Origin of the sequence: Mesorhizobium sp. M1A.F.Ca.IN.022.06.1.1 (assembly GCF_003952605.1) — a bacterium.
GTDB lineage: Bacteria > Pseudomonadota > Alphaproteobacteria > Rhizobiales > Rhizobiaceae > Mesorhizobium.
The window spans coordinates 4339412-4564614 of the sequence record NZ_CP034455.1; the positions used below are offsets into that span (position 1 = coordinate 4339412).

At 63.3% G+C, this 225203-nt stretch carries 208 protein-coding genes, 1 tRNA gene and 6 pseudogenes (2 of these 215 running past the window's edge); 97 read left to right on the forward strand and 118 right to left on the reverse strand.

Annotation, left to right across the window (positions count from 1 at the left end):
- Nucleotides 1-336, forward strand: the 3' portion of a protein-coding gene (locus EJ078_RS20585; protein WP_127217259.1) for an amidohydrolase. Its footprint begins 501 nt before the window's first position; only the last 336 of its 837 coding nucleotides appear in the window; the start codon falls outside the window, past its left edge; it ends in the stop codon at nt 334-336.
- 25 nt (nt 337-361) lie between these two features.
- Here EJ078_RS20585 and EJ078_RS20590 read toward each other — a convergent pair whose 3' ends face one another.
- From EJ078_RS20590 to EJ078_RS20600, 3 genes are read right to left on the reverse strand one after another with little or no spacing between them, the layout of a single operon-like run.
- Nucleotides 362-1483, reverse strand: coding sequence for an extracellular solute-binding protein (locus EJ078_RS20590; protein ID WP_127847417.1), 1122 nt, complete (start codon nt 1481-1483; stop codon nt 362-364).
- Between the two features lie 14 nt (nt 1484-1497).
- The gene (locus EJ078_RS20595; RefSeq protein ID WP_127215204.1) at nt 1498-2655 is read right to left on the reverse strand and encodes a CaiB/BaiF CoA-transferase family protein; all 1158 of its coding nucleotides are present in this window, start codon (nt 2653-2655) and stop codon (nt 1498-1500) included.
- On the reverse strand, nt 2652-3206 hold the full coding sequence (locus EJ078_RS20600) for a MaoC family dehydratase (RefSeq protein WP_127215205.1): 555 nt from the start codon (nt 3204-3206) through the stop codon (nt 2652-2654). The genes EJ078_RS20595 and EJ078_RS20600 overlap by 4 nt, the downstream gene beginning before the upstream one ends.
- A gap of 511 nt (nt 3207-3717) precedes the next feature.
- On the opposite strand from EJ078_RS20600, the gene EJ078_RS20605 reads away from it, so the two are divergent.
- On the forward strand, nt 3718-4602 hold the full coding sequence (locus tag EJ078_RS20605; protein ID WP_245322265.1) for a hypothetical protein: 885 nt from the start codon (nt 3718-3720) through the stop codon (nt 4600-4602).
- Nucleotides 4603-4643: 41 nt separating this feature from the next.
- On the opposite strand, the gene EJ078_RS20610 is transcribed toward EJ078_RS20605, so the two are convergent.
- From EJ078_RS20610 to EJ078_RS20620, 3 genes are all read right to left on the reverse strand, one after another.
- A complete protein-coding gene (locus EJ078_RS20610; protein WP_127215206.1) occupies nt 4644-6161 on the reverse strand; it encodes a hypothetical protein in 1518 nt (505 codons plus the stop codon).
- Between the two features lie 66 nt (nt 6162-6227).
- A complete protein-coding gene (locus EJ078_RS20615) occupies nt 6228-7334 on the reverse strand; it encodes a cellulase family glycosylhydrolase (protein ID WP_095823347.1) in 1107 nt (368 codons plus the stop codon).
- Nucleotides 7335-7354: 20 nt separating this feature from the next.
- Nucleotides 7355-9505 (reverse strand): GumC family protein, encoded by a 2151-nt coding sequence (locus tag EJ078_RS20620; protein ID WP_127215207.1) that lies wholly within the window; start codon nt 9503-9505, stop codon nt 7355-7357.
- 238 nt (nt 9506-9743) lie between these two features.
- Here EJ078_RS20620 and EJ078_RS20625 point away from each other — a divergent pair, with 238 nt between their 5' ends.
- Together EJ078_RS20625 and EJ078_RS20630 are read left to right on the forward strand one after the other, a co-directional pair.
- Complete coding sequence (locus EJ078_RS20625; protein ID WP_127215208.1) at nt 9744-11156, forward strand: lipopolysaccharide biosynthesis protein; 1413 nt, start codon at nt 9744-9746, stop codon at nt 11154-11156.
- The gene (locus EJ078_RS20630) at nt 11153-12247 is read left to right on the forward strand and encodes a glycosyltransferase family 4 protein (protein WP_208720797.1); all 1095 of its coding nucleotides are present in this window, start codon (nt 11153-11155) and stop codon (nt 12245-12247) included. The genes EJ078_RS20625 and EJ078_RS20630 overlap by 4 nt, the downstream gene beginning before the upstream one ends.
- On the opposite strand, the gene EJ078_RS20635 is transcribed toward EJ078_RS20630, so the two are convergent.
- Nucleotides 12233-12826 carry a hypothetical protein gene (locus tag EJ078_RS20635; protein ID WP_208720798.1) on the reverse strand — a complete coding sequence of 198 codons (594 nt, stop codon included), beginning with the start codon at nt 12824-12826 and terminating at the stop codon, nt 12233-12235. The two genes, EJ078_RS20630 and EJ078_RS20635, sit on opposite strands and share 15 nt — an antisense overlap.
- Here EJ078_RS20635 and EJ078_RS20640 point away from each other — a divergent pair.
- The 3 genes from EJ078_RS20640 (at nt 12809) to EJ078_RS20650 (ending at nt 15145) form a co-directional block, all read left to right on the forward strand.
- A complete protein-coding gene (locus EJ078_RS20640) occupies nt 12809-13225 on the forward strand; it encodes a hypothetical protein (protein ID WP_208720799.1) in 417 nt (138 codons plus the stop codon). The two genes, EJ078_RS20635 and EJ078_RS20640, sit on opposite strands and share 18 nt — an antisense overlap.
- A gap of 77 nt (nt 13226-13302) precedes the next feature.
- Nucleotides 13303-13935, forward strand: a complete 633-nt coding sequence (locus EJ078_RS20645) for a hypothetical protein (RefSeq protein WP_208720800.1) — start codon at nt 13303-13305, stop codon at nt 13933-13935.
- A 52-nt stretch (nt 13936-13987) separates the two neighbouring features.
- The gene (locus EJ078_RS20650; protein WP_127215211.1) at nt 13988-15145 is read left to right on the forward strand and encodes a GNAT family N-acetyltransferase; all 1158 of its coding nucleotides are present in this window, start codon (nt 13988-13990) and stop codon (nt 15143-15145) included.
- A gap of 99 nt (nt 15146-15244) precedes the next feature.
- On the opposite strand, the gene EJ078_RS20655 is transcribed toward EJ078_RS20650, so the two are convergent.
- From EJ078_RS20655 to EJ078_RS20670, 4 genes are all read right to left on the reverse strand, one after another.
- Nucleotides 15245-16471 carry an NAD(P)/FAD-dependent oxidoreductase gene (locus EJ078_RS20655; protein WP_127215212.1) on the reverse strand — a complete coding sequence of 409 codons (1227 nt, stop codon included), beginning with the start codon at nt 16469-16471 and terminating at the stop codon, nt 15245-15247.
- Nucleotides 16468-17421: a WecB/TagA/CpsF family glycosyltransferase gene (locus EJ078_RS20660; RefSeq protein ID WP_348627283.1), complete on the reverse strand. Its 954-nt coding sequence runs from the start codon at nt 17419-17421 to the stop codon at nt 16468-16470. Before EJ078_RS20660 ends, EJ078_RS20655 begins: the two co-directional genes overlap by 4 nt.
- A gap of 388 nt (nt 17422-17809) precedes the next feature.
- Entirely contained in the window at nt 17810-18595 is a 786-nt protein-coding gene (locus tag EJ078_RS20665) for an SDR family oxidoreductase (RefSeq protein WP_127215213.1), read from the reverse strand.
- A 17-nt stretch (nt 18596-18612) separates the two neighbouring features.
- A complete protein-coding gene (locus tag EJ078_RS20670) occupies nt 18613-19344 on the reverse strand; it encodes an FCD domain-containing protein (protein ID WP_127215214.1) in 732 nt (243 codons plus the stop codon).
- A gap of 190 nt (nt 19345-19534) precedes the next feature.
- Between EJ078_RS20670 and uxuA the strand changes: the two genes are divergently transcribed.
- The 4 genes from uxuA (at nt 19535) to EJ078_RS20690 (ending at nt 24732) form a co-directional block, all read left to right on the forward strand.
- Nucleotides 19535-20719 carry a mannonate dehydratase gene (uxuA, locus tag EJ078_RS20675; RefSeq protein WP_127215215.1) on the forward strand — a complete coding sequence of 395 codons (1185 nt, stop codon included), beginning with the start codon at nt 19535-19537 and terminating at the stop codon, nt 20717-20719.
- A gap of 71 nt (nt 20720-20790) precedes the next feature.
- Nucleotides 20791-21048, forward strand: a complete 258-nt coding sequence (locus tag EJ078_RS20680; protein WP_245457002.1) for a hypothetical protein — start codon at nt 20791-20793, stop codon at nt 21046-21048.
- Nucleotides 21049-21067: 19 nt separating this feature from the next.
- Nucleotides 21068-22312, forward strand: a complete 1245-nt coding sequence (locus tag EJ078_RS20685) for an MFS transporter (RefSeq protein WP_127403513.1) — start codon at nt 21068-21070, stop codon at nt 22310-22312.
- 215 nt (nt 22313-22527) lie between these two features.
- Nucleotides 22528-24732: an adenylate/guanylate cyclase domain-containing protein gene (locus EJ078_RS20690; RefSeq protein ID WP_127217394.1), complete on the forward strand. Its 2205-nt coding sequence runs from the start codon at nt 22528-22530 to the stop codon at nt 24730-24732.
- Nucleotides 24733-24907: 175 nt separating this feature from the next.
- Here EJ078_RS20690 and EJ078_RS20695 read toward each other — a convergent pair whose 3' ends face one another.
- Nucleotides 24908-25771 carry a FecR domain-containing protein gene (locus tag EJ078_RS20695; protein WP_127216456.1) on the reverse strand — a complete coding sequence of 288 codons (864 nt, stop codon included), beginning with the start codon at nt 25769-25771 and terminating at the stop codon, nt 24908-24910.
- 672 nt (nt 25772-26443) lie between these two features.
- Here EJ078_RS20695 and EJ078_RS20700 point away from each other — a divergent pair.
- From EJ078_RS20700 to EJ078_RS20710, 3 genes are read left to right on the forward strand one after another with little or no spacing between them, the layout of a single operon-like run.
- Nucleotides 26444-27658 (forward strand): glycosyltransferase family protein, encoded by a 1215-nt coding sequence (locus EJ078_RS20700; protein ID WP_127216455.1) that lies wholly within the window; start codon nt 26444-26446, stop codon nt 27656-27658.
- Entirely contained in the window at nt 27659-28903 is a 1245-nt protein-coding gene (locus EJ078_RS20705; RefSeq protein WP_127403514.1) for a glycosyltransferase family 4 protein, read from the forward strand. It abuts the gene before it with no gap.
- Nucleotides 28900-30057, forward strand: a complete 1158-nt coding sequence (locus EJ078_RS20710) for a glycosyltransferase family protein (RefSeq protein WP_127403515.1) — start codon at nt 28900-28902, stop codon at nt 30055-30057. Before EJ078_RS20705 ends, EJ078_RS20710 begins: the two co-directional genes overlap by 4 nt.
- Nucleotides 30058-30130: 73 nt before the next feature.
- Here EJ078_RS20710 and EJ078_RS20715 read toward each other — a convergent pair whose 3' ends face one another.
- Entirely contained in the window at nt 30131-30802 is a 672-nt protein-coding gene (locus EJ078_RS20715) for a class I SAM-dependent methyltransferase (RefSeq protein WP_127216457.1), read from the reverse strand.
- Between the two features lie 83 nt (nt 30803-30885).
- Here EJ078_RS20715 and EJ078_RS20720 point away from each other — a divergent pair, with 83 nt between their 5' ends.
- The 4 genes and pseudogenes from EJ078_RS20720 (at nt 30886) to EJ078_RS20735 (ending at nt 35398) form a co-directional block, all read left to right on the forward strand.
- The gene (locus EJ078_RS20720) at nt 30886-31239 is read left to right on the forward strand and encodes a hypothetical protein (protein WP_127216452.1); all 354 of its coding nucleotides are present in this window, start codon (nt 30886-30888) and stop codon (nt 31237-31239) included.
- A 15-nt stretch (nt 31240-31254) separates the two neighbouring features.
- Nucleotides 31255-33967: pseudogene (locus EJ078_RS20725) on the forward strand (ABC transporter ATP-binding protein).
- Nucleotides 33968-34069: 102 nt separating this feature from the next.
- On the forward strand, nt 34070-34516 hold the full coding sequence (locus tag EJ078_RS20730; protein ID WP_067326300.1) for a cyclic nucleotide-binding domain-containing protein: 447 nt from the start codon (nt 34070-34072) through the stop codon (nt 34514-34516).
- Between the two features lie 36 nt (nt 34517-34552).
- Nucleotides 34553-35398, forward strand: a complete 846-nt coding sequence (locus tag EJ078_RS20735; RefSeq protein ID WP_095777239.1) for an MBL fold metallo-hydrolase — start codon at nt 34553-34555, stop codon at nt 35396-35398.
- A gap of 50 nt (nt 35399-35448) precedes the next feature.
- Here EJ078_RS20735 and EJ078_RS20740 read toward each other — a convergent pair whose 3' ends face one another.
- Both EJ078_RS20740 and EJ078_RS20745 read right to left on the reverse strand, forming a co-directional pair.
- Nucleotides 35449-36225: a polysaccharide deacetylase family protein gene (locus tag EJ078_RS20740; RefSeq protein ID WP_127215848.1), complete on the reverse strand. Its 777-nt coding sequence runs from the start codon at nt 36223-36225 to the stop codon at nt 35449-35451.
- Complete coding sequence (locus tag EJ078_RS20745; RefSeq protein ID WP_127215849.1) at nt 36222-37310, reverse strand: glycosyltransferase family 4 protein; 1089 nt, start codon at nt 37308-37310, stop codon at nt 36222-36224. Before EJ078_RS20745 ends, EJ078_RS20740 begins: the two co-directional genes overlap by 4 nt.
- Before the next feature lie 75 nt (nt 37311-37385).
- Between EJ078_RS20745 and EJ078_RS20750 the strand changes: the two genes are divergently transcribed.
- From EJ078_RS20750 to EJ078_RS20785, 8 genes are all read left to right on the forward strand, one after another.
- Nucleotides 37386-38564, forward strand: coding sequence for a DUF3095 domain-containing protein (locus tag EJ078_RS20750; protein ID WP_127215850.1), 1179 nt, complete (start codon nt 37386-37388; stop codon nt 38562-38564).
- Between the two features lie 108 nt (nt 38565-38672).
- Nucleotides 38673-40016: a nucleotide sugar dehydrogenase gene (locus EJ078_RS20755; protein WP_067326315.1), complete on the forward strand. Its 1344-nt coding sequence runs from the start codon at nt 38673-38675 to the stop codon at nt 40014-40016.
- Nucleotides 40017-40283: 267 nt separating this feature from the next.
- A complete protein-coding gene (locus EJ078_RS20760; RefSeq protein WP_066994087.1) occupies nt 40284-41624 on the forward strand; it encodes an adenylate/guanylate cyclase domain-containing protein in 1341 nt (446 codons plus the stop codon).
- 143 nt (nt 41625-41767) lie between these two features.
- On the forward strand, nt 41768-43663 hold the full coding sequence (locus EJ078_RS20765) for an ABC transporter ATP-binding protein (RefSeq protein WP_067326322.1): 1896 nt from the start codon (nt 41768-41770) through the stop codon (nt 43661-43663).
- Nucleotides 43660-45558: an ABC transporter substrate-binding protein gene (locus tag EJ078_RS20770; protein ID WP_095823329.1), complete on the forward strand. Its 1899-nt coding sequence runs from the start codon at nt 43660-43662 to the stop codon at nt 45556-45558. Before EJ078_RS20765 ends, EJ078_RS20770 begins: the two co-directional genes overlap by 4 nt.
- A gap of 2 nt (nt 45559-45560) precedes the next feature.
- Nucleotides 45561-46559, forward strand: coding sequence for an ABC transporter permease (locus EJ078_RS20775; protein ID WP_066994096.1), 999 nt, complete (start codon nt 45561-45563; stop codon nt 46557-46559).
- Nucleotides 46556-47737, forward strand: a complete 1182-nt coding sequence (locus EJ078_RS20780) for an ABC transporter permease (protein ID WP_066994099.1) — start codon at nt 46556-46558, stop codon at nt 47735-47737. Before EJ078_RS20775 ends, EJ078_RS20780 begins: the two co-directional genes overlap by 4 nt.
- 189 nt (nt 47738-47926) lie before the next feature.
- Nucleotides 47927-48406: a class I SAM-dependent methyltransferase gene (locus tag EJ078_RS20785; RefSeq protein ID WP_067326330.1), complete on the forward strand. Its 480-nt coding sequence runs from the start codon at nt 47927-47929 to the stop codon at nt 48404-48406.
- Between the two features lie 20 nt (nt 48407-48426).
- On the opposite strand, the gene EJ078_RS20790 is transcribed toward EJ078_RS20785, so the two are convergent.
- Complete coding sequence (locus EJ078_RS20790; protein ID WP_127403516.1) at nt 48427-49842, reverse strand: adenylate/guanylate cyclase domain-containing protein; 1416 nt, start codon at nt 49840-49842, stop codon at nt 48427-48429.
- A 202-nt stretch (nt 49843-50044) separates the two neighbouring features.
- Here EJ078_RS20790 and EJ078_RS20795 point away from each other — a divergent pair, with 202 nt between their 5' ends.
- The 3 genes from EJ078_RS20795 to EJ078_RS20805 all read left to right on the forward strand — a co-directional run bounded on the left by EJ078_RS20795 (nt 50045) and on the right by EJ078_RS20805 (nt 53052).
- Nucleotides 50045-50875, forward strand: a complete 831-nt coding sequence (locus tag EJ078_RS20795) for a hypothetical protein (protein WP_245458879.1) — start codon at nt 50045-50047, stop codon at nt 50873-50875.
- Nucleotides 50876-50942: 67 nt separating this feature from the next.
- On the forward strand, nt 50943-51467 hold the full coding sequence (locus tag EJ078_RS20800) for a GNAT family N-acetyltransferase (RefSeq protein WP_127215042.1): 525 nt from the start codon (nt 50943-50945) through the stop codon (nt 51465-51467).
- A 199-nt stretch (nt 51468-51666) separates the two neighbouring features.
- Nucleotides 51667-53052 carry a hypothetical protein gene (locus EJ078_RS20805; protein ID WP_127215043.1) on the forward strand — a complete coding sequence of 462 codons (1386 nt, stop codon included), beginning with the start codon at nt 51667-51669 and terminating at the stop codon, nt 53050-53052.
- Nucleotides 53053-53133: 81 nt separating this feature from the next.
- Here the strand turns inward: EJ078_RS20805 and EJ078_RS20810 are convergent, their stop codons facing one another.
- Entirely contained in the window at nt 53134-54906 is a 1773-nt protein-coding gene (locus tag EJ078_RS20810; RefSeq protein ID WP_208720801.1) for an adenylate/guanylate cyclase domain-containing protein, read from the reverse strand.
- A gap of 244 nt (nt 54907-55150) precedes the next feature.
- Here EJ078_RS20810 and EJ078_RS20815 point away from each other — a divergent pair, with 244 nt between their 5' ends.
- Both EJ078_RS20815 and EJ078_RS20820 read left to right on the forward strand, forming a co-directional pair.
- Nucleotides 55151-58453 carry an adenylate/guanylate cyclase domain-containing protein gene (locus tag EJ078_RS20815; RefSeq protein WP_127215044.1) on the forward strand — a complete coding sequence of 1101 codons (3303 nt, stop codon included), beginning with the start codon at nt 55151-55153 and terminating at the stop codon, nt 58451-58453.
- A 19-nt stretch (nt 58454-58472) separates the two neighbouring features.
- Nucleotides 58473-59153, forward strand: coding sequence for a redoxin domain-containing protein (locus tag EJ078_RS20820; RefSeq protein WP_066994127.1), 681 nt, complete (start codon nt 58473-58475; stop codon nt 59151-59153).
- Nucleotides 59154-59216: 63 nt separating this feature from the next.
- Here EJ078_RS20820 and EJ078_RS20825 read toward each other — a convergent pair whose 3' ends face one another.
- Nucleotides 59217-62114: a trifunctional glycosyltransferase/class I SAM-dependent methyltransferase/polysaccharide deacetylase gene (locus tag EJ078_RS20825; protein ID WP_127403888.1), complete on the reverse strand. Its 2898-nt coding sequence runs from the start codon at nt 62112-62114 to the stop codon at nt 59217-59219.
- 245 nt (nt 62115-62359) lie between these two features.
- Here EJ078_RS20825 and EJ078_RS20830 point away from each other — a divergent pair, with 245 nt between their 5' ends.
- Both EJ078_RS20830 and EJ078_RS20835 read left to right on the forward strand, forming a co-directional pair.
- Nucleotides 62360-63454 carry a branched-chain amino acid ABC transporter substrate-binding protein gene (locus EJ078_RS20830; protein WP_127246015.1) on the forward strand — a complete coding sequence of 365 codons (1095 nt, stop codon included), beginning with the start codon at nt 62360-62362 and terminating at the stop codon, nt 63452-63454.
- 80 nt (nt 63455-63534) lie between these two features.
- Nucleotides 63535-65995, forward strand: a pseudogene (locus EJ078_RS20835) (adenylate/guanylate cyclase domain-containing protein).
- Nucleotides 65996-66081: 86 nt separating this feature from the next.
- Here the strand turns inward: EJ078_RS20835 and EJ078_RS20840 are convergent.
- Nucleotides 66082-66158 (reverse strand) — tRNA-Met (locus EJ078_RS20840).
- A gap of 230 nt (nt 66159-66388) precedes the next feature.
- On the opposite strand from EJ078_RS20840, the gene EJ078_RS20845 reads away from it, so the two are divergent.
- Nucleotides 66389-67354 (forward strand): Gfo/Idh/MocA family oxidoreductase, encoded by a 966-nt coding sequence (locus EJ078_RS20845; RefSeq protein WP_095823321.1) that lies wholly within the window; start codon nt 66389-66391, stop codon nt 67352-67354.
- A gap of 53 nt (nt 67355-67407) precedes the next feature.
- Here EJ078_RS20845 and mnmA read toward each other — a convergent pair whose 3' ends face one another.
- Nucleotides 67408-68598 carry a tRNA 2-thiouridine(34) synthase MnmA gene (gene mnmA, locus EJ078_RS20850; RefSeq protein WP_095781230.1) on the reverse strand — a complete coding sequence of 397 codons (1191 nt, stop codon included), beginning with the start codon at nt 68596-68598 and terminating at the stop codon, nt 67408-67410.
- A gap of 257 nt (nt 68599-68855) precedes the next feature.
- Here mnmA and EJ078_RS20855 point away from each other — a divergent pair, with 257 nt between their 5' ends.
- Nucleotides 68856-69131 carry a DUF1153 domain-containing protein gene (locus tag EJ078_RS20855; RefSeq protein ID WP_006203587.1) on the forward strand — a complete coding sequence of 92 codons (276 nt, stop codon included), beginning with the start codon at nt 68856-68858 and terminating at the stop codon, nt 69129-69131.
- 66 nt (nt 69132-69197) lie between these two features.
- Here the strand turns inward: EJ078_RS20855 and EJ078_RS20860 are convergent, their stop codons facing one another.
- Entirely contained in the window at nt 69198-70124 is a 927-nt protein-coding gene (locus EJ078_RS20860; RefSeq protein ID WP_127215048.1) for an NADP-dependent oxidoreductase, read from the reverse strand.
- 165 nt (nt 70125-70289) lie between these two features.
- On the opposite strand from EJ078_RS20860, the gene EJ078_RS20865 reads away from it, so the two are divergent.
- Nucleotides 70290-70622 (forward strand): helix-turn-helix domain-containing protein, encoded by a 333-nt coding sequence (locus tag EJ078_RS20865; protein ID WP_245456971.1) that lies wholly within the window; start codon nt 70290-70292, stop codon nt 70620-70622.
- Between the two features lie 79 nt (nt 70623-70701).
- On the opposite strand, the gene EJ078_RS20870 is transcribed toward EJ078_RS20865, so the two are convergent.
- Nucleotides 70702-71079 (reverse strand): flagellar export protein FliJ, encoded by a 378-nt coding sequence (locus tag EJ078_RS20870; RefSeq protein WP_095777257.1) that lies wholly within the window; start codon nt 71077-71079, stop codon nt 70702-70704.
- Nucleotides 71080-71526: 447 nt separating this feature from the next.
- Between EJ078_RS20870 and ctrA the strand changes: the two genes are divergently transcribed.
- Nucleotides 71527-72222 carry a cell cycle two-component system response regulator CtrA gene (gene ctrA / locus EJ078_RS20875; RefSeq protein ID WP_006203583.1) on the forward strand — a complete coding sequence of 232 codons (696 nt, stop codon included), beginning with the start codon at nt 71527-71529 and terminating at the stop codon, nt 72220-72222.
- 157 nt (nt 72223-72379) lie between these two features.
- Here the strand turns inward: ctrA and EJ078_RS20880 are convergent, their stop codons facing one another.
- The 3 genes from EJ078_RS20880 to EJ078_RS20890 all read right to left on the reverse strand — a co-directional run bounded on the left by EJ078_RS20880 (nt 72380) and on the right by EJ078_RS20890 (nt 75077).
- Complete coding sequence (locus EJ078_RS20880) at nt 72380-73750, reverse strand: IS1182 family transposase (RefSeq protein WP_208720802.1); 1371 nt, start codon at nt 73748-73750, stop codon at nt 72380-72382.
- A gap of 95 nt (nt 73751-73845) precedes the next feature.
- Entirely contained in the window at nt 73846-74214 is a 369-nt protein-coding gene (locus EJ078_RS20885; protein ID WP_127217419.1) for a response regulator, read from the reverse strand.
- 233 nt (nt 74215-74447) lie between these two features.
- Nucleotides 74448-75077, reverse strand: a complete 630-nt coding sequence (locus EJ078_RS20890) for a histidine phosphotransferase family protein (protein ID WP_127217420.1) — start codon at nt 75075-75077, stop codon at nt 74448-74450.
- Nucleotides 75078-75463: 386 nt separating this feature from the next.
- On the opposite strand from EJ078_RS20890, the gene EJ078_RS20895 reads away from it, so the two are divergent.
- Together EJ078_RS20895 and EJ078_RS20900 are read left to right on the forward strand one after the other, a co-directional pair.
- Complete coding sequence (locus EJ078_RS20895; RefSeq protein ID WP_245299591.1) at nt 75464-76000, forward strand: EipA family protein; 537 nt, start codon at nt 75464-75466, stop codon at nt 75998-76000.
- Between the two features lie 137 nt (nt 76001-76137).
- Nucleotides 76138-77283 (forward strand): hypothetical protein, encoded by a 1146-nt coding sequence (locus tag EJ078_RS20900; RefSeq protein ID WP_095823317.1) that lies wholly within the window; start codon nt 76138-76140, stop codon nt 77281-77283.
- 41 nt (nt 77284-77324) lie between these two features.
- Here EJ078_RS20900 and EJ078_RS20905 read toward each other — a convergent pair whose 3' ends face one another.
- From EJ078_RS20905 to EJ078_RS20930, 6 genes are all read right to left on the reverse strand, one after another.
- Nucleotides 77325-78122: an RNA methyltransferase gene (locus EJ078_RS20905; RefSeq protein WP_127217244.1), complete on the reverse strand. Its 798-nt coding sequence runs from the start codon at nt 78120-78122 to the stop codon at nt 77325-77327.
- A gap of 56 nt (nt 78123-78178) precedes the next feature.
- Nucleotides 78179-78517 (reverse strand): metalloregulator ArsR/SmtB family transcription factor, encoded by a 339-nt coding sequence (locus EJ078_RS20910; protein ID WP_066994170.1) that lies wholly within the window; start codon nt 78515-78517, stop codon nt 78179-78181.
- A gap of 165 nt (nt 78518-78682) precedes the next feature.
- Nucleotides 78683-79453, reverse strand: coding sequence for a HugZ family protein (locus EJ078_RS20915; protein WP_127217243.1), 771 nt, complete (start codon nt 79451-79453; stop codon nt 78683-78685).
- Between the two features lie 36 nt (nt 79454-79489).
- The gene (locus tag EJ078_RS20920) at nt 79490-80665 is read right to left on the reverse strand and encodes a CaiB/BaiF CoA-transferase family protein (protein WP_127403981.1); all 1176 of its coding nucleotides are present in this window, start codon (nt 80663-80665) and stop codon (nt 79490-79492) included.
- Between the two features lie 6 nt (nt 80666-80671).
- A complete protein-coding gene (locus EJ078_RS20925; RefSeq protein WP_067326396.1) occupies nt 80672-81433 on the reverse strand; it encodes a 3-hydroxyacyl-CoA dehydrogenase in 762 nt (253 codons plus the stop codon).
- A gap of 30 nt (nt 81434-81463) precedes the next feature.
- On the reverse strand, nt 81464-82069 hold the full coding sequence (locus EJ078_RS20930; protein ID WP_127216166.1) for an N-acetyltransferase: 606 nt from the start codon (nt 82067-82069) through the stop codon (nt 81464-81466).
- A 273-nt stretch (nt 82070-82342) separates the two neighbouring features.
- Here EJ078_RS20930 and EJ078_RS20935 point away from each other — a divergent pair, with 273 nt between their 5' ends.
- A complete protein-coding gene (locus EJ078_RS20935; RefSeq protein WP_127216165.1) occupies nt 82343-83329 on the forward strand; it encodes a glutathione S-transferase family protein in 987 nt (328 codons plus the stop codon).
- A 1-nt stretch (nt 83330) separates the two neighbouring features.
- Here EJ078_RS20935 and EJ078_RS20940 read toward each other — a convergent pair whose 3' ends face one another.
- Complete coding sequence (locus EJ078_RS20940) at nt 83331-83831, reverse strand: NUDIX domain-containing protein (protein WP_127216164.1); 501 nt, start codon at nt 83829-83831, stop codon at nt 83331-83333.
- Between the two features lie 68 nt (nt 83832-83899).
- On the opposite strand from EJ078_RS20940, the gene EJ078_RS20945 reads away from it, so the two are divergent.
- A complete protein-coding gene (locus EJ078_RS20945) occupies nt 83900-84838 on the forward strand; it encodes a metallophosphoesterase (RefSeq protein WP_127216163.1) in 939 nt (312 codons plus the stop codon).
- Here the strand turns inward: EJ078_RS20945 and EJ078_RS20950 are convergent.
- The 4 genes from EJ078_RS20950 to leuA all read right to left on the reverse strand — a co-directional run bounded on the left by EJ078_RS20950 (nt 84828) and on the right by leuA (nt 90206).
- Nucleotides 84828-85445: a hypothetical protein gene (locus tag EJ078_RS20950; protein ID WP_127216162.1), complete on the reverse strand. Its 618-nt coding sequence runs from the start codon at nt 85443-85445 to the stop codon at nt 84828-84830. The genes EJ078_RS20945 and EJ078_RS20950 overlap by 11 nt on opposite strands.
- 68 nt (nt 85446-85513) lie before the next feature.
- A complete protein-coding gene (locus EJ078_RS20955; protein ID WP_127216161.1) occupies nt 85514-86314 on the reverse strand; it encodes an alpha/beta fold hydrolase in 801 nt (266 codons plus the stop codon).
- A gap of 233 nt (nt 86315-86547) precedes the next feature.
- The gene (locus tag EJ078_RS20960) at nt 86548-88332 is read right to left on the reverse strand and encodes a tetratricopeptide repeat protein (RefSeq protein WP_127216160.1); all 1785 of its coding nucleotides are present in this window, start codon (nt 88330-88332) and stop codon (nt 86548-86550) included.
- A gap of 197 nt (nt 88333-88529) precedes the next feature.
- A complete protein-coding gene (gene leuA, locus EJ078_RS20965; RefSeq protein WP_067327095.1) occupies nt 88530-90206 on the reverse strand; it encodes a 2-isopropylmalate synthase in 1677 nt (558 codons plus the stop codon).
- 528 nt (nt 90207-90734) lie between these two features.
- Here leuA and EJ078_RS20970 point away from each other — a divergent pair.
- The 3 genes from EJ078_RS20970 to EJ078_RS20980 are packed head-to-tail and all read left to right on the forward strand — an operon-like array spanning nt 90735 to nt 92939.
- The gene (locus EJ078_RS20970; protein ID WP_127216159.1) at nt 90735-91901 is read left to right on the forward strand and encodes an ATP-grasp domain-containing protein; all 1167 of its coding nucleotides are present in this window, start codon (nt 90735-90737) and stop codon (nt 91899-91901) included.
- A 4-nt stretch (nt 91902-91905) separates the two neighbouring features.
- Nucleotides 91906-92682: an alpha/beta hydrolase-fold protein gene (locus tag EJ078_RS20975; protein WP_127216158.1), complete on the forward strand. Its 777-nt coding sequence runs from the start codon at nt 91906-91908 to the stop codon at nt 92680-92682.
- Complete coding sequence (locus EJ078_RS20980; RefSeq protein WP_067326429.1) at nt 92682-92939, forward strand: hypothetical protein; 258 nt, start codon at nt 92682-92684, stop codon at nt 92937-92939. The genes EJ078_RS20975 and EJ078_RS20980 overlap by 1 nt, the downstream gene beginning before the upstream one ends.
- On the opposite strand, the gene EJ078_RS20985 is transcribed toward EJ078_RS20980, so the two are convergent.
- The 5 genes from EJ078_RS20985 to EJ078_RS21005 form a co-directional block, all read right to left on the reverse strand.
- Nucleotides 92933-93685, reverse strand: coding sequence for an SDR family NAD(P)-dependent oxidoreductase (locus EJ078_RS20985; protein WP_067327099.1), 753 nt, complete (start codon nt 93683-93685; stop codon nt 92933-92935). The genes EJ078_RS20980 and EJ078_RS20985 overlap by 7 nt on opposite strands.
- Nucleotides 93686-93737: 52 nt before the next feature.
- Nucleotides 93738-94841, reverse strand: a complete 1104-nt coding sequence (locus tag EJ078_RS20990; protein ID WP_127216589.1) for an AbrB family transcriptional regulator — start codon at nt 94839-94841, stop codon at nt 93738-93740.
- A gap of 76 nt (nt 94842-94917) precedes the next feature.
- Nucleotides 94918-95229: a putative quinol monooxygenase gene (locus tag EJ078_RS20995; RefSeq protein WP_095823304.1), complete on the reverse strand. Its 312-nt coding sequence runs from the start codon at nt 95227-95229 to the stop codon at nt 94918-94920.
- A gap of 52 nt (nt 95230-95281) precedes the next feature.
- Nucleotides 95282-96067 carry an SDR family oxidoreductase gene (locus tag EJ078_RS21000; protein ID WP_095823303.1) on the reverse strand — a complete coding sequence of 262 codons (786 nt, stop codon included), beginning with the start codon at nt 96065-96067 and terminating at the stop codon, nt 95282-95284.
- Between the two features lie 83 nt (nt 96068-96150).
- The gene (locus EJ078_RS21005) at nt 96151-96585 is read right to left on the reverse strand and encodes a DsrE family protein (RefSeq protein ID WP_127323549.1); all 435 of its coding nucleotides are present in this window, start codon (nt 96583-96585) and stop codon (nt 96151-96153) included.
- 107 nt (nt 96586-96692) lie between these two features.
- Between EJ078_RS21005 and EJ078_RS21010 the strand changes: the two genes are divergently transcribed.
- On the forward strand, nt 96693-97775 hold the full coding sequence (locus EJ078_RS21010) for a hypothetical protein (protein ID WP_127216587.1): 1083 nt from the start codon (nt 96693-96695) through the stop codon (nt 97773-97775).
- A gap of 263 nt (nt 97776-98038) precedes the next feature.
- Here the strand turns inward: EJ078_RS21010 and EJ078_RS21015 are convergent, their stop codons facing one another.
- The 5 genes from EJ078_RS21015 to EJ078_RS21035 all read right to left on the reverse strand — a co-directional run bounded on the left by EJ078_RS21015 (nt 98039) and on the right by EJ078_RS21035 (nt 104460).
- The gene (locus EJ078_RS21015; RefSeq protein WP_127216586.1) at nt 98039-98986 is read right to left on the reverse strand and encodes a cation diffusion facilitator family transporter; all 948 of its coding nucleotides are present in this window, start codon (nt 98984-98986) and stop codon (nt 98039-98041) included.
- 5 nt (nt 98987-98991) lie between these two features.
- Complete coding sequence (locus tag EJ078_RS21020) at nt 98992-101181, reverse strand: anthranilate synthase (RefSeq protein ID WP_127216585.1); 2190 nt, start codon at nt 101179-101181, stop codon at nt 98992-98994.
- A 235-nt stretch (nt 101182-101416) separates the two neighbouring features.
- A complete protein-coding gene (locus tag EJ078_RS21025) occupies nt 101417-102472 on the reverse strand; it encodes a succinylglutamate desuccinylase/aspartoacylase family protein (RefSeq protein ID WP_127404092.1) in 1056 nt (351 codons plus the stop codon).
- Between the two features lie 153 nt (nt 102473-102625).
- Nucleotides 102626-104002 (reverse strand): FAD-containing oxidoreductase, encoded by a 1377-nt coding sequence (locus tag EJ078_RS21030; RefSeq protein WP_127217209.1) that lies wholly within the window; start codon nt 104000-104002, stop codon nt 102626-102628.
- A complete protein-coding gene (locus tag EJ078_RS21035) occupies nt 103999-104460 on the reverse strand; it encodes a DUF4126 domain-containing protein (RefSeq protein WP_127217208.1) in 462 nt (153 codons plus the stop codon). Before EJ078_RS21035 ends, EJ078_RS21030 begins: the two co-directional genes overlap by 4 nt.
- Before the next feature lie 133 nt (nt 104461-104593).
- On the opposite strand from EJ078_RS21035, the gene EJ078_RS21040 reads away from it, so the two are divergent.
- Nucleotides 104594-105151 (forward strand): sugar O-acetyltransferase, encoded by a 558-nt coding sequence (locus EJ078_RS21040; protein ID WP_127217207.1) that lies wholly within the window; start codon nt 104594-104596, stop codon nt 105149-105151.
- Here EJ078_RS21040 and EJ078_RS21045 read toward each other — a convergent pair.
- On the reverse strand, nt 105138-106121 hold the full coding sequence (locus EJ078_RS21045; RefSeq protein WP_095823297.1) for a helix-turn-helix domain-containing protein: 984 nt from the start codon (nt 106119-106121) through the stop codon (nt 105138-105140). The two genes, EJ078_RS21040 and EJ078_RS21045, sit on opposite strands and share 14 nt — an antisense overlap.
- Before the next feature lie 127 nt (nt 106122-106248).
- Between EJ078_RS21045 and EJ078_RS21050 the strand changes: the two genes are divergently transcribed.
- Nucleotides 106249-106890 (forward strand): cysteine hydrolase family protein, encoded by a 642-nt coding sequence (locus tag EJ078_RS21050; protein ID WP_067326464.1) that lies wholly within the window; start codon nt 106249-106251, stop codon nt 106888-106890.
- A gap of 173 nt (nt 106891-107063) precedes the next feature.
- Here EJ078_RS21050 and EJ078_RS21055 read toward each other — a convergent pair whose 3' ends face one another.
- From EJ078_RS21055 to EJ078_RS21090, 9 genes and pseudogenes are all read right to left on the reverse strand, one after another.
- Entirely contained in the window at nt 107064-108743 is a 1680-nt protein-coding gene (locus EJ078_RS21055; RefSeq protein ID WP_067326468.1) for a formate--tetrahydrofolate ligase, read from the reverse strand.
- 376 nt (nt 108744-109119) lie between these two features.
- A complete protein-coding gene (locus EJ078_RS21060; RefSeq protein ID WP_245458886.1) occupies nt 109120-110145 on the reverse strand; it encodes a DUF2333 family protein in 1026 nt (341 codons plus the stop codon).
- Nucleotides 110146-110250: 105 nt separating this feature from the next.
- Nucleotides 110251-110465, reverse strand: a pseudogene (locus EJ078_RS30470) (DUF2333 domain-containing protein); the annotation flags it as partial.
- A 15-nt stretch (nt 110466-110480) separates the two neighbouring features.
- Nucleotides 110481-111788, reverse strand: a complete 1308-nt coding sequence (locus tag EJ078_RS21065; protein ID WP_127215402.1) for a DUF6638 family protein — start codon at nt 111786-111788, stop codon at nt 110481-110483.
- Nucleotides 111789-111897: 109 nt separating this feature from the next.
- Nucleotides 111898-112314: a DUF559 domain-containing protein gene (locus EJ078_RS21070; RefSeq protein WP_127215410.1), complete on the reverse strand. Its 417-nt coding sequence runs from the start codon at nt 112312-112314 to the stop codon at nt 111898-111900.
- A gap of 102 nt (nt 112315-112416) precedes the next feature.
- A complete protein-coding gene (locus EJ078_RS21075; RefSeq protein ID WP_208720803.1) occupies nt 112417-114327 on the reverse strand; it encodes an ATP-binding protein in 1911 nt (636 codons plus the stop codon).
- A gap of 24 nt (nt 114328-114351) precedes the next feature.
- Nucleotides 114352-115497 (reverse strand): hypothetical protein, encoded by a 1146-nt coding sequence (locus EJ078_RS21080; protein WP_127215404.1) that lies wholly within the window; start codon nt 115495-115497, stop codon nt 114352-114354.
- Nucleotides 115498-115531: 34 nt separating this feature from the next.
- Nucleotides 115532-116620: a hypothetical protein gene (locus tag EJ078_RS21085; protein ID WP_095801837.1), complete on the reverse strand. Its 1089-nt coding sequence runs from the start codon at nt 116618-116620 to the stop codon at nt 115532-115534.
- 334 nt (nt 116621-116954) lie between these two features.
- Nucleotides 116955-117566, reverse strand: a complete 612-nt coding sequence (locus EJ078_RS21090) for a thymidine kinase (RefSeq protein WP_127215405.1) — start codon at nt 117564-117566, stop codon at nt 116955-116957.
- An 87-nt stretch (nt 117567-117653) separates the two neighbouring features.
- Between EJ078_RS21090 and EJ078_RS30730 the strand changes: the two genes are divergently transcribed.
- The 5 genes from EJ078_RS30730 to EJ078_RS21110 all read left to right on the forward strand — a co-directional run bounded on the left by EJ078_RS30730 (nt 117654) and on the right by EJ078_RS21110 (nt 122034).
- Nucleotides 117654-117776, forward strand: coding sequence for a hypothetical protein (locus EJ078_RS30730; RefSeq protein WP_259979959.1), 123 nt, complete (start codon nt 117654-117656; stop codon nt 117774-117776).
- Nucleotides 117777-117799: 23 nt separating this feature from the next.
- Complete coding sequence (locus EJ078_RS21095; RefSeq protein ID WP_127215406.1) at nt 117800-118735, forward strand: choline ABC transporter substrate-binding protein; 936 nt, start codon at nt 117800-117802, stop codon at nt 118733-118735.
- A 121-nt stretch (nt 118736-118856) separates the two neighbouring features.
- Nucleotides 118857-119711 (forward strand): choline ABC transporter permease subunit, encoded by an 855-nt coding sequence (choW, locus tag EJ078_RS21100; RefSeq protein ID WP_066994259.1) that lies wholly within the window; start codon nt 118857-118859, stop codon nt 119709-119711.
- Nucleotides 119708-120889 carry a choline ABC transporter ATP-binding protein gene (gene choV / locus EJ078_RS21105; protein ID WP_095823289.1) on the forward strand — a complete coding sequence of 394 codons (1182 nt, stop codon included), beginning with the start codon at nt 119708-119710 and terminating at the stop codon, nt 120887-120889. Before choW ends, choV begins: the two co-directional genes overlap by 4 nt.
- 107 nt (nt 120890-120996) lie before the next feature.
- Entirely contained in the window at nt 120997-122034 is a 1038-nt protein-coding gene (locus tag EJ078_RS21110; protein WP_127215407.1) for an MBL fold metallo-hydrolase, read from the forward strand.
- A gap of 145 nt (nt 122035-122179) precedes the next feature.
- Here the strand turns inward: EJ078_RS21110 and EJ078_RS21115 are convergent, their stop codons facing one another.
- Entirely contained in the window at nt 122180-124246 is a 2067-nt protein-coding gene (locus EJ078_RS21115) for a BTAD domain-containing putative transcriptional regulator (protein ID WP_082953953.1), read from the reverse strand.
- 171 nt (nt 124247-124417) lie between these two features.
- Between EJ078_RS21115 and EJ078_RS21120 the strand changes: the two genes are divergently transcribed.
- Both EJ078_RS21120 and EJ078_RS21125 read left to right on the forward strand, forming a co-directional pair.
- Complete coding sequence (locus tag EJ078_RS21120; protein WP_066994265.1) at nt 124418-125503, forward strand: pyridoxal-phosphate dependent enzyme; 1086 nt, start codon at nt 124418-124420, stop codon at nt 125501-125503.
- 78 nt (nt 125504-125581) lie between these two features.
- The gene (locus EJ078_RS21125; RefSeq protein ID WP_127216871.1) at nt 125582-127063 is read left to right on the forward strand and encodes an aspartate aminotransferase family protein; all 1482 of its coding nucleotides are present in this window, start codon (nt 125582-125584) and stop codon (nt 127061-127063) included.
- A gap of 20 nt (nt 127064-127083) precedes the next feature.
- Here the strand turns inward: EJ078_RS21125 and EJ078_RS21130 are convergent, their stop codons facing one another.
- Nucleotides 127084-129096, reverse strand: a complete 2013-nt coding sequence (locus EJ078_RS21130) for a BTAD domain-containing putative transcriptional regulator (protein ID WP_127216870.1) — start codon at nt 129094-129096, stop codon at nt 127084-127086.
- A gap of 160 nt (nt 129097-129256) precedes the next feature.
- Here EJ078_RS21130 and EJ078_RS21135 point away from each other — a divergent pair, with 160 nt between their 5' ends.
- Complete coding sequence (locus EJ078_RS21135) at nt 129257-129493, forward strand: hypothetical protein (protein ID WP_040996927.1); 237 nt, start codon at nt 129257-129259, stop codon at nt 129491-129493.
- A gap of 21 nt (nt 129494-129514) precedes the next feature.
- On the opposite strand, the gene EJ078_RS21140 is transcribed toward EJ078_RS21135, so the two are convergent.
- The 3 genes from EJ078_RS21140 to EJ078_RS21150 all read right to left on the reverse strand — a co-directional run bounded on the left by EJ078_RS21140 (nt 129515) and on the right by EJ078_RS21150 (nt 132212).
- Nucleotides 129515-129883 carry a YciI family protein gene (locus tag EJ078_RS21140; protein ID WP_066994274.1) on the reverse strand — a complete coding sequence of 123 codons (369 nt, stop codon included), beginning with the start codon at nt 129881-129883 and terminating at the stop codon, nt 129515-129517.
- A gap of 206 nt (nt 129884-130089) precedes the next feature.
- Complete coding sequence (locus tag EJ078_RS21145; RefSeq protein WP_127324706.1) at nt 130090-131499, reverse strand: ATP-binding protein; 1410 nt, start codon at nt 131497-131499, stop codon at nt 130090-130092.
- Complete coding sequence (locus EJ078_RS21150) at nt 131496-132212, reverse strand: response regulator transcription factor (RefSeq protein ID WP_066994281.1); 717 nt, start codon at nt 132210-132212, stop codon at nt 131496-131498. Before EJ078_RS21150 ends, EJ078_RS21145 begins: the two co-directional genes overlap by 4 nt.
- Nucleotides 132213-132449: 237 nt before the next feature.
- Here EJ078_RS21150 and EJ078_RS21155 point away from each other — a divergent pair, with 237 nt between their 5' ends.
- The 4 genes from EJ078_RS21155 (at nt 132450) to clpS (ending at nt 133937) form a co-directional block, all read left to right on the forward strand.
- Nucleotides 132450-132752 (forward strand): hypothetical protein, encoded by a 303-nt coding sequence (locus EJ078_RS21155; protein WP_066994286.1) that lies wholly within the window; start codon nt 132450-132452, stop codon nt 132750-132752.
- Nucleotides 132753-132792: 40 nt separating this feature from the next.
- Nucleotides 132793-133041 carry a hypothetical protein gene (locus tag EJ078_RS21160; protein WP_066994288.1) on the forward strand — a complete coding sequence of 83 codons (249 nt, stop codon included), beginning with the start codon at nt 132793-132795 and terminating at the stop codon, nt 133039-133041.
- Between the two features lie 144 nt (nt 133042-133185).
- Entirely contained in the window at nt 133186-133527 is a 342-nt protein-coding gene (locus EJ078_RS21165; protein ID WP_245434828.1) for a hypothetical protein, read from the forward strand.
- 104 nt (nt 133528-133631) lie between these two features.
- Nucleotides 133632-133937: an ATP-dependent Clp protease adapter ClpS gene (gene clpS, locus EJ078_RS21170; protein WP_040989718.1), complete on the forward strand. Its 306-nt coding sequence runs from the start codon at nt 133632-133634 to the stop codon at nt 133935-133937.
- 155 nt (nt 133938-134092) lie between these two features.
- Here the strand turns inward: clpS and EJ078_RS21175 are convergent, their stop codons facing one another.
- From EJ078_RS21175 to EJ078_RS21190, 4 genes are read right to left on the reverse strand one after another with little or no spacing between them, the layout of a single operon-like run.
- The gene (locus tag EJ078_RS21175; RefSeq protein ID WP_127403519.1) at nt 134093-136180 is read right to left on the reverse strand and encodes a hypothetical protein; all 2088 of its coding nucleotides are present in this window, start codon (nt 136178-136180) and stop codon (nt 134093-134095) included.
- A gap of 3 nt (nt 136181-136183) precedes the next feature.
- Nucleotides 136184-139000: a DUF4159 domain-containing protein gene (locus tag EJ078_RS21180; RefSeq protein ID WP_208720804.1), complete on the reverse strand. Its 2817-nt coding sequence runs from the start codon at nt 138998-139000 to the stop codon at nt 136184-136186.
- Nucleotides 138997-139983 carry a DUF58 domain-containing protein gene (locus tag EJ078_RS21185; RefSeq protein ID WP_127217485.1) on the reverse strand — a complete coding sequence of 329 codons (987 nt, stop codon included), beginning with the start codon at nt 139981-139983 and terminating at the stop codon, nt 138997-138999. The genes EJ078_RS21180 and EJ078_RS21185 overlap by 4 nt, the downstream gene beginning before the upstream one ends.
- The gene (locus EJ078_RS21190) at nt 139983-140987 is read right to left on the reverse strand and encodes a MoxR family ATPase (RefSeq protein WP_095823281.1); all 1005 of its coding nucleotides are present in this window, start codon (nt 140985-140987) and stop codon (nt 139983-139985) included. The genes EJ078_RS21185 and EJ078_RS21190 overlap by 1 nt, the downstream gene beginning before the upstream one ends.
- Before the next feature lie 153 nt (nt 140988-141140).
- On the opposite strand from EJ078_RS21190, the gene EJ078_RS21195 reads away from it, so the two are divergent.
- From EJ078_RS21195 to EJ078_RS21205, 3 genes are read left to right on the forward strand one after another with little or no spacing between them, the layout of a single operon-like run.
- A complete protein-coding gene (locus EJ078_RS21195; protein WP_127217044.1) occupies nt 141141-141770 on the forward strand; it encodes a DUF1285 domain-containing protein in 630 nt (209 codons plus the stop codon).
- A complete protein-coding gene (locus EJ078_RS21200) occupies nt 141770-142402 on the forward strand; it encodes a CoA pyrophosphatase (protein ID WP_066994302.1) in 633 nt (210 codons plus the stop codon). Before EJ078_RS21195 ends, EJ078_RS21200 begins: the two co-directional genes overlap by 1 nt.
- A complete protein-coding gene (locus tag EJ078_RS21205) occupies nt 142399-143667 on the forward strand; it encodes a CCA tRNA nucleotidyltransferase (RefSeq protein WP_127217041.1) in 1269 nt (422 codons plus the stop codon). Before EJ078_RS21200 ends, EJ078_RS21205 begins: the two co-directional genes overlap by 4 nt.
- 24 nt (nt 143668-143691) lie before the next feature.
- On the opposite strand, the gene EJ078_RS21210 is transcribed toward EJ078_RS21205, so the two are convergent.
- The 6 genes from EJ078_RS21210 to hemF all read right to left on the reverse strand — a co-directional run bounded on the left by EJ078_RS21210 (nt 143692) and on the right by hemF (nt 149088).
- The gene (locus EJ078_RS21210) at nt 143692-144672 is read right to left on the reverse strand and encodes a S8/S53 family peptidase (RefSeq protein ID WP_127217042.1); all 981 of its coding nucleotides are present in this window, start codon (nt 144670-144672) and stop codon (nt 143692-143694) included.
- Nucleotides 144673-144760: 88 nt separating this feature from the next.
- On the reverse strand, nt 144761-145339 hold the full coding sequence (locus tag EJ078_RS21215; protein ID WP_127217043.1) for a hypothetical protein: 579 nt from the start codon (nt 145337-145339) through the stop codon (nt 144761-144763).
- A gap of 267 nt (nt 145340-145606) precedes the next feature.
- Entirely contained in the window at nt 145607-145792 is a 186-nt protein-coding gene (locus EJ078_RS21220; RefSeq protein WP_066994310.1) for a DUF1059 domain-containing protein, read from the reverse strand.
- Between the two features lie 322 nt (nt 145793-146114).
- The gene (locus EJ078_RS21225; protein WP_127217539.1) at nt 146115-147485 is read right to left on the reverse strand and encodes an IS1182 family transposase; all 1371 of its coding nucleotides are present in this window, start codon (nt 147483-147485) and stop codon (nt 146115-146117) included.
- Between the two features lie 185 nt (nt 147486-147670).
- Nucleotides 147671-148123, reverse strand: coding sequence for a DUF1344 domain-containing protein (locus EJ078_RS30475; protein WP_245457327.1), 453 nt, complete (start codon nt 148121-148123; stop codon nt 147671-147673).
- 50 nt (nt 148124-148173) lie between these two features.
- Entirely contained in the window at nt 148174-149088 is a 915-nt protein-coding gene (gene hemF, locus EJ078_RS21235; protein ID WP_127217396.1) for an oxygen-dependent coproporphyrinogen oxidase, read from the reverse strand.
- A gap of 118 nt (nt 149089-149206) precedes the next feature.
- Here hemF and EJ078_RS21240 point away from each other — a divergent pair, with 118 nt between their 5' ends.
- On the forward strand, nt 149207-149464 hold the full coding sequence (locus EJ078_RS21240; protein WP_066994316.1) for a hypothetical protein: 258 nt from the start codon (nt 149207-149209) through the stop codon (nt 149462-149464).
- A 7-nt stretch (nt 149465-149471) separates the two neighbouring features.
- Here EJ078_RS21240 and soxR read toward each other — a convergent pair whose 3' ends face one another.
- Both soxR and EJ078_RS21250 read right to left on the reverse strand, forming a co-directional pair.
- A complete protein-coding gene (soxR, locus tag EJ078_RS21245; RefSeq protein ID WP_095801677.1) occupies nt 149472-149915 on the reverse strand; it encodes a redox-sensitive transcriptional activator SoxR in 444 nt (147 codons plus the stop codon).
- Between the two features lie 148 nt (nt 149916-150063).
- Nucleotides 150064-150522, reverse strand: coding sequence for a tRNA (cytidine(34)-2'-O)-methyltransferase (locus EJ078_RS21250; protein WP_127404040.1), 459 nt, complete (start codon nt 150520-150522; stop codon nt 150064-150066).
- A gap of 481 nt (nt 150523-151003) precedes the next feature.
- Here EJ078_RS21250 and EJ078_RS21255 point away from each other — a divergent pair, with 481 nt between their 5' ends.
- From EJ078_RS21255 to EJ078_RS21275, 5 genes and pseudogenes are all read left to right on the forward strand, one after another.
- Entirely contained in the window at nt 151004-151399 is a 396-nt protein-coding gene (locus tag EJ078_RS21255) for a hypothetical protein (RefSeq protein WP_127404041.1), read from the forward strand.
- A 25-nt stretch (nt 151400-151424) separates the two neighbouring features.
- A pseudogene (locus EJ078_RS21260) lies at nt 151425-153304 on the forward strand (ABC transporter ATP-binding protein).
- Nucleotides 153305-153421: 117 nt separating this feature from the next.
- Entirely contained in the window at nt 153422-155314 is a 1893-nt protein-coding gene (locus tag EJ078_RS21265) for an ABC transporter ATP-binding protein (protein ID WP_127216743.1), read from the forward strand.
- Nucleotides 155311-157194: an ABC transporter ATP-binding protein gene (locus tag EJ078_RS21270; RefSeq protein WP_127216744.1), complete on the forward strand. Its 1884-nt coding sequence runs from the start codon at nt 155311-155313 to the stop codon at nt 157192-157194. The genes EJ078_RS21265 and EJ078_RS21270 overlap by 4 nt, the downstream gene beginning before the upstream one ends.
- 10 nt (nt 157195-157204) lie before the next feature.
- The gene (locus tag EJ078_RS21275; RefSeq protein ID WP_127216745.1) at nt 157205-157516 is read left to right on the forward strand and encodes a DUF6665 family protein; all 312 of its coding nucleotides are present in this window, start codon (nt 157205-157207) and stop codon (nt 157514-157516) included.
- Here EJ078_RS21275 and EJ078_RS21280 read toward each other — a convergent pair.
- Together EJ078_RS21280 and EJ078_RS21285 are read right to left on the reverse strand one after the other, a co-directional pair.
- Nucleotides 157513-158367: an alpha/beta hydrolase gene (locus EJ078_RS21280; protein WP_127245974.1), complete on the reverse strand. Its 855-nt coding sequence runs from the start codon at nt 158365-158367 to the stop codon at nt 157513-157515. The genes EJ078_RS21275 and EJ078_RS21280 overlap by 4 nt on opposite strands.
- 91 nt (nt 158368-158458) lie before the next feature.
- Entirely contained in the window at nt 158459-158803 is a 345-nt protein-coding gene (locus EJ078_RS21285; RefSeq protein ID WP_127216747.1) for a cupin domain-containing protein, read from the reverse strand.
- Nucleotides 158804-159116: 313 nt separating this feature from the next.
- Here EJ078_RS21285 and petA point away from each other — a divergent pair, with 313 nt between their 5' ends.
- Genes petA through EJ078_RS21300 form a run of 3 tightly spaced genes read left to right on the forward strand, consistent with a single transcriptional unit; the run spans nt 159117 to nt 161876 of the window.
- The gene (petA, locus tag EJ078_RS21290) at nt 159117-159677 is read left to right on the forward strand and encodes a ubiquinol-cytochrome c reductase iron-sulfur subunit (protein ID WP_066994342.1); all 561 of its coding nucleotides are present in this window, start codon (nt 159117-159119) and stop codon (nt 159675-159677) included.
- A gap of 17 nt (nt 159678-159694) precedes the next feature.
- Nucleotides 159695-160999 (forward strand): cytochrome b N-terminal domain-containing protein, encoded by a 1305-nt coding sequence (locus EJ078_RS21295; protein WP_066994345.1) that lies wholly within the window; start codon nt 159695-159697, stop codon nt 160997-160999.
- A 19-nt stretch (nt 161000-161018) separates the two neighbouring features.
- Complete coding sequence (locus EJ078_RS21300) at nt 161019-161876, forward strand: cytochrome c1 (protein ID WP_067326549.1); 858 nt, start codon at nt 161019-161021, stop codon at nt 161874-161876.
- A 161-nt stretch (nt 161877-162037) separates the two neighbouring features.
- Here EJ078_RS21300 and EJ078_RS21305 read toward each other — a convergent pair whose 3' ends face one another.
- Nucleotides 162038-163408 (reverse strand): IS1182 family transposase, encoded by a 1371-nt coding sequence (locus EJ078_RS21305; RefSeq protein ID WP_127217539.1) that lies wholly within the window; start codon nt 163406-163408, stop codon nt 162038-162040.
- 167 nt (nt 163409-163575) lie between these two features.
- On the opposite strand from EJ078_RS21305, the pseudogene EJ078_RS21310 reads away from it, so the two are divergent.
- Together EJ078_RS21310 and EJ078_RS21315 are read left to right on the forward strand one after the other, a co-directional pair.
- Nucleotides 163576-164270 (forward strand): annotated as a pseudogene (locus EJ078_RS21310) (phosphatase PAP2 family protein).
- A 205-nt stretch (nt 164271-164475) separates the two neighbouring features.
- The gene (locus EJ078_RS21315) at nt 164476-165021 is read left to right on the forward strand and encodes an adenine phosphoribosyltransferase (protein WP_066994354.1); all 546 of its coding nucleotides are present in this window, start codon (nt 164476-164478) and stop codon (nt 165019-165021) included.
- 74 nt (nt 165022-165095) lie between these two features.
- Here EJ078_RS21315 and EJ078_RS21320 read toward each other — a convergent pair whose 3' ends face one another.
- The 5 genes from EJ078_RS21320 to EJ078_RS21340 form a co-directional block, all read right to left on the reverse strand.
- Entirely contained in the window at nt 165096-165566 is a 471-nt protein-coding gene (locus tag EJ078_RS21320; RefSeq protein WP_067326553.1) for a MaoC family dehydratase, read from the reverse strand.
- Nucleotides 165563-166024: a MaoC family dehydratase gene (locus EJ078_RS21325; protein WP_066994904.1), complete on the reverse strand. Its 462-nt coding sequence runs from the start codon at nt 166022-166024 to the stop codon at nt 165563-165565. The genes EJ078_RS21320 and EJ078_RS21325 overlap by 4 nt, the downstream gene beginning before the upstream one ends.
- A gap of 103 nt (nt 166025-166127) precedes the next feature.
- A complete protein-coding gene (ychF, locus tag EJ078_RS21330) occupies nt 166128-167231 on the reverse strand; it encodes a redox-regulated ATPase YchF (RefSeq protein ID WP_127217175.1) in 1104 nt (367 codons plus the stop codon).
- Nucleotides 167232-167325: 94 nt separating this feature from the next.
- On the reverse strand, nt 167326-168048 hold the full coding sequence (gene pth, locus EJ078_RS21335; protein WP_095801668.1) for an aminoacyl-tRNA hydrolase: 723 nt from the start codon (nt 168046-168048) through the stop codon (nt 167326-167328).
- Nucleotides 168049-168072: 24 nt separating this feature from the next.
- The gene (locus EJ078_RS21340) at nt 168073-168717 is read right to left on the reverse strand and encodes a 50S ribosomal protein L25/general stress protein Ctc (protein ID WP_066994365.1); all 645 of its coding nucleotides are present in this window, start codon (nt 168715-168717) and stop codon (nt 168073-168075) included.
- Nucleotides 168718-169174: 457 nt separating this feature from the next.
- Between EJ078_RS21340 and EJ078_RS21345 the strand changes: the two genes are divergently transcribed.
- Nucleotides 169175-169846: a glutathione S-transferase family protein gene (locus tag EJ078_RS21345; RefSeq protein ID WP_127216756.1), complete on the forward strand. Its 672-nt coding sequence runs from the start codon at nt 169175-169177 to the stop codon at nt 169844-169846.
- 109 nt (nt 169847-169955) lie between these two features.
- On the opposite strand, the gene EJ078_RS21350 is transcribed toward EJ078_RS21345, so the two are convergent.
- Nucleotides 169956-170399: a MarR family transcriptional regulator gene (locus tag EJ078_RS21350; protein WP_066994371.1), complete on the reverse strand. Its 444-nt coding sequence runs from the start codon at nt 170397-170399 to the stop codon at nt 169956-169958.
- Between the two features lie 150 nt (nt 170400-170549).
- On the opposite strand from EJ078_RS21350, the gene EJ078_RS21355 reads away from it, so the two are divergent.
- Nucleotides 170550-171413, forward strand: a complete 864-nt coding sequence (locus EJ078_RS21355) for an alpha/beta hydrolase (RefSeq protein ID WP_067326566.1) — start codon at nt 170550-170552, stop codon at nt 171411-171413.
- A 72-nt stretch (nt 171414-171485) separates the two neighbouring features.
- Here EJ078_RS21355 and EJ078_RS21360 read toward each other — a convergent pair whose 3' ends face one another.
- Nucleotides 171486-172715: an MFS transporter gene (locus EJ078_RS21360; RefSeq protein WP_067327132.1), complete on the reverse strand. Its 1230-nt coding sequence runs from the start codon at nt 172713-172715 to the stop codon at nt 171486-171488.
- Between the two features lie 131 nt (nt 172716-172846).
- On the opposite strand from EJ078_RS21360, the gene EJ078_RS21365 reads away from it, so the two are divergent.
- Entirely contained in the window at nt 172847-173731 is an 885-nt protein-coding gene (locus tag EJ078_RS21365) for a helix-turn-helix transcriptional regulator (RefSeq protein WP_067326569.1), read from the forward strand.
- On the opposite strand, the gene EJ078_RS21370 is transcribed toward EJ078_RS21365, so the two are convergent.
- The 6 genes from EJ078_RS21370 to lgt all read right to left on the reverse strand — a co-directional run bounded on the left by EJ078_RS21370 (nt 173728) and on the right by lgt (nt 179463).
- Nucleotides 173728-174663, reverse strand: coding sequence for a ribose-phosphate pyrophosphokinase (locus EJ078_RS21370; protein WP_066994382.1), 936 nt, complete (start codon nt 174661-174663; stop codon nt 173728-173730). The genes EJ078_RS21365 and EJ078_RS21370 overlap by 4 nt on opposite strands.
- Before the next feature lie 163 nt (nt 174664-174826).
- Nucleotides 174827-175441 carry a hypothetical protein gene (locus EJ078_RS21375; protein WP_067326572.1) on the reverse strand — a complete coding sequence of 205 codons (615 nt, stop codon included), beginning with the start codon at nt 175439-175441 and terminating at the stop codon, nt 174827-174829.
- A 55-nt stretch (nt 175442-175496) separates the two neighbouring features.
- Entirely contained in the window at nt 175497-176648 is a 1152-nt protein-coding gene (locus tag EJ078_RS21380) for a Xaa-Pro peptidase family protein (protein WP_067326575.1), read from the reverse strand.
- Nucleotides 176648-177436 (reverse strand): peptidoglycan editing factor PgeF, encoded by a 789-nt coding sequence (gene pgeF / locus EJ078_RS21385; RefSeq protein ID WP_067326578.1) that lies wholly within the window; start codon nt 177434-177436, stop codon nt 176648-176650. Before pgeF ends, EJ078_RS21380 begins: the two co-directional genes overlap by 1 nt.
- Before the next feature lie 108 nt (nt 177437-177544).
- Complete coding sequence (locus tag EJ078_RS21390; RefSeq protein WP_067326581.1) at nt 177545-178612, reverse strand: class I SAM-dependent methyltransferase; 1068 nt, start codon at nt 178610-178612, stop codon at nt 177545-177547.
- Nucleotides 178609-179463, reverse strand: coding sequence for a prolipoprotein diacylglyceryl transferase (gene lgt / locus EJ078_RS21395; protein WP_082953956.1), 855 nt, complete (start codon nt 179461-179463; stop codon nt 178609-178611). Before lgt ends, EJ078_RS21390 begins: the two co-directional genes overlap by 4 nt.
- A gap of 132 nt (nt 179464-179595) precedes the next feature.
- Here lgt and EJ078_RS21400 point away from each other — a divergent pair, with 132 nt between their 5' ends.
- The 3 genes from EJ078_RS21400 (at nt 179596) to EJ078_RS21410 (ending at nt 181098) form a co-directional block, all read left to right on the forward strand.
- On the forward strand, nt 179596-179898 hold the full coding sequence (locus EJ078_RS21400) for an accessory factor UbiK family protein (protein WP_066994397.1): 303 nt from the start codon (nt 179596-179598) through the stop codon (nt 179896-179898).
- 321 nt (nt 179899-180219) lie between these two features.
- Nucleotides 180220-180720: a YbjN domain-containing protein gene (locus tag EJ078_RS21405; protein WP_066994911.1), complete on the forward strand. Its 501-nt coding sequence runs from the start codon at nt 180220-180222 to the stop codon at nt 180718-180720.
- Nucleotides 180721-180738: 18 nt separating this feature from the next.
- Nucleotides 180739-181098: a tRNA-binding protein gene (locus EJ078_RS21410; RefSeq protein ID WP_067326584.1), complete on the forward strand. Its 360-nt coding sequence runs from the start codon at nt 180739-180741 to the stop codon at nt 181096-181098.
- Here the strand turns inward: EJ078_RS21410 and EJ078_RS21415 are convergent.
- From EJ078_RS21415 to EJ078_RS21430, 4 genes are all read right to left on the reverse strand, one after another.
- Nucleotides 181090-182154 (reverse strand): glycosyltransferase family 1 protein, encoded by a 1065-nt coding sequence (locus tag EJ078_RS21415; protein ID WP_127403793.1) that lies wholly within the window; start codon nt 182152-182154, stop codon nt 181090-181092. The genes EJ078_RS21410 and EJ078_RS21415 overlap by 9 nt on opposite strands.
- 203 nt (nt 182155-182357) lie before the next feature.
- Nucleotides 182358-183773, reverse strand: a complete 1416-nt coding sequence (locus tag EJ078_RS21420; protein ID WP_082953957.1) for an ATP-binding protein — start codon at nt 183771-183773, stop codon at nt 182358-182360.
- A gap of 51 nt (nt 183774-183824) precedes the next feature.
- Complete coding sequence (locus tag EJ078_RS21425) at nt 183825-184544, reverse strand: response regulator transcription factor (RefSeq protein WP_059188911.1); 720 nt, start codon at nt 184542-184544, stop codon at nt 183825-183827.
- Nucleotides 184531-185064 carry a MarR family transcriptional regulator gene (locus tag EJ078_RS21430; RefSeq protein ID WP_127216859.1) on the reverse strand — a complete coding sequence of 178 codons (534 nt, stop codon included), beginning with the start codon at nt 185062-185064 and terminating at the stop codon, nt 184531-184533. Before EJ078_RS21430 ends, EJ078_RS21425 begins: the two co-directional genes overlap by 14 nt.
- A gap of 262 nt (nt 185065-185326) precedes the next feature.
- Between EJ078_RS21430 and EJ078_RS21435 the strand changes: the two genes are divergently transcribed.
- Both EJ078_RS21435 and EJ078_RS21440 read left to right on the forward strand, forming a co-directional pair.
- A complete protein-coding gene (locus EJ078_RS21435) occupies nt 185327-186220 on the forward strand; it encodes a branched-chain amino acid aminotransferase (RefSeq protein ID WP_095830625.1) in 894 nt (297 codons plus the stop codon).
- Between the two features lie 344 nt (nt 186221-186564).
- Nucleotides 186565-187206, forward strand: coding sequence for an MBL fold metallo-hydrolase (locus EJ078_RS21440; protein WP_127216858.1), 642 nt, complete (start codon nt 186565-186567; stop codon nt 187204-187206).
- A gap of 66 nt (nt 187207-187272) precedes the next feature.
- Here the strand turns inward: EJ078_RS21440 and EJ078_RS21445 are convergent, their stop codons facing one another.
- From EJ078_RS21445 to EJ078_RS21455, 3 genes are all read right to left on the reverse strand, one after another.
- Nucleotides 187273-187683: a BA14K family protein gene (locus EJ078_RS21445; protein ID WP_066994411.1), complete on the reverse strand. Its 411-nt coding sequence runs from the start codon at nt 187681-187683 to the stop codon at nt 187273-187275.
- A gap of 188 nt (nt 187684-187871) precedes the next feature.
- Nucleotides 187872-188084: a cold-shock protein gene (locus tag EJ078_RS21450; RefSeq protein ID WP_006202521.1), complete on the reverse strand. Its 213-nt coding sequence runs from the start codon at nt 188082-188084 to the stop codon at nt 187872-187874.
- 238 nt (nt 188085-188322) lie between these two features.
- Nucleotides 188323-188535, reverse strand: a complete 213-nt coding sequence (locus tag EJ078_RS21455) for a cold-shock protein (RefSeq protein ID WP_006202520.1) — start codon at nt 188533-188535, stop codon at nt 188323-188325.
- 457 nt (nt 188536-188992) lie between these two features.
- On the opposite strand from EJ078_RS21455, the gene EJ078_RS21460 reads away from it, so the two are divergent.
- Nucleotides 188993-189388 (forward strand): Kazal-type serine protease inhibitor domain-containing protein, encoded by a 396-nt coding sequence (locus EJ078_RS21460; protein WP_066994414.1) that lies wholly within the window; start codon nt 188993-188995, stop codon nt 189386-189388.
- 170 nt (nt 189389-189558) lie between these two features.
- Nucleotides 189559-191199 carry a tetratricopeptide repeat-containing sulfotransferase family protein gene (locus EJ078_RS21465; protein ID WP_127216938.1) on the forward strand — a complete coding sequence of 547 codons (1641 nt, stop codon included), beginning with the start codon at nt 189559-189561 and terminating at the stop codon, nt 191197-191199.
- A 141-nt stretch (nt 191200-191340) separates the two neighbouring features.
- Here EJ078_RS21465 and EJ078_RS21470 read toward each other — a convergent pair whose 3' ends face one another.
- The 6 genes and pseudogenes from EJ078_RS21470 to EJ078_RS21495 form a co-directional block, all read right to left on the reverse strand.
- The gene (locus tag EJ078_RS21470) at nt 191341-191694 is read right to left on the reverse strand and encodes a DUF1428 family protein (protein ID WP_067326604.1); all 354 of its coding nucleotides are present in this window, start codon (nt 191692-191694) and stop codon (nt 191341-191343) included.
- Nucleotides 191695-191803: 109 nt separating this feature from the next.
- The gene (locus EJ078_RS21475) at nt 191804-192220 is read right to left on the reverse strand and encodes a glyoxalase/bleomycin resistance/extradiol dioxygenase family protein (protein WP_127216939.1); all 417 of its coding nucleotides are present in this window, start codon (nt 192218-192220) and stop codon (nt 191804-191806) included.
- 163 nt (nt 192221-192383) lie between these two features.
- Nucleotides 192384-192566, reverse strand: coding sequence for a hypothetical protein (locus EJ078_RS21480; protein ID WP_095801654.1), 183 nt, complete (start codon nt 192564-192566; stop codon nt 192384-192386).
- A 158-nt stretch (nt 192567-192724) separates the two neighbouring features.
- Nucleotides 192725-194251 carry an ABC-F family ATP-binding cassette domain-containing protein gene (locus EJ078_RS21485; protein ID WP_208720805.1) on the reverse strand — a complete coding sequence of 509 codons (1527 nt, stop codon included), beginning with the start codon at nt 194249-194251 and terminating at the stop codon, nt 192725-192727.
- A gap of 397 nt (nt 194252-194648) precedes the next feature.
- Nucleotides 194649-197725 (reverse strand): annotated as a pseudogene (gene uvrB / locus EJ078_RS21490) (excinuclease ABC subunit UvrB).
- Between the two features lie 113 nt (nt 197726-197838).
- On the reverse strand, nt 197839-199089 hold the full coding sequence (locus EJ078_RS21495; RefSeq protein WP_127215780.1) for a hypothetical protein: 1251 nt from the start codon (nt 199087-199089) through the stop codon (nt 197839-197841).
- Between the two features lie 118 nt (nt 199090-199207).
- On the opposite strand from EJ078_RS21495, the gene EJ078_RS21500 reads away from it, so the two are divergent.
- Complete coding sequence (locus EJ078_RS21500) at nt 199208-200251, forward strand: CapA family protein (RefSeq protein WP_127215779.1); 1044 nt, start codon at nt 199208-199210, stop codon at nt 200249-200251.
- 74 nt (nt 200252-200325) lie between these two features.
- Here EJ078_RS21500 and EJ078_RS21505 read toward each other — a convergent pair whose 3' ends face one another.
- Nucleotides 200326-200850 (reverse strand): DUF2314 domain-containing protein, encoded by a 525-nt coding sequence (locus tag EJ078_RS21505; RefSeq protein WP_306462704.1) that lies wholly within the window; start codon nt 200848-200850, stop codon nt 200326-200328.
- 253 nt (nt 200851-201103) lie between these two features.
- On the opposite strand from EJ078_RS21505, the gene EJ078_RS21510 reads away from it, so the two are divergent.
- Nucleotides 201104-201592 carry a hypothetical protein gene (locus EJ078_RS21510; RefSeq protein ID WP_245457075.1) on the forward strand — a complete coding sequence of 163 codons (489 nt, stop codon included), beginning with the start codon at nt 201104-201106 and terminating at the stop codon, nt 201590-201592.
- Between the two features lie 56 nt (nt 201593-201648).
- Here the strand turns inward: EJ078_RS21510 and EJ078_RS21515 are convergent, their stop codons facing one another.
- Nucleotides 201649-202170 carry a hypothetical protein gene (locus EJ078_RS21515; protein ID WP_095826559.1) on the reverse strand — a complete coding sequence of 174 codons (522 nt, stop codon included), beginning with the start codon at nt 202168-202170 and terminating at the stop codon, nt 201649-201651.
- A gap of 830 nt (nt 202171-203000) precedes the next feature.
- Between EJ078_RS21515 and EJ078_RS21520 the strand changes: the two genes are divergently transcribed.
- Complete coding sequence (locus tag EJ078_RS21520) at nt 203001-203939, forward strand: diacylglycerol kinase family protein (protein ID WP_066994447.1); 939 nt, start codon at nt 203001-203003, stop codon at nt 203937-203939.
- A gap of 72 nt (nt 203940-204011) precedes the next feature.
- Here EJ078_RS21520 and EJ078_RS21525 read toward each other — a convergent pair whose 3' ends face one another.
- The 3 genes from EJ078_RS21525 to EJ078_RS21535 are packed head-to-tail and all read right to left on the reverse strand — an operon-like array spanning nt 204012 to nt 207756.
- Nucleotides 204012-204935 carry an NAD(P)-dependent oxidoreductase gene (locus EJ078_RS21525; protein ID WP_208720806.1) on the reverse strand — a complete coding sequence of 308 codons (924 nt, stop codon included), beginning with the start codon at nt 204933-204935 and terminating at the stop codon, nt 204012-204014.
- The gene (locus tag EJ078_RS21530) at nt 204932-206143 is read right to left on the reverse strand and encodes a mandelate racemase/muconate lactonizing enzyme family protein (protein WP_127215776.1); all 1212 of its coding nucleotides are present in this window, start codon (nt 206141-206143) and stop codon (nt 204932-204934) included. Before EJ078_RS21530 ends, EJ078_RS21525 begins: the two co-directional genes overlap by 4 nt.
- The gene (locus EJ078_RS21535; protein WP_127403974.1) at nt 206140-207756 is read right to left on the reverse strand and encodes a GMC family oxidoreductase N-terminal domain-containing protein; all 1617 of its coding nucleotides are present in this window, start codon (nt 207754-207756) and stop codon (nt 206140-206142) included. The genes EJ078_RS21530 and EJ078_RS21535 overlap by 4 nt, the downstream gene beginning before the upstream one ends.
- 186 nt (nt 207757-207942) lie before the next feature.
- Here EJ078_RS21535 and EJ078_RS21540 point away from each other — a divergent pair, with 186 nt between their 5' ends.
- Nucleotides 207943-208338, forward strand: a complete 396-nt coding sequence (locus EJ078_RS21540; protein ID WP_067326635.1) for an acyl-CoA thioesterase — start codon at nt 207943-207945, stop codon at nt 208336-208338.
- A 478-nt stretch (nt 208339-208816) separates the two neighbouring features.
- On the opposite strand, the gene EJ078_RS21545 is transcribed toward EJ078_RS21540, so the two are convergent.
- On the reverse strand, nt 208817-209185 hold the full coding sequence (locus EJ078_RS21545) for a helix-turn-helix domain-containing protein (RefSeq protein WP_066994462.1): 369 nt from the start codon (nt 209183-209185) through the stop codon (nt 208817-208819).
- Nucleotides 209186-209277: 92 nt separating this feature from the next.
- Between EJ078_RS21545 and EJ078_RS21550 the strand changes: the two genes are divergently transcribed.
- On the forward strand, nt 209278-209883 hold the full coding sequence (locus tag EJ078_RS21550; RefSeq protein ID WP_067326641.1) for an NADPH-dependent FMN reductase: 606 nt from the start codon (nt 209278-209280) through the stop codon (nt 209881-209883).
- 175 nt (nt 209884-210058) lie between these two features.
- On the opposite strand, the gene EJ078_RS21555 is transcribed toward EJ078_RS21550, so the two are convergent.
- Complete coding sequence (locus tag EJ078_RS21555; protein ID WP_095801644.1) at nt 210059-210502, reverse strand: gamma-glutamylcyclotransferase family protein; 444 nt, start codon at nt 210500-210502, stop codon at nt 210059-210061.
- A 36-nt stretch (nt 210503-210538) separates the two neighbouring features.
- On the opposite strand from EJ078_RS21555, the gene EJ078_RS30735 reads away from it, so the two are divergent.
- A complete protein-coding gene (locus EJ078_RS30735) occupies nt 210539-210961 on the forward strand; it encodes a GNAT family N-acetyltransferase (RefSeq protein WP_095801643.1) in 423 nt (140 codons plus the stop codon).
- A 35-nt stretch (nt 210962-210996) separates the two neighbouring features.
- On the opposite strand, the gene EJ078_RS21565 is transcribed toward EJ078_RS30735, so the two are convergent.
- The 5 genes from EJ078_RS21565 to EJ078_RS21585 form a co-directional block, all read right to left on the reverse strand.
- Nucleotides 210997-212310, reverse strand: a complete 1314-nt coding sequence (locus EJ078_RS21565; protein ID WP_127217375.1) for a hemolysin family protein — start codon at nt 212308-212310, stop codon at nt 210997-210999.
- Between the two features lie 94 nt (nt 212311-212404).
- Nucleotides 212405-213112 carry an LssY C-terminal domain-containing protein gene (locus tag EJ078_RS21570; protein ID WP_127403975.1) on the reverse strand — a complete coding sequence of 236 codons (708 nt, stop codon included), beginning with the start codon at nt 213110-213112 and terminating at the stop codon, nt 212405-212407.
- Between the two features lie 72 nt (nt 213113-213184).
- A complete protein-coding gene (locus EJ078_RS21575) occupies nt 213185-214012 on the reverse strand; it encodes an extensin family protein (protein WP_127403976.1) in 828 nt (275 codons plus the stop codon).
- Nucleotides 214013-214125: 113 nt separating this feature from the next.
- Nucleotides 214126-215160 (reverse strand): extensin family protein, encoded by a 1035-nt coding sequence (locus EJ078_RS21580; RefSeq protein WP_127847469.1) that lies wholly within the window; start codon nt 215158-215160, stop codon nt 214126-214128.
- 193 nt (nt 215161-215353) lie between these two features.
- A complete protein-coding gene (locus tag EJ078_RS21585) occupies nt 215354-215779 on the reverse strand; it encodes a DUF3775 domain-containing protein (RefSeq protein WP_067326696.1) in 426 nt (141 codons plus the stop codon).
- A gap of 179 nt (nt 215780-215958) precedes the next feature.
- Here EJ078_RS21585 and EJ078_RS21590 point away from each other — a divergent pair, with 179 nt between their 5' ends.
- Nucleotides 215959-216498, forward strand: a complete 540-nt coding sequence (locus tag EJ078_RS21590) for a tetratricopeptide repeat protein (protein ID WP_095781311.1) — start codon at nt 215959-215961, stop codon at nt 216496-216498.
- A gap of 276 nt (nt 216499-216774) precedes the next feature.
- Nucleotides 216775-217248 (forward strand): transcription elongation factor GreA, encoded by a 474-nt coding sequence (gene greA, locus EJ078_RS21595; protein WP_027168132.1) that lies wholly within the window; start codon nt 216775-216777, stop codon nt 217246-217248.
- 3 nt (nt 217249-217251) lie between these two features.
- On the opposite strand, the gene waaC is transcribed toward greA, so the two are convergent.
- Genes waaC through rfaD form a run of 3 tightly spaced genes read right to left on the reverse strand, consistent with a single transcriptional unit; the run spans nt 217252 to nt 220153 of the window.
- Nucleotides 217252-218226: a lipopolysaccharide heptosyltransferase I gene (gene waaC / locus EJ078_RS21600; RefSeq protein ID WP_208720807.1), complete on the reverse strand. Its 975-nt coding sequence runs from the start codon at nt 218224-218226 to the stop codon at nt 217252-217254.
- Nucleotides 218223-219230 carry a lipopolysaccharide heptosyltransferase II gene (gene waaF / locus EJ078_RS21605; protein WP_127215129.1) on the reverse strand — a complete coding sequence of 336 codons (1008 nt, stop codon included), beginning with the start codon at nt 219228-219230 and terminating at the stop codon, nt 218223-218225. The genes waaC and waaF overlap by 4 nt, the downstream gene beginning before the upstream one ends.
- On the reverse strand, nt 219203-220153 hold the full coding sequence (gene rfaD, locus EJ078_RS21610; protein ID WP_127215128.1) for an ADP-glyceromanno-heptose 6-epimerase: 951 nt from the start codon (nt 220151-220153) through the stop codon (nt 219203-219205). The genes waaF and rfaD overlap by 28 nt, the downstream gene beginning before the upstream one ends.
- A 316-nt stretch (nt 220154-220469) precedes the next feature.
- Here rfaD and EJ078_RS21615 point away from each other — a divergent pair, with 316 nt between their 5' ends.
- The 5 genes from EJ078_RS21615 (at nt 220470) to EJ078_RS21635 (ending at nt 224352) form a co-directional block, all read left to right on the forward strand.
- The gene (locus EJ078_RS21615; RefSeq protein ID WP_206518456.1) at nt 220470-220829 is read left to right on the forward strand and encodes a thioesterase family protein; all 360 of its coding nucleotides are present in this window, start codon (nt 220470-220472) and stop codon (nt 220827-220829) included.
- Nucleotides 220830-220876: 47 nt separating this feature from the next.
- Complete coding sequence (locus EJ078_RS21620) at nt 220877-221509, forward strand: LysE family translocator (protein ID WP_095823238.1); 633 nt, start codon at nt 220877-220879, stop codon at nt 221507-221509.
- Nucleotides 221510-221656: 147 nt separating this feature from the next.
- The gene (gene rfaE1, locus EJ078_RS21625) at nt 221657-223147 is read left to right on the forward strand and encodes a D-glycero-beta-D-manno-heptose-7-phosphate kinase (RefSeq protein ID WP_082953958.1); all 1491 of its coding nucleotides are present in this window, start codon (nt 221657-221659) and stop codon (nt 223145-223147) included.
- A gap of 7 nt (nt 223148-223154) precedes the next feature.
- Nucleotides 223155-223727 (forward strand): SIS domain-containing protein, encoded by a 573-nt coding sequence (locus EJ078_RS21630; protein ID WP_127215126.1) that lies wholly within the window; start codon nt 223155-223157, stop codon nt 223725-223727.
- Nucleotides 223720-224352: an HAD family hydrolase gene (locus tag EJ078_RS21635; RefSeq protein ID WP_127215125.1), complete on the forward strand. Its 633-nt coding sequence runs from the start codon at nt 223720-223722 to the stop codon at nt 224350-224352. Before EJ078_RS21630 ends, EJ078_RS21635 begins: the two co-directional genes overlap by 8 nt.
- Nucleotides 224353-224420: 68 nt before the next feature.
- On the opposite strand, the gene EJ078_RS21640 is transcribed toward EJ078_RS21635, so the two are convergent.
- The gene (locus tag EJ078_RS21640) at nt 224421-224897 is read right to left on the reverse strand and encodes an Lrp/AsnC family transcriptional regulator (RefSeq protein ID WP_066994506.1); all 477 of its coding nucleotides are present in this window, start codon (nt 224895-224897) and stop codon (nt 224421-224423) included.
- A 219-nt stretch (nt 224898-225116) separates the two neighbouring features.
- On the opposite strand from EJ078_RS21640, the gene trxB reads away from it, so the two are divergent.
- Nucleotides 225117-225203 carry the beginning of a thioredoxin-disulfide reductase gene (gene trxB, locus EJ078_RS21645; protein WP_067326669.1) on the forward strand. Its footprint extends 888 nt past the window's final position, so 87 of the gene's 975 nt are visible here — the first part of the coding sequence; it begins with the start codon at nt 225117-225119; its stop codon lies beyond the right edge, outside the window.

A 225203-nucleotide genomic window follows, 5' to 3' on the forward strand; every position in this document is an offset into this window, starting at 1 on the left:
GGCGTGCCCGACATCCAGGGCAAGGCCGAGCATCCCTGGCGCGAGCAGATCGCCGAGATCGCCCGGCGCCCCAATGTCGTCGGCAAGATCTCCGGCGTCGTCGCCTATGCCGATCCGGCGAGCTGGACCGTCGAGACCCTGCGGCCTTATGTCGAGCACACGATCGGCAGCTTCGGCTGGGATCGCGTCGTGTGGGGCAGCGACTGGCCGGTCTGCACGCTCGGTGGCGGGCTGCTCGGCTGGGTAGCGGCGACGCACGCGCTCCTTGCCGGGGCGAGCGAAACCGAGCGCGCGAAACTGCTCTCCGGCAACGCGAAGAAGCTCTGGCGGCTGTGAGCCGCAAGGCCGATGCCCGACTGTATTAGCGGGGCGCCGCGAAGCTCTGCCGGAACAGGCGATTGATGTCGGCGACGACGCGGGGGGCGTCCTGCCGGCCGGCAAGACCCTCATTGAGGCGATCGGACGCCGCCTGCTGAAACGCCATGTAGCCGTCGTGGCGCGGGCGCACCCAGGCGCCTTCCAGCGTCGCCCGCGTGCCGCGGTAGAAGTCGCCCGTCGCGACATTCACGGCTTCGTCCTCCCAGGCGGCGGCATGGCCGGGCTGGCCGCCGGCGGCGGCATAGAGGCCGCGCTGCACGTCGCCGCTGGCGATCCAGTAGGCGAAGTCGATCGCTTCCTCGCCGGCAGCGGAAAAGGCGGAGACGGCGATGCCGGTGCCGCCGAGCGCGGAGCCGACCGGGCCGTTGCCGCCCACAGTCGGCATGTCGCAAAAGAAGAGCCGGTTCGGCCGGAAGCCTGCAGTGGCATAGGGCACGTAGCCATAGATCAGCGGCGCGCAGGCGATGCGCGAGCCGGCCTCGGCCATCTTTTCGAACACCGCAATCGGATCCATCGTCAGGCACTCGGGATCGAGGAGTGCCGCGATCTCACGCAGCATTTCGAAGACGGTCTCGCCGGTATCGGGATCGATCAGATCGCTCGGGCTTTCGACTGCACATGGCCGGCCGAGATCGGCGGCAAGCGTGAAGAAGCACATCAGCGAGTGCGGCGGCCTGAGCGGCAAGAGCACGCGGCTACGCTGGGCAAGCTCCAGCACTTCGGTCCAGATCTTCGGCGCGGCGTCTATCAAATCGGGTCGCCAGGCCTGCACCTGCGTCGCGGCGTCGATCGGAAAGGCCCATTGCCGGTCCTGCCAAGTGTAGCTCGGATAGGACCGGCCGACGCTTGCCTTCGCCAGCGCTTCGCGCTCCGCCTCGCGGCCGGGCACGTCGAGCGGGGCCAGGCACTTCTCGGCGGTGATCTGGCCGACATGCGGATGATCGATGACGATCAGGTCGTAGGCGCGGGCGAGTTCTTCGACAGAGAAGGACTCGAAGTCCTGCAGCGAGCGCTTCTCCCACTCGATAGAGACTCCGGTCTTTTCCCGCCAAAGCCGGGAGCAGGCGACCATCGGATCATAGCCGCGCGGATGGTTCCAGGTCATGCCCTTGAGTGTCGTCACAGGCCGAACTCCTTGCGGATTTTTGCGCTGTGCTCGCCGACGCGCGGCGCCGCATGCTCGACTTTGGCACGCATGCCGTCGATCCTGAGCGGTGACCGGGTGGTGTCGATCGAAACACCGTCCTCGCGCGTCACGGTCTGCAGCAGGTCGAGCGCCTTGAAGCCGTCGCTTTCCAGCACCTCTTTCCAGTTCAGCACCTTCGCGCACCAGATGTCGGCGGGCTCGAGGATCGCCAGCCATTCGTCGACCGACTTCTGCGCGATGCGCTGCGCGATGATCGCCTTGATCTCGTCGCGCGCCGTGAACCAGGTCGCCGGCTGGTCGCGATAGGGCGCCAGCGCCTCGATCTCGAGCAGGTCGGCGAGCTTCGGGATCGGCGTCATGGCGATCGCCAGGAAGCCGTCCTTGGCCGGATAGACTCCGTAGGGCGCCGCCAGATAGGCGTGGGCGCTATGGAACGACGAACGGCGCGGCAGCCGCCGGCCGTCATTGAGATGCGTCGTCAGCACCTCGAACTGGAGGTCGATCAGCGCTTCGAAGAGGCTGGTCTCGATATGGCCGCCCGCGCCGGTGGTGCCGCGCCGGACCAGTGCTGCAAGGATGCCTTGCGCACAGGCGGCGCCGGCCAGCATGTCGGCGATTGCCAGGCCGAACGGCACCGGACCCTGATCTTCGTCGCCGTTCAGCCACATGACGCCGGAGCGCGCCTGGGCAAGCAGGTCCTGACCCGGACGCTTTACCCACGGGCCTTCCTCGCCATAGCCGCTGATCGAGGCGTAGACCAGGCGCGGATTGAGCGTCCGCACATGCTCGTAATCGAGGCCGAGCCGCTCGATGACGCCGGGCCGGAAGTTCTGGATCAGCACGTCGGCCTTGGCGAGCAGCCCGCGCAGCGCTTTAAGGTCGTCCTCGTTCTTCAGATCGACCGCAAAGCTTTCCTTGGCACGGTTGATGGCGTGGAAGATGGTGGAATCACCACCGATCTCGGTGTCGCTGAGATAGAGCCGGCGCGACAGGTCGCCACCATCGGGCCGCTCGATCTTGATGACGCGGGCACCGAGGTCGAGGAGCCTCAGCGAGCAGTAAGGTCCCGACAGGAACTGGCTCATGTCGACGACGACAAGGCCGGACAGCGGCAGGTCGGCGGCCATCATTGCTTCTCCGTCTTGCCGGCGAAGTCGGCCGGGTCCTTGTATTTCACCGTCTGCAGATGCTCGCAGTAGAGCACCAGCTCGCCTTCGCCCTTGAACACTTCATAGCTGGCGCGGATCAGCCCCATTTCCTTGTAGCGGGGCTTCTTTTCCATGTTGGTGCGGATCGAATAGATGGTGTCGCCGATGAAGACCGGCTTTATGAAGCGGAGCTTGTCATAGCCGTAGGAAAAGGCATTGACGCAGTTGGTGGCGACTAGACCGAGCCCGGCCGAGAAAACGAACGCGCCCGCCACGAGGCGCTTGCCGAAGATACCTTCGCGCTCGGCGAACATCTGGTCCTGCACATAAGGGTGGATGTCGAGCACCAGGGTGTTGAAGAGATGGCTGTCGCCTTCGGCCATAGTGCGCCGGAGCGAGCGGATTTTCTGGCCGATTGGCCAATCTTCATAGAACCAGTTTTCGGCATTCCATACCGGCAGCAAGGCGTGATCGGGCGGCATGTCGGCAGGGCAGGTCGAAGCGACGCCGACGGTGGGCGGGAAGCTGGTCATTGCGCTGTTCGTCCGCTCCGGGAGAATGGCCGCACCGCTCCGGCAAGCCGGAGTCGGACGCGATCGATCCTCCAAATCTTCTTTTGTGAATACTATATTCACATATGAGATTTGCGCACAAGCCGGTCAGGTGAAATTTTGCCTGCACGATCGAACTCGGAGTTGCCTTGGATGCAGCAGGCACAGCGCCAGGCGCGGCTACTTCCGGCAGTTGCCAGCGGACTTCCGGGTCACGGCGAACGCCGCTGTGCCGGCCGGGATGGCGAGCGCTTCTGCCAGGAAGGACCGCCACCGGCCCGAATCATACAAAACCAATGATTGTTTTGGTCAATTCTACAATTGTAACCCGCCTAAGGGTAATGCGACGATCAGTTGTAGGCGGAGGAGCACTGCACGATCCCGTCAAATCCGGCCAATAAAATTAGCTTCGATAGCGGTGTAATTCGTTAGTAATCGATCGTCAGGATAACCCGGACCTCGACATATTTGGTGCCTTTTTCTTGAGTCGATTATGGCGGTTCTCGGCGCATTCCCTCCCGGTATCGGTTGCCGGCCCTTCGACGAGAGGGATTGGGGAGGCGTGGCGGATTGCCTGCACCGGGGGTTTCCGGAGCGCAGCAGGAGCTATTGGATAGAAGCGCTGACCCGCCTGGCGCAGCGGCCAGCGGTCGTCGATTTTCCGCGATATGGGTTCGTCCTGGAGAAGTCGGGCCGGATCGTCGGCGCGGTGCTTACGCTCTATGCCAAGCACAGAAGCCTGGAAGGCGATGAAATCCGCTGCAATCTCTCGAGCTGGTCCGTGGACGCGGAATTCCGGCCCTATGCCAGCCGGATGATCGCGACGGTTATCCTGCGCAAGGATGTGGTCTACACCAATATTTCTCCATCGCCCGGGACAGTGAGGCTCAACAAAGCCTTCGGTTTTCGCCTGTTTTCCGGCGGACAGATCGCCTTCTTGCCCATTCTGAATGGTATGCCGCGTCCGGACCGGGTGTTGGAAGCCCATGCGGACCTCGCCGAAATGGCTGAACTCACCGACAACGAAAGATACATATTGCTCGAGCACGCCGCGTTGGGCTGTCTTTCGCTGATCTGCGTCTGCGACGGTCTGGCGTTGCCGCTTGTGCTGAAGCCGCGCCGGATATTGCATGGGCTCGTGTCGTGCTGCCAGGTCGTCTACTGCCGATCCCACGCGGATCTGGTCAGGTGCGCCGGGGTCGTGGGCCGCTTTCTCCTGCGGCGCGGACAGCTGCTTTGCCTCGTCGATGCGATGGGCCCGGTTCCCGGTCTGTCCGGCAGGTATTTTCCGAACAAGGGGATCAAGTATTTCAAGGGTCCGAAATCGCCTTCTCCGGGAGACCTGACGTTCACCGAAATGGTGCTGTTCGGTTCCTGAACGAAATCGTGAAGCCGGTCTGGAGCCCAGCCGATCCGAAGTCAGTCCGCCGCTTCGGCTCTTGCCGCCATGCGCCAGCGTGTTCCCAGCGAGACGCCCACGAGCAGCAGACAGAAGGCGAGGGCAAGAGGGGAGTAGAAAGCCTCCTCCTGTAATACGGCATTGGCCGAAATGGTGACGATGCCGACAAAGCCGAACAGGAAATCCGGGTCGCCGGTCTGGATAAGCTGCCGTCGCAATGCCACGGCCAGCGCCGCCAGGAAGCCGAAGAAGACGAGGCTCCCCACGCCCATCTGGTAAAGCATGACACCGACCGCGCTCTCGACCGGCACGGAGGCGGCGCCTTCGGCCTGGGCGGTTTGCCAGTTGAGATTGATGCTGGTGCTCGACAGGTTGCCGCCGAGACCCAAGCCCTGGCCGAGCGGATCGGCCAGGAAATCGCGCATGCCGGCAATCAGACCGAGGACGTGATAGTCGCCATGGGTGGCGCCATATCCGATCGCCGCCGTCGTCCAGACCACGGCCAGGGCCATCGCGCCCATGAGCGCCAGACCGGCGCGGGAGGGACTGTAGATCAGCCGCACGGCAATTGCGACGAAAAGCATGAAGGTCGCGCCCTTGGAGCCGATGACGAGCAGCAGCGGCAGAGCCGCGAGAGGCAGCACCCATCGTCCTTTGAAGAGCAGCCAGGCCGAAATGATGCTTAAGGCGTAAGCATAGCTGATCGGATGGAAGTTCGGGCCGCCGATGCGGAAGACGCTTGGCAGGATGTCGTTGAACAGGGGCGTGTTGAAGAAGGTCGTGGTCATCACGTCTTCGATCCCACGGTAAACGAAACCGGTTTCCTGAAGCGTTTTTTCCCACACGCCGGTCTCGACCTGCCGCGAGATGCTGCGCTCGACATATTGGTCGCCGTGGAACAGTCCGAGGAAATCCATGGTGAAGGTCAGTTCCGCATAGCCATAGACGATCGCGCCGGCGCCGAGCCACAGCATGCTCTTGCGCAGATCGACGGGATAAAGGCTGGCGGCGAGGACCACGACGTGGAAGCAGGCGAGCGGCGTGATCGTGTTGCGGAAATAGACGACCGCGTCCTTGGGGTCGCCATGCACGACGCCGAGAGCGAAATAGAAACAAATCGTTCCGCACAGGACCATGCTCAGCAGCAGCCACGGGCGCAACTCGGTCAGCGCGCGGACGCGGTACTGAAATGAGGCGGCCAGGAAAATGCCGAACGCTGTCATCAGGATGATGAAGTTGGTGCCGCGCAGCGCGTCGAACGTGTCGTTGTCGGGAATGTAGGGGGTGAACCAGGCGACCACGAGGTTCTGAAAGAGAAAGGCGCAGATGATCAGCACCGGAACGCCCGCCGGCATCGCGTTCGAAACGATCAGCGTCAGCACGAATGTTGCGGCAATCCCGAACGGCGTCCACACGGCAAATGCGGAGACGGCGAGCGCAACGACAAGCAAGGCCGTGCCGACATGCAGCAAGGTTTCGGGCGTATCCCTGCCCGGCAAACCCAGTCTGACGGGCGAAGAGACCTGCGTCGTGCTCATCGCTGATCCGCTCCGCTCGTCACTTGTCCCAGCAAGCGTAGATGGCGCCTGTCGTCCATTTCCGGCCTAACCTCCAAGGAGCGCGGCAATCATCGAGCCGTCGAAGCCCTCGACGCTCTGCCTGCTCCTGATGAAGCCGAAGCCCTGATCGAGCTCCCAATAGGTCCATGCCACATGGTTCGCTTCAGCCGCCTTGCGCACGGCGCGCACCCAGGAGGCGCGGCTTTCGGCATCCACGCAGAAGTTGAGCACACCGAATTCGTTCAGCATGACCGGGCAGCCGTTGGTGGTGGACCAGCGCGCCAGATCGGCAAAATCGGAGCCGATCCGCGCGGCCGTCCAAGGCGCCGACAATTCCTCTTCAACGAGGTTGGCGGCTTCTTCGTCGCCGGCCGACCGCAGTTTGGAGATAAGCCGGCTCACCTGGGCCATTCCCTTGCTTGCGGGAAAGGGCAGGTCCGCGATGCGGGCGAGCGGCGAGGCATCCCAGGTCTCGCACTGGTGGGTGAAGGCCAAGGGGGCGTAATAGTGAACGGCGGCAATCTGGTTGTCGTCGGCGAGCGGCGGCGTGTCGGCGATTTCCCAGATGCCCTGAAACCGTGCCGGTCCCCAGACCAGCGTGTGGCGCGGACATTTCGCCCGCAGCGCCGCGGCGATCCGTTCCCGCAGCGCCAGCCAGGCGCTCCGTTCCATCGGTGGCTCGTTCAGCAGCTCGGGATAGACCCACTCCGCAGGCAGATCGGCAACGACGGCACGCAACGCCGTCCAGGCCTGAAGCACTCTTCCTGCAGCCGCCTCGGGATCGTTTCGAAAAGCCGCTACGAGCTCGCCAGAAGGATGCATGTCGAGGAGGACCGAAAAGCCCAGCCCGACAAGATCCCTGATCCCGTTCTGGATGCGGCGAAGCGTTGCCGGGTCGCCGCTGGAGACGAGATCGCTGTTGACCGGCAGCCGGATCGTTTCGAAGCCTGATTGCCGCAGCTTCTCAAGCGTGGCCGTGGCGGGAGCAAGCCCATCGTTTCGGTCGAGCCATCCGGGAAGGTTGAAGCCGCGCGACGGAACTTGGCCGGCCGTCGCGAGCGCAGCGGATTGCGGCGGAGGGGAGACGGCGACAACGGCTCCGGCGGCAAAGGCCAGCGCCTGTCGCCTCGACACCTTGGGCGGCGATGTCATCGATGCACCGCCTCCACGGTCTAGCCCCGGGCGGCGGCGCTGCGGCGCTGCTCGCCGGCCGCTCGCGGACTGTCGATCGCCGCGGCTGGCCGCGCGTCAGCCGGCGCGACGACAAGGGTGGCACTGCGACCGATCTGGCCGGCACCGAATTTTTGCGCGAGGAGCCTGGCGGCTTCCGAAGGCTGCTCGGAGGGGCTGAGCGCCAGAAGCGCAAGATCGGCTTTGGCGAAGAGCTCCGGATTCCAGCCGTTCTCATTGAGCGAGGGCGCGATCACGAGCACGAAATCGAACGCGCTCCCGGCTTCGGCCAGAATGCCACGGAACGAGTTGCGATCGGCAACGCCAGGACTTTTTTCCGCCACTGAGCTGCACACGATCGTCTGCAGACCGGTCGCGCCATCGATGAACAATCCGGCGCCGTCTGTCGTCGCGCTGGACAGACGATCGCCAATTTCCACCATCAGCACGTTCTGATCGGCCCGTTGCATGCCTATGCCCAGCATCGCGCCCGCAATCCTTGCCTCGAAACTGCTGTGGATCGAAGACACGAGGATGACGAACGGTTTGCCGTGGTCGTTCAGGTGCAAGACCATCTGTCGCATGATCTTCAGGACGGCGAGCGACAGCGTTTCGTTTCCGGTCTGGAAGAGCTGTTTCCTGATCGCCTTGATGTTTGAATAGGCGGTCCCACCGGCGACGCCGGGCAGACGGTACTCGCCGAAATTGGCTGGCATCGGCAATGGCCGGGGGCTGACCGGCGCGCTGTCCTTACGGTCCACGAACGGCTCCGGCACGGCCGCCGTCGGCGACTGCGGGTCCTCTTGCGGCTGCGAGACCGGACCAAGCGCCAGAGCGAGGCCGCATCCGGCGAGGAGTCCCAGAACGGCGCTCACCAAGAGAAGCAGGACCGGCTTCGGCCATGTCGGCTGGACAGGCGGCGAAGCCACGCCGATCTTGCGCGCTTCGGAAGTCTGCACGCCCTGCATCTGCGACGTTTCCTGCGCCCGCTTGAGATAGTCGTCGAGCACGGCGCGCGCCGCCTGGGCTTTCGATTCCAGCTGCCGCAGCTGTACCTGCGCGATGTTCGAGTTCGTCGACTGTTGGCGCAGGGCTTCGAGCTTGTCTTGCAGCTTGCCGACATTCTGCACAGCGAGATCATAGCTGGCCTTCAACTGCTGTCTTATGCGATCCGCCTCGGCGGACATCAGCCGCTTCAACCGCTCCAGCTCGGACTGCAGCCGCCCGATGGTCGGGTGGCGCGGCCCGTACATCGTTTGCAGGCTGGCAAGCTCGGTGGCGCGCTGGTTGTAGTCATCGCGCAATTTGATCGCCGAGGTGGAGGTAAGAATATCCGCAAGCTTGGCGAGTCCGGCCGGCGAACTGCCCGCAGCCAGCGCCTGATTGTAGCGGTCCTTGGCCTGGTCAGCGTCGCCCTGGGCGGCGATCAGCTGCGTCGTCAGCTGATCGAGCTGCGACTGCAGCGTGCCGCCGTCCGTCGAATTGACGATATTGTGTTTCGTCTTGAAGTCTTCGACCGTCCGCTCGGCGTCGCTGACGTCCTTTTGCAGGCCGGAGATCCTGTCCGTGAGCAGCGTATTCACGTCGCTGTTGGCGCTCTCGCGTTCTCCCACCAGGCCTGCCCGGTACTGATCGACGATGGCATTGGCGATGCGCGCGGCCTTTTCCGGCGACGGCGACGTGAAGCTGACATTGATGACGTAGGTCAGCCCTTCGCGCTCGACAGAAACCTTGCTCTGGAAGCGCTTGAAGGCGGCGTCCTGCGGCGCGCTTGCGCCGGCTCCGAACAGACGTGAAGCAAGGCCGCCGCCGGCGAATTCCGGATCGCTGTCGAGCTTCTGGCTTTTGAAGACGGCGCCGAGCAGGTCTGGCGACTGGATGACGAAGACTTGGCTGGCGATAGCGGCGCTGTCGGAGCCGATCCCCGGAAGCACGTTGTTGAAATTGGTCGCGCGCGTGTCGCGGGGGTCGATCAGTATCGAGGCCGTTGCGGTATAGCTTGGTTTGGTCACCGCAAGATAGGAGAGCGCCAGCAGCACTGCCGCGCCGGCGATGGCAAGCACTATCACGCGTCGCGCCCAAAGGATGGCCCACACTGCACCTATGTCGAACAACGGCGTAAGAGTGCGCTCGTCGATACTGGCTGGCTTCATCGATTTTCCTCGTCGAGAGCCGCGACTTCACGACCTCACTCGTCTCCACAGTATTAAGGATTATCGTTAGCCATCCGTTAAGCTTGGCGGCGTGACGATGCGCTCGGCGCTGGCGATGCCGGTAACCATGCGAAGCGTTCGCGCTGGCGCGGTTGCGGCATTTTGCTTATGCAGGATCGGGTTTTGAGCGTCGTCGTAGGTGCGGGTAGCCCATCGCCGATCGTCTCAGGAGGCGAGGTTGAAGGACAATAAAGGGAACCGCGAGGCCGCCCCCGGGGCAGGGGCCAGCCCGGCGACCGACATGCGCATGTCGGTCACGGCGCTTGCCAAGAGCGGCGCCGTGGCCGGCATCATCAAACTTGCCAGCGCGGGCCTGTCCTTCCTGATGTTCGTGGCCGTGGCGATGGTGACGAACGAACGCGAGTTCGGCCTTTACAGCGCTACCTATGCCGGCGCGAGCCTGGTTTCCTTCTTCGCTTCGGTGGGCCAGCAGAGCACCGTGCTCAGGTTCTGGCCTCAATATGCCGGGCTGGGCGATCTCGGCTCGGCTCACGGGCTGATGGCGCGCGCCATTCTCGTGGCGCTGGCCGGGCTTGTCGGCACCAGCCTGCTCATCATCGTGGTGGGATTCCTGCCCTTCGTCGGCAGGGGAACGCCGGAATGGCTGCCGCTATGCGTGGCGGCGGCGGTGCTGTCGTTCTCGCTCGGCTGGTCGGAGTTTACCTCGGGCGCCTTCCGGGCCAAGAACGCGCTGATATCGGGCCTGCTGCCGCGGGACATCATTTGGCGCGCGGCGACAATCGCCGCCGTTGCGGCGCTGCACTTCATGCAAGTGAAGATCGATGCGATCGCGGCGACATATCTGACGGCGCTGCTGCTCATCCTGTCGGTCGTCCCGCAAACAATTGTGCTGTTGCGCGACACGGCGCGGGCAGATCGCGGTGGTCTCACGGAAGGGCAAAAGCAGGAATTCAAGACGGTGACGCTTGGCCTGTGGGGCGTCACCTCGCTGCCGCCCGCGCTCGGCCAGGTCAGCACCCTGCTCGTGGCGATGATCCTGGGGCCAGAGGCGGCAGGCGCGATCTTCGTGGCGGACCGGACCACGCGCTTCGTGACCCTTGCCCTCAACGGCATCAACCAGGCGCTGGCGCCGCAGATATCGGCGGCATTCTACAGCGGCGACAGGGCTCACGTGCAGCGCATCACCAGCCTCGCCGCGCTTGGCGGCTCGGCCATTGCGCTGTGCGTGCTGGCGTCCTTCTGGATATTCGGCGACTTCATCCTGTCCATCTTCAATCCGGCCTATGCGACGCCGACCATGAGGGCGACGCTCGTCATCTTCGGCATCGGGGCGACGTTCGGCACCGCTTGCGGCCCGATCGAAGTCCTGTTGCAGTTGACGGGTCTGCAGCATGCGCTCTTCAAGGTGCTGGTCATCGTCAACGTTGTCGGACTTTGCGTGACGGCCGTGGCAACTTACTACCTCGGGTCCATAGGAGCGGCCCTCAGCATTGCCGGAACCGTCATCGCATGGACGGCTTTCGGGGTATTGATCGCCCGGCGCAGAATCGGCATCAACCCATCGATCCTCGGCTTGTCCCTGGACAGGATCGGGCTGGTGCCTCATGCCCTCCTGAAGGGGCGCACGTGAAGATCGTCCAAGTGCAGACCCAGGCGGAAGCAGCGGGGGCGCAGCGCATCTCCGACATGGTGGGCGAGGGCTTGCGGGCGCGCGGGCACGAGGTGCGCACCGTCTTCATGTACCGCAAGACCGAAGCCTATGACCGCGATCCCAATGTGGATTTCGTCCTGACGGACAGACCGCGCGGAATGCCCGGGCAGATCCGGGCGACCGTCGGCCTGGCTCGATATCTGCGCGCGGCAGGCCCCGACGCAGTCATCACTTACCAACACTATGGCAATATCTTCGGCACGATCGGCGCCCGGCTGGCCGGCGTCAGGCACATCGTCGCAAACCAAAGCGGCGCCCCGCAAAGCATGGGCGTCATGGGGCTGCTCTCCCAAATCGACAAGCTGATGGGCACGGTCGGCCTTTACCAGGCGAATGTCGTCAATTCCGGCTGGACTCAAGCGCAGTTCGATCGCTATCCGCGCTCCTATCGGCGGCGCATGCGTCGCATCGATCACGGCGTACCCGCGCCGGGCGAGGAATTCGACAAGGCAGCGGCGCGCGCCGCCTTCGGCCTGCCGCAGGACGTTTGGCTGGCCGTATCATCGGGCCGACTGACGCGGATGAAGAACCAGATCGCGCTTGTCGGCGCGCTCGATCGACTGCCCGACGTCCATGTCGCGCTGGCAGGCGCGGGGCCGGAGCGCGAAGCGCTCGTCGCCTTTGCCGAAAGCCGTGGCGTTGCCGACCGCCTGCATCTCGTGGGCGAGGTTCCGCCGACGCGCATCTTCGAATTCCTCGCGGCCGGGGATGCCTATGCGTTTGCCTCGATGACGGAGACCTTCGGCCTCGCCTGCGTCGAAGCAGCCATTTCCGGGCTGCCGGTTGTGGCCAGCAACCTCGACGTCTTGCGCGAGGTGCTGACCGCGGAGGACGGCTCTCCCGCCGCACTCTTCGTCGAGGCCGACGCTGCCGGCATGGCCAGGGGCCTTGGCGATCTGTTTGCGCGGCCGGAAGCCAAGACCAGGCTTTCGGAGGCGGGACGGCGGCTGCGGGATAAGTATTCGCCGGCCAGGATGTGCGCGGGCTACGAGGCGCTACTGCTTGCCTGACCGCTTGCGCACGGCGGCGATCCCGTCGATCACTTCCAGGCGCCCGGCTCGATTGAGTGTGTGGATTTTCGGATAAGGAAAGTCGCCAGCCGCATCGATCGGCCGCGGCGGCGACAGCCGCACCGTCTGCTGGTTGAGCTCCAGCAACTCCGACAGGCCCAGCCCGCCGCCATAGCCCAGCGTTCCGTCCTGGACCGGAAGAAGCACGCGGCCGTCGCGGTTGCGCACGAAGGCTCCGCCCGGGCGGGCCATGCGGTGGTCGATCAGGACCGGGTTCGCCGGATGCGGCCGCCACGGACCGGCAAGCGCGGGGGCGGAGAAAATCACCAGCGTGTCGGAAGTGCTTCCATGGCCGTCACGGTCCGTGGCGAACAGCCAGAGCATGCCTTCATGCTCGAACAAGGTGGCATCGGAAATCTCGCCTTCGACCAGCACGGTCTCGACAAGCCAGCTGTCCGGGAAGCCCGCGGCGCGGTAGAGCGTGAGCTTGCCGCCGGCGCTCGCCTCCGGCAGCATCCAGATTGCGCCGTCGCGCTCGAATACCTGCGGGTAGGAGAGGTGGTGAGCCTCCTCCAGCACGACCCGAGGCTCGCCAGGAACGCCATCCGCATCAAACGGAACAACGGAAATGACCGCCTTTCCGGTCGCGTGCGGATAGTCCTCGACGAACACGAAGGGCTGACCCTGCCACCAGAAGGGGAACGGGTCGGCATAGAAATGATCGCCCGGATCCGGCAGCACCGACCAGCCGGTGCCGAGCTTGCCGGTATCGGCGACACCCGGCGCATCGGTAAAGCGATAGCCGACACGCCAATGCGCGTGGCGGAAGCGCGCGCGCCGAAGCGCTTCCCGGCCGAGCCGCGGCAGCGCCGAGCCGAAATAGGCGGATGTGAACCCGCCTCGCTCGCCACGACCATGGATTTCAGCAACTGCCCTCGTGGCAGCCGGTCGGCCGCGAACGCGCGGGTGACCGACTGAACCAGAGTGATGGCGCGGGCGAACACGTCCTCGGTGCCGAGTGCGCTGGATTCCCGCTTGTCGACCATGGGCCGCGCTTGGCCGACCACCGTCTTCCCGTCGAGCACGGCCTCGATCACCGGGAGCCTGCCGGCCGCGACGGCAATTGCAGCCGAGAGATCGGCGCTGGATCCGTCGAAACGAAGGCCGATGGTGGGAACATTCGCCAAGGCCGCATCGCCGGCAAGATCGAGCCTCAGCGCGGGGGGGCGATTGCCGGGCCGTGCCGGGATTGCTTGCAGCGCGGAGCCGAGAAGGGGTCCGCGCCGGCGGAAAAGACGTTGCTCGAACTGGAAGGCGGCTTTTGCCGCTGCCGGCCAGGTCGCCGGCCCGGGCTGATGCGCCACCGCGACATCGTGGCCGTCCGCCTCCAGCCGCTCTATGGCGAGCCGCTGCCAATGGCGGGGCGCCGATTGCGGAACGATGACCTCGATCGCCAGCATGTCTTGGGCGGCTATGTCCTGCTCGGATTTCCAACAATGAGGAACGAGAGACTGGCCGAAAATACTTACATCGGCGTTACACGCAAAACCGGATTTCTACTTTTTCGGCATGATTTTCGACTTGCGATCCCGAAGCGGTTGTGGTCGTCCGCCCGGACTGCCATGCAACGCAAGATTAGCGGTTTCGGCATATACCAAGATTCCAACAATCGCGGCGACCGGTCTTGACCTGGAACGTAAGAAGTCGTGGATAGCCGCTGTCCCTGCCGGTTCGGATCACATGTTTGAAGTCACTGCCGAGGATGCGTTCGATTTCCGTTCGACGGAGTACGCCGAGCTCTTCGCCAGCTCGGCGGCAACCGCTTTTCAGCATCCGATTTGGCTCGCGCAACTTTATGAGAGGCTCGTGCGGCAAGGCGCCGCCACGCCACTGATCATCGTCGTCCGCGTGCGTGCGAGCGGAAGGCTCGCGATGGTCCTGCCGCTGGTGAGGCGCCGCTACACGCTGCTGAAGGTCGTGGAATTCGCGGATATGCGGGTTTCGGACTATGTCTCGCCCGTCGCCGACGAGGAGACCTTCTCCCGCATTCTTGCCGACGCCCGCACCGTCGCCGCCATCCGCAAGCATCTGCGGCCATACGATCTCCTGCGCATAGGCAAGCTGGCGGACCGCTCCCTGGCGATGGAGCACCTGCTTGGCGTCGACAAGCGCGACAGCATGGGCATGAGCGCCTATTCCAGCAAGCTGGAGCCGACATTCGCCGGCTGGCGCGAGCAGCGGCTGGACCAGTCCTATCGCAAGGAGCTGGATAAGAAATCCCGGCAGCTCAACCGCATCGGGGAGGCGCGCTTCGAATGCGTTGACGGCCCGGCCGCGGTCCGCACGACATTCGATGCCCTCAAGCTCTATCGCGGCAAACGCTTCGACGGCAGCAACGGTCCGGCCGACCTTTTGCAGCTGCCTTCCTATTTCGATTTCTACCTGGCCGTGGCCAATGAAGGGTGCGGCGGCTTCGCCCGCACCTATGCATTCTGGATGAACGGCCAGCCGATCGCCGGCGCGCTCGGGCTCAAGCACCGCGGCTCGCTCCTGGTCATCCTCGGCGGTTTCGACGAGGCCGGCTACCGGAAGCAGTCGATCGGCAGCCTGATGTTCGAGCAGATCGCCCGCGATTGCATAGAGCGCGGCGATCAACACCTCGATTTCACCATCGGCGACGAGCCCTACAAGCGCGTCTTCGGCGGCCGGCCTTCACCGATGTGGCAAATCTACCGCGCAGGCAGTCCGCTCGGCTATGCGGCGCATCTGACGGTGCAGAAATTGCCGGCGGCCAAGGCGCTGGCGCGGCATATCCTTGAGGCCGCGCATGTCAAGAAGGCCAAGCCTTCGGCTGTCATCGTGCCGCCGGCTGCCGATGAAGCCGCCGAGTCGTCCTAGTTGAAGCGGGTCGGATCGGACGCCTTACGCTAGCTTCAGGCGGTCGCGCACGGTTATGCCGAAGCGTCCTTTGAACGAAATGCGCCGGCTGACCCGCAATCAGGTCACGGCTTCCACTTGCGGCCGCTTGAGACCGCGCAGCCGCGCGGCAAAGCTCGGGCTGAACTTGTCGATCTCGTGCAGGATGCGGCGACGGCTGAAATGAACCTGCCGGCGCGCGCGCCAGCGCAGGTCCGTGTCGATGGTCAAGCTGCGGCGGAAATTCGCCAACTCGAGCCCCCGTTCATCCATCGCCTGCTTCGTGGGATCATCATAGAAGGTGGCGATCTTCGCCGCCGCCATGCCGGGCGAGGCCATCCACTGCGGCACGTGCACCATGCACAGGCGCTCCACATCGGTGAGGAGGCGGCTGACGCCTGTTCCGGCGGCCGGACAGGATGTCTGATAGGCGTCTCCGATCAGGACGACGCCGTCGCGCTTGCAATTTTCGGCGACGGTGATGTCGGTGAGCCAGCTCGAAACGCGGTCGATGACCTCGAAATCGCCAAAGGTCTTGAGGAGTCCCGGAAGCGTTTCAATGAGCGTTTCGCGCGGGCGGTCGCGCAGCGCCTTGACCCACGGGTCGGTATGCTCCCGGAAAACAAAGAGGTTGGCGCGGGTAACGCCGCCGGCCGGGAAGAAGTTCAGGTAATCGATGCCGTCCGAAACGCGTTCGCCGTAATAGGTCAGCGCCGGATGCTTGAACGCGCTTGCTCCCGCCGGCCGGACATTGAAACCGAAAGTCAGCGATTGGCGCTGGTGGACGAACCGGCGCTCGATGCCGACGTCGCGCCGCAGGATGTCGCCCATGCCGGTGGCAAGCACAAGCAGGCGAGCCGTCACATCCGGCTGCCCGATGATCGACACACGCTGCCGCTCTGGGCCGGCCTCCACAGCGCTCACCCTGCCGGCGACGAAGCGTACGGCCTTGGGCAGTTCGGCCCGCATCGCCGCGACGAGGTCGTCGTAGAAGATGCCGTAATGGCGGGCTCGCGTGCGGTCGAGCACTCGCCCCTTGCGCACGTTGACGATCTCGTCGAATGCCGCGGCCGCCGTGGAAAGACTGTCGAGGAGGCCGATCCGGCGCAGCTTGTCGATCTGGTCGCCGGCGATTTTCTCGACACGGAACTCGCGCGGAAAAACGTGATGGCGGTCGATCAGCGTGACACGGTAGCCCGACCGGCCGAGGAGAGTCGCGGCAAGTGTCCCGGAGAGCCCGCCGCCGACGACAGCGATCTCCGTGTCGGTTCCCTCCGGCAGCGGACGAAGCGAATGTTCGGCTGTCATTGGGAATACCTCAACAGGGCATAAAGGGCACGGGGATTGGTGGTGAAGTAGCGCCAGAACAGCCGGCGCGGCTCCATCAACATGCGCCACAGCCATTCGAAACCCGCCTTCTGGACCCAGAGCGGGGCGCGCCGGACCTTGCCGGCAATATGGTCGAACAGCCCTCCGGAAGTTTTGATCACACCGACATTCGAGAGCCGCGAGCCAAAATCGCGGACAAAGATCTGCTCGCGCGGCACGCCGAGGCCGAGCCACAAAATGTCCGGTGCAAGCGCGTCGATCTCTTCGAGCTTTTTCTCGAGTGCTTCGCCGGTCAGGTAGCCGTGGCTGTGGCCGACGATGCGCAGGCGCGGATAGCTGGCTTTGATGGCGGCCATGGCCTTGGCGTTCCCGGCCTCAGTCGATCCAAGCAGGTAGAAGGTCGCGGCCTCGTTCTCGGCGAGCTTAGCGACATCGTGGAACAGATCGGTGGTGGCCACCCGTTCCGGCAACCGCGTGCGGCACAATAGGCGCGAGGCGAGCACAAGTGGCTGGCCGTCGGCGAAGATCTGATCGGCTTCGCGGAAGAGGGCGGCGATCTCCGATTTCGCGCGAGCCTGGGCGATGACCTCGCCGTTGACGGAGGTGAAGTAGTAGGGACGGCTGCCATGGCGGTGCTGCCGCGCCGCCGCGAGCATCAAGCGGGCGGCGCCCTGCCGGTCGATCACGGTGACAGGCAGCCCGCCAAGCTGCACCGTCGGCAATGCAGGCAGGTCCTGCCGGGAAGGGGCTGCTTCTAGCGCTGCCACGGCGGTCACGCTTGGACGTCCGGTCGAAGTCTGGTGCTGCAGCCGCGGAAAACGAGAGGTCTCATGGTTCAGATGTTGGCTGGAGTGGAGCGGATCCGATCCGCCGGTCGTAACGCTGTGTTGTTCAAAATCTCTTTTTGAAGTTTCTAAAACTTTTCGCATAGGAGAAGTCGCCCCATTCTCCGGTAGTTCGAACTACCTCCTTCATGGCACCATACGTAAAAAAATCAAAAAGTTAAGCGACATGTTAATAGTTAGTTAATATGGACAATTTGAATCGAAATATAAATCAGTTTAAACCTTTTGACCTCGACTTCACTTGCTTTTGGGTGATTTTGAACCTGCGTTTTCAACACGAATGCGATTTGATCGCCACTGGTGCGACCACATTGCAATGCCAACGAGCTCCTGATCTATCCTGGGTGATCGTCGGGGCCACGAAAATCAGTTGTGAGGCGGGGAGCGACATTCATGGCGCCGCCTGACGGGCAAAGCGGAAATCGTCCGGCGTCAGCTACTCCGGCAAAGGCCAAGACCGATCTTCATGCCTCTATTTCACACCGATGCCGGCGGTCAGGCCGCCGTCTATCTTGTAATCCGCGCCGGTGCAGAAGCTCGCTCTGGAGGAGCACAGAAAGGCGATGAGTTCGGCCACTTCTTCTGGTTCGCCGATGCGGCCAAGCGGATGCGCCGCACCGAAGCGCCTGTACGCTTCCTCGACATCGGCATCGCTGCCGGTTTCGCCACGCGCGGCCTTCTCCAGGATCGGTGTGCGGATCGAGCCTGGGCTGACCGAATTGACCCGGATGCCAGCCGCCGCGTAATCCAGCGCCAGCGAACGCGTCAGCGTATGGATTGCGCCCTTAGTCGTGGCATAGGCGGCGACGTTCTGCTGACAGGCGAAACCCTGCACCGAGGCGACATTGACGATGGCGCCGCCACCACGGCGGATCATTTCGGGGATGCCGTAATGCGCCGTCAGGTAGATCGAGCCGACATTGACCGTCATGGCCTTGTTCCATGTTTCCCAGTCGGTCGTGGTCGCGGTTCCGTAGGGATGGACGGCCGCCGAATTGACGATCACGTCGAGGCCGCAGAACCGTGCGACCCCGGCAGCGACGGCATCGCGGACCTCGTCCGCCACGGAGACGTCGGTGTCGACGACCAGCGCGCCGGCTTCGGAACTTTCCAGCTCCGCTCTCATTGCCGCATTGGCCGAGCGGTCGATGCCGCAGGCGATGATCGCAGCACCCCCTGCGGCGAGGCGCCTGGCGGTTGCCAGACCGATTCCCGTCGTCCCCGTCACCAGGGCGACCTTGCCAACAAAATCCTTCATTGCGGGAACTCCTTCAGTCACGTGTCGGAACCCGGCTCTTCCGGCAGGAATCGCAGGGCGAAATCCAGATGGCGGCTCATCAGGTAGGCGTAGGCCACTCTGTCGCGCGCGCGCAGGGCGGCGACGATCTCGCCATGCGCGGCGCGGGTGTCGGCCAGGACCGGGCGCATCTCCTTGCCGATGGTCATGATCCGCAGGATCACCGGGGAAAGGAAGGAATACATGTCCGACAGCATGCGGTTGTCCGCCAGCCCGATCAACGCCATGTGGAAGTCGAAATCATTCTCGGCGGCCTCCTGGATCGAGCGGCTCTCGACGATCCGCGCGTTGACCGCGTCGAGCGCTTCGATCTGCTCGTTGGTGGCGTTGAGCACGATGTGGTCGCCGATGCCGACTTCGATGATGCGCCTGAAGCCCTGAATGTCGGCGAAGGAGGAGCGCGAGACATCCATATGCGCGGCAAAGAAATTCTGGATGGCGATGCTATGCCCGTCCGCGAGCACAGCCCCGACGCGGGGTTTCGGTTCGATCAGCCCGTAGGTCCGGATAGCGCGCAAAGCCTCGCGCACGGTGTTGCGACTGGCGCCGGTGATCTCGCTGAGCTCGCGCTCTGTCGGCAGCACGTCGCCGACATTCAGCTGCCGCGAGCGGATGAGATCGAGGATCCGCCCGGCCGCGGCATCGACCGCCGAGCTGCGGCCGGCGTGGCGGCGGGCGCCGCTCTCGCGCGCGGCATGAGAATTTTCCAATGACGAATCTCCCAAATTGTTGGACCAGGATATCCCAAGATTCCGGGAAAACAATCGAGTTGGACGCCGTCTCGATCAGTTTACCGCGCTACCTGTCGGCCGTCAGGCGTTCGAGAAAGCCGAAATTGTCGATTGACTCTCATCCTGGTCCAACAATAAGTTTCCGCTCTCTCTCAAAGGAAGGCAGCAAATGGAGCAGTGCTGGCGTTGGTATGGCCCGGACGATCCGGTGACGCTGGATCACGTCAAGCAGGCCGGGGCGACGGGCGTCGTCTCGGCGCTGCACGACATCTATGACGGGCGCGCCTGGCCGCTAGAAAACATCCTGGAGCGCAAGCGGATCATCGAGGCGGCGGGGCTGACCTGGTCGGTCGTCGAGAGCATCCCCGTCCACAACTCGATCAAGATCGGCTCGCCGGAACGGCTGCGCTATGTCGGCCTTTACAAGGATACGATCCGAGCGCTCGCGAAGGCCGGCATCGCGACGATCTGCTACAATTTCATGCCTGTGGTCGACTGGACCCGCACCGATCTGGCGTATCGCCTTCCGACGACGGGTTATGCATTGCGTTTCGACGCGATCGATTTCGCGGCCTACGACCTGTTCGTGCTGAAGCGACGGAATGCCGAGGCCGGCTACAGCGCCGCGCGCATCGCCGAAGCGGAAGCGCGATTGAAAGAGCTCAGCGACGAGAAAATCGACCGGATCGAGCGTAACCTTATCGCCGGACTGCCCGCCACCGAGCGCAGCTACAACCGGGACAGTTTTCGCGAGGCCTTGGCCGAGTACGATTCGATTGGGCCAAGGGAATTGCGCGACAATCTCGCCTGGTTCCTGCGCGAGATTATTCCGGTCGCCGAACAGGAAGGGGTGCGCATGTGCATCCATCCCGACGATCCGCCCTTCTCGCTCTACGGCCTGCCGCGCATCGTTTCGACAGCTGAAGATGCGCGGTTCATTCTCAATGCCGTGGAGAGCCCGGAAAACGGGCTGACATTCTGCACAGGCTCCTACGGCACGCGCGCCGACAACGACATCGTTGCCATGGTCAAGGAGTTCGCCGGCCGCATCCATTTCGTCCATCTGCGCAACGTCACCATCGAGGATGACGGCTCCTTCTATGAGGCCGAACATCTCGAGGGCGGCACCGACATGGCGCATGTCATCCTCGCCCTGACGCAGGAGGAAGCGCGCCGTCGGAAGGAAGGCCGCGCCGACTGGCGCATTCCGATGCGACCCGATCACGGACATCTACTCGCCGACGACATCGGCAAGACCAGGATCAATCCCGGTTATTCGCTGATCGGCAGGCTGAAGGGCCTCGCCGAACTGCGCGGCATCATGCGGGCCGTCGAACGGTTCGGGCTTGCATAGAATCGAAACTTTCCACCGACATTACCGGCGAGCGCAATTCGCTGCATAATGACCGCGCTGGCCGAGAATCGGTGTTCGGCAAGCCGATCCTCCACGGCGGCGTCAGTTCTGGTATTCTCAATGCCCTGGTCGCGGAGGATTTGCCCTGGCCCGGGACGGTCTTTCTCGAAATCGCATGGAAGTCCGTCAAGGCGGTCGGCGTTGAGGAGGCGATCATCGGACGCGTGGAGGTCAAGAAGTTGCGCCCCGACAAGCCGATCTGCAAGATCGAGACCAGCGTACGCAACGGCCAGGGGTGCTTTGTCCCACCGGCGCGGCGACCGTGTTGACCGTGCCGCTGCAAGGCGCATGAGCGCGGTGAGCGGCAGCCCGCTTGGCATGGCCGCCGACAGCGGCCGCTGGCGCGTGCTGTTGCTGCTTTGCCTGGCGGTCGTTCTGTCGCTGACCACCTGGTTTTCGGCGACCGCCATCCTGCCCGAACTGAGGCAGGAGCTTGCGCTCGGCGCCGGCGGGGAGGCCTGGCTGACCAACGGCGTTCAGGTCGGCTTCGTGATCGGTGCGCTGGGGGCGAGCCTGGTCAACCTTCCCGATTTGGTGCGGCTCAGCCGGCTGATGGCGGCCGCCGCTTTTGTCGCCGCGCTCGCCAATGCGAGCCTGCTGTTTCATCTCGGGCCGGGCGGCGTGATCGCCGCGCGTATTGTCACCGGCGCAGCACTTGCCGGCGTCTATCCGCCGGCGCTGAAGCTCGTCGCCACCTGGTTCACGCGCGACCGGGGGCTGGCGCTCGGCGCAGTCATAGGCGCGCTCACCATCGGCTCGGCGCTGCCGCATCTTTTTCGCGCTGTCCTGACCGCGCTCGACTGGCGGCCGGTGGTCGCGGCCGCCAGTCTAGCAATGACGGTCGGCGCGCTCCTGTTTCTCTTGTTCGCAAGGGAGGGGCCCTATCCTTTCGGCAAGGCGGTGTTCGAGCCATCGCGCATCGGGCAGGTGTTTCGCGAGCGGCCGCTGCTCCTGGCCAATCTCGGCTATCTCGGCCATATGTGGGAACTCTACGCCATGTGGGCGTGGCTGCTTGCCTATACGCGCTCGGCATTCGAGGCGCAGGCGATCGGATCGGCCGCTGCCGCCTCGCTTTCGACCTTCTTCGTCGTCGCCTCCGGCATCATTGGCTGCCTGTTGGGCGGCTATCTGTCGGACCGCATCGGCAGAACCGCGACCACCGCCGGCATGATGATCGTCTCGGGAAGCTGTGCGCTGCTGATGGGCTTCCTGTTTGCCGGGCCGCTTTGGCTCTTCATGCTGGTCGCCGTCGTCTGGGGTATTTCGGTGATCGGCGATTCGGCGCAATTCTCAGCCGCAGTGACCGAGCTCGGCGATCGCCGCTTCGTCGGCACGGCGCTGTCGGTGCAGCTTGGCGCCGGCTTTGCGCTGACGGTGCTCGCCATCTGGCTGACGCCGCGCTTCGCCGACTTCATCGGTGGCTGGCGCTGGGCCTTCCTGCTGCTGGTGCCGGGTCCGCTTCTTGGGGCGGCCGCTATGCTGTGGTTGCGAAACTTGCCGGAGAGCGAGAAAATGGCCGGCGGCCTCCGCTAGCGCTCTTGCTCCTCGACTGTCTAGCGCTGGAGCCGATTGAGAACTTCGTCGCTACGCAAATCGCCAGCGCTGGGCCCGCGCTGCTCCGTTGGGCGTAAGGTTGGCGATTGCACATTTGCCGGGAACAATGCAGCCTAGCTTCGAGGCTCGAAAGCTGCCTCCCGGAGCGGGGCCATGCAGGCAGGATACGCGGCACAGTTACTGGTGCAGATGTCATGACACGCGCCCAGTTGGCCGGCGTCATCCTGGGTTTGTCGCTGGTCGCAGCGCTTACCATTGTCCGGGCGAGCGACCCGCAGCCGTTGAGACTCGCCCGCGAAGCGACGTTCGACCAGTATCAGAGGCTGGCACCTCGCCGCTTCGAGTCGATGCCCGTCCGCGTGGTGGACATCGACGAGGCCTCATTGCAGCAGTTCGGGCAGTGGCCGTGGCCCAGGGATCGCATGGCGGCCATGATCGAAAAGCTGACGGAGCTTGGTGCGGCAGCCATCGCATTCGACATCCTTTTCGCCGAGCCCGACCGTCTGTCGCCTCGCACTGTCCTCCGCGACGTGCCTGGCATCGATCCGGCCCTGCTCGACCGCCTGCCCGACAATGACGAGATCTTCGCCGGGTCGATCGCCGGCAAGCCAGTTATCCTGGGCTACGGCATCTCCAACGAAGGGAACTATCGGCCGCAAATCAAGGCTGGCATTGCCTTTATGGGCGAGAGCCCGATCGCTGCTCCTCCGCCTATCAAGGCAGCCACGCCGCTGCGGCCGCAGCTTGAGGCCAATTCAGCCGGCATCGGACACATCAGCCTCAATCCCGGCAGATCGACCGCTGTGGTGAGGACAGCCCCACTCTTTCTGACTGATGGCGAGCAGCTTTATCCGGATCTTGCCCTCGAAGCCATAAGAGTAGCGCAGGGGGCCTCCACCTACCTCATTGCCGGCGCGCCGGATCGGCAGGGCATAATGACCTCCGTCAAGATCGGCGACTTCGTTATCCCGGTGACCTCGGCCGGCGAACTCTGGCTCTATGTCAGTCCCGACAGGGCCGAGCGTTATGTTTCGGCGAAGGACGTGCTTGCACCCGGCGGCGTCTCGTCCGAAACGAGGGCCGCGATCGAAGGCAGCATCGTGTTTGTCGGCACTTCGGCCGCCGGGCTGCAGGACATTCGTGTCACCGCGCTCGGTGAGAACGTGCCGGGCGTCTCGATCCACGCGCAGATCGTTGAACAGGTGCTGTCCGGCCACTATCTGTCTCGGCCTGATTGGGCAAACGGGCTGGAAATCGCGTCGATCGCGATGCTCGGCAGCCTCCTGGTGATTCTGACGATTTTCGTAAGCCCCGCGATTGCGCTCGCCTGCGGCCTTGCGATCACGGGACTGGCGCTCGTCGCATCGTGGTTTGCCTTTTCGCTTGCGGGACTGCTGTTCGACCCGTTTGCGCCGATCCTCATGGGCACGATCACGCATTTCGCGACAACCTCTTTCCGCTTCCTGGTGACTGATCGAGAGCGGCGCGCGATCCGGCGGGCCTTCGGTCAGTATTTGTCGCCATCGCTTCTCTACCGGATCGAGCACACGCGCGACGCGCTTCGTCTTGGCGGCGACGACCGAGAGCTGACCGTGATGTTTGTCGATGTGCGAAACTTCACGGAGATCAGCGAAAGACTGCCGCCCACCGCCGTCGTGCGGTTTTTGAACACGCTTCTCGACGCGCTCAGCCGTCATGTCACCGCCAATGAAGGCACGCTCGACAAGTTCATCGGTGATTCGATCATGGCCTTTTGGAATGCCCCGGTCGACGTCACCGATCATCCCCGCAAAGCCGCTCGCGCGGCATTGGCGATGCGCGAGACGATTGCCCGCCTCAACGAAAGCGATGCATTCGGATTCGGGGCCGGGCAGACGGTTCGCATCGGTATCGGAATCCATACCGGCGTCGCCTGTGTCGGAAATATGGGCGCGGAGTCGCGTTTCAACTATTCGGCCGTTGGCGACGCGGTGAACATCGCAGCGCGTATCGAGACAACGTGCAAGACGGTGAGTTTCGATATCCTCGCGTCCGACGACACAGTAAGATCGCTGCAAGGCTGGGCCTTGCTCGACGCGGGATCGCTGGAACTCAAGGGAAAGAGCACGAGGACCAGAATCAATGCCGTCGTAGGCGATGAAAACGTTGGGTCGTCGCCGGATTTTGCCGAATTGCGGCTTCTCCACGGCAAGCTCGTGGAGGCGTTGCAATCGCGCTTGCCAGGCACCCGAAAGATGATCGCGGCGGCCAAAGTCAAGGCTGCGGGCCTGCCGACAGGGTTGCAGGAATTCTATGGCCGGATCTCGCGCAGAGCGGATGATTTTGTTGGCAAGCGGGCGGGAGCGGCGATGGAAGCGAATGCCGGCTATGCGGAGCAACAATTCGGCTCCGGTTCCTGACCTTCATTGATGTAGGGCGGCCGACCGCTCGACTCGGTGGTGTTCAAGGGCAACAATTTCGTCCACCCCGACGTAGGGGCGAGTTGGCCCAGACCGGTTGGCGAAGTCGGATACGGACGCGCCGAGAAAAAGAGCGGCTATCCGCTGCTCTTGCCGCTGCCGGCCACCCCTGCCGCTATTTTTTGCCAGGACCCTTGGATTTTCCGGGATTGCTGGGATCGTGCTTGCCCGGATCATTTCCATGGCCGTTGTTGCCGTCATCTTTGTCGCCCCGCGGCGGGCTCGGCGGATCGGGCGTGCCCGGACCGGGTGGCGCCGGTGAGTTGCGCCGCTGCGGCCGCGCCGTATGCTCCTGCTGAATGGCAGCCGTAAGCCCGCAATTTCCGCCGATTGCGTCAAAGCCTCCCGAGAGCTGCTGATTGCCGGTCAGAAACGGCAATGCCCGCGAGGTGCCGAGTGTGGTGAGCACAGATCGATTGACCTTGACAACGTCGGTCATTGAGCCTGACGGCGTCGCGACCACACAATCGCAGCGCCGCTTCAGTTCCCTGCATCCGCCGCCGCTGCAGAATCGGGCCGACCCCTTCAGCAGCACGACGGCGGTTTTGCCGTTGGGCGCGATGTGGACATCGAATGCTGTCCCCCGCACGCCTATTGTGCCTGCGGGCGTCACAATCTGGTAGGCGGACGAAGGCGAGCTCCCGCTTATCCAGCGAAACGTTCCCTTGGCAGCGCGGATGGTGAGCTTCTTCACCGAATTATCATCGTTGAAGACGTATTTGTCGAGGACGACGGAAGAACCCCACCCCACCGCCAGCTTGGTGCCATCCCGGAACACGAATTGGCCAAGCCCGGTATTGGATGTCCTGATTCGTTCGTCCCGATGAACGGGTGCGCTGACCACCAGTGGTCCGGTTGCGCCGGTAACGGCAGTCTTGATCACGACTGCCCGGCCCACTGCTTCGGCGGCTATGGTCGGTGTCGCATTGATGAGATTCGCGGCAAGCGCGACAACTGCAGCCCACCTCAAGGACGGCATGGCATCCTCCCCGAAACGACTTTATTAGCACATGCTTGAAAGTCTGTCCCCGCGGAGTCATACCTCAATTTGAGTAGGATATGTCTCTTTCGCTTGGGCGACGCTCGAAGGCACAATCGTCGACGTTAGGTCCTGCGCTTGGGTGGGCCGCGCGGGTTGCCCCCTCGCTCATCGGGTCGGAGGTGGGATAACGCCAATGCTGTTACTGAATTCGTCTGGCTGAGGGACAAGGCGATGTTCTGCGTGGGCGGCGCGAGAGCGCCCGCATCTGGGGCATCGATCATGGTTTGTGTCGGCGCGCTGTCTTTGAAGATCTTCGGCCCATTCTTGGGCAGTTTAGCCGCGTCGGCCACGAGGGAGGAGCGCCATCGCCCTGGCCGCTTTTCTGAAAGCAAGCAATCGGCCAGCCCGCGACCCGTCTCGATACAAGTGCATGTATCCGCCGTGATCTATCTGCAGCGCACGAGGCCGACAAGGCAAATAGGCTGGGCATCGCATCCAATGTGCATAGCAGCTGAGCAGACGCTGCTCAGCATATGAACCCTCTTGGGTAATATAATTTGAAAAAATTGCGCCCTCATGTTCAAAACAGGTCGATAGACCTGCGAGACATGGGTTCGAATCCTGCGGGGGCCCGCGGTCCTCAGGCGAGAATTCTAAAGAGGTTCGACAATGACCCAGCACGTACAAGATGCTCGAATTCTCATGTACAGCCACGACACGTTCGGGCTCGGCCACTTGCAGCGCTGCCGCACGATCGCGCATTCCCTGGTCGAGGATTTCCACGGACTTCAGGTGCTTATCATTTCGGGCGCGCCTATCGCCGGCGCCTTCGACTACCGCGCCCGCGTCGACTTCGTGAAGATCCCGAGCGTCATCAAGTTGCGCAACGGCGAATACACCTCGCTGGAAAAGGATATTGATCTGCATGAGACGCTAAGAATGCGCCAGTCGATCATTCGCCACACAGCCGAGACGTTTCGGCCGGATATCTTCATCGTCGACAAGGAACCGCTCGGGCTGCGCGGTGAGATCGAGGACACGCTGTCCTACCTCAAGACGCGAGGCACTACGCTGGTGCTTGGCCTGCGCGAGGTGATGGATGCGCCGCATCTGCTGGAAGCAGAGTGGGAACGCAGGGATGTGATGCGCAAGATAGGCCTGTTCTACGACAAGGTCTGGGCCTACGGTCCGCCGGATTTTTACGATCCGTTGACCGGCCTGGATGTGCCGCCGGCTATCAGGGCAAAGATGAAGTTCGTCGGTTTCCTGCAACGGAGCCTGCAGAAGAACGAGTTGCCCGGCCACCGCCCCGAGGGCGACTATATCCTCGTTACGACCGGTGGCGGCGGCGACGGCGCCGATCTGATCCACAACGTTATCGATGCCTATCAGCAGGATCCGCAATTGCAGCATAGGGCGTTGATCGTGCTTGGGCCCTACATGCCGGCGCGCAAGCGCAACAAGTTTCTTAAGAAGGGGTCCAAAATCCCGTATATCAAGATCATCGAATTCGACAACCGCATGGAAGAGCTGATTGCCGGCGCCAAGGCGGTAGTGGCGATGGGCGGTTACAACACCTATTGCGAGATACTGTCCTTCGACAAGCCGGCGCTGATCGTGCCGCGCATCAAGCCGCGGGAGGAGCAACTGATCCGCGCACGGCGAGCAGCCGAACTCGGTCTCATCAAGATGCTTTCGCCGGAAGAAGCCGAGGATTCCCAGCGGTTTGCCGATACACTGAAGGTGCTGCCGGATCGGCCCCGCCCATCGCAGAGCAATCCGCATCTGAGGCTGGAAGGGCTGCCTCATATTTCCGCGATCGTCGCGGAACTGCTCGACAGGCAGGCCGGCCATCATCTTTCGGTCATTGAAGGCATCAACTGAGTGCAACATCGCAAGATCGTCGTGGTTCTGAAGGGTTATCCGCGGCTGTCGGAAACCTTCATCGCGCAGGAACTGCTCGGGTTGGAGCGAGCGGGGTTCGACCTGATACTCGTTGCGCTGAGGCGGCCAACCGACGCAAAACGCCATCCGGTGCATAACGAGATCAAAGCGCCCGTCCATTATCTGCCGGAATACCTGCATGAAGAACCGCTGCGCGTGGTTCGCTCGCTGTTTGCTTGTCTGCTGCGGCCAGGCTTCTGGCGCGCGTTCGGATCGCTGGCTGCCGACATCCCTCGCGACTTTACGCGCAATCGCGTACGCCGCTTCGGGCAAGCGCTCGTGTTGGCGGCCGAATGGCCGGAAGATGTGGGCTGGCTCCATGCGCATTTCGCGCACACACCGGCATCGGTGACACGCTATGCCAGCCAGCTTCGCGGTCTGCCCTGGAGCTGCTCGGCCCATGCCAAGGACATCTGGACTTCGCCTGACTGGGATCTCGCCGGCAAGCTTTCCTCGGCCCGCTGGACGGTCACTTGCACGAAAACCGGCTTCGACCGTCTGAAAAAACTCGCTAACGGCAACTCGTCTTTGCATCTGAGCTATCATGGGCTCGACCTTGATCGCTTCGACAGCTTCCGCGAGGCGCGGAAACAGCATGACGGCTCGGCACCGGACGAACCGGTTATCGTTCTGAGTGTCGGGCGCGCCGTTGAAAAGAAAGGTTACGATACCTTGCTGGAGGCTCTTGCCCTCCTGCCTGGTGATTTGGCGTGGCGTTTCGAGCATATCGGCGGCGGCGAGGAACTGGAACGGCTCAAGGCGCTGGCGCAAAAGCTCGGCCTGGATGGTCGCGTCTCTTGGAGAGGCGCGCTTGCTCAGGAGGAGGTGCTTGAGCACTACCGCCGCGCCGACATCTTCGCCCTGGCCTGCAGGATCACCGCAAACGGCGACCGGGACGGTCTGCCGAATGTTCTGGTTGAGGCGGCCAGCCAGCGGCTTGCCTGCGTGTCGACCGATATTTCCGGCGTGCCGGAGCTTTTATCTGCGGATGAAACCGGGCTGCTGGTCCCGACAGAAAACCCAATTGCCCTGGCACAGGCGCTGGAGCGCCTTATCCGTGATCCCGTGCTGCGCGCCCGCCTCGGTGACGCTGCAGAGTGGCGCGTGCGCGCCAATTTCGATCATCTGACAAGCATTGGGCAGCTCAAGGAACTGTTCGAGCGGGAGTGGCGGGCCGCCGAATGAAGCGACTGCGCGCCTTCTTCTATGTCCAGCACCTCCTGGGTATCGGCCATCTTGCGCGCGCCAGCCGCATTGCGGCGGCTCTGGTCGATGACGGGTTTGACGTAACCGTGGTGACGGGCGGCGCGCCGATCGCGGGGTTTCCAGGATCGGGCGTCAAATCTGTATCTCTGCCTCCCGTCACCTCCGGCGATGAAGGATTTTCCGGACTTGTCGACCTGCAGGGCAAACCCATCGACGATGCTTTCAGGAGATGGCGTTCGGAGATGCTGTTGCAGGCCTATCGGGATTGCGGGCCCGACATCGTCATTGTCGAGGCGTTTCCATTTGGACGCCGGCAGATGCGTTTCGAACTCCTGCCGCTGATCGAGGCCATCGACGCGACATCACCCAGACCGCTGCTGGCGACGTCCGTCCGTGATATCCTTCAGGAGCGCGTCAAGCCGGGCCGAAACGAGGAAACGGTCGATCTCATCAACAGGCATTTCGACCTTGTCATGGTCCACGGCGATCCGGCTTTCGCGACCATCGACAAGACCTTTCCACTGGCTGGGGCGATCAGGGCCAAGGTTGCCTACACTGGGCTCGTTGCCGCGCCGCCACCGCCCGCGGTCTCCGAGCGCTTCGACGTTCTGGTGTCGGTTGGCGGCGGGGCTGCCGGAAAGAGCCTCGTCAGTGCCACTGTCGCAGCGGCGCGGAATGCCAACAGCGCTTGGAAATGGTGTCTGATCACCGGTCCAAACCTGCCGAAAGGCGAGGTCGACGCGATCGCACGCGATGCCACGCCGGGCCTGTCGATCTTCCGGTTCCGCGAGGATTTCGCCAGCCTGCTGACCGGCGCCCGTCTGTCAGTCTCGCAGGCGGGTTACAACACGGTCTGCGACGTGCTTCGCGCGGGTTGTCGCTCCCTACTCGTTCCATTTGCGGCGGGTGCGGAAACCGAACAGACGGTTCGCGCCCTGATGCTCGAAGAAATGGGTCTTGCAACGGTGCTGACGGAAAAGGACCTAACGCCTGAAGGTTTGGCGCGAGCGATCGAACAGGCGCTTGCTGGACCGAGGCCGCCCGCGCATCGTCTCGATCTGGAAGGCGCGCGTCGCTCGGCGCAAATCCTGCGCGAGCGACATCGAACATGGTCCCTGAAAACGAAACTCTAGCTGCCGCACGTCGCCCCGGTGAGATTCGCGCGACGTCGTTATCCGAGAGCCGCCACGCTTTGAGCGAAATGCGTTAAACAGTTCCAATCAGCATGAAGCGCGTATAATTTTTTGTCGGCAGTTCGCCGGAGAACCGTATTTCCCGTAGCGCCGCCAGTGCTTCGAAGGCTGCCAGTGAAGCCACGCAGTTGATGTGCGTCGGCTCGCTGAAATAATCGTTGGATTGCAGCAATACATTCGTGCCCCGCGGAAGCAGGGCAAGCCAGGCGCGCAGATCGACTATGTGTTCGCAGCTCGTATTGACCACCAGGTCGGGCTGCGCGGTCGCATAGTCAACGGCGTACATATCTGCCGTCAGCGCGCGGAACCGATCAACGGCATCCCGGTTGAGGGTCCGGGCCACCGGCGCGACTTCAGGATCGATGTCGATGCTATCAATCGCTCCGATGTCGAAGCGAGCATCGTTGAAAAACATTGCCGGCAATACGCCGTACCATCCACCCAGAACCCATATGCGCCCGAACCGGCCGCCGCAGCTGTCGAACAGCTTGTCGAGTGCCCACATCTTGCAGGCGACCTGCTTGTGGTTGAAGGCGTTGGCGATATCGGCCTGCGGATGCCTGGCGATGACGCGCGCCAGCCCTGCCACGAGAGGGTGGTTGACATAGGCGGCAATTCCCCGCGTGAGGTCCAAGGCCTGTTCGTGCCCGTCCATGCCCGCATTGCGTGGTTGCGTGACATCCATCATACTCGTCTTGTAGGTTGGGATTTCGGGCGACACAACGCAATCTTGCCCCGGCAAGGCTGGTTGGTTCGCGGACGTTGATCATGCTGCACGCCGCTTCGCCATTGCCCCGTGCCGGAGAGGGGCTGTCGCATCAGTCCGGACCATCGGCGTTCATGCGCCAGCATCAGCAGCGCAGCTGTGGCGGCCGTTCGCCAAAACGCCACGGCAGCCGTCAATCGTTTGGCCAGCTGCTTTCTTCGCTAATCAACAATGCCAGTGTTGCGGTCATCGACCATGCGCCTGAACTGGATCGCGCCGCCTCGCAGCGTCCTTTCATCGTTGAGCGCAGGACAATCACGGTGCACTGTGGCTCGAAGCATGTCGTTGGCGACGAAGAAATTGCCGATGCGCCATTAGCCAGCAGGTGCTTCTATGTCCTGCAGCCTTGCAATTGAACGGTCCACGGTCGGATGGAACCCAGTTTAGCCCGCTATATCTGGACGCACACCAAGAAGCAGCAGGTCTGGATATTGATGATCGTCGTGCTTTCGATGATCCCGTATTTCATATCCTTCGATCTGCCGAAGCTGATCGTCAACGGCCCCATCCAAGGTAAGGGTTTCGGAGAACCCGGTGCGACCCAGCCGTTCATGAGGCTGCACTATGACCTGCCATTCATTGGTGAGGTGCAGTTCTTCTCCGGCTTTCAGCTCGACCGCACGGAGACGCTGTTTGCGCTGAGTATTGTTTTCCTTTTGCTAGTCATCATCAACGGCCTGTTCAAACTCTACATCAACACATACAAAGGCCGACTTGGCGAGCGCATGCTGCGGCGTATCCGTTTCGATCTGATCGATCGCGTGCTGCGGTTTCCGCCGATTTACTTCAAACGCGTGAAATCCGCCGAAGTGGCGACCATGGTGAAGGACGAGGTGGAGCCGCTGGGGGCTTCATCGGCGATGCCTTCCTGCAGCCGGTGCTGCTCGGCGGTCAGGCGCTGACGGCCATGCTGTTCATCATGGTGCAAAACTTCTGGCTCGGAACGATTGCGGTCGTGATCGTGGTGATCCAGATCGTCCTCATCCCGCGCATGCGGCGGCGGCTGATCGTGCTCGGGCGCGAACGGCAGTTGACGGCGCGCGCGCTCTCGGGCCGGGTCGGCGAAATCGTCGACGGCATCGGCGCGGTTCACGTCCACGACACATCAAACTACGAGCGCGCCGACATAGCTGCCCGGCTCGGCCTCATTTTCAAGATCCGCTTCGATCTTTACCAATGGAAATTCATGGTGAAGTTCCTCAACAATTTCCTGGCGCAGCTCACGCCCTTTCTGTTCTACATGATCGGTGGCTACCTGGTCATCCGGGGGCGGCTGGACGTCGGCCAGCTGGTGGCCGTGATCAGCGCCTACAAGGACCTGCCCGGACCGATGAAGGAACTGATCGACTGGGATCAGGCTCGCCAGGATGTCCAGGTCAAATACCAGCAGGTCGTTGAGCAATTCACCGTCGAGGGTCTCATTGCGCCAAGAATTGGGGCGTTGACGATCGATGCTCCCGGTCCGATGACCAACCCGCTGTCGGCGATCAATCTGTCCATAGCGGACGATGGCGGTGGAATGCTCCTCGACCGGATCTCGCTCCAGGTCAAGCCGGGTGAGACGGTGGCGCTGGTCAGCACCGCAACAGGTGGAGCGGAGGCGCTTGCGGAAGCCTTCGCGCGGCTGAACTGGCCGGACAGCGGAAAGATCGCTTCGGGCGCCGACGACCTGCTTGAACTTCCCGAAGCGGTGACCGGCCGGCGCATGTCCTACGCCTCGTCGGATGTTTTCCTGTTCCATGCAAGCCTCCGCGATAACCTGCTCTACGGGTTGAAGCATGCGCCGCTGACATCAGTGCCTTATGAGGGTGCTGCGGCAGACCAGCAGCGCTGGAACATTCACGAGGCGCGGCGGTCGGGCAATTCGGACCTCGATATCCGGAGCGACTGGATCGACTATGCTTCCGCCGGCGCCACCGGCCCGCACGACCTTTTTGAGGCGGTGCGCCGGGTGCTCGACGCGGTTCTTCTGTCGCGCGACATTCTGGATCTTGGCTTGCGCTCCTCGGCTGACCTGACGCGTCACACGGAACTCGCTAGGCGCATCGTCGAACTGCGTGCGGCGCTTCGAACCCGGCTGGAACAGGAAGGGCTGAGCGGACTGGTGGTTCCTTTCGAACCAGGCGCCTACAACAAGGAAGCATCGATCGGCCAAAACCTGCTCTTCGGCGCCGCCGCCGGCCCCGAACTGGCCGACAAGGCGCTAGCGGCCAATCCCTATTTTGCGTCTGTGCTGAGGCAAGCCGGCCTCGACCGCACGCTTTTCGAGATGGGCATGGAGATCGCCGAACAGGCGATCGAGCTGTTTGCCGACCTGCCGCCCGATCACCAGTTCTTCCAGCAGCTCGCCTTCATGGGCGCCGAAGAGATACCCGCCTACGAAACCTTGTTGCAACGGCTCAAGAACCGGCCCTATGAGGCAGTTTCGGAGAACGATCGCGCCATGATCGTTACACTGAGCTTTGCCTATATCGAGCCCCGGCACCGCTTCGGTCTGCTGAGCGAGGATCTGATGAGCAAGATCGTCGCTGCACGCAACCGTTTCTATGAAACCCTGCCGTCCGAGCTGCAAAATGCGATCGAACGTTATGATCCCGCCAAATACATTGCCGCGGCCAGCGTCATGGATAATGTCCTGTTCGGGCGTGTGGGCAACAACCATCCCGACGCGCCGGATCGCATCCGCTCCATCGTCTATGACATTCTCGACGAATTGGGCTTTATGCCGAACTTCTGGATGTTGGCCTGGACTTCAACGTCGGCGCCGGCGGCAGGCGGCTGACCGCTGGACAGCGGCAGAAGCTCGATGTTGCCCGGGCCCTGCTCAAGCGTCCCGATTTTCTCATTCTCAACCGGCCGCTGTCGGCGCTCGACCAGCGTGCGCAGGACAAGGTGCTGCGAAACGTGCTCGACGAAGCGAGGTGCGACGGCCATTCGCCGGCAATTGTGTGGGTCGTGACGAATCCGGCAATGGGGATGATGTTCGATCGCGTTATCGTCTTCGACTCGGGTAAATTGGTGGAAGACGGAACGCTCGAGACACTTTTGGCAGGGAAGGGTATCTTCAAGGAACTGCTGTCTTAGACCAACGGGCATTGAGATGGGATCGTTCTGTCGGTGGGAATTGGCTGCAAGGCCACGGGATACGGCGCCTGGCAAACGCGAATTTTGAGAAGGTTTGCGACAATGCTGCTCAAGGATGAAGTTGGAATGCTGCAACGCGTTCCCTTGTTCTCCGGCATCGAACCGACAAAGCTCAAGCTGCTTGCGTTCACATCCGATCGTGTGAGCTACAGCGCCGGCCAGATCCTTTTCCGGCAGGGCGACGAGGGAGATGCCGCCTATGTCATCCTCTCAGGCAGCGCGGATGTTCTGGTCGATTCCGACAGCGGGCCGATAAAAGTTGCCGAACTGGCGCCGAATTCGATCGTTGGCGAGATCGCCATCTTGTGCAACAGCTCCCGCACTGCCACCGTCAGAGCGGCAAGTCCGCTGGAAGCCTTGAAAATCAGCAAGGATCATTTCCTGAGGCTTATGAAGGAGTTCCCGGAGATGACCATCGAGATATTGCGGGTTCTTGCCGATCGTCTAAGCCATACGACCGCGGACCTGATCGACGCACGAAACGCCTAGCAGCAGTTGTTTGGCCACGACGGGCGAAGGAGCAGCATGGATTTCCTGGTCAGGTTTTGGGGCGTGCGCGGCAGCATTTCGGTATCGGGACCAGAATTCTCTCGCTATGGCGGCAACACGAGCTGCATTGAGATGCGATGCGGCAAGCATATGCTTCTGTTCGACGCCGGCTCTGGCCTCGGGCTTGCCGGCAGAGCGTTTCGGGCCTCGGGCGTGACCGATTTCGAGCTGTTTTTCACCCATTGCCATTACGATCACATCATCGGGCTGCCGGCTTTCAAACCGATCTATGACCGGAGCGTCAAGGTCAGGCTTTGGTCCGGCCATCTTGCGGGACGCATGACGACCCGTCAGATGGTCGATGAATTCATGCGGCCGCCGTGGTTTCCGGCCAAGCTCGACATCTGCAAGGCAAGCATCGACTGCCGCGATTTCGTATCCGGAGACGTTCTACGGCCGCGCGAAGGAGTGGTGGTCCGAACCGGCAGTCTCAACCATCCGGGAGGCTGCATAGGCTACCGCGTCGAATGGGGCGGCCGTATCGTGGCGGTGATCACAGACACTGAGCACGAGCCGGGTAAGCTGGATCAGGCGGTGCTCGACCTGATCGAAGACGCCGACCTCGTCATCTACGATTGCACCTATACCGAGGACGAAATGGAAGACCGCCGTGGCAACGGGCACTCGACATGGCAACAGGGCGTCAAACTGTGTGAGGCAGCCGGTGCCCGAGGGCTTGGGCTGTTCCACCACGATCCGACACGCACCGATGAGCAATTGGATGAGATCGAGAAACTGGCCAAAGCCAGGTTTGCCGGCGCTTTTGCCGCGCGGGACGGCCAGACGCTCAAATTTCCAGTCTCATTGCACAAAAAGCGCTGAGCTATTTTGCTCTATCTTATTGTTTTGATGCAATTTCGGAGGAAAATCGCTCACACTTTTCCTGGAATTGCTCTACCGCCGCTACGCCCGATCAATGTCCTGATCGGAAGCCATGCGCAGGCTTCGGTCTGTGCGGCGACTGTGAACAGCCGTTCGAGAAAAAGCCAGGCCGATTCATCGTGGACGAGATGATGGGTGAGCAGGCCGACCGGTTCGCCACCGTCGAAGGCATGCTGCAATTGCGCAATGATGGCCTGAACCAATGGCCCATGATCGCGACAGCCGCGCGTGCCATGCCAATCGATGATGTCGACATTGCTGTTGATGACCGGCACTGGGGCCGGCTTCGGCGGCCCAAAGACCGACAATGCCGCAAATCCTACCGATCCAAGCTCCGATACCAAGCCGGGGTCGATTCTATTCCAGGGTGGCACCAGCATCGGAACGGCACGCGCGCCGTGCAGCCCGGTTAGGCGCGACAGCCCGCGGGCCATATCATCGAGCACCGCCTGGCGTGGCCGATGCGCGCCGAGTTCCTGCTTTTTCTGGTCCTGCGGCGCATAATTGCGGTGCGCCCAGCCATGGATGGCGACGGAGGCATGCGGCGCCTCGTCAAGCCGGACGACAAGCCTCTCGTCGGTCAGCGCCGGAATGACGGCCAGAGTGAGTGGAACCTCGAATGCGCGGGTGAGTTCCAGCAGCCGATCAAGCGCAGCCGTCGGATCCACAGCGTCGTCGTCGCGCAACCAGAACTCCGCCTTGCGGTCCGCCCGTCGCCAGCACGCCAGTTCTTCCACCAAGGGCTGCCAGATCTGATCGAATGTCATGCAACCGCGATCTTCGCAAGAAGTTCGGAAAGACGCGCCGCTGCAGTACCGAGAGAGCGTTCTTCGAGGATGAAACGTCTGGCGTTGCCGGCCATGGCGGTTCTTTCGTCGTCACGGACCAGAAGCCTTTCAATGGCAGACGTGAACGCTGCCACATCGCCCGGCGGGGTGAGAAATCCGGTCTGGCCATCCCGCACGACCTCCGGCACGCCGGCGATGTCCTGCGCCACCACCGGAAGGCCGGCAGCTTGTGCTTCAAGATAGGCAACGCCATAAGCTTCGCCGCAACCCGGCCAGACGTAAATCCCTCCACTGTAGAGGACATCCGGCACGGCGGCTGGCTCGATCGCGCCAAGCCATTCGATCCGGTCGGCGGGCAGGCCGGCGAATTGCGCTTTGACCTCGTCACGGGCAGGCCCGTCCCCGACGACCGACATGGTCCAGGGCAGGTGGCCGATCGGAGCGAGGGCGTGCGCGAGCATGCGATAGCTATCGACCTTGTCGCCCGGTCGCATCATGGCGACGGTAACGAGACGCGTCGGACAACCACGCGCCGGCAGTTCCCGGAATACCGATGTGTCGATGAAGGGCGAAAGCATGCCGAAAACGGCGTCTGGAAGAGCGTCTGTCAGTCCCCGACGATCCCTTTGCGTGAAGCAGATGTTCAGCGCCGCCTGTTCGACGGCTCGCGCCACCAAGGCTTGCATATCGGCCCAAAAACCGACGTTGCGCCGCTTCGAATAGGAGGCTTCCGCGGTCACATAGGGGATGGCAAAGGCCGACGCCAGCTCGGGCCCGATCAGGTCGGGCGCCTTGTAATAGAGATGATAGGAGAACCAGAGGTCGGGCTTGCCGTCACGCTGCCAAAGCTCTGTCAGCCGCGCGACTTCCTCTCGGGCTTCGACCTTGAGCGCATCGAAACTTTTCGACTCCGGTTCGCGTAGATAGAAGCGCAATTCGGATGCCAGATCGACGCGATGCCCTCCATGCTCAAGCGCCTTGATCAACATCCGTGCCATCTGACGGTCGCCAGAGGCAACGGCATGATTGGGCGACTTCAGCGGCGCGTAGAAGGCAATTCGCATCGTCGGAGCCTATCATTCGAAAGCCTGCGCAAGTCAATTTCGAAGCATGATCGAGTTTCACCTTCAAGCAGTGGAATGTGCTATTGCATGCTCATGGAAACAGCCGCAGCGTCCGACCCGTTCGTCGCTTCCTTGCCGGTGTTCGCGAAGTTCGAAAGCGTTGCCGATATCGACAACTATCGGCCGCTTCCCGATGGCTGGGCGCTGGCCACCGCCGACATCGTCGGCTCGACCAAGGCGATCGAGGCAGGGCGCTATAAAACCGTGAATATGGCCGGCGCCAGCGTCATTTCGGCGCTGCTCAATGCGCTGGGTCGGCAAGATCTTCCCTTTGTCTTCGGCGGCGACGGCGCGCTCGTGGCGTTTCCGAGTTCGGCGCTGGAGATCACGCGCAACGCCCTGGCGGCCGTCCAGCGATGGGTGGCGGACGAGTTGGCCCTGACCTTGCGTGCCGCAATCGTGCCGATAGCGGATATAAGAGCGCAAGGCCTCGACGTTCGGGTAGCGAGGTTCCGGGCCTCCGAAGCGGTGTTCTATGCCATGTTTGCCGGCGGCGGCGGCAGTTGGGCGGAAGCCGAGATGAAAGCGGGGCGCTACCTGATCGATCCTGCGCCGGCCAACGCGCGGCCGGATCTGACTGGTCTCTCCTGCCGCTGGAGCCCGATCGAAGCCCGGCATGGCGAAATCGTCTCGATCATAGCCGTTCCGGGCGCCTCGCGCGATGTGCGCGGTTTTCAGGTTCTGGCTTCCGACATCATCGCCCTTGTCGGTCGACAGGAACGTGATGGCCATCCGGTGCCGGTGAACGGGCCGGCCTACGGTTTTTCGCGCGCCGGCCTCGATCTCGAGGCCCGGGCCGTCGCGCCGGCGGGAAGGCGGTGGTTGTCGAAGCTGTGGATAGTGTTCCTGTTGTCGCTTGCGGCTGTGACCGATCGATATGGCTGGACGATCGGGAGGTTCGATCCGAAGATCTACAAACGCGACGTGGCCAGCAATTCGGATTTCCGGAAGTTCGATGACGGCTTGAAGATGACCATCGATGTAGATGCGGATTTGTTGCAGCGGATCGAGCACCGGCTGCAGCAGGCCGAAGAGGCGGGCATTTGCACCTATGGCCTGCACCGCCAGCAATCGGCGTTGATGACGTGCCTCGTCGCCTCGCCGCTGCAGCGCGATCATGTTCATTTCATCGACGGCGCCGCCGGCGGTTATGCGATGGCTGCCGCAAGCCTGAAGGCGAAGGTGTCGGCCTGACGACGGCTTGCGGAGATCCATTTTCCGCAATATGCCTCGGGGTTGTTGGGCCCACATGAGCCTCGCCGTGGAAGCGGGCAGTCTGTCCACATTGAGGAAAACAGATTTTTGGACGCCTCACGATCGACATATGACAGTCTGCTGAACCGGATTTCGACGCGCACCGCGCAAGTCGGGGTGATCGGACTGGGTTATGTCGGATTGCCGCTGGCGGTCGCGGTAGCACGCGCCGGCTTCCCGGTTTTCGGCTTCGACATTGAAGCCCAGAAGGTCGAGAATCTGAACAGCGGGCAATCCTACATCGAGGCGGTGACGTCCACTGCCCTTGCCGTCGAGGTGGCGAGCGGACGGTTTCGCGCCACTGCGGATTTTACCGAACTGGCCGCCTGCGATGTCATCGTCATCTGCGTTCCGACGCCGCTGACGAAAAACCGCGAGCCAGACCTCTCCTTTGTCAGGAACACGGCAGGCACCATCGCGAAGCATCTGCGTCTCGGCCAGTTGGTCGTGCTGGAATCGACCACCTATCCCGGCACCACCGACGACGTGATCAAGCCCATCCTGGAACAAACCGGCTTGCAGTCGAAGATAGACTTCTTCCTTGGCTTCTCGCCCGAACGCGAGGATCCCGGCAACCGCAGCTTTGAAGTCGCGACGATCCCCAAGGTCGTGGCAGGCGACGGCATTGAAGCGGCGGCGCTCGTGAAGGATTTCTACCAGGGTGTGGTCAAGACCGTCGTTCCGGTTTCCACCACCGCGACCGCCGAGGCGGTCAAGCTGACGGAAAACATCTTTCGCTCGGTCAACATAGCCCTGGTCAACGAGTTGAAGGTCGTGCTCGGTGCGATGGGCATCGACATCTGGGAGGTGATCGAGGCGGCAAAGAGCAAGCCCTTCGGCTACATGCCGTTCTATCCTGGGCCCGGACTTGGCGGGCACTGCGTCCCCATCGATCCTTTCTACCTGACGTGGAAGGCGCGCGAATACGAACTGCCGACCCGCTTCATCGAACTGGCGGCAGAGATCAACACGGCTATGCCGCGTCATGTGGTCGATGAACTGGCCAGGGCGCTGGACCGGCGTTGCGGCAAGGCGCTCAGCCGCTCGCGCATTCTCATCATTGGGCTCGCCTATAAGAAGAATGTGCCGGACATCCGCGAGAGCCCTTCATTGCGGCTCATTGAACTCATCGAGGAATGGGGCGGCAAGGCCGAATTCCACGATCCGCACGTCAGAGAAATTCCGGCGACACGGGAGCATATGCCGATCAAGGGGCGTCGGTCTGTCGAATTGAGCGAGGGGACCTTGAAGGATTTCGATGCTGTCGTCGTTGCAACCGACCACGACGCGATCGACTATCAGGCGATCGCCGATCACGCCCTTCTGATCGTCGACACGCGCAATGTTTTCGGCCGCCTCGGGCTAGCCCGAGAGACGGTGGTAAAGGCCTGATGGCGGTCTGAGCCGGCGAATTCTTTGCTCGATGTCAGGATCGTGGTTGCACTCGGCCGGCAGCGTCGACACATAATGCCGCGAGTAAATAGATACAGTTAGCCTGTCGCTCGCCCGCACGGACAGCCAGTTGCGAAGTTCTTCGCCGGCTTTTCCTGCCAAAGCTGGCTTCATTGACTTCGGGGATCTCTTCTTGGGGTCGTTGGCGGACTGTGTTGTGGGCGGATCAAAGGACAATGCCTCGTCTTCGAGGAGTTTCGAGATAGCATGAGCACAACGCAAGCAGAAATTTCCACCATTCTCATGGATAAGGTAGCCGATTGGCTGAACCAATCGGTACTTGCCGGCAACGACCTGGAAACATTGGTAAAAGGCTTTTGCGAACGGCTGGCTGCTGCCGGCCTGCCGTTGAAGCGGGTGCATTTGAGCTTTTCGATGCTTCATCCGCTTTATGATGCGCTTGGCTTCACCTGGGTTCGCGGCCGAGGCTTAGAAATCGAAAGCTTCCGCAATGAGCCCGGCGCGCCGTCCGACAGGTTCCTGACCAGCCCATACTATCATCTGCTCAGCAATAAGCTCGACCACCTGCGACGCCGGCTCGACCCGTCGCTGCCTTCAGAGTTTCCTGTTTTCGATGATCTCAGGCTTATAGGCGTCACCGACTATTTGGCTTTCGTGCATTCCTTCAACGGCAACGCCAGTCAGGGCATGATGGGGTCCTGGTCCACCGACAGTGCCGCAGGGTTCAGCGACAGCATGATTTCGGCGCTGCTGCGCATCCAGAACCATCTCGCTATGGCAACCAAGATGGCGGTGCTCACCAAGCTCGCCGACAACATGATGACCACTTATCTCGGCGGCGACGCCGGCAGGCGCGTGCTTGACGGTCAGATCAAGCGCGGCGAGGGCGATACAATCCGGGCCGCGCTGGTCATGGGCGACATGCGCGGGTCGTCAAGGCTTGCCGAAACCTCCGGCCGTGAAATCTATATCGATACGCTGAACCAGTTTTTCGACGCCGTTGCTGCACCTTTCAATCGCAAAGGGGGGCAGATCATGAGTTTCATCGGGGATGGCTTCATCGCCGTTTACCCTTGCGAAAGGCATCGCTCGCAGTCCGAGATCGCCTGCCAGGCTGCTCTTGCGGCAGCGCGCAGCGCCACAGCGCGCGTGACGGATCTCAATCTGCGCAGAAAGGAAAAGGGGCTAACCGACATAAAATTTGGTATCGGTCTACATGTCGGCAATGTGATGTTCGGCAATGTCGGGCTTACCGACCGGCTCACATTCTCCGTCTTCGGATCGGCTGTAAACGAGGTCCAGCGTCTCCAGGTACTGACCAAGAAATATCCGCACAGCATTCTCGCCAGCAAGGACTTCGCCAGCTATTGCGGCGCCAGCAACTGGCTGACGCTCGGCAGCGAGGAACTGGCTGGCATCAAGCAGAAGCTGACGGTGCTCTCACCCGATCTGTCGGGTGCTCTCGCAGTCGATGAAGACGGTGCGCTGGAGCCGGTTTATGACCGAAGATCGGACGCCGAGCAGGTCATGCTGCTTCACCGCGATGCCGCGCGGCTGTCGGCGGGCGACCCGAGCAAGCTCCAGTAACCGCCACGACCTGATCCGAAGGGCCCCAGATAGACAGTCCGCTCGCCGGTTCCGCCGCTGGCGACCGTTCCGAATCCAAGTTGCTCTAAGCTGGCAATAGGTTAGTCTCGCTTCCGAACCTGCCAGATTGGGGCTGGTGTGGAATGAATTCGGGTGTTGATCTGCTGCGGATCGAGGATGTTGGCATCTCTTTTGCCATCATCGGCGGACCGTTGCATGCCGTCAGGCGCGCAAATCTTCGCGTCCTGCCCGGCAAGGTTACCGCGCTTGTGGGCGAGTCCGGCTCCGGAAAATCGGTTCTCAGCCAGGCAGTGATGGGCATTCTGCCGGGATCAGCCCATGTTCGCGGCCGTATCCTGTTCTCCGATCCCGAAAGGCCCGGCACCACGCAAGATATCCTGAAGATGCCGCGTGATGGACCCGAAATCCGGGCATTGAGAGGCAGCCGCATCGGCAAGATCTTTCAGGAGCCGATGACATCGCTGTCGCCGCTGCACACGATCGGCAACCAGGTCAGCGAATCCTTGCAGATTCATACCCCCATGGCTCGGGCGGAGCGCAAGGCGCGGACCGAGGAAATGCTCGGTCTTGTCGGCTTTCCGAGTCCCAAACGCGCCTATGATATGTATCCCTTTGAGCTTTCAGGAGGATTGCGTCAGCGCGCCATGATCGCCATGGCGCTTATCTGCCGGCCCGCCCTGTTGATCGCCGACGAGCCGACGACGGCGTTGGACGTCACCATCCAGGCGCAAATCCTACATTTGCTGCGCGGCCTTCAGACCAAGCTGAACATGGCGATGCTGCTGATCACCCACGACCTCGGCGTGGTCGCCAACGTCGCCGACGAGGTCGTGGTCATGTACCATGGCGAGATCATGGAAGCGGGACCTGTCGAGGCGATATTCCGCCGACCAGGTCACCCCTACCTGAAGGGCCTGATGGCAGCCGTTCCGCATTTCGACCTGAAGCCTGGCGAAAGGCTAAAGGCGCTGCGCGAGGTGCCGGTGAATGTCGAGAACCTGCTCGGCAAGCAGACGGCGCCGCCGTCGAAGGGGCCAGACGATATCCTGTTGTCGGTCAGGGATCTGAAAAAGACCTTCACAATCCGCAAGTCCGGATTGTTTGGCGGGGATCATCAAACCACGGTTCGCGCCGTGGGCGGCGTGAGCTTCGATATCAGGCGCGGCGAGTGCCTGGGGCTGGTCGGCGAAAGCGGCTCCGGCAAAACCACGGTCAGCAAGATCCTTATGCGGGCTATCACCCCTAGCGGCGGCTCTGTGACGTTCAACGGCCGCGATGGAGCGATCGACGTCTTGCAAGGCGAGGGAGACGCCCTGCGCATGCTGCGCGCCAAAATCCAGATGGTCTTCCAGGATCCGGTTTCATCGCTGTCACCTCGCATGACGGTGGAGAACATCCTGAGCGAGCCGCTGGAGATCCATCAACGTGGCGATGCCGCGTCCCGACTCGCCACTGTCAAAAGCCTGATGCAGGCGATCGGGCTCGATCCGCGCTTCATCAAGCGCTATCCCCACAGTTTCTCCGGCGGGCAGCGTCAGCGTATCGGCATCGCGCGCGCGTTGGCGCTGGGCCCTGAACTGCTGATCTGCGACGAGCCGGTTTCGGCGCTCGACGTCTCTGTCCAGGCGCAGATCTTGAACCTGCTGAAGGACCTGCAGAAGGAACTGGGCCTGACCTACCTGTTCATATCGCACAATCTGGCGGTGGTGGACTACATGGCAGACCGAATCGCAGTGATGTGCGGCGGGCGTATCGTCGAGCTTGCGCCACGCGAAACTCTGCTGAGGAAACCGATCCACCCCTACACGCGCTCACTCGTCGCCGCAGTACCTTTCCCCGACCTCGACAGGCCGATGGATTTCAAGACGCTGAAGCTCAGCGGCGCTTCCGACACCAGCGCATGGGGACCGCAATTCCGCGACGAGGGCGACGAGGATGTATTGTCGCCGCTCGATCTTGGTGGCGGCCACCTCGTGTTGGCCCGACGTTCGGCCGATGTCAGCGAGCTACGCCATTGATCAGCCGGCGCACCGTCCTCGGACTCATGGCTTCGGCGGTTTTGCCGGGCACATTGCACGCAGGCGATCTGGAGCCGCAATTTCTTCAGCCGCTGCTGAAGGCCCTGGCGCTGCCGGCACTCTCCGAGCGCTTGCCCAAGAAGCCGCGCGTGTTGAATCTCGCTGCGATGGGGCGGCAGCCCGGCCAGTATGGCGGCACGCTGCGCACGATCATCGGCAGTCAGAAAGATATCCGGATGATGACGATCTACGGATATGCTCGCCTGGTCGGCTATGACCAAAAGCTCAACTTGCAAGCCGACATTCTTGAAAGTTTCGAGGTAGCGGACGATCGCGTCTTCACTTTCAAGATACGGGAAGGACATAAATGGTCTGACGGTAGCCTGCTGACGCCGGAGGACTTTCGCTATTGCTGGGAAGATGTCTGGCTGAACGACGAACTTTCGCAAGGCGGGCTCGCCCCGGCCCTGCTGGCCGACGGCAAGCCGCCACGCTTCGAGATCGTCGATGCGTTGACGGTCCGTTATAGTTGGGATGCGCCAAATCCCGACTTCCTGCCCAAGCTCGCGGCTGCTTCGCCGTTATCGCTTGTTCTGCCGGCCGCCTATCTCAAGCAGTTCCACAAGAAATACCAGGATCCATTCCGGCTCGCCGGCCTGATGGAGGAGAACAGGGCCAAGAAATGGACGCTCCTGCATATCCGCATGTCGCGGCAGTATCGCCCGGAGAACCCGGAACTGCCGACGCTCGATCCCTGGCGGAACCGGACCAAGCCGCCGGCTGAGCAGTTCGTCTTCGAGCGCAATCCGTTCTTTCACCGCATAGACGAGAATGGCCGGCAACTACCCTATGTTGACCGGATTGTCATGAATGTGAGCTCGTCGGCGATTATTTCCGCCAAGACCGGCGCGGGCGAGAGCGACCTGCAATGCATGGGAATTGATTTCAGCGATTACTCCTTCCTGAAGGACGCGGAAAAGCGCTACCCGGTCAAGATGCATCTCTGGAAACGCACACAGGGTTCGCGACTGGCGCTGCTGCCCAATCTGAATTGTGCCGACCAGGTCTGGCGTGGCCTTTTTCGCGACGTGCGCGTGCGTCGTGCACTTTCGCTCGCTGTGCACAGACGCGAGATCAATATGGCTGTGTTCTATGGATTGGCGCAGGAAAGTGCCGATACGGTCCTGCCGGAGAGCCCGCTCTACCGGCCCGAATTCGCGAAAGCCTGGGTCACCTACGATCCTGATCAGGCCAATGCCCTGCTCGACGAGGTCGGGCTTCAGGCGCGTGACGATGACGGCCTGCGGGTACTTCCCGATGGACGCCCGGCGCAGATCGTCGTGGAAACGGCCGGCGAAAGCACGCTGGAAACCGATGCGCTCGAGCTCATCAGCGATCACTGGCGCCAGATCGGTATCGCCCTGTTCATCCGGACTTCGCAGCGCGACATCTTTCGCAGTCGCGCGCTTGGCGGCCAGATCATGATGTCGATGTGGTCGGGCATCGACAATGGCGTGCCGACCGCCGACATGAACCCGTACCAGCTGGCCCCCACCATTGACGACCAACTGCAATGGCCGCTCTGGGGTGCTCACTACTTGTCTCGTGGCAGGCTCGGCGAGGCGCCCGATCTTCCGCCTGTGGTCGAGTTGATGACCTTACTCAAGCGCTGGAACGCATCGACCGAAGCCACGGAGCGCGCTGAAATCTGGAATTCAATGCTGTCGATCTACACCGATCAGGTGTTTTCGATCGGCACGGTGAACGGAACATATCAGCCGGTTCTGGCCTCCTCGCGGCTGCGCAATCTGCCTGACAAGGCGCTCTACGGCTACGACCCGACCGCCTATTTCGGTGTCTACATGCCCGATACATTTTGGCTTGGAGAGTCCTGAGCGTGCTTCGATATATTGTCTGGCGCCTCGCCGTAATGGTTCCAACGCTGCTGATCATATCGGCGCTTGTGTTCACGATCATCGAACTTCCCCCAGGCGACTATTTCGACAGCTATGTTGCCGAGCTTCGGGCCCAGGGCGAAGCGGTGGATTCCGACCGCATCGAGATGATGCGGAAGGACTATGGTTTCGACAAGCCGCCGGTCATTCGCTACTTCTATTGGGTCGGCGGGATGCTGCACGGCGATTTCGGCTATTCCTTCGAATATGAGCTGCCGGTTCGCGACGTGATCGGGGACCGAATGTGGCTGACCGTGCTGGTTTCCTTCGTGACGATCCTCTTCACCTGGCTCATCGCCTTTCCGATCGGCATGTACTCGGCCACGCATCAATACAGCTGGGGCGACTACGGCCTGACTTTCTTCGGCCTTCTCGGCCTTGCCATCCCGAACTTCATGCTGGCGCTGATCCTGATGTATTTCGCCAATATCTGGTTCGGCACGTCCGTCGGCCATCTCATGGACCAGCAATATCTCGGCGAGCCGATGAGCTGGGCCAAGGCGAAGTCGATCCTCGCCCATCTCTGGATCCCGGTCTTGATCATCGGCACCGGGGGCACGGCAAGCATGATCCGGCGGCTGCGCGCCAATCTGCTCGATGAGCTTCACAAGCAATATGTCGTGACGGCGCGCGCCAAGGGCCTTCATCCCTTCAGGACCCTGGTCAAATACCCGCTGCGCATGGCGCTCAATTTCTTCATTTCGGACATCGGCTCTATCCTGCCGGCCATCATTTCCGGTGCCGAAATCACGGCGATCGTGCTGTCTTTGGAAACGACCGGGCCGATGCTGATCAAGGCGCTGCAAAGCCAGGACATGTATCTGGCAGGGTCGTTCCTGATGTTCCTCGCCTTCCTGACGGTCATCGGCGTGCTGATTTCCGATCTGGCGCTGGCACTGCTTGATCCACGAATTCGTTTGCAGGGCGGCAGTACCAAATGAACACGCAATCGCCACTTCCCGCTCCGGGTGCTCCGCTGCAACACTATGTTTCCATCGCGCCCTTTGACCTGCAGTCGGTCGAGGCAATGACGCCGGAGCAGTCGAAGGTCTTTCAGGCGTCGCAGTTGCGGCTGATGTGGTGGAAATTTCGACGGCACCGGCTTGCTCTTGTATCCGGCATATTCCTGGCGGTGCTCTATTTCGCGATACTGATCTGCGAGTTCCTGGCGCCCTACAATCTGCACACGCGCAACATGGACTACATCTATGCGCCGCCGCAGCGGGTGCACCTGTTCCACAACGGCCAGTTCGTCGGGCCGTTCGTCTACGGCCGCCAAATGACGCTGGATATGGACACGCTGAAGCGGAACTACATCGACCAACAGGATGATGTTCAGCGGATCCGTTTCTTCTGCAAGGGCGACAGCTACCGGTTCTGGGGCCTGATCGAAGGTGACAGGCATTTTGTCTGCCCTGCCGAAAACGGCCAGCTCTTCCTGGCCGGCACTGACAGGCTGGGGCGCGATGTGCTCTCGCGCATCATCTATGGTGCACGCATTTCACTGACGATCGGCCTCGTCGGCATCAGTTTCAGCTTCCTGCTCGGCATAGTCATCGGCGGACTGGCCGGCTATCACGGCGGCATCTTCGACCTGATCGTTCAACGGATAATCGAAGTTCTGCAATCGATCCCCAGCATTCCGCTATGGCTGGCTCTGGCGGCGATCATGCCGATAACTTGGAGTCCGATCCTGATCTATTTCGGCATCACCGTCATCCTCGGGCTGCTCGACTGGACCGGATTGGCGCGGGCCGTGCGTTCAAAGCTTTTAGCGTTGCGAGAGGAGGATTACGTTCTGGCCGCGCAATTGATGGGCGCCAGCAGCGGCCGCATTATCCGGCGGCACCTCATTCCGGGCTTCATGTCGCATCTGATCGCGACGGCGACGATCTCCATACCCGGCATGATCCTGGGCGAGACGGCGCTGAGCTTCCTCGGGCTCGGGCTGCGGGCGCCGATAACCAGTTGGGGCATCCTGCTCACCGAGGCGCGCAGCGTCAGCGTGATCGCGTTTTATCCATGGCTACTTTTGCCGATCCTCCCCGTCATTCTCGTCATTCTGGCGTTCAACTTCCTCGGCGACGGCTTGCGGGACGCTGCGGACCCCTACAAGTGACATCGCCAGTCCGCCGCGCTTCAAGGCGCAGACTCCGCCCGGTTCGTCGGGGGCCTGTTCGGTTGTTGCTGTGTTGAACGTTCGCCTCTATATGCGGCGACGCCGGATCGGGCTAACACGTTGCTCGGGTTTCATCCTGGTCGCGGGCATTGCCGGTCTCTTGAGCTGGTTCAGGACACACAGACGCATATGAGTCGCCTCGAAAGTTTCATCCGCAGGCTGACGGCACAGCGCGACATTCTCGATCAAGTCTGCGCGGAGGTGGCGAAGATCGAGGGTCCCATCCTTGAGCTCGGCCTCGGCAATGGCCGGACGTTCCACCATCTGCGCGAGCGTCTGCCCGGCCGACGGATCGTGGCGTTCGACCGCGCACTTGCCGCACACGCCAGCTCAATTCCCGAAGCTGAAAACCTCGTGCTCGGCGAAATCCGCGAGACGGCGAGCAGGTTCATCGGCATCGAGGCCGCTCTTGTTCATGCCGACATCGGCACCGGCTATGAAGATCGCGATGCAGTGACCTCTACCTGGCTCCCCGAACTAACCGCGCGCCTGCTTCGCGTCGGCGGCATTGCGGTCAGCGGCACGCCGCTCGATCACCCGCAGTTGCAACGCCTTCCACTGCCGCCTTCGGTACCCGCCGATCGCTATTTTGTCTGCAGGCGTGTCTGAGGCCGAAACGGCCCAAGTCTTCAGGGGATCGTGTATACCGCTATCTCCCGCTCGATGCCGCGCAGCGAGACCTCGTGGGGCACGGGCGTCAGCGCGTTCCTGTGCAACAGATCGGCGGTGAGATTGTCGTCGACCACCGCGCGCGTGGCGAAGATCGCCTGTGCGTTGGCAAGGTTCTGGACCCGCGAAGCAATGTTGACCGTCTGGCCGAAATAGTCCTGTCGCTCGTTCATAGACACGGCAATGCACGGGCCGGCATGGACTCCGATCTTGAGCAGCAGATCCTCGCGCCCGCTCTTCTCATTGAGCGCACGCATGGCATCGCGCATCCTGAGGGCCGCGGCAATCGCACGATCCGGCGTCGCGAAGGTCGCCATCACCGCATCGCCGATCGTCTTCACCACCGCGCCTGCCTCCGACGCGACGATCTCGTGCAGGACCTGAAAATGCACGCGCACGAGATCGAAGGCTGAAAGATCGCCCACCCGCTCGTAAAGCTCGGTCGATCCGCGCAGGTCGGTGAACAGGAAGGTGAGGCTAGTGATCTTCAGGCGCTGGTTGATGTCGAGCGTGTCGGTGCGATAGAGATCGCGGAACGTCTGGTTGGTGAGCAGGCGCTTGGCTGTCAGGAACGGTCGGCGTTTGCCCAGGAGATCATGCAATTCCTGGCCGGCGATGAAGACCGTCGGCAGCACGCGGGTGTCGGTCCTGTTTTCCAGCGAAATGCGCAACGGGCCGGGTTGCATCTCCAGCGTCTGGTTCTGGACATGCTCGCGGTCGAAGACCAATGAGAGGTTTCGGCGCTCTCTTGTCGGTTCGCCCTTGACGTCGATGAACTTCACTGAATGGGTGACCGGCTCGAAGACGATGATGAATTCGGACGGAAGCTGTACGGGCAGAACAGCCTTTTCACCTGGCGCAAGCTCGATATCCTCCAGCGAGAACGCTTCCATCGTCTTGGCGAAATCCTCTTCCGGCAGGTCGACGCCGGACGCCCAGTAGATCTGGCGGAAATACTCCACCAACGGCAGTTCGTGTGGATTGTGGGCGGCAATCTTGCGCACGCGAGGACTGACCGTGAATGTCACCTCGACCATCTCGTCGAGGGTCGGTGAATAGCCTTCGGAACACAGCGCGCAGGTATATTCGTCCTTCTGCAGGGTTTTCAGCGTGGCGTTGCTGTCGAGCACGCCGCCACAGCCCGGGCATAGAACATTCCAGGAAATGTCGAACAGGCCCACCCGCGCCGCATGCAGAAAGGCGCCTATGGCGCGTTCCTCGTCGAGGCCATGCTTGCTGGCGAACGCTAGAGCATTGATGCGGCAAAGCTCGCGGTCCTTGCCCTCCGCGATGGTTCGCTTGATCGCATCGATTGCCCGCGGATCGACATCGGTCGATTGCCGCAGAAGCGAGAACAGATCCTGAGCTTCGTTCATCGTGCAGGCTCCGGAAGAAGTGCGCCGCCGAAACGTGGTGACCGGACCGGTCTTGGTCCGACTGCGCCATTTTACTTCGAAACCGACCCTACGGCCATTCGAATAGACAAGCCGGGCGATACCTCAAGTCCGTTTGCAGGATTTTCGCCGGCCGCAAGCGGCACTATGATGACCATGGGCATTTATCTATGCGGGCTCTCCGATGCCGACATCCGACAATCCGCCGCTTGCGGCCACCCTGCGCCTCTTTTCCTTGGTGGTCATTATCGTCCTGACCGTAGGCGCCGGCCTGTTCTTCGCGCCCGTGCTGGTCAAGCCGCGCTGGCCGTGGGCCGTCACCCCGTTCAATGCCCGCTTCCTTGGTGGCTTCTACACCGCCGAAATGGTCGTGATGGCGGCGCTGCTGTTCTGGAATCGCTGGTCGCCCGGCAGGCTCGTGCTCGTCATGGCGCTCATCTTCACCGTCATCGTGTCGGTGGCGTCGTTCATCAATCTCGGCTATTTCAACTTCGGGCGCAAAGCGCCCTGGCTCTGGTTTCTGGTCTATCTTGGTTCGGTCGCGGTATCCGGGCTGTTCCTATGGCGGGCCAGGGCCCGTCCTTCTGCAAAAGGCGTGACCTTAAGGCCCGCATGGCGCGGCTACATGCCGGTGGAATCGGCAGTCCTTGGGCTCTATGGCGTCGGCCTGTTGCTGTTCCCACTGACATTCGGCAGCTTCTGGCCATGGCCGGTCGATGGCTTCCACGCTCAGGTCTACAGCGCCATCTTCCTCGCGGGGCGGGCGGCATATATGTCGTCTGGAGAAGCGCGCGGCGCGAGGAACTGCTGGTGCTGGGCTTGGCGCAGTTGCTGGTTGGCCTGCTTGCCATTGTTGGACTCGTCATCACCGACGCTGCCGTGCACCGGATCGACTGGGCGGCGATCGGGACATCGTGCTGGCTTGCCCTTTTCGCCTGGATCGGCATCAGCGGCGTCTTCAAACTCTTCGCCGCCACTCGGTATTTTAGCTCGCAATCGGCATCATAGGTTCTAGAGACGGCTGGATTTTCAGGTGACGTAGGGTGCATCGTACCGTGCCGATTGCGATCGCCGGGAACGTTATGACCAGCACAACCTCGCCATCCTCCGAGAAAATCCAGCCGCAGCTCCGATCCGTTCGGCTAAGCGATGCGGAGGCGCTTTGCGCCATCTTCAACATGCCGGGCTTCCGATGGGGCACGCTCAGGATGCCTTTCGAGATGGTGGAGCAGGTGGAGCGGCGCATCGCCAAGTCCGGCCAGGAAACCACCTGGATCGTTGCGGAGGTGGAGGGCAGGGTCGTCGGCCATGGCAGCCTGGTCGTGCAGGGCTCGCCGCGCCGTTCGCATATCGGCGAGATCAATATGGGTCTTGACGATGCCTTTGTCGGCAAAGGCATCGGCTCTGCCATACTTGGCGCGCTGCTCGACGTGGCCGACAACTGGCGCGCTCTGAAGCGGGTCGAATTGACCGTCTATGCCGACAACGAACCGGCCATGCGCCTCTACAAAAGCCACGGCTTCGAGGTCGAAGGTCGGCATGTGAAGGCCGGCTTTACCGACGGGCAGTACCACGACCTCCTCAGCATGGCCCGGCTGCGATTCTGAGGTCCGCTGTTCGGTCTTAACTGTTTGTCCAATCTAGCAATCCAAGCCGAGTCGGCGAACTGGCGGTTGCCGATGGAGAGCTCTGTAGGATAACTTCGTCTCACACCGTTCTGATCGAGTTGACGATCCATGTGTGGGCCGGCATCCAGAAAGTCTGGTCTCCCTTGGCGTTTGCACCGCGAGCCGCCAGACGGGACAGATGACCGCCGTGGCTGACCCAATCCCTACGCCTCCAGTGGAAATTCTGGCTGTGCTGTCGCTGCTCTGCCCGGAGGTCGTGCGTGACATCGAGCAGAACTGGAACGCACCGGTTTCCGATTATGCCCGCCATCTGTGGCGGCCGGTGGCAAGGCCTGCATCGGACCCGGCGATCGCTGCCCGCTCGATCCTGCGCGACGTGCTGCATCAGCGTCTTGGTGCGATCATGCAGCCTGAAGAGGTCGGCAAGGCCCTCGACGAGTTCGAGCACAGACCGGTCATTCAGTCCGGCCTGCACTGTCTGCTTCTGATGGACCGGATCACCTTCGACGCCCTGATGCTTGCCTGGCTCGGCGCGGTCGAAAGCGGGCTCTCGGCCTTCTTCTGCTTCATGGGAACGACGATGACCATGGAGACAATCGGCCGGGAGGGGCCCGGATGGCTCGATGTCGGCGACGACAAGGTCAACCTGTTTGGCATGGGGCGCCACAAGCTTTGCCGCAAAAGCGCCTGCGCGGCCGGTCCCGTCTTCCTCAACAAACGCGCGCTCGAAGCGGTTGGTGATGAAACGGATGCCAGCCGCTGGCTGGGCACACTGCTTGCCAGCCGGGACAAGATGTTTGCAACCGCGGCGGACGCGGTCACAGCCCTCAACGAGGATCTGGTCGCCAATTGGGATGGTTCCGACATGACTTGGCCGGTTTTCATCGATGATCGGCTGGCCGCGGCCGCCATGGCTCGGCATCTGGAATATGACGGCAGCCTTCTTTCCAGGCTGCTGTTTAAGCCGGCGAGGCGCCAGCGTCTCGAACGTGCCCTGCAAGAGACCGCAGCGAGACCATTTGGCAGATTCCTGCCCAATGCCACAGCCTATTTCTGGGGCATCCGCGACGAGCGCGTGCGCAAGCTCGTCCTCGAGAACGGCCATCTGATCGAGCCCGACAGGCGGCATGGTCTTTCCATCCCGTTCGAGCGAACGCATCTCAAGCAGGCGCTACTGGAAGGCGTGCTGCTGCCGAACTTGTTCCTCACGTTCCTCGTGCTCGCCATATTGCCGCGCGTGCGGGTTGTGGGCGGCCTGAGACAGATTGGCTATGTGGCGCTTTTCCACTCGATCCTGCTGGCCGCGCTTGACGAGAACGCGCCGGAAGAGCGCGATCTGGCTCAGGAGCTGCAGGTTCGGGAAAATGCCTGGGGCGTGCGGGTCATCGATGAAAAGATCTCGGTCCGCGAGCAGCTTGCCGGCCTGCCGCAAGGGGCGCTCTTCGCGGATCTGCTCCGGCAGTATCGCTTGCAAACATTTGCCGAGACGACCGACGACCTGAAACTAGTTCGGGAAGACGCCCGATGGCGCAAGATCGGCCAGGCAGAGATCAAGGCGACCTGAGCTTCGCATCAGGTTTTATTCGCGGAGAGTCCATTCGCGAATGAACGCAGTTCAAGGCCTGACCTGACATGGCCTCACCTGTCATTGCACGATACCGGCCTTGCGGAGCCCGTCCACGATGAGTTCGAAATCGGCAGGGTTCTTGTAGGGCAAGACCTTGCGTCGGTAGTCCAGCGAATAGTCGGGATTGACGCGAAGCACCTCCTGCCATGCCTCGCGGGCCTCGGCGAAACGGCCCAGATGGCCGTAGCTGGCGGCCAGAAGCGCGCGCGAGACATCGGTGACAGCGTTGCGAGCCAGCCGCTGCAGCAAGAGGTCAACGGCCTCTTCGTACCTTCCGAGTTGAAACGATGCCAAAGCCTGGAAATGCAGAAGCACATCCGGAAAGTATGGATTCAAGGTCTTGCCCCGGGCGTAACTCTCGAGCGCCTCTACGGATCTGCCCGAATAGTGCAGCGCCTCGCCGAGGATCACGTGCCCTTCGGCGAAGTTCGGATTGAGAGCTATCGCGTGCTCGGCCTCGTTGATGGCTTCATCGTGCCGTCGTGTATACAGCTTCACGATAGCCAGTGCCCAGTGCGCCCAGGGATCGCTGTCATCCAGCGTTACCGCTCGCGTTGCAGCCTCTTCCGCTTGCGCCATCGATTCCGGCGGCGACGCACTCCACCTGTTCAGGTAATCGAGCCCGTGCGTGAGGGCGAGGAAGGCGTGGGCAGAGGCAAACTTCGGGTCCAGTTCGATCGCACGTTGCAAGAGGTCGCGGGCTGCGACGTTCGTCTCCTTCGTCAGCCGGTGCCACAGCTCCCGGCCCCGCATGAAATAGTCATACGCCTGCGTGTTGCGCGCATACTCGGGCGCCAGCCGCTGACGGTCGCCTTCGGTGAGATTGAGCGCCAACGCTCCGACGATCTGCTGCGTCACGTCGTCCTGCACGGCGAATATATCGGTCAGGTCCCGATCGAACCGCTCTGCCCAAAGATGACCGCCCGAGGTTGCATCGATGAGCTGCGCGGTGATGCGCACCCTGTTCCCCGACTTGCGTACGCTGCCCTCAAGTACATGCCGCACGCCGAGCTTCGAGCCCACCTCCTGCACATGGACGTTCTGCCCCTTGAAGGTGAACGACGAATTGCGTGCGATGACGAAGAGCTGCGACAGTTTGGACAGCGCCGTGATGATGTCCTCAGAAATGCCGTCGGCGAAGTAATCCTGTTCGGCGTCACCGCTCATGTTGGCGAACGGCAGGACGGCGATCGACAGTTTCGGCGGCGCTGCCGTCGCGGGCCGGCTTGCCGCGCTTTCCGGGGTCGCGGCCGGCTTGGTCCCGGCGCTGCCGACTTGCAGCGAATAGACCCGGATCGGCTCGGCGATGTTCTTGAGCTGTGTGCTGCCGAGATCGCTGACCGAGAGGTCGAGCTGCGCCTTGACCTGGCGATAGGCATCCTCGGACAGGCAGATGGCGCCGGGCGCCGCGACGCCCTCCAAACGCGAGGCGATGTTGACGCCGTCGCCCATCAGGTCGCCGTCGCTCTCTTCGACCACATCGCCCAGATGGATGCCGATCCTGAACTCGATGCGGCGGTCCTGCGGCACGCCGGCATTGCGCTCGACCATGCCGTTCTGAACCTCAACGGCGCAGCGCACGGCATCCACCACGCTGCGGAACTCGACCAGCGCTCCATCCCCGGTGCGCTTGATCACCCGCCCGTTGTGGACTGCGATGATCGGATCGATCAGGTCGCTGCGCAGTGCCCGCAACCTCGCCAAAGTACGATCTTCGTCCGCGCTCGCGAGCCGGCTGTATCCAACCACATCTGCAGCCAGGATTGCGGCCAGCTTCCGGTTTTCGGTCATGGGCACGTGTCCTCGGCTCCATAATAGCAGGAAGGCGGAGGCTAAGAGGGAATTTTCGTGGACGACGGCTACGCAGACGCGCGAGTCGGCAGCGCTCTGCCACCGGGCCTGGACCGATCGCTCGATGCCCCATTTGCGCTGCCGCTTGCTGGCCGACGACTAACGGTTCATTCTTGTTTGAATACCCCGGCCGTGAAGTGCGTGGCGAGATCACGCCGTCATGGCTCCAGTGAGGTCTTGCTCGATGGACTGCTCGGGCTGCGGTTTCGAGGTTGAGGGCGGTTTCGCCTTCTGTCCGAAGTGTGGCAGGCGCCAGCCCGTGCCATGCGCCAGTTGCGGCTATCTGTGCGCACCTGATTTCGAGTTCTGTCCGAAATGTGGGGCAAGCGTCGGTGCGACGGCAAAAGCCGTCGAACGGCCTGCTCCGACACCGAGCCGGACCATTGTGCCGCCTTCTCGAACTCCGTCGCTGCCCGCGAACATCGAAAGCGAAGATGATGGGTTCCATCCCGTCTCTGAAGCCGATCGCAGGACGGTGACGGTCCTGTTCGCCGACCTTTGCGGCTTCACGACACTCAGCGAGCAGCTCGACCCCGAGGTGATGCAAGCGCTGCAGAACCAACTGTTCAGGGAATTGACGGCAGCCGTGCGAAACTTTGGCGGTTTCGTCGACAAATTCATCGGCGATGCATTGCTTGCCTTGTTCGGTGCGCCGGTCGCGCATGAGGACGATCCGGAACGTGCGCTTCGCGCCGCTCTCGACATGATGGCCCGGACGACGCGGCTCGGCGAAAGCGCTCCCCACTCCGGCTCGCCTCTGTTGCTCCACATCGGCATAAACACTGGTCCGGTCGTCACCGGCGGATTGGGCATCGGCACCGCCAAATCCTATTCGGTGACCGGCGATACAGTGAATACGGCGCAACGCTTGCAATCGCTGGCCGCACCGGGCGAGGTTCTGGTGGGCGAACTCACTCACAGGCTGACCCGGCATGCCTTCTCTTTCGAGCCGCTGGGTGATGTTGTGCTTCGCGGCAAGGCAGGCAGTGTGCTCGTCCATCGACTGGACGCACCGCTAGCGTTGCCGCGTGCAGCGCGTGGGCTCGAGGCGCTCGGCCTCAGCGCGCCGATCATAGGTCGTGGTGCGGAGCTCCATAGAATGCTGGCCAGCCTTGACCAGGCCTGCGGCGGCTCGGCCCAACTTGTTCGCCTCGTCGGAGAAGCCGGTATCGGGAAATCGAGGCTGGTGAAGGAATTCGTCGCCCGCGTCGGCGACGAGGATCGTTTTCGCAACGTCGCCGTGCGGCAGGCCACATGCTCACCGCTGGGCGAACAATCTTTTGGCGCCTTGGGCGCAGTGGTGCGCAGCGCTGCCGGGATGATGCAAAGCGATACTGGGGACGAAATGCGGGCGAAGCTCGCAGGCTTGCTGACCGATCTCGGCCTGCAGGGCGAGGAGGCGAAGCGGCTGATGCCTTTGCTCTACCATGTGCTTGGCCTTGGCGACCCCGATGCCACCTTGCAGCATGTCGAGCCCGAGCAGCTGCGGAGGCAAATTCTCTACGCAGTCCGCACGATCATCGAACGGCGGCTTGCGTTGTCGCCGCTGTTGATTGTCGTCGAAGATCTGCACTGGGCCGACGCCGTGTCGCTCGAGGCGCTGCGTTTCGTGATGGACAGGTTGGAACGCACGCGGTTGATGTTGCTGGTCACGCATCGTCCGGCGCCGGACAACGACCAGCTCGACTCAAGTCGGGTCAGTCACACAGCGCTCAGGCTTTCGCCGCTCAACAGTGATGACGGACGCGGGCTGCTGGCGGCGCTGTTCGGTGAGAGCTGGGTAAAGTCCGCAGGCGGGCTTGTCGACCAGATCCTCGAGCGCGCCGGCGGCAACCCGCTTTTTATAGAGGAGATCGTTCGCGGCCTGATCGATCGCGGCGTGCTGGTGCGCGAGGGCCAGCGATGGCGGACTGCGGCAAGCGAAGTCGCAACCGGCATTCCCGCCACTATCCAGGCAATGCTGCTTGCCCGGGTCGACCGGCTGCCCCAGGAGGTGCGCCGGTTGGCCCAGGAAGCCGCGGTGATCGGCCCGCGTTTCGATGCCACACTTTTGAAAGCCGTGACAGCCGAACCCGGCCGCTTGGAAGCCGGCTGCGAACTGCTTTGCGATGCCGAAATCATCGAGGAGGTCGCCGGATCAGGCTCGATCTCGTCGCCAAGCTACCGCTTTACGCAAACGTTGCTGCAGGACGTGATCTACCAGAATCTGCTGTTGCAACGCCGGACCGATATCCACGGGCGGGTCGGTGCCGCCTTGGAGCAGCTGTGTGGCGACAAGCCGGAACGGCTCGAGGATTTGACCGTGCTCGGTCATCATTTCGCGCAGAGCGCGGAGCGGGAGAAAGGCGCGCATTACTTGCAGGCGGCGGGCGATCGCGCTCGCATGATATACGCCAACGACGACGCCCTTCGTTTCTATGAGCGAGCGCTGGCTGCGTTGGGCGCGATCGGGCAAACGCCGCTCAAGCTGGCAATCGCGGAGCGCATTGCCGATTTGAGCGGCCCGGTGGGCCGCCGCGAGGTCGCGCACCAGCACTACGAAACGGTGCTGCAGGCATATCGCGAGTCAGGCAATCGCGTCGCGTCGGCACGAGTTTTGCGCAAGATCGGTCGGCTGCTCTGGGACGTCGGCAAGCGGGACAACGCAGAAACCCGCTATGCTGAAGCCGCAGCGCTCCTCGAAGGAGCGGATGCCCCGATCGAGCAGGCGCAGCTGTGGCAAGAACGTGGCCGACAGGCGTTCCGTGGCGGAGATCACGCTCGCGCAGCAAAATGGGCAGACGCGGCGCTGGATGGCGTACGCACTCTGACAACGGAGCATGTCTCCGAGGAAGGGCGTGACGCCACTCTTGTGACCGCCGAGGCACTCAACACCAAGGCTGTCGCGCTGGCTCGCCTTGGGCGAAACCTTGAAGCGGTGCGCCAGATCGAGCGTAGCATTGAACTGGCCGAAGCCGCCGGTCTGCTGGGCACGGCCTGCCGCGGCTACACCAATCTCGGCGTGCTTTACACGACCATCGATCCGGCACAGGCGATAAAGGTCTGTCGGCGCGGTCTTGAAGTGGCGCGCCATATTGGTGATTCGGGCTTTCAGGCGCGCCTCCTCGCGAACCTGGCGGTTGCTTGTTGTACTTTCACGGATCGTTGCCCAACGGAGGGCGTGCCTGCTGCCGAGAAGGCCATCGAGATCGACCGGGCACTCGACCAGCGCGAGCATCTGCCGGTGCCGTTGATCGTGCTTGCGCAGATCCACCAGTGCAACGGTCGTCCGGAACTGGCGGTTGGCTTGTTCCACGAAGCACTGGACGTAGCGCGCGAAACGAGTGAACCCCAACTCCTGTTTCCGTGCTATGATGGTCTGGCAACGCTTAATCTCGACCTCGACAATCTGGCCGAGGCCGAACGCTACTTTTCCCTGGCGCAGGGTATATGCGCCCAGCACGGGCTAGACCCGGAAGCGCTTGTGGTGCTGCCTTTTCTCGACTAGCCGGGTGGGAGGTTGAACAATGTCCGCGCGTATTGACTTGGTACCGCTTCAACCGGGCGATCGTGCGCCGAACGTGGTGCTCGACGCCATTACCCAGGAAGGCAAGATCGCGCTTGACGACTTCCGCGGACAAAAACCGGTGCTGGTTGGCCTGTTTCGAGGTCTGCATTGTGCGTTTTGCCGGCGCCATATCGCCGCCCAGGCGCGACTTGATCCGGAACTGCGCGAAAAGGGGGTGGAAAGCCTGACGGTGGTCAACACGCCGATCGAACGGGCGCGCCTCTATTTCCGCTACCACCCGATGCCGAATCTGCTTGCGGCTTCGGACCCGGAACGCGCTTCGCATCGTGCTTTTGGACTGCCCAATCTTGAATTCACCCAGGACGACACGAACTGGCCGTACAAGGTCTCGATGGCAGCGGCAAAGGATATGCGGGTCGACATACCAGGCGAGTTGCCCGCTCCCATGGATCCTTTTGCGGCCAGCGAATTCCTCGACAAGAAGGACCATTACGAAGTGACCGAGGCCGACCAGCAGATGATGGCAACGGGACACGGACAACTGATCGGTCAATTCCTGCTGGACCGGCAGGGGGTGGTCCGCTGGAGCTTCACGGAGGTTCCAGAGGGTGGGCGATACATGTTTGGGGCGCCAAACCCGCAGGAGCTGATGTCAGCCGTATCCCAGGTCGTTCAATAGACTTGCGAACAAGGTAGTCGGGCGGGACACCGATAAAAAAGCAGAACCCGGTTTGTTCACCGGTCATCCGAGCACGGCCTCGACACGCGCAACAAAGTCTTCGAGCGAGCGATCCCCGCGAACCTCGATGCGCGGAAGGTCGATGGGATCGCAATCGAGATCCGCCGGCCCGTGTTTGCCGCCGAAGCCGATCCGATAGCCGCACTCCCTGGCCAGCCGGCCAAGCCGTCGGTCGGTGACAGAGAAGGGTGCCGCGAACGCCGTGGTTGGCCGACCGGTCCACCGTTCGACGAACATGCGAGAGCGCAGGAGCTCGGCGGCCAAATCAGAACTCGACAGACCATCGATCGCGCGATGCGTCGCCAGATGGCTTCCGAAGAACGCACCTTCGCCGGCGAGACGTCGCACCGTCCCAGCGTCCATGAGCTGCGTCGGCGGACCGCTGTCGATGTCCCACCGTGCACTTTCCCCTACCAAGTCCGTTACCAGGAACACTTCCGCGGTCAGGTCGTTCGCGCGCAAGATCGGCCAAGCATGGTCGGCAAAATTCTGGAAGCCGTCATCGAAGGTGATGAGCACCGGGCGACCAACGAAAGGTTCACGGTTGGCGATGGACCATCCCAGTTGCTCGGACGTGATGGCGTGAAAGCCATTGGCGCGCAGCCATGCCATCTGGCGGTCGAATGCGGCGGGCGTGAGCCGAAAACGGGCGAGCGCGGCTGGACCATCATCGGCGATGCCGTGGTACATGAGGACAGGGACATGCTGCCGCCGCTCGCTGCGCGCGACGTCGCGGCGCAAGGCCCGTGCCCCGCCCCAGACGATATTTCGCGCGACTCCAACACCGATGGGCGCGTGGATTGGCACATGATCAATCACCGGGTCCGTCGCCACGCCGTCCGGTGACAGGCGGCGGAAGCGGTCTATGCGATAGAGCTCGGTCTGGATCGACCGCTCGAGGACGAGGCCTTCGGTCGCCGCCAGCGTCTCCGAGATCGCTTGTGCGCCGAATGTGTTCCAGTCGAAGCCCGTCCTCTCAGCATTGTCGCGGAGCACGAATGCGTGTGCGCTGACGACACTGCCGCCAGGCGTCAACGCCTCAACAAATTTCTTGGCGATGCGCCGCAACTCAGCGAGATCGTCCAGGTAGTAGAGCACTTCCGAACAGACGATCAGATCCATCTTGCCCGGAAGCGTTTCCGCGGAGAAATCCAGTACGCCGAAGTCGACATTCGGCTGATCGCTGCATCGCGCGCGCGCCCGCTCGACGGCTACGCTGGAGATGTCAGTTGCGGTCAAATGGCCGACTCGCGGCGCCAGCTGCCGCGTGAAGTGGCCCTCCGCGCAGGCCAGCTCAAGCGCCCGTCCGATGAGACCGGCAGGCAGAATTTCGAGCTGCCGCTCATACTTTTCCTGCTCATAGGGCGAACGATAGTTCCAGGGATCCTCGGTCGCGAAACGGCGATTCCAGAACGACGTGCGATCAGTACCGTTGTCATCCGCGGCCGGTTTACGGCGCGGTGCCGCTAATGGCTCTGCAGGTTCGGCGCTCGACCGAACCAGTTCCTGCGCTTTCGCGGCCAATCGCGCCAGCTTGCCGAAGTGGCTGTCCGGATCGGACGGAGGCTCCGCCATGGACAACGATGCCCCGGCTTCAGACATGTTTGACTTGTCGGCAACGCCGCTCTGCGAGGCCAACTCGATCCAATGGCTCCTTGTCACTTTCCCGAGCGCGCCGAACTGCACGCGAGCCTCGATCCGGCCGTCCATCATCACATAGGCATAAACTCGATCGATTCCTTCCGGAAGTTCGGTGGAGGCCGGATTTCCGGCGTCGACGCGAATTCCCAGTGTCCCCGCCAATCTGCGCGGCGCGGCGAGATCGTCGGAGTCGAGAAGCATTTGCTCAAGGTGATACTGGACGCGGCGACCCGCTGCGGGATCGTCCCAGACCCTGCCGAGTTCGACGATCAACTCGGTGAGGGGGCCACCGAACCTGTCCCACCTGGCAGCCAATTGCGCTGGCACCGACAGGCTTCCTGCCATAAGGCCATCGAAGACCACCCTGGCGATCTCACGCGCCCATTTGCGTGCTGCCGGGACCGCGCGCAGGGACTGCGCGTCGATTGAGCAGGCGCCGCGGCCGCAATCCGACGCGGCGTTCCACAGCGCGAACCACGCGAGTGCTTCGGCAGCGGAGCAGCCGTTCGCGTCGATCGCTCCATTGGCGTGAACCGATGCCGGGCGTTCGACCCTGGGATCAGGAGAAAAGCCGCGGACGATCACGATTGCCGCATCTGCCAACATCTGCGTCGAATTGCGGGAGAGCGAGTTGGGGCTGACCCGATGGAAAGCGAGAGGCTCGTCGACCATCACCCAACGTTTGCCCAGACGTGCGAGGCGCTGCCACAGGTCCCAGTCCTCGCAGGTGCGCAGCGACACATCGAAACCGCCCAACTCGACAATTGTCTTCCGATCGACCAGCAGCGCGTGAGTGCGGATGGCGCACCGGCGCGCGAAAGTTTCGAAGGGCTCGATCGCAACCTCTGTTGAGACGCTCGACGGGGTCAACTCGCCGTCGGGCATCACGCGCCGAGAACCGCAATAGGCGGCCACCGCATCGGGAGCGGTTTTCAGAGCGGCCAGCATTTTCGCAAGGAAGCTGGCATCCACCCAATCGTCCGCATCCAGAAACATGAGCCATTGGCCGCGCGCTGTCGAAATCCCGCTGTTGCGCGCGCCGGCGGCGCTGCGCGCGCAAGAGCTCAATGTGCGAAATCGGGCATCGCGCTCAACATAACCGGCGATGATCGCGGGGGTGCGATCCGTGGAGGAGTCATCGACGATGATCGCCTCCCAATCCGCTATATCCTGATCGAGAAGGCAATCGAGTGCGCGCGCCAGCGTTGCCTCGGCGTTGTGCGCAGGAACCACGATTGAAACCAGAGGATTATGCGCCACGCCGTCTTACCCGCGCCTGCTTCGAACGTAGAACAAAAGTCCCAAACCATAGCCCGCGATTTCCTGCAGGCAAACAAGACTTGAAAACAGGCTTGAATGGAGAGCGCTCATGCCCGACGGTTTAGAATTAGGCCCGTGCGCCGGGGCGGTGTTTTCGCGTCACATCCGAGGCACTCGCGCTTACCGAAGGGGCTGTCGGGTGTGACTGGATTAGCGTAAGCTACTGTTCACAGGGGGTGCAAAACATGCACCGTGTCATCGCCCTAGCGATCCTAGTTCTGGCGGCCGTGTTCAGTTCCGCGAGGGCTGAAGTGCTGATCGGGGTCTCGTCTGCGATGACAGGGCGGCTTGCCTGGATCGGCGAGCAGGGGCAACGCGGCGCGGAGAGGGCGGTGGCCGACCTCAACGCGGCGGGTGGCGTGCTCGGCCAGAAGGTGAGGCTGATCTCGGTCGACGATTTCTGCGATCCCGAGCAGGCGGTCGCGGCCGCCCAGAAGCTGGTGGCCGACGGGGTGGTGCTCGTCGTCGGGCATTATTGCTCTGGAGCCTCGATCCCCGCATCAAAAGTGTATGAGGCGGCGGGCGTCGTGCAAATATCCCCAGGCTCGACCAATCCGCAGCTGACCGAACAGGGCCGTGGCAATGTCTTCCGCACCATTGGCCGCGACGACGCGCAGGGTTTCATCGCCGGCAACTACCTTGCCGATCACTGGGGCGACAAGAAGATCGCAATCCTTCACGACAATTCGACCTATGGGAAGGGTCTCGCCGACGAGACCAGGAAGCAGCTGAACAAACGGGGCGTGACTGAAGCTTTTTACGACGCATACAGGCCTGGGAAGGACGACTATTCAGCCGAGGTCGCTGCGTTGCAATCCGCCGGCATTTCGGCCTTGTATGTGGGCGGGTATCATGCCGACGTTGCGCTGATCGCTCGCGCTGCAGGCGACCGGGACTACACGCTTCAGCTCATATCCGGAGATGCTTTGGCTACCGAGGAATTCGCCCTGATCGCAGGCTCAGCGGCGGAGGGGACCCTGTTCACCTTCCCGGCGGACCCGCGGCGAAATGCCGGCGCGGCCGCGATCGTGGAGCAGTTCCGTGCGGACAACTTCGAGCCCGCGGGCTATACGCTGTTGAGCTACTGCGCGGTGCAGGTCTGGGCCCAGGCGGTGGCGAAGGCAGGTTCGCTGGCGCCAAAGGCGGTCATAGCGGCACTGCGCGAACAGCAATTCGACACCGTCATTGGCAGGGTCGATTTCGACGCCAAGGGCGACCTCACGAGGCAGAGCTGGGTTTGGTACGTCTGGCGGGGCGGGGAGTACGTGCCGGTTGAATAGGGTGCGCCGAACGCCGGCGTGACGCTGAGACGTCTAGTCTGATGCAGACCAGTGTGGCTGGATTGTTCCGACTCCCCACGATGCTTGAACGCCTCGGCATACGCGGTCGGCTGTTGCTCGCCTTTTTCGGGATCAGCGGCCTTGCGGTGCTGGCTACCGCTGCGGCGCTTTATGCCTTCCTCGAAGTCGGCGACGTTGTCGACCGAATCACCACGGATCGGGTGCCGCCGGCGTTGGCTTCCCTCCAGCTGTCGCGCCAGGCCGAACGGGTCGCTGCTGCCGCGCCATCGGTGCTGGCGGCGACAAGCAGGGCTCAGCACAGCAAGGTCTCGGCGGCCGTCGCGCTCGAGATGTCCCGCCTCGAGGCCCTGCGTACGGATCTCAGAGATGCTACGCTGGGCACAGTGCCTTTAGCTGAGATCGAGGAAGCTGCGGTTGTTTTGAGGCGCAACCTGAAGGAGCTTGACTCTCTTGTTGTCGCCCGCCTCGATGTCGTCGCCCGCAAGGAGGAGCTTCTGAACCGCCTCGCCGCGACGACGACCGGCAGCCAACGCCTTCTGGCCACCGGCATCGTGGTGATGGATTCCAGGCTCCCGCAATGGCGGGCGGTCGCGGCCGATACGTCGCTGTCGCCCGATCGACGCGCAGCGGCAATGGCCGACATGGTCCACGCGATTGCGGCTTACATCCCCCAGCAGAAGGCGCTGCTGGAGATCTCGGCGGTCAACGACGCGCTGGTGAAGGCCGCGACCGCGCCGACGCGAGGCGACCTGGCGTTGATCCTGTTTCCGCTGCACCGCTCGCTTGCCGCTCTGGAAACGGCTTCCTCGGAGATCGACGAAAAGCTGCAAACCCGTTTTCGGCTGCGGGTGGACGAGTTCGAGGCACTCACCGATGGTGAGAGCAGCATCCCGAAGGCACGGGAGGAGGAGCTTGCGGTCCTCGCGCAGGGCGAAAAACTTCTGGCCGAAAACAATCGGCTGTCGCGCAGTCTGACCGCAGCCGTCGACCGTCTTGTCGCCGCAGCGGACCGCGAGATCGCTGCCTCCGGTCGCGAAGCCGCGCTCGTCCAGCGCTACGGCACCGGAGTTGTCCTCGGCTCTGCCTTTCTCAGCCTGTTGAGCTCGGTTCTGGTCGTCTGGCTCTATGTCGACCGCAGCCTTCTCGCCCGTCTGGGAGCGGTGAGTCAGGGCATGCTCGCGATCGCGGGCGGCGACCTTCGTGCGCCGCTGCCGGCGGCGGGCAGCGACGAAATCGGGCGCATGGCCGAGGCGCTGAGCCTCTTCCGGGATACCGCTGTCGAGGTCGAGGAAAAGAACCTGCGCGACGTTGCAGAAGCGCGTCAGCGGCTGGTCGATGCCATCGAAAGCATTTCCGAAGGTTTCGCTCTCTATGACAAAGAGGACTGGCTTGTCCTTAGCAACAGCCGCTACCGCGAACTGCTATACGCCGGTCTGGAGGCAGAGCTAACACCCGGCATGGCATTCGAGGAGATCATTCGCCGATCCGCGGAGCGTGGCTACATCAGAGATGCCGAGGGTCGGGTCGATGAGTGGGTCGCGGAGCGCCTATGGCGGCACCGTAACCCCGGCGAACCGTGGGTGCAGCGGCGGGGCGACGGACGATGGATCATGATAAGCGAGCGGCGGATCAGCGCCGGCGGCACGGTCGCCGTCTATTCGGACATCACCGAGCTGAAGCAAAGGGAGGAGAACCTCGCCGAGAAGTCCGCTGCCCTGGAAGCGCTTTCCAGCAAGCTGGCCAAATATCTGGCGCCCCAAGTGTACAGCTCGATATTCACCGGCCGCCAAGACGTTAGAATCGCCAGCCAGCGTAAGAAGCTGACCATATGCTTCTCCGATATCGCCGGCTTTACCGAGACCACCGACAAGATGGAATCCGAGGATCTCACCCAGCTCCTCAATCACTACCTGACGGAAATGTCGAAAATCGCGTTGGATCATGGTGCCACGATCGACAAGTACGTCGGCGACGCGATCCTGATGTTTTTCGGCGACCCTGAGACGCGCGGCGTCAAGCAGGACGCGCTGGCTTGCGTGCAGATGGCGCTTGCCATGCAAAAGCGGATCAGCGAGCTTGGTCTGGCGGGACATGGGGATCGAAACACCGCTGCGCTGCCGCATCGGCATCCATACCGACTACTGCACCGTCGGTAACTTCGGCAGCGAGGACCGGATGGATTACACGATAATCGGCGGCGCCGTGAATCTCGCCTCGCGCCTGGAACAAGAGGCGGCTCCGGGGACCATCCTCATTTCCTACGAGACGTTTGCGCAAGTGAAGGACACGATCGATTGTGAGGAGATGGGGCACGTCCAGGTCAAGGGCATCGCCTATCCGGTCGCTACCTACCGCGTCATCAAGGCCAATCTAGCGGGCGCCTGTCGCGTTGTTCGAACCGAGCTGCCGCACTTCAGGCTGGAACTTGAACCGGGGCTGATGTCCGCCGATGAGCGTGGCGGTGCCGCCACTGCGCTTCGAGACGCGCTGGACCGGCTTTCCCACAAGCCCGGGCAGTAGGGGCTGGGTGCCGCGCCTGCCGGCAAATCACCGAACCGGGTCCGAGCAAGTCACGAACGATGTATTCGGGTCGGACAGGTGTGAGATGGTAGCGGAGGAGGGACTTGAACCCCCGACCCCAGGATTATGATTCCCGTGCTCTAACCAACTGAGCTACTCCGCCAGGAGCGGCGAAGAGGCTCGAAGAACCACACCGGTCGTGGGCAATTCGAGGCGTTCGCCAAGGTCGCGCGGATATAAGGTTGGCAGGGCAAAGCTGTCAAGCCGCACGCATCAGCATAATCTCATCCCGGAAAAGCCTTGCCGGGCAGACGCTGAAGCGCATGCAATCGGGGTTGAGTTCGACGGGGCACGTCGCTATGTCTCGGCCACGAAATTCTAGAGTTTGAACGAATGAAGCCGCGCATCGCCGTCCTCGGTTGCGGATACTGGGGCAGCAACCACATCCGCACCCTCAAGGCGCTTGGCGTGCTCCATGCCGTTTCCGACGTCAACCGTGCCCGCGCCGAAGGCTTTGCCAGCGAGCAGGACTGCCTGGCGATCGGGCCGGACGAGTTGTTCGAGCGCGCCGATGTCGACGCCATTGTCATGGCGCTGCCGCCGCAATTCCATGCCGACATGGCGCTGCGCGCCATCGAGGGCGGCAAGGACGTGCTGGTGGAAAAGCCGATCGCGCTGACGGTCGCGGACGCCGAGCGTTCGGTGCAGGCGGCCAGGAACAATGGCCGCGTCTTCATGGTGGGCCACGTGCTGCGCTTCCACCCCGCCTTCGAGACGCTGAAGGCGTTGATCGACAATGGCGAGCTCGGCGAGGTGCGCTACATCCACTCGCACCGGCTCGGCCTCGGCAAGTTTCACACCGAGAACGACGCGCTCTGGGACCTTGCGCCGCATGACCTCTCGATGATCCTCGCCATCACCGGCACCGAGCCGATCGAGGTCAGGGGCGAGGGCGCGGCACTGCTCGACAACCTCAGCGACTTCGCGCATCTGCACATGCGCTTTCCGAACGGCGTGCGCAGCCATCTGTTCGCTTCTCGTCTCAATCCCTATCGCGAGCGCCGGCTGACCGTGGTCGGAACCAAGGCGATGGCGGTGTTCGACGATGTCGAGCCGTGGGAGCGCAAGCTTGCCGTCTACAGGCACGCTGTCTGGCAGGACAGCGGCCAGTGGGCGTTCACCGCCAACGAGCCTTCCTACGTTACGGTCGGCGAAGGCATGCCGCTGACGCGCGAGCTCGCCCACTTCATGCAGTGCATCGAGACGCGCGCCGAACCCCGCACCGACGGCGAGGAAGCGATCCGGGTGCTGCGCATCCTGACGGCTGGGACGGTGGCGCATAGCGGGTCGCCCGCTTAAGGCGCGTCCACAAAAGGGAATCCTGAGGCAAAGCGCCCGATTGAAGGCGTGGGTTACTCGGCGGGGACGTGCGCGGGCTGCTGCGCAAGCCTGGATAGCATCGCCTCGGCCTCGGCGCCGCGCTCGGAGCGCTCGATAAAGCCGCCGCCATAGACTCGCGCCTCATCGCCGTCATCGGAATAGAGCACGCAGGCCTGTCCGGGCGCGATGCCGGATTCGCCGTCGACCAGCTCGACCGAGGTGACGCCGTCGCGGTGATGCAGCACGGCCGGGCGCGGCGGCCGGGTCGAACGGACTTTTGCGAAAAGCTCGATCCCGCCGGCCGGAACGTCGGAGAGCGGGCCGTCGCCGAGCCAGTTCATGGCGCGCAGGTAGATCCTGTGCGTCTCCAGCGCCTCGCGCGGGCCGACAATGACGCGGGCGCGGTCGGCGTCGAGATGGACGACGTAGAGCGGCTCGCCCGAAGCGATGCCGATGCCGCGGCGCTGGCCGATCGTGTAGCGCAAGATGCCTTCGTGACGCCCGAGCACGCGACCGTCGATATGGACAATATCGCCCGGATTGGCGGCCGCCGGCTTCAGCTTGGCGATAATGTCGGAGTACTTGCCCTGCGGCACGAAGCAGATGTCCTGGCTGTCCTGCTTGGCGGCGACCGTCAGCCCCATCTCCTCGGCGATCGCCCGCACCTGCGGCTTGGGAAGTCCGCCGAGCGGGAAGCGCAGATAGTCGATCTGCGCCTGGGTCGTGGCGAACAGGAAATAGCTCTGGTCGCGGTCTGCATCGACCGGCCTGTAGAGCGCGCGATGCGCGCCATTGGCGCGCGAGCGGATGTAATGGCCCGTGGCCAAAGCATCGGCGCCGAGATCCTGGGCGGTGGCCAAAAGGTCCGCGAACTTGACCGTCTGGTTGCAGGACACGCAGGGAATGGGCGTCTCGCCGGCGACGTAGCTCTCGGCGAAGGGATCGATGACCGCCTTGCGGAAGCGCTCTTCATAGTCGAGCACGTAATGCGGGATGCCGAGCGTCTCGGAAACGCGGCGGGCATCGTCGATGTCCTGGCCGGCGCAGCAGGAACCGGCGCGGTGCGTTGCCGCGCCGTGGTCGTAAAGCTGCAGGGTGACGCCGACGACATCATAGCCTTCGCGCTTGAGGATGCCGGCAACGACCGATGAATCGACGCCGCCCGACATCGCGACGACGACGCGGGTGTCTTCTGGGCGTCCGGGAAGATCGAGGCTGTTCATGGTTCTTTCAATCTGCGTGGCGCTGGCTGCCAATGGCCGGAATATAGGTCAAGCATCCCGGCGGCGCCAGCTTGGCTCCTCAAGCGATTTTATCGGGCAAAATCAGGGCCGGACCGCGATTATCTCAAATGCCGAACGAAAACCTAACGCGACGTTCACGATCCTTACCTAGTCATTAGGCTTCGCTTAGGCAATTTTTAAAGCTGTGGCGGTACGGTGGCGGGGATTGGGTCTTTGAGTTTTTAGTAGAGAGTACGATGACCGATCTGGTTAGACCTAGAGTCAAATATGTTATCGGGCCCGACGGCAGCCCTCTCACGATAGCCGATCTACCGCCGACGAATACACGGCGCTGGGTTATCCGGCGCAAGGCGGAAGTGGTCGCGGCGGTCCGCGGCGGACTGCTCAGCCTGGAAGAGGCCTGCCAACGCTACAAGCTGACCACCGAGGAGTTTCTCTCCTGGCAGGCATCGATCGACGAATATGGCCTTGCCGGACTGCGCACGACGCGGATCCAGCAGTACCGGCACTAGGCCAGCGCCGGAACCCAAAGAAGGGCGCGGAACTCCGCGCCCTTCTGCTTCCGGGATCTGCGCTGATCAAACCGTCAGCACAACCTTGCCGATCGGTCGGGTGGCGAGGAAGGCATGGGCGGCACCCGCCTGGTTCAGCGGAAAAGCCTTCGCCACGTGCACGGCGAGCTTCCTGGCATCGACTAGCCTGGCGAGTTCCACCAGCCCCTCGCGATCCGGCACCACCGACATGCGCTCGACGCGGATGTTGCGCTCCCCGGCCTTGACCCTTGTCGCATCGTGGACGTTGAGCAGCGACACCAGCACGCCGCCTTCGCGCAGCACTTTCAGCGACCGGTCGGCATGGTCGCCGCCCATGGCGTCCAGCACTAGATCGATATCGCGGACCTGTTCGGTGAAATCGCCTTTGGTGTAGTCGACAACCTCATCGGCGCCGATCGAGCGGACGTAATCAAGCTTGTCCGGGCTCGCAGTGGCGATGACCCAGGCGCCGCGCGCCTTGGCTATCTGCACGGCAAGATGGCCGACGCCGCCGGCGCCGGCGTGGATCAGGACGCGCTGGCCGGATTGCAGGCCGCCGTGGCGGACGAGACCCTGCCAGGCGGTCAGCCCGGCCAGCGGCAGCGCCGCGGCTTGGGCATGGTCGATGGCGGCAGGCTTGGCTGCGATCTCGTCCACCGGCGTGGCGACGAACTCGGCATAGGCGGCGGCCTGCTTGGGGAAGCGCGGCATGCCGAAGACCGCATCGCCGACCTTGAAGGCGGTCACGCCGGTGCCCAGCGCCTCGACGGTGCCCGAGATATCCCAGCCGAGAATGAAAGGTGGTTCGCCGATGAGAGGGAAGTAGCCGGCGCGCACCGCGCCATCGACCGGGTTGATGCCCGCGGCCTTGACGCGGACCAGAACTTCGCTGGCCTTGGGCGAGGGGGCCGGCTGTTCGGCGACGAAAAGGACGTCGGGTTCGCCAACGGAATTCTGGGTAACGGCACGCATTGGATGCTCTCCTGCTTGATTGCTGCCGCTATCATTTGGATAGTAACAATCGCTTGTCTAGTATGCACCTTTCGGATATATAGATACCTAATGGATAGTGAAGACAGCGGTTCCTTTGGCTACGATGCATTCCGGCGCACATGCCCGTCGCATACGGTGCTCGAAATGCTGGCCAGCAAATGGGTCTATCTGACGGTTTGCGCGTTGCGGCGCGGCCGCCTGCGCAATGGCGAGCTCGCCCGCAAGCTGGAAGGCATCACGCCGAAAATGCTGACGCAGACGCTGCGCGTGCTGGAGCGCGACGGGCTCGTCCGGCGCGAGGTCTATCCGGTCATACCGCCGAGGGTCGAGTATGAATTGACGGAGCTCGGCCAGAACCTTGCGGGACTGCTCAGCCAGATCAGGTCCTGGGCGGAAGAGCATGCCCCCGACATCAAGGAAGCCCGAGCGCGGGCATCGGTGGACCATCAGGATGATGAAACGGCGATGCTGCCCTAAGCCGGAGGCCGGGCTTTTTCGGCTCGTGGTTCGAAACGGCGATCAGGCAGCGCTCCGAGGGATCAATTGCGCTCGGCGGTCAGCCGATCATGGCGCTGCGGCCGCCCACTTCCGCGTCGCGGATCTTGCTGTCGCGCGATTCCAGCATCTCCGCCTTGGAAAGCTCCGCTTCAGCTTCGCCGAGTAATGATTCGGCCATGGTTCGCTGCTGGGCAAGATCGTTCTGCGAGTTCCTGAGGTTGTCGCGGCGCAGGCGTGCCGCCTTGGCGAAGGTCGGATAGGCAAAATGATTGATGTCGGTGATGCCGGCTTTTTTCTCTTCGGCGACGATTTGCGCCTCCAACTCGACGGCCATGCGTTCGAATTCGGCGATCATCATGTCCAGCTGCAACAGCTGGCGCCGCTTCTCATTCACCTGAAACTGCTTCAGCCGAACGAGGTTTTCACGTGACTTCATGACTCGGTACTCCGCAAACGCACACCTGCATATCGTCCCATCGACCTCGAGAGGTCTACGCGTCGCCCGTTTCCACCGGCTTTCCCCACTCTATGGGAAACAAAGCCCTAAAGATTTTGCCGGCGGTAACCTTTCGTTTACGGGCATTGTTAATCATACGGGCGAGGACTTAAGGCCGGGTAAAAATTCCGGACAGCGGCAGGAAGCGCGGCCTGCGAGTCTCTGGAGTCACTTAGGCTTGCTTATTAATGTGGTACATGAGCGATTTGGGTCTACGATTCGTTATTAGATTCAAGTGGGTGTAGAAAGGGGTTAAAAAATCTGATATCGTGACCGACACGAAATTAGGATTTGTTAACCAGTCGGTGGCACCTTCTGTTCAGGCAATCACTGCTCCGGGTTCGGGACGGGTCGCGACGCGACTCGGCGGCAGAAAAGGGGAATGAAATGCGTGTTCTGCTGATTGAAGACGACAGTGCAACCGCACAGAGCATCGAGTTGATGCTGAAATCGGAAAGCTTCAACGTCTATACGACCGACCTTGGCGAAGAAGGGGTCGATCTCGGCAAGCTCTACGATTACGACATCATCCTCCTCGATCTTAACCTTCCCGACATGTCGGGCTACGAGGTGCTGCGCACGCTTCGCCTCTCCAAGGTCAAGACGCCGATCCTGATCCTCTCCGGCATGGCCGGCATCGAGGATAAGGTGCGCGGCCTCGGCTTCGGCGCCGACGACTATATGACCAAGCCTTTCCACAAGGACGAGCTGGTGGCGCGCATCCACGCCATCGTGCGCCGCTCCAAGGGCCACGCCCAGTCGGTCATCACCACCGGCGACCTGGTGGTCAATCTCGACGCCAAGACGGTCGAGGTGGGCGGCCAGCGCGTGCACCTGACCGGCAAGGAATATCAGATGCTTGAGCTGCTCTCGCTGCGCAAGGGCACGACCCTTACCAAGGAAATGTTCCTCAACCACCTCTATGGTGGCATGGACGAGCCGGAACTGAAGATCATCGACGTCTTCATCTGCAAGCTGCGCAAGAAGCTCGACGCAGCGTCCGGCGGCCAGAATTACATCGAGACGGTGTGGGGCCGCGGCTATGTGCTGCGCGAGCCGGAAGACATCCGCGTCAGCGCCTGATCCTCTGCCAATTCAAACAAAAAACCCGGCCCAGGCCGGGTTCAGACTGCTGACGAACCCCGTCGATTTTCGGCGGGGTTTTGTTTTGCAGATTGATTGCGCTTGGGAAATTGGTGGCGGGAGCGGATGTCAGGAGGCCGCCGACGCAGATTTGGCCTCAGGCGAGGACCGGTTTGGGCTTTGGCCAGAGGCTGATTGCGATCTTTTTCATGTTCTGGGCGGCGGCTGCGATCAGGCACTGGCAGGCGACGCGGGTTCGCCCTCGGAAGCGGGCGTAGCGATGGCCGAACAGCTGCTTGGCATCGGCGAAGGATCGCTCGACCGTCTCCTTGCGACGCCGGTAGATGGCCTTGCCCCAAGCCGTGAGCCGGTTGGCATCGACGCGCTCGCGTTGATCCTGCCAGACATGGCGTGTGATGGTGCGCTCGGCCTTGGCGTTTGAGGTGCAGGAGGCCAGCAGCGGACAGTCGCGGCAGATGGCCGGATCGCTTCTGTAATGACGATACCCGCCGCGATCGGTGCTGGCGTAGGTGAGCAACTGGCCCTGCGGACAACGATAGCCGTCCCGATCCGGTTCATGGACGAAGGCGCTCTTCCTCATCTTGCCGGGCCTTGGCGGGCTCGGGTTGCGATAGCCGATGACGCCCCGGATGTTCCTGTCCTCCAGCCCCTTGGCGATGCCTGGCGTGGCATAGCCGGCATCCAGCCCCGCCGCCGCCACAACGAAGCCGAAGCGCTCCACCTGGCGGTCGAGCCGGCCAAGATAGACGATCGAGTCATGCATGTTGGCCGGCGTGGCGAAGGTATCGGTGATGATGCCGCAACGACCGTCCACCGTGCGGTGATCGAGATAGAAGAAGCCCTTCGGCTTGCCCTCGCGCACCATGTAGCCGGCCTCCGGATCGGCGCGCGAGACCTTGGTCTGCTTGACCGGCGGCTTGCGCTCTTTCTGCTTCAGCGGCTTCTGACCGTGCAGCGCCCGTTCCGTCTCGATGGCGCGGTCGAGCTCGCCCCAGTAGTCGGCACGCGACTTGGCGACCATGGCAAGGTCGTATTTGCCCTTGTTGGCGTTGGCCTTCAGGTGCGTGCTGTCGGTATACAGCACCGTCCCGTCCACCAGCCCCGCAAGGATCGCCTGCTCCACGATGCGGTCGAAGATCGCCTGCGCGATCGTCTCGTCCTGGTAGCGCCGACGACGGTTCTGCGACAGCGTCGAGGCGTCGAACACCTTGTCGGTCAGCTTCAGCCGCAGGAACCAGCGGTAGGCGACATTGACCTCGATCTCGCGCACCAATTGCCGCTCCGAGCGCACTCCGAACAGGTAGCCGATGAACAGCGCCTTGAACATCAAGGTCGGGTCCAGCGGCGGGCGGCCATTGTCGGCGCAGTACAATGGCGCCGTCAGACCGTGGATGAACGAGAAGTCGATCGATCGATCGATCTTGCGCAACAGATGATCGGCCGGAACCAGCTGATCCAACGTCACCATCTCAAGCGCGGTCTGTTCAGCGGCGGGTCGCTTCAACATGACCCAGTGAATCAAAAACCCCGGCAAACGCCAGGGGTTTGTCAGCAGTCTGAACCCGGCCCAGGCCGGGTTTTTTGTTTGGGGTGTCGAAAAGCTCAGGCCGCGATTTTCAGGAAGCGGAAGCTCTCGAGCAACTGCGCGCGGTTGAAGGGCTTCAGCAGGTAACCCTGGGCGCCGGCACGTTTCGCTCGCATGATCGAGCCGACATCGACTTCGACGAGCGAGACCAGGATCTGCGGCTTGACGGGGCTTTCGATGGCACGGATGCGGCGAATGAGGTCGACCGCCTGCATATCCGGCAGGCCGCCGTCGACAACAATGACATCGGGCATGTCGCCGGAGCAGATCTCGATCGCATCAAGCCCGCTGGCCGCCTCGAAGACCACGATGTCCGAGCCGCCAAGGATACGCTTCGCGACCTTCCTGATGACGCTCGAGTCGTCCACGAACAGGCAGCGTTTCATTTCCGGGTCCTCTTTGCCATCTGCCGAACCGGCAATCCGGTAACCGTGAGGCACCCTAGAACAATCTGGTAAAGAAGCCGAAAAGCGGTTAGGTAAAGTTTTTCCAAAGAACCGCTTTGCGCGGTTTTGGCCTGCGATGCACCTACAGTTCCAGGCGGCAGGCAATGCTTCGATCGCACTGCCAGCTGCAAGATCAGTGACAATGGATACTTGACCTGTTCTTGGCTGTCGCCTCAGGCTGCCGACAACACGATCTCTTCGGCCGTCGCATGGATCGAGATCGTCATGTTCGCCTCGCGCGCCAGAAGCAGCGTGTAATAAGGCTGGACCGAGTGGGCGTCGATTGGCTCCTCGGGCTTGTGGCCCGAATGCAGCTCGAGGAATTTCGGCGGCACCCGCAGCATGGGGCCGCTCGCCGACAGCGAGAAACGCGGTTCGGTCTCTAGGTTCTCCAGCGTGACAACCAGCCTGCCGCCACGCGGTATGGCGGCATTGGCGACAAGAATGAGATTGAGCAGAAGCTTGACCTTGTTCTTGGGCAGCAGCGCGCGGGCGCCGTTCCAGACAAGTTCGGGCTTCTCGTTCTTCAGGAAGGCAATGGCCACGGCCTCGGCGTCGCCGGTATCGATCATCATGCCGGCGGAGCCCGCGGCGCCGAAGGCGATGCGGGCAAACTGCAGCCGCGCCGAGGCGTTCCTGGCGCTCTGGCGAATCAGCTTCATGGCGTCTTCGTCGGCGCCGCCTTCATCGAGCAGTTCGAGGCCGTTGTTTATGGCGCCGACCGGCGAAATGATGTCGTGGCATACGCGGCTGCACAAAAGCGCAGCCAGATCGGGGGCGGAGAGGGTGAAGAGCTCGGCCATCGGAGAAATCCCTGCTGGTTCACATGTCATGGCCGAACGTTGTCGCGCCCGCTACGCGAATCACGCTCTTTTCCAAGGCCTTCTGAATACACAGCGCCCGTCCATGCATCAACAAATCCACAGCTGCGGACAGCGAAAATGGTGCGTGATGCCGCGAAATTGAGGCTGATAGAGATCGTGTCAGGCTCTTCAGCCCTCGAACCGCCATCTTCCTGCGCCAGCTTAATGGTTGAAAAAGGATTACGGCATAGTTTGCCCGTAACAGTCATCTCGAAACGGCCGCCAAGAGCCGTAGGGATACGAGGCGTCGGCGAAAGTGCTCCCTGACGGAGATTGGAAGCATGTTTTCCCGATTCTTTGACCGGATGTTCGTCCGCGTCCTCACCATGACGATCGCCCTCTCGGGTGCTCTCATCCTCTCAACCTCGGCGTCGCGGGCCCAGGAATACACCGCGCAAGAGATTGTCGATTCCGGCCACAAGTTCTTCGGCGCGACGTCGGGAGGCCTCGCCACCGTGGTCGAAAAGGTGTTCGCGTCCTACGGCCTGCCAAACGGTTATCTGCTCGGCGAGGAGGGATCCGGCGCGCTGATCGGCGGCCTGACCTATGGCGAGGGCACGCTGTACACCAAGAACGCCGGCGACCATAAGGTGTTCTGGCAAGGCCCATCGCTCGGCTGGGATTTCGGCGGCGAAGGCTCGCGCGTGATGATGCTGGTCTACAATCTCGACGATATCAGCAGCCTCTACAACCGCTTCGGCGGCGTCGCCGGATCGGCTTATGTCGTGGCGGGCGTCGGCTTCAACGTGCTGCAAAGCAACAGAGTGCTGCTCGTTCCGATCCGCACCGGGGTCGGTGCCCGGCTCGGCGTCAATCTCGGCTATCTGAAGCTGACCGAGCGGGCGACGTGGAATCCGTTCTGACCGGACAGGATTGCCACAGCCGCTCGGATAAGACTGATCGTGCCGCGGCGTGCTCTTGCCGCGGCGCTGGATTTCCGCCATGCCAAGGTGGCACAGTCGGCATGGCGGGTTGCCGCCTCGCATACGGATAGTCCACCTTGGTCCAGTCGATCCTGTTCTTCGCACTCGGCTTCCTCTGCGCGGCCTTTCTGGTGTCGCTGATCGCGCCGGCCGTCTGGCGGCGGGCCGTCGTGTTGACACGCCGGCGCCTTGAGGCCTCGATGCCGCTGACGCCTGCCGAGATGCTGGCCGAGAAGGACCGTATCCGCGCCGAGTTCGCCATGAACACGCGCCGACTCGAGATGAACATCAAAAATCTGAAGGAAAAGGTGGCCGAGCAACTGGTCGAGATCGGCCGCGCCCAGGAGGCCCTGAAGGGACTGGCGGTCGAGAAGAAGGACAAGACTCAGGCGCTTTCCGATCTGCAGGCCAAGAACGCGGAGCTCAGGCTGCGCGAGGAAGAGTTGCACAAGCTTACGGAAAAGCTGGCGCAGGCGGAGCGCTCGCTGGAGAAGCGCGCGCTGGAGCTGCAAAAGCTCGAGCAGATGTATGACGAAGCCAGCTTTTCTTCCTCAAACCGCCAGATCGAGCTCGTCGCCCGCGAATCGGAACTGGACAAGCTTGCCAATGACATTGCGGTGCTGCGCAGCCAGCGCAAGGAAGCGGACCGGCGCAATCAGGAACTGGCAGCGGAAAGCAAAGCCGCCAGGGACGCGCTCAAGGCGGAGAAGAAGCGGACGGCCGAGCTGGACAAGAAGGTCGAACGGCTGCTTGCAACCCTTGCCGACCGCGAGGAAAAGCTGGACAGGCGCGAAAAGGAGCTTGCGCGGATGCGCGAACGCCCAAGCAAAGATCATGCGGTAAATGGCGGAACGCATAAGGCCGACGAAGTCCAAGGGATCGACAATGCCATCGCCAAGCTCGAAGGCGATCGCGAGCGGCTAGAGGCGCGGCTGACGGCGCTTGCGCGGGAGAACAAGCGGCTCAAGACCGATCTTGCCGTGCTCGAAACGGCACAGCCCGAACAGGCAGGCGACGCGCCGCGCGCCGGTGCGGCGCTTCGCGAACAAATGAACGAACTGGCAGCCGAGGTCGTCAACCTGACGATGAAGCTGGAAGGGCCGGATTCGCCGATCGCCAAGGCCTTGGCGACACCTCGCGACGAGCGGCAAGATATCGGCGAGCGCGGCATCAGCCTCGCGGACCGTGTCAGGGCCTTGCAGAAGGCCAACGCAAGCAACTGATCCGAATGCCGTGGCGAGCGGAGCGTCTTGGTCCTGCGCCGCTATCGTTTCGAGAAGTGATGCAGGGCGATGGCCGATGCGGCTGCAACGTTCAGGCTGTCGAATCCCTCCGCCATGCCGATCCGTACGGTCCGCAGGCGACTGAGCAGGGTCTCGGGCAGGCCTTCGCCTTCCGTGCCGAGAAAGAGGGCCAGCCGAGACGTTCTTTCCGCAGCGCGGATGTCCGTTTCGCCGCGCGGCGAGAGCGCGAACTGGGCGAAACCCATCCGGTCAAGCGTTGCGGTCAAGCTCATCGCATTGTCGAAGGAGCCGAAGGGCACCTTCAGCGCCGCGCCGACCGAAACGCGGATCGCCTTGCGGTAAAGCGGATCACAGCAGGTGGGATCGAGAAGCACGGCGTCCGCGCCAAAGGCTGCGGCGTTGCGGAAGATCGAGCCCATATTGTCATGATTGGATATGCCGACCAGAACCACGACCAACGCGCTTGCCGGCAAGGTTTCGAGCAGCACCTCGGCCGGTTGAGGAGAGCCCCGAACGCCAATCGCCAATACGCCGCGATGCATGTGGAAGCCGGCGATCCGGTCCATGATGTCGCCGTTTACGACATAGATCGGGAGGTCGGCTGGCGCCTTGCGCAAGACACCTTCGAGGCCCGCCCGCCTGTTCTCCAGAATGAGGGCCGATTCCGCTGCGAAGCGTCCGGCCGACAGCAGAAGATCCAGCACCACCTTGCCTTCGGCGACGAAGCGCCCATGTCGTCCGACGAGATCGCGCTCGCGGATATCGAGATAGGCGGCGACACGCGGATCCCGCGCGTCGTCGACAGGGATGAGGTTCATAGAAATCTCGCCGGCGAACGATCGTCAGCAAGGTAAGGGGCTTTGCAGAGCCCGGGTCAAGTCCCGGCGCGGCGCATCCTGTAGGCCATCTGCGACAGGTCGCCGTCGCCGAAAATGCCTTCCAGCGTGCGAAGCAGCTCGCGCACCGCGTCGGAGTTGCAGGAATAATAGATCATCTGGCGATCGCGACGCGTCTCGACGATATCAAGCGCTCTCAGCTTGGCCAAATGCTGCGACAGAGCGGACTGGCTCAACTGGACTTTCTCGGCGATGGCGCCGACGGACATTTCGCCCTCGATCAGATAGCTGACGATCAGCAGCCGCTTTTCATTGCCCATGAGCGTCAGAAACGCGGCAGCCGATTCGGCGTTGGCGACTAGCTTGCTTGAGATCATGGATCCCCCATGTTTTCTGGCTCATCCAGCTGCCATGGGGGCAATGGCGGCTGATTTCCACGATATTCAGGTCAGGGAGCGCCGCTGAATCGGCGCTGCAACAAAAGGTAGATCATTTTACCCAAATCTCAAGAGTTGCTTTCGATCCGGGACGATTAACTTTCGCTACTGTGCCCGCCCTGCGGCGCGCCCGGCCTTGGCCATCTCGACCAGCACGGACCGCAACTCGCCGGCAGTGCCGAGAGGCCGAGGGAAGAAGACCCTGCAGGTGGCATCCGGAGAAGCCAGATCCATGCCGTCCGCATCGAAACCCGTAGCGATCCAGCCATCGCCTTCGGCCCGGCCGAAATGGCGCGCATAAATGCAAAGCGCATCGCGATGGTCGGCATTCATGTGGTCCAGCGCCGACTGTTCGCTGGCCCCCAGCTCCTCGACGATCGTGCCGCCGGCGATCAGGTCGGTGCGATCCAGAAGATAGGCTTTGCCGAAGCCGCCATTGAGACTGGCGCGTTCAGGCTCAAGCCGGAATATCGAGAAGTCGCCGAGCCCGGCATAGAGTTTCGCCTTCGGATTGCGGTTGAGATAGCGCCGTTCGGCGCGGGCGTGACCCGCCGATCCGCGCTCCAACCGCAGCGCCTGGCATACAAGCGAGATGCGGGGATGCGCGAGCGGATCGCCCTTGCCGGGTTCGCCGACGAGCAGCGAGCAGCGCGGGTCGGCGAGAAGCGCGCCGGTATGCGCCGACAGCATCGAGACCAGGATCAGCGGCGCGCCGTCGATGTCGGTCGCCACGCCGACCCGGCTTGCCAGCGGCGCCCCGGTGCCGGGCTCGATTGACGCAAGCGCGCCGAAGCGGGCCGAGCGGACCAGAGTCTTCGCCAGCCTGACGGCCTCGGTGTCGGTCTCGCGGATGACATCCTTCCTGGTCTCGGTCACAGCGCTCACCGCGATAAGTTGATTTCTACTCTCCGGCTATCTGCCAAACAGGCCGGACCTGACAAGGGCTTCAATTTCAGTCTCGTCGATGCCGAAGCGTGCCAGCACAGCCGAAGGCCGGCGGTCGGCGACGGTCGGCGCCGCGGCAAGCGTCGAGGCGGCGCTGGAGAAGCGCGGCGCCGGCGTCGGACGTTCGAGCTCGCGCGATCTTGCAAAATTTTGCCGGGCACGGCTCTGCGGATGATCCCTGGCTTCGGTCAGCGACAGGACCGGAGCGACGCAGGCGTCGGTCGGTCCAAACGCCTCGGCCCACTCGTCGCGTGTCTTCTCTCTGATCCTCGCGGCAATGGCAGCGCGCATGTCGGGCCACGATGTCCTGTCATATTGGCTGCCGACAAAACGCCGGTCGAGCGGCAACAATCGGGCGAACTCGCCAAAGAATTGCGGTTCGAGGCAGCCGATGGCGACATGCCGTCCGTCCGCCGCCTCGTAAACGTCGTAGAAGGGGGCCCCGGAATCGAGCAGGTTCTCACCGCGTCGCTCGCTCCAGAGGCCGGCCGCCATGAAGGCATGGATCGGAGCCGCGAGCATCGATGCACCCTCGACCATGGCGGCATCGATCACCTGACCTTTGCCGGTGCGCGAGCGCTGGAACAGGGCCGCCAGCACGCCGGCGATCAGCATCATGGCGCCGCCGCCCTGGTCGGCGACAAGGTTCAGCGGCGGCACGGGCGGCGCTCCCTGCCGGCCGACGGCATGCAGCAGGCCGGCATAGGCGAGGTAGGTGATGTCATGACCGGCGCGGCGCGATAGCGGCCCGTCCTGGCCGAAACCCGTGAGGCGGCCGTAGATCAGCGCAGGATTGCCTTCCAGCACGACATCAGGCCCGAGGCCCAGCCGCTCCATGACGCCTGGGCGAAAACCTTCGATGAGAACGTCGGCCTTTTCCGCAAGGCGCAGCAGAAGCTCCGCGCCGTCCGGCCGCTTCAGGTCGAGCCTGAGGATGGAGCGGCCGTGGCGGTCGAGGTCGTGGGCCTCGGGCAAGGATAGAAGCGGCTCTTTGGCGTCCGCCCGCTCGATGCGCAGGACGTCTGCGCCCATCTCCGATAGCATCAAGGCGGCGAGCGGCACCGGGCCGAGGCCCGCCATCTCGATCAGCCTGATGCCAGCCAACGGCCCTGTCTTGTCGGCGGCTGTCGGCGGCGTGCTCATTCGCTTTTATTTGGGCGCCATGCGGATCGCGCCGTCGAGGCGGATGGTCTCGCCGTTCAGCATCTGGTTCTCGATGATGTGGAGCGCGAGTGCTGCATATTCCGAGGGCTCGCCGAGGCGAGGCGGGAAGGGCACCGAAGCGCCGAGCGAATCCTGCACCTCTTGCGGCATGCCGGCCATCATCGGGGTCTTGAAGATCCCTGGGGCGATGGTGCAGACGCGAATGCCTGAGCGCGCCAGGTCGCGCGCCACCGGCAATGTCATGCCGACGACGCCGCCCTTGGACGCCGAATAGGCAGCCTGGCCGATCTGGCCGTCATAGGCGGCGACCGACGCCGTGTTGACGATGACGCCGCGTTCGCCGCCGGCGAGCGGGTCGAGTTTCGCCGCCCGGTCGGCGACCAGGCGGATCATGTTGAAGGTGCCGATCAGGTTGATCTCGATCACCTTGCGGTATTGATCCAGCGGGTGCGGGCCATCCTTGCCGACCGTCTTCACTCCAATGGCAATGCCGGCGCAATTGACCAGGATGCGCGGTTCGCCGAGCTTTGCCGCCACTTCGGCGATCGCCGCGCTGCCACTGTCTGCGCTGCTGACATCGCATTGAACCGCGATGCCGCCGATATCGGCGGCAACCTTGGCCGCGCGATCGATACCGATATCGAGTATCGCTATCTTGGCGCCCTTGGTGGCAAGGGCGCGCGCCGTCGCTTCGCCAAGGCCGGAGCCACCGCCAGTGACGATCGCGATCTGGCCGTTCGGGGTCATGGTGGCGTCCTCCCAGAATTTCGGATCATGCTACGAAGCGCGTTGCTGCGGCGCAACCTGAATGACCGGATCGATCGAGGACTGCGGATTGGCCGAGGCGCGGACCGCGACCTGGGCCAGGTCGGCAACCCGCGCCGTATCAGCATGACAGACCTCACCGACGAACCGGGCCACCGCGCCAGGCCTGATTTCGTGATGGAGCAGCCGGTCGAGATCGACCGGACGCGGCATGGTGATCTGCCCGCGCGGGAAGCGCTTGAAGCCGAGCGGCCCGTAGTAGGGCTCATCACCGACCAGCATGACGGCCGGCGCGCCGGCCTTCGCGGCGGCTTCGAGCGCGATCGCGACCAGCCTGCGGCCTATGCCGAGATTCTTGAAGGCGGGCCGCACGGCAAGCGGGCCGAGCATCATGGCGCGTCCGGCGCCTGCCGCCACGCGCGTCATGCGCACCGAGGCGATCACCGTCTCGTCCTCGACGGCGACAAAGGACATCGAGCGGTCGTGCCCGCCGGCCTCGCGGATCTTATAGGCGGCCAGCACGAAACGGCCCGGCCCGAAGGCCTCGTCGTTGATGGCTTCGATTTCAGGATCGTGCGCCGGGGTCTCCGGCAGATATTTCACGTCGGCAAGGCTCATGGTCTTTGCGTTCCGGTATGCGAGGAAAGGTTTGCTGCAAGCGGCAGCGTTCGCCAGTCAGCGCTTCATCAAGCGCGGGCGTCCTTTCGTCGTCGGTCGAACCGGATCGTGGCAAAGTCAAACATGGGCGCTTCCGCTAGCATCAATTGTTCCCGGCTGCAATCGGCGCTTTTCACCTTTCTTTTCGCCGTTTGACGAACTGTTCAGCGCCTGGGGGCTTCGACATTTCGGGTAAGCGCCTAGATGTCTGTTGGAACCGCAGGGAGATTTCGCATGGGATTGCTGGTTGAAGGCAAATGGCAGGACCGCTCGACCGTTGCCGACAGCAGCGGCAGGTTCGTGCGTGCCGAAGCGCAATGGCGCGACTGGGTGGCGCGCGACGGTGCGCCGGCGCAAGGGCGTAAGCGCGGCTTCAAGGCGGAGCCCGGGCGCTATCACCTTTACGTCTCGCTCGCCTGCCCCTGGGCGCACCGGACCTTGATCTTCCGCGTCTTGAAGAAGCTGGAAGACATCATCTCCGTCTCCGTGGTGCACCATTTCATGGGCGAGAACGGCTGGACCTTCACAGCCGAGGACGGCGCAACCGGCGACACGCTCTACGGCCTCGACTTCCTGCACCAGATCTATGCCAAGGCCGATCGCGGCTATTCGGGCCGCGCGTCCGTACCGGTGCTGTGGGACAAAAGACAGGAAACCATCGTCAGCAACGAGTCGTCAGAAATCATCCGCATGCTCAATTCCGGCTTCGACGAATGGGGTGATGCGAGCCTGGACTTCTATCCGCGGGCGTTGCGTTCCGAGATCGACAGGATCAATGCGCTGGTCTATCCGGCGATCAACAACGGCGTCTATCGCGCCGGCTTCGCCACCTCGCAGGAAGCCTATGAGGAAGCGTTCGGCGAGCTCTTCGCAGCACTCGACACGTTGGAAGAGCGGCTGTCAAAGCAGCGCTATCTTGTCGGCGAGCGGATCACCGAAGCTGACTGGCGTCTATTCACCACGCTGGTGCGCTTCGATCCGGTCTATGTCGGCCACTTCAAATGCAATCTGCGCCGGATCGCCGACTATCCGAACCTGTCGAACTATCTGCGCGACCTCTACCAGGTGCCCGGCGTGTCAGGCACGGTCAGCCTGCATCACATCAAGTCGCACTACTACGGCAGCCACAAATCGATCAATCCGACGGGGATAATCCCGGCGGGACCTAAACTCGACTATGCCGCACCACATGATCGCGGCCGGTTCAGGAAGGCGGCATGAGTTACCAGTAGGCCGAGACCTGGTCGCCGCCGAAAATTTCGGCAATCCGACGTCGCGTCGCCGGCGTCGCATCTGCCGGCAAACGGTCGAGCGGAAAGAACGCCGCCTCGGCGATCTCATGGTCCGCCGATTTCGGCGCCGTCTGGTTGAAGGCTTCGACCAGATAGAGGCCGACGTGGTCGCGTGTGCTGGCGCGACGGTTGAAGTGCATCGATCTCAGCACCGGCGGAGCCGTCAACGCGATGTTGCCCTCCTCGGCGAGCTCGCGCGCCAGCGCCTCGACAAGCGTCTCGCCGACCTCGACGCCGCCGCCAGGCAACTGCCAGCCCGGAACATAGGTGTGGCGGATGAGGAAGATGGAGTTGGATGCGCCGTCGTAGATCAAGCCGCGCACGCCAAGCGTCATCGGGCGCCGTAGCAGGAAATAGAGATGGAACAGCCTTGCCCGCAGTCCCGCCCAGCCGGTCTGGCGGAACGCCTGTTCCGGATCGGCGCCAGTCATCCACGAAACCGCGAGCGGACAGGAAACGTTGAGTAGAAAGCCCGGACCGGGTCGCTTAAGAAGGGGCTATGCTCAGGCTTGCACATATTTCCGATGTCCATCTGGGGCCGCTGCCCGATGTAACCTATCGCGATCTCGCGTCCAAGCGCGTGCTGGGTTACGTCAACTGGCAGCGCAACCGCCGCCGTCATATGCACGATGCGGTGATCGACACGATTGTCGGCGATATCAAAGCCAACGCCCCCGACCACCTCGCGGTCACCGGCGATCTCGTCAACCTGGCGCTCGATGGCGAGATCGAGATGGCGAAACATTGGCTGGAGACGCTGGGCTCTGCGAATGACGTATCCGTGGTGCCGGGCAATCACGATGCCTATGTGCCGGGCGCCTTCGACAAGGTTTGCCGGTCATGGGCGCCGTGGATGACGGGCGACGGCATCAACAGCCCGATCGACCGCAATTCCTTTCCCTATTTGCGGGTTCGCGGTGATATCGCTCTGATCGGCGTCACGACGGCGCGGGCCACGGCGCCCTTCATGGCCAACGGCTTCTTCATGGAGGGCCAGGCGGAGCGGCTCGGCAACATCCTCGACGCGACGGCCAGACAGGGGCTGTTTCGCGCCATCATGATCCATCATCCGCCGGTGCGTGGCGCGGTCTCGCAGCATAAGCGGCTGTTCGGTATCGCGCGCTTCCACAAAGTCATTCGCCGGTATGGCGCCGAGCTTGTGCTGCACGGCCACTCGCACTTGCCTTCGCTGTTCACCATCGGTCCGCGCGGCGTCAAGGTGCCGGTGGTCGGCGTGGCCGCCGCCGGCCAGGCGCCGGGCGGCGATCATCCCGCCGCTCAGTACAATCTGTTCGAGATCGGCGGAAAAAAAGGTGGTTGGACCATCCGCCTGACACGGCGCGGCCTGACCGGTCCGGCACTGCCGCCGTCGGACATTCAGGTGATCGAGCTCGGTGCCGATATGCCGGTGGTGCGCGAGCCCGTCGTCAGAAGCTGATCTTCATCTGGGCGATGCGGTCCCAGAACAGCACCAGCGATACCGCCAGGCCGACCAGGGCGCCGGCGGCGATCAAGCCAAGGCCGGCGAAGAAGGTCGTCCAGCCGTTGCGGCGCGTTGCAGCCTGCAAGGGCGGCTCGGCTTCCCGGACCTCGGCTCGATGCAGGCCAGTCACCGCGCTCTCGACCGCGCCTTCCATCACCCGCTGCCGCTCGACGACACGCTCGGCCACGTATCGCGTAACGGCATCGGCGACGGGCTTCATGTCGGTCGATTCGGCCAGCACCACGCGGCCGATGCGCGTGTCCTTAAGGAAGCGGAAGGTGCGGCGATCCCGCCCCATGGCGACATGGCTCACGGCATCGATCCACAGCCGCGGCTGCAGGCCGGAGGAGACGGCGAAGTCGAAATTGTCGATATCCGCCGGCACGTCGGCGAAAACGGGGGCGAGCTCCGCGGCCAGCAACTCGAGCCGCATGCGGTGCGCCTCGCGCATGTCGACCACCACATCATCGCGGTCGGCGAAGGCGTTCTTGACGTCGCGGATCGCGTCCGCGAGCTTTCGCGATGGCTCGATCGGGGTGATTTTGTCGCCTGCATCCTTCATGGCGCTGCCTCGCTGTTGGTAAACAGCGAGTTAACACAGTCGCCGGCAAAATGCACTGCGAGATGGGCTCAGCTTGCGGCTGCGCTGAACACCGGTCTCTGGATTCTGCTGCGGCGACGCGTGTTGCGGCGCACGGCCTCTGCAATCAGGTCAGGCGCCTCCTCGACCAGCATGTGGCCCGCCTCCAGCACGTGGTGCAGGTGGAAATGCGGCGGCAAGTCCTCGGCCTGGGCGACGGGCAGGACGGGATCGTCCGTTCCCCAAAGCACCATCACCGGCATGCTCAGGGTTTCCAGCCGTTCGCTCGGGATGATACCTTGTCGGTCTTCCCTGGTGATCACGGCTGCAGCACCGACGAGGGTCCGCAACTGGCCCGGCCGTTTGCGCATGCCGCACAGCGCCTCCACCACGTGTTGAGGAGGAGAACTTTGCGGCCCCGACATGGCGGCAAGACAGGCGCGGATCTCATCTCGATCGGCCGCGGCCGCATAGCGCCGCAGCAACGGACCGTTGATCTCGGGGCCGAAGCCGCCGGGCGCCAGCAAGGTCAGCGAGGCCACCCTTTCGGGATCGGCAGATGCCATCAATGTCGCGATCGCGCCGCCCATGGAATGGCCGACGACGTGAACTTTGCCCAGGCGGCGCGCGCCCAGATCGGCTAGGATGACCCCGGCGGCCTGCTTGACGCCTGCCGCCTGGCACTCCAGGGAGTTTCCGTGGCCCGGCAGATCGTAGGCCAGTGTCCTCACATCGGGCGTCAATCTCGCAATCACGTCGCGCCAGATCGAATGGCAAGCGCCGAAGCCGTGCAGGAAGACGATCGTCTTCGAGCCAGCACCGCTTTCGGCGACGTCAAGAGAGTTAAACATCGAGATTGTTGGTGTGAAGCAGGTACGAGGGGCAATTCAAGATTGTGGCTGAATTGCTCCCTGAGCAGGTCGATAGCCAGTAAAATCTTCGCGAATTCGCCGTGCGCGCCTCAACCGAATGCGCAAGCAGGACCAATACTCGTTGAGTGTCGACGCCCGCGGTGCCGAGCAGACCCGGCGTGCGAATTTAATATTCCAATCAGTCCGCACGTCAGCGAATGCTCCACGTTCGCTCAGCTCGGATTGCCAATGCCCGCAGAGCGCAAGGATTGCACCAGCCGGTCGATGAGATCGGCGGGGTACTTCCTGTCAACAAAAGTGGCGCGCGGATTGGCGGCGAATTTCGGGAATTCGGCCGTGAGCTCGTTCGCCAATTCGTTTGCGAGCTTGTCGCGGCCTGAGATCTTGGCGCCGATCAGGCGCGCCGCCAGGTAATGCGATTTGGACGCGGTGGTCCGCAGCGACTCGCTGGCAATCGCTGCCCTCTGGGTGTCGCCTTGCATGAAGGCTCCGACAAACAGGCCATAGTCCCACCAGGTCGGATGACCGCTGAAGGCCTCGACGGCATGGCCCAGGATCGGCGTCCCTTCCTGGTATCTGCCAGCGAAGATCAGGCCGTAGCCATAAGCGGCGGCCATGCCGAGATCGTAGGGGTTGAGCTCATAAGCCTTGCGCATCCAGCGGATCGCTTCGTCGGTGTTGCCGAGGCGCGAGTTGAGGTAGCCGTAGGCGCGATGCGCGTGCGGGCTCATCGGTGCCATCTGAATGGCGCGGTGGGCAAACGACATGGCCTGCTCGACCGTTGCGCCGGGCGGATAGGCGTAGCGGTTGTTGACGGCTTCCAGATGCAGGGAAGCCAGTTCCGAGTAGACGAGCGATGATTTGGTGCTTTCCCTGACCAGCTTCTCCAGACAGCGATACGCAGCTTCGTGCGCCCTGGCGCTCTGGTCGAGATAGTAGAGGTCGTCGAGCACCAGACATCCGATCTGGCTGGTCCGGATATCGCTCTGGTCGATATAGCTGTAGATCGCGCCCGAAGCGGGGACGGTAGAGGTCAGGAGATTGGCGATGTTGCTTTCGACCGCACCAGGCGCGCTTTCGGCCGGTGTCAGGTTGCGTGACAGGAGAACCCGTCCCGTCGCGACGCTCTGCAGCTCGATCATGACGTCGCCGGCGGCTGTCCCGGGGATAAGATCGAAGACGAAGCTGATCGGATCGGCGGAACGGTTGCGCCTAGAGTCGGCGTCGCGTCCGATGAAGTCTATCGTATCGAAGCCGGCGAGACCGGCGCGCAGCGAGGAAGCAACACGGGCCGCCTCGGGTCCGTCGGCTTTGATGGCCAAGTAGATCAAAGGCAGGCCTTCGAACGTTTGGGAAGCGACGCTGCTGGTCGCGCCTGCCGTTTCGACTTCAACCGGCGCGACCGCGTCGTCACCACGAAGAAAGGCGTTACCCTGGCGGACGACAAGGATACCCAGCATGGCGATGACCAGCACCATGGCGGCCCAGAAGAACCGCAACTGGCGCGTCAGCGATGACGCGGATTGGGTCGGTGCCGGGGTCGTCGTCAGCGGCACGGCGTCGACCGGTGCGGCGGCGGCCTCGGGCTTCTCGAAATGCTTGGAAGGCCGGGCGATCGGGGCATCCGCGGGTTTGGCGTCGGCTGGGAGCCGTATGGCGTTCAACTCGTAAGAAGGCACATAGCCGCCGCGCGGAATGGCGATGCGTACCGGCTCGCCAATGCCTTCGCTGGCGAAATATTGATCCAAAAGCTCGCGCAGCCGCCCCGCCTGGACCCTGACGACCGCGTCGGTCGATCCGTCGAAATCGCCGTCCTTGCCGAAGACATCCATGGCAATGGACACACCCTTCAGCCGGTCGGCTTCGCCTGCCTGCTCGCGTTCGACCAGATAGCGTAACAGCCTGCGGGCCCGCTCGGATCGTCCGAACGTTTCGCTGGCAAGCAGTCGCTCCAATGTCTCGCGCACTGCGGGGGCGGCAGGCGTGGCAGGCTCCAAGTGTCGGACCTTTCAGAGTCGGCACAGGTTAGGGCGCGATAATATAGCGCGCGCTCCAGCGCACAAGGAACCTTCTGTTATGTGATCGCGTAAGCCACGGGAAATTTACCGGCCGGTTAACGAATTTGAACGCGGCTCGCGCCTGCCATGAAGCGTGGCACGTCCGATGAACGCGCCACGCTTTATCAATCGAACAATCAGGCGGCCTTGCGGCCCAGGATGCGGTTGGCGGCCGAGACCACGGCCTCCAGCGAGGCGGCGACGATGTTGGTGTTTATGCCTGCGCCGAACAGCTTGCCGCCGGGATATTCCATCTCGACATAGGAAATGGCCGAGGCGTTCGAGCCGCGCTGCAAGGAATGTTCGGAATAGTCGAGCACCGACATGTCGACGCCGATATGGCGCGAAAGCGCATCGACGAAGCCGTCGATCGGGCCGGTACCGGTGCCGGTGATGGTGACTTCCTTGCCTTTGTCGACGATTTCGGCCTCGACCACGCGACGGCCCTTTACCGCGGTGTCCGGATAGGTGCGATGGTCGAGGAATTTCAGCCTGGCGCCGGGCTGGTCGACATAGGCTTCGAGGAAGCGCTCGTGGATGCGCTTGGCCGGCACTTCCTTGCCTTCGGCGTCGGTGATCGCCTGGATGTCCTGGCTGAACTCGATCTGCAGGTTTCGCGGCAGATTGAGGCCATAGTCGGCCTGCAGCACGTAGGCGATGCCGCCCTTGCCCGACTGCGAGTTGATGCGGATGATCGCCTCATAGGTGCGGCCGACATCGGCGGGGTCGATCGGCAGGTAGGGCACTTCCCACACCGGCGTGTTGGCTTTGCGCAGCGCCTTCATGCCCTTGTTGATGGCATCCTGGTGCGAGCCGGAGAAAGCGGTGTAGACGAGCTCGCCGACATAGGGGTGGCGTTCCGGGATCTTCAGCTGGTTCGAATATTCGTAGACGTCCTTCATCCGGTTGATGTCGGAGCAGTCCAGCTCGGGATCGACGCCTTGCGTGTACATGTTGAGCGCCAGCGTCACGATGTCGACATTGCCGGTCCGCTCGCCATTGCCGAACAGCGTGCCCTCGACGCGGTCGGCGCCGGCCATCAGGCCGAGCTCGGTGGTGGCGATGCCGGTGCCGCGGTCGTTGTGCGGATGCAGCGAGATGATCAGCTTGTCGCGGTTGTCGAGATTGCGGCACATCCACTCGATGCGGTCGGCATAGACGTTGGGCGTCGACATCTCGACCGTCGATGGCAGGTTGACGATCAGCTTGTTGTCGGCCGTCGGCTTCACGATCTCGGTGACGGCGTTGCAGATCTCCAGCGCGACCTCGAGCTCGGTACCGGTGAAGCTCTCCGGCGAATATTCGAAACGGAAGCCGCCGCCGGCCTTGGCGGCCATTTCGGTGATCATCTTGGCGGCATCCGTGGCGATGCGCTTGATGCCGGCGACGTCCTTTTCGAAGACGACGCGGCGCTGCAGCTCGCTGGTCGAGTTGTAGAAATGCACGATCGGGCGGTGGGCGCCCTCGAGCGCCTCGAAGGTCCGCGTGATCAGCTCGGGCCGGCACTGCACCAGAACCTGCAGCGACACGTCCTTGGGCACGCCGCCCTCCTCGACGCACCAGCGGGCGAAGTCGAAGTCGGTCTGCGAGGCCGACGGGAAGCCGATCTCGATCTCCTTGAAGCCCATGTCGAGCAGCAGCGCGAACATGCGCGCCTTGCGCTCATGGCCCATCGGGTCGATCAGCGCCTGGTTGCCGTCGCGCAGGTCGACCGAGCACCAGATCGGCGCCTTGTCGATCACCTTGGACGGCCAGGTGCGATCGGCGAGGTTGACGGTCGGGTAGGGCTGATATTTGCGGGCGGCATCGGCCATGTGGCCGGGCGCTTGCGCGCCCGTTTCGGCCTCGCCGGCGCGGATTGCTTCTCTTCTATTCATCGTCGTTTCTCCCGGCGGCTCGTGGGACCGCCTTCAGGCGGATCGGTGCCGAGCGGCGCCTTTACCAAAGAATTTCGTTCGCTTGATGTGACTTGCCAATCTAGCCAAGGAGCAGGCGCCCAAAGCGGCGGTTTTCGACCGCCGGGCGCTCCTTCAGCGAACCCGGCGATCGCCGATAAGGCCGAGAAGGAGCAGGGTCGAAGCAAGCGCGCGCACGGTCTCGCGGGCAAAGCCGGGGCGAGAAGAAGCGACGGAGCGGGTGCGCGTGGTCATGCCGGCTCTCTTACAGGAGCGGCCATCCGGAGGCAAGTGCCGGCCCGGCTTTAAGTCTTTGGTTTCATGCATATCGTCTTCCCAAAACCGCTGCACAGTTTTGGTCGACATGCTTTGGCGCGGCTCTTCCCCGCATCAGCCAAATGCGCCACACTCGCCTCCGGAGGACCTGATCCGAGGGGGAGGTCGTGCATGAATTTCGTGTTCTTCTCGCCGCATTTTCCGGGCAACGGCGCCGATTTCTGCGACGGGCTGAAGAAGGCCGGCGCTACCGTGCTCGGCATCGGCGACGCGCCCTATGAGACGCTGAGCAGCAAGCTCAAGGCGGCGCTTTCGGAATATTATCGGGTCGCGGACATGGAGAACTACGATGCCGTATTCCGGGCGATGGGCCATTTCATCCACAAATGGGGCCGCATCGACCGCTTCGAGTCGTTGAACGAGCACTGGCTGGAGCTCGAGGCCAATATCCGCACCGACTTCAACATCTTCGGCACCAAGCTCGACTTTGTGAAGAATTTGAAGCGCAAGAGCCGCATGCGGGCCTTCTTCCGCAAGAGCGGCGTCAAGACAATCCCGCAACGCAAATGCTCCGATCGCGCCGGCGCCATGACCTTCATCCGCCGGATCGGCTATCCGGTGGTAGTGAAACCGGATTCGGGCTCCGGCGCCTCGAACACGTTCAAGATCTCCAACGCGAAGGAGCTCGACCAGTTCTTCAAGGACAAGCCCGAAGGCGTGACCTTCGTCATGGAGCAGTTCATCGAGGGGCTGGTGGTGACCTTCGACGGGCTGGTCAACCGCGACGGCGAGGTGGTGCTGGCGGCGAGCCACCGCTACGACCAGAGCGTCATGGAGGTGGTCAACCGCGACCGCCATATGAGCTACACCTGCTTCCCCGAGATCACGCCCGCGATCGAGGAGGCAGGCCGCAAGATCCTCATGGCGTTCGACGTACGTGAGCGCTTCTTCCACATCGAACTGTTCGAGACCAGGGACAAGCGCATCATTGCGCTGGAGGTCAACATGCGGCCGCCAGGCGCCTGGATGACGGATGCGATCAACTACACCTTCGACATCGACGTCTATGCCGAATGGGCCAACATGGTGGTGAAGGACGTGGCCGGCGGGCCTTACAAGGGCAAGTATTTCACGGCCTATGCCAGCCGCAAGCGGCACCTCGACTATTTGCACAGCCATGAGGACGTGCTAGCCGCCCACGGCGACAAGATCGTCCATCATCAGGCCATCGAAGAGGTTTTCAGCCGCGCCATGGGGAACTACGCCTACCAGATGCGCTCGAAGGACCAGAAGGCGCTGCGTCAGGCGGTTGACTATATCCACGCGGAAAAGGCGTGAGCCGATGGACGTCTCCTATCACAAGGCCCATGCCCGCAATCTCGGCCGCGACATGGAATACAAGCGCTACGGCCATGCCGGGCGGCCGGTGGTGGTGTTTCCCACCTCGCAGGGGCGTTTTTACCAGTTCGAGGATTCGGGAGGCGTCGCAGCACTCGCCGAATTCGTCGACACCGGCCGCATCCAACTGTTCACGCTCGACGGCATCGATTCGGAATCCTTCTTCGACAAGCATGGCGATCCCGTCAGTCGCATCGCCCGCCACGAAGCCTATTTCCGCTATGTGCGCGAGGAGGCGCTGCCGGAGCTGCAGGCGGTTGCCGCCAAGGCCAATGGCGGACGCGCCCTCAAGCCGCTGTTCTGCGGCTGCTCGATGGGCGGCTACCACTCGTCGAATTTCGTGTTCCGCTTTCCGGAGCTAGCGAGCGGCGTGATCTCGCTATCCGGCGTCTATTCGACCCGCGACTTTTTCGGTCGGACGCTGGAGGGCAGCATCTTCTACAATTCGCCGCTCGACTATCTGCCGGGCATCGTCGACCAGAAGCTGCTCGGGCGGCTGAGGGCGCTGAGGCTGATCTTCTGCTGCGGGCAGGGCGCCTGGGAAGAACGAATGCTCGTCGAAACGCGCGAACTGGAGCAGGTGCTGCGCGAGAAATCCATTGCGGCCTGGGTCAACTATTGGGGCGGCGACGTCAGCCACGACTGGCCGTGGTGGCACAAGCAACTCGTCTATTTCTTTGGCCGCTGGCTCGATGACGACCTGATGCACAGGATCGACTGATGACCGCGCCCGACCCGATCCGCCGCTTGTCGAAGCCACCAATGCCGGCGACCCGGGGCCTTTCTCGAACCCTCACCGCCGATGCCTTGCTCACCGATTGGGGCCGTTCCTTCCGCGGACGCGAGCAGATCTCGCGCTGGAACCAATCCGACAGTATCGGCGTACAATCCCTTTTGATGCGCGTCGCGGGGTTGGCCGCCACCTCGGGTCATGTGGAATGGCGGCGTGGGCGCGCTGTCGCGATCCTCGCTCAGTAGGTTGCGCGCCCGCCGGACAGATCGAAGGTGGCGCCAGTGGTGAAGGAATTCTCGTCCGACAGCATGAAGGCGACCATGGCCGCAGCCTCCTCCACCTCGACGAATCGACCGCGAGGCACCTTGCTGAGCATATAGGTCACCTGGGCCTCGGTGAGCTGTTCGAGGATACGGGTGCGGGCGGGCGAGGGGGTCAACGCGTTGACGGCGATGTCGAGACCGGCGAGTTCCTTGCCGAGCGACTTGGTCAGCGCAAGCACGCCGGCTTTGGCGGCCGAATAGGCGGCGGCGTTGGGATTGCCTTCCTTGCCGGCCACGGAAGCGACATTGACGATGCGGCCGTAGTTGCGCGCGATCATGCCGGGCACCAGACGTCGGCAGCAGTAAAAGACGCCGTTGAGGTCGATTTCGATGATCTGCCGCCAGGCGGCGGGGTCATAGTCCACCACGGTCGCGGCCGGCCCGGCAATGCCGGCATTGTTGACAAGGAGATCGACAGGCCCGAGCGCCTGCTCGGTTTCGATGGCGGCGCGGTCGACGGCCTCGATCTGCGACTGGTCGCAAAGCAAGGCATCGACCCGGCCCAAGGGAGCAAGCTCGGCCACAGCGCTCGCCATCGCGGCCTGGTCGATGTCCCAGATGGCGACGCTTGCGCCCGACGACAGCAGGCGTCGGGCGACCGCAAGGCCGATGCCTTGCGCGCCGCCCGTCACGACCCCGACGCGGCCAGAGAGATCGACAGCATTCAAACGACGGTTCATGGCCAATTCCTCTGCTTCTCAATGCACTTGGTAGCGCGGATCAGTCCCTGACGTTTCGCGCCACAAGCTTGGCGACGCTTGGCCCAACAAGCAGCACGACGAGGAAACGGGCCGATTGCAGCGCCATGACGAAGGAGATGTCGACGTTCTGCGCGGCGGCGGCGATGATGGCGACGCTGTCCATGCCGCCGGGGCTGGTCGCCAGATAGGCGGTCAGCGGATCGATGCCGAGCACGCCGCTGATGACGAAAGCCATGCCGCCGCAGAAGGCGATCAGCGCTACGATCGAGGCGATGATCTGCGCCAGGGCGCGTGCCGCGTGGCGCAGGATCGGCCGGGTGAAGTTCAGCCCGATCGACCAGCCGACCATGGCGTAGCTGACGGCCAGCAGCCAGGGCGGCAATTGCATCGGCACGCTGAAGCCGAGATGGATTACCGCGCCAAAGATGAAGGTGCCAAGGAAGAAGGGCGAGGGCAGTCTGAGCAGCTTGCCGAGCAGGCCGCCGACGACCGCGATGCCAAGGGTGGCGCCAAAGGCCAATGGATCGATCGGCGGAAACCAGATGATGGGCGGCACTTCGACGCCCGACGTGTCGACCCACATCTTGGCGACGAGCGCCGCCGTCACCGAAACGAAGATGACACGCAGATATTGCATGAAGGCGACGAGGCGCTGGTCGGCACCGAAGGCGCCGGCCATCAGCACCATGGCGGTGGCGGCGCCCGGCGAGGAACCCCAGACCGCCGTGGTGCCGGGCAGGATGCGCCAGCGACTGATCAGCCAGCCTAGCAGGCTGGAGGCGGTGAGCGTCGCCACCACCATCCCGAAGAAGAGCGCCCATTCGGCGTAGAAGACCGGAAATATGTCGACCGAGATCGAATTCGCCACCAGGCAGCCGACCACGGCCTGAGCGGAACCGAACAGCGCGCGGGGTACGCGCACCGTGGCGCCGTTGGTGCCGGCCAGGATCGCGGCAAGCATCGGGCCGATCAGCAGCGCCGCAGGCAAGGCGGCCAATTCCAGCGCGCCGGCAAAGAGCAGCGAGAGCACCACCAGCGCCAGCCACTGCTGCAGCGGGCGCAATCGCGTCATGCGTTGAACAGACGGTTGCTCCAGTGACGGTCCTTCTGATGAAGAGTCCATATCCGGCTCTTAGCCCGGGCACGGACAAATGCGAACCCATTTTCCCGCGGAAATGCCGTTGGCGACGGTCTCGCGCTCAGCTGCCCTTCTCGGGGGCCGGAAGGCCGAAGCCGCCGACAGGATGGGTCTCGACCTGGAATTCGAAGCCGGCGATGAAAGGACGCGCCCTGGCGATTGCCGCCTGGACTTCGGGCAGTTGCAGGGACGCCTTATGGCTTGCCTGATCGGTCCACACTTCGGTGACCCAGATCGCGTCGGCATCGGCCGGGTCGGTGGCGATGATGTAGCTCAGGCAGCCGGGCAGCGCACCGGTCGTCTCACGCAGCACGTCCATGACTGCATCGCGCTGGCCGCGTGCCGCCCGCATCTTGCCGATCAGTCCGAACATTCCCTTCCTCTCCCTCCAGGTTGCACGCTGAGCTGAGTATGCAATCGCCAGCTCACGGCATCAACTGGCCACCATTGACCTCGATCACCTGGCCGATGATGTAGCCGCTCAAGAGGTCGGAAGACAGGAACAGGTAAGCGCCGACGCAATCTTCGGCCCTTCCGGCGCGACCCTGCGGAATGGTGGCGACCATGCCCTTCATCTGCTCGGCGGTGGAATAGCGCTCGTGGAACGGGGTCAGGATGGTGCCGGGCGCCACGGCGTTGACGCGGATGCCGAAGCCGATCAGCTCCTTGGCCATGCCGCGCGTCACGTTGGAGACGAAGGCCTTGGACGAGCCATAGAGGCCGGCGCCGCCGCCGGCGCCGTTGCGGGCGGCGATCGAGGTGGTGTTGATGATGAAGCCGCCCTGGCGCTTCAGCCATGGGATCGCTCTGCGCGAGGCCGTCAGCACCGAGCGCGCGTTGAGATCCATCACCGCATCGTAATGGGCCTCGGTCTGCTCGGCATAGGCAACGCGGCCGAGCATGCCGCCGGCATTGTTGACCAGCCCGTCGAGCCGGCCGAAATGTTCAGCGCTCCCCTCGACCACGCGCTCGACGTCGGCGGGAACCGAAAAATCGCCCTGCGTCAAGAACACCTCGCCGCCGTCGTCGCGGATGGTTTTGGCGAGCTCTTCGGCAGCTTCCCGGCTTGAGTTGTAATGCAGCGCAACGCGGCATTTCTGCCGGGCATAGGCGAGGGCGAGGGCTGCTCCGATCCCGGTCGACGCGCCGGTGACCAGCACCGCCTTGCCGGCAAGATCGGGAATGACAAGCGTGGTCGGGTCAGTTGGCACGTCGATATCTCCAGGATTGCGCTGGCAATTGGTAGACGCTTCCCGGCCAGGTGTTCAAGTCAAGGCAAGATCAGGGCGCGAATTCAGGGCCGCAGATAGACATAGCCCTGGCGCTGCAGCTCCGCGAGCTTGACCACGCCGCCTTTCTCCGCGACCTGGAAGCCGGCAAGCAGGTCGGTCAGTGCGATGTCCATGCCATGCATGGTGTTGCTGCAGGCCTGCGGAACAAGTCCCTGCTGGACGAGGCCGGCAAAGCGGCTGGAGGTCGCGCCGGAAGCGCTCTTTGACTTGAAGGCCGCAAGCGCCGGCCCGTGGACGACCAGCACGACCTCGACATCGCCGCTGGTGCCCTCATAGTGGTTCTTGATGTTGCCGAGGACGAAGTTGACCTTGTCGGCGTCGCTGAGATGGTAGGCGACCCTCAGCCTGTCTTCGCCGGTGGCGGCGCTCGCCTGGCGCAGACCGAAAAAACCGGCCGCTCCGGCAAGACCGGCGCGGAAAACGTCACGGCGCAGCATCGCATCCTCCTCGATCCGGCGGCCCTCGCAAGTTTGCGTGGCCCAGCCTTCGTGCCTAGACTAGCATGAATCGCAATCACGTCCTGTCGGCGCGAGGAGAGGATCACATGACGTCGAGGATGGTGGCAGGCGCGGTGCTGGGTGCCGCGCTGTTCTTTGTCGGCGCGGCGCTCGCAGATGATGCCCCCAAGCTGACCGAACTCAGCCCGAGCGGCGCCGACGTCTGCTTCGGCCGGGTCTATGATGCCGCCCATCTCAAGGTGCATCCGCACCAGAAGGTGGCGCGCATCTTCTTCTACCATGGCCACGATCCGGTCAGTCGGCCGAACGAGGAGCCGAGCTCGATGTCCGACGCTGCCTATAACGGCTTTCTCACCACCACGGTGCGCGGCGCCAAGAAGCCGGAATGGGCGGCTGGCTGGTGCAACAAGGAGGATCCGAGCGACAAGGCGAGCGGCATCCGCTGCGGCATGGAATGCGACCGCACGCTCGCCTCGCTGAAGGTCGACGACAAGGGCCGGCTGATCCTCTCCAACGTGCAGCCTGACGTCTATCTCGACGCCGGCGCGGAGGAGGATCTCGGCAAGGCGAAATACGACGAGCAGGCGCTTGGCAGGGAGGACGACAATTTCCGTCTCGATCCGATGCCGGCCGACACCTGCAAGGCGGAGTTCTCGCGCATCGATCCGGTCGATCCGGCGCTCGGGGCTCCGCTGCGCGAGCGGCTGAAGCCGGATCAGCCCTTCTGCTACGGCCGCGACTATGATGACGCGCATCTGAAATCCCATCCCGACCAGATGACGCAGTCGATCCGCGTCTTCCGCGGGCCGATCGAGCTTGCTTCCTTCGCAGCCGGCGGCGATGCCGCCAACTGGCCAGACGGCGCCGACATCGCCATCTCGGTGACGACCAGGCAGAAAGAGGCCAAGGTCACGCAGACCTATTCCTGCCAGGGCGAGGCCGATCAGTGGCGCTGCTCGGCCAGCTCCAAGATGAGCGACTTTGCCTGCGACATCTCGCAAAAGGAGGTTTTTCTCAAGCGCGGCGCCAGCGGCACGATGCTACTGGCCAACCCCAACAATGCGCTCGCCATCGTCGACCTCTGCTCGAAGATGGCGGGCGGCAAGACCACGTCCGACGACAAGGTGTACAGGCTCAATCCGATGCCGCAGTCGGCCTGCACGCCGTGAGTGTGCCACTTCGTCACTCTAAAGTGTGGCGCTTCGTCATCCTATGCGGAGCAAGGAGGGAAGCGACGCGGCGCAGCCATAGGATGCATGCCGTTATGCTAAGGCGTTGAAACGGTGCAGAACTCTGCTTCGCTGCATGCTTCGGCCAAGGCCACGGCATGGATCCCAGGGGTCTCGGCGATGGAGCTTCGCTCCTGCTTCTTCCAGGGATGACGACACCGCGGAGGCCCGGCCAATTTTCCAAGGCGTGGCTGGAAATCGCTTCAGGCGAAAGGCACCGCCGTTGTGCCTTTCGGCAGCTTCGCCTCGTCGTCCGGCTCGACATGGATGGTGACGCGCACCGAGGGGATCTCGGCCTTCAGCGCGTCCTCGATGCGGTCGCAAATGACATGGCTGGCGCCGACCGTCATGTCGGCGTCGACGACGAGGTGGAACTCGATGAAGGTCGCTCGCCCGGCGATGCGGGTTTTCAGGTCATGCACCTCCAGCGCACCCTTCGAATTGGCCGAGATGATATCGCGGATCTGCATGTGCTCCTGGGTGTCGACGGCACGATCCATCAGTCCGCTCAGCGACTCTCCGGTAAGCTTCCAGCCCTGATAGAGAATGTTCAGCGCAACAAGAAGCGCAAGCAGCGGGTCGAGGATATGCCATCCAGTCATCACCGCGGCGACAAGGCCCACGATGACGCCGACCGAGGTAAGCACGTCGGTCATGATGTGCTGGCCGTCGGCGACCAGGGCCGGCGATCGTTCGCTGCGGCCGTTGCGGATCAGCACGAATGCCCAGGCGGCATTGACGAGCGCCGCGCCGGCATTGATCGCCAAGCCCTGCCAGGGCTGTTCGAGCGACGCGGGATTCTGCAGCGATTGCCACACCTTGGCGATGATCAGCAGCGCCGCAACGACGATCAGAACACCCTCGAGCACCGCAGAAAAATACTCGGCCTTGTGATGGCCGAAGGGATGGTCGCTATCGGCCGGCTTATGGCTGATGCGGATCGCCCAGAGAGCGGCTGCTGAAGTGATGACGTTGACGATGGATTCCAAAGCATCGGAATAGAGGGCCACGGAGCCGGTCATCTGCCAGGCAACGAATTTCAGCCCCATCACCAGGAAGGCGATGACGATCGACCAGAAAGCGAGGCTGGCGATCTTGCGCTTCGCGGCGGCTCTTGCGGCCGCCGTCGCCGTGTCTTCCACCGCGGCCATCGTTGCTAGGCAGCCTTTTCCTTGGCCTTGCGCGGCAGATGCGCAACGATGTTCTCGATGATGCGCATGCCGGCATTGTGGCCGAGCGTCATGATCGATTCCGGGTGGAACTGAACGGCGGCGATCGGCTCCTTGCGGTGCTCGAAGGCCATGATGACGCCGTCCTCGGTCTCGGCCGTCACCACGAAACCTTCGGGCAGACGCACCGGATCGGCGAAGATCGAATGATAGCGGCCGACGGTCACTTCCTTGGGCAGCCCCGAGAAGATGATGCCCGGCTTCGAGACACGGATGCGCGAGGGCTTGCCGTGCATCGGAATGTGCAACTGCCGCAACTCGCCGCCATAGGCTTCGGCCAGCGCCTGCAGGCCGAGACAGACGCCGAAGACCGGCAGGTCGCGGGCGCGCGCTCGTCTGATGGTCGCGGCGCAATCGAAATCCTTCGGCGTACCCGGGCCGGGGGAGAGCACGACGAGATCGGGCTTCAGCCGCTCGAACACCTCTTCCGGCACCGGCGTGCGCACGGTGGAAACAGTGGCGCCGGTCTGGCGGAAGTAGTTGGCCAGCGTGTGGACGAACGAGTCCTCGTGGTCGACGAGCAGGATGTTGACGCCGTCGCCGACGCGCGCGGTGGTGCGTTCGGTGCCTGCGGCGTTGCCGGTCTTGGCGTCGCGTATGGCGGAGAGCATGGCGGATGCCTTCAGTTCGGTTTCGGCTTCTTCTTCCTCAGGAACGCTGTCGAAAAGCAATGTGGCGCCGGCGCGCACTTCGGCGATACCGTCCTTGATGCGGATGGTGCGCAGCGTCAGCCCGGTGTTCATGTCGCCGTTGAAATTGACCATGCCGATCGCCCCGCCATACCAGGCGCGCGGGCTCTTCTCGTTCTGCTCGATGAAGCGCATGGCCCACAGCTTCGGCGCGCCGGTGACGGTGACCGCCCAGGCGTGTGACAGGAAGGCGTCGAAGGCGTCCATGCCTTCGCGCAGCCGTCCCTCGATGTGATCGACGGTGTGGATCAGGCGCGAATACATCTCGATCTGGCGGCGGCCGATGACGCGCACCGAGCCCGGCTCGCAGACGCGCGACTTGTCGTTGCGGTCGACGTCCGAGCACATGGTGAGCTCGGACTCGTCCTTCTTGGAGTTGAGCAGCTTGAGGATCTGCTCGCTGTCGGAGATGGCGTCGTCGCCGCGCTTGATGGTGCCGGAGATAGGGCAGGTCTCGACCCGACGGCCGTTGACGCGCACGAACATCTCCGGCGAGGCGCCGATCAGATACTCGTTTTCACCGAGATTGATGAAGAAGGAATAGGGAGAGGGGTTGATCGACTTCAGCTTGCGGGAAATGTCGGAGGGCTGGGTCTCGCAACGCTCGTAGAACATCTGTCCAGGCACGACCTCGAACAGGTCGCCGCGCTTGAAGCTCTCCATCGCCCGGCGCACCAAAATGGCATATTCGCCGGGTTCGTGATCGCCGCGCGGCGGGATGCGGTCGGCGGTCCTGAACGGCTCGACATGAGCATCGCGGGCCAAGCCTTCCGTGGAAAACCCTTCGCCGGAATAGTCGTAGCGGTCGGTCCAGGCCTTGGTCGAATAGTGGTCGACGACGAGGATCTCGTCGGGCAGGAACAGCACCAGGTCGCGCTGGCTCTGCTTACGCTCGAGCTTGTAGTCGACCGGGTCGAACTGGAAGGCGAGATCGTAGCCGAAGGCGCCGTAAAGGCCGAGATTGGCGTCCTCGGCAGTCTTGAACAAAGCCGTGATGGCGCGCAGCACCGTGAAGACGGACGGCACGCGGCTGCGCTCTTCCTCGGTGAAGACGCGGCCGGGCTTGGCGACATCGAGGCGGATCAGCTTTTTCGAGCTCTCGGCAATCGCCACCTCGCTCAGCTCGCCAAGCGCCTTGCCGATCACCGGCAGCAGCACTTCGCCGCGCTGGTTGAGCGCCTCGATGCGCATGGCGCGGCCGCGCGCCGAGATCACCAGCGGCGGATCGATGATGGCCGTGTCCCAGCGCGTGTAACGGCCCGGATATTCGTAGTTCGAGGAGAACACCGCGCCGCGGCGGGAATTCAGGCCGTCGACATAGGCGTCAATCGCGCCTTTATAGGGCTGGTCATGGCGTTCGCGGGTGATCGTCACCCCGCCCGCGGTGACGAAGCGCTCCGCCCCGTTGTCCAGAACTGTAGTCGTCATTGCCGTCTCCATCAGCGTTTTGGGCAACGGACCCGGGAATGGCTTGGAAAAACAAATGGCCGCCCGGACATTCCGCTGCGGCCACCCTCATTTTCACGCATGCGCGTTCGAACCGGCCGCTGTCAGCGAGCCCACCACCAAACGGTCTTGTTCGAACGCATGTTCATGGCGACTCCCATAGCGGCGAATGACGGCCCGCGCAACTGGATTTCACGCGAACGGTAAAGCCGGCCCGTCAGTCCTCCAGCGTGCCGGAGCGCGCGTCGGCGCTCCTCTTGTCGCCGGCAAGCTTCAAAAGATCCTCGCCGGCGCGGATGATGCGGCGCGAACGACGGGTCAGGATGAAACCCGACTGGGGCGCGAACACCTCGGTGCGGCCGCCGGCTTCGCCGGGCGCATGGACGATCGTCGCCAGCCGGTCGCCCTTGTTGACGCGGTCGCCGGGCTTGACGTCGTAAAGGATGGCGCCGGCCTTGGGCGAAGGCATCATCTCGATGTTTTCCAGCGGTACGACGGCGCCGGAGAAGCTGCTCGCCTTCGGGACGGAAGGGTCCTGGATGACGCCGCGCGTCACCAGCAAGCGGTAGAGGCCGGCGGCATCGGAGGCGGCCAAGCCGCTGTCGACATCCAGCATGCCGCGATATTCGACCGTGGTGGCGACGCGCCGGTCGAAGCGCGCGACGCTCGCAGGCACATTTTGATAGGGCATGATCGAGGCGCCCTCGAAGGTGCCGCTACTGTCCTCGCTCCACAGCAGGACGGCATCGATGCCCATCGCAGCCGCGCAGTCGGCCATATGCGGCCACAGGCTGGTGTGGATGTAGAGATAGGCAAGGCCCTCATCGTCGCAGTGGAGATCGAGCACGATGTCGTTGCCGAGCGAGAGTTGGACGAGCCGCTTCTTCAGCCGGCGATCGGCGCCGCCGAGGTTGACATCCGCTAAAAGCTTGGCGTCCGGCGCGGCAAGCAGCGGGAAAGCACGGTTGAAGTTGGTGCGGGTGCCGAGATTGAATCGGCCCTGGTGCTCGCCGAAATGGTATTGCGCCCGGCCGATTGGATTGGCCCAGGGCACCAACGTGATGGCGCCCCTGATGCGGCCTTCCGCTTCCGCCTTGGCAAGCATCGGCATCAGCGCGTCGATGGCGACGACACCCGGCAATTCTCCGGCATGAAGCGCCGCCTGCACATAGGCCGAGGGCGCCGCCTTGTCCGTGCCCTCGAAGCGGAAAACCGGGAATTCGTAAGCAACGCCTTCGCTGTCGCCTGCGATGCGCTCGATGGTCTTTTGCACGGGGTTCCTCCGGTGGGTGGCCAGGCATGCATGGTTACGGCCCGGGTGTCAGTGGTCCAGTCCGCCCGCGCGATAGGCGCAAGCCAACCGTCGGACGCCTTGAGCACTGTTTGCCAAGACCGAGAGGCCCCGACGTGGAGCGGCGATCTGGCGTTAGGCCAGCGGCTTCAAGTCTTGGGCGATGGTCGGCAGAAGCTCCGAGACGTTGGGGTGGATGTGCATGGCGCGCGCCAGCGTCGAGATCGGCGCCTTGGCATACATCAGATCGAGCACTGAGTGGATCGCCTCGTCGCCGCCCGGTCCGAGCACCGAACAGCCGAGGATCTCGCCGGTGTCGGCGTCGGCCAGGATCTTCATGAAACCTTGCGTCTCGCCCTTTTCGACGGCGCGGCCGACACGGGTCATCGGCCGCTGGCCGACAAGCGCGCGGCGGCCGGATTTCTTGACAGCGGTCTCGGTCATGCCGCAGCGGCCGAGCGGCGGATCGATGTAGAGCGCATAGGCCTCGATGCGGTCGCTGACCTTGCGCGGATCGTTGTCGAGCAGATTGGCGGCGACGATCTCGTAGTCGTTGTAGGAGGTGTGGGTGAAGGCGCCCTTGCCGTTGCAGTCGCCCATGGCCCAAATGCCGGGCACATTGGTGCGCAACTGGTCGTCGACGACGATGTAGCCGCGCTTGTCGACCTCGACGCCGGCCTTGTCGAGGCCGAGGTCGTCGGTGTTGGGGACGCGGCCGAGCGCCAGCAGCACATGCGAGCCGACCGCCGGCGGCTTGCCGGCAGAGAAGGTCACGGCAATACCGTTGCCCTGCCTGGCGAAGCCGATGTCCTCGGCGCCGACATGGACGGTGATGCCTTCGTTTTCGAGGATCGACTGGATCGCGGCCGAGACGTCCTCGTCCTCGCGGCCCGTCAGCCGCGGCGCTTTCTCGATCACCGTGACCTCGGAGCCGAAACGGCGGAACATCTGGGCGAATTCGAGCGAGATATAGCTGCCGCCGACGACGACCAGATGGCTGGGCAGCACATCGAGATCCATCATCGAGGAGTTGGTGAGATAGGGGACGTCGTTGACGCCGGGCAGGTCCGGCACGGAGGCGCGGCCGCCGGTGTTGAGGAAGATTTTTGGCGCGGTCAGCAGGTCGTCGGCGACGCGCACTGTATTAGCGGATTCGAACCTGGCATGGCCGCGATAAAGCGTGCAGCCCTTCATCCCCGCGATCCAGCTTTCGAGATTGCCGCGGGCATCGTTGGTCACCTTGTCCTTGCGTGCCTTGATCCTTTGATAGTCGACCCCGACCGGACCGGAGAGCGCGACGCCATAGTCGGCGGCGCGGCGGGCAAGATGCGCGGCGTAGGCGCTCGCCACCATCGCCTTGGTCGGCATGCAGCCGGTGTTGACGCAGGTTCCGCCAATAAGCTTGCGCTCGATCAGCGCAACGCTCATGCCGGCGGCGTCGAGCCGGCCGGCGAGCGAAGGGCCGGCCTGGCCGGCGCCGATGACAATGGCGTCGAAGTTTTTCGCGCTCATGCGACCGCCGCCACGATCAGCAGGCCGCCGATGATCGCCACCGCGTCCTCGATGAAGGCGGCGGGCGGATCCTTGCCGAAGGCGGCAGCCATCCTGGCGCGTGCTTCCGCGCCGCCCAGCGTGCCGATCACCGCGCCGATCGCGCCGGCGATGAGGCCGCCGATGGTGGCGCCGACCGTGGCGCCGATCACCGCGCCGCAGAAGGCGCCGGTCACGATGCGCGCGCCGAACTGCTGCGGCACCTTGCGGCTCGGCGTCGACGGCAACTGGTCGGTGACGAGTTCGACAATCGCCAGGACGGTGAACATGCCGACCGCGATCCAGTGGCCCATGAAGCTTGCCCAGGTGCCGGCAACCGGGATCCAGCCGAGATACGAACCCCAGGCAACGGTCGCTGGCGCGATCATGGCGCGAAGGCCGGCGACGACGCCAATCAGCAATGCCAGAATGTAGAGCATCATCATCCCCTCAAATTCGGAGCTCCGCACGGTTCCGCGGATGGCAAGCTAGCATAGGCCTGGCGTTTGGCCATGGGCTTTTCCGGTCGGGCGGATTGTGCTTTGGCAGCGGGACGGGAATGGAGGAGCAGCCATGACGACAAGCGAGCGCATGAAGATGGCGGCGGGTGAATGGTATAGCTGCATCGACCCGGAGCTGGAGGCGATGCGGGTGGCCGCCCGCGACGCAGTGTTCGAGCACAACAGCATGCCGCCCCGGCAGCGCGGCGACATCGGCGCGACACTGCGAGCGCTGCTCGGCGGCCTAGGCGAGGGCGCGCGCATCGAGGCGCCGTTCCACTGCGCTTACGGCTTCAACCTGTTTCTCGGCGAGGGCGCCTTCCTGAACGCCGGTTGCACCATTCTCGATACCGCTCCGGTGAAGATCGGCAGGAGGACGCTGCTTGGCCCCAATGTGCAGATCTATTGCGCCGAGCATCACCGCGAGGCCGCCGGGCGGCTGGCCGGATTGGAGATCGCCAAATCGGTGACGATCGGCGACAACGCGTGGATCGGCGGCAGCGCGGTGATCCTCGCCGGCGTCAGCATCGGCGAAGGCGCCATCGTCGGCGCCGGCGCGGTGGTGACGCGCGACGTTCCGGCCAATGCGACCGTGGTCGGCAACCCGGCGCGGATGGCTACACGCCGCTGAGGGCGACCCGTGCGCTGCCCTTCGAGAATTCGCGCCGGTACTGCATCGGCGAGGTTCTGAGCCGTGCCGCGAAATGCTGGCGCAGCGACGTGGCGCTGCCGAAGCCGGCCTCGAAGGCCACCATGTCCATCGATTTGTCGGTCTGTTCCAGCAGCCTCTGCGCCAGCGCCAAGCGCTGTTCGGCCAGCCAACTGCCGAAGCTGGTGCCGGTCGTCTTCTGGAAGCGACGCGTGAAGGTGCGGCGGGTGAGGCCAGCTGCTTCGGCGACGCTGTCCAGAGTGTGAGCTTCGCCAAGCGTTGCCCGCACCCCGTCAAGTGCCTTTGTGAACCGGTCGGCGTTTGGCGTCGGCGCGAGCGGTCGCTCGATGAACTGAGCCTGTCCACCCTGCCGGTGCGGCGACAGCACGACGTGGCGGGCGAGCCGAAGCGCTGCCTCGGCGCCGTAGCGGGCGCGCACAATGTGCAGGCAGCAGTCCAGCCCGGCGGCGACGCCGGCCGAGGTAACGATGTCGCCTTCATCGACATAGAGCACGTCGGCATCGACGGCGATATCGGGGTGCAGCGTCTGCAACTGGTCGGTATAGGCCCAATGCGTGGTGGCCTTGCGTCCCGCCAGCAGTCCGGCGGCGGCGATGGCGAAGGTGCCGAGGCAGAGGCCGACGATCAGCGCGCCGCGCTTATGTGCCCGTTCAAGCGCATGCTTGAGCGGCGCGGCCAGAGGAGCATCGAGCTCTTTCCAGCTTGGGATGATGACGATGTCGGCCTGGTCGAGCGCCGAAAGATCGTGCGGGACCGAAATGCTCAAACCGGCATCGGTATGGATAGGTCCTTGCTCCGCCGCGCAGACGCGGAAATCGAAGCTCGGCAGGCCGAGCTTGGTGCGATCCGCGCCGAAGACCAGGCAAGGCACGGAAAGGTGGAACGGGCTGATGCCGTCGAAGGCGACGACGGCGACGATCGGATTGCGCATGGCAGACATCACAAGGTTACGGCAAGGAGTGTCCCAATTTTTTCGAATAATGTCAATTGGGCCACTTTCGGGGAATAGATGTTCGGCCTAGCTTCGCCACCTATCAACCCGCTCGAAAGGAACCGCCATGTCAGCACCAGCCACCCAGCCACGCCGCGCACTCGTCGTCGTCGATGTCCAGAACGACTACAATGGCGGCAATCTCGCCATCCAGCATCCGCCCTTCGCCGACAGCGTCGCCAACGTGGCGCGCGCCATGGACGCCGCCACTGCTGCCGGCATCAAGGTCGTTGTCGTGAAGCAGATGGCGCCGGAGACTTCGCCGATCTTCGCCAAGGGCAGCCATGGCGGCGAACTGCATCCCGAGATCGCCGGGCGCGCCCGCGACCACTATGTCGAGAAGACGCTGCCCTCCGCCTTCACAGGCACCGACCTCGAGAACTGGCTACGCGCCAACCACATCGATACGATCGCGGTCGTCGGCTACATGACGCATAATTGCGACCTGTCGACCATCATCCATGCGGTGCATTTGGGCTTTGCCGTCGAGTTCCTCTCGGATGCCAGCGGCTCGGTTCCCTACGCCAACAGCGCCGGCTACGCGTCTGCCGAAGACATCCATCGCGTGGTGAGCGTGGTGCTGCAGTCGCGCTTCGCCGCGGTGCTCAAGACCGCCGAATGGATCGATTGCCTGAAGACCGGCGCCCTGCCGGAGCGCGACACGATCTATGCGTCGAACCAGCGGGCGCTAAAGCGGAACGCTGCCTAAGCATTTCACCGTTTCACGGAAACGGCGAAATGCTCTGGCTTTTTGTTTTTGACGCAATTCCAGACGGAAAACCGCTCACACTTTCCTGGAATTGCTTTAGCCGCACCAACGCCGAAAGAAAAAGGGCACCGCAGCAGTGCGGCGCCCTTGGTCGTTTCAGCTCCCAACGCTGCCTAGAACAGGCCCTCGATCTGGCCCTGCTCGTTGAGGAAGATCTTCTCCGAGGAGGGCGACTTGGGCAGGCCGGGCATGGTCATGATCTCGCCGCAGATGATGACGACGAAGCCGGCGCCGGCCGAGAGCCTGACCTCGCGCACCGGCACGGTATGGCCGGTCGGCGCGCCGCGCAGGTTTGGGTCGGTCGAGAAGGAGTACTGGGTCTTGGCCATGCAGACCGGCAGATTGCCGTAGCCTGCCTGTTCCCACGCATGCAGCTGGTCGCGGATCGATTTGTCGGCGATCGCCTCGTCGCCGCGATAGATGCGCTTGACGATGGTGTTGACCTTCTCGAACAGCGGCATCTCGTCCGGGTAAAGCGGCGAGAACTGCGAGGCGCCGGATTCGGCGATCTCGACGACCTTCTTCGCCAGGTCCTCGATGCCGGCCGAGCCTTGAGCCCAGTGCTTGCACAGGATCGCCTCGGCGCCCTGCGCCTTGACGAAGTCCTTCATCGCCTGGATCTCGGCGTCGGTGTCGGTGGTGAAGTGGTTGATCGCCACCACCGCCGGCACGCCGAACTGCTTCACGTTCTCGATGTGACGGCCGAGGTTGAGGCAGCCCTTCTTGACTGCTTCGATGTTTTCCTTGCCGAGATCTTCCTTCTTGACGCCGCCATTCATCTTCATGGCGCGCACGGTGGCGACGATCACGGCGGCCGCCGGCTGGAGCCCGGCCTTGCGGCACTTGATGTCGAAGAATTTTTCGGCTCCCAGGTCGGCGCCGAAGCCGGCTTCGGTCACGACGTAGTCGGCAAGCTTCAGCGCCGTCGTGGTGGCGACGACCGAGTTGCAGCCATGCGCGATGTTGGCGAACGGGCCGCCATGCACGAAGGCCGGGTTGTTCTCCAGCGTCTGCACCAGGTTGGGCTGGATGGCGTCCTTCAAAAGCACGGCCATGGCGCCGTCGGCCTTAAGATCGCGGGCATAGACCGGCGACTTGTCGCGGCGGTAGGCAACGATGATGTCGCCGAGGCGCTTCTCAAGATCCTTGAGGTCGGTGGCAAGGCACAGGATCGCCATGACTTCCGAAGCGACGGTGATGTCGAAGCCTGCTTCACGGGGGAAGCCGTTGGCGACGCCTCCCAGCGAACAGATGATCTCGCGCAGCGCCCGGTCGTTCATGTCCATGACGCGGCGCCAGGCGACGCGGCGGGTATCGATGCCGAGCTCGTTGCCCCAGTAGATGTGGTTGTCGATCAGCGCCGAAAGCAGGTTGTGGGCCGTGGTGATGGCGTGGAAGTCGCCGGTGAAGTGGAGGTTCATATCGTCCATCGGCACCACCTGGGCCAGGCCGCCGCCGGCGGCGCCACCCTTCATGCCGAAGTTCGGGCCGAGCGAGGCTTCGCGGATGCACACGATCGCCTTCTTGCCGATGCGGTTGAGGCCGTCGCCGAGGCCGACCGTGGTGGTCGTCTTGCCTTCGCCGGCCGGCGTCGGGTTGATGGCGGTGACGAGGATCAGCTTGCCGTCCTTGTTGCCCCTCACCGATTTGATGAATTCGGCCGAGACCTTCGCCTTGTCGTGGCCATAGGGCAAAAGGTGCTCGTAAGGGATGCCGATCTTGGCGCCGATCTCCTGGATCGGTTTCTTCCTGGCGGCGCGCGCGATCTCGATGTCGGACTTCACTTCGGCCATGACGGCTTTCCTCTGGATTGTGCGGTGGAGGGGACGGGTTCGATCACTAAAGCAATTCCAGGAAAAGTGTGAGCCGGTCTTCCGTCCGGAATTGCGTGAAAACGAGGAAACAGGGCGGTTCTGCGTTTCCGCCCGGACGCAAGGGCATGTTCTAACCCTGTCGCGGTCACGGCGTCAACTTCCATGCAACTATGTTTCCTGTGAAGAAATTATGCGTTCCCGGCCGACCTTCCCAAGGGTCTTTGGCGCCCGGTCGTTGCGAGCGTATAGAAGCCAGAGCAGGGATCGTTCCGCCGTCTCAAAACAGCCGCGCAATGCGCGGAATGCGACAGACGCGACGGCGCAAATCCGCCACCGTGCTGCGGTGGCGGCAGCGCTATTGGCTGAGCACGTTGCTGATCTCGACCATGTTGGAGCGCACGCGCAGGATATAGAAGCCCATGGTCGTCAGATGCGTCGGCAGCAGCCAGCCGTCCTCGCGGCCGTTGGCGATGATGAAGGGCTGGATGCGCAGTGCCGAGACGAATTGCGCGTCCATGGTGTCCCACAAATTCTGCAGGTGCTTTTCCTTGATCACGTCCTCAAAGTCGGCCTGCGCCGCTTTCATCAGGCCGTAATAGGCGTAGAGCTGGCCATAGGCGAACCAGAAGCGGTCGTCGGCGCGGAAGTCGAACCAGCCGTCATTATGGTTCTCGGCGCGCTCCTTCAAGATCGCGGAGGTCGAGCCGATGTCGCTGGCGATGCGGTCGATATATTGCTTCAGATTGTCGGCGCGGGCATCGAACGTCGCCTGACAACTGGCAAGGCGAGCGTTGAAGGAGCGCAGCTTGCGCACCGCGTCGCGGTAGTAGCTCGGCGTCGGCGTCTTGGGGCCGAACGGGTTGAGGCCGAAATACCAGGTCTCTTCGTCGAATTGCAGATTGCCGCGTGCATCCTGCAGGTCGGCGTCGATCTGCGAGGTGGTGCGCACGCGGCCGAGATTGTCGGCAAGCTCGGTGGCGGTGCGCCGGACCGCCTGGTTGATGCCGCGCTGAAAAGAGGCCTTGTTGTCCATCCACGGCGTATGGTCCCAGTCGATGCCGAACAAGCCGAGCTTGTAAAGGATCATCGAGGAGACCCAGGCATTCTGGTTGACGTTGAAGTCCGTCAGATCGGCAGCCACCTGGGCTATCCCTGAGTTGCCGCAGGTCTTGGCGGTGTCGGTGCCAGCGCCGGCGGAGACCTGCTCGCCGGCCGAGACGCTGCGCTTCTCGAAGGTGTATTTGTCAGGATAGTTCGGGTCGAAATTGTTCCACCACTGGGTGGCGTAGAAGAAGTTGGCGTAAAGGCCGATCAAAACCAGCAAGGCAAGGCCGACCACCGCCTTCAGGATCCAGCCGCGCTGGCCGTACCAGCGGCCCACGATCGTAGCCGTTCAGCCAGGAAAGCGGCGCGGAATCCCATATGGAAAACAAAAAAACGGCGCAGCAGAATAATGCCGGACGAACGAAGCCTCGGTGTTCAGGGTGTCCGGGGCGAAATTGTTCCACCACTGGGTGGCGTAGAAGAAGTTGGCCGTAAAGGCCGATCAAAACCAGCAAGGCAAGGCCGACCACCGCCTTCAGGATCCAGCCGCGCTGGCCGTACCAGCGGCCGGCCCATATGAACGGCCAGAGAATAATGCCCATGCCGGCCGATCCACTGGAAAATCCGGGTGAAGAAACTCACGATCGGATCAAGCATGGCTCTCGTCCCCCCTCAGTCCGTCAAGCCGTAAAGGCGCGCGCGGAATGCCGCCTTGTCCTTCAAATATGTGGTTTTCAGAACGTCCACAACATGCGATCGCCACGCATCGCTGAAGCCGTCGAAGTCCTTGTAGAAGCCCGGTTTATTGAAGACGTAGCGCGAGACGAAGTCCTGTGGCACGAAATCCGAGATCAACTGATTGGTGAGCCAGGCATCGGGATGATCGGGCTTGGCGCGCACAACCAGGAAGCGCTGGCGCGGCGGCACATCTTCAAGCTTCAGGTGGCCGAACTGGGCGATCTCGCGCTTGGCGGCGTTGAGGAAAGGGAAATTGCCGTCGCTGGCAATCAGGTCGGCATGGCTGTGGATCCAGGTCTGCAGCCAGACCTTGTCGACGTCCGTCAAGTTGCGGTTGGGCTCGGCATCGCGGATCAGTGCCCTCACCACCATCTCGGCGCGGTGCTCCAGATAGCCCGAGGTCTCGATCCAGGAAGCGCGCGGCAGGTCAAGACGGCCCGTGGCGGCGAGGAAGCGGAATACCTTGTCGGCGTCGTTGATCGACAGATAGCTCACCTGCCAGGGCCGCGAGCGGCGGAAGCCGGGCGCAGCCGGATCGCTGATCACCGTCGTCATGTCCGGGTCGACGAAGACGTAGAGCCCGCCGAAATGGCTGGTCCAGTAGGCGTTGTGGCGGAAGATCACCTGATCGGGCACCAGCGCGTTCTCGCGGATGTCGCCGCAGACCTTGGCGAGGCCGACCATGCGCTCGAGCATGGCGTTGTCGCGCCAGGCGTCGGGTTCCTGCTTCAGCCGGTCGACCAGCTTGCCGAGCTCGGCCGCCTTGCCGAGCACGTCCTCGGCCGACAATACCTTGAACTCGACCTGATTGATCGACAGCAGGTCCTCGATGTCGTCGACCTTGGGGACGGAGTCCTCGATCTCGCCGTAGATGACGTCCTTGATCGTCAGCGCGTCGATGGCGCGCTGGTTCTTGGACATGAACTCGAACATCAGCTGCGAGGTGTTGGAGAAGGCGGTGTGCACGACCGGCAAATCGATCTGCGACGGCGTCAGGATGATGAAGCGGCGGTTGACCTCGTTGGGATCGAGATAGCCGTAATCGCCGCATTCCTCGGCCACCTCGGGCGAGAAACCGGTGCGGTCGATCTGGAAGCTCTTCAGCTTGGTCGGCTCGAGGCCGAAGGCGACGAGAGCCTTGTTGTAGCGCTGGATGAGATGCGGCTCATCGACGACGAGCAGCCTGCCATAGATCAGCTCGTTGTCGCGCAGAAGGTCGGGCTTTTTAGCGGGATGGGTCATTGGCAAAGGTCCGACGGATGTAGCCTCGAAAGGCGAAGCGGCAACGCCGACGCCCCCCTCTCCCCGTTCTTGACGGGGAGAGGGTAAGGGTGAGGGGCGGCGCCAACGATCAAAGATTTGTCTCCCCGTAGCCGCTGGCAGCAATAAATCGAAGCTCGTGCGTCTCGATCAGACGATCGAGACGGCATTCGATCGCAGCAAGTATGGTTTCGAGCACCTCATCCCGCTTCTTCAAGACATCGACATTCCAGAAGCGGAGAACGGACCAATTGTTTGAGACCAGGAAGCGATCCCTGATCTGGTCGTAGCTGTTGCCTGCATGCTGGCTGCCATCGACCTCGACAACGAGCTGGCACTCCCTGCAGGCAAAATCAGCGAAATAATTGCCTATCGGAAACTGCCGCACAAACTTATGGCCATTCAATCGTCTGTCGCGCAGTTCCATCCAAAGAGCTGTTTCCGCGTCGTTATCCGAGTGCCGGAGGCGTCTTGCCCGTTTCGTTGTAGCGACTTCTGGTCCACGCACGGCGCTGCCCCTCACCCTTACCCTCTCCCCGTGAAGGACGGGGAGAGGGAGGCGCCGACGTTGGCACCACATCCTTCCGCACTTGCGGGCAGCGAAGGAAGCCTACGCATTCCAAAGCCCCTTGTTCTTCAGCTCCTCCATCTCGCGCACGGCGCGTTCGCGGAGCCGCGCGTCGCGCAAAAGCTTCTCGACCGCCGCGTCGTCGGACTTGTCGGAGTAGCGGAATTCGGAATCGGCGTAGCGGTTGATCTCCTGCATGACCATGTCCATCGAGAACGGCCCGCGCAACTCCTCGATCATCGCCTTCTTGTCGTCGTAGCTCTTGTGCATGAAGGCTTCCGGCTTCTCGAACCAGTCTTCCGGGAGCTCGATATCCATGGCGCGCATCTTGATGGCGTCGGTCACGTTCTTGATGGCGCGGCCGGTGAAGCGCGGCTCGACATTCTTGATCATGTGCAGGTAGGTGCCGATATCGGCCATCGTCTTCGGCGCGCCGTTCTCCTTCATATAGCGCTCATAGACCTTCATCAGCCCGTCTTCCTGCGGCTTCTCGTGCTCCTCATAAGCCGCAGTCACGGCGCGCTTGATTTCCTGCGCGGCATAGAGCTCGTGCTTGCCCAGCGGGATCTTGTGGTTCTTGCCGGCGAGCAGCACGAAGATATCGATGTAGTCGTCGCGGCTCTGCGGGCCGTCGACCAGCCAGCGGGCGCCGGCGCGCTGGCGCAGCGCATCGTCGACATTTTCGGGGTAATTGGAAAACATGCCGAAGGAGCAGTTGCCGCGCACCACGGTGGAAGCGCCGGCGAATGCGTCCATGAGGACGCCCGTGATCTCCTGCTGACCGGCGGATGCGCGGTCATCGGAGCGGCGCGCCGCCACCTGGTCGATGTCGTCGATGGTGCCGAAACCGATGGCCCGCGGATTGAGCACATTGTTGATGAACTGCCGGCAGTTCTGGCCGGATTTGCCCTGGTAGGAAGAAATCTGGTCGACGCCGAAATTCTCGTAGACGAAGGGATAGCCGGCCACCTGACAATAGTTGTTGAGGAGGCCGGCGATCATTTGGATCAGCGTCGTCTTGCCGGTGCCTGGCGCGCCGTCGCCGATGAAGGTGAACAGAAAGCCGCCGAGCTCGACGAAGGGGTTCAGCTCGCGTTCGAAATCATAGGCCATCAGCATCTTGGCGAGCTTCACCGACTGGTATTTGGCGATGTGATTGCCGACGACCTCTTCCGGCTTCTTGAAGGTCATCACCAGCGGCTTCAAGCGCTTGCCGGGCGCGACGTCGAAACCGTCGAGGGTGAAGTCGTCGGCATCAATGCGGATATGCGCGTTCTCGAACGGACCGATGCCGTCGAAGCGCCCCTTGCGCGCGAGCAGCCCGTCGATGGCGACGCGGGCGAATGCGCGCGCCCTGGTCATCAGATCGGCATCGTCCTTCGAGCCGGCAATCGCCTTGTCGAGGCCGGCCACGATCGACTTCACCGCGTCCTGCGGCGTGTCGAACAGGAAGTCGGGTTCGGGACTGTCGTTCGGCGCCTCGCCGTCGCTGTCGATCAGCTGGAACAGGTAGGAGGCGAAGCTGAAAGCCGAAACGTAGGCGGAGGCCGACAGCAGCTTCTTGAATGTCGCCGCCTCGTCGCCTTCGAGCGGGGCACGCGCGTTCTTGGCCTGCAGGCTTTCGAGATCGGATCCCTCGGCAAAGACATCCGATATGGCCAGCGCGATCGCCAGGCCGCGGCGGGCGCGGTAGAGAAGCATGTGCTGGGGGATGCTCATCAGCTGGTCGTCGGGATGGATCGCGGCGACCGTTTTCGACAGTTCGACCTCGCGCGTGCGGCGCACCGAACCGGCCGAGACGGTCGAGACGAAGCGCCGGTTGGTGCCGGCGAGCGCGGTGCCGGACTCGCGCGATGGATCCTCCAGCACGACGATGCGGGTAAGAAAGCTCTGCGCGGTGGCGCGATGCTTTTCGATTGTCGATTCCGAGATCGTGGTCAGCCCGGTGTCCATTACGGATACTCCGCGATTCGACGGTCACACATCGCTGATGACCTGCCCTTTGGACAGGATGTGGACCTTGTAGCCGGAAAAGATCTTCTGCGCTTCGCCCGCGGCATAGAGCGCCTGATAGGCCTCGTGCGGGATCAGCGCGTGGTTCTCGTAGCTGGAGACGCCTTGGCGCGCCGCTTCGAGGTCGTCGGTGTTGATGAAGAATTCCTGCGTAGACTTTTCGCTGGAGAACAGCCCCTTGCGGCCGGGCTTCTCGGACTTGGAAAAGACTTCCTGGATGGTCCAAGTGAGCAGCCAGGCGTTCTCCGGCTTGCGCACCTTGGCCAGAACCTCGGTAACGGTCGAATTGTTCTCGGTGATCCCGGCCGAATAGAACGGGCCGAGCACGACGCGCCGCAACTGCTTCGGGTGCAGCGGCTCGAAATCCTTGTCGAGATTGACCGCGATGGTCGCCGGCGACAGCGTGTAGGCGGAATTCTTCTCGGTGAAATCGTCGAAGCGGTGGGCAAGCTCGGGGTTGAGCAGGCCATCGACAGGAAGCGGAATGTCGATCTTCTCGTTCAGCTTGCCGTTCGCGTCGACGAGCTGTCGCACCATGCTCTCGGAGGAGTCCTCGACCGTCACCATATAGATCAGCGGCAGGTTGGCGCTGCCGTCGAACGAGGCCCAGTGGACGAGGTAGTAAGGCCGCATGGTCTTCGGATTGACCGAGACTTTGGCCGTCTGCGCCAAGGTGAACGGACCGAAGGTGGTCTCGCTCTTGACACCCTCCAGATAGAGCCGCTCGGCCATCGACCTTTGCAGCGCCACAGGCAATTCCTTGTGGCGCAGGATGAAGTCGGCCATCTCCTCGCGCAACTCGCCGGCCTGCGGAATGTTGGCCAACCGGCTATCTGCCTGTCGGCGGTCGTTCTCCAATTCGAGCAGATTCTGGAACACCGGATAGCCGCTGTCGGCGCGCGAAATGCGGAACGTATCCATGAAGCCCAGCCGGTTGCGCCAGCAGTCGAATGAGTTTTCCAGCCGGGCGATGTATTCGGCGACGATCTTGGCGACGATGCCGTGCCGGTAGAGCGGCGAGCGGTCGTCGCGCATGAACAGTTCGAGCCCGCTCAGCGCTGCGGTGATGGCGAAGAAGTAGCGCGCCGCCGCTTCATTTTCGGGGGTCATGGCACCGCCGTGTCGAAGAATGCCGTCACACCGCCTACTGCTGCACGTAGTTCGCCGAATTGTGCTTCTTCATCACCTCGTCGAAGCGGCGGGCGAAGGCGTCGTCGGCGAGTTTCTTGCGGCGCTGGATGTCAGCGGTGGCCACCATATTCTTCTCGTGCATCTCCAAGAGATCGCCGATGTGCTTCTGCGAAGCGGCGCCGATGCCGGCCATCGTCTCCTCGGCCGTGTTGTCGACCTGGCTGCCCAGCGTGTTGATCTTGTGGGCGACGTCCTGCTGGGCGGCCGTCTTCAGCGAGTCTTCCAGAGCTTTGTAGAGCACGATGCGCTGCTCGGTGTCGATTGTCAGCTTGTTGATCAGCGTCGACTGCGCGGCGATCTGGTTGTTGAGGGAATCGACAAACGTCTGAAACATCGAGGTGTAGCGCTCCAGCGTCTGGCTTTCGGCCAGCAGCTCCTGCTCCTTGGCCTGCTTCTCGTTGTACTCGGTCGCCATCTTCGAACGCTCGCCCTCGAGCTGGGTGCGTTCCTTCTGGCTGGTCGAGGCGGCGATCTTGTTCTCGATGTCGAGCAGCATCGGGTTGAGTTCCTCGATGCGTTTCTGCACCGCCTCGAGATTGGTCATAGTCGCCTTGCGGCGCTCGATCACCTGCGACAGGCTAGCTTCGGAGGTCTTGTAGCGCTGGTCGAGGATCTGCTTCTGGGCTTTCAGGATGCCGACGATGGTGTCCGATTTCGCCAGGAGCTCCTGCAAATTGCCGGCGAGCGACATGTTGCGCACTCGGTCGGTGCGCATGCGCTGCTTGCGCTGCTCGGAGAAGACGCCGACGAGATTTTCCCAGCCGGTGTAGCTCTTCATGCTCTCGAATTCGGCGCCGAAGACATTGGTGGCGTCCTCCAGCCCGATGATCAGGTCGGCGATATTGCCTTCCATGACCTTCTGCTGTTTCAGCACGTCCTCGATGCGGGCGTTCTCGAGGTCGAAATTGGCATCGCCGATCTTCCTGTCGGCCTGCGCCAGCGTGTCGAGCACGGTTCCGGACTGCTCGATCTTGGTGCGCATGTCCTCGACGACCTGCTTGGTCTTGGCAATTTCGGCATCGAAATTCTGCAACGTCGCCATAGGGGCCTCCCGCTTCGGCATCCGGTTTCGTGTCGAACGTCGCCGAATATATGTGGGGGCTCAAGGGATTGAAAGAAGGAAGACAGGGAGACGTGGCAAAACAAAAGAATTGGCCAGGTCCTTGAAAGATAAGGCAAGCATGCTCATGCCGGAGTAATGCGCGCCGCCTTCAGGCAGCTTTAGCTGGTATGCCTTAAGCTCTTGTTTTTGCGGACAAGCTGCGGCGCTGGGGAGTGTGCAAATCTGTTGTGCCGAATCGTGGCAGTCAAGCGGCCATCAGCCGGCGCATGGCAGCGATTGCCCAACTTAGTCGGAAGTCGCGAGGCTCCCCGTCTCAGTTGCGGGCAAAGCCGATGAAGTCGTCGGGCGCAGCCCTGCCCATTTCCTCTTCCCAGTGCCGGCGGCAGAGCGAGACATAGACGTCCTTGCCGATCGCCACCTGCTCGCCTTGCTTTGCCACCTTGCCGTCGGGACCGAGGCGAACGACCATCGTCGCCTTGCGGCCGCAGCGGCAGATGGTGCGCACTTCGCGCAGATCGTCGGCGATGGCGAGCAGCGCGCGCGAGCCGGAAAACAACTTGCCTTGGAAATCGGTGCGCAGGCCGTAGCACATGACCGGGATGTTCAGCCGGTCGGCGATGCGGGCCAGCTGCCAGACCTGCTCCTCCTCGAGGAACTGCGCCTCGTCGACGAATATGCAATGCACGGTGGCGTGCTCATGATGCTCGGCGACGCGGGCGTAGAGATCGTCGCCGTCGCGGAACATCTCGGCCTCGGTCTCGAGACCGATGCGCGACGAGATCAGTCCCTTGTCGCCGTTGCGATAATGGCCGGCGACGAACAGCATCGTCGTCATGCCGCGTTCGCGATAGTTGTAGGATGCCTGCAGGAGCATCGTCGTCTTGCCGGCATTCATCGTTGCGTAGTTGAAGTAGAGCTTGGCCATATGGGTGTTTAAGCTCAATTGCTGCGGGGCGGGGAAGGGGCCGCGGGCTCCTTCCACCAAAAAAGCGGGCCCGCCGGAAAGTGCGGCATGTCGCTGAATGGCAAGCGCGCGCCGTTGATCGCGGTGTGGAACCGCTTGAAACCGCATCAAAATGGTGTTTGGCTGGCGAAACAAGGCGGGCGCAAGAACCGTGACTTCGCGCCGCTTTAAAAAACCGCAATGGGAGAAAGTTCATGTCGCGTATGAAATCCTTCGTCGCCGGCCTCGGGCTGGCGGCGCTTCTGTCCACGACCGCGGCCTATGCCGGCGATCCGGCGAGCTGCAAGGCCGTGCGACTGTCCGATGTCGGCTGGACCGATATCCAGGCAACCACCGGGGTGGCTTCGGTGCTGCTCACCGCGCTCGGCTACGAGCCGCAGGTGATCCAGCTTTCGGTGCCGGTGACTTATGCGTCGCTGAAGAACAAGGACCTCGACGTCTTTCTCGGCAACTGGATGCCGTCGATGACCAATGACATCAAGGACTATACCGCCGACGGCTCGGTCGAGACGGTAAGCACCAACCTGACCGGCGCCGGCTACGGCATCGTCGTGCCGACCTATGTCGCGGATGCGGGCGTCAAGACGCTGACCGATCTCGGCAAGTTCAAGGACAAGTTCAACGGCAAGATCTACGGCATCGAGGCCGGCAATGACGGCAACCGGATCATCCTCGACATGATCAAGAACCCGAAGGACAATCTCGAAGGCTTCGAGTTGGTCGAGTCCTCGGAAGCCGGCATGCTGACGCAGGCCGAGCAGTCGATGAAGAACAATGAGTGGATCGCCTTCCTCGGCTGGACGCCGCATCCGGTGATGGGCGCCATGAAGATCACCTATCTCGACGGGATGGGCGACAGCGGTTTCGGCGCCGCCACCGTCTATACGAACACGCGCAAGGGCTACACCACCGAGTGCCCGAATGCCGGCAAGTTCATCTCCAACCTGAAATTCAATCTCGACATGGAAGGCGAGATGATGGACGCGATCCTGAAAGGTGGCGATGCCCAGACGGTCGCCACCGACTGGCTGAAGAAGCATCCGGACGCGATCGCGCCCTGGATCGCCGGCGTGACCACCTTCGACGGCGGCGATGCGGCTGCGGCCATCAAGACTGCGCTCAGGAGTTGAGCCGGCTTTGAGTCCGGCATGATCTCCGGAAAGGGGCAGCCGCTGGAAAAGGCTGCCCTTTTTCATATGCTGTGAGAAGGTGACCGCTCGGCAAGGGCGGCAAGGATCAATGAGGGGAAAGATGGATCCGATCTCGAAATTTCTGGTCGCCTACAAGATTCCCATAGGTCCATGGGGCAAGGCCTTCTTCGGCTTCCTCACTGAGAATTTCGATACCGTCTTCAGGGCCTTTTCGAACGGCCTGAACTTCATCCTCGACGGGGCGGTGGACCTCCTGCTGATGCTGCCGCCGGTTCTGCTGGCGCTGGTCGTCGCCGTCATCGCCTGGTTCCTGCAACGCTCCCGGCCGCTCGCCATCGGCGTCTTCATCGGCCTGATCTTCATCATCAACCAGAACCTCTGGAAGCAGACGGTGCAAACACTGGTGCTGGTGGTGGCCGCCGCCGCCATGGCAATGGCGATCGGCGTGCCGCTCGGCATCTGGGCGGCGCACAAGCCGAAGGTCTACCGCGTGATGCTGCCGGTGCTTGACCTGATGCAGACGCTGCCGACCTTCGTCTACCTGATCCCGGTGCTGACGCTGTTCGGGCTCGGCAACGCGCCCGGCCTCATCGTCACCATCATCTTCGTCATCCCGACGGCGGTGCGTCTCACCCATCTCGGCATCGTCTCGGTGCCCAAGGCGATCATCGAGGCGGGCGAGTCCTTCGGCGCCACCAAGAACCAGCTTCTGTGGAAGGTCGAATTGCCCTCGGCGCTGCCCACGATCATGGCGGGGCTGACCCAGTCGATCATGCTGTCGCTGTCGATGGTGGTGTTCGCGGCGCTGATCGGCGCCGGCGGTCTCGGCACCGAAATCAACCGCGCGCTCGGCTCCCGCAAGATCGACCTCGGGCTTGAAGCAGGCCTTGCCATCGTCGTGCTCGCCATCGTGCTCGATCGCATGACCCGCATCGGCGTTGGAGGCAAGAAATGACCGTCGCCGTCGATTTCAAGAATGTCGATATCGTCTTCGGTGCCGACCAGGCGAAATCCCTCGCGCTGATCGACCAGGGCGCAACCCGCGCCGAAATCCTCGAAAAGACCGGCAACGTGCTGGGCTGCGCCGGCGCCAACCTCACCGTGCATGAGGGCGAGATCTCGGTGCTGATGGGCCTTTCCGGCTCCGGCAAGTCGACGCTGCTGAGAGCCGTCAACCGGTTGAACGTGGTGTCGCGCGGCCAGGTGCTGGTCAATGACGGCGACCGCACGGTCGACGTCGTCACCTGCGATGAGCCGACGCTGAGACGCCTGCGGCAGAAGCAGGTGGCGATGGTGTTCCAACAGTTCGGCCTGCTACCGTGGCGAACGGTCGAGGAGAATGTCGGCTTCGGTCTGGAGCTCGCCGGCGTGCCGGAGGCCGAGCGCAAGGCACGGGTGCAGAAGCAGCTCCAGCTGGTCCATCTCGACCAGTGGTCGAAGAAATACGCGCATGAACTTTCGGGCGGCATGCAGCAGCGCGTCGGCCTCGCCCGCGCCTTCGCCACCGAGGCGCCGATCCTGTTGATGGACGAGCCGTTCTCGGCCCTCGATCCGCTGATCCGCACCAAGCTGCAGGACGAGCTCCTGCAGCTCCAGGCGGCGCTGAAGAAGACCATCATCTTCGTCAGCCACGACCTCGAGGAGGCGCTGAAGATCGGCAGCCACATCACCATCATGGAAGGCGGGCGCATCGTCCAGACCGGCGCGCCGGAAGACATCGTGCTCAGGCCGGCCAACGACTATGTCCGCGACTTCATCGCCAATGTGAATCCGCTCTCGGTGCTTACCGCCTGGAACGTGATGCGCGACCGCCGCGATCTCGAGCAGGGCGAGAATGGCTGGGTCTGGCTCGACCGGCGCAAGACGACGCGCTTCAAGATCGACGAGCACGGCCTGGTGGCCGCGGCCGAACGCGACGGCAAGCCGGCGGTGTGGGTATCCTGCGCCGAGGTCGAGAGGCAGCCGGAGGAGGGTGCGCAGGTGTTCTGGGCCAATCCCGGCACGTCGCTGAAGACGGTGATGCTCGCCATGCATCGCTCGCAGACGGCACCGGTGGCGCTGTTCGACGAAGGCTCGCGCTTCGTCGGCGCGATCGGCATCCGCGACGTGCTGAGCGCGGTGCTCAGGCGGTAGGAGCTCGGCCCTTAGATCAGCATGAAGTGTTCGCTGGCGGGCACCTCATGCTTGTTCTAGACTTGGTCGGCAGCCGGGGTTGGGCCGCTCGCGCATGGGGCGATAAAATGATCTTCCGTCAGCTTTTCGATTCCGTTTCGGGCACTTATTCCTATCTTCTCGCCAGCCGCCGCGGCGGCGAGGCGCTGATCATCGATCCGGTGCTGGAGAAGGTCGAACGCTACCTGCAGTTGGTCAACGAGCTCGACCTCAGATTGGTCAAAGCGGTCGACACACATCTTCATGCCGACCACATCACCGGGCTCGGCGCGCTGCGCGACAGGACGCATTGCGTCACCGTGATGGGTGAGCAGACCAAGGCCGACGTCGTGTCGATGCGGCTTGCCGACGGCGACAAGCTTGCCATCGAGGGACTGGCGCTGGACGTCGTCTATACGCCCGGCCACACCGACGATTCCTACAGCTTCGTCCTGCCGGACCGCGTCTTCACCGGCGACACGCTGCTCATTCGCGGCACCGGCCGCACCGACTTCCAGAACGGCGATCCGCGCCAGCAATACGAATCGATCTTCGGCCGCCTGCTCAAGCTTCCCGACGAGACGCTGATCTTTCCGGCACACGACTACAAGGGCGAAACCGTGTCGACGATCGGCGAGGAAAAGGCCTTCAATCCGCGCCTGCAGGTGAAGTCGGTGGACGAATACGTGAACATCATGAACAACCTGAAGCTGTCCAATCCGAAGATGATGGATGTGGCCGTGCCGGCCAACATGCGGGTGGGGCTGCATCAGGACGACATCGCCAGCCGCGGCTGGGCAGTGACCGCCGAACAGGCGCTGGCGCTGGTCGGTCGGCCCGACGTGGCGCTGATCGACCTGCGCGAGCAATCCGAACGGGATCGCCACGGCGTCATCCCCGGCGCGATCCATCTGCCCTATGCGCGGCTGCAGGAGAATATCGCCGCCGGCGGCATGCTGCACGAGCTGGCGAAATCGACAGCCAAGCAGATCCTGTTCTATTGCGCCTTCGGCGAGCGCTCGGCGATGGCCGTGCAGGCGGCGCAGGATCGCGGGATATCGACCGCTCGCCACATCCAGGGCGGCATCGATGCGTGGCGGAAGGCGAGCGGTCCGCTGATGCACTGAGACCTGTTGATATTCAGGCGCCGGCCTGCGAACGCGCGTTTCCTGGTGCTCGTGTACTTCAACTACGCTCCGCTCAGGTTCTCGGAACCCGCAATTCTCGGCTCGGCCTGACCTCAATCGCAATACGCCTTTGGACGTGCAGAAATCAATTCAATCCGATCAGCTTCGCGCCTCTGCGGAACAGGGCCTCGCCGTCCCGGTCGAAGCGGAACGTGGCAATGAAATCGTCCGCCCGATAGTCGGGCCACGTGGTGCGGATCGCGGCGGCGAAGTTTCGTGCCTCGTCCTGGCGGCCGGCCAGCGCCAGGCAATGCGCGGCGATCGCCAGGATGATGACATGGGCGTTGGGCCTGGCCGCAGCTTTCAGCGCCCATTCGGCGGCTTCATCGTATTCGCCCAGCCGCGCATGGGCCATGGCCCGCGCGCCCATCATGCCGAACAGCAATGGGTCAAAGGGGCTGAGATGGCGCGAGTGATCGGAGGAGCCGATCGCCGATTGCGGATCGCCCGACTGCGAGTGGACAAAGGACAGGGCATAGTGGCCGAGCGCGAAGTTCGGGCTGAGGTCGACGGCCTTTGCCAACTCGAGCAGCGAGCCGTCCTGCTCGCCGCGCAGCCACAAGGCGCGGCCCATCGCCCAGTGCGCGGCCGGATTGCGGTCATCGACCAGGAGGCTGTGACCGGCAGTTGCGAAAGCCAGCGACGCCTCACGGTCGCGATCGCCCCAACGCTGAAAGGCATTCTGCCAATGCGTGAAGGAGAGGCCTGCATAGGCTCGGGCGAAGGTCGGGTCGAGCTTCAGGGCGTCATTGAAGAACTGCTGCGCCAGTTCGTTTTCCTGGCGGGTGAAGCGGTACATGTGCCAGAGCCCGCGATGATAGGCTTCCCACGCATTCAGCGAATTCGGCGCCTTAAGCATTGCCCGGTTTCGCTCGACGGTCGCGATCTCGGCGGCGATCGAAGAGACGATGCTGTTGCCGATGTCGTCTATCACCGTGAAGATCTCGTCCGGCCTGTGCTCGAAGGTCTCGGCCCACACAATCCTCGCGGTGCGGACCTCGACGAGCTCGACCGAGACGATCACCCTGCCCGAAAGGCTGCGGACCGAGCCTGTCGCCACATAGTCGACATTCAGCCGGCGCCCGGCGTCCTCCGGCGCGATGTCCTTCTCGGCCAGCGCGAAGACCGATCCGCGGGCAATGACGAAGAAATCGCGAAGCTTGGCGAGCCGCGTTATGATGTCGTGGGTCAAGCCATCGGCAAGCCCGCCACGGAAATTGACGGCGCTTTCCGCGAACGGCATCACCGCCAACGAGGCCCGGCGCACCGATGCGGGTTCGGATTCGACGGCAACGATCGGTGCTTGCGGGGCCGGAAGAGCTAGCCCGGATCGCGCGCATGGCGTTGCGCTGGAATGGCGTGCCTTGATCTCGTGCCATGCTTCCCGCAAGGGAGCGACATCCAGCTCCTCGGAGCGGAAGAGTTCCGCCGCGGTCGCGATATGCTCCTCACCGGCGCCGATCTGTCCCCGCCGCGCAAGGTTTTCCAGCAGCGCCACATGGGCGCGGCCATCGAAGGGCGCGAGTTCCAGCCATCTGTCCAGATAGGCGCCCGCTTCATCGGCTCCCTGGGGGAGCAGGCCGATGATGTGCTCCAGAACGGCGACGTGGCACGAGCTGAAACGGCGGCGTTGCGCGGTCAGCCAGCTGGTGAAATGCGGGCTCCGATCGAGCTCCAGCCCGTCAAGGAAATCGCCGGCGAAGAGCTGCGCAAGCGCCCGAAGACGCCCGAGGCTGAGCGTCTCGATCCCTTCGGCGACCGCTGCGGCGGCTTCGACGGCATCGACGTTCGTATCGGCAAGACGAAGCGCCACGGTGTCGCCCTCGGTCTCGACCCTCTGCCGGCCCGGTTGGTTAAGCGCGCCGCGAAGCTTGCTCAGGCACCAGCGAAGCTCGCCGCGCGGATCGTTCGGCACGTCCCACAGAAGCTCGCAAAGCCGGCTGCGGCTGACGGGATGTGGCGCGAGCGCCAGATAGGCCAGCAGCGCGCGCAACTTGCGCGAAGAAGGCAATTTAACCGGCTCGCCGCCACGCGCGATCGTCAGTTGCCCAAGCAGTCGCAAGGACAGGCCGGCGGCAGTGTCGTTCGGGCTCGATCGGCTGGATTCCACGTATGTTCCCACGCTTTCTCCAACGCTCACCAGTTGGTCCATGTTCTATCACCAAAGACGACAGGAAGCATCCGGCAGCCCAATTCCATGCCGGAATGCCGCCGTTGCCGCATTCGCGGCAGGTCAAGCAACCTAACTCGGCAAGGTGTCGAAACCGCGCCGCCCAAGCCGCCGGTCTGTAACCGGCGCGTGAGATCGCGAGGAGAAAAGCCCATGTTGCAGAAGTTGAAAATCAGGACCACTGCCGGTCGCGGCCGGCTGTTCGACAGCATTCTCGACACCGTCGGCGACACGCCGGTCATCCGTATCAACAATCTCGGCCCCGGCCACGCGACCATCTACGTGAAGGCCGAGTTCTTCAATCCGGCGGCCTCGGTGAAGGACCGGCTGGCGCTCAACATCATCGAGGAAGGCGAGCGTAGCGGCAAGCTGAAGCCGGGCCAGACCGTCGTCGAGGCGACCAGCGGCAACACCGGTATCGGCCTTGCCATGGTCTGTGCGCAGAAGGGCTACCCGCTGGTGGTGACGATGGCCGACAGCTTCTCGATCGAGCGCCGCAAGCTGATGCGCATGCTTGGCGCCAAGGTGGTGCTGACGCCGCGCGCCCAGAAGGGTTTCGGGATGTACAAGAAGGCGGTGGAACTCGCCGACGCCAACGGCTGGTTCCTGGCGCGCCAGTTCGAGACGGAAGCCAATGCCGCCATCCACGAGGCGACCACGGCGCGCGAGATCATCAACGATTTCGCAGGGTCGCGCCTCGACGTGCTGGTCACCGGCTACGGCACCGGCGGGACCGTGGCCGGCGTCGGCCGGGTGCTGCGCCGCGAGCGGCCGGATGTCCGCATCGTGCTTGCCGAACCGGCGAACGCGCAGCTTATCGGCAGCGGCAAGCCGCAGGAGCGTGGCCAGGGCGGTGCGCCGTCCGCCAGCCATCCGGCCTTCGAGCCGCATCCGATCCAGGGCTGGACGCCGGACTTCATCCCCAACGTGCTGCAGGAGGCGATCGATAAGCGCTACTATGACGATGTGGTGCCGATCGCCGGCCCGGAAGGCATTAAATGGGCCAAGGCCCTGGCGCAGCAGGAAGGCATCTTCACCGGCATTTCAGGCGGCGCCACCTTCGCCGTCGCGCGCCAGATCGCGGGCACCGCTCCGGCGGGCTCGGTGATCCTGTGCATGCTGCCCGACACCGGCGAGCGCTACATGTCGACCCCGCTCTTCGACGGCATCGAGGCTGAGATGGATGCCGAGGAGACGGCACTGTCGCGCTCGACACCAGGCTGCCAGTTCGACGCCTGAAGACAAATCGCGGCGCTGCTGTCCACTCGGATGGCGGCGCCGCGCGACGATCCAGGAATGATCGCGGGGGAGCAGCGAATGGACACTATGCAGGAAACAGCGGTGATGGATGAGACGCTCGACCCGCCAGACTGGGCCGAGATGCAGGCCCTGTCGCATCGGATCGTCGAGGATGCCGTCGCTTATCTCAAGGATGTCCGGGACCGTCCGGTGTGGCGCCAAATGCCGGTCGAGGTTCGCGCCTTCTTCTCGGCGCCGCTGCCGCGCTCGCCGGCACCGATAGCCGACGTCTATGGCGATGTCGCCCGCAACGTCATGGCCTATCCGATGGGTAACATCCATCCGCGCTTCTGGTCCTGGTATATGGGGTCAAGCAATTTCACGGGCGCGCTGGGCGATTTCCTGGCGGCGATCCAGGGCTCGAACCTCGGCGGCGGCAATCACGCCGCCGGGCTGATGGACAGCCAGGTGGTCGACTGGTGCAAGGAGATGGTGGGCTTCCCGGCTTCGGCCAGCGGCACGCTTGTCAGCGGCGGCTCGATGGCCAACCTCATCGGTTTGACCGTGGCGCGCAATGCCAAAGCAGGCGTCGACGTGCGCGAAAGGGGTGTCGGGGCGATCCCAAAACCGTTGCGCTTCTACGCCTCGGACCAAGTCCATTCCTGCCACCGCAAGGCCATGGAAGTGCTCGGCCTCGGCAACCGGGCGCTGCGGCGGGTCTCGACCGACGCCGATCTGCGCATCGATGTCGATGCGCTCAAGACCGCCATCGCGGAAGACCGCGCGGCAGGTTTCAAGCCGGCTTGCATCATCGGCACCGCAGGAACCGTCAACACGGGCGCGATCGACGACTTGCGGGCGCTGGCCGTGTTGGCGGCAGAGGAAGACCTCTGGTTTCATGTCGATGGCTGCATCGGCGCCCTGATCGCCATCGCGCCTGAAAACAGATCGCTCGTCGCCGGCATCGAACGCGCCCATTCCGTCGCGCTCGACCCGCACAAATGGCTGCACGCGCCCTTCGAAGCGGGCTGTGCGCTGGTTCGCGACGCCGTCGCCCACCGCAACGCCTTCGCCGTCACGCCGGAATATCTGGAATCGACGCCGCGTGGCCTCGCCTCAGGGCAATGGCTGCACGACTATGGCCTGCAGACATCGCGCGGTTTTCGCGCGCTCAAGATCTGGATGTCGCTCAAGGAGCATGGCATCGAGAAATTCGGGCGGCTGATCGACCAGAACATCGCCCAGGCCGGCTATCTGACCGAGCTGATCCGGGTCGAGGCGGCGCTCGAGCTGACGGCGCCGACCACCATCAACATCGTCTGCTTCCGCCATCGCCTGGACGGCGCCTCCGAGGAACAGCTCAAGTCGTTCAACACCGAAATCATGCTCAGGCTGCAGGAAGAAGGCATTGCAGCCGTGTCCGACACCACGGTGCACGGGCAGCACTGCCTGCGGGTCGCGATCACCAACCACCGCACCCGCCGCGACGACCTCGATCTCCTGCTGCGTGAGACGCTTCGCATCGGAGCGGAAATCAAGACCGCGGCGCTACCAGACTGACGAGAGAGCGCCAAGACATGTCATTCCGGGAGGCCGGCTAGCCGTAGCGCCTCGACATATTTGGCGAAATATTCTGGCCTGATCTGCCCTACCCGATGCTTGAGGTTGGAAAGCTTCAGTTGCGGGTCGAGCTCCAGCGAGCGCGCGATGTGCCTGCTCGCGGCATCCAGCCTGCCGGCCATGGCGTTGCTGGCGGCCGCCACACGCAGGCCGGTGAGATAATAGGGCTGCGCGCGCGACGCCGCCTCGGCGAGCGGCCAGGCGGCGTCGTAGCGGCCGGCCACGAAGTGAGCGAAGGCAGTGAAGGTCTGCATAAAGAAGGTCAGCGGATCGAGCGGGCTCAGCCGCCTTGCCCGCGACATGTGCTCGATTGCGATGTCCGGGTCGTCATGGCAGGCCTTGAGGCAGCCGCTGGCGCTCCAGGCGGCTGCGCAGTTCGGGTTGAGCACGAGCGCGCGGTCGGCCAGTGCCGATCCGGCCTCGTAATCGCCGGTGACATAACCCAGCGCCAGGCCGCTGAAAGCCAGCGCCACCGCATCGTCCTTGCCGGCGATAGCCACGTCGCCGACCAGCCTGGATACCTCGGCTGTTTCCTTCTGCCGGTCGGTCATCCAGCCATTCGCCATGCGCCAGAAATAGCACCAGGCGGCAGCGCCTTCCGCGGCGGCAAAATCGGTGTCGAGCTGGATGGCCCTGTAGAACTGTGGCAACGCCTCCTCCAGCCCTTCTCTCGTCCAGCGGTAAAGGCTCGCCATGCCGCGCAGATAGTGGTCATAGGCGTCGAGGCTCTCGGTGGGCTTGCGCTTGGCGCGCGCCATCTCGGCCTGTTCGAGTCTGGGTGAAATTGCGCCGATGACACTGGAGGCAACGAGGTCCTGCAGTTCGAACACTTCCGAGACATCGCCTTCGAAGCGGTCGGCCCAGAGATTTACTCCCGCCGACGCCTCGATAAGCTGACCTGCCACCCGAAGCCGGCTGCCGGCCTTGCGGACACTGCCCTCCAGCACATAGCGCACCCCGAGCTCGCGTGCCACGCGGGTGACGTCAACCGCCTGGCCCTTGTAGGCGAAGGCGGAATTCCGCGCGATCACGAACAGCCAGCTGACATGCGACAGCGCCGTCGTGATCTCCTCGACAACGCCGTCAGTGAAATATTCCTGCTCGGCGTCGCCGCTCATGTTCTGGAACGGCAGGACCGCGATCGACGGCTTTTCCGGCACCGAAACGACAGGGCGAGGCGCCTTCGCTTCCAGGCGGGAAAGTTCGGCCTTGGGCTGGCCATAGTCGGCTATCGAACCCTTCAGCTCCATTGGCGCCTCGATGCGTTCGATCAGCGCCCGCGTCGCTTCCTCAGGCTCGACACCGAGCTCGCGCTTGAGCGCTTCCTTACAGGCCAGGAACTGGCGAAAGGCGTCGTTGGTGCGGCCGTGGCGGCGGAAGACGCGGATCAGGGCGCGGTGGGCCTGCTCGGCGCATGGGTCGGACGTCACTAGCCGCTCAGCCAGTCTTTCGCAGGCCTGCTCCTCGCGTTCACCGAGTTCCGGCAGAAGGCTCAGCCGTTCGGCCAGGTCCAACGCCTTGCGGGTGTAGTTCGCCCGAAGCGGCGCAAGCCATTCGTCGATTTCGCCGGGGGATGGCAGTCCGTCGAGCAGGTCACCCCGGTACAGGTCGGCAGCTGCCGCGAGGCTCGCGCCGTCATCGGCCTGGCAGTTCCGGTCGAAAATCCAGATGTCGGCCTCGTTGTCATTCGCCACCACCCAGATGGTGTCGGCATTGCCTTCGATGCGAATGGCCTCGTTGCCGGTGGACGGAAACAGCCGCCTGATGTCGACCAGGGCCTGGCGCAGGCTGTTTCGCGCCTGCTGCTCGCCGCTGCCGGTCCACAGCATCGCCGCCACCTTCTCGCGGCGAAGCCCTTTCGGGCCGGCCAGAACCAGCGCGGCAAAGAGCAGCGACGTCTTGCGCGTCGCGAAGTGCAGAGGTTGCCCGCCTGCGGAGACAACCTCGATGCCGCCAAGCAATCGAATGTACATCCGGGGCCCCGTGAAACAGCGTTAAGCAGAATACCATGTCCCGCCGCCGACTTAACGACGATTTTGCGGGCTTTTTCCTGCGGTTTCACGCCTGGACGAACGTTGCCAAAGCGCGCCGATGAGACACTGCCCTCGTGAGTTCGAACGAGGGAGAATGACAATGACCTACATCAATATCAGAACCTGCCAGCCGAGCACCCGAGTTGCCGGCACGCTCGCCGCCAAGATCGCGTTAATCTTCGCCGGGTTCCAGCGCCGGTATCAGGACGCCATGCAGCGCAGGGCTTTGGCCGGTCTGTCCATTTCGGAGCTGAAGGATTTCGGCTATCCGGCCGATGAAGCCCCCGCGGATGCTGCGGCGCGCAGCCGCACCGCCGGGCGCCGCCCGCTGCGGTGAATACGTCGCTACTCCCGGAATTCAGGCCAGCGGCGCGCCCGGCAGATAAAGCGCAATCGGCCGGATCTCGTAGACGGCGGTGGGATTGACGCGCCTGAGATCGCGCGCCACCGCTATCGCCTCGTCCTGGTTGGCGCAATCCAGCACATAGAGGCCCAGCAACTGCTCCTTGGTCTCGGCAAAGGGGCCGTCGATCACCATGCCGTCGCCCGGACCGCGCAGCGTGACGGCTTTCGCCGTCTCCCCCAGCCTTGCCGCCGGGCCCAGCTTGCCGGCGCGGGTCAGCCTGTCGTTGATCTCGAGCAGGTCTTTCATGACGGCTGCATCCTCGTCGGGCGTCCAGGACTGGACGGTCTCTTCGACGTGATAGGCAAGGATTGCGTAGAACATGGTTCGGTTCCTCGTGCGGGGATCCGAAAATCAGAATCGATTTTTGCGTCGCTGACCTTCGGTTCGGTAAGGGTCATGCACCAAATTGAAGTGCTACAGCATCCCGCGTCCTGGAGGACGCTCGGCGCTTTAGGGCGGGCTGCACTATCACAAGGATGGCGCGGCTGATCCAGTCCTCTGGAGCAGCCGGGAAAGCGCTTGCTGACTCAAGCTGCCAGCGGCAGGCGCAGCTCCGTCAGCAGGCCGCCGCCGGGATGGTTGGAAAGGCTGATCTCGCCGCCGGCGCCGCGGGCGATGTTGCGGGCGATGGTCAGGCCGAGGCCGAGCCCGCCGGTCTCGCGGTTGCGCGACTGTTCGAGGCGCACAAAGGAACCGAACACCTGATCCAGCTTTGCCTGCGGAATGCCCGGCCCTTCATCGCGGATGCTGAGCGTGATTGTATCGCCAGAGCGCTGCACGCCGATATGCGCCTTCTTGCCATAGGTGACGGCGTTCTGGACGAGATTGGTGATGCAGCGGCGCAGCGCCACCGGCCGCGCGATGCAGACCAGGCCGCGCGAAGGCGTGGCGTCCTCGTCGAACGAAGCGTCCTCGAACATGTCGGCGACCGCCTCCACCAGCGACCAGAAGTCGATCCGCTCGGCCTTTTCCTCGGTGACCTCGAATTTGGCGAAGTCGATCACCGAGCTTGCGATGCTCTCGATGTCGGCAAGGTCATGCGCCAGCGCTTCACGGGCCGGCGATTTGCGCAGCAGCTCGAGACGCAATCGCATCCTGGTCAGCGGCGTGCGCAGATCATGCGCCAGTGCCGCCGCCAGGTGCTCGCGGTCCTCGACATAGTCGCGCAGGCGCATCTGCATGGCGTTGACCGCCTTTGCCGCGGCGCGGATCTCGCGGCTGCCGGTCTCGGCGATGGGCGGGCTTTTGAGGTCCTTGCCGATGCGGTTCACCGCGGTCTCCATCATGCGATAGGGTGCGGTCAGCCGGCGCAGCGACCAGATCGACATCACGATGATCAGTCCCGCTATCAGCGAATAGAGCGGTAGGCTGTCCCAACTCAGGATCGGCCCAGCTGGCGTGATCGGCTCGGTGAAGTTCAGCCACTGGCCGTCGGAAAAGCGCAGCGATGCCGTCAGCTTGTCGCTCTGGGCGAAATCCGCGGCCAGCACCAGCAGATCGCGCTCGACCTGGCCGACATCCTTGTTCATCACCTGGCCGTCCGGGACATCGGCTTCCTGCGTTGCCGGATCGCGCCGCACACGCGCGTCGGTGATGCCGAACTTGGACAGGCGGCCGACCAGGATGTCCTCCAGCTCGGCTAGCTGGTCATCGCCGGCGATCGAGGAAGTGACGGCGGGGCTGTCCGAAACGGTCAATGCGTAGGTGGCATTGAACAGACCGGACGCGGTCGTCTTGCGTTCTTCAGGCGTGGCGTCATGCATAAGCTGCACCAGCGAATAGGCGCGGTCGTTCAGCCGGTAGAGATCAACCACATCGTTGGCGGCGGCGCGGTCGCGCGCCACGATATAAAGCGTCGCGACCTGGCTGATCATCAGGCCGGCAATGACGATGAGCAGAACCCAGACAGGCAGGGTTTGCGGCAGCAAGCGTCTCATTCGGAGGTCGTTTCGGGCAGAAACTGATAGCCACCGCTGCGAACAGTCAAGATCAGTTTCGGCGTCTTGGGATCGTCCTCCATCTTGCGGCGCAGGCGGCTGACCAGGATGTCGACGCTGCGATCGAAGCTGTAACCGGTGTCGCCGCCGGACAACTCGATGAGCTGCTCGCGGGTGAGAACGCGTTGCGCGCTCTTGACGAAGGTCTGCAGCAGGTTGAACTCCGCCATCGTCAGTTCCACCCGCACGTCGTCGGGCGCCGTCAGCCGGCGGCGCGAGCAATCCATGGTCCAGCCGGCAAAGCGGTAGATCTGCTTGGCTGTGGGCCGGCGCGGCTCGGCCGTGCCGTTGCGCCTCAGCACCGCTCGGATGCGGGCGAGCAATTCGCGCGGATCGAAGGGTTTCGGCACATAGTCATCAGCCCCCATCTCGAGCCCGACGACGCGATCCGTCGTCTCGGTCACCGCGGTCAGCATGATGATCGGTGTCGTGTGATTGGCGCGGATCTCGCGGCACAGTTCCAGCCCGCTTTTACCGGGAAGCATCACATCGAGCACGATCAGGTCGACCTGCGCCCGGCGCAGGATCGACTCCATCTCGGTGCCGTCGGCGGCCACTGTCGTGCGCAGCCCCCGCTTCTGGAAAAACTCCTGAAGCAGGTCGCGTATGCCCTTGTCGTCATCGACGATCAGTATGTGCGAGTCGGATTTCACGAGAACCCCGCGATTTGTGTAGCCAAGCTGCCCTTCTGTGATCACCCACACGATAGAATTCGGGCCACATCTTGGCCAGTGGCGGCGACGTGGGACGGAATGGCTTCCCCAGAAACAATTCAGAAACAAAATTCTACACTCGGGAAAAACTCGTGAAAAAATTCAAGGGCATAACTGGTGCCGTGGCGGTCAGGTCATCGGCTGCGACGCAAGTTTCCGGAGTAACGGGCAAGACCGATGCAGAGGTTCTGGATCAGCGTGATGGGTGCTTTGCTTAGCATGTCGCTCATCACAGCCGCAGTCGGGGCCTCCAACGCAAAGGTAACGCCGCTGACCCGGACCGAGCGCTGCACCAATCTCAACCGTCAAGTTGACGAAGCCCTCGAAACCCATGCCGCGGCAACGCAGGTCACCGCGGCGAAGGCACTTCAAAGAAAGGGAAACCGGTTCTGCGCTGCCAAGAAACAGGCGCAGGGCATCCGGATGCTCGCAAACGCTTTGAAGCTGCTTGGAGTGACACCGATCGACCCGGTTCAGTGACGCTCAACTCCTCGACCCGCATGAAAAAGGAAATGAAGCCATGACAAAGTCCCTCCTCTCCGCCCTCGGCCTCGCTGTTGCTCTCGCTTTCTCGATGCCGGCTGTCAGCAACGCCGCCGCCACGACGACCGCCGCTCCGGCCGCCTCGACCACGACCACGGCTCCGGCCGCTGACGCTACGGCGAAGACCGCTCCGAAGAAGGTCGCCGCCAAGAAGGCCTGCAAGGTGACCAAGACCCACAAGTGCCCGGTCAAGAAGGCTCCGAAGAAGGACGCGAAGAAGTCCTAATCCAGGCTTCGATCCTGATCTTTCAAGACCGCTCCGGCCGAAACCGGCCGGGGCGGCTTCCAGCGGCCGAATCCTGACACCGGCAGCTTGCGCCGCGCCACTTCCTTAACCCGATCGCAATGCCGGTGCCGTAGGACAATCCGCATGAAGAAGCGGCTTTCGTCCATGATGCGCTCGCTGGCTCTCGGCGGCTTGGTTGCCACCGCGGCAGCAAGAGCGCTGATCATCTTGACAGCCAGCCCAGTGCCGGATCCCGCCAGCGGCAGGACCGAGCCGGAACTTTTCGCACCGGCCATCTCATCGAGCTTCGACTACATCACGCCGGCACAGAGCTGGATCCTGATCGCGCTGACGGGCGCGACTCTGATCGGCTTCGCCGCCTGGATGATTGGCGCCTTCATGGAGCGCGGTTCCAACATGGACGACGGTGCGTCGCACGATCGGTCGGCAGGGGCGTTGAAGCGCAAACAACGCTATCCCACATAAGCCTTCATCGTCCCTCGATTCTCCGCCCTCCAGCGGACAAATGGACAAATGCTCCCTGCCTGAGGAAGTGCAAGCCAGACCCAGTTTCCAACTGGTGAATTCCAATGCCTGAGACCGTCCTTAAACCGCGTACCAAGACGCAGCCGAAGACCGAGCGGCCGAAGCTCTACAAGGTCATCCTGGTCAATGACGACTTCACGCCGCGGGAGTTCGTGGTGACGGTGCTTAAAGGCGAGTTCAAGCTCAGCGAGGATCAGGCGCATCGCGTGATGATCACCGCGCATACGCGCGGCGTCTGCGTGGTCGCCGTCTTCACGCGCGACGTTGCCGAGACCAAGGCCGCGCGAGCAACCGACGCCGGTAAGGCCAAGGGCTATCCGCTGCTGTTCACGACCGAGCCGGAAGAGTAGGGCGGCTCTGCCTCGCCCGTGTCCTGGAGAGGGAAAGCGAGGCCGCCGGCCGAGCAGGGTGAGGGTGGGGGCAAGCGCCGTATTTGATTGTTGCGCGCCGCCCCTCATCCGCCCTTTCGGGCACCTTTCCCCGGAAGGGGGAGAAGGAAAAGGCTCTACCTTCCTTCTCGATACCACATCGAGCCGATGGCCAGGAGCAGCAAGCCGAGGCCGAGGAAGCCGCCGAACAGCGGCACGCGCGAGACGGCCTTCAGCGTGCTGTCGTCGGTGGTGCGCAGCCCGATCCAATCGTTCCCCGATGCCGCCCCCGAGGAGCGGACCGGTACGATCGAAGGCAATGCCACACCGCCGGCAAGATCGCCAAGCATGGAGGATGGCGCGAGCCGGCGCACGCTGCCGCCGGTCGCCTCGGCCGGCGCCTTCAGCCTGTCCTCGGTGGAAACGACATCGGCGAATTCAGGCGCATTGATCGGGCCGACATGGGCAAGCGCGGTGAGGTCGCCGTTGCCGACCTGATAGAGGCCGATCTCGCTGGTCTGCAGGCTGCCCGTGAAAATCCCTGGTTCGGCTTTTTTCAGCTTGACCGTCATCGTCTTGCCGGAAGGCGTGATCACCTGGGCGGGGCCGGGATCGTCGCTCATCGTCTGGCGGCGGATTTCCAGCACCATGCCGCGGCCGTCGGCGGTCAGCCGCTCTTCTTCAAGTTCGGGTTCCTTCATCAGCCAATGGGCGATGCGCCGATAGAGCTGGACATGCGGCCCGCCGCCTTCGAAGCCGCGCGCCCACAGCCAGCCCTGATCGGAAAGCAGCATGCCGACCCGGCCTTCGCCCTTGCGGTCGAGCACAAGCAGGGGGCGGTCGTCGGCCCCTTTCATCACCACCGCGCCCTCGGGATTCTTGACGCCGATGGTGCGGAACCAGCGGCTCCAGCGCGGCGGATCGGCGGCGGAGCCGTCGAGCCCGCGCGTGACCGGGTGGCGCTGGCCGAGATCGGTGAGACGCGGATAGAAGGCCTTATCGACGACCTCGCCGCTCGGCATCGCGGGCAGGGCCGACATCAGCGGCGTTCGGGCGATGGAGCTTTCGCCGGCATATTCGGGGCCGGCGGCAATCAGCAGCGCGCCACCCTTTTCGACATATTCGGAGATGTAGTCGTAATACAGGATCGGCAGCACGTCGCGGTGCTGATAGCGATCGAAGATGATCAGATCGAAGTCCTTGATCTTCTCGACGAACAGCTCGCGCGTCGGGAAGGCGATCAGCGACAGCTCGTTGATCGGCGTGCCGTCCTGCTTTTCCGGCGGTCGAAGAATGGTGAAGTGGACGAGGTCGACCGAAGCGTCGGATTTCAACAGGTTGCGCCAAGTGCGCTCGCCGGCATGCGGCTCGCCGGAGACCAAAAGCACGCGCAGATGATCGCGAATGCCGTCGACCAGCGCGATGGCGCGGTTGTTGGTGTCGGTCAACTCGCCCGGCTCGTGGTCGATCGAAAGCTGGACGATGTTGCGGCCCGCGTTGGGAATGGTGACTTCAAGCTTCATCGGCTGACCGATGGTCGCATGCTCGACAGAGACCTGCTCGCCATTGACCGAGACCCGCACGTCGACCGGGCCGCCCTGACCTTCGGTGGAAAGCACCCGATAGCTCATGTCGAGCGGCTTGCCGACGAGGCCAAAGCGCGGCGCGTTCTCGAAGCGGATGCGGCGGTCCTTCTCGTGCTCGTTGCCGGTGATCAGCGCATGGAGCGGCGCGTTGAATTCCGGAGCGCCGGCCGGCGCGTCATGCACCTCGCCATCGGTGATCATGATGGCGCCGCCGATGCGAGAGGGCGGCACATCGCGGAAAGCGCTTTCCAACGCGCCGAACAGCCTGGTTTCCGTGCGCTCATCGGCGGCCTCGGATTTGCCGGCCTCGACGACGCGGACGTCGAATTGCTTGAAGCGGCCGAGGCGCTGCTGAAGGCCCGTCAGCGCTTCGTCGGTCTGCTTGGTGCGGTCGCCGATGTCCTGGCTCTGGCTGCGATCGACGATGACAGCGACGACGCTCTTCAATGCCTCGCGTTCCTCGTCGAGGAAAACGGGATTGAGCAGTGCCGCGCCCAGCGCGAGCAGGGCGATGAAGCGCAGGACAGAGCCGCGCTGACGGAACCACAGGCCGGCCAGCGCGAGCAGCGCGAGCGGCACGATGACGACCCAGAACAGCGGCCAGGAAACGAGCGGCTCGAAGGAGATCGACCAGTTCATGATCTACTGTCCCAGCCGTTCGAGCAGGACGGGCACATGCACCTGGTCGGATTTGTAGTTGCCGGTCAGCATGTACATCATGATGTTGACGCCGGCGCGCAGCGCGTAGACGCGTTGCATCGGATCCGGCGGCACGGTCGGCAGCATCGGATCGCCGTTCTCGTCGACCGCCCAGGCGCCGGCGAAATCATTGCCGGTGATCATGATCGGGGAGACGCCGTCGCCGGTGCGCACGGGACGGTTCTCGGTATTGCTGGCATCGAGCGAGGCTTCGACCCAGAGCGGACTGCCGTTGAAGCGGCCGGGAAACTCGGGAAGGATGAAGAAGGACTTCGTCAGCACATGGTCCGAGGGCACCGGCTCCAGCGGCGGCACGTTCAGATTGCCGAGAATATCGCGCAGCCGCTCGGTGGCCGAGCTTGCCGAGCCGGCGCCGATGCCGTTGGAGAACTGGTCGCGCGTGTCGAAGAGAACCGTGCCGCCCTGCTGCATATAGGCGTCGATGCGGGCGATCGCGGCTTCGCTGGGCATCGGCGCGGTGGCGTCGATCGGCCAGTAGATCAGCGGATAGAAGGTCAGTTCGTCCTTGGAGATGTCGACGCCCGCCGGCGGGCCGGGTTCCAGCGCGGTCTTCTCGATCAGGAAGCGAGTGAGGCCTTCGAGGCCGGCGCGGCTGATTGAATCGACGCCGGGCTCGCCGGTGATGACATAGGCGATCCGAGTTTTCGAAATGTCCTGGATGGCCTGGGAATCGCCCGGCTTCGAATCATCGGCGCGGGCAAAGTCGGCGTGGCCGAAGAGCCCGCCGAACACGATCAGCAGGGCAGCGGCGGTCGCCGCGGCGCGGCGCGGCCGGCGCGAAAACAGCCCACCCATCCAGAACACGGCAAGCGTGTCGAGCACCATCAGCAAGAGGGCCAATGTGACCAGCGGGCCTTTCAGGTTCTCCGATTCGTCGAAGGCGTAAGGGATGGCCGTCACCGGCAGCGAGACCTGTGGCCGAGCAAGCGGCGTGAATGTGCTCGAGGCGTTGAGCAGGTTATGCGCGAAAACGCCAGTTTCCGAACCGTAGACGCCGGGCGGGTTTTCCAGCGTCACTGGAAGCGGGCCGGCGGCGGGCACGAGCGGCCGCGCATCGGGTGTCGGCGGCACCAGCGCGCCGTCGGCGCCGATCATGCGATAGGGCGCCAGCGATGCTGCGGCCGCCTCGGCATTGGCGACCGCGGCGCCCTGGTTGCGCGACAATTGCACTATGCGTCTCAGCATCTCGACGAAGCTGCCGGAGATCGGCAGGTTCGACCAGGTCGCCTCCGGTGTCACGTGGAAGAGCACCAGCGTTCCCTTGTCCTTCTTCATGCCCGTGACCAGCGGCGTGCCGTCGGCAAGCGTCGCCCAGGTGCGCTCGACGATGTCGGGCGTCGGCTCGGCCAGCACCTGCCGGCTGACCGTCACCTCCGTCGGCGGCGCGAGGTCGGCGAACGGGCCGTTCTTCGGGAATTCGGTGACCGGTTGCGGCGTCGTCCACGAAAGCGCGCCGCCCAGCGCGCGCTCGCCGCTGCGCAGCCGGACCGGCAAGAGATCATCGTCGTTGCCGGCGGCAGCCAGCCTTGAACCGGCAAAACGCACCAGCGTGCCGCCATTGTTCACCCAGTCGACCAGCCGTTGCCGGACCTGCGCAGGGATGGTGCCGACATCGGCCATGATGATCATCGCCGGCTTCTGGTCGAGAAGCTGCGGAATGGCATCGGCCAGATCGGCGCTCGACGGCTCCACCAGATCGGCGAAAGGCTGCAAGGCGCGGCGAATGTAATAGAGCGGCGACAGCAGCGGCTGCGCCTGGTCTGCCTCGGCCTGCGAAAGCAGACCGACGCGGCGGCGCTTGGAGCTCTCGTCCAGCACGCGAACGGCACCGGCCTGGTGCTCGCCATCGAGAGCTATCGAGGCGAAGTCGTTGCGCAATTCGAACGGCACCTTCATCGTTCCGGTGGCGGTGGCCTGACCCGGCGCGAAGGTCAGAGCCGCGTCGGCGATGCGGCGGCCCTTGTCGTCGAAGGCGCCCGCGGTGACCTGCGCCGGCGCCGGATCGCCCGGCCCGCGGATGGCGGTGAGCGTGAAGCCGTCGACCTGATTGTCGGCGCCGGTCAGGCCGGTGAGCGAGAGCCGGTCCGAGGTAGCCCAGACCAGCCTCGCGGCATTCCTTTCCAGGAGCGTCTTGAACGCCGCTTCGTCGCCGGTGGCGGCAAGGCCATCGGCAAGCACGGCGACGCTGGCGCCGGGCAGGCGCTCCAAAGTGGCTGCGACGCGGGCATAGACGGCGGGGCGGTCGGTCGGGATCGGGCGCGGCTTTGCCGCGCGCAGCCGGTCGAGTGCGGCCGATGCATCGAAGGGGCCGATCTCGGCATTCGGCTTCTCGGCGGTAAAGGCGATGACGACCGGCACGCCGTTCGAGCCTGCATCGGCAATCAGCCGCTCGGCGGTGGCGACGCGCTTGCCCCAGTCGGCGGCGCTTGCCCAGTCATTGTCGATGACCAGCGCGAGCGCCGAGCCCTCGGCCGGCAGCTTTTCGCGCGGATTGAAGATCGGCTCGGCGAGCGCGGTGACGACAAGGGCGGCCATCAGCAAGCGAAGCAATGTCAGCCACCAGGGGCTTTGATGCGGCGTCTCCTCGCGCCTCAGGACGCGGGCGAGGATTCTCAGCGGCGGAAAGACTTCGGTCCGCGGCCTGGGCGGCGTCAGCCTCAGCAGGTACCAGATCACCGGCAGGGCCAGCAACCCCCACAGCACCATCGGCGCGCCGAAGGAAAGCGGCAGCCAACTCATGCGACCGCCTTTCCGGCATCACCGCCCGCGGTCAGCCCTGCATGACCGCCACCGGCGGTCAGCCCGGCATGACCCGAGGTCAGACCCGGACGGCTGCTGTCGGCGGTCATCGCCATGTGGACGCGCACGAGCGCCTCGGAGGCGAGGCGGTCGGTATGATTGACAGTAAAGCTCCAGCCGAGGCGCTTGCACCAGCCGGCGAGTTCCTGGCGGCGAGCGATATAGAGCAGGCGGTATTCGTCTTTAAGCGTTTCGGCACGGCCGGCGGTCAGCTTGTCGCCGGTCTCGGGATCGGTGAATTCAGTGCGGCCGGCATAAGGGAAGGTCTCCTCGGCCGGGTCGGCAACCTCGATCAGGTGCGCGCGCACGCCATGACGGGCGAGCACGTCGAGCCAGGCCATGGTTTCCTCGACCGGATCGAGAAAGTCGCTGACGATGACGATGTCGCAGAAGCGTCGGATGGTGGAGAGATCGGGCTTCGCCGCCGGGTTGCCGGCATGGCTGAGCTGGGCCGCGATGCGTTCGGCGCCGTTGCGGGCAGTGAACGGGTCGGTGAGGCCCGGCCAGGCGATGCGCTCGCCGCTGCGCGACAGGAGCTCGGCCAACGCAAGCGCCAGCACCAGCGCGCGCGATTCCTTGGAAACGCCGGCTCCCGAGGATTTGTAGAGCATCGATGGGGAGGGGTCCGACCAGAGCCAGACGGTATGGGCCGCCTCCCACTCGCGGTCGCGCACGTAGGTGTGGTCGTCGCGGGCCGAGCGGCGCCAGTCGATGCGCGAGGCATCGCCTTCGACATAGGGGCGGAACTGCCAGAAATTCTCGCCTATGCCGCGCTTGCGGCGGCCATGCCAGCCGGCGATCACCGTGTTGACGATGCGGCGCGCCTCGACCAGCAGATCCGGCACCAGAGAGGCCCGCAACCGGCCACGGGCGAGCGCGTCGCGCGTCGCAACCGGTGCCTGGACCTCGCCTATTCGACCCATCAGATGCCTTTTGCCAGTTTCGCCACCACGTCGCGCACGGATGTGCCTTCGGCGCGGGCGGCGAAGGTCAGCGCCATGCGATGCTGCAGCACCGGCTCGGCGAGGGCACGGATGTCGTCGACCGACGGCGCCAGCCTGCCATCATATAGAGCGCGTGCTCGGGCGCACAGGGTCAGCGCCTGGCTGGCGCGCGGACCAGGACCCCAGGCGACATGCTTGTCGGTGTCGGCAATCCCCTGACCGGGACGAGCCGAGCGCACCAGCTTGAGGATCGCTTCGACGACGCTTTCGGGCACCGGCATGCGGCGGATCAGCGTCTGAATTTCCTTCAGCCTGGCTGGCTGCAGCACATTGTCGGCCCTGGCCTCCTCGACGCCGGTGGTTTCGAGCAGGATGCGGCGTTCGGCCTCGATCTCCGGATAGAGGATGTCGACCTGCATCAGGAAACGATCGAGCTGCGCTTCCGGCAGCGGATAGGTGCCTTCCTGCTCCAGCGGGTTCTGCGTCGCCAGCACGTGGAAGGGCGAGGGCAGGTCGTGGCGAACGCCGGCAATGGTGACGTGATATTCCTGCATCGCCTGCAGCAGCGCCGACTGGGTGCGCGGCGAGGCTCGGTTGATCTCGTCGGCCATCAAAAGCTGCGAAAAGATAGGCCCGCGGAGGAAGCGGAAGGATCGTTTGCCAAGCTCATCCTGCTCCATGACTTCGGAGCCGAGGATGTCGGACGGCATCAGGTCGGGCGTGAACTGGATGCGGCGGGAATCGAGGCCGAGCACGATGCCCAGTGTCTCGACCAGCTTGGTCTTGGCGAGGCCTGGCACGCCGACCAGGAGCGCATGCCCGCCGGCAAGCAGCGCAACCAGCGTGCGCTCAACAACGGCTTCCTGGCCGAAGATAACGCGGCCTACGGCGTCGCGGACCTTGGAGATGTCGGACAGCGCCTTCTCGGCCTGCTCGATCATCGCCTTGTCGCTCAACGGGCTTTCCTTGATCATCACGCTCATGCCGTTCGATCCTTGTGGTTGGAAATACCGGCTTGCATTCTCGATTCGCAGAATGCCGCGATTCGGCCTCGCCCGGCGCCTGCGATTGAACTTAAATCACAGGCTTGGGCTGACAAGGCTGACAATCCGGACAACAGTGACTATTTCGTGACCATGACGCATCGCACAGAATCCGGTGAAAAGGGCCTGACCAGCGCCACCGAGGCGCGCGGGCTGGAGGCGCTGATCTCGCGAGCGGCGCGCGCCGGCAAGGGGCCGGCTCCGGTGGAGCGCTGGAATCCGGACTTCTGCGGCGACCTCGATATGGAGATCAGGGCCGACGGCACCTGGTTCTACCTCGGCACGCCGATCGGGCGCATGCCGCTGGTGCAGCTCTTTTCCAGCGTGTTGCGCAAGGACGCCGACGGCAAGACCTATCTGGTGACGCCGGTGGAGCGCGTCCGCATCCGCGTCGCCGATGCGCCCTTCATCGCCGTCGAGATGAACGTGTCTGGGACCGGCGACGGCCAGGTCATCACGTTCCGCACCAATGTCGGGGACGTGGTCACCGCCGGGCCCGGCCATCCGCTGCGCTTCGTCGACGAGGACGCCACCGGCGGGCTCAAGCCCTATGTGCTGGTGCGCGGGCGGCTGGAAGCCTTGGTGGCACGGCCGGTGATGTACGAATTGGTCGAGCATGGAGAGGTGATCGACGTCTGCGGCAGGGCAATGTTCGCCGTCCGCTCCGGCGGCGAAGTTTATCCGATCATGTCGGCCGACAAGCTCGAGCGGCTAAGCGCGTGATGGACCAGGTGGCGCCGGTGCCGTTCTCGATCGCGGATTTTCGCGCCCGCGCAGCGGCCCAGGCCGAGGTGCAATCCGGCGACGAGTTCGGCGACCACCGCTTCAATCCAGGGCATCCCAGGCTGAAGCATATAAAACCGCTGCGCGACGCCGCGGTGCTGATCCCGGTCGTCGATCACGCCGACGGCGCCACGGTGCTGCTCACCAAGCGGGCGGAGAAGCTGCGCAGCCATTCCGGCCAAGTCGCCTTTCCCGGCGGCACCATCGATCCGACCGATCCCAGTCCTGAGGCCACAGCGCTGCGGGAGACCTTCGAGGAGATCGGCCTCGATCGCGATCACATCGAAATTGTCGGCCGCATGCCCGATTATGTCTCCGGCAGCGGCTACCGCATCGTGCCGGTGCTTTCGGTGGTGCGGCCGGGCTTTTCGCTGATGCTCAACGCCGACGAGGTCGACGCCGCCTTCGAGGTGCCGCTGCGCTTCCTGATGGACCCTGTCAACCACGCGCGCGACAGCCGCATGTGGAACGACCTCGAATGGTTCTTCTACGAGATGCCCTATGGCGGCCAGCGGATCTGGGGCGTCACCGCCGGCATCATCCGCACACTCTATGAAAGGCTCTATGCGTGAGCGCTGAGGTGTCTCTCTCGGGCAGGGCCGATTGGCTGGGCGAAAAGCATCTGCAGAAGCTGCTTGCCGCGCTGAAGGAGGGCGGCGAAGAGGCGCGGGTGGCCGGTGGAGCGGTGCGTAATGCGCTGATCGGCCAGCCGGTCGCCGACATTGACATTGCCACCACGACGGTGCCCGAGGACACGATCCGCCGCGCCCAGGCCGCCGGCTTCAAGACCGTGCCGACAGGGATCGAGCACGGCACCGTCACGGCAATCGCCGGCGGCAAGGCCTATGAGGTCACGACGCTCCGGGCCGACATCGAGACCGACGGTCGGCGGGCGAGAGTCATCTTCGGGCGCGACTGGAAGGCCGACGCCGCGCGGCGCGACTTCACCATCAATGCGCTTTATGCCGAAGCCGACGGCACCATCGTCGACCTTGTCGGCGGCGTCGCCGATATCGAGGTGCGGCGGCTGCGCTTCATCGGCGATCCGGAAGCGCGCATCCGCGAGGATTATCTGCGTATCCTGCGCTTCTTCCGCTTCTTCGCCTGGTATGGCGACGGCCGGCCGGACGCCGAGGGCTTGAAGGCCTGCGCCAGGCTGAAGGACGGGCTCGGCAGGCTGTCAGCCGAACGCGTGTGGTCCGAACTGAAGAAGCTGCTTTCGGCGCCCGACCCATCGCGTGCCCTGCTGTGGATGCGCCAGGCCGGTGTCCTCACCGCCGTGCTGCCGGAGAGCGAGAAATGGGGCATCGACGCCATCCACGGGCTGGTCAGGACCGAAAAGGATCTCGGCTGGGATGCCGATCCGCTGCTCAGGCTGGAGGCCGTCGTTCCGCCGGATGCCGCGCGCATGAAGACGCTTGCCGAAAGGCTGAGATTTTCGACCGACGAGGGGGAGCGCCTGCGACACTGGGCACTGACGGTTCCGACTGAACCCAAGACGACCGAGACGGAATTGTCGAAAAAGCTCTATTTCGGCGACCGCGAAGGCTTCGTCGATCGGCTGCGGCTCGCGCTCGCCGCCGCGCGGACACGGGCCATCGAGGACGATCGGGCGATGATGGAAGCCGGCGGTTTCTCGCGCCTGCTCGGCTTCGCCTTGAAATGGCAAAAGCCGAGCTTTCCGATCAAGGGGGCCGACCTGATCGAACTCGGCGCCGCGCCCGGTCCGAAGCTTGGCGCCACGCTGAAGAATCTCGAAAGGGAATGGGTGGATTCAGCATTCGCCATGGATCGCGGCGCGCTGCTCAAACGCGCCGCGCAGGCACTCGAGGCTTAGATCAGTCCTACATCGTGGCGCCGCTCAGCGTATCGCCACCGGGGCCAGGGCGCGCGAAAGGCTTGCCTCGCCCTTGCCGTAGACTGAGGGGTTGTAGTTGACCAGCGTGTCGGTGCGAGCCGTGTTGAGCAGGTCGTTGGTGATCTGAACCGGGGTCGCCTTGGTGAATTTGCTGCCGATGATTGCGGCATATCCGGAGATGATAGGCGCTGCGAACGATGTGCCGTAAAGGCCGGTCTTGTCGCCTTCGACGCCGACCACCAGGAAATGGCTCTGCACGGTCGGGTCGGAGCCGGCGTAATTGGAATACCAGGCAAGCTGAGCCTTGTTTGACGCCGTGCCGTTTGTGGACAGCGCGCCAACAAAGATCGCCGTCGGTTTGCCGATCAGAGCGAGATCGAGATAATCCTGCTGTCCGCTGGTGACGCCGCCGACCGCAACCGAATCGTTGCCAGCCGCTTTCGAGACGATGGCCGATCCCTTGCTGGCGTAGGAGATGATCGATTGCTCCTCCGGGGCCCAGCGGATCTGGTTCACGCTGTAACCCGCGTTCGCGTACATGCCGTAGCTGAGGTTGAGGACGTCGCGGCCACTTGCCAGCGGGACGGCCGAACCCGTCGAGAAGTCCTTGGAGCGGATGGTCGCCGCAGGAGCGATCATGCTTGCTTCTTCGCGCGTCCACTCTCCGTGCCGCTGATATTGCGTGCCGATGCCGAAATTGCCGGAGAAGCGCGATGAGCTGCTGAAGTCGTCGACGATGGTGATGGTGACGCCCTTGCCCTTGTAGCCAGCCGCCCACGCGGCGCCGACATCGGGGCTCATCCAGCTCTGCACCGCTTGTGTCGTTCGCGCAACCGGTATCTTTGCGCTTACGCATATGGACCCGCCGCCGTGGCACAGCGCGGCCGACTGGTCCGCGTCGAGAGCTTCCTGCGCCGACGCCAGGCATGCCGGCAGAATGGTCAGTGCCGCGGCAATGCCGAGCTTCCAGAAATTACCAGACATGGTCTTACTCCCGGTCAAAGCAGGAACGAGGACGGACGATCGCGAAGTTCGGGAGCAGGAAGATTTCTCATGCGCGGCATCCCGGCGATCAGAAAGTAACACGGTAGTTGAGCCACAGGCGCAGCCTTTCGGGGGTAGCGTTAACCAGATATTTCAGCGTGTCCTCAGGCGCCGTCTCCCCGGCTGCAAACCGGCAGTTGACGCTGTAGGTGCCCAGATCCCCGTAGTCGGCCACGCAGGGCTTTTCGCTCAGGTTGCCGCCGAAGGTCGAGGTAACCGAAAGGGAGAGAGTGCTGTTGAGGCTCGGATGGGTCTGGGTGAGAAAACCGAGCTTGAGGCTCGGCGCGATGCGGTACTTTTCGGCTTGTTCCCCGGTGCCCACTCCCCACAGAAAGCCGCTGTCTTCGGTAAGTTGCGTGATGAAGTCGACGTGCATGTCGACCCAATCGCTGTGGTACCAACGATTGAACGAGACCCAGCTCCCGTCCTGCAGCTCATAGCCGCCATTGCCGAGAGCTCTGGCGCGGTCGCTGAGCCATGACCCCTGGTGGATGTTCACGAGCGACGTGGTCATTTCCTGGGCCATCGACGGCGAGGCGCCAACGACTACGCACAGCAACAGTGCGGCTGCGCCGAAACCGTCTCGTTTGTTGGATCTTTCGCGCATGCGCGAAGCACCTCGCCCCATCGGATCCAGACGCGCCTTGTGGCGGACGGCTCCTCGGGCAGCCGCGGTCCCCGGATCATGCGCGACGATCGCATGGAGACCGTTACCGCGGGGTTATCCAAGCCGGTACGAATATAAGTTTTTGCTTGAATTCGGCGAAGCCAAGCCGTTGCCAGCGATCAGACGCAAACGAAGCGAGATGCGCCGGATGCTGCATCCAACTCGCCGGCTTTGCCAATGGTCGTCCGAAAACGGTGACCCGATGCCTCAGGCCGCGTCGCGGACCTTTTGGATGCGCGAGCGGATCGCCTCGATCATGGTCTCGCGGATGGTGGTTTCGCCATGGGTTTCACGCATGTGCTCGACGGCGCGGCGCATGACCTCGGCTTCCTCCTCGGCGCGCGTGTGCCAATCGCAGCCCGGGACGAGTGTCCCGCATTGGAACTCCTTCATGGTTTTTCCTTTCCTAGGTCCGGAGCCCTGATTCCGCTCCTTGTTGTCATGCAATTCCGCATGGAAAGCCGCATCGCATTTTCCTGAAATTGCCTCGGTGGAAAACCATAACACATGTCGCCGGCTTCGGTTGCATTGGAGCCGGTGGCGAATTGTTTTTTCACGGTCTCCGCGCGAAATCAAAGGCGGAGCATTGCTGCTCCGCCCCAGACTGCTGACGAACCCCGTCGATTTTCGGCGGGGTTTTGTTTTGCAGATTGATTGCGCTTGGGAAATTGGTGGCGGGAGCGGATGTCAGGAGGCCGCCGACGCAGATTTGGCCTCAGGCGAGGACCGGTTTGGGCTTTGGCCAGAGGCTGATTGCGATCTTTTTCATGTTCTGGGCGGCGGCTGCGATCAGGCACTGGCAGGCGACGCGGGTTCGCCCTCGGAAGCGGGCGTAGCGATGGCCGAACAGCTGCTTGGCATCGGCGAAGGATCGCTCGACCGTCTCCTTGCGACGCCGGTAGATGGCCTTGCCCCAAGCCGTGAGCCGGTTGGCATCGACGCGCTCGCGTTGATCCTGCCAGACATGGCGTGTGATGGTGCGCTCGGCCTTGGCGTTTGAGGTGCAGGAGGCCAGCAGCGGACAGTCGCGGCAGATGGCCGGATCGCTTCTGTAATGACGATACCCGCCGCGATCGGTGCTGGCGTAGGTGAGCAACTGGCCCTGCGGACAACGATAGCCGTCCCGATCCGGTTCATGGACGAAGGCGCTCTTCCTCATCTTGCCGGGCCTTGGCGGGGTCGGGTTGCGATAGCCGATGACGCCCCGGATGTTCCTGTCCTCCAGCCCCTTGGCGATGCCTGGCGTGGCATAGCCGGCATCCAGCCCCGCCGCCGCCACAACGAAGCCGAAGCGCTCCACCTGGCGGTCGAGCCGGCCAAGATAGACGATCGAGTCATGCATGTTGGCCGGCGTGGCGAAGGTATCGGTGATGATGCCGCAACGACCGTCCACCGTGCGGTGATCGAGATAGAAGAAGCCCTTCGGCTTGCCCTCGCGCACCATGTAGCCGGCCTCCGGATCGGCGCGCGAGACCTTGGTCTGCTTGACCGGCGGCTTGCGCTCTTTCTGCTTCAGCGGCTTCTGACCGTGCAGCGCCCGTTCCGTCTCGATGGCGCGGTCGAGCTCGCCCCAGTAGTCGGCACGCGACTTGGCGACCATGGCAAGGTCGTATTTGCCCTTGTTGGCGTTGGCCTTCAGGTGCGTGCTGTCGGTATACAGCACCGTCCCGTCCACCAGCCCCGCAAGGATCGCCTGCTCCACGATGCGGTCGAAGATCGCCTGCGCGATCGTCTCGTCCTGGTAGCGCCGACGACGGTTCTGCGACAGCGTCGAGGCGTCGAACACCTTGTCGGTCAGCTTCAGCCGCAGGAACCAGCGGTAGGCGACATTGACCTCGATCTCGCGCACCAATTGCCGCTCCGAGCGCACTCCGAACAGGTAGCCGATGAACAGCGCCTTGAACATCAAGGTCGGGTCCAGCGGCGGGCGGCCATTGTCGGCGCAGTACAATGGCGCCGTCAGACCGTGGATGAACGAGAAGTCGATCGATCGATCGATCTTGCGCAACAGATGATCGGCCGGAACCAGCTGATCCAACGTCACCATCTCAAGCGCGGTCTGTTCAGGGGCGGGTCGCTTCAACATGACCCAGTGAATCAAAAACCCCCGGCAAACGCCAGGGGTTTGTCAGCAGTCTGAGGCGGAGCATTGCTGCTCCGCCCGTTGCCACCTGGTTTCCGTGAAACGATGAACCGCACTGTCTTTTTGTTTTGACGCAATTCCGGCGGAAACCGCTTCAACGTTTCTGCAATTGCTGGCCGTGCAGGCCGTCACTTCATGATCTTGACAGCCTCGGCAATCTTGTTCTTGCCGCTCATATCCCAGGAAACGCGAACCTTCTCGCCCGGCTTTATGCCCGGATCCTTGAAGGCCTTGGACAGCGTGAAGGTCGATCCGTTGTCCAGAACAAGGCTCATGGCCGTTCCATCAAAGCTCTTCACTGTTCCCGTGGTGTGCTTGACCGCGGCGAACGCGGCGCCACCGGAGGCGAGAAAGGCGGCGGTTGCCGCCGTCACAATAAGCTTGCGCATAGGATGTTCTCCTGGGATGCGGGCACCATTGGGAAGGCACTCCGCTCGATCAGGGCCGTCCGGACGCGTCGGGTCGCGGCTCATAGCAGTGACGAGCCGCCGGCGCTTCCCGACCCGGCACGTTAAATAGATCAATTTTTTCAAAAGGATATTAGACGAAAAAGAAATCGCCCCTGCCACATTGCCGGTCAAAATTCGGCGAATGGGACAGCAATGCGGCTGGCCTTCCGCTCACCGGATTTTTACGGCCACTTTACCTCGGGCGGCAGGCTGGAGAGGATCGAGGCGACATTGCCGCCGGTTTTCAGGCCGAAGATGGTGCCGCGATCGTGAAGCAAATTGAATTCGACGTAACGGCCGCGCCGGACGAGCTGTTCCTCGCGGTCGCCGTCGGTCCAGTTCTGGTTGAAATTGCCCCGCACCAGATGGGAATAGACGACGAGGAAAGAGCGGCCGACATCCTGGACGAAATTGAAATCGGCGTCCCAGCCGCCCTTGCCCTCATCGGAATGCAGCCAGTCGAAAAAGATGCCGCCGATTCCTCGCGCCTCGTTGCGATGCGGCAGGAAGAAGTACTCGTCGCACCACGCCTTGAATTTCGGATAGTCGGCCACCCCGGCGTTCTTCTCGCAGGCGAACTGCATGGCGCGGTGGAAGGCGATCGTGTCGGGATCGTCCTGGGTACGGCGGCGGTCGAGCACCGGCGTCAGGTCGGCGCCGCCGCCGAACCAGTGGCGGGTGGTCACGACCATGCGTGTGTTCATATGCACGGCCGGAACGTTGGGGTTCCTGGGGTGCGCGATCAGCGAAACGCCGCTCGCCCAGAAGCGCGGATCCTCGTCGGCGCCCGGGATCTGCTTGCGGAATTCGGGAGAGAATTCGCCGTGGACGGTCGAGGTATGCACGCCGACCTTCTCGAAGACGCGGCCGCGCATCATCGACATGGTGCCGCCGCCACCTTTGCCGTCGTCGCGCTCCCACGGCGTCTGCTCGAAATGCCCGGGCGACCATGCCGATTGCGGTCCAGTGAGTTCCTGCTCGATCTGCTCGAAGGCGGCGCAGATGCGCTCGCGCAGCGCTTCGAACCAGAGGCGGGCCTTCATCTTCTTCTGCTCGATGTCGTCAGGCAGGCCCACCGCAATGTCGGGTCGTTCCAATTCCGTCTCCAGTCCAGGCTGCTTGCCCGGCAAATGACTCGTTTTTTCTGCGCGCGATCCCTAATCTCTTAAGGGCAAGGGTCAAGTCCTGTCTGACCAAGGTGCAAGGAGTTTGCTCGTGCGCACCCCGGCAAGACCGCCGCTGGATGGCTTGAAGAAGAGGCTGGAGCGCTCACGGGCCGAGCGCGAAAGAGAGCCGCGCGACGGATTTTTGCGCGAGACTTTCGTGCTGCCGCGGCCGGCCGCGCGCCTCAAAGCCAAGGAATGGTTCGAGCGCTTTCCCAAGCAGGCCTATTGGACCGAGATCGAAAGCTGGTTCGAGCGCCCGGGCGACGTCATCGAATTCACCATGCGACGGCTGCCGGCGGCAGATTGAAAAATCCTCAGGGCACCAGTAGCCGTCTCGCTCCAGTTCCCTCTCTGGCCAGTCGGTCCTCCTTGTTCCGAAGCGGGCATTTGTCGATCGACATGCAACCGCAGCCGATGCAGTCGGTCAGGCCGTCGCGCAGCTTCTTCAATTGGGCGATCTTATGATCGAGGCCGTCGCGCCAAGCCGTTGAAAGCAGATTCCAATCCTCGCGCGTCGGGGTGCGGCCCTCGGGCAGGGATTGGAATGCCGCGGCGATTTCGGCGAGCGAGATGCCGACCTCCTGGGCGACGCGGATGATCGCCACCCGTCGCAGCACGTCGCGGCCGTAGCGCCGTTGGTTACCCGCGGTGCGATGGCTGCGGATCAGCCCGCGCGCTTCGTAAAAATGGAGCGCCGAGACCGCGACGCCACTGCGCATCGCCACCTGACCGACCGTCAATTCCTTCACCGGAGCCATCTCGCACTTTCCGCTTGACCTCAAGTTAGGTTGAGCTTGTAGCGAGGAAAGCCTGACAAGGCAAATTGAGGAGAAGGCGATGTGCGCCTGGGTGAGACTGACGCCGCAAGTGGGAGGCGTTCGCGACGACGAGCAGGGCTTGAGCAGCCTATCCGAGCTGGCGGACCGCTTCGCCCGCGACCATCGCGACGGACAGTGCGACATTGATGCTGCGGGCGCCCGGCCGCATCGGAATGGTCAGTCGCGCATCCGCTGCCTGATGAACCTCTTCCGGCACGCCGGCGGATTCGCGGCCGAACAGAAGCACGTCGCCGGCGGCGAAAGCAAACTGCGTGTAGGCGGTCTCGGCCTTGGTGGTGAGCAGCACAAGGCGCCGCGCGTTCGTTCGGCGCCATTCCTCGAAGGCGTGCCAGTCGGCATGGCGGGTAAGCGCCGCCATTTCGAGATAGTCCATGCCGGCGCGTTTCAGCGCCCGATCGGAGAGCGGGAAACCGGCCGGCTCGATGATGTCGACGCCAAGATCAAGGCAGGCGGCGAAGCGCAGGATCGTCCCGGTATTGCCGGCGATATCCGGTTGGTAGAGCCCGATGCGGAGACGGTCGTTCATTTCCGCATCCTTCTAATAAGTGGCAGAACGGCCACAGGCGGCTCCGGCTTTTGGCGATTTCTAGACTGGCGGGTGGCCATTTTCTGCGAAGTCGAGTATACGCCCATCATCGTCAACCCGAACCGAAGGAGAGGGACCACATGATGACCATGCACTTCCAGCCCTTCTCCGGGCAGCTCCTCTTTGGGGCCCACGTATGCCCAACGGCGGTTTCGGTACGACGATTCTTCTGACACTTTAAGACCTCATCGCACCGATTCCCGCCGAACCAGTTTTCGGCCTTCGAAGGAATCTTGCGATGTTTCTCAAACTGCCAAAGCGGCGCCGCGCCCCGCCTGAACGTGTCGACACCGACGCTGGCCGTCATGTCGGGACTGACGCTTGCCGTCATGTCCTGACTGCGTCGCGTCCCTCCGGCCGAATGCCGGAGGTCGAGCTCGCATCACCCTTTTTAACGCATTTGCACATGGAGGACGGACCGATGTTCGATCCCTTTAAAATACTGGGTTCAAGAAGCTTGCATGAGCGCAAGGTGGCGACCTGGGCGCTGCTGATCGGCGAGACTTACTCGTCGGCGGTGCACGCCGAGACGCGCCGGCGTCCGCATCGCGGCATGCTGCCGGACGTCGACTTCTCGCGCGCGGTGCCCGATCCCGGTCGACCCTCGCTGGTGCGCCGGATCATCCGCATGGTCCGACCGGGCAAAACCAGGGCTGGCGACAGCTTGTCGTCAGGATCCTCTGGCAAGCCTGTCGGCGAAAAGCCCGCGACACCCTATATTGCGCGAAGCAGGGCCGGCGATACGGACAATTCCGTATCGCCGGCCCGCGGCGCCGTGCGGCCGAACGGCCTTACCAATCAACCCCGCGCCGCGTGAGCGCACAAATCGTCGAGTGCCTCGAATGTTCCGCTGGTTTGAGAAGAGGCTCGATCCGTTTCCCGCCGCGGAGCCGGTCGAGCCGCCGAAGACGCTGGTCGCCTTCTGCGTGCATTACACGCGCGGGGCCTGGCCCTATATCCTCGTCGATGCCGTGCTTGTGGCAGCGATAGCCCTTGCCGAAGCGTGGATGTTCGGTTTCATGGGCCGCATCGTCGACTGGCTGTCGGCGCAGAACCGCGAAACCTTCTTGAGACGGAGCGCTGGAAACTCGCCGGCATGGCCTTCATCGTGCTGTTCGCGCTGCCGGGCACGGTATGGCTGCATTCGCTGCTCAACCAGCAGACGCTGATGGGCAATTATCCCATGCGCATCCGCTGGCAGGTGCATCGCTACCTGCTCAAGCAGTCGATGGCCTTCTACCAGGACGAGTTTGCCGGCCGTATCGCCACCAAGCTGATGCAGACCGCTCTTGCCGTGCGCGAATGCGTCATCAAGCTGATCGATGTCCTAAACTATGTCGTCGTCTACTTCCTCAGCATGCTGTTCATCGTCGGCTCGGCAGACTTGCGACTGGCTGTGCCCTTGGGTGTATGGCTGGTCGGCTATATCGGGCTCTTGCGCTTTTTCATCCCGAAGCTCGGCAAGGTCGGCGAGGAGCAGGCCAATGCGCGCTCGACCATGACCGGCCGCGTCGTCGACAGCTACACCAACATCCAGACGGTGAAGCTGTTTTCGCATGCCCGCCGCGAGGCAACTTTCGCCAGGGAGGGCATGGCGAGCTTCCTCGATACGGTCTACCGCTCGATGCGGCTGGTGACGCAGTTATACGGGATGCTCTACATCCTGAATTCGCTGCTTCTGTTTTCCGTGACGGCGATCTCGCTGTGGCTATGGCTGGGCGAGGCGGTGACGATCGGCGCAGTCGCCGTGGTTATCGGCCTGGTGCTCAGGATGTGGGGCATGTCGCAGTGGATCATGTGGGAGATGTCGAGCCTGTTCGAGAATATCGGCACGGTGCAAGACGGCATCCAGTCGATCTCGCTGCCGCGGCTGGTCGAGGACCGCCCGGGCGCCAGCGACATCGCCGTCAGTCAGGGCGAGATCCGTTTCGAGGAGATCCGCTTCCACTACGGCAAGCAGAAGGGCGTCATCGAGAACCTGTCGCTCACTGTGAAACCCGGCGAGAAGGTCGGCATCGTCGGCCGCTCCGGCGCCGGCAAGTCGACGCTGGTCAACCTGCTGCTGCGTTTTTACGACCTGGAAAGCGGCAGGGTCCTCATCGATGGCCAGGAGATCGCCGGGGTAACGCAGGATTCGTTGCGCGCGCAGATCGGGATGGTGACGCAGGACACCTCACTGCTGCATCGGTCGGTGCGGGAGAATATCCTCTACGGGCGCCCTGACGCCACCGACGAGATGCTGATCGAGGCGGCCCGGCGGGCGGAGGCGCTCGATTTCATCGGCGCGCTTTCGTACCATAACGGCCGCAAGGGATTCGATGCACATGTCGGCGACCGCGGCGTCAAATTGTCCGGCGGTCAGCGGCAGCGCATCGCCATTGCCCGCGTCATGCTGAAGGACGCACCGATCCTCATCCTCGACGAGGCGACGTCGGCGCTCGATTCGGAAGCCGAGGCTGCGATCCAGGAGAACCTCTACAAGCTGATGCAAGGCAAGACCGTGATCGCCATCGCGCATCGGCTGTCGACCATCGCTGCGATGGACAGGCTCGTCGTCATGGACAAGGGGCGCATCATCGAGGAAGGCTCGCACGAAGAGCTTGTCACCAAGGGCGGCCTTTATGCCCAGCTCTGGCAGCGCCAGTCGGGTGGGTTCCTCCTCGATGATGCGCCAACTGAGTCAGATGCCAAAGGGTCTCACTCCGAGATGGCGGCGGAGTAACGCGATCGCGATTGGCAACAAGGTTACGGCAATTGCGGGGAATCGCTCCCGGGCGTAACCGCGACCTGTCAGAGGCCTGCCGGCGACCGGCGGGGTTCCGGCATCTACGAGAGAAAAATGTTCGACCGCATCTTCACCTGGTTCGAAAGCCACTATTCGCCGGTGGCGCTGGCCGAAGACAGGCAGCCGCCAATGGGACTTTGGCGGTTCTACTGGTATTTCATAAGACAGTTTCGCGCCGCCTATTGGCTGCGCATGATCATCGTTGCCGTCGCGGCAATAGTGGACGCGATGCTGCCGATTTTCGTCGGCCTGATCGTGGGCCTGCTCTCCAACACCAGGCCGGGCGATTTCTTCGCCGCGCATGGGCCGCTGCTCGTCATGATGGCGATCGTCGTGCTGCTGCGTCCGCTGTCCATGGTTATCGACGCGCTCATCCGCAACCACGCCATCGCACCGAACCTCATCGACCTCATCCGCTGGCAAAGCCATTGGCATGTCGTGCGTCAGGACTGGTCATTCTTCCAGAACGACTTCGCCGGCCGCATCGGAACGAAGGTCATGCAAAGCGGCGACTCGGTGGAGATGAGCGTCAATCTCACCGTCGATGCCGTCTGGTACGCGCTGGTCTTCGTCGCGGTCGCCATTGTTGTGCTGGCGCGGCTCGACCCGCTTCTTCTGGCTGTGGTGGCGGCCTGGCTGGTGTTCTATTGCATGATCTTCTGGTTTGCGATGCCGAGGATCACCCAGCGCTCGTCCCAACTGTCGGAGCGGTGGTCGCAGGTGAGCGGCCGCATGGTCGACAGCTACACGAACATCCTGACGCTCAAGACATTCTCGACCGGCGAGCACGAAGACAAATATGTCTCGCAAGCCGTCGTCGAGCACGCCGACACGTTTTACCAGCTGATGCGCGTTTTCACACTGATGTGGTCGGCCCTGTTCGTCCTCAACGCTGCGCTGCTTATCACCATAAGCTGGCTGGCGCTGGCCGGCTGGAACACCGGCGCCATGACCACGGCGGCCGTGGCGACGGCGATACCGTTCGCGCTGCAGATCGCCAACATCTCCGGCAGGATCCTCGATGTCGGCGCCAACGTCTTCCGGCAGATCGGCGTCGCCAGCAATTCGATGACGACGATCGCGCGCCCCATCACAATGCAGGACCAGCCGGACGCGCCGGCCCTCGTGGTCAAAGCCGGCGGCATCGAGTTCGAGCAGGTGAACTTCAACTATTGGCGCAAGGACGGCAAAGGCGGCGTCATCGACAATCTGTCGCTGAAGATCGCGCCGGGCGAGCGGGTGGGCCTGATCGGCCGTTCCGGGGCCGGCAAGTCGACGCTGGTCAATCTCGTCCTGCGGCTGTTCGACGTGCAGGACGGCAAGGTGCTGATCGACGGACAGGACATCCGCAACGTCTCGCAGGAAAGCGTTCGCGCGGCGATCGGCTTCGTCAATCAGGATACGTCGCTCTTGCATCGATCCGTCCGCGAGAACCTCAAATATGGACGCCAGTCCGCCAGCGACGAGGCGATGTTCAGCGCCGCCAAGGCCGCGCAGATCGACGATGTGATCGCGGGACTGACCGATCCGCATGGACAAAGCGGCTATGAGGCGCTCGTCGGCGAGCGCGGCGTGAAGCTGTCCGGCGGCCAGCGGCAACGCATCGCCATTGCCCGCGTTATGCTGAAGGACGCGCCGATCCTCATTCTCGACGAGGCTACGTCTGCGCTCGATTCGGAGGTGGAGGCCGCCATCCAGGAGAACCTCTACAAGCTCATGCAGGGCAAGACGGTCATCGCCATCGCCCACCGTCTGTCGACCATCGCGGCGATGGATCGGCTCGTTGTGATGGACAAGGGCCGCATCGTCGAGGACGGCTCGCATGAAGCGTTGATCGCCAAGGGCGGGCTCTATGCCCAGCTCTGGCGGCGCCAGTCGGGCGGCTTCCTGCTCGAGGAAAAGCAGGCGGCCGACGATCTGCCGACGAAAGGTGAAGCCGCGGAATGATGAAGGCCGTCTATCGCTGGTTCGAAAGCTGGGTCTACCCGTTCCGCGAGCCGACGAACCTTCGTCCACCTGCCAGCGTCGGCGGCTTCCTCTGGCACTATGTCGGGCAAGCGAAGCTCGCCTTCTTTGCCATGCTGATCATCGGCGGCATCGCGCCGCTGGTCGAGGCCGGGCTGTTCTATTTCGTCGGACGGCTGGTCGATATCCTCGACCAGCTTCCCGGCGAACGCAGCTGGCACGCGCTGTGGGCAGCCGCCGGGCCGGAGCTGCTGTTCATGGGCGCGGTGGTGCTGATCATCCGCACGCTGGTGGTCGGCCTTTCGGCGCTGGTCGACGAGCAGACGATCACGCCGGGCTTCTACAGCCTGGTGCGCTGGCAGGCGCACCGGCATGTCTCTCGCCAGTCCTACGCCTTCTTCCAAAACGACTTCGCCGGGCGTATCGCCACCAAGGTCTGGCAGGCGGGGCAGGCCACTGGCGACCTCATGGAAAGCTTCATCGAAGTCGTCTGGTTCATGATCGTCTACACGGTGACGACGCTGGCGCTGGTCGCCGGCCTCGACCTCAGGCTGGCGGCGCTGGTGGTGATCTGGATCGTCGCCTTCGGCTGGCTGGCCAGGCTCCATCTGCCGGCAATCCGCAAGCATGCCGAGGCGACCGCCGAAGCCGGCTCGATGATCACCGGCCGCTTCGTCGATTCCTATTCCAATGTGCAGACGCTGAAGCTGTTCGCGGCCGACGGCGACGACCGCTACATCCGCAACGGCTTCGACATCTATCTCGATGCGCTGCGGCCCTTCACGCGGCGGCTGACCGGTGTGCGCGTGGCGCTGACGACGCTTTCCGGCATCATGATCACGGCGATCGCCGCCTTTGCAGTCTATCTGTGGGTGGAAGGCTCGATCACCGTCGGCGCCGTCGCCTTCACGCTCTCGCTTGTGCTGAGGCTCAATATGCTGCTGGGACGGCTGATGATGCAGCTCAACAGTATCCTCAGGAATCTCGGCGTGCTGGAAAATTCCAAGGCGCTGATCTCGCAGTCGCTCGGCCTGACCGACGCCCCGGATGCCAAGGAGCTGGTGGTTGCGGGTGGCCGCATCGACCTCAAGAACGTCACCTTCCACTACGGGAAAGGGGCAGGGGTCCTCGAGGGCATCGACCTCGTCGTGCGTCCAGGCGAGAAGGTCGGGCTTGTCGGTCCGTCCGGCGCCGGCAAGACGACGCTGGCCAATCTCATCCTGCGCCTTTACGACCTCGAGGGCGGCAGGATCCTGATCGACGGCCAGGATATCGCCCGTGTGACGCAGAATTCGCTGCGCGCCAATATCGGCGTGGTCAGCCAGGACACGGCGCTGTTCCACCGCTCGCTGCGCGACAACATCAAGCTCGGCATGCCGGACGCTACCGACGCCGAGGTGATCGCCGCGGCGCGCAAAGCCGAGGCGCATGACTTCATCATGGGGCTGCGCGACAATCGCGAGCGCCTTGGCTACGAAGCCTATGTCGGCGAGCGCGGCGTCAAGCTCTCCGGCGGCCAGCGCCAGCGTGTGGCGATCGCCCGCCTCTTCCTCAAGGATGCGCCGATCCTCATCCTAGACGAGGCGACCTCGGCACTCGATTCCGACATCGAGGCGGCGATCCAGGAAAACCTGGCAAGGCTGATGGAGAACAAGACCGTCATAGCCATCGCCCACCGGCTTTCCACCATCGCAGCGCTCGACCGGCTGGTCGTGCTCGACGGCGGCCGCATCGTCGAAGAAGGCACGCATGACGAGCTGGTGGCGCTGGACGGTCTTTATGCACGGCTCTGGAAACGGCAGTCCGGCGGCTTCCTCTTCAATGAGGAAAGCGCGCTGGAAGAGACGCGCCCGGCGGAGTAGAAACGCAGCCATGTCGGTCAGAATGCCCAGCAATTTCGGACGGTCAGGAGCGCAGGAAAGCGCTCTCGATCTGCTCGGCCACGAAATACTCGCTGAAAAGGCGGCCGCCCTCGGTCGCGCCGGCCAGCGCGTCGACGAGGCCTTGGCGAAGCTGCGCGAAAATGGGGAAGGCGGGGACCGCAACCGGCTGCTGAAAGAAGCGGCAGAAGCCGTCCACGCCTATTTCATCCAGCGCGAACTCTGCGGGCTGCGCAAGCATGACGCCGTGATCCGCGAATACGACATCCCGCGGGCGGTGCTGGCCAGGCTCGGCGCCAGCTAAGCGCTGACTTCCTTCCGAAAGCGCGCCAGGCGCAAGGCGAGCGCTCCGGGATTCTCATCGGCGACGAAGTGCCCGCTATCGGGGATGATGTCGCCCTCGACATTGGAGAGGCCGGCGGCCTTCAAGCCATTGAGGTAATCGGTGATCTCGCCGGTCTCGGCAGCGCCCCTGAGGCAGAGCACCGGCGTATCGATCGGGCTTGCCGGCGGAACGGCATTGGCCTTGGCGTCCTCGGAAAAGGCGCGGTACCAGCCGAAGCCCGCCTTGAGGCTTTCCGGCCGCGAATAGGCCTTGGCGTAGATGTCTCTTGCTTCGGCCGGGATGGCGGATTTCTCGTTCGAAAGGGTGTCGAAGAAGAAGTCGAAATAGGCGCGCTCGTGACCCCCAACCAGCAGTTCCGGGAGAGCAGGAACCGCGTGAAAGGCGAAATGCCAGAGGTTTGGATTGCGGATGACCTTGTCCCACGGCGCCACGCCCGGAACGACAACATCCATGATCGCAGCGGCGGAGAGGATTTCCGGATGGTTGCGCAAAAGCGCGAAGACGATCTGGCCGCCGACATCATGGCCGGCCACCATGACCTGTCGCAGGCCGCAGGCGTCAATCAAGGCCGCTATCACCCTGGCCAGATGGGCTTTCTCACCGGTTTTGCGCGTGCCTTGCGAGCCGCCTATACCCGGCAGGTCCGGCGCGATCACGCGCTGATCGGTGGCCAGCCGACCGATCACGTTCTCGAAGGCATGGGAACTTTGAGGCCAGCCGTGGAGCAGCACGAGGCCGGGCGCATCCCGTGGCCCGGCTTCGCGGATCGCAATGGTCAGTCCTTCAACCTCGATGCTGGAAGTTTCCATCCGCCCGGCCTTCACCTGTCCGATCGCTCCGACCGACAGAACTAGGCGGGAATCGGTCCGCGGACAGGGCCTGTCTCTCGAATAAGCCGCATCACTCCAGCCATTCGGTGATGAAGCTGCCGTTCTCGTGGATGTCGGTGGTCTCGAGCGGACCGGGGCCGAGATTGGTGAATTTGTGCGGCGTCTCGGCCGGCACGATCAGAATTTGGCCTGCGGTGGCCGTTATCTGCCGATCGCCGACCGTGAACAGGCCGGTGCCGGAACGGATGACGAAGATCTCCGCGTAAGGATGCTTATGCAGACGCGGGCCGCCGCCGATCTCGGGCTGATAATTGAAGATCAGGCAGGAGTTGGAGCCAAATGCGCCGCATTGCAGCTCACCTTGCCAACGGTCGGGAGTGCTCGCCCATTTGTCGCGGTCGATGACATGCGCCATGGCTCGACAATAGACCGGGCCGGCGGTTGCTGTCGAGGCAAGCGGAGTTCCGATTTACCGCTGAAGTTGGCGCTATTTAGCGCTGTTCGGCGGCCCGATCATCAAGCCGTTGCGCGGGCCGCGGCATGTGCCCGCGACAATGTGCCCTTGTGCCTCCACGCGTCTGGACAAAAACGGGCTTCACGCATAAACCGAACCTCCAAATGCCGGAGGAATTCGCTAGCCTGTTCGCCATGCGCTGTCGGGCCGGCGCGATTGAGCGGGGACAAGGCTCGGCCGCCGGCACGGAAAGAGGCGAAAGGATCAGGCACCCGTGAGCGCAACCGACATCCACGATCCCAACCGTCGCGATTTTCTCTACATCGCCACTGGCATGGCCGGCGTGGTCGGCGCCGGGGCCGTCGCCTGGCCGTTCATCGACCAGATGCAGCCGGATGCCTCGACGCTGGCGCTGGCTTCTGTCGAGGTCGATGTCTCCTCGCTGCAGCCCGGCAGCTCGCTGGTCGTCAAGTGGCGCGGCAAGCCGGTCGTGGTGCGCAACCGCACCGACAAGGAAATGAAGGACGGCGCGGCGGTTAGCCTCAACGATCTCAAGGATCCGATCGCCCGCAATGCCAACTTGCCGGCCGATGCGCCGGCGACCGACGCCAACCGGACCACGCCCGGCAAGGAAGCCTGGATGGTCATGGTGCAGGTCTGCACCCATCTCGGCTGCATCCCGCTCGGCCAGGAAGGCGATTTCGGCGGCTGGTTCTGCCCGTGCCACGGCTCGGTGTACGACACCGCCGGCCGCATCCGCAAAGGTCCGGCGCCGGAGAACATGGCGATCCCGGTGTTTAAATTCATTTCCGATACCAAGATCCTTATCGGTTGAGGCAGGGGGATATTTCGATGAGCGAGGGACACTCCACCTACACACCGAAGACGGGCCTCGGACGCTGGTTCGACGCCCGTATGCCGCTTCCCCGGCTTGTCTATGACAGCTTCATTGCCTATCCGGTGCCGCGCAACCTCAACTACATGTGGACGTTCGGCGGCATCCTGTCGATCATGCTGGTATCGCAGATCCTCACCGGCATCGTGCTGGCCATGCACTACACGTCCGACACCACACTCGCCTTCGATTCGGTCGAGAAGATCATGCGCGACGTGAATTCGGGATGGCTGTTGCGCTATCTCCATTCCAACGGCGCCTCGTTCTTCTTCGTGGCCGTCTACATCCACATCTTCCGCGGGCTGTTCTACGGCTCCTACAAGGCGCCGCGCGAGCTGCTCTGGATCCTCGGCTGCATCATCTACCTCCTGATGATGGCGACCGGCTTCATGGGCTATGTGCTGCCATGGGGACAAATGAGCTTCTGGGGCGCCACCGTCATCACCGGCTTCTTCAGCGCAATCCCGCTGGTCGGCAACTGGATCCAGGAACTGCTGCTCGGCGGCTTCGCCGTCGACAATCCGACGCTGAACCGCTTCTTCGCCCTGCATTACCTGTTGCCGTTCATGATCGCCGGCGTCGTCGTGCTGCACGTCTGGGCGCTGCATGTCGTCGGCCAGTCGAACCCGACCGGCATCGAGGTCAAGTCGAAGACCGACACCGTCGCCTTCACGCCCTATGCGACCATCAAGGACGCGTTCGGCATGATCGTGTTCCTGTTCTTCTTCGCCTATTTCGTCTTCTACCTGCCGAACTACCTCGGCCATCCGGACAACTACACGGTCGCCAATCCGCTGAAGACGCCGGCCCACATCGTTCCGGAATGGTACTTCCTGCCGTTCTACGCGATCCTGCGCGCCATCACCTTCAACATCGGGCCGATCAACTCCAAGCTCGGCGGCGTGCTGTGCATGTTCGGCGCCATCGCCATGCTGTTCCTGGTGCCGTGGCTCGACACCTCCAAGGTGCGCTCGGCGGTCTACCGGCCCTGGTACAAACTGTTCTTCTGGCTGTTCGTGGCCGACGCCATCCTGCTCGGGTGGCTGGGCTCGCAGCCGGCGGAAGGCTCTTACGTGTTCATGGCGCAGATGGCGACGCTGTTCTACTTCGCCTTCTTCCTGGTCGTCATGCCGGTGCTCGGCCTGATCGAGACACCGCGGCGGCTGCCGAACTCGATCACCGAGGCGGTGCTGGAAAAGAAGAACAAGGGAGCCGGCGGGCATCCGGCAGGCGCGGTCAGCGCGCCGGAAACCAAGGGCTGAGAATCTGAGGGGATTTGGCATGAAGAAGATTCTCACCTCGCTGGCGCTGCTTGGCCTGGTGGTCGCGGGCACCGCTGCCATCGCAGCCGAAGAGGAACACAACGCGGCGGCCCCGACGCATTTCCCGATCAACGAACCGAAGGAAATGAGCTGGAGCTTCGCCGGGCCGTTCGGCACCTACGACAAGGCCCAGCTGCAGCGCGGCCTGAAGGTCTACAAGGAAGTCTGCTCGGCCTGCCACTCGATGAACCTGGTGGCGTTCCGCACGCTGGAGGGCCTCGGCTATTCGGAAGCGCAGGTCAAGACGCTTGCCGCCGAGTACACCATCCATGACGGCCCGAACGATGCCGGCGACATGTTCGACCGCCCGGGCAAGCCGTCGGATCACTTCCCGTCGCCGTTCCCGAACGAACAGGCTGCCGCGTCCGCCAATGGCGGCGCCGCTCCGCCCGACATGTCGCTGCTCGCCAAGGCGCGCGGCGTCGAGCGCGGCTTTCCGCGTTTCATCTTCGACATTTTCACCCAGTATGCTCAGGGCGGCCCGGACTACATCCACTCGCTGCTCACCGGCTACGACCAGACGCCGCCGGCCGGCATGGTGATCCCCGAAGGCACGCACTACAATCCATACTTCCTGTCCGGCGTGTCGCTGAAGATGCCGAAGCCGCTTTCGGACGGCCAGGTGACCTATGACGACGGCTCGCCGCAGACGGTCGACCAGTATTCGCGCGACGTGTCGGCGTTCCTGATGTGGGCCGCCGAGCCGCATCTCGAAGAGCGCAAGAAGACCGGCTTCCGCGTCCTGGTGTTCCTGCTGCTGTTCGGCGCGCTGGTCTACCTGACCAAGCGCAAGGTGTGGGCCGAAGTGGCGCACTGAGCCGCGATCGGTCCGACACTTTCGAGGGGCGCCGCAAAGGCGCCCTCAGACTGCTGACGAACCCCGTCGATTTTCGGCGGGGTTTTGTTTTGCAGATTGATTGCGCTTGGGAAATTGGTGGCGGGAGCGGATGTCAGGAGGCCGCCGACGCAGATTTGGCCTCAGGCGAGGACCGGTTTGGGCTTTGGCCAGAGGCTGATTGCGATCTTTTTCATGTTCTGGGCGGCGGCTGCGATCAGGCACTGGCAGGCGACGCGGGTTCGCCCTCGGAAGCGGGCGTAGCGATGGCCGAACAGCTGCTTGGCATCGGCGAAGGATCGCTCGACCGTCTCCTTGCGACGCCGGTAGATGGCCTTGCCCCAAGCCGTGAGCCGGTTGGCATCGACGCGCTCGCGTTGATCCTGCCAGACATGGCGTGTGATGGTGCGCTCGGCCTTGGCGTTTGAGGTGCAGGAGGCCAGCAGCGGACAGTCGCGGCAGATGGCCGGATCGCTTCTGTAATGACGATACCCGCCGCGATCGGTGCTGGCGTAGGTGAGCAACTGGCCCTGCGGACAACGATAGCCGTCCCGATCCGGTTCATGGACGAAGGCGCTCTTCCTCATCTTGCCGGGCCTTGGCGGGGTCGGGTTGCGATAGCCGATGACGCCCCGGATGTTCCTGTCCTCCAGCCCCTTGGCGATGCCTGGCGTGGCATAGCCGGCATCCAGCCCCGCCGCCGCCACAACGAAGCCGAAGCGCTCCACCTGGCGGTCGAGCCGGCCAAGATAGACGATCGAGTCATGCATGTTGGCCGGCGTGGCGAAGGTATCGGTGATGATGCCGCAACGACCGTCCACCGTGCGGTGATCGAGATAGAAGAAGCCCTTCGGCTTGCCCTCGCGCACCATGTAGCCGGCCTCCGGATCGGCGCGCGAGACCTTGGTCTGCTTGACCGGCGGCTTGCGCTCTTTCTGCTTCAGCGGCTTCTGACCGTGCAGCGCCCGTTCCGTCTCGATGGCGCGGTCGAGCTCGCCCCAGTAGTCGGCACGCGACTTGGCGACCATGGCAAGGTCGTATTTGCCCTTGTTGGCGTTGGCCTTCAGGTGCGTGCTGTCGGTATACAGCACCGTCCCGTCCACCAGCCCCGCAAGGATCGCCTGCTCCACGATGCGGTCGAAGATCGCCTGCGCGATCGTCTCGTCCTGGTAGCGCCGACGACGGTTCTGCGACAGCGTCGAGGCGTCGAACACCTTGTCGGTCAGCTTCAGCCGCAGGAACCAGCGGTAGGCGACATTGACCTCGATCTCGCGCACCAATTGCCGCTCCGAGCGCACTCCGAACAGGTAGCCGATGAACAGCGCCTTGAACATCAAGGTCGGGTCCAGCGGCGGGCGGCCATTGTCGGCGCAGTACAATGGCGCCGTCAGACCGTGGATGAACGAGAAGTCGATCGATCGATCGATCTTGCGCAACAGATGATCGGCCGGAACCAGCTGATCCAACGTCACCATCTCAAGCGCGGTCTGTTCAGGGGCGGGTCGCTTCAACATGACCCAGTGAATCAAAAACCCCCGGCAAACGCCAGGGGTTTGTCAGCAGTCTGGGGGCGCCGCAAAGGCGCCCTTTTCAATTTCGGGACCGCTTTGATCCGGCCGTGTCACATGGCTGTCATTGCGCATCGCGATCCTGCGTTGGCTCACCTCAAAGGATCGTCCTCATGAAAAGATTTGCGCCGCTTGCAGCCGTGGTGCTGCTTCTTGTCGCCTCCTCGGCAGTCCGCGCCGAGGACGCCCAGCCCTTCGTCACCAACAAGGACATCGACCTGACGATGATCCTGCCGCCGCCGCCGGCCAATGATTCGGCCGAGACCAAGGCAGAACTCGGCGAGGTGCTGACCCTGCAAGTGACGCGCACGCCCGAAATGGAAAAGCGCGCTATCGCCGATGCCGAAGAGGATGTCTGGCGCTTCGCCGATGTCATGGGACCGAAATTCAGCAAGGAGACGCTGCCGAAGTTCAGCGCCTTCTTCGACCGCGTGGTGGCGACCGAAGGCGCGGTCGTCGATCCGGCCAAGGACGTCTGGAAGCGGCCGCGTCCGCATCAGCTCAGTGATCTGGTCAAACCCGCGGTGAGCTGTCGAATTCCGGTTCCTGGCCGTCGGGCCATGCGACGGTCGGCACCATGATGGGCATCATCCTGTCCGACATGGTGCCGGAGAAGCGGGCCGAGATCATGGCCCGCGCGGCCGAATATGCCCATAACCGCGTGGTCGGCGGCATCCATTATCCGTCGGATGTCGAGATGGGCAAGATTTCCGGCAGCGCGATCGCCGCGGTCCTGCTCAGCCGGCCCGATTTCAAGACCGAGTTCAAGGTGGCGCGATCCGAGCTGCGGTCCGACCTCGGCATGTGAGCCGTCCGTCGCCGACGTTTCTGCAAGGGCGCCAGCGGGCGCCCTTTTCGCTTGCGGCGCCGACACGGGAGCAAGGCAGGCGATGCCGATCCTTTGCCGGACGCGCTTGTCTCCCGGGCTCCATCGCGGTAGCCGTTGTTGGTTGCGTTGCGCCGGGCGCGTCGACGCCGTTATACCCGACAGCCGGACACGCGGAGCTCGTCTCATGAAACCCTCGCTCGAAGACACGCTGCTTGCGGCCATCCGCACCATTCCGGATTACCCCAAACCCGGCATCCTGTTTCGCGATATCACCACGCTGCTCGGCGACGCTCGCGCCTTTCGCCGGGCAATCGACGAGCTTGTGCATCCTTACGCCGGGCTGAAGATCGACAAGATCGCCGGCATCGAGGCGCGCGGCTTCATCCTGGGCGGCGCAGTGGCGCATCAGCTTTCGGCGGGTTTCGTCCCGATCCGCAAGAAGGGCAAGCTGCCTTACGAGACCGTGCGCGTCGCCTACAGCCTCGAATACGGTCTGGACGAGATGGAGATGCACAAGGACGGCGTCTCGCAAGGCGAGAAGGTGATCCTGGTCGACGATCTGATCGCCACCGGCGGCACGGCGGAGGCGGCCGTCAAGCTGCTCAGGCAGATCGGCGCCGACATCGTTGCCGCCTGCTTCGTCATCGACCTGCCGGATCTCGGCGGGCGCCAGAAACTGGAAGCTCTCGGCGTGCCGGTAAGGACGCTGATCGGCTTCGAGGGGCATTGATCAGTGTTGAATGGTGAATAGTGAGTCGTGAATAGGGAATGGTTCACTAGTCACCATTCACTATTCACCATTCGCTACTCCACCTTGACCAGCACCGCGCTGTCGAACTCGATAACCTTATCGCCGCTGGAGTCGAAACCTTCGGAACGCAGCGTGAGCAGGCTCCAGCCGGGGCGGCCGGCAAGGGGTCGATGGGCAAGCGCTGTGCGGGTGAAGGTCACGGTTTCGCCGGCATAGACCGGCTTCAGCCATTTGAGGTTGCGAAACCCGGGCGAGGGGCCGAATTCGGGCTGCGGGCCGGGACCGGTCCAACGCACGCCCTCGGTCTCCATGCGCTTTTCGAGGTTGTATTTCATCCAGGTGGCGGCGGTGTGCCAGCCGGAGGCGCAGAGACCGCCAAGCATGCTCTCCTTCGCCGCCTCCTCGTCGACATGGAAGATTTGCGGATCGTATTTCCTGGCGAACGCCTTGATCTCGTCGGCCTCGAATTTGTGCGCGCCGAGGGTGACGGTTTGGCCGATGAGGAAATACTCGTCCAGGGTCACGCGACGGCCCCGCGGGTCAGAAACATGCCGGTGTTCTCAAGCTCGAAGACGCATTCGCCGCGCTGGTTGAACAGTTCGCTGCGCATGCTGACGAGGCCGATCTGCGGCCGCGACTTGGACTGGCGCTTGGAAAGCACGGTGACCTTGCCGGTGAGACGGTCACCGGCCAGAACCGGCTTCTTCCATTTGACGTGCTCGATGCCGGGTGAGCCTTGCGAGGTCGAATCGAGCAGGAAGGCATCGCACAGCATGCGCATGAACATCGCGCAAGTGTGCCAGCCCGAAGCCGAAAGGCCGCCCAGGATGCTGGCCTTGCCGGCCGCCTCGTCGAGATGCATCGGCTGGGCATCAAATTCGCTGGCAAACTCGATGATCTCGGCGGCGCTCACATTCTTGCTGCCGAGGTCGAGCGAGGCGCCCTCGACGAAATCCTCATAGGCCCAGGTCTTTCCGGTCATGTCGGCAATCCGGTTGACGAACGCGTGATCCCGAAGGTCGGGCATCCCGGATGGAGGCCCGAGCCAATTTGGTCAAGTCCTTTCTGGTGAGCCAGCCAGGCACTCAGGTGTTGAACTTGAACAGCATGATGTCGCCGTCCTGGACGACATACTCCTTGCCTTCGTCGCGCGCCTTGCCGGCTTCCTTGGCCGCCACTTCGCCGCCGAGCGTGACGAAGTCGTTGTAGGAGATCGTCTGGGCGCGGATGAAACCACGTTCGAAGTCGGTGTGAATGACGCCGGCAGCTTGCGGTGCCTTATCGCCCTTGTGGATCGTCCACGCGCGCGTCTCCTTCGGCCCGACGGTGAAATAGGTGATCAGATGCAAGAGTTCGTAGCCGGCGCGGATCACCTTGTTGAGGCCCGGCTCGTCAAGGCCGAGCGAGGCGAGGAACTCCATTTCCTCCTCGTCGGAAAGCTGGGCAACTTCCGCCTCGATCGCCGCCGAGATCACCACCGTGCCGGCGCCCTGCGCGGTGGCCATCTTCTCCACCGCCTTTGTATGCTCGTTTCCCGTGGCAGCGTCCGCCTCAGCGACGTTGCAGACATAGAGCACGGGATGCGATGTGAGCAGGTTCAGGCCCTGCAGGATGCGCAGATCCTCCGCCGCGATGCCATTGAGCAGGACGCGGGTCGGGCGACCTGCCTGCAGCAGTTCGAGCGCCGCCTCCATCATCGGCAGAACGGTCATTGCTTCCTTGTCCTTGCCGGCGGCGCGCTTGCGGACCTGCACGATGCGGCGCTCCAGGCTTTCGAGATCGGCGAGCATCAGCTCGGTCTCGACGGTCTCGGCGTCGGCGACCGGATCGATGCGGCCCTCGACATGGGTGATGTCGTCATCCTCGAAGCAGCGCAGCACATGCACGATGGCGTCGACCTCGCGGATGTTGGCGAGGAACTGGTTGCCCAGACCTTCGCCCTTGGAGGCGCCGCGCACCAGTCCGGCAATGTCGACGAAGGAGATGCGGGTCGGGATGATCTCCTTCGACTTGCCGATCGCGGCGATCTTCTGCAGCCGCGGGTCCGGAACCGCCACCTCGCCGGTGTTCGGCTCGATGGTGCAGAAAGGATAGTTGGCGGCCTGCGCGGCAGCCGTCCTGGTCAACGCGTTGAACAGCGTCGACTTGCCGACGTTGGGCAAGCCAACGATGCCACATTTGAAACCCATGTTCGTCCGGTCCTATCGGGAATTCGAGATTTGGTGAGGGCTATGGGCGAAAGCGCGGACGATCGTCAAGCCCTTGGCATGATCGTTTCGACGCTCAGTCTTTTCCGAACAGCTTCTTCAGCATCGCGGCCATCGGCCCGCTCTCGGGAACCTTCGCCGGCGGCTGCTGCGGGCGGGCCTGGCGGATATGGCTCTGCTGTTTTGGCGCCTTGGGCGGAGGCCGATCGTCATCGCCGGTCGGCACGAGCTTCTCGCGCAGCGCCAGGGTGATGCGGTTCATGAAGGAGTTGTCGTCGCCCTTGGCCAGCAGTGCGGCGTCGTCGGCGATCGCGTCGAGCAACACGTCGAGCCATTCACGGTCGGCCTTGGCGAAATCGCCGAGCACATGGCCGTGCACCATCTCTTTGACGCCGGGATGGCCGACGCCGATGCGCACCCGGCGATAGGCATTGCCGACATGCTGGTCGAGCGATCGGATGCCGTTGTGGCCGCCGGAACCGCCGCCGACCTTGACCCTGAGCTTGCCGGAGGCAAGGTCGATCTCGTCGTAGAAGACGGTGAGGGCGGCGGCATCGAGTTTGTAGAAGCGCAACGCCTCGCCGACCGACTGGCCGGATAAATTCATGAAGGTCTGCGGCTTGATCAAAAGGATCTTCTCGCCGCCCAGGGCGCCCTCGGCGATCAGGCCCTGGAACTTCTTCGACCAGGGCGAAAAGGAATGGCGGCGGGCTATCGCGTCCGCCGCCATGAAGCCGACATTGTGCCGGTTGTTCTGATATTTCGCGCCCGGATTGCCGAGGCCTGCAAAGACAAGCATCGTCGTCTCCTGGCGCCGAGAGAATTACTTCTCTTCGGCCTCAGCGGCCTCAGCTTCCGGCGCCGCCGCTTCGGCAGTCTCCTCCGTCTCCGGCTTCATTGCCGCGGAGCCGGCGATGGTCGCGATGGTGAAGTCGCGATCGGAGATCACCGGCTTGACGCCGGCCGGCAGGGCAACCGCCGAAATGTGAATCGAGTCGCCGATTTCGGTGCCGGCGAGATCGACGGTGATGAATTCCGGGATCGCGTTGGCAGGGCAGTGGAACTCGACTTCGTGACGAACGATGTTGAGCACGCCGCCGCGCTTGATGCCGGGCGACTTGTCCTCATTGATGAAGTGGACGGGCACGTCGACATTGACCTCGGTGTCCTTGCCGATGCGCAGGAAGTCGACATGGACCGGGAAGTCCTTGACCGGATCGAGCTGAAAATCCTTCGGCAGGACCTGGATCTTCTTGCCGTCGACATCGATCGTAGCGATCGTGGTCAGAAACCCGCCGCCGTGGATCTTGTAGAAGATGTCCTTGTAGTTGAGGGCGATCGCCAGGGGGGGCTGCTTGTCGCCGTAAATAACTGCAGGCACTTTGCCGTTGCGGCGAACTGCACGGGCGGACCCCTTACCGACCTGTTCGCGCGCTTCGGCCTTGAGCTCGTAAGCCTCGTGGCTCATGGCATTTCCTTTCGCGTGTTATGGAGCGTTCGCGGCGGGCAAGCCCATCCGTAAACGTCGAAAGCCGTCGCGGCCTTGCATGGTCGATCCAACGCTTTTGGCTGTCCAAACGCTTCGGGGATCATGCAGGCCTGGCCGGCCTTCCTCCGCGTTGCCTCCAAGGGTGTCTACGCGGGTGGCGGCTCTATAGCGGAAGGCGGGCAGGGGCGCAAGCCGTTGGACCGCAAGGTGTCGTAAGCACATGAGTTGTCCAGATTAGGTAGCACGAGTTGTCCGGTTTTATCGGCAGTCGGATGGAGGCTGCGCGATGATATCCGGTCGGGGAGGCATAGCCGACGCGTTGCTCCGCTGCAAAGTCGGATCTGGCGAGTTGCGCCGGGTCCCGCCCGCATGCGTCATGTAGCATCGGGCCGGTTTCAAACGTCCTTGGCAGGCAATCGAAGGACCGGAGATCGACATGAAACTACTGTTCAGCCGCAATCCCAATCCTCGCCTCGCGGTCGCGGCAGCGCGCTACCTGAAGGCCGATGTCGCCTTCGAATTCGCCTCGCCCATGGCGCCGGGGCAGGCCGAGCGCTACCGCGCGCTTAACCCCAATTTGACCTTGCCTATCCTGGTCGGCCGGGGATGGAGCCTGTGGGAAGCCGATGCGATCGCATGCCGGCTCTCGCGCGACATGCATTCGGATTTCTGGCGCACCGGCGACGACGAGCCGCAGATGATCCGCTGGCTGAGCTGGGGCAAGGAGAATTTCGTCAGGGCCTGCGACATGGTGCATTTCGAGCGCGGCACGAAACAGCGCTGGGGACTGGGGCCGATCGACAAGGCATTGGTCGAGGAGGGGCTGAGGCAGTTCCACATGACGGCCGCCATCCTTGAAGCCGAGCTTTGCGGGCGCCAATGGCTGGTCGGCAATTCGGTTTGCTATGCCGACTTTCGTATGGCGACCTTTCTCGCGTTCAATGATGCCGCCCAGTTGCCTCTCGACGACTATCCGTCGCTCAGCCGCTGGTATCGGCGGATCGAGCATATCGATGCCTGGCGCGACCCGTTCCAGGGGCTGGATGCGCCGCAACTGCCGCCGGTTAGCAGCGAGGAGCAAGCAAGTATTTTGAACGTTCCGTCTTGAAAGGACCATTGTCGAGGATGCCTGCCAAGCCGCGGGGGAAATGGCTCGCCCCTGCGATGAGACGCGGGCCGTGGCCTGCACTAAGCAGACTTTGTCCGGCGTTTGGAGGTCAGGCAGCATCAGCCGATTGGTCGCCGCTCAACGCATCGCGCAACGCCCGGACTTTTCGCGTGAGAGCATCGATCTCGGCCGAGGTCATGCCTGAACGCTCGACCAGCGTTTCGCCCAGACAGCTGCATTGCGTGAGCAGCGCCCGGCCTGCCGCGGTGAGATCGACCTGCACCTGCCGCTCATCGTCGTGGCTGCGCTGGCGGGTCACCAGACCCGCCTGCTCCATGCGCTTGACGAGCGGGGTGACGGTGCTCGATTCCAGCGCCAGCCGGCGCGCTATGGTGCCGACCGACATGCCATCGGCCTCTCCAAGCGCATTGAGCACGAGATACTGGGGATACGTGATCCCCATCTCGTCGAGCATGGGCTTGTAGGTACGGTTGATCGCCATGCTCGTGGCGTAGAGCGCGAAACAGAGCTGATTGTCCAGGGGCAGAGGCATCGCGCCATGATCCTTTTGTCGATGTCGTGAGGCTCTTTAGCACAAAAAATCGTATCGCGATACATATTATCGTGGACAAGAAGTCATCGTTGCGCTAGACATATCATTATCGCGATATCATTTATCGCGACATCTAAAACGGAGATTGAGATGACTGAAGCTTCACATGCGAAGGCCGGCTCGGGCAGCGGCACGATCACCACCAACGACGGCACGCAGATCTACTACAAGGATTGGGGCACCGGTCAGCCGGTCGTCTTCCACCATGGCTGGCCACTGAGCAGCGACGACTGGGATGCCCAGATGCTGTTCTTCCTCTCCAAGGGCTATCGGGTCATCGCCCATGACCGCCGCGGCCATGGCCGCTCCAGCCAGACTGACACCGGCAATGAGATGGACACCTACGCCGCCGATGTGAGGGCGCTGGTTGCGCATCTCGACCTCAAGAACGCCATCCATGTCGGGCATTCGACCGGCGGTGGCGAAGTGGCGCGCTATGTCGCGCAGTACGGTTCCGGAGGCCGTGTCGCCAAGGCTGTGCTGATCGGCGCGGTGCCGCCGATCATGCTCAAGACCGCTGCCAATCCCGGCGGCTTGCCTATCGAAGTGTTCGACGGCTTTCGCTCGGCGCTGACGACGAACCGCGCCCAGTTCTTCCGCGACCTTCCGGCCGGCCCTTTCTACGGCTTCAACCGTCCAGGCGCGACGGTGTCGGAAGGTGTGGTCGACAATTGGTGGCGGCAGGGCATGATGGGCGGCGCCAAGGCGCATTACGACTGCATCAAGGCGTTCTCGGAAACCGACTTCACCGAGGACCTGAAGAAGATCGACGTGCCGGTGCTAGTCATGCATGGCGACGACGACCAGATCGTGCCGATCGCGGATTCGGCGCTGCTCGCGATCAAGCTGCTCAAGAAGGGCGAGCTCAAAGTCTACAAGGGCCTTCCGCACGGCATGGCGACGACCCATGCGGAGGTCATCAATGCCGACCTCCTGGCTTTCTTCCAGGCCTGAGTCCCAGCGCCAGAAAAGCACCCGCCATCGCGCGGGTGCTTTGCTCTCTGGAGCTCGTCCGGAGTGGCCGGCTCAGGCTTTCCTGGCCTCCTTCATGTTCGGCAGGAACACGGTCAGCAGGCCGAGGAAGGGCAGGTACGAGCAGACGTGGTAGACGAAGTCGATGCCTTTCATGTCGGCGATGACGCCGAGCACGGCCGCAGCGATGCCGCCCATGCCGAAGGCGAAGCCGAAGAAGATGCCGGCGATCATGCCGACGCGGCCGGGAACCAGTTCCTGCGCGAAGACGACGATGTTGGAGAAGGCCGACGACAGGATCAGGCCGATCACAACGGTAAGCACCATCGTCCATTCCAAATTGGCGTAAGGCAGCGCCAGCGTGAAGGGCAGAACGCCGACGATCGAGAACCAGATCATCGCCTTCTGTCCGTAGCGGTCGCCGAACGGGCCGCCGAGCAGGATGCCAAGCGCCGAGGCGCCGAGGAACAGGAAGAGCATGACCTGCGACATCTGCACCGAAACGCCGAACTTATGGATGGCGTAGAAGGTGTAGTAGCTGGACAGCGAGGCGATATAGGCGTTCTTGCTCAACACCAGCAGCGTCAGCACCGCCAATGCCCCCATGACCTTTTTGCGTGGGAAGGGCGAGACGTGAGCCGCCGGCTTGCGGCTGGCCATCGAGGCGCGCAGCCGGCTGTACCAGCCGCCAACCTGCCACAGCACGACGATGCCGATCAGCGAGCCGACGGCGAACCAGGAAATGCTGGTCTGGCCGAAAGGCACGACGATGAAGGCGGCGAGCAGCGGGCCCATCGCCTGGCCGAAATTGCCGCCGACCTGGAACAGCGATTGCGCGAGACCGAAGCGGCCGCCCGAGGCGAAGCGGGCGATGCGCGAGGATTCCGGATGGAAGATCGCCGAGCCGATACCGATCAGCGAGGCGCCGATCAGGAGCAGCCAGTAATGGCCGGCATGCGCAAGCACCACCAGCCCGACCAGTGATGAGGCCATGCCCCAAGGCAAGGAATAGGGCATCGGTCGCTTGTCGGTGATCATGCCGATCACAGGCTGCAGCAGCGAGGCCGTTACCTGGAAAGTGAACGTAAGAAGGCCGATCTGCCAGAAATCGAGACCGTAATTCTCTTTGAGCAGCGGATAGATCGCCGAAAGCAGCGACTGCATGATGTCGTTGACGCAGTGGCAGAAGCTCACCGCAAGAATGACCGTGAAGGCCGTCGCTTGCGCCGAGGCGTGGCTTGCCGGCGCTGGGGTGGCGACGGCGGTGGCGGTCGTATCGGTCAAGGCAATGCTCCGGGTCTTTTTGGCGGCGAACCGCAGCCAGCCAGCTTTATTGGCCGCTTGTCTTATAATCGGCTTGAATGGCGACTTCTTTCGTGGTTTGGTCCAATAGTTTCGCAAGTGGGCCACATCGAATGCCGCATGGCCGGGAAATCTTCAGGGGCGATGCCGCCGAGCTTGGCCGGCTGCATGAAAGCCGCTGGCAGTGGCTGGAGCAGGCGGTCGGGCCGGCGGTCGCGCTGCCGACCGAATATCCCGACGGCTACCACGTGCCGCGGCACCGCCACAGCCGCAGCCAGTTGCTGCATGCGCTTGTCGGCGTCGTGCTGGTGACGACCAGGCACGGCCGCTGGATGGTGCCGCCCGACCATGCGATGTGGATACCGGCCGGCATCGAGCATTCGGTCGAGATGCTGGGCGATGTCTCGATGCGCTCGGTTTATGTGGTGCCGGATGCAATTCCCGGCCTGCCGGAGGGATTACGCGTCGTCGGCATCACCGAGCTGATGCACAGCCTGATCGTGGAATCGGAGAAGCTGCCTCAGGGCGGCGAGCTCGAAGGACGCGCCGGGCTGATCATGGGGCTCTTGCTGCATGAGATACCGAACCTGCCGGAGCGGCCGCTCGGCCTGCCTTTTCCGTCGGATCCGAAGCTCGCGGCGCTCTGCCGGCGCTTTGTCGCGGCGCCCTCGCCACATGCGACGATCGACGAATGGGCGGATGCCGCTGGCATGAGCCGGCGCTCCTTCACACGCGCCTTCCACCGCCAGACCGGGCTGTCGCTCTCCACTTGGCGCCGGCAGGCCTGCCTGTTCGCGGCGCTGCCGAGGCTCGCCGACGGCGAACCCATCACCAGGGTGGCGCTCGATCTTGGCTATGACAGCGTGCCGGCGTTCATCACCATGTTCAGGCGCATGCTCGGCAGCTCGCCTCGCGGCTATATGCGCGGCGCGCGCGAGTCAGGCGAGGGGCCAAAGCGATCAAGCGGCCCGGTTCAAGCCAGCAGCGCCGCGGCTTAGTCGAACAGGCTTGAGACCGATTCTTCTGTCGCCGTGCGCGAGATCGCCTCGCCCATCAGGTCGGCGATCGAGATGACGCGGATGTTGGGCGCGTCGAGCACGGCCTGGCTGGGCTGGATGGAATCGGTGATCACCAGTTCTTGCAGTTTCGAGCCACTGATGCGGGCAACGGCGCCGCCCGAGAGCACGCCATGGGTGATGTAGGCAGTGACGCTGGTCGCGCCGTTGGCGAGCAAGGCATCGGCCGCGTTGCAGAGCGTGCCGCCGGAATCGACGATGTCGTCGATCAAGAGGCAATCCTTGCCGGCGACGGCGCCGATGATATTCATCACCTCGGATTCGCCGGGCCGCTCGCGGCGCTTGTCGACGATGGCGAGCTGCGCATCGAAGCGTTTTGCAAGCGCGCGCGCCCGCACTACGCCGCCGATGTCGGGCGATACGACGACGACATTGCCGAGCTGCTTGTATTTCGCCTTCACGTCGCGGGCCATCACCGGCACCGAGAACAGATTGTCGGTCGGGATGTCGAAGAAGCCCTGGATCTGGCCGGCGTGCAGGTCGAGCGTCAGCACGCGATCGGCGCCGGCGCGGGTGATCATGTTGGCGACGAGCTTGGCCGAAATCGGCGTGCGGCCTGAGGCGCGGCGGTCCTGCCTGGCGTAGCCGAAATAGGGAATGACCGCCGTGATGCGCCTTGCCGAGGAGCGCATGAAGGCGTCCATCATGATGAGCAGCTCCATCAGATGGTCGTTGGTCGGATAGGAGGTCGACTGCAGGATGAAGACATCCTCGCCGCGCACGTTCTCCTGGATCTCGACGAAGATCTCCTGATCGGCGAAGCGCCTGACGCTGGCCTTCCCCAGCGGGATGTTGAGATAGCGAGCGACCGCTTCGGCCAGCACCCTGTTGGAATTGCCCGCAAAAAGCTTCATGCACCGTTCCTGGTGAAGGATGGAGAGACCGGACAGACTCTCATGAGCCTTTATGCCGGGCTTTTAGCGGCCCGCGCCGGTATTGCAAGCCTCGTGATCGGGAATCGTTCGACAAGGCGCAACAAAGGCCGGCTGGATCGCAAGCCGGCAACAGGTTGGTCGATCAACCGGCGCCGCCGCTGCCGAGCCACGCGGTGAACTGGTCGATCGTCTGGTCGGCGATGGCCTGCATGGTCGCCGGCGCTACTGCCGGCCAGCCTTCGCCGCTGCCGACGGAAACCGCTTTCTGCTGCCCATTGATGCGATGCAGGCGGTTGCCCGAAGGATCGTAGATGTCCCAGACATAGATGACTGTGGTCTCCTTGCCTTCGGACATCGTCGAAAAATATCCCTTCAGCACATGCGTCGCCGTCTGGTCGGTGCTGCCGACAAGGGTCACGCCGCGCTGCCTGGCGCGCGTCTGCAATTCCGCCGTCAAGGGTGCTGCGGCCTCCACCGAGGCGCCGACGATCGGCGCTACCTGCAGCCGGGTCTTGGCGATGGCGGCGGCCTGAGCCGGCGTGGCAGGCGTTGAAGCCGCCGCGGTCGCTGTGGGCGCGGGCGCGGTGGTCGTTGTTGGCGATGCGGTGGCCGACGTGCCCTGGGTGGCCGGCAGAGCCTGGGCCGAACCCGCCGGCGGCTTGACGGCAGAAGGATCGAGGACGTCCTTGGCGTTGGTGCAGGCGGCCAGCGCCAGCGCCGCAAGCAATGACACGGTCGTCACCTGCGATCGTCTCATTTGCCCGACAACTCCTTGGTGGCGAACGCCCCCGCGTGAACCAACCATTATGGATTCACTGCACGATCAAGTCGAGATCATGGCGCGAGAGCGGCTTCGGCGCCGATTCCGTGGTAAGATAGGTGCGGCCGAGCGTCATCGCCGTATCGGTTTCCGAATCCATGATGATCATATGCGCGAACAGCGTCATGCTGGGCGCGATCGGCTCCGGATTGCCCTGGTAGAACATCGGCATGTCCATCCAGGACGGCGTGAAGCGGGCGCCGAGCGAATAGCCGCAGGCGTTCAGCCGGTGCTTGGTCAGATTATGCGCCTCGAGCGTGCGGGCATGCGCGTCGAAGACGTCGCCGAAGGAATTGCCCGGCGTCATCGCCTTCTCGACGGCAAGCAGAGCCGCGCGGGCGGCATCGAACAGTTCCTGGTGGCGCTTCGAGATCTTCCCGGTCAAAACGGTGCGCATCATCGCCGCGTGATAGTGATGGAAGACGCCCGCCCATTCGAGCGTCAGCTGGTCGTTCTTGGTGAGCTTGCGGCGGCCGGCCTTGTAGCGGCAGAGCAGGGCATCCGCGCCGGAGCCGATGATGAATTCGTTGGCGGGATAGTCGCCGCCGCCGGCAAAAACTGCTCCTTGCATGGCGGCCAGGATCAGCGCCTCGTCGCCGCCCTGCTTGATCAGCGGCAGCGCGGCATCGAGCGCATCGTCGGCGAGGCTTGCGGCTTTTTCGGCCTTGGCGATCTCGGCCGGACTCTTGAAGAGACGCAGCCGGCCGACGATTCCGGAAGCATCGGCGATCTGGCCGAAGGTCTGCAACTGCTCGTCCACGCGACGGCCATTGTAGGCCGTGAGGCCGTGCGTATCGTATTCCACGCCGATGCGGGCGCCAAGCAGATCGAGATCGTTGAGCAGGTTGCGCAGGTCGATCGCGGGATTGGCGCCATCACGATCGGTCCACAATACGATATTCTCGATGGTCGAGGTGTTTCGCGCCTGCCTCAAATCGGCCGAGCGGGTGAGCAGCACCATCGAGCCGTCGCCCTTCACCACCAGGCACTGGAAGAAGCAGAAGCCGAAAGTGTCGTAGCCGGTCAGCCAGTACATGCTCTCCTGCGCGAACAAAAGCACGGCGTCGAGCTTCTTCTCGGCCATCTCGATCAGCAGCCGGTCGCGCCGCGCGTCGAATTCCGAACGTTCGAAATGCAGCGCCATTACTCTTTCTCCAGAACGATTGCCGAGACCTGCCGCCCGTAATCCGCTTCCTTGCGGTGGGTGGTGCGGCGGTAGGAATAGAAAAGGTGTTCTTCCGCGTAAGTGCAGCGGCCGAGCCCGTCGGCGGTCACGCCGGCCTTGCGCAACCGATCGACCGTATATTGGTTGAGGTCGAACATCGAGTGGCCAGGGTTCTGCGACGATTTGAAGTAGCGTTGATTGCCGGCGTCGGCCTCGATGAAGCGAGCGACGAATTCCGGTCCCACCTCGTAATTGTCGAGTCCGATGGAAGGGCCGAGCACGGCGACGATGCGATCGCGGCGGGCGCCGAGCCCTTCCATCGCGGCTACGGTGTTTTCGAGCACGCCGGTGAGGGCGCCTTTCCAGCCGGCATGGGCCGCGCCGATGACGCGCGCCTCCGCGTCGGCGAACAGCACCGGACCGCAATCGGCCGTCGAGGCGCCGACAGCGATGCCCGGCCGGTCGGTGACGATGGCGTCGGCCTGGGGGCGAGGGCCGGCAAAAGGCTCCCTGGCAATGACGACATCGGGAGAATGGACCTGGTGCGCGGTGAGGAGATGATCCGCCGGCACGCCCATCCAGTAGGCAACGCGGCGACGGTTCTCGGCAACCAGCGTCTGATCATCGCCGGAGCCCGTGCCGATGTTGAGGCCTTGATAGATGCCGCCGGAGACGCCGCCGATGCGGGTGAAATAGCCGTGGCGTATGCCTGGCGCCTTCGCAAGCAGCGGCGAGCGTACCGGATCGGGTCTGGTCTGATTCAGCATGGAAGGGTTTGTTGTCCGCGTGGGCGATTTCGTCAAGGTGGAGTTCGGTTGGGGGATGTGAGGCTCGGGCAAGTGGCAGGGTCAGCTTGCACGGGTTGCCCGCCGATGTCAGCCAGTTTTCGCGGCTGGCAGGATCTTCATCACCTTGAACAGCTCGCCCATCGCATCGGGGCCGGCAAGGCGCTTGACCGCCTCGGAAATCGCCTGACGCGCGACATCATCGGCCCGGGCGCCCAGCGCGCCGGCGCGCTCGAGCAAGCCCATGCCGAGCAGGAATTCGCTCTGCGTGGTCAGTTCCGCCTGGAGGCCGTGCTCCCGGACGGCTGCGGCCAACGCGGCGAAATCGACGTGAGCGGTAAGATCGGCCCCGCCGGGATTGGCCAGCACGTCTTCGTGATCGTGCCTGCGCACAGCCTGCAATGTGTCGCCGAAGCCCGGCTCAAGATGGCCGTAGTCGATGAACAGCCCGGCGCCGCCATGGCCGGCGATACGCTCGGCAATCGCTGCCATCAGAGCGGCGCGGGCCGGCGCCACCTCGACGATGGCGCCTTGCAGAGCATCGGCCGCGCCGGCCGGCAGCAGCGCCGGGTCGACGGAACCCGCGCCGGCGAAGAAATGAAGATTGTCTTGTTCGTCGAGCCCGACCATGCGCTCGCGCCAGCCGGCGCCGACATAGACGAACTGGCGGATCGGCACGGCGTCGAAGAGTTCATTGCCGACGATGAAGAGCGGCTGCTGCGGCAGCGTGTCGATGGTTTGGTGCCAGCTCAGGGCGGGGCTCTGGCCGGCGAGCGTCTCTTTCTGGATTTCGGCCAGGCGCGGACTGGTCTCGATCATGGCGAACGAAGCCTTAGCGGCAAGCGCCGGATCGAGGCGGGACCAGGTGCGCAGCATGTCCTTCATCAGCGTGCCGCGACCGGGGCCGATTTCGGCGAAGGTGGCTGGCAGCGGACGCCCGCCGCCTTGCCAGGCCTGGTAGAGCCAGACGGCGACAAGCTCGCCGAACATCTGGCTGATCTCCGGCGCGGTGACGAAGTCGCCGGCGGCGCCGAAGGGCTCGCGCGTCGTATAATAGCCGTCCTCAGGGTCGAACAGGCAGAGCGCCATGTATTCGCTGACCGGGATCGGCCCCACCGCGCCGATCAGGCCGATGATGCGCTCCTTCAGCCTGGTCATGCCGGCTGCGTCTGCGTCGTCGGCTTTGCGGTGGCCATGGCCCAGATGCCGGCGAGCACCATCGGCGAGGACAGGACCATGCCCATGGTCAGCCAGTTGGTGCCGAGCAGATAACCGAGCTGCTGGTCAGGCTCGCGGAAGAACTCGACGAAGATGCGAGACAGGCCGTAGCCGCAGATGAAGGCGCCGCCGACGAAGCGCGGTGTCTTCAGCTTCAGCCGCGAGTGGGTGAGAAAGCGCAGCACCAGGAAGAGCACAAGACCTTCCAGCAGCGCCTCGTAGAGCTGGCTGGGATGCCGGGTGAACGGGCCGCCATTGGGGAATTCGATCGCCCAGGGCACGTCCGACGGACGGCCCCAGAGCTCCGAATTGATGAAATTGGCCACACGCACCAGCCCAAGGCCGACCGGCACGCCGGCCGAGACGACGTCAAACAGCGTCCAGGTATGAATGCCGCGCTTGAGCGAAAAGAGGGTCATGGCGAGGATCACGCCGAGCAGTCCGCCATGGAACGACATGCCGCCCTGCCAGACCGCCAAGGTGTCGAGCGGATGCGCGATATAGCGTGGAAGGTCGTAGAAGAGGACATAGCCGGTGCGCCCGCCGAGCACCACGCCGATCGCCGCCCAGACGATGAAATCGTCAAGATCCTCGGGCTTCATCGGCAGCTTGCCGTCCGGCCAAAGGCTGGCATTGCTGACCAGGCGCTTGGCGTACCACCAGGCGAACAGAATGCCGACGATGTAGCCGACGCCATACCAATGCACCGCCAGCGGCCCGATATGGACGATAACCGGGTCGATATTGGGGAAGGGCAGGGAGGCCAGCGGCAGCAGGAAATATTCGCTCAAACTGGGTCGCTCCGGTTGCGGTCGTCTATCGGGCGCGGACCATGCGGCAGGGTTTTGGCGGGGTCAAGGCACGCTTCGCTTGCAATCCGTGCCGCGCGCCACTACGTCAAAATAATCAAGCGAGGATTTGCCATGTCGACCGGAACGAACCGCATTCTCGATGAATTCGCCAAGCTGATGACCGATGCCGCGGGGGCAGCCCAAGGCGTCAGGCGCGAGATGGAGACGGCTTTCCGCAGCCAGGCCGAGCGCCTGCTCAACTCCATGGATGTGGTGAAACGCGAGGAGTTCGAGGCTGCGCGCGAGATGGCCGTCAAGGCAAGAGAAGACAACATCCAGCTTGCGGTGCGCGTCGAAGCGCTCGAGGCCAAGCTCGCCGAATTGACCGGGCAAGCCGCACCTGCGGCTGCGGCGAAGCCCAGATCAAAAAAATAATCGTAAACTTTTCCACAAAGCACGATCCGAAAAATCGCTTTGCCGTGAATCGCTTACCGGCATTGCATGAATCTTTTTGACAGCGCCTTTCCACATGCGAATGACGCAGTGCGAAAAATTGGGCTGTTCACGCGACTCCCGATCAATAGACTGAATTTGTTGCATGATTCGAAGCAGGGTCATGCGCCGGGCGGTGGGGTCCGGTTGGGGTCTTTGCGTTTGGAAAGTCCTGGCCGTCCGAGTTCTAGACAAGATTGTTCGTTGTGCGTGCCCTCTCTCGCGGAGCGTGTGGCGGCGCTCTCAGAACGACAGGAAGCATTCATGGAACTCCTCGAACTCGAATTCTCCCGCGAAATCCACCCGGTGGACGTCATCGAGCAGGTGGCCCACAACAATGACTGGTCCTTCGAACGCGCCGGCGACGACGAGATCTCGATTTCGGTGACAGGCAGCTGGACCGACTATCATGTCTCCTTCTCCTGGATGGAAGATTTCGAGGCGCTGCACCTGGCCTGCGCGTTCGACATCAAGGTGCCGGAAACGCGCGCGCTCGAAGTGATGCGGCTCCTGTCGCTCATCAACGAACAGATGCTGTTTGGCCATTTCGACCTGTGGGAGCAGGAGGGCGCGATCATGTTCCGGCAATCGCTGCTGCTTGCCGGCGGGGTCGAGCCGTCGAGCCAGCAGGTCGAGGTGCTTCTGTCATCGGCGTTAGAGGCCTGCGAATGCTATTTCCAGGCCTTCCAATTCGTCGTCTGGTCGGGTACGTCGGCCAAGGACGCGCTGTCCAGCGTGCTCTTTGAAACCCATGGAAGCGCCTGAGCGAAGCCAACACCGCCGATGAGTTCCAGCAGCGAGCGCAAGCCCGAGATCAGCTTTGCCGATTTCGATCGTGTCGACATCCGTGCCGGCACGATCGTCGAGGCTGAGCCCTTTCCGGAGGCGCGCAAGCCGGCATTCAAGCTGAAGATCGATTTCGGCCCGGCGATCGGCGTGAAGAAGTCGTCGGCGCAGATCACCAAATATTATGCGCCGGAGACGCTGATCGGCCGGCAGGTCTTCGCGGTGGTCAATTTCCGGCCGCGCCAGATCGGCCCGTTCATGTCGGAAGTGCTGACGCTTGGCTTTCCGGACGAGGAGGGCGCCGTCGTGCTCGGCGCCATCGAGCGCAAAGTGCCGGACGGCGGGCGTCTATTCTAGAACCAGCCTGGGCCGGCCTGACGTCACCGCGTTCTGATCGGCGCGCTTGCGCGGCATTCCCAGCGCTTCTTCGACAACGTCGAGGAACATCTCGGCGCATGACTTCCAGCTGTAGCGCAGTGCGCGCTGGCGCGCCTCCGCATGGTCAATGTGAAGCGCCTTGAGCGCCGCCTCGCGCAAATCCTCGGATACGGCCCCACCGACGCCGTCGCCGACGATGTCGATCGGTCCGGTCACCGGATAGGCGGCCACCGGCGTGCCGCTGGCCAGAGCCTCGATGATGACGTTGCCGAAGGTGTCGGTGCGGCTCGGAAAGACGAAGACGTCAGCCGAAGCGTAGATTTCCGCCAGTTCGTCGTTCGGGCGATGGCCGAGGAAATGCGCGTTCGGATAGCGGGCGCTGAGCTTTGCCAGTTCCGGCCCTTCGCCGACCACCACCTTGCTGCCGGGGAGATCGAGATCGAGGAAGGCGGTCAGGTTCTTTTCGATCGCGACACGGCCGACGCAGAGGAAGATGGGGCGGGGAAAGCTGGTGTCCTTGCGTTTGTCCGGCCCGAAATGATCGGTGTCGACGCCGCGAGTCCAGGGCCTCAGCTTATCGAAGCCGCGCGAGGCAAGGTCGTCCGCCAACGATTGCGTGGCGACCAGCGTGCCCTGTCCGGAATTGTGGAAGTCGCGCAGCCAGTTATAGGCCCACCTCTCCGGCACCGGCAGGCGGGCGCTGAGATATTCGGGAAAACGCGTGTGGTAGCTGGTGGTAAAGGGACGGCCGGCCTTGCGGCAGTAGCGGCGCGCCATGATGCCGAGCGGCCCTTCGGTGACAATGTGGATGTGGTCGGCCTTTCCCGCTTCGATCAGCCGCGCGACATGACTGGGGGTCGTCAAGGCGAGCCGAATGTCCGGGTAGGTCGGCAGCGGCAAGGTGCGGAAGATGTTCGGCGTCAGAAAATCGACCTGGACTTCGAAGGATTTCAGCGTTTCGGTAAGCCGCTCCAGCGTGTGAACCACGCCGTTGACCTGCGGTCGCCATGCATCGGTGACCATCAGGATTCGCATGGCGACCCTTCGCACAGATTCTTGGGCGCGCCGGCACGATGGCGGAACGGCAGCCAGGCTGCAGCTCGCGCTTCGCTCCAGCGCACCCGGGCGGGTGCGGGATCGAAGCGGGGCGGCATGGCCGAATCGATAAAGGTCGCGCGCTTCATGCGCGCTCTTGACCATGATTTCATGACGGGGGGATGAAGGCCGTCTTTGTCCGACTAAGCCGGCACCTTGATCACGGCTCGCAAACCGCCCAGCGGGCTGTCTTCAAGCATGATGTCGCCGCCATGGGTTCGGGCGATGTCGCGGGCGATCGACAGACCAAGGCCGGTGCCGCTGGCATCGAGATTGCGCGCTTCGTCGAGCCGCAGGAATGGCTTGAACACTTCCTCGCGCTTGTCCGGCGCGATGCCGGGACCGTCATCGTCGATGGTGACGGTCAGCGAGCCGCGGCCGTGATTGGCATGGACCTCGACCGTCTTGGCATATCGGAAGGCATTGCCGATGACATTGGACATCAGCCTGGCAAAGGCGTTCGGCCGCACATGCACGGTCGGATCGCCGGTCAGTGTCGTCGACAGCTTGCATTTGCGCAGTTGCGCTTCCTCGCCAAGCTTCTGGAAATAGGCATCGAGATCGAAGCGGCCGGTGTCTTCCGCCGCCTCGCCGCGGGCAAAGGAGAGATAGCCCTCCAGCATCGACTGCATGTCGTCGATGTCCTGGTTCAGCGCGGCCTTGGTCTCGGCCTTGCCGCCGGCCAGGGCCAGCTGCAGCTTGAAGCGGGTCAGAATGGTCCTGAGATCATGGCTGACGCCGGTCAGCATGGCGGTGCGCTGCTCGATCTGGCGCTCGATGCGCTCGCGCATCTGGATGAAGGCGAAGCCGGCGCGGCGCACTTCCTCCGCGCCGCGCGGACGGAAATCGCGCGGCATCGGCCGGCCCTTGCCGAAGCTCTCGGCGGCTTCGGCCAATGTCAGGATCGGCCTTATTTGATTGCGCAGGAAGGGGATGGCGATCATCAAGAGCACCAGCGAGGTGCCGACCATCCAGATCAGGAAGATATGGGTGTTTGAGGCATAAGCCTGGCTGCGACGCACGAAGACGCGCAGGACCTTGCCTTCGAGCTGGACGCGGACCTCGACGACATTTGAGTTGCCGACCGTGTCGATCCAGAAGGGACGGTTGATCTGCCGAGTAATCTCCGACGACAGGGCCGTGTCGAGGATTGAGAAGAACGGCTTCGGTCCGGGGGCCGGCAGGGGATCGGGCGGCAGCAGATCCACTTTCAGCTGCATACGGTCTTGGGCGATGCGAATGATGTTGGCGTAATCGGCGTCGTGGGGATAGGTCTCCATCATGTCGATGATGGCAGCGATGTCTGCGATCGTCGCCTGCGACAGGCGTTGGGTAACTGTCTGCCAGTGGCGCTCCATGAAGACGAAGGCAACGACCGACTGCAAAAGGATCATCGGCGCGATGACGATGATCAGGGAGCGGGCATAAAGCCGCTTCGGCATGTAGAGCGCGACCAGGCGCCAGAACCGGTTCCAGGCGCGCGGCATCGCCCTCAGCGTGCGCAAAGCGAGATCGCCGAGGCTCCCGGTCTTGGGCTTTTCCAGTTGCGTGGTCGCCATTCGCCCTTCCGCTCGTAGACGGCCATTCAGCCAAGGCCGTCTGCGAGCATGTTATTCCACGCTGAGCCGATACCCAATACCGCGCACGGTCTGCAGCCACACCGGATTTGACGGATCGCGCTCGATCTTGCGGCGCAGCCGGTTGATCTGGACATCGATGGTCCGCTCGCCGACATCCGATTCGTCGCCGACGAGCTCGTGCCGCGGTATGGTTTCGCCCGCCCGGGCGGCGAAGATCGCCAGGATTTCCTGCTCGCGGTCGGTCAGCTTCAGCGCCTCGCCGCCACGCTTCAGTTCGCGCTTGGCGATCTGGAACGTGTAGGGGCCGAAGACGAGCTGCTCGACTTTCGGCGTCGCCGCCGGGCCGCCGCGGCGCAGGATGTTGTTGATGCGCAGGATGAGCTCCCGCGGATCGAAGGGCTTCGGCAGATAGTCGTCGGCGCCGGCCTCGAGCCCGGTGATACGGCTGTCGGTTTCCGACAGCGCCGTAAGCATCAGGATCGGCACGTTCTTCTCGGCCCGCAGCGCCTTGGTGAGGTCGACGCCGGTTTCGCCGGGCATCATGACGTCAAGCACGAGCAGGTCGAAGTCCAGCCCCGCGAGCTTGCGCCGGGCCTCGCCGGAGTTGCCGGCGACGGTGACCCGAAAACCGTTCTCGGACAAATATTGCTTGAGCAGATTGCGAATGCGGGTGTCGTCGTCGACCACCAGCAGATGCGGCGCATCATCGCCGGGCGCTGCCGGATGATCAACCTTCTCAGTGGTCTCCATTTTTCTTCCCCGATGTTTGCGCAGGCACAATGTCGATCTGCGCTCTAAGTTCCGGATTGACCATCGCCTCGAGGAATCTCTCGATCGAGGCTCGCTCGGCGGTCCCGGAATCCTCCAATGCAGCACGGATGCGGCGCGACTGTGGCCGTGCCAGCGCCAGTGCCAGCGCGCGGCCTTTGGCAGTCGGATAGAGCTCGCGCTGCCGGCGGTCGCGCAACCCTTGCACCTGGACAATATGGTCCGTGTCGATCAGCTGCTTCAACACCCGCGCCAGGCTCTGCTTGGTGATCTTCAGCACGTCGAGCAGCTCGGCAACCGTCAGTCCGGGCCTGCGGTTGACGAAATGCAGGACGCGGTGATGGGCACGGCCGAAGCCGTAATCGGCAAGGATCTGGTCGGGATCGGAGGTGAAGTCGCGATAGGCGAAGAAAAACAGCTCGATGATGGCAAAGTCGATGCCGTCCTCTTCGGTGATCGCCGTCCTGATCGGTTTTCCGGCTGCGGGGCTTCGATCCGTCATCATTTCTCCATGCCAGCGGGGAATTACGTCAGTACTGTTGACGTAATTTCCCGCAAATGATAATTTTTGACAAGCTTTTCGGCGGATTGCGAACGAAAAGGCAAGCGGAAGCCGTTTTTCCGGAACTTCCTAAGTTTGCCAGGGATTGAATATCCGCCTACGCTTCCAGACACAGGCCGGCGGTTTCGGACCCAGTGGCGGGGCCGATACGAAAGGCCGTATGACACAACGATTGGCGGGCGCCCGCCCGCGGGAGGTTTCCATGGCATCCGTTCCCTTCGATCAACTGGACGGCTTCATCTGGATGAACGGGGAGTTCGTCAAATGGGGCGAGGCCAAGATCCACGTGCTGACCCATGGCCTGCACTATGCCAGCGCCGTCTTCGAGGGCGAGCGCGCCTATGGCGGCCAGATATTCAAGCTCACCGAGCACAATGAGCGCCTGCATGAATCGGCGCGCCTGCTCGGCTTCAAGATTCCCTACTCGGTCGGCGAGGTCGACGAGGCTTGCCGCACGCTTCTGAAGAAGCAAGGTTTCAAGGACGCCTATGTGCGTCCGATTGCCTGGCGCGGCAGCGAGCAGATGGGTGTTTCGGCGCAGAACAACCGCATCAACTGCGCCATCGCCATCTGGCAGTGGCCGAGCTATTTCGACCCGGCGCAGAAGCTGAAGGGCATCCGCCTCGACGTCGCCGAATGGCGCCGGCCCGACCCGCGCACCGCGCCATCCAAGTCCAAGGCTGCCGGCCTCTACATGATCTGCACGCTTTCCAAGCACGCCGCCGAGGCCAAGGGCTACGCCGACGCCATGATGCTCGACTGGCGCGGCCAGGTGGCGGAAGCCACCGGCGCCAACATCTTCTTCGTCAAGGACGGCAAGATCCACACTCCGACGCCCGACTGCTTCCTCGACGGCATCACCCGCCGCACCGTCATCGGCCTGGCCAAGGACCGCGGCTTCGAGGTGATCGAGCGCGCCATCATGCCCGAAGAGCTCGATGGCTTTGAGCAGTGCTTCCTTACCGGCACGGCCGCGGAAGTCACGCCGGTCTCGGAAATCGGCCCGTACCGATTCGAGGTCGGCGAGATCGCCAAGACGTTGATGAACGACTATTCTGCCGCGGTGCAGCCAAAGCACGCCATCGCCGCAGAATAGCGATAGTCACAGCCTTTTTGTGCAAACGGGGCGGTTTCGGGCCGCCCCTTTTATTTAGGCGCCTGCGAAGCAATTCGGCGTCTCATGGGTGCGGGCGATCCGGCGACGGCAGCGGAGCAGCCGGTGGGACTGGCAGGGCGATGGGCATACAAAGCATCATCGTCGGCGCCGGCCCCATCCTCACCGACATCATGCGCGCGGTCATGACCGTGATGAAGAATAGGCTTGGCAGAATTTCAGGCTTCCCATGGACGGCTATGGCCGCCCATTTCTTTTAGAGGGATCACCGGTGGACGCAGTCGGCTGTGCCCTCTACATCAGGGCAACACCTCGAAAGGAAAGCCATGGGTCAGCTCAATGCCGGCATCGTGCCGGTCACGCCCTTCCAGCAGAATTGCACCATTCTCTTCGACATGGACGACAAACAAGGTGTCGTCGTCGATCCCGGCGGCGACGTCGACAAGATAGTGGCAGTGCTTAAGGACAACGCGATCAGGGCGAAGGCGATCTGGATCACTCACGGCCATATCGATCATGCCGGCGGCGCGATGGATCTGAAGGATGCACTCGGCATCGACATCATCGGCCCGCACGAGGCCGATCGGCCGCTGCTTGCCAATCTCGAGACCCAGGCCAAGCGCTTCGGCCTTACCGATCCGGTGCGCAATTGCATTCCGGGCCGTTTTCTCAGCGAAGGCGACACGGTCTCGTTCGGAGAGCATGTGTTCGAGGTGCTGCATTGTCCGGGGCACGCGCCGGGCCATGTCGTCTACTACAACCGCGCGGCCAAATTCGCCCATGTCGGCGACGTGCTGTTTCGCGGCTCGATAGGCCGCACCGATCTGCCGGGCGGCGATCACGCCGCGCTGATCGCCGCAATCAAAGACAAGCTGCTGCCGCTCGGCGACGATATCGGCTTCATCTGCGGTCACGGTCCCGGCGGCCGCTTCGGCGAGGAGCGCCGGACGAATCCCTTCCTGACCTGATCCTCTGCGCAAAGAAAAAGCGCCGCTGGAGGGCGGCGCTTTTGCCTGGACTGGAAACCGTAAGTCTTAGTTGGCAACACAGAAATGCTGTTCGCCATCGTTGCCCGTGAATGTGCCGGTACGCGAGTTGAAGGTGCGGTAGCGGTCGGAGCAATACTCGTACCATTCGCGGGTCCACGGCTCGGCATAGCGGTCGGCATAGACGACGCGCGGCTGTACATAGTAGCGGCGAACGGGGCGGTCGACATAATAGCCGTCATCATAGGCGGGATCGTAGTATCTCGGCCCAGGGTTGCTGAGAGCGCTACCGATCAGGGCGCCCGCCGCCAGGCCGACAACGCCCGCGGCAAGGGCGTCGCCGCCATTGTGATGATGACGACGCCAGCGCCAATCATCAGCATTTGCCGCCGAGAAGGTGGCCAAAGTGGTCGCGGCGACGCCGGCGGTCACAATGGCGGTCTTGAGAATTCGGTTCATTTTCGGTCTCCTTCGCGCCGGCCCGCGTATTTCAGGGGATGCGGGTCGGCTTTAGCAGGGTTAATAGAAGACCGTGGCTGAACGGAGGCTGAACGGCACTGCGCGAACGATTCGCGGCTCGACAAAATTCCGAGCTCTGCGGGAGCGCCCCGCCTGCTCAGTCTCCGTCGGATCTGTCTTGAGCCGGCTTAGCCGATAGACAGGTTGACGGCCTTCGGACCCTTGCCTCGCTTGTCGGGCTCGGTGTCGAATGTCACTTTCTGCCCATCCTCAAGACCGGGAAGGCCCGACGCCTGCACGGCCGAAATATGGACGAAGACGTCCTTCGCGCCATCGTCGGGCGTGATGAAGCCGAAGCCCTTGGCATGGTTGAAGAATTTGACGGTGCCGGTCTGCGGCATGGGAAGCTCCTTTGATCCCATCAAGTCAGTCTCGGGCCGGCAAACTGCCCGAGAGGAAATTTGTCCTTTATTTTAGCGCTATCGGCAAGAGAAAGTTTTCGCCTGCCAATACAACTATTTGCCGGACAAAAAAGAGCGCGACGGAACCGTCGCGCCCTTGAAAACTCAAGCTTCCTGCGAAGCCGATTCATGATCCCGCCGCGCCGTTCATCAGCGGAAGACAGGCAGCGTCGCCCGCTCAGGCGGCGCGGAGGTTGACCGCCTTCGGACCCTTGCCCATGCGGTCAGGCTCGACGTCGAAGGTGACCTTCTGGCCATCGACGAGCGTGCGCAGGCCGGAGGCCTCGATCGCGGAGATGTGGACGAACACGTCCTTGGCGCCGCCGTCAGGCGTGATGAAGCCGAAGCCTTTGGTGGCGTTGAAGAACTTTACGGTGCCGGTCTGGGCCATGGGGGAAACTCCTTCACCCGTATCAGTCTCGTGGGCTCGCCCGCTTCCTTGGGCTGATCCCGGTGTTGCTTCGGCAGTCATGCATTCGCGCATGGTCAAAGCCCCCGCCGAAAAACGGGGCCGTCAGAGATTCACACTATCGGGGAAAGGTCGTCCAAAACGTGCCGCTCTCCGGGTCGCAAATGCCCGAACACCAAATTTATTACACGGAAATGTGATGGTTGCAAGACAGCACCGCGGGCCGCCCTCGGCGCGCCCAACGCGAGGCCATCGATAGACCCGGCGCCATGACCGGTCATCGGCCAGTGAAAAGCCGGGCATGGGCCAGTGCGAAAAGCCGACCGGCGATAAATTTCGCCCCGGGCAAAGCACAAGCCGGGGTTGCGTTCGATCCCAAAATGGCGAGGAATTGCGCGAGCTGGCGCGATCGCGCCTGAGCCAGATAGGAGAGGGACCTATGCGATTTCTTGCGGCAATCGTTTCCCGGCAGGGCCTTGTCGCCCTGCTACTGTCGGCATTGCTGGCGGCCTGTACCGTGGTCGTCGACGAAGGACCGCGTCCGCGTCCGCCGAGGCCGCATCCGCAGCTCTGCACGATGCAATACGAACCAGTGTGCGCAAGACGCGGCGGCGACCGCCAGACCTTCGCCAATGCCTGCCTGGCGGAGCGGGCAGGGTATCGTATCGTGCGTGACGGGCCTTGCCGGGATGGCGGCGGTGGCGGCGAGCAAACCTTCTGCACCCGCGAATACGCGCCGGTCTGCGCCAGACGCTACGGCGAGGTGCGCACTTTCCCGAATGCGTGCGAGGCTCGCGCGGCGGACTATCGCATCATCGGCGACGGGCCTTGCTAGCGGCATTGCGGGCAAGTCGTCAGAGCGCTGCCCACACACTTGCATCTGCCGCCCGCTTGGCTTAGGTCCGGCGGGCGGACAAACACGGCAGGTTTCCCATTAACAGAGATCAGAGAAGAGCGGCAAACGCGGGCGGCAAGCCAGGATCGGCGAGCCCCCTCGATCCCTATGTGCAACGGGCGCTGCAGCTGCATCAGGCAGGACGCCGGCAGGAGGCGGAGTCGCTTTACCGGCAGGTGCTGGGGCAGCAGCCTAATCATGCCGCCGCGCTGCATTTCCTCGGGCTCCTCCTGCACCAGACCGGTCGCAGCGAGGAAGGGCTGGACTTCATCGAGCAGTCGGTCACGCTGCAGCCCCAAAATGCCGATTTCCTCAACAACATGGGCACGGTGATGCGCGACCTCGGCCGAGTTGCCGCCGCCGTCGATTTCTTCCGTGGCGCGGTGGACATCCGCCCGGACCAACTCGCGGCACGCGACAATCTCGGCTCGTCGCTGAAGCAGCTCGGCCAGTTCGATGGCGCTGAGGAGATCTATCGCGGCACGATCGGCCGCAACCCGTTCCATGTCCGCGCCCGCATCGGCCTTGCCGAAACGCTGCAGGAAGCCGGGCGGCTCGACGAGGCGATTGCGCTCTTCCGCGAGTCGCTGTCGATCCGGCCCAAGGATGCCGAGCTGCTCTACGGACTGGGCGTCGCCCTGATGGAGAAGGGCAAGCTCGCCGAGGCCGCCGATCTTGCCCGCCAGGCGGTGGCGATCGCTCCGGCGATGGCGAAAGCCTGGCTTCTGCTGACCCAGGTCAAGCGCCAGACAGAGCGCGACGCCGAGCTTGCCGGCATGGAGGCCGAGCACGCCAAGGCGCCGCAGGACAGCCTTGCGCGCATGCAGCTTTCCTTCGGCCTCGGCAAGGCCAATGACGATCTGAAGGATTATGGCCGCGCCTTCGACTATTTCGCCGAGGGCAATGCGATCCGCCGCAAGGGCATCGACTACGACCCGGTGAGAACGCGCGACGAGTTCGAAGCGATGAAGTCGGCCTTCGACAAGGCCTTCTTCGAAAAGCACAGGCCGAGCGACATTTCCGACGACACGCCGATCTTCGTCGTCGGCATGCCGCGTTCCGGCACGACGCTGGTCGAGCAGATCATAGCCAGCCATCCGCAGGTCTTTGGCGCGGGCGAGCTCAGCATCCTGAAGTCGGTCGTCGGCAAGCAGTTTCCGATGAGCATGCCGGGCGGTTTTCCCTCAGGGATAGCCGACATGCCGGACAAGGCCTTTGCCGAAGCCGGGCAGGCCTATATCGACATGCTGCATGCCCGGTATCCGGGCTTCCGCCATGTCACCGACAAGATGCCGGGCAACTTCCTGCTGGTCGGCTTCCTGCACATGATGCTGCCGAAGGCGAAGATCGTGCATTGCGCGCGCGACGCCGCGGCCACGTGCCTGTCGATCTTCAAAGTGCATTTCCGCGGCGACAGCCATCGTTACGGCTACGATCTCGGCGAGCTCGCCGATTTCCATAACCTCTACACCGATATCATGGCGCATTGGCACAAAGTTCTGCCCGGCGTCGTCCACGACGTCCGCTACGAGGATTTCGTCGCCGATCAGGAAGGCCAGACGCGGGCGCTGATGGCGCATCTCGGCCTGCCTTGGGACGACAAGGTGCTGGCGTTCCACGAGACCGACCGGCCGGTGCGCACGGCGTCGGCCGCGCAGGTGCGCCAGCCGATGTATCAGGGCTCGGTCGACCTGTGGAAGCGTTATGGGGAGCGGCTGAAGCCGCTGCTCGTCAAGCTCCAGAACGGATAGGGCCGGGTTGGATGGTAGGCCGCTTGCTCTCAGCCATCGCAGGCCTGTGAGATTAGCCGCTGCCTCGCAACCTCGTCATTCGAGGGGGAAGCAGGAGCTCCGTTCCTGCTCCGCCCTGGATGAGGACCGAATCGGCTGTGCTCAAACCTCGATAAATGGCTGGAAGCCGCCGAAGATCATGCGCTTCCCGTCGAAGGGCATTGTCGACCAGTCCATCTTGAGACGTTCGTCGGCCATCACTTTCGCCATGACCGCGTCGCGGCTCTGCCTGGATTCGTAAACGACCCAGGCAAAGATGACGACTTCGTCGTCCTTCGCCTGCACGGCGCGCGGGAACGAGGTCAGTTCGCCATAGGGCACGTCGTCGCCGATGCATTCGACATAGGCGAGCGCGCCGTGCTCCTTCCAGACGGCGCCGGCATTCGCAGCCATTTTCTTGTAGTCATCGAGATTTGCCTTCGGCACGGCAAGCACGAAACCATCGACATAGGACATGGGTAAGCTCCTTCGCTGAAAACGAGCGCCGGGCCGGCGGGGATACGACCCGGCGCGGGTGAGCGCGTCAGCCCTGGGATTGGCGGCCGACGCTTGCTCGCTGGGAAACCTATTTTACCGGCGCGTTCATCGCCCAGGCGACGCCGAAGGGATCCTTCACCTGGCCCCAGCGGTCGCCCCAGAACATTACCTGGAGGGGCGTGACGACTTCGCAGCCGGCGTCTACCGCGCGCTTCCACCAGGCTTCGACGTCGTCACTACCGAGATGGAGCTGGAGCGTATAACCCTGCGCCGCCTGATGCGGATGGCCGTGCTCGGGATAGGCGTCGCCCAGCATGAGCGTCGAGCCGTTGACATAGAGATGGATATGCATGGTGCGGCCCTTGTCGTCCGGCGGATAGGCAAAGACTTCCTCGGCCCCGAAAGCCTTCTTGTAGAACTCGGCCGCCTTGATGGCGCCGTCGACCTGCAGATAGGGGGTCAATCCGCCAAGAACTTTGGCGCGGGGCGGGTTCTGGACTGTCATTTCACGTGTTCCTCTTCACGGGTTGATTGGGCGTTGCGATCAAAAGACGGACGAGGCGACAGCAATCCTACACGGGCAGCGGAATTTTTTTAGCGGGGCCGGGCCCGGACCGGCCGGGCAACCGGCGAAGCCGATGACCGTCGCATGAACCCGTTGGTCACTTTCAAATGACGTCGGTCGAGAAGGTGGCCGTTCGGCGGCTGTTCCGCGTGTCGAGAATTTCCGGAAACCCGATGTCCTTGCGCAGGTCGGCCGGCAGTGAAAGCAGAATGCGCTCGCTGCGGTAGCGGGCGCGCGCCGCCGCATATTGGCTGGCGATGCGGCTGATGGATGACAAGATGGACATGATAAACTCTCCCTGGTTGGTGCCGTCAGCATCGCGTCGGCATCCCAAGGACGAGGAATGCTGCGCAATCCGACAGGTCGCCCGAATTTTTCATGCGCGCCCGGAAAGCCGGCCCGTATAGGCCGGCCCCCCCGTATAGGCTGGCCTTGTCGTGGCTATCACCGCTCCGTCGCGGCCACCGAGCGGAAGAACCCTTCCGGACTGTCGACTTCGGTCAGCCGCCGCTTCTCGATCAGCCAGAACCGGTTGCCGATCGCGCGGATGAAGGAGCGGTCGTGCGAGGCGAGCAGGCAGCTTGCCTGATGCTTCAGCAACTCGTCCTCCAGCGCTTCCTGGCCGTCAATGTCGAGGTGATTGGTCGGCTCGTCGAGGAGGTAGAAATTGGGGTTGAGGAGCCGCAGCACCAGCAACATCAGCCTCGACCGCTGTCCGCCCGACAACGCGGCGATCCTTTTCTCCTGCATCTCGATGGCGACGCCGGCGCCGGCGAGAAGCGAGCGCGCCCGCTGCTCGCCGATTTCGAAGCGGTGCGAGACCATCGCCAGTGGGGTGTCGCCGCCGCCGATGCCGGACAGAGCCTGGTCGCTGTAGCCGAGCGCGGTCGACGGTGTCACCTTGATGCTGTCTTCCGACCCCGGTTCGGCGATGGCGGCGCGGATCATCGCAATGAAGCGCGATTTGCCGACACCGTTGCGGCCGAGCAGCACGATGCGGTCGCCTTGGCAGATATGGCGCTTGCCGGTCCTGAACAGCAGCGTGCCGTCGGGCGTTTCGACCGCCGGGTCGTCGAGCGTGATCAGCACCTTGGCGTGGGTGCCACGGTTGGCCAATCGGATCGCGCCGGCCGAACGCTCGCGATGCGCTGCCACGGCTGCATCTTCCAGCCTTTCGGCCCGCTCCCTGAGCTGCTTGGTTTTGACCGTCAGCGGGTCGCTGCCGGAATTGATGCCGATGTTGTTGAGCTTGGCTGCCTGCCGGCGCAACTGCTGTGCGACCTTCATGTCGCGCTCGAACCGCCGCGCCGTCGAGGCGTCGACCTCGTCGAGCGCCTGCCGGGCGCGCGAATAGGGCAGCGAAAACACCGGCGATTCTTCCGGGCGCAGGAAGAGCGTGCGGTTGGTGGTGGCGTCGAGAAAGGCGCGGTCGTGGCTGGCGATGATCACCGGGACCTCGCGTGGCAGCGCGTTGAGCCAGGTTTCGAGCTGGCCGATCCTGGCGAGGTCGAGATGGTTGGTCGGCTCGTCGAGCAGAAGCACGTCCGGGTCGGTGACCCAGACGCGGGCGATCAGCGCCAGCCTTTGCCAGCCGCCGCTCAAGGCCCGCATCGGCCTGTCGCGCATTTCCTCGGGCACATCGAGCGAATCCAGCACCACGTCGACGCGCCAAAGCTCGCTGCCAAGCTGCTCAGGCGGCAAGACATCGGCAACCACCTGATGGAAGCTGCGGTCGAGCAACGCGCCGGGGACGGATTGCTCGACATGGCCGACGCGCAAGCCGCGCGTCCGGGTGATATCGCCGGTCGTGGCGTCCAGCTCGCCGGCCAGGCATCTGAGCAGGGTGGATTTGCCACGGCCGTTAGCCGCGACGATGCCCAGCCGGTCGCCGGCACCGATGATGAGGTCGAGGTTGGAGAAGAGCGGCGCACTCATGGTGACGCCGAGGGATTTGAGGCTGATCAGGGCCATGTCGATTTCTCTGGTCTTGCCGGAGCCCGGCTCAATGCACTTTGACGGTGCGCCGGTAGGCCATCAGGCCGAGATCAGCGGCACCACGAAGGGCAGACCAAAAATCGAAGCGGGGGAAAATTCCCGGACCGTCCTGGTCAGCCCTGCAAGCAAGCTCGCAGGGCACAGACAGGGCCGCGCTGACGGTGGTGATCGATAGACACGCAGCCCTCTTTTCCAGATGTTCGAGTTGGGGAAACTGGTACACCTGGGGAGGGGGCATGGCAAGGGGCGGCAGGTCAGAGCGGGGGCGCTGAAACTACCGATCTCCCCTCTTGTGGGCCCATTGTGGGCGAGATGTCCGGCAGGACAGAGCGCTGTCCCGCCGGCATGTTAACATATCAATCTCTTCAGAAAATCAATGCCCCGGCCGCCCAGTCTTGCTCGGCCGGCGCTTTTGACGGCGCTCATCGGCTGGGGCTTCGTAAGAGCCGATGCCAGAGCGCTGGCGGACGATGGGTTTATCGTCGCGTTCCTTCGCGCCCCCCTCTGTCCTGCCGGACATCTCCCCCACAAGGGGGAGATTGGCCGTGGCTTCGTAGGCACCGTTCCTTCGACGGGTTTTTCGGTCCGGCGCACCGTCATCTCGTCGAGCGAGTTCTTGCGGAACAGCGACCCGGTGCGATCGCCCGGGATGCCGAAGTCGGAGCCATGCGCTTCCTGCGCCGACTGCTTCTTGAACAGCGAGCGCGAGACCGCGCCAGCGGGTGTTGCCATATCGGTGCCCGGTCCCATGTCGTCGATCGAGGGCTTGGCGAAAAGAGGCTTCTTCACCGGCACCGCGCCGTCCGCGCCCATCTCATCGAGATCCGGCTTGCGGAACAGGCCCTTGCCGTCGTCATCGACGGTGCGGTGCACCGCACGTCCCTTGTTGTGCCTGCCTTTCTCGCGGCCGGAAACCGGGCTTTCCATGTCGGCGTAGCGGGCGAGCGGATCGTCCGAGATGGACAGCTCCATTTCGCGCAGCCGCTTGATCTCGTCGCGGATGCGGGCGGCCTTCTCGAAGTCGAGATTGGCGGCGGCATCGCGCATCTGCTTGTCCAGCGCCTCGAGATGGGTTTTCAGATTGTTGCCGATCATGGCGCCGGCATCGTCGGTGAACTGCGAGATGTCGGCGCGCACGTGATCCTTCTCGTAGACGGAGTCGAGGATGTCGGCGATGCGCGACTTGACCGATTCCGGCGTGATGCCGTTGGCCGCGTTCCACTCCATCTGCTTCTCGCGGCGGCGGTTGGTCTCCGCCATCGCCCGTTCCATCGAGCCGGTGATCTGGTCGGCGTAGAGGATGACCTTGCCGTCGACGTTGCGGGCGGCGCGGCCGATGGTCTGGATCAGCGAGGTTTCCGAACGAAGGAAACCTTCCTTGTCGGCATCGAGGATGGCGACGAAGCCGCATTCGGGAATGTCGAGGCCTTCGCGGAGCAGGTTGATGCCGACCAGCACGTCGAAGGCGCCGAGGCGCAGGTCGCGCAGGATCTCGATGCGCTCCAGCGTGTCGATATCGGAGTGCATGTAGCGGACTCGAATGCCGTTCTCATGCAGGTATTCGGTGAGGTCTTCGGCCATGCGCTTGGTGAGAACCGTGACCAGCGTACGGTAGCCCAGCCTGGTCGTCTCACGGATTTCGCCGACGACATCGTCGACCTGGCTCTTGGCGGGGCGCACCTCGACCGGCGGGTCGATCAGGCCGGTCGGGCGGATGACCTGCTCGGCGAAGACGCCGCCGGACTGGTCGAGCTCCCAGCCGCCCGGCGTCGCCGAGACGGCGATCGACAGCGGGCGCATGGCGTCCCATTCCTCGAAGCGCAGCGGCCGGTTGTCCATGCAGGAGGGCAGGCGGAAGCCATACTCGGCCAGCGTCGCCTTGCGGCGGAAGTCGCCGCGATACATGCCGCCGATCTGCGGCACTGTGACGTGGCTCTCGTCGATGAAGATCAGCGCATTGTCCGGCACATATTCGAACAGGGTCGGCGGCGGCTCGCCCGGCTGGCGACCGGTGAGATAGCGCGAATAATTCTCGATGCCGGCGCAGGAACCGGTCGCTTCGAGCATCTCGAGGTCGAAGCGCGTGCGCTGCTCGAGACGTTGCGCTTCAAGCAGACGGCCAGCCTTTTCAAGCTCTTGCAGGCGGTATTGCAGCTCTTCCTTGATCGACTTGATAGCCTGATTCAAGGTCGGCCGCGGCGTCACATAGTGCGAATTGGCGTAGATCTTGACGCTCTTCAACTCGCCGGTCTTCTGGCCGGTCAGCGGATCGAACTCGGTGATCGCCTCGATCTCGTCGCCGAACATCGAGATGCGCCAGGCGCGGTCTTCGAGGTGGGCCGGAAAGATCTCGATCGTGTCGCCGCGCACGCGGAACGAGCCGCGCACGAAGTTGATGTCCTGGCGCTTGTATTGCTGGGCGACGAGGTCGGCAAGCAAGGCGCGCTGGTCGAGCCGGTCACCGACCTGCATCTGGAAGGTCATCGCCGTGTAGGTCTCGACCGAGCCGATACCGTAGATGCAGGAGACGGAGGCGACGATGATGACGTCATCACGCTCCAGCAGCGAGCGCGTCGCCGAGTGGCGCATGCGGTCGATCTGCTCGTTGATCGAGGATTCCTTCTCGATATAGGTGTCGGTGCGCGGGACGTAGGCTTCCGGCTGGTAGTAGTCGTAATAGGAGACGAAATACTCGACCGCGTTTTCGGGGAAGAATTTCTTGAACTCGGCATAGAGCTGCGCGGCCAGCGTCTTGTTCGGCGCCAGGATCAGGGCAGGGCGCTGCGTTTCCTCGATCACCTTGGCCATGGTGAAGGTCTTGCCGGAGCCGGTCACGCCGAGCAGCACCTGGGTGCGGTCGCTTTGCTCGACACCCTCGACAAGGTCCTTGATGGCGGTCGGCTGGTCGCCGGCGGGCTCGAAATCCGACACCATCTTGATGGCGATGCCGCCTTCCGATTTTTCCGGACGGGCAGGCCGGTGCGGCGTCCAAAGCTGGCCATCCTTGTGCAGCGGATTGCCGGATTCGATGAGCCTCGACAGTGCGGCGACGGTCGCGGTCACACCGCTCGAGGAAACCTGCTCGGCGTCCTCCAGGCTGATGTCGAGGCCGGCCACCGGGTTGAGGCCGGCGGCGGCGCGTTCTTTCGCCGATGCCGCGCCGCCCATCGAGGTGCCGCGCGCCGTGCGCCCGGGCGCAGCAGAGCGCTCGGGGATTCTCTTCGGCGCTTTGGCCTTCGGCTGCTTTTGCGCCTCGCGCTCGATCTGTCCGGCCCAATCGGAGATCGAGCCGGTGAGAGGCGCGCCGGAGAACTCGCTTTGCGGCGCTTCGGCAAAGCCGCCGCGCTCCAGGGGCTCGGCGGCGTCGAGGAATTCGGTCAGCGGACTGCGCCGTTTCGGCGCGCCCTCTTGCGCCGGCGAGGGCGTTTTCTTGTCGGTGCGTTTGGCCATGGCCCGAATATGGGAGGACTCGGCCGAAATGGAAAGAGCGGAGTGAAATGGCGGGTGCGCGCTGCCGAGCCTGCTGACAGAAGGCTGTCAGGAGGCGCACGCGCCGTTTCGTTTCAGTTGAACCACAGCGCGAATATCAGGAAGCCGGCGCCGCCGAACTCGCGCTGAATCTGATTGAAATCGTCGCTGGTGAGGATTTTTCCACTTTCGAGATAAGGCGAGATGGCCGGGCCGGTGATCGACAGGACGAGGTCGAAAGGTTTCGGCTCGTCGAAGAAGCGCTTCATGTTGATGCCTTTGCCGATGATGCGAAAATGCGGCAGCAGCACGCGGCCTTCGAGAAGGTCCTCTGCCGTGGTCAGGGCGGCAAGCCATGCCTGCACTTGCGCCTCGCCGACCTCGAGGCCGGTGAGCGGGTTGACGCCCTTCTGCTGCGGTCCCGGCAGCCATTCGCGGTCATTGTCGGTCTCGGCGCGTATCGCTTTCCAGTCCTCGCGCGAAAGCCGGATCATCTCCAGCAGGTGACGGCGCGCCGCCTTGCGGCGCTCCGGCTCGATCACCGGCCAGTTGACGAGATGCACCAGCGAGATGAAGTCGGCAAAGCGCCATTCCGAGGCGAAGATGCTGCCGCTCATGCCGCCATCCGGCGGGACCAGCGCGTCCTGCAGCGGCAGTTTCGCGTGCGGAAACAGCATGTGGAAAGAGCCGTCGAACATGGCTCTGAAATCATGCGCCAGCCAGAAATCGGCCTGCGCCATCAGGAACTCGGCGTAACCTTGCAGCCAGAAACCGTCGGCGCGGTCGAAGCGGAAGGCAAGCGAAGGGGCGGCATCGCTCGCGTCGACGCCGCGTGAGAGCGAGGCCATGATCGCGGCGATGCTTTCGTCCGGCGCGATGTTGCCGTCCTCGTTGAGATCGATACCGGCATGAGCGAGGTCGACCACCATGCCGATATCGGCATCGGCGGGCACCGAGCCCAGCGTGGCGGCGGATTTCTCCAGACGGTCGCGGAAAGCGATCAGGATGGCGCGGAACTTTTCATAGGTCAGCGGCTCGGGACTGGGATTGTCCGGCACGGGCAGCCGCATCAGCGGTAGCATGAAGGATTGCGGGCTCTCGAAACCGTGCCGATGCAGACCGCTGGCCAGGATTTCCAGCGCGGTAAAGAATTCGCCGGCGCCGGCGGCATAGGCCGATGCCGGATCGCTCGGTGCCGCCGCCTCCAGTGCCGCCAGGGCTCTGTTCCGCTCGGAAACGGTTTTCGCCTCGAACAAGGCGGCAGGGTCGGGGCTAGCCGCTTTGGCGTAAGCAAAGGGCAGGAGCAGCAAGAGTGTGAGTGCCACAAGGCCCGACAGTCGCTTCACGATGGATCCTCCCGTCCCAATCCCGCCAGCCACAATACACGGATTTGCGGCGCTTCGCCTGCTGCTTTCTCCTGGCGCGAAGACGGTCTACACACGATGGCAAACGGTTGGGCATCGCGTGTCGAATTATCCGCTTTCCTACAAATTGTCGTGGCTGCCGCGTTTTCTGAAGCCGTCGCTAGGCGGCGACAGAAACGGTTTCGCGGCGGCAGCAGCGACGCTGATGGTGCCGACGCCAACGCAAACTGTGCGGCTTGCTTTCATCGGCGACCTGTCGGCGGTCGCCAATCGCCGGGTGCCGGAATGCGACCCTGCGATCGCGGCGCTGCTCGCTTCGGCCGATCTCGTGGTCGGCAATTGCGAAAGCCCGATCGTCGAGCGGCCGAGCGCGGTGGCGGGCACGCGGCTTGGCACGCATCACGCGATGAGCGAACGCTTCCTGGCGGATGCGCTGGCAGGCGTCGGCATTGCCCGTGACAGGCTCGTGCTGTCGCTCGCCAACAATCATATCCTCGACCAGGGCGTTGCCGGCTTCGACGAGACGGTCGCGGCGCTGAAGCGGCTCGGCATCCGCACCATCGGCACCGCGGCCGGCGGCCCGGTCCAACACCAGGCCGCCGGGCCGCTGACGATCGGCTTCGCCGCGTTCACGCTTTGGCGCAACGCTGACGAGGCCGAATTTCGGGCGCGGATTTCCATGGCGGGCGATCCGGCCGAATGGCCGCTCGGGATCCTCGCGAACGTCGACTTGCTCTGCGCGGTGCCGCATTGGGACTGGGAGTTCCGGCATTTTCCGAGACCGGCGACGCGGGCGCTGGCGCGGCGGCTGGCGGGTTACGGCGTGCGGCTGATCGCCGGCCACCACGCCCATGTCGTACAGCCGCTCGAGCGCATCGGCGATGCGCTCGTCGCCTACGGTCTTGGCGACTTCCTCGGCACGGCTTTTGCCAGGCAGCCATGGCCCGGCCGCATCGGTTCGATCCTGGTCGTCGACGTCCGCACGGACGCAGCCGCGCGAGGCAAGATTGCCGCTTACAAACTGCATTTCTTCATGCGCCTCGCCAAAGCCGGCCATGAGCAGCTGGTGCCGGTGGAGGCGCTGAAGGAGGAATTGTTGAAGCGGAAGGTTACCGAACGCCTGAGCGCGATCTTTTCCGGCTGACAGCCGACTGCTGACCGGGCCGACTGGCCGCGGCGAGCTTGCCGCAAAGGCAGCTGTAATGCCTTGGATGCAGTTCAGCAGTCGAAGCCGTATTGGGTGCGCATGTAATCCGCTTCTTCCTTGGACATTTTCTTGAACATCACGCAGACGGTGAAGCTGCCGACCTGATGGCCGTCCCTGGTGTATCCCCAGTCGGAGATATCGTCCTTGGAGAATTTGATGTTCTGGCCGAATACCACGTTGCGGACGAGTTTAGGCTCGTTCGCCAATATGCCGACAAAGCCGGTGGCGGTCCGCTTGAAGGGGATGACCCAGAAATGCTCCGTCGCATGTCCGTCGACCACCATGACCTTCAGCTTGAACCTGCCGGTTCCCGGCGGCGGCGCGTCGGACAAAGCCAGGAAGTCGTCCAGGCTGGATCGTGCCTTTGCAATCGCCGCCGCCATTTCGGCATCGTCCGGGGCTACCATCACCGTTTTGTCGTCACCCTGATCGGTGTCCTGCGCTCGAACAGGCAAGGGCGCGAGTGCCAGTAACAAGCTTAGTGTGGCGCGAACGGCAAAGGTCATGAAGCCCCCCAACTCCAGGTAGGCGCTCATCTTCCCGCATCGTGCCGGCATTATCAATCAGGCACTGCATTGTTCCGACGCGCCAGCGGCGGCCTTCGTCTGCAGCGTTCCGGTACCCCTATGGTTTTTGCCGGGTGTGGTCAGTCTATCCGTCACGAGCGGATGGTAACGGGAACGGAAGCGCTCTCGGTCGTCAAAGAGTCGAAAGCGCCGACCGCCGGAGAGGACAGGACATGCGAATGAAACTTGGTGCCACGGCGATGATCCCGGCAAGGATGCAGACGTGACCTTGCCCGGCGGTAAGAGGGCCAGGGTGCGGCTCGACCGCAACGACTTCGACACTTTGTCCGGCGGCAGGTTTTCCTTTGTTCATCCGAGCAGCATTTCCGTCACCAAGACGGATCTCGGCGAGAGCATCACCCAATACCTCGCTGCCTCGGCCCTCGGCACCGTCGTCGTGGTGCAGGAATACGGCAAGATGAATCCGGTGTCGCTCAATCAGCTGATGCTGCAAGAGATGACCAAGGAGTCGGTTCAGGCGGGCGGCACGCTGATACAGGAGCCGACGACCCGCAAGCTCGCCGACGGCAAGCAGTTGACCGGCATCAAAGCCACGGTGAAGACGCGTACCGACAAGGCCGATTTCGAGATCGTCGGCTTCGGTCTTGCCGATCAGGGGCTGCTGTTCATCACGCGCATCGGCGATCAGGACACCGCAACCGAGCAACCGATGATCGACAAATTCTGGCAGACGCTGAAGGTCAAACTGTAAGGCGCGCTGATATTCAAGTGCCTGGAATACCGGTTTCGTGCGCTTCCGGTGCTGGATTACAGCCCGCTCGGCACCAGTCCCGCCAGCCAGTTCGCCGATCGCTTTGCCATGTCCACCGTCGCGTTGGCCGCGCGGCCGAGATCGGTCTTGACCACGGCATAACCAGCCTTGGTGCGATAGAGCACGGCGCTGCCGCCGTCGACCGCGGCCTCGAAGGCAACAGGCCGCGCGGCTTCCGTCTCGCTCGCCGTCACCGTCGTGCCGACCGGGACGCTCGGCCGACGGCTGAGCTCGGGCGGCAATGGGGCAATGGGTTCGACGACGCGGTTCGGCGGCCTCAGCTCCGGCCTTGACGCTTTGGCTGCGAGCTCCGAAGTCGATGCCGACCCTTTGGTGCGGCAGATGCCGGAAACCAGCGGATAATTGAAATTGCGCTGATGCAGCATCTGGCTCTTCATCGCCGCTTCGCAGTCGGCAATCGTCGCCCATTTGGCGGGAGTCTCGCCGATATACTCGCAGAGCTTGGCGTCGCAGTCGCAGCCGACAATGGTCATGGCGACAAGGGCGGTCTTGATCACGGTCTTGTCCCTTTGAACTTCGTTCCCAGGCGATCAATCGCCGGGGAACAAGGCGGGATTTGGCCGCGATTGTGAATTGAGAGTGTCGGCGCGTTGCTTGGCTTGCGACTGTGGCGGGGAAGCATCAGTGGCAGATGCTGGGGAGGTGCAGGACGCTGGGAAAAGGGCCGGTGAAAGGGGCAGCCCAAAAAACAGTCGGCGCTGGGATTGCTCCCAGCGCCTCCCTGTCAGATCAGGAACCGGTTACGGCAGCAACTTCCGTAAAGTCGTCGCGCCAGGCCGGCCTTGATTTTGACGGTCCTGCCAGTCGCCACCCGAAGGCAGCGTCCGTTCCAGACCACGCCGATCTCCACCCTTGCGGGCTTTGCCGGCGCACCATCGAAGGTTTCACCCGCCTTCATGGCAGCATCGGTCCGCCGTCGGCGTTCGCACGCTTTCCGCGGCACCCGTAGGTCTCGGCATCCGTCCCTCCAGCAGGCGAACCTGCTCTCGTTCTGGGCCGTACGGGCCTCAGGAAATCCGCCTTGCGCTTCTGCCTTTCGGCCGGGGCGTTCGGTAGCCGCCTGAGATGGGTTCAATGTATGCCGGGTAAGGAATTTGCGGAATAGACGCGGACCTGTGGATAGCGGGATTATCGGGGACCGATGCGACAAGTCTCGGAATTTGCGGGCCGAACGCCTTAGACAGCCTGTCCCCATTTTCCGCGGTCCTTTCGACGATGAGCCTTGCCCCGCCAGTCGGCCCGCGTTTGAATGCCGGCAAAGTGCTGTGGCGTTGCATCAGCCGAGTCGCCTTGCGCTTCCACGCAATATGCCTCGGGGGAGATCAGGTTGAAGGTCGGGGTGGTTCTCAATCCGATAGCGGGAGGGGGCAAGCTCAAGCGGCATTGGTCCGAAGCCGCCGCATCGCTCAAGAGGCATTTCGGCGATTTCGAGCTGCGCGAGACGCAGACCAGCGGCGACGCCGAGCGATTGGCAATCGACCTCGCGGCCAGCGGGTGCGATCTGGTGATCGCGGCCGGCGGCGACGGCACCGCCAGCGAGGTGGCGGACGGGCTGCTGCAGGCAGAGCATGAGACCGGCCGGACCAGCGCGCTCGGCCTTTTGCCCTGCGGCACCGGTATCGATTTCGCCAGAGGGCTCGGCCTGCCCGACGAAATCGAGGAAGCACTGGCGCGTATCGCCGGCGCCGGCGCGCGCAAGGTCGATGCCGGCCGCGTCTGCTACATCGACGACCACGGCGCGCTCGCCAGCCGTCACTTCATCAACATCGCCAGCCTCGGCCTCTCCGGCGCCACCGATCGCGCGGTCAATGCGGACAAGCGCAAGGGCAGGGTCTCGGCCAAAGCGCTTTTCTTCTGGCGCACAGTGCTGGAATTCATCCGCTATCGCTTCCAGGAGGTCAGGATCACCATAGACGACGGCGAGCCGGTCGAGGCGCGCATGGCGCTGGTGGCGGTAGCCAACGGGAAATTCTTCGGTGGCGGCATGATGATTGCGCCGGACGCCGATCTGTCCGACGGCCAGTTCGATGTCGTCATCCTGCGCGCCGCCGGCAAGCTTGGGCTGATCCGCGACATCCGTCTCCTCTATGGCGGGCGCCACCGCAACCATCCGGCGATCACCATCCTGCGCGGTCGCAAGGTGCTGGTCGAACCGCTAGGCGACGTTGAGAAGAACGGAGCGCTAGTCGACATAGACGGCGAGTCGCCAGGTCGGATTCCGGCAACTTTCGAGATATTGCCCGGCGCATTGACGCTCAGGTGTTGAATCGCCTGCCTGAAGGTTTGATTCCGCCGGTGTGATTAGGCGATTGAAATAGCTGGCTAAAGTTTTGGAGGATTACAGTTCGAGCTTGGCCGGGAAGCCTGGCGCGCGAAGCTCCGTGCCGACCGCATCCTCCAGAAGCTTGACGATCTGGGTCGACCAGGCGCCACCGCCATACTTCTGCCTGCCGACCTCGAAAATCTGGTTGACGAGTGGTGCCAGTTGCAGCGGCACGCGAAAATCCCTGGCCATGCCCAACGCGAAACCGAGATCCTTCAAAGCCAGGTCCATGGTGAAGCCGATGTCGTAGGAGCCGTTCAGGATGAGCTGGCTTTCGGTCTCGTGGACGAAGCTGTTGCCGGAAGACGCGACGATGGCGTGATAGGCTTGGGCGAGGTCGAGCCCGCCCTGGTTGGCGAGCATCAATGCCTCGCCGGCGGCGACCAGATGAATGAAGGCCAGCATGTTGGTGATGACCTTGATCACCGCCCCCGAGCCGACAGGACCCATCAGCAACGACTTCGCGCACATCGCCTCGATGGCCGGTCGGTGGAGCTCGTAGAGCGCGGCGTCGCCGCCGACCAGCGCGGTGATCTTTCCTGCCGCCGCCAGGTGCACGCCGCCGGTGACCGGACATTCCAGCGTCTCGATACCTTTCGCCGAAGCAAGTGCGGCCAGCCGCAGGATCTCGTCACGGCCATTGGTCGACATTTCGATCCAGGTGCCGCCGGCGGCCAGGCCGTCCAGCAATCCGTCAGAACCGGCGAGCACAGCTTCGCTCACTTTCGGCGAGGGCAGGCAGGTGATCGCATTGCCGGCGCGGGTCGCGGCATCCGCCGGGCTCGCCGCCGCCGTTGCGCCGAGCGCGACCAAACGCGCAACCGCCGCTCGGTCACGGTCGAAAACGGCAACAGCGAAGCCGTGGCGCAGCAGGCTGGCGGCAAGGTTGCCGCCGAGATGACCAAGGCCGATGAAGGCGTAGGCGAGGCGCGCCGTCACGGCATCAGCGGCGTCTGCATCATCTGCAGATGCAGGTCTTTGCCGCTATAGGGGTGCGCCTCGCAGACTTCCTCGTTGAGCTCGACACCGAGGCCTGGCTCCTTCGACGGGATGACGTTCCCATCCTGCCATTCGATCTTCTTCTTGAGCAGCGTGGCGTGAAAACCGTCCCACTGCTTCAACGATTCCAGGATGAGGAAGTTGGGCAGAGTCACCGCAAGCTGGATGTTGGCGGCGCCGACGATCGGCCCGCAATAGCAATGCGGCGCCACCTGGATGTGGTAGGCCTCGGCCATGGCGGCGATCTTCTTGGTTTCGAGAATGCCGCCGGAGCGGCCGAGATCCGGCTGCAGGATGGTCGCGGCGCGGTTCTCGATGACGCGCGCGAATTCGAATTTTGTCGTCAGCCGCTCGCCGGTGGCGATAGGAATCGAGGTGCCGCGAGCGACCTGCGCCATCACCTCGGGCATGTCCGGCGGCACCGGCTCCTCGAACCACAGCGGATCGTAGGGCTCGATTGCACGGGCCATACGAAGCGCACCGGAGGCGGTGAACTGGCCATGGGTTCCGAACAGGATGTCCGCCCTGGTGCCTACCGCCTCGCGGATCGCCTTGATCATGCGCGCCGAGAGGTCGATGTCGATCAGGCGCGGCTGATGGCCGTCATAGGCCGTGTAAGGCCCGGCCGGGTCGAGCTTGACGGCGTTAAATCCCTGCTCGACATATTCCAGAGCGCAGGCCGCGGCCATGTCGGGATCGTTGTAGACGTTCTGGCCGCGGGCGTCTTCCGAATGGACGCTGCCGGTGTGCGGATAGAGATAGGTGTAGGAGCGCAGCGTCTCGTGCACCTGGCCGCCGAGCAGCTTGTAGGCCGGCTTGCCGGCCTCCTTGCCGATGATGTCCCAGCAGGCCATTTCGAGTGCCGAAAAGCACCCCATCCCCGAAACGTCGGGACGCTGGGTGAAGCCAGAGGAATAGACGCGGCGGAAGAGGTTCTCGATATCGTGCGGATCGCGGCCGATGAGGTAGCGCTCGGCCATATCCTCGATCATCTTGGCAGTGACATGCGCCGAGAAGGTGGCGTTGTAGGCCTCGCCATAGCCGACCACGCCGCCATCGGTGGTGAGCTTGACGAAGATGAAATACTTGCCGCCGATGCCGGGCGGCGGGTTGCCGACAACCCAGGTCTTGACGTCGGTGACTTTCATTTCTGATCCTCCAGAACCCGCTCGGCGCCTTTCCATCCGGTGAGGATTGCGGCGGCGTTGGTGTTGCCCGTGATGTTGTCGGGAAAGATCGATGCGTCGATCACACGCAAGCCCTCGAGCCCATGCACCCGAAGCCGGGGATCGACGACGGCGCGCGAAGCGTCCGGACCCATGCGACAGGTCGAGACGGGATGGTAGACGGTGCCCGAGCGCTTCCTGAAATCCTGAATCAGATCGGCATCGGAAGTAATTGACGGACCAGGCAAAACTTCTTCCTCGATGATCTCGGCCATCGCCGGCATCGAGGCGATCTTGCGCACGAACTTCACCGCCGCCAGCATCTCGTCGACATCGGCGTTGGTCGAATAGGCGTTCGCCGTGATCTTCGGATAGTCGCGCGGATCCTTCGAGCGGATCATGATCTCGCCGCGACTCGACGGCCGGCAATTGGAAAGGCCGATGGAGAAGCCCGGCCACGGATCGGGAGTCAGGATCGGGCGCTCGCCGCTCTTGGGGATGACGGTCGAGAAGGCCTGGAAATAGAGCTGCATGTTCGGCCGCGCCATCGACGGGTCGGTGCGGAAGAAACCGCCGGCATTGTTCATCGACAACGACAGCGGACCGGAACGCAGCAGGATGTACTGCATGCCCACCAGCGGCTTGCCCCACCATGGCCGCAGGATCTGGTTCAGCGTCGGCAGCTTGCCCTTGAAGGTGTAGTTGATGCCGACATGGTCTTGCAGGTTGGCCCCGACATTGTCGTTGGCGTGGACGACCGGGATGCCGAGATCGCCGAGCAGCGCCGACGGGCCCACACCAGAGAGCTGCAGCAGTTGCGGCGAGTTGACCGAGCCGCCGGAGAGGATCACCTCGCGGCCCGCGCGGACCCTCTTGGTTTCGCCGTTTTGCTGGTACTCGACGCCGACGGCGCGCTTGCCCTCGAACAGGATTTTCGTCGCCAGCGCGTTGGTCTCGACGCGCACATTGTTGCGCTTCATCGCCGGGCGCAGGAACGCGCGGGCGGCGGACATGCGGCGGCCGTTCCTGGTGGTGATCTGGTAGACGCCGACGCCCTCCTGGGAGGCGCCGTTAAAATCCGGATTTAACGGCAGTCCGGCCTGCTGGGCGGCCGCCAGATAGCGCTTGGTCAGCGGATGCACCGCATTCGAGCAATCGGTGATGTGCAAGGGGCCGCCGACCCCGCGCCATTGGTCGGCGCCGGCCTCGTTGTCCTCCAACGCTTTGAAAGCGGGGAGCAGGTCGTCAAAGCTCCAGCCCGCATTGCCGGCGGCGGCCCAGGCATCGAAGTCCTCGCGCGCGCCGCGAATGAAGACCATGGCGTTGATCGAGCTCGAGCCGCCGAGCAGCTTGCCGCGCGGCCAGTGGTCGACATTGTTGCCGAGGCCAGGATCGGGATCGGCCTTGTAGTTCCAGTTGACGGCCGGATCGAAGAAGGTCTTCCCGTAGCCGAGCGGCATCTGGACATAGAAACGGCGGTCGGTTCCGCCTGCCTCCAGCACCAGTACCGAAAAGCGGCCGGAAGCCGAGAGCCTTTCCGCGACCACCGAACCGGCCGAGCCGGAACCGACAATAATGAAATCATAAGTCTGCATGATGCGCGGGCGGGCTCCGAGATCCGGCTTACCCTAGACATTGCCGGCTCACGTCGTCGCCGGGGCTTCCGGCATGGCTTGTGAAAAAAGCGACCGGGCGGCGGCGCCGCTTTCGCCTTCAGCAAAGCTTGCGACATCGTGATGGCGTTGGTACGGCTTCAGGAAGCAGCGGCTGGAGGACCCCTCATGGTGCACTACGCAGACGGAAAGCCGCTCGGCGACCTGACATTGAGGACGCTCGCCATGCCGTCGGATGCCAATGCCGCCGGCGACATTTTTGGCGGCTGGGTGATGGCGCAGATGGACCTAGCCTGCGGCATCCGCGCGGCCGAGCGCGCCAAGGGTCGCGTGGTGACGGCGGCAGTGAAGGAGATGTCCTTCGCCAAGCCGATGAAGATCGGCGACACGCTCTGCATCTACACCCATGTCGAGCGCGTCGGCCGCACCTCGATGACGCTCAAGGTCGAGGCCTGGGCGCAGCGCTATCTCACCGACCTGATGGAGAAGGTCACCCATGCCGATTTCGTCATGGTGGCGCTCGACGGCGACGGCAAGCCGAAACCGATCCCAGCCGAAAGCTGACGGCGAACGCTTTTCCGGCCAGGCAAATTTGTAACAACTCTTGCGCGGGACGTGCGTCCGGCGACATCCGATGGTTGCTTCCGCGCCCGACGGTGCGTGCCGCTGGAGGAAAGACAATGCGTCAACATATGCTGAACGGCTGGCTCGTGGCAGCCCTTCTCGCACTTACCTGCTTGCTCGGCATAACTGCCTATGCAGAAGTGAAAAAAGAGCTCCCGCGCACCGCGTGGGTGCATGGTTTCGGGGCGGACCAGAGTCAGGGAGCGATGTGCGCAGTCTGCTCCTTGGCGCCCCGTGGCAGTACCACGTCAAAAGCCTGAGTGCTCCTCTCAGGCGCGACCAAAGCCGTCAGGGTCGGGCGGGCATCAAGGTTGATGTGCCCTCGAATACGACAAGTCAAAAAGACACAACTGCAGACTCCTTGCTCAGTCAGCAACGCTGCGGAGCGATGCTCGCAACACGTTGCGCTTCAAGGCCTTCAGGGATGCTCGCCATCGAATTTCGCGCGCGCCGCGCGTACTCGATTGGTATTCTTTCGTGCCCATTCGCCGAGCGCGCCAACCGGCACCAGCAACTCGTGGCCGAGCTCGGTCAGCTCGTAATCGACGCGCGGCGGAATGGTCGGGAAAACCTTGCGCGTGACAAAGCCGTCGCGCTCCAGACCGCGCAAGGTGATGGTCAGCATCTTTTGTGAGATGCCGCCGACGGCCGTGCGCAATTCATTGAAGCGCATCGGTCCGCCGCCCAGCTTGCCGACCACCAGAACGGTCCATTTGTCGCCGACCCGTTGCAGGATTTCCGATACGGCCCGGCAGTCCTCAGTGTTGTACGGGTGCCTCGGTAACAAAAATGTGCCTCCTTGCGCGCCACTTTGTCAGTATCACATATAGCGCCGGTATCCAAACGATACCGAAATTCCCCCGCAAGGAGAGCCCCCTTATGTCCAAACCCAAAATCGCCATTGTCGTCGGTTCGACGCGCGCCGCCCGCTTCGCCGACGTCCCGACGCAGTGGATCGCCAAGATTGCCAAGACGCATGCCGATATCGACGTCGAAGTCGTTGATTTGCGCGACTGGCCGCTGCCGTTCTTCGATGAGGTCGCATCCTCGGCCTGGGCGCCGTCGCAGAACGAGGTGGCGCAGCGCTGGCAGAAGAAGGTCGCCGAGTTCGACGGCTTCATCTTCACCGCGGCCGAATACAATCACGCGCCGACCGCCGTCTTGAAGAACGCCATCGATTACGCCGCCAATGAATGGAACAAGAAGCCGGCTGGTTTCGTCGGCTATGGCAGCGTCGGCGGCGCGCGCGCCGTCGAGCAGCTTCGCCTGATCGCCGTCGAGCTACAAATGGCGCCGGTCAAGTCGGCAGTGCACATCGCCTGGGGCGATTTCCTTGCGGTCCGCCAGGGCGACAAGAAGCTGGAAGAGATCGAACATCTGAACCAGGCGGCGGCGGCGCTCATCAATGACGTTGCCTGGTGGGCGAAGGTGCTGAAGGCGGCGCGCGCCGCCGACGCGATCGCCAGTGAAGCCCAGGCGGCTTAAGCCGCTTCATCCTCCCAAAATATCATCTACGGGCGGCGCTTGCGCCGCCCCTTTTATTTGCGGAAGCCTCGGTCGTTCGACAGAGGATCGCTCAAGGATTTCGCTCTGCTGCCGCTTTTATGTCAGGCATACTGGAGAAAGTCGGATTTCAATTGGGCATCCTTCGGGCGCAACCTTAGGCGTTCGCGTGAAGTTTGAAACGCCGATCGTCGTAGAAATCCAGATATCCCGAATGGACGGGATCCGCGAGACGGCGGGATTTCATGTAAGCCTGCGCCAGGACATGCGGACCGCCTTCAATGGGCTCAACCTCGATCGGGACGCGCAGGTTGCCGGGCTTGCCAACGGATTCGATCCGGTCAAGCCCGGCCAGGGCGCGGTCGTCGACCGCGTAGAGCTCGCCCCTGACGTGGAAGCCGAGACCCGGTTCATTGAACATCATCGGAGCGAAGCGAGGTCCGGCAATCAGCATCGGGAAACGCTCACGGGTCCTGCAGGCACCGATGCACGCGGCCCCGGACAAACCCGCCTTGTGAAGAGGAAACCCTCTCTTCAAGGTTCCGAACACGAAGAGGTTGACGAGCATTCTCCGGAACGCCGGCCGAAGCTGGAAGTTCATCCGTTTTCGCCATGTTCAGGGCAGGTGCAAATCCGCATGACTCAAGAATTCTCAATTATCCTGTCTGCGGACGAAGCCGCGAAAGCCGAGGCCGCCGCGGCGCTCTACCGCTATAACGTCGCCATCACAGGGACGGACGACCGCATTCCCATAGGCGCCGTATTGTGTGCTGGCTCGGGCAAAGCTTTGGGCGGCCTATGGGGAAGGACCGAACTCGGCCTTCTGTTCTTGGACATGTTTTTCGTGCCCGCGCATTTGCGCGGTCTGTCTTACGGGGGCCAGCTGCTCGCCGCCGTCGAAGAAGAGGCAAAGGCGCGGGGCTGCAGACGCGCCGTCGTGGAGACAAGCAGCTTTCAGGCGCCTGGATTCTACATCCGCCACGGTTATGTGGAGTTCGGCCGCGTTCCGTTCGGCTTCGATCGGCAGGCCCGCGTCTTTCTTCGCAAGGAACTGGCCTGAATGGACGTTGGGAAAACCCGGCAGATCCAGGCTCGCTATCGGCGCGCCATCGGACGGTGGCCGTCGGGCAGGCGGGTGGCGATCAGCTTGTCGATACGCCGGCCGTCGAGGTCGACCACCTCGAAGCGCCAGCCTTGCGCGTCCACGCATTCGCCGGTAGCGGGAAGGTGGTGCAGATGCGACAGCACATAGCCGGCCACCGTCTCGTAGTCGCGGTTCTCCGGCAAGTCGATGCCCAGCACCTCGGCCATCTCGTCAGCCTGCATGTAGCCGGCAAGCAGCCATGAGCCGTCCTCGCGTTTGACCGCGTTCTCTTCCTCGCCGGCGTCGAGGTCCGAGCGGAAGACGCCGGTGATCGCTTCCAGGATGTCGGCCGGCGTGACGATGCCTTCGAAATGGCCGTATTCGTCATGGACGAGCGCCATGGGCACGTCCGATTCCCGCAGCCTTTGCAGCACGTCGAGTGCGTCGGCCTGATCATGGACGATTGGCGCGGTGCGCACATGCTGGCGCGGATCCAACACCCTGCCGGCAAGAAGGGCGGCCAGCACGTCGCGCGTCTGGATGACCCCTATCATGGCATCGACATTGCCGTCGCCCGCAGGCAGGCGCGAATGCTGGCTCTCCATCAGAAGCCGCTTGATGGCCGCCTCGTCGGATTGCAGGTTGATCCAGTCGACCTCGGTGCGCGGCGTCATCACGGCGCGCACGGCGCGGTCGCCAAGGCGCATGACGCCGGCGATCATGCGGCGCTCGTCGGATTCGATGGTGCCGTGATGCTCGGCCTCGGCGACCAGCATCTTGATCTCCTCGTCCGTGACCTTCTCTTCCGCCTCGCCGGCCTGGCCGAGCAACCACAAAACCGCGCGGCCGGAAATGTCGAGCAGAAAGACGAGCGGCGCCGATACCTTGGCGAGAATGGTCATCGCCGGCGCGGCGCGGACTGCGACGCGCTCAGGATCCCTGAGCGCGATCTGCTTCGGCACGAGCTCGCCGACGATCAGCGAGGCGTAGGTGATGACCGCGACGACAATGCCGACGCCGATGGGGTCGGCGATGTTCTCGCGGATGCCGGTCGAGGCCAAGTATTGAGCCAGTCGCTCGCCGAGCGTGGCACCGGAAAAGGCGCCGGAAAGGACGCCGACCAGGGTGATGCCGATCTGCACCGAGGACAGAAACTTGCCGGGGTTGGAGCCGAGGGCCAGCGCGCGGCCGGCACCCCTGACATTGCGGTCGATCATCGCCTTGAGGCGGGCCGGGCGCGACGAGACGATAGCCAGCTCCGACATGGCCAAAAGGCCGTTCACCAGGATGAGGGCGGCCACAACGGCGATTTCGACGTATAGCATGCGGCGTCAATAGCATTGCTGCGGTGCATTCGAAAATAGCGGGTTGGGCGTTTTTCGAATTGCGCCGTTTGCCGCTTCGAGAATGCCGGATGCGCTAGGGCAATTGCTTCAACACGCCAACCACCGCCATACCGTCGGTGAAATAGGGATCGCCGCCGCCGTTCCTGCCGTTTTTCGTCGCGCCGATCCCCGGGATCTCGCTGGTCGATGTCAGCATGCCTGCGGTGCTGAGGTCGCCGATCAGCAAGTTGCGCTCGGCATCGATGTCCGCACCGATATGGTGAGTGATGGCACCGGTGTCGTGGCTCAAGCCGACGCCGCGGTCGAAGCTGGCGGCACCCAGCCAGAGCGGGCGGCCGTCATCGCCGACGGTATTTGTCTGCCAGAAGCGGACGTGGTGGCGCCGGTCGGCGCTGTCGCCGACGGGCTTTTCGAAAGCGAGGTCCTGGGCGCGGCCTTCAAACAGCAGGCGGCTGATCGGCGCATCGGGATAGGGTCGGGAGAATAAGACGCTCTCGCCGATGTCGACCGCTGTCCTGAGCGTGACGGCGTCGGCCGTGTCCCAGCCGGCCACGGCAAAGGCGTGGACCACCTCCTTCTCGGTGCCGATAAGTCCGGCATTGATCGGGTCGCCGGGAATGCCCTGCGGCGTATGCGTCACCATCTCGAAGCGCTGCGTGCGGAAGCCGCGCTCCCGCCACGTCCAGAATTCCGGCGCAGCAAGGTAGGCAAAGCCAAGATAGAAAGCACAGAAAGCCACCAGCCAGATCGCCGCGCGTCGCCAAAGGCTTCGCTCACCCACGAGAGACCACTCCCAAGCCTGTGCCCGGCCCACTCTATGCGGTGTTGGGCCGGTTGGGCAGTAGGCCGAAGGTCAGCGGCAGGCGCGGTAGCCGTTCCTGCGATTCTTGACGTCGAAGTGAAAGTGGTTGCGGTGGTCGTAATTGTAGCCCGGGCCGAGGACCGTGTTGAAATATTGGCAGCCGTCGGCGCGAACATTGTTGAGGAAGCCGCGGGTGCGGAACGCAAACAGGCCAGGCTTGCGAACGTCGATGTCGTTGCCATTGTTGAGCTCGATGCTCATGACGTCGAGCGCATTGCCCTTGCCGTGCTCCGACAAGACGCCCTCGCCGGCGATCTTGCGGCAGGAATAGCTCGAGCCCTGGTGGATCGCCTTGACGCCGGAGAAATAGCGCCAGCGGGCTGCCGGCACGAGCTCGTTCCTGGTCCAGGCGGCGAAGGTCGCGGCCATGTTGCAGGTCAGTGTCGCTGCCGGTTTCATCTCGACGCTGCCGATGGCTGAAAAAACTTTCACCGGGAAGTCGATGCCGCACTGGCCTTCGTGGATAGGCTGGATGTCCTGGTAAACGACGCCAAGCCGTTTCAATTCATTGCGGCAGTCGATCTCGCCGGCCGGCATCTGCTCGGGCGAAGACAAGGGCTCATCCATGCGCGGATAGGCTGCCTGGGTCAGGTAGGGATCGGACGGAACAAGCCTCTGCATGTCGGAATATTGCGGAGCCTCGGGCATGGCGGAGGTCTGGCTGCCGACGTCGACGGCCGGCTGCAGCGAAAAGACATCGCCGGTGGTGCAGGCCGAGACCGCTGTGATTGCGAGCCCCGTTGTCATTCTGACGGTAACGGAGCGCGCACGAGTGCTTAGTCGCGCCAAGGCGAGGCTGGCGCCAAATATTGCGGCCATCGAAAGGCATCCTGTCCCCGGATGGCACAAGTCTAGTCGGCAAGAGTAAAGGAAAGATCAGCGCCGGCATTCACGCCTGGGGCCGAATTGCGGCATCTGTTCTTCGCACCCACTCATTGACAGAACGTTCCGCCATTCCGTCTCGGTTCGAGGTCGAAGTGGAAGTGCAGCGCATGGTCCGGATCGCTGCCTGGGCCGAGCACCGTCTTGAACGGCCCGCAGGCGGCCTTGCGGATCGTGTTCAGGAAGTTTGCATTTTTTTCGGGCGGCACCGGGCCGACCTCGATCGTCCTGCCGTCGGAGAGTGTGAAGGACGCGATGTCCAGCGCATTGCCGAAGGCGTGCTCCGAAAGCTTTCCACCACCGTTGCGCGGGCGGCAAACAAAGGCGGAGGCCTGGCCGATCGATTTGAGATCGGCGCCAAATTCGGCCTTCGCGGCGGGTTGGATGACTTCGACGGCAAATCGTGCCGCAGCCTCCGCCATTTGGCAGTTGAGTTCGGCTCCGGCGCCTATACTGATCGATTTTCCTAATGTTTTCATGACGATGGGATAGGGAATGGAGCAGCCGATCTCGGCGTCGTGCTCGGCCTTGTGCTCCTCGAATTCGACGCCGAGCGTCTTGAGGCGCTCACGGCAGGCAACCTCCTCCGCCGGCATCTTGTCGGCTGGCAGCTCAGCGGAGCGCGGATCGGGCAGTATTTTGTTGTCGTGGGTATCAGCCGGCTTTTCAGGTGGCTTCGGTGCGGCAGCGGGCGGCTTCGGTTCCGCGATGTCGGGTCGTTGCGTCGGAATCGGCACCGCAGACGGCGCCTCAGGTTCGCCTTCCGTGTCGGTTGACGGCTCGGTGGCCGAAGGCTCGGGATGCTGCCGCTTTCCCTCACGAAACTTTTCCTGATTGATCGGGTCAGATGCGTCAGCGTCCTTTGGACCGGCAGCCTTCTGCTCTTCCAGCGTTGCGGTGCCGGCCTTTTGCGCTTCCGCGGGCCGTGGTTCTGGCACCAGAGCATCGGCGGGCAAGATCGGCTGGTCCTGCGTTTGCTGTTGCGCCAGCTTTGGCGCGACTTGCTGCTTGCCGCGCGGTCTCACGCGATGCTTGATCCTCGGCCGCAGTGGCTGATCGGCCCGCTGCGTCAACGGCTGCTCCATGCGCGGTGTCATCGGCTGCCTGTGACGATGCTTGGCATCGGCCGGCGTGACCAGCAAAATCCCCGCCGCCAAAGGCAGCGCCAGTCTGCAAATTCCGGAAAAGCTCAGCCTCGCCATCGGCCGGAAACGGGCCGGGCATCGCAAGGTTGCCTTGGACGCTGCGGCGCTGCGATCAAAATCGGTTACCGGTTCGTTACGCGCCGATCGCCTCCAGGCCCTCCTCCAGCCAATCGGCGAGCTGCGGCAGTCCGAGCAGGTACTTTGCGGTGCGCTTGTTGGCGCGCTCGCGCGCGGCCGCCACCGCGTCGACCCATTCGGAAGCTTCGTAGTCGCCGCGGCCCACCCAGGCCAACGCTACGAGCTCGGCCGCTTCATCGACGTTGAGGTCGTTGATCAGCTCGCGGAACTCCTCCTCGGTGAGGTCTTCCGATGCCTCCTCGACAAGGCCGTCGTGATGATGATTGTCGTGCCTGTCGCCATCGAACTCGACCTCGTGCTCGGCGCCGTCGTCGTAGTCCTCGTTGACGGCAGCGCTCAGCGCCTTGGCCTTCAGGATGAACAGGCGCACGGTATCCGGGTCGATGGAAAGCTCCCATTCCTTCTCGAGGCGCTGCTGCACTGGCCTTTCTCCTCGTCGTGCGCTCGACTGATGATAGCGGATTTGCGGCCCGCGTCACATCCGTTCGCAGAGGCGATGCGCTCCCCGACCTCCAAATAGTTTGGCTTTTGACAGGTTTTCGGGATGAAACCGCATCGAAGCGGCGTTAATCTGCCGTTGTCACGCTCAAGGAGGCTCCGATGCGCAGACGTTTGCTTGTTCAGGTCTTGGCTGCTGCCGTTAGCCTGCCGCTGTTCGCGGCGCCTGCATTCACCGCCGGCGAGGGCGGTGGCGGTGGCAGCCAGACTACCACTCAATGCAAGAAGGGTCAGGTCTGGGACAAGAAAAAGAAGAAATGCGTCGTGCCGCAGTACGGCATGCTGGATGACGACAGCATCTACGAGGCAGGCCACGATCTGGCGATGGCCGGGCGCTACGACGAGGCGATCTCGGTGCTGACGCTCGCCGCCAACAAGCAGGATCCGCGCATTCTCAACTATCTCGGCTATTCGCATCGCCATTCCGGCCGTGTCACGGTCGGCCTCGGCTATTACGAGGAAGCGCTGCGCATCGACCCCGACTACACGCTGGTGCGCGAATATCTCGGCGAGGCCCATCTGCAAATCGGCGATCTTGCCGGCGCGCAGGAGCAGCTCAAGGAAATCGAGAAGCGGACCGGCAAAGGCTCGCGCGAATACGGCATGTTGTCAGAACAGATCGAGCGTTTCCTGAGGAGCTGATTCTTCTCAGATGCTTTTCGAGGCCGGCTGCGAGCAATCGCAGCCGGTTTTTTGCTGCCGGCATTGCGGATTTAGCGCCGGATGGCCTTGCGAAAGCGGTGGTGATTTTACTGAACTTCATTTTTGAGCGTGAAAATCGCGCGGAGATCGCTATATTCAGGGAAATTGTGGTGAAACGGTTCCGTTAGCCCGAGGCTGCCGGACCGTTTTCTTTTTGTACCCAACGACAAGGCTATTCCCGAAAAGCGGGGGTAGTGGCAGGAAAGGTCAGGCATCATGATCAAGGTCCCGATGACAGGCGAGGGGTTCGCGTCATTGAAGGAAGAACTGCGCTGGCGCCAGCAGGAAGAGCGTCCACGCATCATCGAGGCGATCTCCGAAGCGCGCTCGCATGGCGACCTGTCCGAAAATGCCGAGTACCACGCGGCTAAAGAGTCGCAGAGCCACAATGAGGGCCGTATCAACGAGCTCGAGGACTTGATCGCGCGCGCCGAGGTGATCGATGTCTCGAAGCTCAGCGGCGACAAGGTGAAGTTCGGCGCCACGGTCGTGCTGGTCGACGAGGACACCGAGGAAAAGAAGACCTATCAAATCGTCGGCGACCAGGAAGCGGACGTGAAGTCCGGCCGTATCTCGATCTCCTCGCCGATCGCGCGCGCGTTGATCGGCAAAGAAGTCGGCGATGCCATCGAGGTCAACGCCCCGGGCGGCGCACGGGGCTACGAGATCGTCCAGGTGCAATTTATTTGAGGGCTAGACTGGCGTTTCCGATCTAAGCACCAGCAGCCGCTCTGCTTCAGCCATAACTTCGGCCGGCGTGACTTTGCCGCCGGCGGGCGCCAGCAGTGTCGATGAAAACGGCCCGCGCGGGCCGGTCAGGCCGGGCTCCGTCGCCAGGAATATGGCGACGGTCGGCAGGCCGAAAGCGCTGGCGAGATGGGTGAGGCCGGTGTCGGCGCCGATGACGAGCGTCGACCGGCCGAGGATCGCAGCGACATCCGCTAGCGGCGATTTCGGAACCAGCACCGTTTCCGGCACGGCGCCGGCGATCGCCTCGGCAACACGCTTCTCCGCTTCGTTCGACCAGGTGACGATCGGTGTAAATTGCTGCGACACCAGTCGGCGCGCAGTCTCGACCCAGTCTTCGACCGGCCATTTCTTGTCTTCGCGGCTGGTGCCGTGCAGCAGGAAAGCCGTTTTGCCTTCGACGCCGGAAAGTCCGCCTGCCGGCGGCACTATGCCGGAGTTGAGCGTCGAGAGGTCCGGCTGATACCCCAGCGCCAGGCCGAACAGGCGTCTGGTGCGCTCGATGGCGTGCAACTCGCGCCGCACGGCGTATTTGCGCTCGTAGAGCAGCGTCGCCGAGGGCTCGCGGGCGCTGGAGCGGTCGAAGCCGGCGATCGGCGCGCCGGATTGCTTGGCGACCACGGCCGATTTCAACAGCCCCTGTGCATCGATAACCAGGTCGTAGCGACGCGAGCGAAGCGCACGTCGCAGGCCGGCCATCTCGCGCCATGTGCCGCCGTCGAACGGCTTCTTGCGCCAGCGCCGGATCGCCAACTTGTGGATGGTTCCGATCGCCGGATGCAAGGCGACAACGGCGGCAAAGGCCTCTTCCACGCACCAGTCGAAGCTTATGTCCGGGCGATTGCGGAGCGCGTCCTCGACGGCCGGGAAGGTGTGGATGACATCGCCCATCGATGATGTCTTGACGATCAGAACCCTCATGCGGCCGCAGGAATATCAAGCAATCGGTCGGCGGCGGCGGCGACCCGCGCGACATCGAGCGTCTTAAGGCAGTTGAGATGGCCGAGCGGGCAGAGCTTGCTGTGGCAGGGCGAGCAGGAGAGGTGCAGCCAGATCAGTTCCGAACGGTCGGTCAGCGGCGGCGTGTTTTCGGGCGAGGTCGAGCCATAGACGGCGACGATTGGCGTGTCGACGGCGGCGGCCACATGCATCAGTCCGCTGTCGTTCGAGACGGCTAGCTTCGCCGCGGCGATCAGGTCGATGGCATCCTCCAGCTTCGTCCGGCCGGCAAGGTCGACGGCGCCCGGCGCAAGCCTCGCGATCTCGCCGGTGACCTCAGCGTCGTTCTTCGAGCCGAGCAAGGCGACGCCCAGGCCTTTTGCCGTCATCCCGCGGGCTAGCTCGGCATAGTATTCGCTCGGCCAGCGCTTCGCCGGACCGAACTCGGCGCCCGGCAACAGGGCGACGAATTCTTTTGCGCTGAGCCCGAACCGCGCCAGCAGATCGGCCTGATTGGCCATATCGACGGTGAGCTTCGGCGGGCGAAAAGTGCCGCCGCGCGCCAGGCCGAAATAGGCCTGAGCCGTGCGCCGCTTCACCGCATCGGGCAGCGGAACGATGTCGGTCAGCAGGCCGTAGCGCATTTCCCTCAGATGGCCGACGCGGCGCGGAATCCGGGCGAAGAACGGGATCAGCGCCGATTTCCAACTCCCCGGCAGCACATAGGCCATGTCGTAGCGGCCGCGCAGCAGGCGGCCGAAGCGCCTGCGGCTGCGGAATTCGAGCGTGCCGGGCATCAGTGGAAAGTCGATCTGGGAGCGTATTTCGGGCATGCGCTTGACCAGGGGCGCTGCCCAAGCCGGCGCGAGCACGTCGATCGCGGCATTCGGATGCTTTTCCTTCAGCGCCGCGAACAGGCACTGGGCCATGACCATGTCACCCACCCAGCGTGGGCCGATCACGAGGATCGTTGGGCTTTCAGCCATTGGACATAGTCTCTGACGCCGGTTTCGACGGTGCGGAATTGGCCATTGTAGCCGGCCGCGCGTAAGCGGGACATATCCGCCTCGGTAAAACTCTGGTAGCTGCCCTTCAGGTGTTCGGGGAAGGGAATGAACTCGATCTCACCCTTGCCGAGCGTGTCGATCACCGTCTCGGCGATGGCGCGGAACGGCTGGGCGCGGCCGGTGCCGCAATTGAAGATGCCGCTTGAGCCGCGCTTCCATAGCCACAGATTGACGTCGGCGACGTCGCCGACATGGATGAAGTCGCGGCTCTGCTCGCCGGGGCCGAACCCGCCATAGGCGCCGAACAGCTTCGGGTTCTGGCCCTGCTCGACCTGGTTGAACAAATGGAAGGCGACCGAGGCCATGGCGCCCTTATGCGCCTCGCGCGGCCCGTAGACGTTGAAATAGCGCAGGCCGGCCACCTGCGAGTGATCGGTGTCGAAGACATTGCGGCGGACGTAGTCGTCGAACAGCTTCTTCGAATAGGCGTAGACGTTGAGTGGCCGTTCGAATTCGGGCTCTTCGCGAAACTCGCTGCCGCCGCCATAGACCGAAGCCGAGGAGGCATAGAGGAAGGGCACCCGCAGCGCCAGGCAGGCGTGCAGCAGGCGCTTCGAATAAGCGTAGTTCACGTCCATCATGAACTTGCCGTTCCATTCGGTGGTGGTCGAGCAGGCGCCCTGATGGAAGACGGCGTCGATGCGGCCCAGCCCGCCATCCTCGAGCCGGGCCGGAAGCTCGTCCTTGTCGAGATAGTCAGCAATGCGGAGATCGGCCAGATTGGCGATCTTGTGGCCGTCGGTCAGATCGTCGACGACCAAGATATCGTCATGGCCTTCGGCATTCAGCGCGGCGACGATGTTGGAGCCGATCATGCCGGCGCCGCCCGTGACGATGATCATCCTTGTGAGCCTTGTTTCGTTGCCGATTCCGGCCCTTATAGGGGAGGCGCGAGCAGGTGTCGATAAAAGGTCCCCGGCTGTGGAGCATCGGCTACGACGAATGTAGGGATGGATCGGCAGAACGGCTCGCGAGATAAGCTCTGGCGCGCCGAACGGTACGTCTTCGATCGAAGCAAGCTATGGTGCCATTGAGGGCTGTGGCATGAGCCGTCGGTGTGCGTTCTTGCCGTTGGTATCAGCCATGACATCCGATTTAAAGCCAGGCCTTCACCACGTTCAAACCCTGCGGGTCGACGACTCCCTGACGGTTCCGGCCATGACAACGGCCTTTGCGAGTTTCGCCGACATGCCGCCGGTTTTCGCCACCGCCTTCATGGTGGGCTTCATCGAATGGGCGTGCGTCGAGGCATTGCGTCCGTTCCTGAGCAGCCATGAGAGAACCGTCGGCACCCATGTCGACGTCAGCCATGTCGCCGCGACGCCCGTCGGCATGACCGTCACCGCCGATGTCGAGCTTGTCGCGGTGCAGGGGCGAAAGCTGCGCTTCAAGGTATCGTGCAGCGACGAGAATGGATTGATCGGCGAAGGTTTCCACGAGCGCGCGGTCGTCGACCATGACAAGTTCATGGCGCGTGTTCTTGCCAAATCAGGGCAGACCGGTTCGTCGCCACAGTGAGGCCGCAAAGCTCCCGCTTCAGTCGGCTCCTATCGTGAGGGATCAAGATGCCGTCGACCGAACTGCTTATCGCCTTTTTCGTCACCACGGCTATCTTCGCCTACATTCCCGGACCGGCCATGCTCTATGCCGCCGCGCAGACCATGGCGCGCGGGCGTTGGTCGGGGCTGACGGCGGCGCTCGGCATCCATCTCGGCGGCTATGTCCATGTCCTTGCCGCCGCAACCGGACTGTCGGTGTTGTTCCACGCCGTGCCGCCGCTTTACATGGCGGTCAAACTTGTCGGCGCGCTGTACCTGATCTGGCTCGGTGTTTCGCTGTTCCGCGCCAAGATCCAGGGAAACGGAACGCTTCCTGCCATCGAGCGAAAATCGGCGCGTCGCGCCTTTTTCGAAAGCATCACGGTCGAGGTGCTCAATCCCAAGACAGCAATCTTCTTCATGGCATTCCTGCCGCAGTTCATCGATGCCTCGGCGACCTTGCCGGTTTGGCTGCAGTTCGTGGTGCTGGGAACCGTCGTCAACCTGATGTTCTCGTCGGCCGACATCGTTTGCGTCTTTCTCGCCGGCGCGATGATTGCGCGCCTGCGGCGCTCCGGTCGCGCGCAGCGCCTTATGCAGCGCGCAGGTGGCGCCGTGCTTGTCGGTCTCGGCGTCCATGTCGCCTTGCAGAAGAGCTGATCCGTCCGGCGCCTTGGCCGTGCGCATACGGCCGCCGTTGCGCTGGCCCCGATTGCGGTATATCGGCATCGCGAAGAATGAAGAGCGCCGGTTTTCCGGCGCTGCAACCCCGATCAAGAACCGTCGTTTTCGGCGCGTGCCAGTGAGATGATCAAGCACCATCTGCCTTCCCCGGAGCCCTTGCATCGCACCATCGCCCACTTCGGCGAGGTCACGGTGCTGGTGGTCGGCGATTTCATCCTCGATCGTTTCGTCAACGGCGTCATCGAGCGGATCTCGCCTGAAGCGCCGATCCCGGTGCTGCATGGGCGGGGCGAGGTGGTGGCCCTGGGCGGCGCCGGCAATGTCGTTTCCAACATCGTTTCACTGGGCGGCGCCGCGATCCCGGTGTCCGTCATCGGCGCCGACCAGGCCGGCGACAATCTCATGCGCATGCTCGGCGATCTTGGCGCCGATACGGACGGCCTTGCACAGCGGCAGGACCGCATGACCTCGTCGAAGAGCCGCTTCAGCGCGCTTAACCAGCAGGTGCTGCGTTTCGACGAGGAGGAAATCAAACCGTTGTCCAGTGGCGAGCGGACGACGCTTGTCGAGCATTTCCAGGCTGCCCTTGCGCGTGCCGATATCGTCATCCTGTCCGACTACGGCAAGGGCATCCTGCTCGACGGCGTGGCGGCCGAACTGATCGCGATCTGCCGCGATGCCGGAAAACCGGTGCTGATCGACCCGAAGGGCCGCGACTATGCGCGCTATGCCGGGGCGACGGCGGTCACGCCCAACCGCAAGGAACTCGGCGAGGCGGTCGGACGCCCGGTCTTCGGCGATGACGAGATCGTCGCTGCGGCACGCGACCTGATTGCCGCGCATGACTTCGAGTTCATCGTCGCGACGCGCAGCGAAAAGGGCATGAGCGTGGTCACCGCGGAGGATGCCCGCCATATCTCCACGCAGGCGCGCGAAGTGTTCGACGTCTCCGGCGCCGGCGACACGGTCATCGCCACCTTCGCGCTGTCGCTCGCCGCGGGCGCCGACCGGGTGCAGGCTGCTACAATCGCCAATGCCGCCGGCGGCGTGGTCGTTGGCAAGCGCGGCACGGCGCGGCTGACAGTGGAGGAGCTTTCCGGCGCGCTGTTCCGCTCGCATGGACCGGTCGCCCACAAGGACGCCATTCTCGACGCCAATGCGGCGGCCAGGATGGTGGCGGCCTGGAAAGAGGAGGGGCTGTCGGTTGGCTTCACCAATGGCTGCTTCGACATTCTGCATGCCGGCCATGTCAGCCTGCTGCACGCCGCGCGCAGCCGATGCGACCGGCTGGTGCTCGGCTTGAACAGCGACGCCTCGGTGCGCCGGCTGAAAGGGCCCGGACGTCCGGTCAACGACCAGCACGACCGCGCCTGCGTGCTCGCGGCGCTCGCCTCGGTCGATGCCGTTGTCGTCTTCGAGGAAGACACGCCGCTCAAGCTGATCGAGGCGCTTCTGCCCGACATCCTGGTCAAGGGCGCGGATTACACGATCGAGACCGTGGTCGGCGCCGACGTGGTGCAGAACGCGGGCGGGCGTGTGGTGCTGGTCGACCTCGTCGCCGGCAAGAGCACCACCAAAACCATCGGCAAGCTGCGCGCCGGCGGCGCGAATTGAGGGTTTCATGTCCGAGCTGAACGACTATCTGGTCCGCTCCGCGGCGGCGATCTCGGCAATGGTCGAGCGCGATCTCACCGGCGAGATGGAGCGCGCGGTGAGCGCGGTCGTGAAGGCGCTGTCACACGGCAAGGCGCTGCTGATCTGCGGCAATGGCGGCTCGGCGAGCGACGCCATCCACATCGCCGGCGAACTGGTCGGCCGGTTCCTTAAAGAGCGCAAGGCCTACAATGTCATCGCGCTGCCGGCCAATGCGGCGGTGCTGACCGCCTGGGGCAACGACTACGGCTTCGACACCGTCTTCTCACGCCAGGTAGAGGCGCATGGGTCGGAAGGCGCGATATTGCTCGCCATCTCCACCAGCGGCAATTCGCCGAGCATCCTTGCCGCCGCCGAGCAGGCGCGGGCCATGGGCATGACGGTGATCAGCCTCACCGGCGACACCGGCGGCAAGCTCAAGCCGCTCACGGACATCTTGCTCAACGTGCCGTCGACCTCGACGCCGATCATCCAGCAGGGGCATCTCTGCCTCTATCACCACCTGTGCGAGGCGGTCGAAGCGCGTCTCAGCAATGGCTGACCGCGAAGGGGATTTTCCGCTCGTCGAGCCCGGCCTGTGGATCGAGCGGATTGGCGCCAAGGCGTTTCCGGCTGGCCTGCCGGCACTGTTTCTAGACCGTGACGGCACCATCAATATCGATACCGGCTATCCTGACGATCCGGACGCCATGGTGCTGCGCGACGGTATCGCGCCTGCCATAGAAGCCGCGAATCGGCGCGGCATTCCGGTCATCGTCATCACCAACCAGTCCGGTATCGCGCGCGGCTATTTTGGCTGGGATGCCTTCGCCCGGGTCAATCAGCGGGTGCTCGAACTGCTTGCCGAGAAGAACGCAGCCGTCGACATGGTGCTGGCCTGCGCCTACCACGAGGCCGGTTCGGGCCCGCTGGCGATGGCCGATCATCCGATGCGCAAGCCCAATCCGGGCATGCTGCTCGAGGCAGGGCGCCGCCTCGGCCTCGATCTCAAGCGATCGCTGATCGTCGGCGACAAGCCGGCCGACATGGAAGCAGGCCAGCGCGCCGGCCTCGAGCGCGGCTGGCTTGTCGATGGCGAAGCCACACCGATGGGCGGCTTTTCCGTTTTGCCGCTGCGCGATGTGCGGGACCTGGAAGGTCTGCTCACCGCGATACGATCGCAATGATCGCGGATTGATTCAAAATTGAGCGCCAAACCGCTGTTTTTCCAGCGGCTTCATCGGAAGCCGGCGCATTAAGCCGGAAAGGCGACCAGCCCCTCATCCTTGACCCGGCGGATGGTCAGCGCGGTGCGCACCGTGTCGACATTGGGCGCCGAGGCGAGCTCCTCGATGACGAAGGTCTGGAAGGTGCCAAGGTCGCTTGCCACGCAATGCAGCAGGAAATCGGACTCGCCCGACACCATCCAGGCATCGCGAACGATCGGCCAGCCCCTCGTCCGCTCGGCAAAAGCCTTGAGCTCGGCGTCGGCCTGATGGTGCAGGCCGATCAGGCAGAAGGCGACGACATCCATGCCGAGCGCCGGCGCATTGAGGAGCGCACGGTAACCGCGGATGATGCCGGCCTCTTCCAGTCGCCTGACGCGGCGCAGGCAAGGCGGCGCCGAGATGCCGACGCGGCCGGACAACTCGACATTGGTCATACGACCGTCACTCTGCAGCTCTCGCAGGATCTTCCAGTCGATGGCGTCGAGATCGGCTTTGAGCGGCATGATCGGCTTTCGCGCAAGAATCTTTCGCGATTTTGTAATTTGGTTTCGCACGCGAGGCCATCCCTTTGCGATGATTTTTCTGCAACTGGCTGCGATATGGCCCTGTATACCGCTATGAAGCTTTCCGGGGACGAAGGCCAAGCTGCCTTGCTGGCTTGGCGGGCAGCACTTACATTACCGGCAACAAAACCACGGCCTCGCGCCGCAGGGGACTTTTTCATGAACACCAAACACGCGCCCGTTCTCATCATCGGCTCCGGGCCGGCCGGCTACACCGCGGCGATCTATGCCGCCCGCGCCATGCTG

Bases quoted from the DNA above. Each gene is read 5' to 3' on its own strand.
- EJ078_RS20735 (WP_095777239.1), top strand. From the start codon at position 34,553: ATGGATTTCCTGGTCAGGTTTTGGGGCGTGCGCGGCAGCATTTCGGTA.
- EJ078_RS21200 (WP_066994302.1), top strand. From the start codon at position 141,770: ATGGACCAGGTGGCGCCGGTGCCGTTCTCGATCGCGGATTTTCGCGCC.
- EJ078_RS20590 (WP_127847417.1), bottom strand. From the start codon at position 1,483: ATGACCTGGAACCATCCGCGCGGCTATGATCCGATGGTCGCCTGCTCC.
- EJ078_RS21405 (WP_066994911.1), top strand. From the start codon at position 180,220: ATGGAACTCCTCGAACTCGAATTCTCCCGCGAAATCCACCCGGTGGAC.
- EJ078_RS20955 (WP_127216161.1), bottom strand. From the start codon at position 86,314: ATGTTTAACTCTCTTGACGTCGCCGAAAGCGGTGCTGGCTCGAAGACG.
- EJ078_RS21475 (WP_127216939.1), bottom strand. From the start codon at position 192,220: ATGACAGTCCAGAACCCGCCCCGCGCCAAAGTTCTTGGCGGATTGACC.
- rfaE1 (WP_082953958.1), top strand. From the start codon at position 221,657: ATGATCAAGCACCATCTGCCTTCCCCGGAGCCCTTGCATCGCACCATC.
- EJ078_RS21055 (WP_067326468.1), bottom strand. From the start codon at position 108,743: ATGGCCGAAGTGAAGTCCGACATCGAGATCGCGCGCGCCGCCAGGAAG.
- EJ078_RS21350 (WP_066994371.1), bottom strand. From the start codon at position 170,399: ATGCCTCTGCCCCTGGACAATCAGCTCTGTTTCGCGCTCTACGCCACG.
- EJ078_RS20595 (WP_127215204.1), bottom strand. From the start codon at position 2,655: ATGATGGCCGCCGACCTGCCGCTGTCCGGCCTTGTCGTCGTCGACATG.
- EJ078_RS20745 (WP_127215849.1), bottom strand. From the start codon at position 37,310: ATGCGAATTGCCTTCTACGCGCCGCTGAAGTCGCCCAATCATGCCGTT.
- EJ078_RS21635 (WP_127215125.1), top strand. From the start codon at position 223,720: ATGGCTGACCGCGAAGGGGATTTTCCGCTCGTCGAGCCCGGCCTGTGG.
- EJ078_RS20810 (WP_208720801.1), bottom strand. From the start codon at position 54,906: ATGACCGAAAACCGGAAGCTGGCCGCAATCCTGGCTGCAGATGTGGTT.
- EJ078_RS20700 (WP_127216455.1), top strand. From the start codon at position 26,444: ATGACCCAGCACGTACAAGATGCTCGAATTCTCATGTACAGCCACGAC.
- EJ078_RS20795 (WP_245458879.1), top strand. From the start codon at position 50,045: ATGCCGACATCCGACAATCCGCCGCTTGCGGCCACCCTGCGCCTCTTT.
- EJ078_RS21480 (WP_095801654.1), bottom strand. From the start codon at position 192,566: ATGTCCATCTTGTCATCCATCAGCCGCATCGCCAGCCAATATGCGGCG.
- pgeF (WP_067326578.1), bottom strand. From the start codon at position 177,436: ATGCTGAATCAGACCAGACCCGATCCGGTACGCTCGCCGCTGCTTGCG.
- EJ078_RS21530 (WP_127215776.1), bottom strand. From the start codon at position 206,143: ATGAAAGTCACCGACGTCAAGACCTGGGTTGTCGGCAACCCGCCGCCC.
- EJ078_RS20660 (WP_348627283.1), bottom strand. From the start codon at position 17,421: ATGCGAAAAGTTTTAGAAACTTCAAAAAGAGATTTTGAACAACACAGC.
- EJ078_RS20820 (WP_066994127.1), top strand. From the start codon at position 58,473: ATGTCCGCGCGTATTGACTTGGTACCGCTTCAACCGGGCGATCGTGCG.
- EJ078_RS21485 (WP_208720805.1), bottom strand. From the start codon at position 194,251: ATGGCCCTGATCAGCCTCAAATCCCTCGGCGTCACCATGAGTGCGCCG.
- EJ078_RS21315 (WP_066994354.1), top strand. From the start codon at position 164,476: ATGAAACCCTCGCTCGAAGACACGCTGCTTGCGGCCATCCGCACCATT.
- EJ078_RS21470 (WP_067326604.1), bottom strand. From the start codon at position 191,694: ATGTCCTATGTCGATGGTTTCGTGCTTGCCGTGCCGAAGGCAAATCTC.
- EJ078_RS21035 (WP_127217208.1), bottom strand. From the start codon at position 104,460: ATGCTCTACATTCTGGCATTGCTGATTGGCGTCGTCGCCGGCCTTCGC.
- choW (WP_066994259.1), top strand. From the start codon at position 118,857: ATGGATCCGATCTCGAAATTTCTGGTCGCCTACAAGATTCCCATAGGT.
- EJ078_RS20995 (WP_095823304.1), bottom strand. From the start codon at position 95,229: ATGTTCGGACTGATCGGCAAGATGCGGGCGGCACGCGGCCAGCGCGAT.
- EJ078_RS21420 (WP_082953957.1), bottom strand. From the start codon at position 183,773: ATGGCGACCACGCAACTGGAAAAGCCCAAGACCGGGAGCCTCGGCGAT.
- EJ078_RS21575 (WP_127403976.1), bottom strand. From the start codon at position 214,012: ATGGCCGCAATATTTGGCGCCAGCCTCGCCTTGGCGCGACTAAGCACT.
- EJ078_RS20880 (WP_208720802.1), bottom strand. From the start codon at position 73,750: ATGTTGAAGCGACCCGCCGCTGAACAGACCGCGCTTGAGATGGTGACG.
- EJ078_RS21180 (WP_208720804.1), bottom strand. From the start codon at position 139,000: ATGAGTTGGCTGCCGCTTTCCTTCGGCGCGCCGATGGTGCTGTGGGGG.
- EJ078_RS20695 (WP_127216456.1), bottom strand. From the start codon at position 25,771: ATGCCGTCCTTGAGGTGGGCTGCAGTTGTCGCGCTTGCCGCGAATCTC.
- EJ078_RS21085 (WP_095801837.1), bottom strand. From the start codon at position 116,620: ATGGCGACGTTGCAGAATTTCGATGCCGAAATTGCCAAGACCAAGCAG.
- EJ078_RS21020 (WP_127216585.1), bottom strand. From the start codon at position 101,181: ATGACGACTACAGTTCTGGACAACGGGGCGGAGCGCTTCGTCACCGCG.
- EJ078_RS20655 (WP_127215212.1), bottom strand. From the start codon at position 16,471: ATGACAGCCGAACATTCGCTTCGTCCGCTGCCGGAGGGAACCGACACG.
- EJ078_RS21175 (WP_127403519.1), bottom strand. From the start codon at position 136,180: ATGAACTGGTCGATCTCCTTCGAGCCGCTCGTTTCCTGGCCGCTGTTC.
- EJ078_RS21130 (WP_127216870.1), bottom strand. From the start codon at position 129,096: ATGTACATTCGATTGCTTGGCGGCATCGAGGTTGTCTCCGCAGGCGGG.
- EJ078_RS20815 (WP_127215044.1), top strand. From the start codon at position 55,151: ATGGACTGCTCGGGCTGCGGTTTCGAGGTTGAGGGCGGTTTCGCCTTC.
- EJ078_RS21425 (WP_059188911.1), bottom strand. From the start codon at position 184,544: ATGGAGACCACTGAGAAGGTTGATCATCCGGCAGCGCCCGGCGATGAT.
- EJ078_RS21300 (WP_067326549.1), top strand. From the start codon at position 161,019: ATGAAGAAGATTCTCACCTCGCTGGCGCTGCTTGGCCTGGTGGTCGCG.
- EJ078_RS21445 (WP_066994411.1), bottom strand. From the start codon at position 187,683: ATGAACCGAATTCTCAAGACCGCCATTGTGACCGCCGGCGTCGCCGCG.
- EJ078_RS20865 (WP_245456971.1), top strand. From the start codon at position 70,290: ATGCTGGCCAGCAAATGGGTCTATCTGACGGTTTGCGCGTTGCGGCGC.
- EJ078_RS20760 (WP_066994087.1), top strand. From the start codon at position 40,284: ATGAGCACAACGCAAGCAGAAATTTCCACCATTCTCATGGATAAGGTA.
- EJ078_RS20905 (WP_127217244.1), bottom strand. From the start codon at position 78,122: ATGAACCTCATCCCTGTCGACGACGCGCGGGATCCGCGTGTCGCCGCC.
- EJ078_RS21620 (WP_095823238.1), top strand. From the start codon at position 220,877: ATGCCGTCGACCGAACTGCTTATCGCCTTTTTCGTCACCACGGCTATC.
- EJ078_RS21340 (WP_066994365.1), bottom strand. From the start codon at position 168,717: ATGAGCCACGAGGCTTACGAGCTCAAGGCCGAAGCGCGCGAACAGGTC.
- EJ078_RS21460 (WP_066994414.1), top strand. From the start codon at position 188,993: ATGCGATTTCTTGCGGCAATCGTTTCCCGGCAGGGCCTTGTCGCCCTG.
- EJ078_RS20910 (WP_066994170.1), bottom strand. From the start codon at position 78,517: ATGATCTCAAGCAAGCTAGTCGCCAACGCCGAATCGGCTGCCGCGTTT.
- EJ078_RS20925 (WP_067326396.1), bottom strand. From the start codon at position 81,433: ATGACCCCGAACGGCCAGATCGCGATCGTCACTGGCGGTGGCTCCGGC.
- EJ078_RS21640 (WP_066994506.1), bottom strand. From the start codon at position 224,897: ATGCCGCTCAAAGCCGATCTCGACGCCATCGACTGGAAGATCCTGCGA.
- EJ078_RS21355 (WP_067326566.1), top strand. From the start codon at position 170,550: ATGACTGAAGCTTCACATGCGAAGGCCGGCTCGGGCAGCGGCACGATC.
- EJ078_RS21435 (WP_095830625.1), top strand. From the start codon at position 185,327: ATGGCATCCGTTCCCTTCGATCAACTGGACGGCTTCATCTGGATGAAC.
- EJ078_RS21210 (WP_127217042.1), bottom strand. From the start codon at position 144,672: ATGTCTGGTAATTTCTGGAAGCTCGGCATTGCCGCGGCACTGACCATT.
- EJ078_RS21140 (WP_066994274.1), bottom strand. From the start codon at position 129,883: ATGTTCTACGCAATCCTTGCCTATCACGTCGAAGAGACCGTCCAGTCC.
- EJ078_RS20765 (WP_067326322.1), top strand. From the start codon at position 41,768: ATGAATTCGGGTGTTGATCTGCTGCGGATCGAGGATGTTGGCATCTCT.
- EJ078_RS21265 (WP_127216743.1), top strand. From the start codon at position 153,422: ATGTTCGACCGCATCTTCACCTGGTTCGAAAGCCACTATTCGCCGGTG.
- EJ078_RS21400 (WP_066994397.1), top strand. From the start codon at position 179,596: ATGTCGACCGGAACGAACCGCATTCTCGATGAATTCGCCAAGCTGATG.
- waaC (WP_208720807.1), bottom strand. From the start codon at position 218,226: ATGAGGGTTCTGATCGTCAAGACATCATCGATGGGCGATGTCATCCAC.
- EJ078_RS20780 (WP_066994099.1), top strand. From the start codon at position 46,556: ATGAACACGCAATCGCCACTTCCCGCTCCGGGTGCTCCGCTGCAACAC.
- EJ078_RS20845 (WP_095823321.1), top strand. From the start codon at position 66,389: ATGAAGCCGCGCATCGCCGTCCTCGGTTGCGGATACTGGGGCAGCAAC.
- EJ078_RS21280 (WP_127245974.1), bottom strand. From the start codon at position 158,367: ATGGAAACTTCCAGCATCGAGGTTGAAGGACTGACCATTGCGATCCGC.
- EJ078_RS20970 (WP_127216159.1), top strand. From the start codon at position 90,735: ATGAATTTCGTGTTCTTCTCGCCGCATTTTCCGGGCAACGGCGCCGAT.
- EJ078_RS21285 (WP_127216747.1), bottom strand. From the start codon at position 158,803: ATGGCGCATGTCATCGACCGCGACAAATGGGCGAGCACTCCCGACCGT.
- EJ078_RS21110 (WP_127215407.1), top strand. From the start codon at position 120,997: ATGATCTTCCGTCAGCTTTTCGATTCCGTTTCGGGCACTTATTCCTAT.
- EJ078_RS21375 (WP_067326572.1), bottom strand. From the start codon at position 175,441: ATGAGACGATCGCAGGTGACGACCGTGTCATTGCTTGCGGCGCTGGCG.
- EJ078_RS20860 (WP_127215048.1), bottom strand. From the start codon at position 70,124: ATGCGTGCCGTTACCCAGAATTCCGTTGGCGAACCCGACGTCCTTTTC.
- rfaD (WP_127215128.1), bottom strand. From the start codon at position 220,153: ATGATCATCGTCACGGGCGGCGCCGGCATGATCGGCTCCAACATCGTC.
- EJ078_RS20685 (WP_127403513.1), top strand. From the start codon at position 21,068: ATGAGCGCGGTGAGCGGCAGCCCGCTTGGCATGGCCGCCGACAGCGGC.
- EJ078_RS20715 (WP_127216457.1), bottom strand. From the start codon at position 30,802: ATGGATGTCACGCAACCACGCAATGCGGGCATGGACGGGCACGAACAG.
- EJ078_RS20920 (WP_127403981.1), bottom strand. From the start codon at position 80,665: ATGAGCACGCCGCCGACAGCCGCCGACAAGACAGGGCCGTTGGCTGGC.
- EJ078_RS21040 (WP_127217207.1), top strand. From the start codon at position 104,594: ATGACGACAAGCGAGCGCATGAAGATGGCGGCGGGTGAATGGTATAGC.
- EJ078_RS21430 (WP_127216859.1), bottom strand. From the start codon at position 185,064: ATGACGGATCGAAGCCCCGCAGCCGGAAAACCGATCAGGACGGCGATC.
- EJ078_RS21590 (WP_095781311.1), top strand. From the start codon at position 215,959: ATGCGCAGACGTTTGCTTGTTCAGGTCTTGGCTGCTGCCGTTAGCCTG.
- EJ078_RS21195 (WP_127217044.1), top strand. From the start codon at position 141,141: ATGACGCATCGCACAGAATCCGGTGAAAAGGGCCTGACCAGCGCCACC.
- EJ078_RS20620 (WP_127215207.1), bottom strand. From the start codon at position 9,505: ATGAAGCCAGCCAGTATCGACGAGCGCACTCTTACGCCGTTGTTCGAC.
- leuA (WP_067327095.1), bottom strand. From the start codon at position 90,206: ATGGCCGATGCCGCCCGCAAATATCAGCCCTACCCGACCGTCAACCTC.
- EJ078_RS21045 (WP_095823297.1), bottom strand. From the start codon at position 106,121: ATGCGCAATCCGATCGTCGCCGTCGTCGCCTTCGACGGCATCAGCCCG.
- EJ078_RS20650 (WP_127215211.1), top strand. From the start codon at position 13,988: ATGTTTGAAGTCACTGCCGAGGATGCGTTCGATTTCCGTTCGACGGAG.
- EJ078_RS21630 (WP_127215126.1), top strand. From the start codon at position 223,155: ATGTCCGAGCTGAACGACTATCTGGTCCGCTCCGCGGCGGCGATCTCG.
- EJ078_RS21010 (WP_127216587.1), top strand. From the start codon at position 96,693: ATGACGTCGAGGATGGTGGCAGGCGCGGTGCTGGGTGCCGCGCTGTTC.
- EJ078_RS21440 (WP_127216858.1), top strand. From the start codon at position 186,565: ATGGGTCAGCTCAATGCCGGCATCGTGCCGGTCACGCCCTTCCAGCAG.
- EJ078_RS21080 (WP_127215404.1), bottom strand. From the start codon at position 115,497: ATGACCCCCGAAAATGAAGCGGCGGCGCGCTACTTCTTCGCCATCACC.
- soxR (WP_095801677.1), bottom strand. From the start codon at position 149,915: ATGGCTCCGGTGAAGGAATTGACGGTCGGTCAGGTGGCGATGCGCAGT.
- EJ078_RS21345 (WP_127216756.1), top strand. From the start codon at position 169,175: ATGAAACTACTGTTCAGCCGCAATCCCAATCCTCGCCTCGCGGTCGCG.
- EJ078_RS21580 (WP_127847469.1), bottom strand. From the start codon at position 215,160: ATGGAGCAGCCGTTGACGCAGCGGGCCGATCAGCCACTGCGGCCGAGG.
- EJ078_RS21030 (WP_127217209.1), bottom strand. From the start codon at position 104,002: ATGAGCGCGAAAAACTTCGACGCCATTGTCATCGGCGCCGGCCAGGCC.
- pth (WP_095801668.1), bottom strand. From the start codon at position 168,048: ATGCTTGTCTTTGCAGGCCTCGGCAATCCGGGCGCGAAATATCAGAAC.
- EJ078_RS20990 (WP_127216589.1), bottom strand. From the start codon at position 94,841: ATGGACTCTTCATCAGAAGGACCGTCACTGGAGCAACCGTCTGTTCAA.
- EJ078_RS20615 (WP_095823347.1), bottom strand. From the start codon at position 7,334: ATGACATCGCCGCCCAAGGTGTCGAGGCGACAGGCGCTGGCCTTTGCC.
- EJ078_RS20940 (WP_127216164.1), bottom strand. From the start codon at position 83,831: ATGACTGGCGCCGATCCGGAACAGGCGTTCCGCCAGACCGGCTGGGCG.
- EJ078_RS20870 (WP_095777257.1), bottom strand. From the start codon at position 71,079: ATGAAGTCACGTGAAAACCTCGTTCGGCTGAAGCAGTTTCAGGTGAAT.
- clpS (WP_040989718.1), top strand. From the start codon at position 133,632: ATGCCTGAGACCGTCCTTAAACCGCGTACCAAGACGCAGCCGAAGACC.
- EJ078_RS20930 (WP_127216166.1), bottom strand. From the start codon at position 82,069: ATGAGCCTTGCCGACGTGAAATATCTGCCGGAGACCCCGGCGCACGAT.
- EJ078_RS20975 (WP_127216158.1), top strand. From the start codon at position 91,906: ATGGACGTCTCCTATCACAAGGCCCATGCCCGCAATCTCGGCCGCGAC.
- EJ078_RS21185 (WP_127217485.1), bottom strand. From the start codon at position 139,983: ATGGGTCGAATAGGCGAGGTCCAGGCACCGGTTGCGACGCGCGACGCG.
- EJ078_RS21220 (WP_066994310.1), bottom strand. From the start codon at position 145,792: ATGAAGGAGTTCCAATGCGGGACACTCGTCCCGGGCTGCGATTGGCAC.
- EJ078_RS21270 (WP_127216744.1), top strand. From the start codon at position 155,311: ATGATGAAGGCCGTCTATCGCTGGTTCGAAAGCTGGGTCTACCCGTTC.
- EJ078_RS20720 (WP_127216452.1), top strand. From the start codon at position 30,886: ATGCTGCACGCCGCTTCGCCATTGCCCCGTGCCGGAGAGGGGCTGTCG.
- EJ078_RS21005 (WP_127323549.1), bottom strand. From the start codon at position 96,585: ATGCTGCGCCGTGACGTTTTCCGCGCCGGTCTTGCCGGAGCGGCCGGT.
- EJ078_RS20610 (WP_127215206.1), bottom strand. From the start codon at position 6,161: ATGAGCACGACGCAGGTCTCTTCGCCCGTCAGACTGGGTTTGCCGGGC.
- EJ078_RS21250 (WP_127404040.1), bottom strand. From the start codon at position 150,522: ATGAACGACCGTCTCCGCATCGGGCTCTACCAACCGGATATCGCCGGC.
- EJ078_RS21295 (WP_066994345.1), top strand. From the start codon at position 159,695: ATGAGCGAGGGACACTCCACCTACACACCGAAGACGGGCCTCGGACGC.
- EJ078_RS21325 (WP_066994904.1), bottom strand. From the start codon at position 166,024: ATGACCGGAAAGACCTGGGCCTATGAGGATTTCGTCGAGGGCGCCTCG.
- EJ078_RS21065 (WP_127215402.1), bottom strand. From the start codon at position 111,788: ATGACCCATCCCGCTAAAAAGCCCGACCTTCTGCGCGACAACGAGCTG.
- mnmA (WP_095781230.1), bottom strand. From the start codon at position 68,598: ATGAACAGCCTCGATCTTCCCGGACGCCCAGAAGACACCCGCGTCGTC.
- EJ078_RS20890 (WP_127217420.1), bottom strand. From the start codon at position 75,077: ATGGCCGAGCTCTTCACCCTCTCCGCCCCCGATCTGGCTGCGCTTTTG.
- EJ078_RS20980 (WP_067326429.1), top strand. From the start codon at position 92,682: ATGACCGCGCCCGACCCGATCCGCCGCTTGTCGAAGCCACCAATGCCG.
- EJ078_RS20785 (WP_067326330.1), top strand. From the start codon at position 47,927: ATGAGTCGCCTCGAAAGTTTCATCCGCAGGCTGACGGCACAGCGCGAC.
- EJ078_RS20665 (WP_127215213.1), bottom strand. From the start codon at position 18,595: ATGAAGGATTTTGTTGGCAAGGTCGCCCTGGTGACGGGGACGACGGGA.
- EJ078_RS20935 (WP_127216165.1), top strand. From the start codon at position 82,343: ATGGGATTGCTGGTTGAAGGCAAATGGCAGGACCGCTCGACCGTTGCC.
- EJ078_RS21415 (WP_127403793.1), bottom strand. From the start codon at position 182,154: ATGCGAATCCTGATGGTCACCGATGCATGGCGACCGCAGGTCAACGGC.
- EJ078_RS21165 (WP_245434828.1), top strand. From the start codon at position 133,186: ATGAAGAAGCGGCTTTCGTCCATGATGCGCTCGCTGGCTCTCGGCGGC.
- EJ078_RS21075 (WP_208720803.1), bottom strand. From the start codon at position 114,327: ATGGACACCGGGCTGACCACGATCTCGGAATCGACAATCGAAAAGCAT.
- EJ078_RS21450 (WP_006202521.1), bottom strand. From the start codon at position 188,084: ATGCCGCAGACCGGCACCGTCAAATTCTTCAACCATGCCAAGGGCTTC.
- EJ078_RS20800 (WP_127215042.1), top strand. From the start codon at position 50,943: ATGACCAGCACAACCTCGCCATCCTCCGAGAAAATCCAGCCGCAGCTC.
- EJ078_RS21555 (WP_095801644.1), bottom strand. From the start codon at position 210,502: ATGAACTTCCAGCTTCGGCCGGCGTTCCGGAGAATGCTCGTCAACCTC.
- EJ078_RS30730 (WP_259979959.1), top strand. From the start codon at position 117,654: ATGTCGCTGAATGGCAAGCGCGCGCCGTTGATCGCGGTGTGGAACCGC.
- EJ078_RS21540 (WP_067326635.1), top strand. From the start codon at position 207,943: ATGGTGCACTACGCAGACGGAAAGCCGCTCGGCGACCTGACATTGAGG.
- EJ078_RS21275 (WP_127216745.1), top strand. From the start codon at position 157,205: ATGTCGGTCAGAATGCCCAGCAATTTCGGACGGTCAGGAGCGCAGGAA.
- EJ078_RS21305 (WP_127217539.1), bottom strand. From the start codon at position 163,408: ATGTTGAAGCGACCCGCCCCTGAACAGACCGCGCTTGAGATGGTGACG.
- EJ078_RS20805 (WP_127215043.1), top strand. From the start codon at position 51,667: ATGACCGCCGTGGCTGACCCAATCCCTACGCCTCCAGTGGAAATTCTG.
- EJ078_RS20740 (WP_127215848.1), bottom strand. From the start codon at position 36,225: ATGACATTCGATCAGATCTGGCAGCCCTTGGTGGAAGAACTGGCGTGC.
- ctrA (WP_006203583.1), top strand. From the start codon at position 71,527: ATGCGTGTTCTGCTGATTGAAGACGACAGTGCAACCGCACAGAGCATC.
- EJ078_RS21390 (WP_067326581.1), bottom strand. From the start codon at position 178,612: ATGACCAGGCTGAAGGAGCGCATCATCGGCCTGATCGGCGCGGTGGGG.
- EJ078_RS21410 (WP_067326584.1), top strand. From the start codon at position 180,739: ATGAGTTCCAGCAGCGAGCGCAAGCCCGAGATCAGCTTTGCCGATTTC.
- EJ078_RS21125 (WP_127216871.1), top strand. From the start codon at position 125,582: ATGGACACTATGCAGGAAACAGCGGTGATGGATGAGACGCTCGACCCG.
- EJ078_RS20690 (WP_127217394.1), top strand. From the start codon at position 22,528: ATGACACGCGCCCAGTTGGCCGGCGTCATCCTGGGTTTGTCGCTGGTC.
- EJ078_RS30735 (WP_095801643.1), top strand. From the start codon at position 210,539: ATGACTCAAGAATTCTCAATTATCCTGTCTGCGGACGAAGCCGCGAAA.
- EJ078_RS21505 (WP_306462704.1), bottom strand. From the start codon at position 200,850: ATGAGCGCCTACCTGGAGTTGGGGGGCTTCATGACCTTTGCCGTTCGC.
- EJ078_RS21370 (WP_066994382.1), bottom strand. From the start codon at position 174,663: ATGAAGCTTTTTGCGGGCAATTCCAACAGGGTGCTGGCCGAAGCGGTC.
- EJ078_RS21565 (WP_127217375.1), bottom strand. From the start codon at position 212,310: ATGCTATACGTCGAAATCGCCGTTGTGGCCGCCCTCATCCTGGTGAAC.
- EJ078_RS21615 (WP_206518456.1), top strand. From the start codon at position 220,470: ATGACAACGGCCTTTGCGAGTTTCGCCGACATGCCGCCGGTTTTCGCC.
- EJ078_RS20600 (WP_127215205.1), bottom strand. From the start codon at position 3,206: ATGACCAGCTTCCCGCCCACCGTCGGCGTCGCTTCGACCTGCCCTGCC.
- EJ078_RS20945 (WP_127216163.1), top strand. From the start codon at position 83,900: ATGCTCAGGCTTGCACATATTTCCGATGTCCATCTGGGGCCGCTGCCC.
- EJ078_RS20950 (WP_127216162.1), bottom strand. From the start codon at position 85,445: ATGAAGGATGCAGGCGACAAAATCACCCCGATCGAGCCATCGCGAAAG.
- EJ078_RS21215 (WP_127217043.1), bottom strand. From the start codon at position 145,339: ATGCGCGAAAGATCCAACAAACGAGACGGTTTCGGCGCAGCCGCACTG.
- EJ078_RS21145 (WP_127324706.1), bottom strand. From the start codon at position 131,499: ATGAGACGCTTGCTGCCGCAAACCCTGCCTGTCTGGGTTCTGCTCATC.
- EJ078_RS21550 (WP_067326641.1), top strand. From the start codon at position 209,278: ATGTCCAAACCCAAAATCGCCATTGTCGTCGGTTCGACGCGCGCCGCC.
- EJ078_RS20710 (WP_127403515.1), top strand. From the start codon at position 28,900: ATGAAGCGACTGCGCGCCTTCTTCTATGTCCAGCACCTCCTGGGTATC.
- EJ078_RS20885 (WP_127217419.1), bottom strand. From the start codon at position 74,214: ATGAAACGCTGCCTGTTCGTGGACGACTCGAGCGTCATCAGGAAGGTC.
- EJ078_RS20855 (WP_006203587.1), top strand. From the start codon at position 68,856: ATGACCGATCTGGTTAGACCTAGAGTCAAATATGTTATCGGGCCCGAC.
- EJ078_RS21155 (WP_066994286.1), top strand. From the start codon at position 132,450: ATGCAGAGGTTCTGGATCAGCGTGATGGGTGCTTTGCTTAGCATGTCG.
- EJ078_RS21120 (WP_066994265.1), top strand. From the start codon at position 124,418: ATGTTGCAGAAGTTGAAAATCAGGACCACTGCCGGTCGCGGCCGGCTG.
- EJ078_RS20895 (WP_245299591.1), top strand. From the start codon at position 75,464: ATGACGATCGCCCTCTCGGGTGCTCTCATCCTCTCAACCTCGGCGTCG.
- EJ078_RS21015 (WP_127216586.1), bottom strand. From the start codon at position 98,986: ATGGCCGCGGTGGAAGACACGGCGACGGCGGCCGCAAGAGCCGCCGCG.
- EJ078_RS20830 (WP_127246015.1), top strand. From the start codon at position 62,360: ATGCACCGTGTCATCGCCCTAGCGATCCTAGTTCTGGCGGCCGTGTTC.
- EJ078_RS21090 (WP_127215405.1), bottom strand. From the start codon at position 117,566: ATGGCCAAGCTCTACTTCAACTACGCAACGATGAATGCCGGCAAGACG.
- EJ078_RS21050 (WP_067326464.1), top strand. From the start codon at position 106,249: ATGTCAGCACCAGCCACCCAGCCACGCCGCGCACTCGTCGTCGTCGAT.
- EJ078_RS20790 (WP_127403516.1), bottom strand. From the start codon at position 49,842: ATGAACGAAGCTCAGGATCTGTTCTCGCTTCTGCGGCAATCGACCGAT.
- EJ078_RS21225 (WP_127217539.1), bottom strand. From the start codon at position 147,485: ATGTTGAAGCGACCCGCCCCTGAACAGACCGCGCTTGAGATGGTGACG.
- EJ078_RS20750 (WP_127215850.1), top strand. From the start codon at position 37,386: ATGTGCTATTGCATGCTCATGGAAACAGCCGCAGCGTCCGACCCGTTC.
- EJ078_RS21135 (WP_040996927.1), top strand. From the start codon at position 129,257: ATGACCTACATCAATATCAGAACCTGCCAGCCGAGCACCCGAGTTGCC.
- EJ078_RS21190 (WP_095823281.1), bottom strand. From the start codon at position 140,987: ATGAGCGTGATGATCAAGGAAAGCCCGTTGAGCGACAAGGCGATGATC.
- greA (WP_027168132.1), top strand. From the start codon at position 216,775: ATGATCAAGGTCCCGATGACAGGCGAGGGGTTCGCGTCATTGAAGGAA.
- EJ078_RS21365 (WP_067326569.1), top strand. From the start codon at position 172,847: ATGCCGCATGGCCGGGAAATCTTCAGGGGCGATGCCGCCGAGCTTGGC.
- EJ078_RS21255 (WP_127404041.1), top strand. From the start codon at position 151,004: ATGTTCGATCCCTTTAAAATACTGGGTTCAAGAAGCTTGCATGAGCGC.
- uxuA (WP_127215215.1), top strand. From the start codon at position 19,535: ATGGAGCAGTGCTGGCGTTGGTATGGCCCGGACGATCCGGTGACGCTG.
- EJ078_RS21095 (WP_127215406.1), top strand. From the start codon at position 117,800: ATGTCGCGTATGAAATCCTTCGTCGCCGGCCTCGGGCTGGCGGCGCTT.
- EJ078_RS21455 (WP_006202520.1), bottom strand. From the start codon at position 188,535: ATGGCCCAGACCGGCACCGTAAAGTTCTTCAACGCCACCAAAGGCTTC.
- EJ078_RS21380 (WP_067326575.1), bottom strand. From the start codon at position 176,648: ATGGCGCTGCATTTCGAACGTTCGGAATTCGACGCGCGGCGCGACCGG.
- EJ078_RS21160 (WP_066994288.1), top strand. From the start codon at position 132,793: ATGACAAAGTCCCTCCTCTCCGCCCTCGGCCTCGCTGTTGCTCTCGCT.
- EJ078_RS21115 (WP_082953953.1), bottom strand. From the start codon at position 124,246: ATGGACCAACTGGTGAGCGTTGGAGAAAGCGTGGGAACATACGTGGAA.
- EJ078_RS21535 (WP_127403974.1), bottom strand. From the start codon at position 207,756: ATGCAGACTTATGATTTCATTATTGTCGGTTCCGGCTCGGCCGGTTCG.
- EJ078_RS20605 (WP_245322265.1), top strand. From the start codon at position 3,718: ATGGCGGTTCTCGGCGCATTCCCTCCCGGTATCGGTTGCCGGCCCTTC.
- EJ078_RS20730 (WP_067326300.1), top strand. From the start codon at position 34,070: ATGCTGCTCAAGGATGAAGTTGGAATGCTGCAACGCGTTCCCTTGTTC.
- choV (WP_095823289.1), top strand. From the start codon at position 119,708: ATGACCGTCGCCGTCGATTTCAAGAATGTCGATATCGTCTTCGGTGCC.
- waaF (WP_127215129.1), bottom strand. From the start codon at position 219,230: ATGGCTGAAAGCCCAACGATCCTCGTGATCGGCCCACGCTGGGTGGGT.
- ychF (WP_127217175.1), bottom strand. From the start codon at position 167,231: ATGGGTTTCAAATGTGGCATCGTTGGCTTGCCCAACGTCGGCAAGTCG.